223 protein-coding genes, 1 tRNA gene and 1 riboswitch (1 of these 225 running past the window's edge) are annotated in these 221,432 nt (G+C 68.4%); of the genes, 103 read left to right on the top strand and 121 right to left on the bottom strand.

The genetic code is table 11. The features are described 5' to 3' along the window. The 3 genes in view from J7495_RS01120 to J7495_RS01110 are tightly spaced (each overlapping or abutting the next) and all read right to left on the bottom strand, a layout consistent with a single transcriptional unit that may run on beyond the window. On the bottom strand, positions 1–384 hold the beginning of the coding sequence (locus J7495_RS01120; RefSeq protein ID WP_294054224.1) for a glycosyltransferase family 2 protein. 387 nt of this gene lie to the left of the window's left edge; 384 of the gene's 771 nt are visible here — the first part of the coding sequence; its start codon is at positions 382–384; its stop codon lies off the left edge, out of view. Then, entirely contained in the window at positions 384–1,433 is a 1,050-nt protein-coding gene (locus J7495_RS01115) for a glycosyltransferase family 4 protein (RefSeq protein ID WP_294054223.1), read from the bottom strand. The genes J7495_RS01120 and J7495_RS01115 overlap by 1 nt, the downstream gene beginning before the upstream one ends. Next, positions 1,430–2,431 (bottom strand): phytanoyl-CoA dioxygenase family protein, encoded by a 1,002-nt coding sequence (locus tag J7495_RS01110; protein WP_294054222.1) that lies wholly within the window; start codon positions 2,429–2,431, stop codon positions 1,430–1,432. Before J7495_RS01110 ends, J7495_RS01115 begins: the two co-directional genes overlap by 4 nt. Positions 2,432–2,532: 101 nt before the next feature. Between J7495_RS01110 and J7495_RS01105 the strand changes: the two genes are divergently transcribed. The 6 genes from J7495_RS01105 to J7495_RS01080 all read left to right on the top strand — a co-directional run bounded on the left by J7495_RS01105 (position 2,533) and on the right by J7495_RS01080 (position 8,517). Beyond that, positions 2,533–3,573: an acyltransferase gene (locus J7495_RS01105; protein ID WP_294054221.1), complete on the top strand. Its 1,041-nt coding sequence runs from the start codon at positions 2,533–2,535 to the stop codon at positions 3,571–3,573. Positions 3,574–3,700: 127 nt separating this feature from the next. Beyond that, entirely contained in the window at positions 3,701–5,446 is a 1,746-nt protein-coding gene (locus tag J7495_RS01100) for a carbamoyltransferase C-terminal domain-containing protein (protein WP_294054220.1), read from the top strand. Positions 5,447–5,480: 34 nt separating this feature from the next. Then, complete coding sequence (locus tag J7495_RS01095) at positions 5,481–6,818, top strand: hypothetical protein (RefSeq protein WP_294054219.1); 1,338 nt, start codon at positions 5,481–5,483, stop codon at positions 6,816–6,818. A 117-nt stretch (positions 6,819–6,935) separates the two neighbouring features. Continuing rightward, positions 6,936–7,415 carry a 50S ribosomal protein L13 gene (gene rplM, locus J7495_RS01090; RefSeq protein WP_294054218.1) on the top strand — a complete coding sequence of 160 codons (480 nt, stop codon included), beginning with the start codon at positions 6,936–6,938 and terminating at the stop codon, positions 7,413–7,415. Beyond that, positions 7,415–7,954, top strand: a complete 540-nt coding sequence (gene rpsI, locus J7495_RS01085; RefSeq protein WP_294054217.1) for a 30S ribosomal protein S9 — start codon at positions 7,415–7,417, stop codon at positions 7,952–7,954. Before rplM ends, rpsI begins: the two co-directional genes overlap by 1 nt. 80 nt (positions 7,955–8,034) lie before the next feature. Further along, positions 8,035–8,517, top strand: coding sequence for a hypothetical protein (locus J7495_RS01080; RefSeq protein ID WP_294054216.1), 483 nt, complete (start codon positions 8,035–8,037; stop codon positions 8,515–8,517). On the opposite strand, the gene J7495_RS01075 is transcribed toward J7495_RS01080, so the two are convergent. From J7495_RS01075 to J7495_RS01060, 4 genes are read right to left on the bottom strand one after another with little or no spacing between them, the layout of a single operon-like run. Then, positions 8,487–10,160: an SDR family oxidoreductase gene (locus tag J7495_RS01075; protein WP_294054215.1), complete on the bottom strand. Its 1,674-nt coding sequence runs from the start codon at positions 10,158–10,160 to the stop codon at positions 8,487–8,489. The two genes, J7495_RS01080 and J7495_RS01075, sit on opposite strands and share 31 nt — an antisense overlap. Then, entirely contained in the window at positions 10,157–10,573 is a 417-nt protein-coding gene (locus tag J7495_RS01070; RefSeq protein WP_294054214.1) for a hypothetical protein, read from the bottom strand. Before J7495_RS01070 ends, J7495_RS01075 begins: the two co-directional genes overlap by 4 nt. Then, a complete protein-coding gene (locus J7495_RS01065; RefSeq protein WP_294054213.1) occupies positions 10,570–11,274 on the bottom strand; it encodes a DUF4166 domain-containing protein in 705 nt (234 codons plus the stop codon). Before J7495_RS01065 ends, J7495_RS01070 begins: the two co-directional genes overlap by 4 nt. Before the next feature lie 13 nt (positions 11,275–11,287). Beyond that, a complete protein-coding gene (locus J7495_RS01060) occupies positions 11,288–11,851 on the bottom strand; it encodes a MarR family transcriptional regulator (RefSeq protein WP_294054212.1) in 564 nt (187 codons plus the stop codon). Positions 11,852–12,130: 279 nt separating this feature from the next. Here J7495_RS01060 and J7495_RS01055 point away from each other — a divergent pair, with 279 nt between their 5' ends. Next, positions 12,131–12,880 (top strand): class I SAM-dependent methyltransferase, encoded by a 750-nt coding sequence (locus J7495_RS01055; RefSeq protein WP_294054211.1) that lies wholly within the window; start codon positions 12,131–12,133, stop codon positions 12,878–12,880. A gap of 15 nt (positions 12,881–12,895) precedes the next feature. Here the strand turns inward: J7495_RS01055 and J7495_RS01050 are convergent, their stop codons facing one another. From J7495_RS01050 to J7495_RS00980, 15 genes are all read right to left on the bottom strand, one after another. Next, a complete protein-coding gene (locus tag J7495_RS01050; RefSeq protein ID WP_294054210.1) occupies positions 12,896–13,654 on the bottom strand; it encodes a metallophosphoesterase in 759 nt (252 codons plus the stop codon). Further along, positions 13,651–14,484: a diacylglycerol kinase family protein gene (locus tag J7495_RS01045; RefSeq protein ID WP_294054209.1), complete on the bottom strand. Its 834-nt coding sequence runs from the start codon at positions 14,482–14,484 to the stop codon at positions 13,651–13,653. Before J7495_RS01045 ends, J7495_RS01050 begins: the two co-directional genes overlap by 4 nt. A 120-nt stretch (positions 14,485–14,604) precedes the next feature. Next, on the bottom strand, positions 14,605–15,090 hold the full coding sequence (locus tag J7495_RS01040) for an FKBP-type peptidyl-prolyl cis-trans isomerase (RefSeq protein WP_294054208.1): 486 nt from the start codon (positions 15,088–15,090) through the stop codon (positions 14,605–14,607). Between the two features lie 153 nt (positions 15,091–15,243). After that, a complete protein-coding gene (locus J7495_RS01035) occupies positions 15,244–15,720 on the bottom strand; it encodes an FKBP-type peptidyl-prolyl cis-trans isomerase (RefSeq protein WP_294054207.1) in 477 nt (158 codons plus the stop codon). Between the two features lie 59 nt (positions 15,721–15,779). Further along, a complete protein-coding gene (locus tag J7495_RS01030; RefSeq protein WP_294054206.1) occupies positions 15,780–17,789 on the bottom strand; it encodes an acetyl/propionyl/methylcrotonyl-CoA carboxylase subunit alpha in 2,010 nt (669 codons plus the stop codon). Between the two features lie 212 nt (positions 17,790–18,001). Next, positions 18,002–18,994: a biotin synthase BioB gene (gene bioB, locus J7495_RS01025; RefSeq protein WP_294054205.1), complete on the bottom strand. Its 993-nt coding sequence runs from the start codon at positions 18,992–18,994 to the stop codon at positions 18,002–18,004. Continuing rightward, on the bottom strand, positions 18,991–19,347 hold the full coding sequence (locus J7495_RS01020; protein ID WP_294054204.1) for a hypothetical protein: 357 nt from the start codon (positions 19,345–19,347) through the stop codon (positions 18,991–18,993). Before J7495_RS01020 ends, bioB begins: the two co-directional genes overlap by 4 nt. Continuing rightward, on the bottom strand, positions 19,344–21,485 hold the full coding sequence (gene scpA, locus J7495_RS01015) for a methylmalonyl-CoA mutase (RefSeq protein WP_294054203.1): 2,142 nt from the start codon (positions 21,483–21,485) through the stop codon (positions 19,344–19,346). The genes J7495_RS01020 and scpA overlap by 4 nt, the downstream gene beginning before the upstream one ends. A 4-nt stretch (positions 21,486–21,489) precedes the next feature. Beyond that, positions 21,490–21,762 carry a type II toxin-antitoxin system RelE/ParE family toxin gene (locus J7495_RS01010; RefSeq protein WP_294054202.1) on the bottom strand — a complete coding sequence of 91 codons (273 nt, stop codon included), beginning with the start codon at positions 21,760–21,762 and terminating at the stop codon, positions 21,490–21,492. After that, positions 21,762–21,926, bottom strand: a complete 165-nt coding sequence (locus tag J7495_RS01005) for a hypothetical protein (RefSeq protein WP_294054201.1) — start codon at positions 21,924–21,926, stop codon at positions 21,762–21,764. The genes J7495_RS01010 and J7495_RS01005 overlap by 1 nt, the downstream gene beginning before the upstream one ends. A 110-nt stretch (positions 21,927–22,036) precedes the next feature. Beyond that, positions 22,037–22,492: a methylmalonyl-CoA epimerase gene (gene mce, locus J7495_RS01000; RefSeq protein ID WP_294054200.1), complete on the bottom strand. Its 456-nt coding sequence runs from the start codon at positions 22,490–22,492 to the stop codon at positions 22,037–22,039. Beyond that, positions 22,489–22,953, bottom strand: a complete 465-nt coding sequence (locus tag J7495_RS00995; RefSeq protein ID WP_294054199.1) for an OsmC family protein — start codon at positions 22,951–22,953, stop codon at positions 22,489–22,491. Before J7495_RS00995 ends, mce begins: the two co-directional genes overlap by 4 nt. After that, entirely contained in the window at positions 22,953–24,137 is a 1,185-nt protein-coding gene (locus J7495_RS00990; RefSeq protein WP_294054198.1) for an acetyl-CoA C-acyltransferase, read from the bottom strand. Before J7495_RS00990 ends, J7495_RS00995 begins: the two co-directional genes overlap by 1 nt. 8 nt (positions 24,138–24,145) lie before the next feature. Then, complete coding sequence (locus J7495_RS00985; RefSeq protein WP_294054197.1) at positions 24,146–24,550, bottom strand: hypothetical protein; 405 nt, start codon at positions 24,548–24,550, stop codon at positions 24,146–24,148. A gap of 177 nt (positions 24,551–24,727) precedes the next feature. Then, positions 24,728–26,254: an acyl-CoA carboxylase subunit beta gene (locus J7495_RS00980; RefSeq protein WP_294054196.1), complete on the bottom strand. Its 1,527-nt coding sequence runs from the start codon at positions 26,252–26,254 to the stop codon at positions 24,728–24,730. 113 nt (positions 26,255–26,367) lie between these two features. Between J7495_RS00980 and J7495_RS00975 the strand changes: the two genes are divergently transcribed. Next, entirely contained in the window at positions 26,368–27,735 is a 1,368-nt protein-coding gene (locus J7495_RS00975; protein WP_294054195.1) for a short-chain fatty acyl-CoA regulator family protein, read from the top strand. Positions 27,736–27,865: 130 nt separating this feature from the next. Here J7495_RS00975 and J7495_RS00970 read toward each other — a convergent pair whose 3' ends face one another. The 4 genes from J7495_RS00970 to J7495_RS00955 all read right to left on the bottom strand — a co-directional run bounded on the left by J7495_RS00970 (position 27,866) and on the right by J7495_RS00955 (position 31,809). Next, on the bottom strand, positions 27,866–29,086 hold the full coding sequence (locus J7495_RS00970; protein WP_294054194.1) for an FAD-dependent oxidoreductase: 1,221 nt from the start codon (positions 29,084–29,086) through the stop codon (positions 27,866–27,868). Continuing rightward, complete coding sequence (locus tag J7495_RS00965) at positions 29,086–29,868, bottom strand: enoyl-CoA hydratase-related protein (RefSeq protein ID WP_294054193.1); 783 nt, start codon at positions 29,866–29,868, stop codon at positions 29,086–29,088. Before J7495_RS00965 ends, J7495_RS00970 begins: the two co-directional genes overlap by 1 nt. 139 nt (positions 29,869–30,007) lie before the next feature. Beyond that, complete coding sequence (locus J7495_RS00960) at positions 30,008–30,901, bottom strand: SDR family NAD(P)-dependent oxidoreductase (protein WP_294054192.1); 894 nt, start codon at positions 30,899–30,901, stop codon at positions 30,008–30,010. A 224-nt stretch (positions 30,902–31,125) separates the two neighbouring features. Continuing rightward, on the bottom strand, positions 31,126–31,809 hold the full coding sequence (locus tag J7495_RS00955) for a TetR/AcrR family transcriptional regulator (RefSeq protein ID WP_294054191.1): 684 nt from the start codon (positions 31,807–31,809) through the stop codon (positions 31,126–31,128). Between the two features lie 231 nt (positions 31,810–32,040). Between J7495_RS00955 and J7495_RS00950 the strand changes: the two genes are divergently transcribed. Further along, positions 32,041–33,354: an MFS transporter gene (locus tag J7495_RS00950; RefSeq protein ID WP_294054190.1), complete on the top strand. Its 1,314-nt coding sequence runs from the start codon at positions 32,041–32,043 to the stop codon at positions 33,352–33,354. After that, complete coding sequence (locus J7495_RS00945; RefSeq protein ID WP_294054189.1) at positions 33,351–34,985, top strand: carboxylesterase family protein; 1,635 nt, start codon at positions 33,351–33,353, stop codon at positions 34,983–34,985. The genes J7495_RS00950 and J7495_RS00945 overlap by 4 nt, the downstream gene beginning before the upstream one ends. Before the next feature lie 272 nt (positions 34,986–35,257). Here the strand turns inward: J7495_RS00945 and J7495_RS00940 are convergent, their stop codons facing one another. The 15 genes from J7495_RS00940 to J7495_RS00870 form a co-directional block, all read right to left on the bottom strand. Continuing rightward, positions 35,258–36,856 (bottom strand): AMP-binding protein, encoded by a 1,599-nt coding sequence (locus tag J7495_RS00940; RefSeq protein WP_294054188.1) that lies wholly within the window; start codon positions 36,854–36,856, stop codon positions 35,258–35,260. 76 nt (positions 36,857–36,932) lie between these two features. Next, a complete protein-coding gene (locus J7495_RS00935; RefSeq protein WP_294054187.1) occupies positions 36,933–39,299 on the bottom strand; it encodes a TonB-dependent receptor in 2,367 nt (788 codons plus the stop codon). 194 nt (positions 39,300–39,493) lie between these two features. Next, a complete protein-coding gene (locus tag J7495_RS00930) occupies positions 39,494–41,488 on the bottom strand; it encodes a hybrid sensor histidine kinase/response regulator (RefSeq protein WP_294054186.1) in 1,995 nt (664 codons plus the stop codon). Beyond that, positions 41,478–42,116, bottom strand: coding sequence for a chemotaxis protein CheX (locus J7495_RS00925; RefSeq protein ID WP_294054185.1), 639 nt, complete (start codon positions 42,114–42,116; stop codon positions 41,478–41,480). Before J7495_RS00925 ends, J7495_RS00930 begins: the two co-directional genes overlap by 11 nt. Then, positions 42,113–42,493 (bottom strand): response regulator, encoded by a 381-nt coding sequence (locus tag J7495_RS00920; RefSeq protein ID WP_294054184.1) that lies wholly within the window; start codon positions 42,491–42,493, stop codon positions 42,113–42,115. Before J7495_RS00920 ends, J7495_RS00925 begins: the two co-directional genes overlap by 4 nt. Positions 42,494–42,575: 82 nt before the next feature. Beyond that, on the bottom strand, positions 42,576–42,815 hold the full coding sequence (locus J7495_RS00915) for a hypothetical protein (protein ID WP_294054183.1): 240 nt from the start codon (positions 42,813–42,815) through the stop codon (positions 42,576–42,578). Then, a complete protein-coding gene (locus J7495_RS00910; RefSeq protein ID WP_294054182.1) occupies positions 42,812–44,740 on the bottom strand; it encodes a chemotaxis protein CheA in 1,929 nt (642 codons plus the stop codon). The genes J7495_RS00915 and J7495_RS00910 overlap by 4 nt, the downstream gene beginning before the upstream one ends. Further along, positions 44,740–45,588 (bottom strand): protein-glutamate O-methyltransferase CheR, encoded by an 849-nt coding sequence (locus tag J7495_RS00905; RefSeq protein ID WP_294054181.1) that lies wholly within the window; start codon positions 45,586–45,588, stop codon positions 44,740–44,742. Before J7495_RS00905 ends, J7495_RS00910 begins: the two co-directional genes overlap by 1 nt. After that, positions 45,585–46,640 carry a chemotaxis-specific protein-glutamate methyltransferase CheB gene (gene cheB / locus J7495_RS00900; protein ID WP_294054180.1) on the bottom strand — a complete coding sequence of 352 codons (1,056 nt, stop codon included), beginning with the start codon at positions 46,638–46,640 and terminating at the stop codon, positions 45,585–45,587. Before cheB ends, J7495_RS00905 begins: the two co-directional genes overlap by 4 nt. Next, complete coding sequence (locus J7495_RS00895) at positions 46,637–48,025, bottom strand: chemotaxis protein CheW (RefSeq protein ID WP_294054179.1); 1,389 nt, start codon at positions 48,023–48,025, stop codon at positions 46,637–46,639. The genes cheB and J7495_RS00895 overlap by 4 nt, the downstream gene beginning before the upstream one ends. Before the next feature lie 5 nt (positions 48,026–48,030). Further along, entirely contained in the window at positions 48,031–49,995 is a 1,965-nt protein-coding gene (locus J7495_RS00890) for a methyl-accepting chemotaxis protein (RefSeq protein WP_294054178.1), read from the bottom strand. Positions 49,996–50,062: 67 nt separating this feature from the next. Continuing rightward, the gene (locus tag J7495_RS00885; protein ID WP_294054177.1) at positions 50,063–50,851 is read right to left on the bottom strand and encodes a DNA-binding domain-containing protein; all 789 of its coding nucleotides are present in this window, start codon (positions 50,849–50,851) and stop codon (positions 50,063–50,065) included. Continuing rightward, positions 50,848–51,795, bottom strand: a complete 948-nt coding sequence (locus J7495_RS00880; RefSeq protein WP_294054176.1) for a DUF692 domain-containing protein — start codon at positions 51,793–51,795, stop codon at positions 50,848–50,850. The genes J7495_RS00885 and J7495_RS00880 overlap by 4 nt, the downstream gene beginning before the upstream one ends. After that, on the bottom strand, positions 51,782–52,456 hold the full coding sequence (locus J7495_RS00875) for a hypothetical protein (protein ID WP_294054175.1): 675 nt from the start codon (positions 52,454–52,456) through the stop codon (positions 51,782–51,784). Before J7495_RS00875 ends, J7495_RS00880 begins: the two co-directional genes overlap by 14 nt. A gap of 31 nt (positions 52,457–52,487) precedes the next feature. Continuing rightward, positions 52,488–54,116, bottom strand: a complete 1,629-nt coding sequence (locus J7495_RS00870) for a ferritin-like domain-containing protein (RefSeq protein ID WP_294054174.1) — start codon at positions 54,114–54,116, stop codon at positions 52,488–52,490. 510 nt (positions 54,117–54,626) lie between these two features. Here J7495_RS00870 and J7495_RS00865 point away from each other — a divergent pair. Together J7495_RS00865 and J7495_RS00860 are read left to right on the top strand one after the other, a co-directional pair. Continuing rightward, positions 54,627–54,953, top strand: a complete 327-nt coding sequence (locus J7495_RS00865; protein WP_294054173.1) for a helix-turn-helix transcriptional regulator — start codon at positions 54,627–54,629, stop codon at positions 54,951–54,953. Continuing rightward, the gene (locus J7495_RS00860) at positions 54,950–55,477 is read left to right on the top strand and encodes a hypothetical protein (RefSeq protein WP_294054172.1); all 528 of its coding nucleotides are present in this window, start codon (positions 54,950–54,952) and stop codon (positions 55,475–55,477) included. The genes J7495_RS00865 and J7495_RS00860 overlap by 4 nt, the downstream gene beginning before the upstream one ends. Positions 55,478–55,918: 441 nt before the next feature. Here the strand turns inward: J7495_RS00860 and J7495_RS00855 are convergent, their stop codons facing one another. From J7495_RS00855 to J7495_RS00840, 4 genes are read right to left on the bottom strand one after another with little or no spacing between them, the layout of a single operon-like run. After that, complete coding sequence (locus tag J7495_RS00855) at positions 55,919–56,251, bottom strand: hypothetical protein (protein ID WP_294054171.1); 333 nt, start codon at positions 56,249–56,251, stop codon at positions 55,919–55,921. Positions 56,252–56,260: 9 nt separating this feature from the next. Further along, positions 56,261–58,849, bottom strand: coding sequence for an RHS repeat-associated core domain-containing protein (locus J7495_RS00850; RefSeq protein ID WP_294054170.1), 2,589 nt, complete (start codon positions 58,847–58,849; stop codon positions 56,261–56,263). 47 nt (positions 58,850–58,896) lie between these two features. After that, positions 58,897–61,101, bottom strand: a complete 2,205-nt coding sequence (locus tag J7495_RS00845; RefSeq protein WP_294054169.1) for a hypothetical protein — start codon at positions 61,099–61,101, stop codon at positions 58,897–58,899. Positions 61,102–61,149: 48 nt separating this feature from the next. Further along, entirely contained in the window at positions 61,150–61,536 is a 387-nt protein-coding gene (locus J7495_RS00840; protein WP_294054168.1) for a hypothetical protein, read from the bottom strand. 235 nt (positions 61,537–61,771) lie between these two features. Between J7495_RS00840 and J7495_RS00835 the strand changes: the two genes are divergently transcribed. The 3 genes from J7495_RS00835 to J7495_RS00825 all read left to right on the top strand — a co-directional run bounded on the left by J7495_RS00835 (position 61,772) and on the right by J7495_RS00825 (position 63,431). Continuing rightward, entirely contained in the window at positions 61,772–62,128 is a 357-nt protein-coding gene (locus J7495_RS00835; RefSeq protein WP_294054167.1) for a TrbC/VirB2 family protein, read from the top strand. Positions 62,129–62,313: 185 nt separating this feature from the next. Further along, a tRNA-Gly gene (locus J7495_RS00830) sits at positions 62,314–62,387 on the top strand. Positions 62,388–62,558: 171 nt separating this feature from the next. Then, positions 62,559–63,431 carry a hypothetical protein gene (locus J7495_RS00825; protein WP_294054166.1) on the top strand — a complete coding sequence of 291 codons (873 nt, stop codon included), beginning with the start codon at positions 62,559–62,561 and terminating at the stop codon, positions 63,429–63,431. 256 nt (positions 63,432–63,687) lie between these two features. On the opposite strand, the gene J7495_RS00820 is transcribed toward J7495_RS00825, so the two are convergent. Further along, positions 63,688–64,995 (bottom strand): amidohydrolase family protein, encoded by a 1,308-nt coding sequence (locus J7495_RS00820; protein ID WP_294054500.1) that lies wholly within the window; start codon positions 64,993–64,995, stop codon positions 63,688–63,690. 70 nt (positions 64,996–65,065) lie between these two features. On the opposite strand from J7495_RS00820, the gene J7495_RS00815 reads away from it, so the two are divergent. Then, positions 65,066–66,481 (top strand): M20/M25/M40 family metallo-hydrolase, encoded by a 1,416-nt coding sequence (locus J7495_RS00815; RefSeq protein ID WP_294054165.1) that lies wholly within the window; start codon positions 65,066–65,068, stop codon positions 66,479–66,481. A gap of 4 nt (positions 66,482–66,485) precedes the next feature. Here the strand turns inward: J7495_RS00815 and J7495_RS00810 are convergent, their stop codons facing one another. Next, complete coding sequence (locus J7495_RS00810) at positions 66,486–67,076, bottom strand: TetR family transcriptional regulator C-terminal domain-containing protein (protein WP_294054164.1); 591 nt, start codon at positions 67,074–67,076, stop codon at positions 66,486–66,488. An 85-nt stretch (positions 67,077–67,161) separates the two neighbouring features. Between J7495_RS00810 and J7495_RS00805 the strand changes: the two genes are divergently transcribed. Genes J7495_RS00805 through J7495_RS00790 form a run of 4 tightly spaced genes read left to right on the top strand, consistent with a single transcriptional unit; the run spans position 67,162 to position 70,624 of the window. Continuing rightward, positions 67,162–68,337 carry an aromatic ring-hydroxylating dioxygenase subunit alpha gene (locus J7495_RS00805; RefSeq protein ID WP_294054163.1) on the top strand — a complete coding sequence of 392 codons (1,176 nt, stop codon included), beginning with the start codon at positions 67,162–67,164 and terminating at the stop codon, positions 68,335–68,337. Between the two features lie 48 nt (positions 68,338–68,385). Next, complete coding sequence (locus J7495_RS00800; RefSeq protein WP_294054162.1) at positions 68,386–68,664, top strand: type II toxin-antitoxin system Phd/YefM family antitoxin; 279 nt, start codon at positions 68,386–68,388, stop codon at positions 68,662–68,664. Continuing rightward, positions 68,661–69,011 (top strand): type II toxin-antitoxin system RelE/ParE family toxin, encoded by a 351-nt coding sequence (locus tag J7495_RS00795; protein WP_294054161.1) that lies wholly within the window; start codon positions 68,661–68,663, stop codon positions 69,009–69,011. The genes J7495_RS00800 and J7495_RS00795 overlap by 4 nt, the downstream gene beginning before the upstream one ends. Beyond that, complete coding sequence (locus J7495_RS00790) at positions 69,008–70,624, top strand: NAD(P)/FAD-dependent oxidoreductase (protein ID WP_294054160.1); 1,617 nt, start codon at positions 69,008–69,010, stop codon at positions 70,622–70,624. Before J7495_RS00795 ends, J7495_RS00790 begins: the two co-directional genes overlap by 4 nt. Here the strand turns inward: J7495_RS00790 and J7495_RS00785 are convergent. After that, entirely contained in the window at positions 70,577–71,875 is a 1,299-nt protein-coding gene (locus J7495_RS00785; protein ID WP_294054159.1) for an amino acid permease, read from the bottom strand. The genes J7495_RS00790 and J7495_RS00785 overlap by 48 nt on opposite strands. Positions 71,876–72,290: 415 nt before the next feature. Here J7495_RS00785 and J7495_RS00780 point away from each other — a divergent pair, with 415 nt between their 5' ends. Both J7495_RS00780 and J7495_RS00775 read left to right on the top strand, forming a co-directional pair. After that, positions 72,291–73,880: a sulfotransferase gene (locus tag J7495_RS00780; RefSeq protein WP_294054158.1), complete on the top strand. Its 1,590-nt coding sequence runs from the start codon at positions 72,291–72,293 to the stop codon at positions 73,878–73,880. A 144-nt stretch (positions 73,881–74,024) separates the two neighbouring features. Then, complete coding sequence (locus J7495_RS00775; protein ID WP_294054157.1) at positions 74,025–76,595, top strand: TonB-dependent receptor; 2,571 nt, start codon at positions 74,025–74,027, stop codon at positions 76,593–76,595. 151 nt (positions 76,596–76,746) lie between these two features. On the opposite strand, the gene J7495_RS00770 is transcribed toward J7495_RS00775, so the two are convergent. Next, positions 76,747–77,508 (bottom strand): molybdopterin-binding protein, encoded by a 762-nt coding sequence (locus J7495_RS00770; RefSeq protein WP_294054156.1) that lies wholly within the window; start codon positions 77,506–77,508, stop codon positions 76,747–76,749. Between the two features lie 55 nt (positions 77,509–77,563). On the opposite strand from J7495_RS00770, the gene map reads away from it, so the two are divergent. Further along, a complete protein-coding gene (map, locus tag J7495_RS00765; protein ID WP_294054155.1) occupies positions 77,564–78,388 on the top strand; it encodes a type I methionyl aminopeptidase in 825 nt (274 codons plus the stop codon). 1 nt (position 78,389) lies between these two features. On the opposite strand, the gene J7495_RS00760 is transcribed toward map, so the two are convergent. Then, the gene (locus J7495_RS00760) at positions 78,390–78,632 is read right to left on the bottom strand and encodes a hypothetical protein (RefSeq protein WP_294054154.1); all 243 of its coding nucleotides are present in this window, start codon (positions 78,630–78,632) and stop codon (positions 78,390–78,392) included. An 864-nt stretch (positions 78,633–79,496) separates the two neighbouring features. Here J7495_RS00760 and J7495_RS00755 point away from each other — a divergent pair. Continuing rightward, complete coding sequence (locus tag J7495_RS00755) at positions 79,497–79,835, top strand: P-II family nitrogen regulator (RefSeq protein ID WP_294054153.1); 339 nt, start codon at positions 79,497–79,499, stop codon at positions 79,833–79,835. Between the two features lie 94 nt (positions 79,836–79,929). Next, complete coding sequence (glnA, locus tag J7495_RS00750) at positions 79,930–81,342, top strand: type I glutamate--ammonia ligase (RefSeq protein ID WP_294054152.1); 1,413 nt, start codon at positions 79,930–79,932, stop codon at positions 81,340–81,342. Positions 81,343–81,414: 72 nt separating this feature from the next. Here the strand turns inward: glnA and J7495_RS00745 are convergent, their stop codons facing one another. Together J7495_RS00745 and J7495_RS00740 are read right to left on the bottom strand one after the other, a co-directional pair. Continuing rightward, positions 81,415–81,621: a hypothetical protein gene (locus J7495_RS00745; protein WP_294054151.1), complete on the bottom strand. Its 207-nt coding sequence runs from the start codon at positions 81,619–81,621 to the stop codon at positions 81,415–81,417. Beyond that, on the bottom strand, positions 81,602–82,255 hold the full coding sequence (locus tag J7495_RS00740) for a helix-turn-helix transcriptional regulator (RefSeq protein WP_294054150.1): 654 nt from the start codon (positions 82,253–82,255) through the stop codon (positions 81,602–81,604). The genes J7495_RS00745 and J7495_RS00740 overlap by 20 nt, the downstream gene beginning before the upstream one ends. A 216-nt stretch (positions 82,256–82,471) precedes the next feature. Here J7495_RS00740 and J7495_RS00735 point away from each other — a divergent pair, with 216 nt between their 5' ends. Both J7495_RS00735 and J7495_RS00730 read left to right on the top strand, forming a co-directional pair. After that, positions 82,472–84,517, top strand: a complete 2,046-nt coding sequence (locus J7495_RS00735) for a M13 family metallopeptidase (RefSeq protein ID WP_294054149.1) — start codon at positions 82,472–82,474, stop codon at positions 84,515–84,517. A 217-nt stretch (positions 84,518–84,734) separates the two neighbouring features. Then, positions 84,735–86,225: a PQQ-dependent sugar dehydrogenase gene (locus J7495_RS00730; RefSeq protein WP_294054148.1), complete on the top strand. Its 1,491-nt coding sequence runs from the start codon at positions 84,735–84,737 to the stop codon at positions 86,223–86,225. Between the two features lie 3 nt (positions 86,226–86,228). On the opposite strand, the gene J7495_RS00725 is transcribed toward J7495_RS00730, so the two are convergent. Next, positions 86,229–86,429: a hypothetical protein gene (locus tag J7495_RS00725; RefSeq protein ID WP_294054147.1), complete on the bottom strand. Its 201-nt coding sequence runs from the start codon at positions 86,427–86,429 to the stop codon at positions 86,229–86,231. Positions 86,430–86,598: 169 nt separating this feature from the next. On the opposite strand from J7495_RS00725, the gene J7495_RS00720 reads away from it, so the two are divergent. The 3 genes from J7495_RS00720 to J7495_RS00710 all read left to right on the top strand — a co-directional run bounded on the left by J7495_RS00720 (position 86,599) and on the right by J7495_RS00710 (position 89,306). Further along, on the top strand, positions 86,599–86,811 hold the full coding sequence (locus tag J7495_RS00720; protein ID WP_294054146.1) for a hypothetical protein: 213 nt from the start codon (positions 86,599–86,601) through the stop codon (positions 86,809–86,811). 319 nt (positions 86,812–87,130) lie between these two features. Beyond that, positions 87,131–88,861 (top strand): SLC13 family permease, encoded by a 1,731-nt coding sequence (locus J7495_RS00715; protein WP_366810600.1) that lies wholly within the window; start codon positions 87,131–87,133, stop codon positions 88,859–88,861. A 31-nt stretch (positions 88,862–88,892) separates the two neighbouring features. Then, positions 88,893–89,306 (top strand): VOC family protein, encoded by a 414-nt coding sequence (locus J7495_RS00710; RefSeq protein ID WP_294054144.1) that lies wholly within the window; start codon positions 88,893–88,895, stop codon positions 89,304–89,306. A 115-nt stretch (positions 89,307–89,421) separates the two neighbouring features. Here J7495_RS00710 and J7495_RS00705 read toward each other — a convergent pair whose 3' ends face one another. Then, positions 89,422–90,846 (bottom strand): aldehyde dehydrogenase family protein, encoded by a 1,425-nt coding sequence (locus tag J7495_RS00705; RefSeq protein ID WP_294054143.1) that lies wholly within the window; start codon positions 90,844–90,846, stop codon positions 89,422–89,424. Between the two features lie 201 nt (positions 90,847–91,047). On the opposite strand from J7495_RS00705, the gene J7495_RS00700 reads away from it, so the two are divergent. Further along, entirely contained in the window at positions 91,048–93,627 is a 2,580-nt protein-coding gene (locus tag J7495_RS00700) for a TonB-dependent receptor (RefSeq protein ID WP_294054142.1), read from the top strand. 329 nt (positions 93,628–93,956) lie between these two features. On the opposite strand, the gene J7495_RS00695 is transcribed toward J7495_RS00700, so the two are convergent. Continuing rightward, complete coding sequence (locus tag J7495_RS00695; RefSeq protein WP_294054141.1) at positions 93,957–94,577, bottom strand: LexA family transcriptional regulator; 621 nt, start codon at positions 94,575–94,577, stop codon at positions 93,957–93,959. Positions 94,578–94,664: 87 nt separating this feature from the next. Here J7495_RS00695 and J7495_RS00690 point away from each other — a divergent pair, with 87 nt between their 5' ends. Next, positions 94,665–94,859 carry a hypothetical protein gene (locus tag J7495_RS00690; RefSeq protein WP_294054140.1) on the top strand — a complete coding sequence of 65 codons (195 nt, stop codon included), beginning with the start codon at positions 94,665–94,667 and terminating at the stop codon, positions 94,857–94,859. Beyond that, the gene (locus tag J7495_RS00685) at positions 94,856–95,170 is read left to right on the top strand and encodes a hypothetical protein (protein WP_294054139.1); all 315 of its coding nucleotides are present in this window, start codon (positions 94,856–94,858) and stop codon (positions 95,168–95,170) included. The genes J7495_RS00690 and J7495_RS00685 overlap by 4 nt, the downstream gene beginning before the upstream one ends. Positions 95,171–95,250: 80 nt before the next feature. On the opposite strand, the gene J7495_RS00680 is transcribed toward J7495_RS00685, so the two are convergent. Both J7495_RS00680 and J7495_RS00675 read right to left on the bottom strand, forming a co-directional pair. Continuing rightward, entirely contained in the window at positions 95,251–96,177 is a 927-nt protein-coding gene (locus tag J7495_RS00680) for a hypothetical protein (RefSeq protein WP_294054138.1), read from the bottom strand. Beyond that, positions 96,174–97,409: a TIGR04063 family PEP-CTERM/XrtA system glycosyltransferase gene (locus J7495_RS00675; protein ID WP_294054499.1), complete on the bottom strand. Its 1,236-nt coding sequence runs from the start codon at positions 97,407–97,409 to the stop codon at positions 96,174–96,176. The genes J7495_RS00680 and J7495_RS00675 overlap by 4 nt, the downstream gene beginning before the upstream one ends. A gap of 194 nt (positions 97,410–97,603) precedes the next feature. On the opposite strand from J7495_RS00675, the gene J7495_RS00670 reads away from it, so the two are divergent. From J7495_RS00670 to J7495_RS00650, 5 genes are read left to right on the top strand one after another with little or no spacing between them, the layout of a single operon-like run. Then, on the top strand, positions 97,604–97,759 hold the full coding sequence (locus tag J7495_RS00670; protein WP_294054137.1) for a hypothetical protein: 156 nt from the start codon (positions 97,604–97,606) through the stop codon (positions 97,757–97,759). After that, positions 97,752–99,110: a putative O-glycosylation ligase, exosortase A system-associated gene (locus J7495_RS00665; protein ID WP_294054136.1), complete on the top strand. Its 1,359-nt coding sequence runs from the start codon at positions 97,752–97,754 to the stop codon at positions 99,108–99,110. Before J7495_RS00670 ends, J7495_RS00665 begins: the two co-directional genes overlap by 8 nt. Beyond that, complete coding sequence (locus J7495_RS00660) at positions 99,107–100,204, top strand: acyltransferase (RefSeq protein WP_294054135.1); 1,098 nt, start codon at positions 99,107–99,109, stop codon at positions 100,202–100,204. The genes J7495_RS00665 and J7495_RS00660 overlap by 4 nt, the downstream gene beginning before the upstream one ends. Before the next feature lie 44 nt (positions 100,205–100,248). Next, positions 100,249–101,256, top strand: a complete 1,008-nt coding sequence (locus J7495_RS00655; protein ID WP_294054134.1) for a DNA topoisomerase IB — start codon at positions 100,249–100,251, stop codon at positions 101,254–101,256. Next, entirely contained in the window at positions 101,253–102,380 is a 1,128-nt protein-coding gene (locus tag J7495_RS00650; RefSeq protein ID WP_294054133.1) for a mechanosensitive ion channel domain-containing protein, read from the top strand. The genes J7495_RS00655 and J7495_RS00650 overlap by 4 nt, the downstream gene beginning before the upstream one ends. A 235-nt stretch (positions 102,381–102,615) precedes the next feature. On the opposite strand, the gene J7495_RS00645 is transcribed toward J7495_RS00650, so the two are convergent. After that, the gene (locus J7495_RS00645; RefSeq protein ID WP_294054132.1) at positions 102,616–103,092 is read right to left on the bottom strand and encodes a hypothetical protein; all 477 of its coding nucleotides are present in this window, start codon (positions 103,090–103,092) and stop codon (positions 102,616–102,618) included. Positions 103,093–103,195: 103 nt separating this feature from the next. Here J7495_RS00645 and J7495_RS00640 point away from each other — a divergent pair, with 103 nt between their 5' ends. Further along, the gene (locus tag J7495_RS00640; protein WP_294054131.1) at positions 103,196–103,807 is read left to right on the top strand and encodes a TetR/AcrR family transcriptional regulator; all 612 of its coding nucleotides are present in this window, start codon (positions 103,196–103,198) and stop codon (positions 103,805–103,807) included. Between the two features lie 85 nt (positions 103,808–103,892). Here J7495_RS00640 and J7495_RS00635 read toward each other — a convergent pair whose 3' ends face one another. Then, complete coding sequence (locus J7495_RS00635; RefSeq protein ID WP_294054130.1) at positions 103,893–104,861, bottom strand: DUF2167 domain-containing protein; 969 nt, start codon at positions 104,859–104,861, stop codon at positions 103,893–103,895. Positions 104,862–105,138: 277 nt separating this feature from the next. Between J7495_RS00635 and J7495_RS00630 the strand changes: the two genes are divergently transcribed. From J7495_RS00630 to J7495_RS00610, 5 genes are all read left to right on the top strand, one after another. After that, positions 105,139–105,600 (top strand): MaoC family dehydratase, encoded by a 462-nt coding sequence (locus J7495_RS00630; protein WP_294054129.1) that lies wholly within the window; start codon positions 105,139–105,141, stop codon positions 105,598–105,600. A 44-nt stretch (positions 105,601–105,644) separates the two neighbouring features. Further along, complete coding sequence (locus J7495_RS00625) at positions 105,645–106,823, top strand: acetyl-CoA C-acyltransferase (RefSeq protein ID WP_294054128.1); 1,179 nt, start codon at positions 105,645–105,647, stop codon at positions 106,821–106,823. 25 nt (positions 106,824–106,848) lie between these two features. Beyond that, a complete protein-coding gene (locus J7495_RS00620) occupies positions 106,849–107,361 on the top strand; it encodes a DUF805 domain-containing protein (protein WP_294054127.1) in 513 nt (170 codons plus the stop codon). 178 nt (positions 107,362–107,539) lie between these two features. Beyond that, on the top strand, positions 107,540–108,469 hold the full coding sequence (locus J7495_RS00615; protein WP_294054126.1) for a glucokinase: 930 nt from the start codon (positions 107,540–107,542) through the stop codon (positions 108,467–108,469). A 52-nt stretch (positions 108,470–108,521) separates the two neighbouring features. Further along, positions 108,522–108,992 (top strand): pyridoxamine 5'-phosphate oxidase family protein, encoded by a 471-nt coding sequence (locus tag J7495_RS00610; RefSeq protein ID WP_294054125.1) that lies wholly within the window; start codon positions 108,522–108,524, stop codon positions 108,990–108,992. A gap of 119 nt (positions 108,993–109,111) precedes the next feature. Here the strand turns inward: J7495_RS00610 and J7495_RS00605 are convergent, their stop codons facing one another. Continuing rightward, a complete protein-coding gene (locus J7495_RS00605) occupies positions 109,112–109,351 on the bottom strand; it encodes a hypothetical protein (RefSeq protein ID WP_294054124.1) in 240 nt (79 codons plus the stop codon). A gap of 113 nt (positions 109,352–109,464) precedes the next feature. Here J7495_RS00605 and J7495_RS00600 point away from each other — a divergent pair, with 113 nt between their 5' ends. Continuing rightward, positions 109,465–109,836 carry a YkvA family protein gene (locus J7495_RS00600; protein ID WP_294054123.1) on the top strand — a complete coding sequence of 124 codons (372 nt, stop codon included), beginning with the start codon at positions 109,465–109,467 and terminating at the stop codon, positions 109,834–109,836. 233 nt (positions 109,837–110,069) lie between these two features. Here the strand turns inward: J7495_RS00600 and phaZ are convergent, their stop codons facing one another. Continuing rightward, a complete protein-coding gene (gene phaZ / locus J7495_RS00595) occupies positions 110,070–111,290 on the bottom strand; it encodes a polyhydroxyalkanoate depolymerase (protein WP_294054122.1) in 1,221 nt (406 codons plus the stop codon). Between the two features lie 310 nt (positions 111,291–111,600). Between phaZ and J7495_RS00590 the strand changes: the two genes are divergently transcribed. After that, the gene (locus J7495_RS00590) at positions 111,601–113,394 is read left to right on the top strand and encodes an ABC transporter transmembrane domain-containing protein (protein ID WP_294054121.1); all 1,794 of its coding nucleotides are present in this window, start codon (positions 111,601–111,603) and stop codon (positions 113,392–113,394) included. Here J7495_RS00590 and J7495_RS00585 read toward each other — a convergent pair. The 4 genes from J7495_RS00585 to J7495_RS00570 form a co-directional block, all read right to left on the bottom strand. After that, positions 113,378–113,953 carry a hypothetical protein gene (locus J7495_RS00585; RefSeq protein ID WP_294054120.1) on the bottom strand — a complete coding sequence of 192 codons (576 nt, stop codon included), beginning with the start codon at positions 113,951–113,953 and terminating at the stop codon, positions 113,378–113,380. The two genes, J7495_RS00590 and J7495_RS00585, sit on opposite strands and share 17 nt — an antisense overlap. Next, a complete protein-coding gene (locus J7495_RS00580; RefSeq protein ID WP_294054119.1) occupies positions 113,950–114,255 on the bottom strand; it encodes a helix-turn-helix transcriptional regulator in 306 nt (101 codons plus the stop codon). The genes J7495_RS00585 and J7495_RS00580 overlap by 4 nt, the downstream gene beginning before the upstream one ends. A gap of 50 nt (positions 114,256–114,305) precedes the next feature. Next, on the bottom strand, positions 114,306–114,611 hold the full coding sequence (locus tag J7495_RS00575; RefSeq protein ID WP_294054118.1) for a hypothetical protein: 306 nt from the start codon (positions 114,609–114,611) through the stop codon (positions 114,306–114,308). A gap of 109 nt (positions 114,612–114,720) precedes the next feature. Beyond that, entirely contained in the window at positions 114,721–116,118 is a 1,398-nt protein-coding gene (locus J7495_RS00570; RefSeq protein WP_294054117.1) for an epoxide hydrolase family protein, read from the bottom strand. Between the two features lie 342 nt (positions 116,119–116,460). Here J7495_RS00570 and J7495_RS00565 point away from each other — a divergent pair, with 342 nt between their 5' ends. Then, complete coding sequence (locus J7495_RS00565) at positions 116,461–117,624, top strand: saccharopine dehydrogenase NADP-binding domain-containing protein (RefSeq protein ID WP_294054116.1); 1,164 nt, start codon at positions 116,461–116,463, stop codon at positions 117,622–117,624. 256 nt (positions 117,625–117,880) lie between these two features. Here the strand turns inward: J7495_RS00565 and J7495_RS00560 are convergent, their stop codons facing one another. Genes J7495_RS00560 through rnr form a run of 3 tightly spaced genes read right to left on the bottom strand, consistent with a single transcriptional unit; the run spans position 117,881 to position 120,928 of the window. Next, positions 117,881–118,186: a hypothetical protein gene (locus J7495_RS00560; protein ID WP_294054115.1), complete on the bottom strand. Its 306-nt coding sequence runs from the start codon at positions 118,184–118,186 to the stop codon at positions 117,881–117,883. A 3-nt stretch (positions 118,187–118,189) separates the two neighbouring features. Then, a complete protein-coding gene (locus J7495_RS00555) occupies positions 118,190–118,570 on the bottom strand; it encodes a hypothetical protein (RefSeq protein WP_294054114.1) in 381 nt (126 codons plus the stop codon). A gap of 57 nt (positions 118,571–118,627) precedes the next feature. After that, positions 118,628–120,928 (bottom strand): ribonuclease R, encoded by a 2,301-nt coding sequence (rnr, locus tag J7495_RS00550; protein WP_294054113.1) that lies wholly within the window; start codon positions 120,926–120,928, stop codon positions 118,628–118,630. A gap of 112 nt (positions 120,929–121,040) precedes the next feature. Here rnr and J7495_RS00545 point away from each other — a divergent pair, with 112 nt between their 5' ends. The 3 genes from J7495_RS00545 to J7495_RS00535 are packed head-to-tail and all read left to right on the top strand — an operon-like array spanning position 121,041 to position 123,629. Then, positions 121,041–121,754 (top strand): carbonic anhydrase, encoded by a 714-nt coding sequence (locus J7495_RS00545; RefSeq protein ID WP_294054112.1) that lies wholly within the window; start codon positions 121,041–121,043, stop codon positions 121,752–121,754. A gap of 37 nt (positions 121,755–121,791) precedes the next feature. Continuing rightward, complete coding sequence (glpD, locus tag J7495_RS00540; protein ID WP_294054111.1) at positions 121,792–123,246, top strand: glycerol-3-phosphate dehydrogenase; 1,455 nt, start codon at positions 121,792–121,794, stop codon at positions 123,244–123,246. 50 nt (positions 123,247–123,296) lie between these two features. Further along, positions 123,297–123,629: a PilZ domain-containing protein gene (locus J7495_RS00535; protein ID WP_294054110.1), complete on the top strand. Its 333-nt coding sequence runs from the start codon at positions 123,297–123,299 to the stop codon at positions 123,627–123,629. Between the two features lie 128 nt (positions 123,630–123,757). Here the strand turns inward: J7495_RS00535 and J7495_RS00530 are convergent, their stop codons facing one another. Continuing rightward, positions 123,758–125,599 (bottom strand): HAMP domain-containing methyl-accepting chemotaxis protein, encoded by a 1,842-nt coding sequence (locus J7495_RS00530; RefSeq protein ID WP_294054109.1) that lies wholly within the window; start codon positions 125,597–125,599, stop codon positions 123,758–123,760. Positions 125,600–125,925: 326 nt separating this feature from the next. Here J7495_RS00530 and J7495_RS00525 point away from each other — a divergent pair, with 326 nt between their 5' ends. Together J7495_RS00525 and J7495_RS00520 are read left to right on the top strand one after the other, a co-directional pair. Continuing rightward, positions 125,926–127,086, top strand: a complete 1,161-nt coding sequence (locus tag J7495_RS00525) for a carbohydrate porin (RefSeq protein WP_294054108.1) — start codon at positions 125,926–125,928, stop codon at positions 127,084–127,086. Positions 127,087–127,205: 119 nt separating this feature from the next. Further along, the gene (locus J7495_RS00520; RefSeq protein ID WP_294054107.1) at positions 127,206–128,102 is read left to right on the top strand and encodes a sulfite exporter TauE/SafE family protein; all 897 of its coding nucleotides are present in this window, start codon (positions 127,206–127,208) and stop codon (positions 128,100–128,102) included. Here the strand turns inward: J7495_RS00520 and J7495_RS00515 are convergent. From J7495_RS00515 to proS, 3 genes are read right to left on the bottom strand one after another with little or no spacing between them, the layout of a single operon-like run. Further along, the gene (locus J7495_RS00515) at positions 128,095–128,526 is read right to left on the bottom strand and encodes a DUF5990 family protein (protein ID WP_294054106.1); all 432 of its coding nucleotides are present in this window, start codon (positions 128,524–128,526) and stop codon (positions 128,095–128,097) included. The genes J7495_RS00520 and J7495_RS00515 overlap by 8 nt on opposite strands. A gap of 3 nt (positions 128,527–128,529) precedes the next feature. After that, the gene (locus J7495_RS00510) at positions 128,530–129,135 is read right to left on the bottom strand and encodes a TIGR02466 family protein (protein ID WP_294054105.1); all 606 of its coding nucleotides are present in this window, start codon (positions 129,133–129,135) and stop codon (positions 128,530–128,532) included. A gap of 14 nt (positions 129,136–129,149) precedes the next feature. Beyond that, positions 129,150–130,682 (bottom strand): proline--tRNA ligase, encoded by a 1,533-nt coding sequence (proS, locus tag J7495_RS00505; protein ID WP_294054104.1) that lies wholly within the window; start codon positions 130,680–130,682, stop codon positions 129,150–129,152. Between the two features lie 99 nt (positions 130,683–130,781). On the opposite strand from proS, the gene J7495_RS00500 reads away from it, so the two are divergent. The 3 genes from J7495_RS00500 to J7495_RS00490 are packed head-to-tail and all read left to right on the top strand — an operon-like array spanning position 130,782 to position 133,181. Beyond that, positions 130,782–131,567 (top strand): hypothetical protein, encoded by a 786-nt coding sequence (locus J7495_RS00500; protein WP_294054103.1) that lies wholly within the window; start codon positions 130,782–130,784, stop codon positions 131,565–131,567. 14 nt (positions 131,568–131,581) lie between these two features. After that, positions 131,582–132,226, top strand: a complete 645-nt coding sequence (locus tag J7495_RS00495) for a hypothetical protein (RefSeq protein ID WP_294054102.1) — start codon at positions 131,582–131,584, stop codon at positions 132,224–132,226. 46 nt (positions 132,227–132,272) lie between these two features. Beyond that, positions 132,273–133,181, top strand: coding sequence for a DMT family transporter (locus J7495_RS00490; protein WP_294054101.1), 909 nt, complete (start codon positions 132,273–132,275; stop codon positions 133,179–133,181). Here J7495_RS00490 and J7495_RS00485 read toward each other — a convergent pair. Then, positions 133,156–133,737, bottom strand: coding sequence for a DUF938 domain-containing protein (locus J7495_RS00485; RefSeq protein ID WP_294054100.1), 582 nt, complete (start codon positions 133,735–133,737; stop codon positions 133,156–133,158). The genes J7495_RS00490 and J7495_RS00485 overlap by 26 nt on opposite strands. Continuing rightward, a complete protein-coding gene (locus tag J7495_RS00480) occupies positions 133,734–134,249 on the bottom strand; it encodes a CcdC protein domain-containing protein (protein ID WP_294054099.1) in 516 nt (171 codons plus the stop codon). Before J7495_RS00480 ends, J7495_RS00485 begins: the two co-directional genes overlap by 4 nt. Before the next feature lie 113 nt (positions 134,250–134,362). On the opposite strand from J7495_RS00480, the gene J7495_RS00475 reads away from it, so the two are divergent. After that, entirely contained in the window at positions 134,363–134,836 is a 474-nt protein-coding gene (locus J7495_RS00475) for an isoprenylcysteine carboxylmethyltransferase family protein (protein ID WP_294054098.1), read from the top strand. 197 nt (positions 134,837–135,033) lie between these two features. Then, entirely contained in the window at positions 135,034–135,567 is a 534-nt protein-coding gene (locus J7495_RS00470) for an RNA 2'-phosphotransferase (RefSeq protein WP_294054097.1), read from the top strand. A 184-nt stretch (positions 135,568–135,751) separates the two neighbouring features. Here the strand turns inward: J7495_RS00470 and gcvPB are convergent, their stop codons facing one another. From gcvPB to J7495_RS00445, 5 genes are all read right to left on the bottom strand, one after another. Then, positions 135,752–137,320 (bottom strand): aminomethyl-transferring glycine dehydrogenase subunit GcvPB, encoded by a 1,569-nt coding sequence (gene gcvPB, locus J7495_RS00465; protein ID WP_294054096.1) that lies wholly within the window; start codon positions 137,318–137,320, stop codon positions 135,752–135,754. After that, the gene (gcvPA, locus tag J7495_RS00460; RefSeq protein ID WP_294054095.1) at positions 137,317–138,675 is read right to left on the bottom strand and encodes an aminomethyl-transferring glycine dehydrogenase subunit GcvPA; all 1,359 of its coding nucleotides are present in this window, start codon (positions 138,673–138,675) and stop codon (positions 137,317–137,319) included. Before gcvPA ends, gcvPB begins: the two co-directional genes overlap by 4 nt. A gap of 132 nt (positions 138,676–138,807) precedes the next feature. Then, entirely contained in the window at positions 138,808–139,179 is a 372-nt protein-coding gene (gcvH, locus tag J7495_RS00455) for a glycine cleavage system protein GcvH (protein WP_294054094.1), read from the bottom strand. A gap of 1 nt (position 139,180) precedes the next feature. Beyond that, positions 139,181–140,341 (bottom strand): glycine cleavage system aminomethyltransferase GcvT, encoded by a 1,161-nt coding sequence (gene gcvT / locus J7495_RS00450; protein ID WP_294054093.1) that lies wholly within the window; start codon positions 140,339–140,341, stop codon positions 139,181–139,183. 168 nt (positions 140,342–140,509) lie between these two features. Further along, positions 140,510–140,603: riboswitch (glycine riboswitch) on the bottom strand. Between the two features lie 199 nt (positions 140,604–140,802). Continuing rightward, complete coding sequence (locus J7495_RS00445) at positions 140,803–141,453, bottom strand: hypothetical protein (protein ID WP_294054092.1); 651 nt, start codon at positions 141,451–141,453, stop codon at positions 140,803–140,805. A gap of 112 nt (positions 141,454–141,565) precedes the next feature. Here J7495_RS00445 and ispH point away from each other — a divergent pair, with 112 nt between their 5' ends. From ispH to J7495_RS00425, 4 genes are all read left to right on the top strand, one after another. Next, positions 141,566–142,516 (top strand): 4-hydroxy-3-methylbut-2-enyl diphosphate reductase, encoded by a 951-nt coding sequence (gene ispH / locus J7495_RS00440; RefSeq protein WP_294054091.1) that lies wholly within the window; start codon positions 141,566–141,568, stop codon positions 142,514–142,516. A gap of 137 nt (positions 142,517–142,653) precedes the next feature. Next, positions 142,654–143,610 carry a homoserine kinase gene (gene thrB, locus J7495_RS00435; protein WP_294054090.1) on the top strand — a complete coding sequence of 319 codons (957 nt, stop codon included), beginning with the start codon at positions 142,654–142,656 and terminating at the stop codon, positions 143,608–143,610. Beyond that, a complete protein-coding gene (gene rnhA, locus J7495_RS00430; RefSeq protein WP_294054089.1) occupies positions 143,607–144,053 on the top strand; it encodes a ribonuclease HI in 447 nt (148 codons plus the stop codon). The genes thrB and rnhA overlap by 4 nt, the downstream gene beginning before the upstream one ends. An 18-nt stretch (positions 144,054–144,071) precedes the next feature. Further along, complete coding sequence (locus J7495_RS00425; protein WP_294054088.1) at positions 144,072–145,445, top strand: tetratricopeptide repeat protein; 1,374 nt, start codon at positions 144,072–144,074, stop codon at positions 145,443–145,445. 173 nt (positions 145,446–145,618) lie between these two features. Here J7495_RS00425 and J7495_RS00420 read toward each other — a convergent pair whose 3' ends face one another. The 3 genes from J7495_RS00420 to J7495_RS00410 all read right to left on the bottom strand — a co-directional run bounded on the left by J7495_RS00420 (position 145,619) and on the right by J7495_RS00410 (position 148,202). Then, positions 145,619–146,026, bottom strand: a complete 408-nt coding sequence (locus J7495_RS00420) for a thioesterase family protein (protein WP_294054087.1) — start codon at positions 146,024–146,026, stop codon at positions 145,619–145,621. Positions 146,027–146,181: 155 nt separating this feature from the next. Further along, on the bottom strand, positions 146,182–147,258 hold the full coding sequence (locus tag J7495_RS00415) for an FAD-dependent oxidoreductase (RefSeq protein ID WP_294054086.1): 1,077 nt from the start codon (positions 147,256–147,258) through the stop codon (positions 146,182–146,184). Next, positions 147,255–148,202: an alpha/beta hydrolase gene (locus J7495_RS00410; RefSeq protein ID WP_294054085.1), complete on the bottom strand. Its 948-nt coding sequence runs from the start codon at positions 148,200–148,202 to the stop codon at positions 147,255–147,257. Before J7495_RS00410 ends, J7495_RS00415 begins: the two co-directional genes overlap by 4 nt. 50 nt (positions 148,203–148,252) lie before the next feature. Here J7495_RS00410 and J7495_RS00405 point away from each other — a divergent pair, with 50 nt between their 5' ends. From J7495_RS00405 to J7495_RS00370, 8 genes are all read left to right on the top strand, one after another. Beyond that, positions 148,253–148,723, top strand: a complete 471-nt coding sequence (locus J7495_RS00405; protein ID WP_294054084.1) for a prepilin peptidase — start codon at positions 148,253–148,255, stop codon at positions 148,721–148,723. A 53-nt stretch (positions 148,724–148,776) separates the two neighbouring features. Next, entirely contained in the window at positions 148,777–149,796 is a 1,020-nt protein-coding gene (cpaB, locus tag J7495_RS00400; RefSeq protein WP_294054083.1) for a Flp pilus assembly protein CpaB, read from the top strand. Next, positions 149,796–151,475 carry a type II and III secretion system protein family protein gene (locus J7495_RS00395; protein WP_294054082.1) on the top strand — a complete coding sequence of 560 codons (1,680 nt, stop codon included), beginning with the start codon at positions 149,796–149,798 and terminating at the stop codon, positions 151,473–151,475. The genes cpaB and J7495_RS00395 overlap by 1 nt, the downstream gene beginning before the upstream one ends. 17 nt (positions 151,476–151,492) lie before the next feature. Then, positions 151,493–152,134 carry a CpaD family pilus assembly lipoprotein gene (locus J7495_RS00390; protein ID WP_294054081.1) on the top strand — a complete coding sequence of 214 codons (642 nt, stop codon included), beginning with the start codon at positions 151,493–151,495 and terminating at the stop codon, positions 152,132–152,134. Between the two features lies 1 nt (position 152,135). Beyond that, positions 152,136–153,434, top strand: coding sequence for a pilus assembly protein CpaE (locus J7495_RS00385; RefSeq protein WP_294054080.1), 1,299 nt, complete (start codon positions 152,136–152,138; stop codon positions 153,432–153,434). 58 nt (positions 153,435–153,492) lie between these two features. Continuing rightward, on the top strand, positions 153,493–154,473 hold the full coding sequence (locus tag J7495_RS00380) for a type II secretion system F family protein (protein ID WP_294054079.1): 981 nt from the start codon (positions 153,493–153,495) through the stop codon (positions 154,471–154,473). A gap of 2 nt (positions 154,474–154,475) precedes the next feature. Continuing rightward, the gene (locus J7495_RS00375; RefSeq protein ID WP_294054078.1) at positions 154,476–155,477 is read left to right on the top strand and encodes a type II secretion system F family protein; all 1,002 of its coding nucleotides are present in this window, start codon (positions 154,476–154,478) and stop codon (positions 155,475–155,477) included. Between the two features lie 83 nt (positions 155,478–155,560). Then, complete coding sequence (locus J7495_RS00370) at positions 155,561–156,139, top strand: hypothetical protein (RefSeq protein WP_294054077.1); 579 nt, start codon at positions 155,561–155,563, stop codon at positions 156,137–156,139. Positions 156,140–156,256: 117 nt separating this feature from the next. On the opposite strand, the gene J7495_RS00365 is transcribed toward J7495_RS00370, so the two are convergent. From J7495_RS00365 to J7495_RS00350, 4 genes are all read right to left on the bottom strand, one after another. Next, positions 156,257–156,802 (bottom strand): hypothetical protein, encoded by a 546-nt coding sequence (locus tag J7495_RS00365; RefSeq protein ID WP_294054076.1) that lies wholly within the window; start codon positions 156,800–156,802, stop codon positions 156,257–156,259. Continuing rightward, complete coding sequence (ppdK, locus tag J7495_RS00360) at positions 156,799–159,462, bottom strand: pyruvate, phosphate dikinase (RefSeq protein WP_294054075.1); 2,664 nt, start codon at positions 159,460–159,462, stop codon at positions 156,799–156,801. Before ppdK ends, J7495_RS00365 begins: the two co-directional genes overlap by 4 nt. Positions 159,463–159,648: 186 nt before the next feature. After that, positions 159,649–162,036, bottom strand: coding sequence for a glycine--tRNA ligase subunit beta (gene glyS / locus J7495_RS00355; RefSeq protein ID WP_294054074.1), 2,388 nt, complete (start codon positions 162,034–162,036; stop codon positions 159,649–159,651). Next, on the bottom strand, positions 162,033–162,884 hold the full coding sequence (locus J7495_RS00350) for a glycine--tRNA ligase subunit alpha (protein WP_294054073.1): 852 nt from the start codon (positions 162,882–162,884) through the stop codon (positions 162,033–162,035). Before J7495_RS00350 ends, glyS begins: the two co-directional genes overlap by 4 nt. A 130-nt stretch (positions 162,885–163,014) precedes the next feature. Between J7495_RS00350 and J7495_RS00345 the strand changes: the two genes are divergently transcribed. From J7495_RS00345 to J7495_RS00325, 5 genes are all read left to right on the top strand, one after another. Beyond that, positions 163,015–164,091 carry a TraB/GumN family protein gene (locus J7495_RS00345; RefSeq protein WP_294054072.1) on the top strand — a complete coding sequence of 359 codons (1,077 nt, stop codon included), beginning with the start codon at positions 163,015–163,017 and terminating at the stop codon, positions 164,089–164,091. Positions 164,092–164,099: 8 nt separating this feature from the next. Continuing rightward, a complete protein-coding gene (locus tag J7495_RS00340; RefSeq protein ID WP_294054071.1) occupies positions 164,100–164,984 on the top strand; it encodes a TraB/GumN family protein in 885 nt (294 codons plus the stop codon). Between the two features lie 90 nt (positions 164,985–165,074). Then, positions 165,075–165,416, top strand: coding sequence for a metalloregulator ArsR/SmtB family transcription factor (locus J7495_RS00335; RefSeq protein WP_294054070.1), 342 nt, complete (start codon positions 165,075–165,077; stop codon positions 165,414–165,416). After that, positions 165,413–165,919: an SRPBCC domain-containing protein gene (locus tag J7495_RS00330; RefSeq protein ID WP_294054069.1), complete on the top strand. Its 507-nt coding sequence runs from the start codon at positions 165,413–165,415 to the stop codon at positions 165,917–165,919. The genes J7495_RS00335 and J7495_RS00330 overlap by 4 nt, the downstream gene beginning before the upstream one ends. 45 nt (positions 165,920–165,964) lie before the next feature. Continuing rightward, positions 165,965–167,611, top strand: coding sequence for a thiamine pyrophosphate-binding protein (locus J7495_RS00325; protein ID WP_294054068.1), 1,647 nt, complete (start codon positions 165,965–165,967; stop codon positions 167,609–167,611). Here J7495_RS00325 and J7495_RS00320 read toward each other — a convergent pair. After that, the gene (locus tag J7495_RS00320) at positions 167,608–167,940 is read right to left on the bottom strand and encodes a helix-turn-helix transcriptional regulator (RefSeq protein ID WP_294054067.1); all 333 of its coding nucleotides are present in this window, start codon (positions 167,938–167,940) and stop codon (positions 167,608–167,610) included. The two genes, J7495_RS00325 and J7495_RS00320, sit on opposite strands and share 4 nt — an antisense overlap. A gap of 196 nt (positions 167,941–168,136) precedes the next feature. Then, positions 168,137–168,412: a hypothetical protein gene (locus J7495_RS00315; RefSeq protein WP_294054066.1), complete on the bottom strand. Its 276-nt coding sequence runs from the start codon at positions 168,410–168,412 to the stop codon at positions 168,137–168,139. A 137-nt stretch (positions 168,413–168,549) separates the two neighbouring features. Here J7495_RS00315 and J7495_RS00310 point away from each other — a divergent pair, with 137 nt between their 5' ends. Beyond that, on the top strand, positions 168,550–168,795 hold the full coding sequence (locus tag J7495_RS00310; protein WP_294054065.1) for a hypothetical protein: 246 nt from the start codon (positions 168,550–168,552) through the stop codon (positions 168,793–168,795). A 93-nt stretch (positions 168,796–168,888) separates the two neighbouring features. Here J7495_RS00310 and J7495_RS00305 read toward each other — a convergent pair whose 3' ends face one another. Next, positions 168,889–169,059: a CsbD family protein gene (locus J7495_RS00305; RefSeq protein ID WP_294054064.1), complete on the bottom strand. Its 171-nt coding sequence runs from the start codon at positions 169,057–169,059 to the stop codon at positions 168,889–168,891. An 82-nt stretch (positions 169,060–169,141) separates the two neighbouring features. Between J7495_RS00305 and J7495_RS00300 the strand changes: the two genes are divergently transcribed. Further along, positions 169,142–169,738: a class I SAM-dependent methyltransferase gene (locus tag J7495_RS00300; RefSeq protein ID WP_294054063.1), complete on the top strand. Its 597-nt coding sequence runs from the start codon at positions 169,142–169,144 to the stop codon at positions 169,736–169,738. Between the two features lie 22 nt (positions 169,739–169,760). Here J7495_RS00300 and J7495_RS00295 read toward each other — a convergent pair whose 3' ends face one another. Both J7495_RS00295 and thiS read right to left on the bottom strand, forming a co-directional pair. Further along, entirely contained in the window at positions 169,761–170,528 is a 768-nt protein-coding gene (locus J7495_RS00295; RefSeq protein WP_294054062.1) for an alpha/beta hydrolase, read from the bottom strand. Next, on the bottom strand, positions 170,528–171,532 hold the full coding sequence (thiS, locus tag J7495_RS00290; RefSeq protein ID WP_294054061.1) for a sulfur carrier protein ThiS: 1,005 nt from the start codon (positions 171,530–171,532) through the stop codon (positions 170,528–170,530). The genes J7495_RS00295 and thiS overlap by 1 nt, the downstream gene beginning before the upstream one ends. A 111-nt stretch (positions 171,533–171,643) precedes the next feature. Here thiS and aroQ point away from each other — a divergent pair, with 111 nt between their 5' ends. From aroQ to accC, 3 genes are all read left to right on the top strand, one after another. Further along, on the top strand, positions 171,644–172,078 hold the full coding sequence (gene aroQ / locus J7495_RS00285; RefSeq protein WP_294054060.1) for a type II 3-dehydroquinate dehydratase: 435 nt from the start codon (positions 171,644–171,646) through the stop codon (positions 172,076–172,078). Positions 172,079–172,111: 33 nt separating this feature from the next. Further along, positions 172,112–172,597 (top strand): acetyl-CoA carboxylase biotin carboxyl carrier protein, encoded by a 486-nt coding sequence (accB, locus tag J7495_RS00280; RefSeq protein WP_294054059.1) that lies wholly within the window; start codon positions 172,112–172,114, stop codon positions 172,595–172,597. 108 nt (positions 172,598–172,705) lie between these two features. Then, entirely contained in the window at positions 172,706–174,058 is a 1,353-nt protein-coding gene (gene accC, locus J7495_RS00275; RefSeq protein WP_294054058.1) for an acetyl-CoA carboxylase biotin carboxylase subunit, read from the top strand. A 190-nt stretch (positions 174,059–174,248) separates the two neighbouring features. On the opposite strand, the gene J7495_RS00270 is transcribed toward accC, so the two are convergent. Then, a complete protein-coding gene (locus J7495_RS00270) occupies positions 174,249–174,569 on the bottom strand; it encodes a hypothetical protein (protein ID WP_294054057.1) in 321 nt (106 codons plus the stop codon). Then, positions 174,569–175,444, bottom strand: a complete 876-nt coding sequence (locus tag J7495_RS00265) for a hypothetical protein (RefSeq protein WP_294054056.1) — start codon at positions 175,442–175,444, stop codon at positions 174,569–174,571. Before J7495_RS00265 ends, J7495_RS00270 begins: the two co-directional genes overlap by 1 nt. Positions 175,445–175,626: 182 nt before the next feature. Between J7495_RS00265 and arsC the strand changes: the two genes are divergently transcribed. From arsC to J7495_RS00250, 3 genes are all read left to right on the top strand, one after another. Next, a complete protein-coding gene (gene arsC, locus J7495_RS00260) occupies positions 175,627–175,965 on the top strand; it encodes an arsenate reductase (glutaredoxin) (RefSeq protein ID WP_294054055.1) in 339 nt (112 codons plus the stop codon). Positions 175,966–176,448: 483 nt separating this feature from the next. Further along, entirely contained in the window at positions 176,449–177,660 is a 1,212-nt protein-coding gene (locus J7495_RS00255) for a hypothetical protein (protein WP_294054054.1), read from the top strand. Positions 177,661–177,766: 106 nt separating this feature from the next. Beyond that, on the top strand, positions 177,767–178,663 hold the full coding sequence (locus J7495_RS00250; RefSeq protein WP_294054053.1) for a hypothetical protein: 897 nt from the start codon (positions 177,767–177,769) through the stop codon (positions 178,661–178,663). A 43-nt stretch (positions 178,664–178,706) separates the two neighbouring features. Here J7495_RS00250 and J7495_RS00245 read toward each other — a convergent pair whose 3' ends face one another. Both J7495_RS00245 and J7495_RS00240 read right to left on the bottom strand, forming a co-directional pair. After that, complete coding sequence (locus tag J7495_RS00245) at positions 178,707–179,111, bottom strand: PAS domain-containing protein (protein WP_294054052.1); 405 nt, start codon at positions 179,109–179,111, stop codon at positions 178,707–178,709. 67 nt (positions 179,112–179,178) lie between these two features. After that, positions 179,179–180,141, bottom strand: coding sequence for a hypothetical protein (locus J7495_RS00240; RefSeq protein WP_294054051.1), 963 nt, complete (start codon positions 180,139–180,141; stop codon positions 179,179–179,181). Positions 180,142–180,219: 78 nt separating this feature from the next. On the opposite strand from J7495_RS00240, the gene purL reads away from it, so the two are divergent. The 5 genes from purL (at position 180,220) to J7495_RS00215 (ending at position 185,823) form a co-directional block, all read left to right on the top strand. Further along, on the top strand, positions 180,220–182,433 hold the full coding sequence (gene purL, locus J7495_RS00235; RefSeq protein ID WP_294054050.1) for a phosphoribosylformylglycinamidine synthase subunit PurL: 2,214 nt from the start codon (positions 180,220–180,222) through the stop codon (positions 182,431–182,433). A 316-nt stretch (positions 182,434–182,749) separates the two neighbouring features. Then, complete coding sequence (locus tag J7495_RS00230; RefSeq protein WP_294054049.1) at positions 182,750–183,157, top strand: hypothetical protein; 408 nt, start codon at positions 182,750–182,752, stop codon at positions 183,155–183,157. Beyond that, positions 183,154–183,834, top strand: coding sequence for a nitroreductase family protein (locus tag J7495_RS00225; RefSeq protein ID WP_294054048.1), 681 nt, complete (start codon positions 183,154–183,156; stop codon positions 183,832–183,834). The genes J7495_RS00230 and J7495_RS00225 overlap by 4 nt, the downstream gene beginning before the upstream one ends. 30 nt (positions 183,835–183,864) lie before the next feature. Further along, positions 183,865–184,311 (top strand): hypothetical protein, encoded by a 447-nt coding sequence (locus J7495_RS00220; protein ID WP_294054047.1) that lies wholly within the window; start codon positions 183,865–183,867, stop codon positions 184,309–184,311. Between the two features lie 297 nt (positions 184,312–184,608). Beyond that, positions 184,609–185,823: a DUF418 domain-containing protein gene (locus J7495_RS00215; protein ID WP_294054046.1), complete on the top strand. Its 1,215-nt coding sequence runs from the start codon at positions 184,609–184,611 to the stop codon at positions 185,821–185,823. Positions 185,824–185,830: 7 nt separating this feature from the next. Here the strand turns inward: J7495_RS00215 and J7495_RS00210 are convergent, their stop codons facing one another. Then, entirely contained in the window at positions 185,831–186,463 is a 633-nt protein-coding gene (locus tag J7495_RS00210) for a hypothetical protein (protein WP_294054045.1), read from the bottom strand. Between the two features lie 145 nt (positions 186,464–186,608). On the opposite strand from J7495_RS00210, the gene J7495_RS00205 reads away from it, so the two are divergent. Together J7495_RS00205 and bfr are read left to right on the top strand one after the other, a co-directional pair. Further along, positions 186,609–186,779 (top strand): (2Fe-2S)-binding protein, encoded by a 171-nt coding sequence (locus J7495_RS00205; RefSeq protein ID WP_294054044.1) that lies wholly within the window; start codon positions 186,609–186,611, stop codon positions 186,777–186,779. 105 nt (positions 186,780–186,884) lie between these two features. Next, positions 186,885–187,367 carry a bacterioferritin gene (gene bfr / locus J7495_RS00200; RefSeq protein WP_294054043.1) on the top strand — a complete coding sequence of 161 codons (483 nt, stop codon included), beginning with the start codon at positions 186,885–186,887 and terminating at the stop codon, positions 187,365–187,367. Positions 187,368–187,513: 146 nt separating this feature from the next. Here bfr and J7495_RS00195 read toward each other — a convergent pair whose 3' ends face one another. From J7495_RS00195 to panB, 6 genes are all read right to left on the bottom strand, one after another. Then, positions 187,514–187,930 (bottom strand): Hpt domain-containing protein, encoded by a 417-nt coding sequence (locus J7495_RS00195; RefSeq protein WP_294054042.1) that lies wholly within the window; start codon positions 187,928–187,930, stop codon positions 187,514–187,516. A 73-nt stretch (positions 187,931–188,003) separates the two neighbouring features. Beyond that, positions 188,004–188,201, bottom strand: a complete 198-nt coding sequence (locus tag J7495_RS00190) for a sulfurtransferase TusA family protein (RefSeq protein ID WP_366810575.1) — start codon at positions 188,199–188,201, stop codon at positions 188,004–188,006. 9 nt (positions 188,202–188,210) lie between these two features. After that, positions 188,211–189,578: a ribosome biogenesis GTPase Der gene (der, locus tag J7495_RS00185; RefSeq protein WP_294054041.1), complete on the bottom strand. Its 1,368-nt coding sequence runs from the start codon at positions 189,576–189,578 to the stop codon at positions 188,211–188,213. A gap of 187 nt (positions 189,579–189,765) precedes the next feature. Beyond that, positions 189,766–191,103 (bottom strand): PQQ-binding-like beta-propeller repeat protein, encoded by a 1,338-nt coding sequence (locus tag J7495_RS00180; protein WP_294054040.1) that lies wholly within the window; start codon positions 191,101–191,103, stop codon positions 189,766–189,768. Beyond that, complete coding sequence (locus J7495_RS00175; RefSeq protein ID WP_294054039.1) at positions 191,100–191,798, bottom strand: tetratricopeptide repeat protein; 699 nt, start codon at positions 191,796–191,798, stop codon at positions 191,100–191,102. The genes J7495_RS00180 and J7495_RS00175 overlap by 4 nt, the downstream gene beginning before the upstream one ends. Before the next feature lie 78 nt (positions 191,799–191,876). Next, positions 191,877–192,749: a 3-methyl-2-oxobutanoate hydroxymethyltransferase gene (gene panB, locus J7495_RS00170; protein WP_294054038.1), complete on the bottom strand. Its 873-nt coding sequence runs from the start codon at positions 192,747–192,749 to the stop codon at positions 191,877–191,879. Between the two features lie 200 nt (positions 192,750–192,949). Here panB and J7495_RS00165 point away from each other — a divergent pair, with 200 nt between their 5' ends. Continuing rightward, entirely contained in the window at positions 192,950–193,372 is a 423-nt protein-coding gene (locus tag J7495_RS00165; protein WP_294054037.1) for a hypothetical protein, read from the top strand. Continuing rightward, positions 193,365–193,583, top strand: coding sequence for a helix-turn-helix transcriptional regulator (locus J7495_RS00160; protein WP_294054036.1), 219 nt, complete (start codon positions 193,365–193,367; stop codon positions 193,581–193,583). Before J7495_RS00165 ends, J7495_RS00160 begins: the two co-directional genes overlap by 8 nt. Before the next feature lie 180 nt (positions 193,584–193,763). Here the strand turns inward: J7495_RS00160 and J7495_RS00155 are convergent, their stop codons facing one another. The 13 genes from J7495_RS00155 to rpsM all read right to left on the bottom strand — a co-directional run bounded on the left by J7495_RS00155 (position 193,764) and on the right by rpsM (position 204,075). Continuing rightward, positions 193,764–194,189 (bottom strand): hypothetical protein, encoded by a 426-nt coding sequence (locus J7495_RS00155; protein WP_294054035.1) that lies wholly within the window; start codon positions 194,187–194,189, stop codon positions 193,764–193,766. Between the two features lie 64 nt (positions 194,190–194,253). After that, positions 194,254–194,604, bottom strand: a complete 351-nt coding sequence (locus J7495_RS00150) for an ArsC family reductase (protein ID WP_294054034.1) — start codon at positions 194,602–194,604, stop codon at positions 194,254–194,256. Then, entirely contained in the window at positions 194,601–195,023 is a 423-nt protein-coding gene (locus tag J7495_RS00145) for a GNAT family acetyltransferase (protein ID WP_294054033.1), read from the bottom strand. Before J7495_RS00145 ends, J7495_RS00150 begins: the two co-directional genes overlap by 4 nt. After that, a complete protein-coding gene (locus J7495_RS00140) occupies positions 195,020–195,625 on the bottom strand; it encodes a hypothetical protein (protein ID WP_294054032.1) in 606 nt (201 codons plus the stop codon). Before J7495_RS00140 ends, J7495_RS00145 begins: the two co-directional genes overlap by 4 nt. A 70-nt stretch (positions 195,626–195,695) precedes the next feature. Next, on the bottom strand, positions 195,696–196,058 hold the full coding sequence (locus J7495_RS00135) for a GFA family protein (protein WP_294054031.1): 363 nt from the start codon (positions 196,056–196,058) through the stop codon (positions 195,696–195,698). A 32-nt stretch (positions 196,059–196,090) separates the two neighbouring features. Beyond that, positions 196,091–197,659, bottom strand: a complete 1,569-nt coding sequence (gene guaA, locus J7495_RS00130; RefSeq protein WP_294054030.1) for a glutamine-hydrolyzing GMP synthase — start codon at positions 197,657–197,659, stop codon at positions 196,091–196,093. A 61-nt stretch (positions 197,660–197,720) separates the two neighbouring features. Beyond that, positions 197,721–199,787, bottom strand: a complete 2,067-nt coding sequence (locus J7495_RS00125) for a prolyl oligopeptidase family serine peptidase (RefSeq protein WP_294054029.1) — start codon at positions 199,785–199,787, stop codon at positions 197,721–197,723. A 407-nt stretch (positions 199,788–200,194) separates the two neighbouring features. Then, positions 200,195–200,350, bottom strand: a complete 156-nt coding sequence (locus J7495_RS00120; protein WP_294054028.1) for a hypothetical protein — start codon at positions 200,348–200,350, stop codon at positions 200,195–200,197. 269 nt (positions 200,351–200,619) lie between these two features. After that, a complete protein-coding gene (gene rplQ / locus J7495_RS00115; RefSeq protein ID WP_294054027.1) occupies positions 200,620–201,042 on the bottom strand; it encodes a 50S ribosomal protein L17 in 423 nt (140 codons plus the stop codon). 128 nt (positions 201,043–201,170) lie between these two features. Then, positions 201,171–201,989 carry a phosphatase PAP2 family protein gene (locus J7495_RS00110; protein WP_294054026.1) on the bottom strand — a complete coding sequence of 273 codons (819 nt, stop codon included), beginning with the start codon at positions 201,987–201,989 and terminating at the stop codon, positions 201,171–201,173. A gap of 147 nt (positions 201,990–202,136) precedes the next feature. Beyond that, entirely contained in the window at positions 202,137–203,204 is a 1,068-nt protein-coding gene (locus tag J7495_RS00105; RefSeq protein WP_294054025.1) for a DNA-directed RNA polymerase subunit alpha, read from the bottom strand. A 99-nt stretch (positions 203,205–203,303) separates the two neighbouring features. Further along, positions 203,304–203,693 (bottom strand): 30S ribosomal protein S11, encoded by a 390-nt coding sequence (rpsK, locus tag J7495_RS00100; protein ID WP_187729371.1) that lies wholly within the window; start codon positions 203,691–203,693, stop codon positions 203,304–203,306. Positions 203,694–203,706: 13 nt separating this feature from the next. Next, positions 203,707–204,075, bottom strand: a complete 369-nt coding sequence (gene rpsM / locus J7495_RS00095) for a 30S ribosomal protein S13 (protein WP_294054024.1) — start codon at positions 204,073–204,075, stop codon at positions 203,707–203,709. Positions 204,076–204,407: 332 nt separating this feature from the next. Here rpsM and J7495_RS00090 point away from each other — a divergent pair, with 332 nt between their 5' ends. Together J7495_RS00090 and J7495_RS00085 are read left to right on the top strand one after the other, a co-directional pair. Continuing rightward, entirely contained in the window at positions 204,408–205,718 is a 1,311-nt protein-coding gene (locus tag J7495_RS00090) for an amidohydrolase (RefSeq protein ID WP_294054023.1), read from the top strand. Between the two features lie 2 nt (positions 205,719–205,720). After that, complete coding sequence (locus tag J7495_RS00085) at positions 205,721–206,098, top strand: hypothetical protein (RefSeq protein ID WP_294054022.1); 378 nt, start codon at positions 205,721–205,723, stop codon at positions 206,096–206,098. Here the strand turns inward: J7495_RS00085 and J7495_RS00080 are convergent. Then, positions 206,095–206,853 (bottom strand): hypothetical protein, encoded by a 759-nt coding sequence (locus J7495_RS00080; RefSeq protein WP_294054021.1) that lies wholly within the window; start codon positions 206,851–206,853, stop codon positions 206,095–206,097. The genes J7495_RS00085 and J7495_RS00080 overlap by 4 nt on opposite strands. 29 nt (positions 206,854–206,882) lie before the next feature. Between J7495_RS00080 and J7495_RS00075 the strand changes: the two genes are divergently transcribed. Then, positions 206,883–207,620: a phosphatase PAP2 family protein gene (locus tag J7495_RS00075; protein ID WP_294054020.1), complete on the top strand. Its 738-nt coding sequence runs from the start codon at positions 206,883–206,885 to the stop codon at positions 207,618–207,620. Here the strand turns inward: J7495_RS00075 and J7495_RS00070 are convergent. The 3 genes from J7495_RS00070 to J7495_RS00060 form a co-directional block, all read right to left on the bottom strand. Further along, on the bottom strand, positions 207,617–208,573 hold the full coding sequence (locus tag J7495_RS00070; RefSeq protein ID WP_294054019.1) for a cation diffusion facilitator family transporter: 957 nt from the start codon (positions 208,571–208,573) through the stop codon (positions 207,617–207,619). The two genes, J7495_RS00075 and J7495_RS00070, sit on opposite strands and share 4 nt — an antisense overlap. A gap of 3 nt (positions 208,574–208,576) precedes the next feature. Then, positions 208,577–208,897, bottom strand: a complete 321-nt coding sequence (locus J7495_RS00065) for a hypothetical protein (RefSeq protein ID WP_294054018.1) — start codon at positions 208,895–208,897, stop codon at positions 208,577–208,579. A 124-nt stretch (positions 208,898–209,021) separates the two neighbouring features. Continuing rightward, complete coding sequence (locus J7495_RS00060) at positions 209,022–209,786, bottom strand: Bax inhibitor-1/YccA family protein (RefSeq protein WP_294054017.1); 765 nt, start codon at positions 209,784–209,786, stop codon at positions 209,022–209,024. A gap of 157 nt (positions 209,787–209,943) precedes the next feature. Here J7495_RS00060 and thpR point away from each other — a divergent pair, with 157 nt between their 5' ends. Together thpR and J7495_RS00050 are read left to right on the top strand one after the other, a co-directional pair. Then, the gene (gene thpR / locus J7495_RS00055) at positions 209,944–210,477 is read left to right on the top strand and encodes an RNA 2',3'-cyclic phosphodiesterase (protein ID WP_294054016.1); all 534 of its coding nucleotides are present in this window, start codon (positions 209,944–209,946) and stop codon (positions 210,475–210,477) included. Between the two features lie 65 nt (positions 210,478–210,542). Next, a complete protein-coding gene (locus J7495_RS00050; protein WP_294054015.1) occupies positions 210,543–211,388 on the top strand; it encodes a DUF2306 domain-containing protein in 846 nt (281 codons plus the stop codon). Positions 211,389–211,398: 10 nt separating this feature from the next. Here the strand turns inward: J7495_RS00050 and J7495_RS00045 are convergent, their stop codons facing one another. After that, the gene (locus J7495_RS00045) at positions 211,399–211,863 is read right to left on the bottom strand and encodes a low molecular weight protein-tyrosine-phosphatase (RefSeq protein ID WP_294054014.1); all 465 of its coding nucleotides are present in this window, start codon (positions 211,861–211,863) and stop codon (positions 211,399–211,401) included. Between the two features lie 23 nt (positions 211,864–211,886). Continuing rightward, a complete protein-coding gene (locus J7495_RS00040) occupies positions 211,887–212,441 on the bottom strand; it encodes a superoxide dismutase family protein (protein ID WP_294054013.1) in 555 nt (184 codons plus the stop codon). Positions 212,442–212,717: 276 nt separating this feature from the next. Between J7495_RS00040 and acnA the strand changes: the two genes are divergently transcribed. From acnA to J7495_RS00005, 7 genes are all read left to right on the top strand, one after another. Next, positions 212,718–215,387 carry an aconitate hydratase AcnA gene (gene acnA / locus J7495_RS00035; RefSeq protein WP_294054012.1) on the top strand — a complete coding sequence of 890 codons (2,670 nt, stop codon included), beginning with the start codon at positions 212,718–212,720 and terminating at the stop codon, positions 215,385–215,387. A gap of 24 nt (positions 215,388–215,411) precedes the next feature. Next, the gene (locus J7495_RS00030) at positions 215,412–215,795 is read left to right on the top strand and encodes a hypothetical protein (protein WP_294054011.1); all 384 of its coding nucleotides are present in this window, start codon (positions 215,412–215,414) and stop codon (positions 215,793–215,795) included. A 2-nt stretch (positions 215,796–215,797) separates the two neighbouring features. Then, positions 215,798–216,115, top strand: coding sequence for a hypothetical protein (locus J7495_RS00025; RefSeq protein WP_294054010.1), 318 nt, complete (start codon positions 215,798–215,800; stop codon positions 216,113–216,115). 186 nt (positions 216,116–216,301) lie between these two features. Further along, the gene (locus J7495_RS00020) at positions 216,302–218,185 is read left to right on the top strand and encodes an acyltransferase family protein (protein WP_294054009.1); all 1,884 of its coding nucleotides are present in this window, start codon (positions 216,302–216,304) and stop codon (positions 218,183–218,185) included. 334 nt (positions 218,186–218,519) lie between these two features. Then, positions 218,520–219,638, top strand: a complete 1,119-nt coding sequence (locus J7495_RS00015; RefSeq protein ID WP_294054008.1) for a trypsin-like serine protease — start codon at positions 218,520–218,522, stop codon at positions 219,636–219,638. Between the two features lie 79 nt (positions 219,639–219,717). Next, positions 219,718–220,122, top strand: coding sequence for an NUDIX hydrolase (locus J7495_RS00010; RefSeq protein WP_294054007.1), 405 nt, complete (start codon positions 219,718–219,720; stop codon positions 220,120–220,122). Between the two features lie 112 nt (positions 220,123–220,234). Further along, positions 220,235–221,275, top strand: coding sequence for a glycosyltransferase family 2 protein (locus J7495_RS00005; RefSeq protein WP_294054006.1), 1,041 nt, complete (start codon positions 220,235–220,237; stop codon positions 221,273–221,275). Positions 221,276–221,432: the final 157 nt, after the last annotated feature.

Here is a 221,432-nt window from a genome sequence, read left to right as displayed (position 1 = left end):
CGGGTAGAGCGAGGCGAGCAGCGGGTGGCCATACATCGCATAGCCGAAGCGGACGCGGTACGCGTCGACCCCGGCGGGCGGCTCCAGCGCCGCGAGCTCGCCCCGAAGCTCGGGCGTGACGAGATAGTCGGCGTCCATCCGCAGCACCCAGTCGGTCGCGATCCGCGTCTCCTCCACTGCGAAACGCCACTGCCCGGCGTGCGTGTCGAACGCACGGTGGAAGATCCGCACGCGCGGGTTCGCCGCGAGCAGCTCCAGCGTCGCGTCGGTGCTGCCGCTGTCGACCACGACGATGTCGCGCGCCCAGTCGAGCCGCGCGAGCGTGCGAATGATGTTGGGCGCCTCGTTCATCGTCAGGAGGACGGGCGTGATCCGGTCGAGCATCAGGCGGCCTTTCGCGCGGGCTTGCGCGCATGGGGCGCGATCAGGGCGACGAGCCGCGCTGCGACGGCATCGGCGCGCTGCGCGGCGAGATGCGCGAGACGCGCTTCGGGGGCAGGATCGCGCGGAGCGGCGAGCGCCTCGGCGATCGCGCGCGCGGCATCCTCGGGGTCGCCCGGCCGGAAGGTGCGCGCGGTCGGCCCGCCCGCCTGGGGCAGTCCGCCCGCGGCCGAGACCACCACCGAGCAGCCGCACGCCAGCCCTTCGAGCGCGACGATCCCGAACGGCTCCTGCCAGACCGAAGGCACCACAAGCACCTTGTGCGCATTGAGCGCGTGGCGCAGCGCGCCGCCGCCGAGCCGGCCGGCGAAGGTCACGCGCTCCGCGATCCCCAGTTCGACGACAAGGGCTTCCAGCAGCACGCGCTCGGGGCCGTCGCCGACGATCGTCACGCGGGCATCGCCGAGCGGCCCGCCCGGCAGCGCCAGCGCCCGCAGCGCCACGTCGAAGCCCTTGTCGCTCACCAGCCGGCCGAGCATCACCAGTTCGCCGTCACGCACCACGCCGGGTTCCTCGAACATCCGCTCGGGGTCGTAGGGGCTGCACAGCGTCGCGCGCGGGCGGTCGTCGGGAAGGTTCGCGGTCACATAGTCGCTGCAGCCGAGGTTGGCGGCGACGAGATGGCGCATCACCCAGCGCTTCCGCATCGCGTGGCGGTCGACGCCATCACCGAGCTCGCTGTGGTGCCACACCACCAGGGGCGTGCCCGAAAGCAGCACCGGCGGCAGCATCTTGAGCCCCACGTTCTGCATCACCACGACATCCGCCGCGCGCAGCACGCGGAGCGCCGTACCGAACCCCGGCCTGCGGACCAGCCGATAGCCGCGCTCGGGCATGGCGGGTCCGTTCTCGAGCGTCAGCACGGTCACGTCGTGCCCCGCCGCGGCGAGCGCATGCGCGACCATGTCCGACACGATCTCGAGCCCGCCGACGAACGGCAGGAACGACGTGGCGCACATCACGATCCGCATCGCCTCCCCCGGACGGCTCACGCCTTCTTTCGCTTGGCGACCGAGCGGACCGCGGCGCGCTTCACGGCGTAGAAGGCCTTGGGGAAGGTCGACTCGACCCAGAGGATCGAGCGGTTCGCGCCGCTGCTCAGGTCCTTCGGGCGGAAGACCTGGACGCCATTGACCTCGGTCGTCGGCAGCACGTGCTCGCGCATCTGGAGCTGGAGGAAATTGTCGCGCGCCGCGATCATGTGCGCGGTGATCGACGAGCGCGAATGCTCGGCGTCCTGGCTGTCGAGCGAGCCGTGGATCGTCCAGGCATTCCAGAACAGCACGTCGCCCTTGTCGAGCTTGGGCGCGCGGATCTCATAGCCGAGTTCGCGAATCTTGCGGACCACCGACTGGATATATTCCTCGTGATTGTCGGCGATGTTGTTGGCGAAGCCGTGCTCGGCGACCTGGAGCTTGTGCGAGCGCGGGCAGATGAAGAAGCGACCGGCGCGGGCGTGGATGTCCTCCATCGCTACCCAGGCGGCGGCCATGGTGCCGACGTTGACCGAGTCGAGATAATAGCTGTCCTGATGCTCCCAGGTGGCTGAATTGCCTTCGAAATACATCGACTGGACGAGCTTGGGCGAGTCGCCGAGCAGCGCGCTGAACACCCGGACGAGGCCGGGGTGGGTCAGGACCCGCTGCGTCGCCGCGTCGCGGAAGCGGCCGAGGCCCCTGGGGTCGACGCTTTGGAGGTTGAGCACCGGGTTCATCACCCAGCCGTTCTCGTTGACGACGTGGCGCTCGGCCTTGGCGGTGGCCTGGCGGTACATGAAGCCCTTGTACGGCTTGACCTCGCTGTCCCACAGCGCGCGGACGGCATCGCACGTCGCGGGCTCGATCAGGCCCTTGACGATGACATAGCCGTTCTCGTCGTAATAGGCGCGGATCGCCGCGGCCTGGTCGGGCGCGAAGCGCGGCGACACGTCCTCCCCGAGCGTCTCCGGCACGGCGACCGGCAGCCCTCGCGGCGTTTGCAATTCGATCATCGAGTCCTCGTGCCCGCAAGCGTCGGGCCCTTCAAACACATGCGGCGCGGAAATGGAATGCGCGACTTGGCAAGCCGGGCCGGCTTGGGCAGACGGGCCGCATGACCGCCAGCACGCCGCCCGAGCCCGACCGACCCGAGCGCCTGCCGGTCAACACGCGCTTCATCCTGTGCGTGGGCATGATCTTCGTGGTCAATTCGCACCTCAAGGATTATTGGCCCCACCCCGCCTTCGGCGGCGACGGGCTGCTCGGCTATGCGATCTTCTTCTTCGCGGCGGGGCTCGGCATCGGGATGAGCTTTCGCCACAAGGTGCGTTCCTTCCCCGACTATTATTGGCGGCGCTTCATCCGCATCTATCCCAGCCTGTGGCTGGTCATGATCCCGGTGACGCTGATCGACTGGTATCCGGCGCCGCATCCCGTTTCGGACTATTTCGATAACTTCGTCTATCCGACCAAGAACACCTTCGTCGCGCCGCTGATGCTCGACTATATCCCGCTCTACCTCCTCCTGCTGGCGCGCAAGCCCAGCTGGCTTCTGTGGAGCATCGCCGCGCTCTGCATCCCCTTCGCGATCCTCTGGTCGCAGCTCTGGCAGTTCGGCAAGGACATCCCGGAGGCGGGCGGAACGATGGGCGTGATCCTCTGGCGCGTCGCCAATTTCCAGATGATGCTGCTCGGCGCGTGGTTCGCCTTTCACCTGCCGTCGCGCGATGCCTTCCGCCGCGACCTGATCCTGTCGCTGGTGCTGCTCGCCGCCTATGTCGTGCTCAAGATGGGGTTCAGCCGCGACGCGCTGCGCGGCCTCTTCCCGCTGCTGTTCGCGGTGATCGGGGTGCAATGCTGGCTGCTGTTCCGCCTCGCCGCTTCCCTGGGGGTCGAGCGGCTGATGAACCGGAGCTTCCTCTTCCGTTGGGCGGTACTGCTGATCGGCGGCTGCTCGCTCGAGCTCTATTTCATCCACAACGAGCTGGTGGTCGTGCATTGGAGCAGCTTCCTCGCTCGGCTGCCCTTCCCCGTCGGCATCCTCCTGGTCTGGGCGATCTCGCTGCCGCTCTCCTACTTCGTCGAGCGGGTCGCGAGCTGGATCCGCTCGGGCTGTCGGAACTTTTCGTGGAAGCTGGGAGTCGAGCCCGGCTGATACCCGAGATGGCGACGGGCCGCCTCCGTCCCGAACCCCTTCGCAACGCAACATTATGTGTATAAAGCCCGGGGCCTCCCCCCGGGGCATCCCAAATCCTCCCAGCGTCACCCATGGAGTCGGTTGCTTGATCATCCTCGGCCTCAACGCCTTCCACGGCGATTCCTCGGCCTGCCTCGTGCGCGACGGCAAACTGGTCGCGGCCGCGGAGGAGGAGCGCTTCCGTCGGGTCAAGCATTGGGCGGGCTTCCCCTCGCAGTCGATCCGCTACTGCCTCGACGAGGCTGGCGTGACGCTCGCCGACGTCGATGCGATCGCGGTCAACCAGGACGGGCGCGCCAACATGCTGCGCCGCCTCGCCTTCGTGATCCAGACGCGGCCGAGCCCGAAGCTGATCCTCGACCGGCTCAAGAACCGCCGCGAGCGCAAGAGCATCGCCGACTATCTCGCCGAGGCCTTCCCGGGCGAGCCGTTCAAGGGCGACGTCGTGCCCATCGAGCACCACCTCGCGCACCTTTCCTCGGCCTTCCACGTCTCACCCTTCGAGGAAGCGAGCGTCGTCTCGGTCGATGGCTTCGGCGACTTCGGCAGCGCCGCCTGGGGGCTCGGCAAGGGCCGCGACATCGCGATCGAAGGGCGCGTCCATTTCCCGCATTCGCTCGGCATCTTCTACGAAGCGATGACGCGCTACCTCGGCTTCCCCAACTATGGCGACGAGTACAAGGTGATGGGCCTCGCGCCCTACGGCGAGCCCAGCCAGCTCGACAAGATGCGCGAGATCGTCAAGCTCAAGCCGGACGGTAGCTTCGCGCTCGACCTCTCCTATTTCACGCATCACAAGGAGGGCGTCACTTATCAGTGGACCGACGGCAATCCGGTGATGAGCGATCCCTTCTCGCCCAAGCTGCTCGATCTGCTGGGCCCGCGCCGCGGCAAGGACGAGCCGCTGAGCAAATACCACCACGACATCGCCCGATCGGTCCAGGCGATGTACGAGGAAGCCTTCTTCAACCTGCTCGACACGATCCAGCCGCGCCACGGCGCCAAGGCGCTCACCCTCGCCGGCGGCTGCGCGGCGAATTCGGTGGCAAACGGCAAGGTGCGGCGGCGCACGCCCTACCAGCACGTCTACGTCCAGTCGGCGGCCGGCGATGCGGGCGGCGCGATCGGCGCGGCGTTCGCGCATTGGCACGGGCTCGGCAAGCCGCGCAGCTTCGTGATGGACCATGCCTATTGGGGCCCGGGCGCGAGCGACGCCGAGATCGATGCGCTCCTCGCCGCGCGCGAGGCCGAGATCCGCGCCGCGGGATGCACGATCGAGCGGGTGAGCGACGAAGCCGAACTCTGCCGCCGCACCGCGCACGCGGTCGCGCAGGGGCTGGTGATCGGCTGGTACCAGGGCCGGATGGAATGGGGGCCGCGCGCGCTCGGCAACCGCTCGATCCTCGGCGATCCGCGCCGCGCCGACATGAAGGACATCCTCAACCTCAAGATCAAGCGCCGCGAAAGCTTCCGCCCCTTCGCGCCGTCGATCCTCGACCGCGCGACCGGCGACTGGTTCGAGGAAGTCGACGACGTCCCCTTCATGATGCAGGTCTTCCAGATCCGCGAGGAGCAGCGCGCGAAGATCCCCGCGGTCTGCCATGTCGACGGCTCGGGCCGCCTCCAGACCGTCCATGCGGACACCAACCCGCGCTATTTCCGCCTGATCGAGGCGTTCGAGGCGGAGACCGGCGTGCCGATGGTGCTCAACACCTCGTTCAACGAGAATGAGCCGGTGGTCTGCCGCCCCGAGGAAGCCCTCGAATGCTTCCTGCGCACCAGGATGGACGTGCTGGTGCTCGGCGACATGATGATCGAGCGGCGAGGCTGACCATGCCGCGCGCAGGCCGGCCCGGGATGGATTGATGCCGATCCGGCCATCGCACGCCGCGCGTATGCTGCGCTCGCGGCTCGCCCGGCAGATCGCGGAGCAGACGATCGCGAACCTCGCGGTCCAGGGGCTGGGTGCGATCACGACCTTCTCGTTCGTCCACCTCCTGCCGCCGCATCAATATGCGATCTTCGGCCTGTGCATCGCCACGGTCGGCTTCGTGTCGGTCTCGAGCGACCTCGGGCTGATGGCCTCGACCAGCTATTTCTGGCGCCACCAGGTGACCGGCGGCGCGCCCTTCGCCGAACATTATGCCGCGATCAAGCGCGTCCGGCTGGTGCTGTTCGCCTTCACGGGCTCGATCGGCGGCGGCGTCCTCGCCTGGCTGGTCCATCGCGAGAGCGGCGACTGGACCGCCGCGCTCTCGATCGCGCCGCTCGCGCTCGCGCTGGCCTGGACCCAGATCCTCATGGCGATGTCCGTCGCCGCGCTGCGGCTGAGCGGGGACCTGCGGCGAGCCTATCTCGCCGATCTCTCGGGCGCAGTCACGCGAGCAAGCCTGGCCCTCGCCGCCTTCGCGCTGGCCCTGCAGCACGCCTGGTTCCCGCTGATCTCGCTCGGGATCGCCGCGCTGGTCACGCTCTCGATCGTGCAGCCGCGGCTCGACCCGGCGTTCCGCTCGCGGGGGCACGCGACCCGGGACGCCGTGCGGCAAGTGGTCCGCTACATCATACCCACCACGCCCTCGACGATCTTCTTCGCCACGCAGGACATCCTCGTCTATTGGCTGGCGACGCTGAGCGGGGGCGCCATCGTGATCGCCCAGACCTTCGCGCTCGGCCGACTCGGCGCGATCTTCGTCACCTTGAGCGCGATCATGGCGAATGTGATCATCCCGCGGATCGTGAACATCGCCGACGACCGGCACGCGCTGCGGACCGCGCTGGTGACGGTGGCGGCGATCGGCGGCTTCTGCTCGGCCCTGCTGTTCGTCGCGTGGATGGTCCCGGGCCTGTTCCTCATCCTCCTCGGCAACCACTATGCCGGACTGGCGGAGCCCCTGCTGCTCTGCCTCGGCGCGGCGAGCCTGCAGGTGGTGGCGCATGGGCTCGGCAACATGAACCGGGCGATGGGCTGGGTGCGGTGGGAAACGCCGATGATCTGCGTGCAGGCGGTCCTCGTCGCGGCGATCGTCCCCTTCTTCCATTTTTCGACGACCAAGGGCGTCCTCGGCTTCAACCTGGTCCTCAACGCGCTCTGGCTCGCCAATATCGCGGCGGTGACGCTGCTGGGCGTCCGCCAGATGCGCCGCCGCGGCCAAAGCCCCGAAATGCATCCCGAGGACCAGCCCGAAACGCCACTGGTATCCTGATACCCGTCAGCAAAGCCGCGCATTTGCTTGACTTTCGGGGCACGATTCGCCAAACGCCCGCGGTCCGCGCTGGCCGGGAGGCTGGCGCGTCTGCATTTCAACGAAAGGTCCGGCTCCATGAAGGCGCTGATGAAGACCACCAAGTCGGTCAAGCCGGCGGACGTGGAGAAGAAGTGGCACATCGTCGATGCCGACGGCCTGGTGGTCGGTCGCGCGGCGACGATCATCGCCAACGTGCTGCGCGGCAAGCACAAGACGAGCTTCACCCCGCACGTCGATTGCGGTGACAATGTCATCGTCATCAACGCGGACAAGATCCGCTTCACCGGCAAGAAGCTGGCGAACAAGGTCTACTACAAGCACACCGGCTATGCCGGCGGCATCAAGGAAGTGACCGCGGCCAAGGTGCTCGAGGGCCGCTTTCCCGAGCGCGTGCTCGAGAAGGCCGTGGAGCGCATGATCCCGCGCGGCCCGCTCGGCCGCCAGCAGATGCGCAACCTGCGCATCTACGCCGGTTCGGAGCATCCGCACGAAGCCCAGAACCCCGAAGTCCTCGATATCGCGGCGATGAACCGCAAGAACAAGGTGGGCGCGTAATGACCGACAATCGCCAGTCCCTTTCCGATCTCGGCTCGCTGACCCAGGGCGGCGACGCGCCTGCGGCCGCCGCCGCGACCAGCGCCGACGCCTATCTCTCGGGCGCCGAAGTGGTCGAGACCGCGCCGCTGCGCCAGCAGGAGCTCGACAAGTTCGGCCGCGCCTATGCGACCGGCCGCCGCAAGGACGCCGTCGCCCGCGTGTGGCTCAAGCCCGGCTCGGGCAAGATCACGATCAACGGCCGCGACCAGGAAGTCTATTTCGCGCGTCCGACGCTGCGTCTCGTCATCAACCAGCCGTTCGGCGTCGCCGAGCGCGAGGGCCAATATGACGTGGTGTGCACCGTCAAGGGCGGGGGGCTTTCGGGCCAGGCCGGCGCGGTCAAGCACGGCATCGCCCAGGCGCTGTCGAAGTACGAGCCCAAGCTGCGCACCTCGGTGAAGCAGGCCGGCTTCCTGACCCGCGACAGCCGCACGGTCGAGCGCAAGAAGTACGGCAAGGCGAAGGCCCGCCGCAGCTTCCAGTTCTCGAAGCGCTGATCCTGCCGACAGGCAAGCGAAGGGGCGGTCCGGCGACGGGCCGCCCTTTTCCTTTGGGCGCGCTTCGCTAGGCTGGGGCGATGGCGGCGCTTCCACCCCAGATCGAACGAATCCTCGCCTTCCTCGGCGCGATCGGCATTTCCGTCTCGATCGAACCAGTGGACGAGTCTTCACTGCTCCCCGGCGCGACCATCCGAAGCGGCGGGCTGATCTTCGATCCCGCGCTCCCCTACCCCGGCGACCTGCTCCACGAGGCGGGGCATATCGCCGTGACCGATCCGGCGCTGCGCCCGACGCTCGGCGAAATCCCCTCGGACCCGGCCGAGGAGATGGCCGCGATCGCCTGGTCCTATGCCGCGGCGCTGGCAGCGGGGATCGAACCCGCGCTGGTGCTCCACGACCAGGGCTATCAGGGCGGGGGCGGCTATCTGGTCGAGGCGATGGCGGGCGCCCTCCCGCCGGGCGTGCCGATGCTTCAGCTCTGGGGGATGACGGCCGCGCGAGGCCAGGCGAAAGCGCTCGGGCTGCCGGCCTATCCGGCCATGGCGCGCTGGCTGCGCTGAGCCGCCGCTCCGCCGGGCGAAGGCGCGAGCCAGCCGGCATAGGCGACCACCGGCCCGATCAGCGGCATCGCCACCGCGACGTCGAAGCGGAACCGTTCGCCTTCCTGCCATTCGCGCGCGGCGATGCGGGGCCCGAGCCCGCGCGGCATCGGGATGCCGAACGCGCTCCAGCCGCGCGAGACCATGCGCAGCCCCTCGCGATCGGCGGGCAGGTCGAAGTGGAAGCGCAGCGGGCCGAAGCGCTCGATCACCTGGCCCGCCCGGCCGCTCAGCACGCTCAGGAACCGGTACGGGCCGAAGCGGCGCGTCCAGCGCTCGCCCTCGGCGCAGCCTTCGAAGCTCACCTCGAGCGGGTAATGGCCCGCGGGCGGCATCCTCATGGCCGCGGCGAGCAGCCGGGCGAGCAGCTTGCTGCCCCGCGCGACGCTCCCCTCGCCCGTCGCGCCCCCATCGGCGACGAAATCGTGCACCGCGCGCACTGCGGGCGGCAGCGCGTCAAAGGCGTCGCCTAGCACGCGAGCGTAGAGCGGCGGAGACAATTCGCGCTCCACGGTCTCGTGGCGGATCGCGAGGCCGGCGAAGAGCGGCTCGAACGCTTCGAGCTCGAGTTCGCCCCAGCCGTGCCGCGCGCCCGGCGCCACGCGGCCGGCGAGGATCGCCTCGGCGAGCAGCTGCGCCGCCAGCGTCGGGATCTCGGGCCCGTCGCCGTTGCGCGCGACCAGGGTCCAGCGGCGCTCGACATCGCGCCCGCCGGCGCGCCCGACGAGCGTCACATGCATCGCCGAGCGGTCGCCGCCCAGCCGCAGCATCGTCCGGTAGAGCGGCATCAGCCAGCGCCGCGCCGGCTCGAGCGACGCCATCCACCCCCAGCGCACCGGCCAGCTCGCCAGCCAAAGCGCGCGCATCTGCAGACCCAGCTCGGTGCCCGCGCGGAACACCACCGACGGCCGCCCCGGCAGCATCGCGGGCGCGATATCGAGGTCAGGCACGTCGGCGATCCCGGTCAGCCGTCCGCCGAGCCCGCTGCCATCGCCGAGCTGGAACGCCTCGCGCCGCATCGCCTGCCAGCCATGCGCCACGTCCCAGCGCTTGCCGCGCCACAGCCGCACCGGCCTGCCGACATAGCTCAGGATCGCCGCGGCGACCGACTCCCCGGCACTTGCGCGGTTCGACGCGCTGATCGCCATCTCGACGCGCTCGACCGCGTCGAGTCCCGCCGCCAGCCGCCGCGACACCGCGCCCGACAGCGCCGGCACGCTCGACGCACCCGAGATCGCCGGCACCCCCGCAGCCTTCGCCATCCGGTCGAGCGCGCCGATCCCGGTGACGAAGCCGCGCGCATCGGCGAGGTCGAGGTAGGGGATGCGCATCGCGATGCATGCCTCGGGCACGGTGGTGCCGCTGCCCTGGAAGGGACCCGCGGCATCGATCACCAGGTCCGGCCGCTCGCGCGCCATGACGAGGCCGATCCCGCTGTTGCGATCCGCGACCAGCGGCGTCGCGCCCGCGTGCGCCTCGCAGAAGGCTGCCGCCTTCGCCATGCTCCGCCCCGCGACGAGCACCTCATGCCCGCTCGCCAGCAGCCGCCGCGCCAGCCGCGCGCCGAAGCCGCCATAGCCGCCGATGACCAGGATGCGACTCATGCCGGCGCCTCGTCGCCGCGCGCGAACAGCCAGAAGGCCAAGCCCGAGGCCAGCCCGGCTAGGCCGAGGTTCAGCGCCATCCCGCCGATGCCGTCCGTGCTCGATCCCTGTATGATGGCGACCCCGAAGAACAGCGCCGGGATCGGGATACCGCCGACCAGCGCACCGCCGAGTGCGGCGCTCCACCACCTCAGCCGCCAGCGCTGGACGAGCTGCCAATAGACGCCGATGCCGATGAAGAGATGCGCAAAGGCAACCGGCACGCCGATCAGCATCGACAGCACCATCCAGTTCGGCAGTTGAACCGCCAGCCGCTCGCTGGGAATGGCGTCCGCGGCAGTCTTCAGCGCAAGCACGAGCGGCCCGGCGAAGAGGGCGGCGAATACGCCCAGTCCCTCGCGCCGCTTCGTCACTTCGCCTCCTCCGGCTCGCAATCGGCGAACAGCGCCAATTGATGCACCAGCTCGCCGAACCAGGGATGGACCAGGTCGAGCGTGAAGGCGAAGCGGCCCTCGCCCAGGTCGACATGGCCGATCACCAGCCGGCCCGGCGCCGCCCAGGCGGGCACGCGCAGCCGCAGGCCACCCAACTTCCAGAAATAATGGTCACTCGCGAAGATCAGGCTGGCGTCCTGCACGTCGAGCATCAGCGCGATGCCGAGGCCCAGCCCCAGATATTCCTCGATCCCCGTCGGCCCCGCGAAGCGCTTCGCGCTGTGGATAACCTGTGGAAAACCATGTGCACGGCCATATTGCCGCGTCCAATATTGCGCGGTGCCGTCGATGTCGCCGGTGACGCTCACGCTCGCCGCCACGCCGGTGTCGCGGCTGAGCGGCAGCGGCGCGCCGACCAGCCGCCCCGCCTGGGCGAGCAGCCATCCGAGCATGCTCATCCGGCATTCGGCGACTTCGCCGACATAGCTCACACAGGCGTGCGCCCCGACGTGGCGGGCGAAGCGGCGGCGGGTCGCCTCGGGAAGCCCGACCCAGCGCGCCTCGCCGAGCAGCCGGCGGAAGGGCGCGGCGTCGGCGGCGATCGGCTCGGCCGAGACGCGCTGCCATTGTGCGCACCGCCGGCGGACCGGCTCTCCCCACCATTCGACTGCCCTGGCCATTGCCGCCTCCCGTCTATTTCTCGCCCTTGCCCTTCGGCAGGAAAGCGAGCACGCGCCGCCCCATCGCCACCAGCATCATCAGCCGGCTGGGCGGGATCGCGATCATCTGCTGGTACCAATCGTCCATCGCGACGACGAAGCTGTGCATCGCCCCGATCCGCTCGCGCGCCACCGGCGAGAGCCTTTTGTCGCCCTGCGCCTCGGCCATGCACAGTCCGAGCGCGGCGACCGCGGGATCGATCTCGCGCTCCTTGCGGCCCTGCGCAATGCGCGTGAGCATCTGCCAGAGGTCGGTCTCCGCCTCATAATGGTCGCGGCGATCGCCCATCACCGGCGCGCGGCGGATCAGCTTCCAGCCCAGGAGCTCCTTGAGGCTGTTCGAGGTGTTGCTCCGCGCGATCTTCAGCGTCTCGCTGATCTCCTCCGCGTTGAGCGGGCGGTCGCTGAGGTAGAGCAGCGCATGGATCTGCGCGACCGAGCGGTTCACGCCCCATTGGCTGCCCATCTCGCCCCAGTGCAGCACGAACTGCTGCACCGCGGGGCCCAAGTCGATCGCATTGTCGGTAATTTCTGTCATGACAGAAATATGCGATGTGCGGGGCTCGCTGTCAATAGCCGTCATCCCGCCCAGCTCCGTTGCGACGCTTTGCGCGCAAGGGACAGACCATGACGAACATCTACCGCATCCACCCGATGATCCTGGCCCTCGACGGGAATCCGATCGCGTTCGGCGAGGAGAAGCCCGCTTGACGGCGCGCGAACGGCGCGGTCCAAGGAGCGCCGCAAACAAAGATTATGGTCGCGCGTTGGTGTCAGCCTTGGAGGGCCGTCCCGCGTACCGGGGGAGAGTTGTTCGATGACGTCACGCGAGATCACGCCGTTCATGCCGCTGATGGACGACAGCGTCCTGCCCGCGGACTCGCGGCGGACCGCTTCCGACTTGGTCCATGTCCTCGTCTATGGCGCGATCGGCTGGCCCTGGCTGGTGCGCAGCCTCTCGGGCGGCAGCCGCGAAGCCAAGCAGGCGCTGCTCGCGCGGCTCGATCTCGCGCCCGACGCGCTGCCGCATCTCGGCAGCTGGAAGGCCGACACGGGCTTCCTCCATCTGCTCGTCGACCATATCGAAGCGGCGCGGCCGCGCGCCGTGGTCGAGCTCGGCGCCGGCGCCTCGAGCCTCGTCGTCGCGCGAGCGCTCCAGCGCAACGGCGGCGGGCGGCTGGTGAGCTGCGACCAGCATGCCGGCTTCGTCGAGGCGACGCGGCAATGGCTGCGCGAGAACGGCGTCGACGCCGACCTGCGCGCGACGCCGTTCAAGCGCTCGCCGATGGGTTGGCCGGGCGTGTGGTACGACCATGGCCCGCTGCCCGGCGAGATCGACCTGCTGCTCGTCGACGGCCCACCCTGGGCGATCCACCCCTATGTCCGCGGTGCGGCGGAAAGCCTGTTCGATCGCCTGCCCATCGGCGGCCGGGTGATGCTCGACGATGCCGCGAGGCCGGGCGAGCGCGTGGTGGCGCGGCGCTGGCGCAAGCGCTGGCCCAACTTCGACTTCCAGCTGATCCAGGCCGGGACCAAGGGCACGCTGGTCGGCACGCGGCTGCGCTGAGGTCGCCTTTTCCTCTCAGTCGTGGAGAGGGATGGCCGGCATGTCGGCATCCATGATCCGTGCCACCGTCTGAAACTGCCGGTCCTCGATCCGGATTTCGTTGAACGACGGCGGCTCCGCGCGCACCCGCTCGGAAAGCGTCCCCGCGCCGATCAGCCGCACCTCGCGCCCGTCCACCGCATGCGCGATGTCGAACGGATCGTGGACATGCCCCGTCAGCACCGCGTCTGCCCCCGCCGCCGCCAGCGCCGCGAGTGCCTCGCGCCCGTGCCGCGTATCCGCGGTGCCGCGCGTGCCTGCCTCGACCAGCGGATGATGGCAGGCGACGAGCACCAGCCCGTCCTTCGGCGCCGCCTCGACCAGCGCCAGCGCCTCTTGCAGCGAGCGCGTGCTCACCCGGCCCTTCGACCAGTTGAGTCGCCACTGGAAGCGCGCCGTGGTCTTGAGCGGGACGATCGTCACGCCCTTCAGGTCGAGCGGGCGCTCGATCAGCCGTTCGAGCGCCTGGTAGCGGCGATAGGGCGTCACGAAGCGCGCCCAGGGGTTGAAATAAGGCAGGTCGTGATTGCCGACCTCGACCGTCAACGGCACGCCCAGCCCCTTGAGCCAGTCGGTCGCCGCGGCGAACTCATGGTGGCGCGCGCGCATCGTCAGGTCGCCGGTCATCACCACCGCGTCGGGCGCCTCGTCGCGCACCGCGGCGGCGAACCAATCGAGCGCGGCCCGGTCCTCGGCGCCGAAATGGACGTCGCTGACGTGGAACAGCCGGATCATGGGTCCTCCAGCGTACTGAGGAACGACTTCCCACTCATCCCGCCGCGGATGCGCGTGCCGGGATCGAGCATCACCGGCTCGCCATCGAACAAGGCAAGCACCGGCCGGGTTCCCTGCGGGCTGATCTCGTCGGCGTGCGTCTGGGTGACCGCCTGCGCCGCGACCCAGTCGCCGGTGAGCCAGTCCCAGCCGAGCCGCGCGATCGAACGCCAGTCGCGCGCATCGATCGCGGCGACGTCCAGGCCATCGCGGTCGGCGGTGACATACACCGCCTGGTAGCGGTCGCGCAGCGCCCGGGCGCCGGCGATGCGGATGCCCTTGCTGCCGAAGGTCCGCTGCCAGGCGACACGCGCAGCCTGCACCACTCGACCTACCTTGCCCTTGCGAACCGCTTCGCGTGCCCGCACCCAGGCCGTGGCGGGCCCCAGGATCAGTCCGACGAAGGCGCGATGCTCGCCCGCTTCGACGAAGGGCAGCGCGACGCGCCGGCCGGCTTCGTGCGCGGCATGAAGGATCGCGGCGGGATCGGCATTGCCGTGGAGTGCCTTGGCGAGCAGGTTCATCGTGCCGCCGGGCAGGATCAGGAAGGCACCGCTCCACCCACCGAGCGCCGAGAGCGCGGCGTTGATCGTGCCGTCGCCCGCGAACAGCACGACCGTGTCGACTCCCGCCGCGTCGAGCTCGGCGCCTTCAGGGAGCGGCCGTTCGGGAAACTCGGTGCGGCCCGCCAGCACGAGTCCGCGCTCGGCGAACACGGCCTCGATCGCGTCGCACTTGGCCTTGGTGGTGGAGCCCGAGCCCGGATTGGTGATGAACCACAGCGTCTTCATGCACTTCGCAACGCACGAGAAACGATTTGGCTCAGTAGCGGTAGAGCCCGAGCAATCCCGCCGCGCGGCTCTCTCAAACCGTCCGAATATTGAAAAGGGGCAATCGATCTCGGCGCGGGTTCACTGCGCCGGTTCGATGCCGAACAGCTTGATCTTGAAGAACAGCGTCGCATTGCCCGGGATCGGCCCCTTGCCCTTGGGACCGTAGCCGAGGTCGGAAGGAATCGCGATCTCGATCGTGTCGCCCACGCCGGCCATCGGCACGGCCATCTGCCAGGCCTTGATCAGCCGCGGCAGCGGGAAGGTCGCGGGCTCGCCGCGCTTCCAGCTCGAATCGAACTCGGTGCCGTCGGTCAGCGTGCCGGCATAATGGATCGTCACCGTGTCGGTCGGCTTGGGATGCGCGCCGGTGCCGTCGCCCTCGATCCGGCGCCAGCGCATCTGGCCGAGCCAGTGCCAGCCCTCGCTCGCCTTGAGGCCGACGACTGCGAGCACCTGCTGGTTCTGCCAGGCGAGGTCCTGCGAATGGTCGACGGGCGGTGCGTCCTGCGCGAATGCGGGGAACGGAAGGGCGAGCGCCAGAGCGGCGAGGATAGGGCGAAGCATGGCGCTTCTTTCGAATGAGCCCGCGCCCGCGTCAACCACCCCATGAATCGTCATCCCGGCGAAAGCCGGGACGCAGAGTCACAAGCGACATGGCCCTGCTGCCCTGGACCCCGGCTTTCGCCGGGATGACGGCCGATGGGAGGCGGCCTCGGCCTATTCGATCCCGAGCAGCTCGATCTTGAACAGCAGGGTCGCCCCGCCGGGGATCGGGCCGGCGCCCTGGTCGCCATAGCCGAGCGCGGCGGGCACCGCGATCTCGATCGTGTCGCCCACGCCCGCCTTGGGCAGCGCGAGCTTCCACGCCTCGATCAGCCCCGCGAGCGGGAAGCTCGCCGGTTCCCCCCGCTTCCACGAGCTGTCGAACACCGTGCCGTCGACCAGCTTGCCTTCGTAGTTGAGCTTCACCGTGTCCGCCACGGTCGGGTGCTTGCCCGAGCCGTCGCCGGCGATGCGGCGCCAGAGCAGCCCGCCCTCGAGCTCCTGCCAGCCCGCCGCCTTGCGCTCGGCGAGCGCGGCGGCCTGCTGCGCCTGCCACGTGGGATCGTTGGTCTTCGTCTTGCGCAAATTGCCGGCCATCACGGCGATCACCACGAGCAACGCGATGATGCCGATCGCGATCCAGATCGTCATGGGGAAGCGGGCCTTCTTCGTCGGGGCGGGAGCAGGCGAGGGCGTGGGTGCAGGCTCGGTCATTCGAACTCCAGGATCGCGGCGTCGACCGCCAGGCTGTCGCCCGGCGCGAAATGGGCGGCCTTCACCGTCGCGGCCTTCTCGGCGCGGAGGATATTCTCCATCTTCATCGCCTCGACAACGGCGAGCGGCTGCCCGGCCTCGACCCTGTCGCCCGGCGCGACGTGCAGCCGCGTCAGCAGCCCCGGCATCGGCGCAAGCAGGAACCGGCTCATGTCGGGCGGGACCTTCTCGATCATGTGGCGGGCAAGCTCGGCGACGCGTGGGCTGTAGACCTTGGCGATATGCGCCGCGCCATGGCTGGTGAGCCGCCAGCCGCTGCGCGTGCGCGCGACCTTAACGGCGAGCGGAACGTCGTCGATCCGCACCGCGAGCATCGACTCGCCCGGCCGCCAGCGACCGACGACGGCAAGCGGCGCCTCATCGCCGATTCGCACCAGCAGCTCGCCGTCATGTCCTTCGGCCGACACGTCGAACCGCTCGCCGCCGATCAGCACCACGCGCTCGGTCGAGAGCGTCGGACTGCCGTTGAGCTGCCCCGAGATCTCCGAGGCGCGCGCGGCCTGCTCGAGATCGACGAGCACCGCCACAGCCGCCAGCTTGCGCAGCAGCTCGGGCGAGGCGGGCGCGCCATGGAAGCCTTCGGGATATTCCTCGGCGATGAAGCCGGTGGTCAGCGCGCCTGCGCGGAAGCGGCCGTGCTGCATGATCGCCGAGAGGAAATCGAGGTTGTTCCCCACCCCCTCGAGCTCGAACCGGTCGAGCGCCGCCACCTGCCGGTCCGCCGCGCCCTCGCGCGTCGGCGCCCAGGTGATCAGCTTGGCGATCATCGGATCGTAGAACATCGAGACTTCGCCGCCCTCGGCGACGCCGTCGTCGACGCGCGTGCAGCCCTCCGCCTCATGCGCCTCCGCCGGCGGGCGATAGCGCGTGAGCCGCCCGGTCGAGGGCAGGAAGCCGCGGTACGGGTCCTCGGCATAGACCCGGTTCTCGATCGCCCAGCCGGTCAGCGTCACGTCATCCTGGGTCATCGCGAGCTTCTCGCCCGCCGCGACGCGGATCATCTGCTCGACGAGGTCGAGGCCGGTGATCATCTCGGTCACCGGATGCTCGACCTGGAGGCGGGTGTTCATCTCGAGGAAGTAGAAGCCCTCGCCGGTCTTGTCGGCCCCCGAGACGATCAGCTCGACCGTGCCCGCCGAATAATAGCCAACCGCCCGCGCCAGCGCGACCGCCTGCTCACCCATCGCCTTGCGCATCGCCGGCGTGACGAAGGGCGACGGCGCTTCCTCGACCACCTTCTGGTGGCGCCGCTGGATCGAGCATTCGCGCTCGCCGAGGTAGAGGATATTGCCGTGCTGGTCGCCGAGCACCTGGATCTCGATGTGGCGCGGCTGCTCGATGAACTTCTCGATGAACACGCGGTCGTCACCGAACGACGCAAGCCCTTCGCGCTTCACGCTCTCGAAATTCTCGCGGACGTCCTTCTCGCTGTACGCGAGCCGCATCCCCTTGCCGCCTCCGCCGGCCGAGGCCTTCATCATCACCGGATAGCCGATGCCGTTGGCGATCTCGACCGCATGGTCGGTGCTTTCGATCTCGCCGACGAAGCCGGGGACGACGTTCACCCCCGCGGCCTTGGCGAGCTTCTTCGATTCGATCTTGTCGCCCATCGCGGCGATGGCATTGGGAGGGGGCCCGACGAAGGCGATCCCCGCCTCGGCGCAGGCGCACGCGAAGCTCTCGCGCTCGGAGAGGAAGCCATAGCCGGGGTGGATGCAGTCGGCGCCCGTCTCCCTGGCGGCGAGCAGGATGAGCTCGGCCTTGAGGTAGCTCTCGGACGCAGGGGCCGGCCCGAGGCGCACCGCCTCGTCGGCCATCAGCACGTGCGGGCTGCGCGCATCGGCATCGGAATAGACCGCGACGGTGGCGATCCCCATCCGCTTGGCGGTGCGCATCACCCGGCACGCGATCTCGCCGCGATTGGCGATGAGGATTTTCTTGAACATCAGACCTCTCTCAAATCCTTCTTCGCCACCCTGAACTTGGACGTATCGCCACTTGCGAGGGAGACATCGCCCAGCCGTCATCCCGGCGAAAGCCGGGACCCAGGGCCACAAAGGTCATCGCTCGCTGCCCTGGGCCGGGATGACGGCTGAAGGGGGCAAGGAACGGTCGATGATCGACGACACGCCCAAGTTCAGCTGACGGCGCGGAGAACTCACTCCGCCGCCTCCAACTCGGTCTTCACTTCGCCCTGCATCGCCTTCAGCCCCAGCCGGGCGAACAACGCCGCATCGGCATCGTCGCCGCGGTTGCCGGTCGTCAGCAGCCGGTCGCCGGTGAAGATCGAGTTGGCGCCCGCGAGGAAGCACAAGGCCTGGGTCGCCTCGCTCATGCTCTCGCGGCCCGCGCTCAGCCGCACCATCGATTCGGGCATGGTGATCCGCGCCACCGCCACGGTCCGCACGAACTCGATGTCGTCGATCTTCGCCAGCGGCGTATCGGCCAGCATGTTGCCGAGCACCGTGCCCTTCACCGGCACCAGCGCATTCACCGGCACGCTCTCGGGATGCCTGGGCAGCGTCGCCAGCGCATGGATGAACCCCACGCGGTCGGCGCGCGTCTCGCCCATGCCGACGATGCCGCCGCAGCAGACGTTGATCCCCGCCTCGCGGACATGGTCGAGCGTCTCGAGCCGGTCCTCGAAGGTCCGCGTCGTGATCACTTCGCCATAGCGCTCCGGCGAGGTGTCGATGTTGTGGTTGTAGTAATCGAGCCCCGCCTCGGCGAGCATCGCGGCCTGCGTCTCGCTGAGCATCCCCAGCGTCATGCAGGTTTCCATCCCCATCTGGCGGACGCCCTTCACCATCTCGACGATGGCGGGCATGTCCCTGTCCTTGGGATTGCGCCACGCCGCACCCATGCAGAAGCGCGACGAGCCGTTGTCCTTCGCCTGCGCCGCCGCCTGGAGCACCGCGCGGACGTCCATCAGCTTGGTCGCCTTGAGCCCGGTCTCGGCATGCGCCGACTGGTTGCAATAGCCGCAATCCTCGGGACAGCCGCCGGTCTTGATCGAGAGCAAGGTCGAGAGCTGGACCTCGTCGGGCGCATGATGCGCGCGGTGCGCCGTGGCCGCCTGGAACAGCAGCTCGGTGAAGGGAAGGTCGAACAGCGCGGCGATCTCGTCGCGGGTCCAGTCGGTACGTGTCATTTGAGGATTGCCGATCCGAAGGTTTGCACGAACGAGCCGAGCCCGATCGCAAGGAAGAAGCTCGCCCCTATCAGGCCCCAGCGCACCTGCCGGGCCATCCTGTCGCGCGGCACGGGCTTCACTTCGATCGAGACGAGCGCGCCCGCCATCAGCAGGCTGATCACCCCGGCCAGCCCGATCGCGGTCAGGATGACGATCACGCGCGGCGGGTCCAGCTTCGTGCCGGTGCCGTCCATGAACGCGAACACGCCGCCGATCGAGACCAGCGAGATGCCGGTCAGGTGCTTGAAATAGTCATAGGCGCGGCCGAAGGGCAGCTCGCGCCCCTCTTCCGCGGTCTCGTCCTCGATCATTCGGCGGCTTCCTCGAGCGGGGGCATGTTGTGGCCGAGCAGGCGGAGCACGTCCGCCGCGCATTCGACCACGTTCGATCCCGGGCCATAGATGCCCTGCACGCCGGCGTCGCGGAGAAACTCATAGTCCTGCGGCGGGATCACCCCGCCCGCGATCACCTTCACGTCGCTGCGCCCGCGCTCGCGGAGCAGCTTGATGAGCTCGGGGATCAGCGTCTTGTGCCCCGCCGCGAGGCTCGACGCGCCGACCATGTCGACGCCCTGGTCGAGCGCGAGCACCACCGTCTCCTCCGGGGTCTGGAACAGCGGGCCCGAGACGATCTCGAACCCCATGTCGCCGAACGCCGAGGCGATCACATTGGCGCCGCGGTCGTGGCCGTCCTGCCCCATCTTGGCGATCAGCAGCCGCGGCCGGCGCCCGAGCCGCCGCTCGACCGCGCGGACGCCGTCGACCACCTGCTGCCAGCGGCTGTCGCCTTCGAACGGCGCGGCATAGACGCCCTTCACCGGCCTGGGCACGGTGGCATAGCGGCCGAAGCCCGCTTCCATCGCCGCAGAGATCTCGCCCAGCGTCGCCCGCGCCCGCGCGCACTCGACCGCGAGCGCGAGCAGGTTGGCCTTGCCGGCCGCGCCTTCGCGCAAGGCATCCAGCGAGGCCTGGCAGGCGGCTTCGTCGCGCGACGCCTTCACCCGCTCGATCCGCGCGATCTGCGCCTCGCGGACCTTGGTGTTGTCGACTTCGAGCGTCTCGAGCAGATCCTCGCTGGCGAGCCGATATTTGTTCACGCCGACGATCACGTCGTCGCCGCGGTCGACCCGCGCCTGGCGCGCGGCGGCGGCTTCCTCGATCATCGCCTTGGGCCAGCCCGCCGCGACCGCCTTGGCCATGCCGCCCTCGGCCTCGACGCGCTCGATGATCGCCCAGGCCTGGTCGACCAGCTCCTGGGTCAGCGCCTCGACATAATAGCTGCCGCCGAGCGGATCGACGACCTTGGTCATCCCCGTCTCCTCCTGGATCACGATCTGCGTGTTGCGCGCGATCCGGGCGGAGAAGTCGGTGGGCAGCGCGATCGCTTCGTCGAGCGCGTTGGTGTGGAGGCTCTGCGTGCCGCCGAGCATCGCCGCCATCGCTTCGATCGTGGTGCGGATGACGTTGTTGTACGGATCCTGCTCGGTGAGCGAGACGCCGCTGGTCTGGCAATGGGTGCGCAGCATCTTGCTGCGCTCGTCCTTGGCGCCCAGCTTCGTCATCACCCGGTGCCACAGCACGCGCGCGGCGCGCAGCTTGGCGACTTCCATGAAGAAGTTCATGCCGATCGCGAAGAAGAAGCTCAGCCGCCCGGCGAACTTGTCGATATCGAGCCCGCTCGCGACGCCATAGTTCACATATTCCATCCCGTCGGCGATGGTGAAGGCGAGCTCCTGCACCTGCGTCGCCCCCGCCTCCTGCATGTGATAGCCGGAGATCGAGATCGAGTTGAACTTGGGCATGTGCGCCGAGGTGTAGGCGAAGATGTCCGAGATGATCCGCATGCTCGGCTCGGGCGGGTAGATATAGGTGTTGCGGACCATGAACTCCTTCAGGATGTCGTTCTGGATCGTGCCGTCCAGCTTCGCCTGGGGGACGCCCTGCTCCTCGCCCGCGACGATGAAGAAGGCGAGGATCGGGATCACCGCGCCGTTCATCGTCATCGAGACCGACATCTCGCCGAGCGGGATGCCGTCGAACAGGATCTTCATGTCCTCGATCGTGTCGATCGCCACGCCCGCCTTGCCGACGTCGCCGACGACGCGCGGATGATCGCTGTCATAGCCGCGGTGGGTGGCGAGATCGAAGGCGACGGAGAGCCCCTTCTGCCCGGCCGCGAGGTTGCGCCGGTAGAAGGCGTTGGATTCCTCGGCGGTCGAGAAGCCGGCATATTGCCGGATCGTCCACGGCCGCCCGGCATACATCGACGCGCGCACCCCGCGCGTGAACGGCGCGAAGCCGGGCAGGCCGGGATCGATCCCGGCGACGTCATCGGGCGTGTAGAGCGGCTTGACGTCGATCCCCTCGGGCGTGTGCCAGCCGAGGTCGGCGCCCCTGGTCTCCTTCGCCGCGAGCGCGGCCCAATCGGCGGGGGTGGGGGTGTCGGTCATCGCATTACTTCCGTTCACGCGTGCTCTTCACGCGAGTCACCAGCACCCGACCCGGTTCGACGCGATAGGTAATCACATATTGGATATCCGGCACCGAAAGCGCCCGAATTGCCCCTGCGCCAAGCTGTCTGCCGATAAAGGGCGTGGATGCGAGCGCCGACGCCCGCTCCGCCAGCCGTCGATCCACACGATGCGCATAACGCTCGCTGTTCGCGGCATTGAAATCGAAAATTCGCACGAGATCCATCCTGGCCTCGATCGACCATTCGACGACCACTATTCCGCTGCGCTGGAATAGCGACGCCGACGCTCCTCGATGTCCCGGACGATCTGTTCGTGCGGGACGGTACGTCCATGAAGAGCGTCGTCGAGACCCGCGAGAATCCCTTCGACGTAACCACGGGCCTCGGCTTCCGATTTCAGAAAGTCGAGGTCGGACATGAGTCTGCGCAAAGCGGCCGGGTCATCAAGCCAGCTCTGCCACTCGGCAATGTCCTGCTCCACGGATCTGGCTGGACTGCTCATCATTTCCTTCCAATCGCGCGAAATTATCATGATCCGTGCCCAGCCGCCATCTTGGGCGTCTCCATGATCTCGGTCAGCACCCCGCCCATGTCCCTGGGATGGACGAAGAAGATGGGCGTGCCGTGCGCGCCGATCCGCGGCTCGCCGAGCACCCTGGCGCCCTTGGCCTCGAACCAGGCCTTGGCCGCGTGGATGTCCGGCACTTCGTAGCAGAGGTGGTGTTGGCCTCCCGCGGGGTTCTTCGCCAGGAAGCCGTGGATCGGCGACCCCTCGCCCAGCGGCTCGATCAGCTCGATCTGAGGGCCTCCTGTGCCCCCGGCCCGCCCTATAGGCGTGTCGACGAAGCAGACCTTCACCCCCTGCGCCGGCAGGTCGAAGGGCTCGCGGATCACTTCGGCGCCCATCACCTCGCGGTAGAAGCGCACCGAGTCCGCGATCGACGGCGTCGCGATGCCGACATGATTCAAGCGGCCAAGCTTCACGCCACCGGCTCCACGCTCACCGGGAAGTTCACCGAGTTCGCGATGTAGCAGAGCTCGTGCGCGCGGTGGTGCGCCTCGGCCACCTTCGCCGGATCGGCTTCGCCCGCGAACACCACGTGCGGGTGCAAGGTCGCCGCGACCATTGCCTCGCGGCCGTCGTCGCGCTTGCCCATCTCGCCGGTCGCGCGATCGGCGTAGGAGACGACATCGAGCCCCGCGCGCGAGGCGAGATCGAGGAAGAACAGCATGTGGCAGCTCGCCAGCGCCGCGACCAGCGCCTCCTCGGGATCCACCCCCGCCGGATCGGACAGCGGCACGCGCACCACCGCGGGCGACGACGACGCCGGCACCTCGGCGCCGCCGTCGAACGTCCAGCGATGTGCGCGGCTGTACTTGCGGCTCAGGAAGGGCTCGCCCTCGCCCGCCTGCCACTCGACCGTCGCTTCGTGGACATGCCCCATCACACCAGCTCCACGGCCATCGCGGTCGCCTCGCCGCCGCCGATGCAGAGCGCCGCGACGCCGCGCTTGCCGCCGGTCCGCTCGAGCGCCGAGATCAGCGTCGCGAGGATGCGCGCGCCCGACGCGCCGATCGGATGCCCCATCGCGGTCGCGCCGCCGTGGATGTTGACGCGCTCGTGCGCGATGCCGAGGTCGTGCATCGCGAACATCGTCACGCAGGCGAAGGCCTCGTTGACTTCGAACAAATCGACGTCGGCGACGCTCCAGCCGATCCTGGCGAGCAGCTTCTCGATCGCCCCAACGGGCGCCGTGGTGAAGTGCGCCGGCAGCCGGGCGTGCGCGGCATGACCGACGATCTTCGCGACCGGCTTCAGCCCCTTGGCCTCCGCCACCGAGGCGCGCGCCAGCACCAATGCCGCCGCGCCGTCCGAGATCGAGCTGGCGTTGGCCGCGGTGATCGTCCCTTCCTTCGAGAAGGCGGGCCGCAGCGTCGGGATCTTCGAGGGATCGCCCTTCAGCGGCTGCTCGTCCTTGTCGACGGTCTCCGCGCCTTTTCGCGTCTTCACCTCGACCGCGACGATCTCGCGATCGAACCAGCCCGATCGCTGCGCCGTCTGCGCGCGGGTGAGCGATTCGATCGCATAGGCGTCCTGCGCCTCGCGCGTCAGCTGATAGTCGCAGGCCGTCGCCTCGGCGAACACGCCCATCGCCTTGCCGGGCTCATAGGCATCCTCGAGCCCGTCGAGCATCATGTGGTCGTACACGGTGTCGTGCCCGATCCGCGCGCCGGCGCGATGCTTCTTCGAGAGATAGGGCGCGTTCGACATGCTCTCCATGCCGCCCGCGACGATCACGTCGGCGCTGCCCGCGGCGATCGCGTCGGCGGCCATCATCGTCGCCTTCATGCCGCTGCCGCACATCTTGTTGACCGTCGTCGCCTCGACATGGTCGGGCAGCCCCGCCCCCCGCGCGGCCTGGCGCGCCGGCGCCTGGCCAAGCCCGGCGGCCAGCACGCAGCCCATGTAGCAGCGCTCGACGTCCGCCGGGTCCACGCCCGCGCGCGCCACCGCCGCCTTCACTGCCGCCGCGCCGAGCTCGGTCGCGGTCGCGCCCGCGAGGCTGCCCTGGAAGCTCCCCATCGGGGTGCGGGCGTAGGAAAGGATGACGATGGCGTCGCTGGACATGGCTCTACTCAACGGGGCTTGGGATTGACGGGCACCGGCGGCGTCTCGAACGGGATGCCGCAGGCGGCGTAGACCTGGCGGAACTTGCTGTCGTCGCCCGGGCCGACGAAGGTCGATTCGGTCACCGAATCGTCGGGCTTCACGATGGTGAGGCGGATCGTCTTCGCCTTGGCGATGCGGTTGACCATGTCCCACACGTCGGCGACCTCGGCGTTGTAGGCGCCGCCGCCGACCACCTGCCAGGTGCTGTTGATCGCCATCGCCTCGTCGAAGGTCGCGGTCGCGGTGACCAGGTCCATCGCGGGCAAGCCGGGCTTGGGCAGGAACTGGATCGAGACGATCGGCACGCTCGCCGTGTCGCAGCGCACGAGCAGCCGGCCGGTGCCGTCGGCGGCGCGGATCATGGCGGTCATCGACTTCTTGGCCGTAGCCGCGTCGGTGGCTTCGCGAGTCGTCCATTGCGGAGGACCCGCGGGAGCGGTTTGGGCGGGAGCGGTCTGGAGCAGCGCGAGAGCGAGGAAGCCGAGCATGGGAGCCTTTCGAGTCCGGGTTGGAGACGCCTGCTTACGCGAGTCTCTTTCCCGGCGCGACTACAGCGGAATGTTGTCGTGCTTCTTCCAGGGATTCTCGAGCTGCTTGTTGCGCAGCTTGCGAAGCCCCAGCGCGATGCGGCGGCGGGTGGAGTGCGGCATGATCACTTCGTCGACGAACCCCTTCGACGCCGCGACGAAGGGATTGGCGAAGCGCGCCTCATATTCGGCGGTGCGCTCGGCGATTTCCTCGGGGGTGCGCCCACGGAAGATGATCTCCACCGCGCCCTTCGCGCCCATCACCGCGATCTCGGCGGTGGGCCAGGCATAGTTCAGGTCACCGCGCAGATGCTTGGAGCTCATCACGTCGTACGCGCCGCCATAGGCCTTGCGCGTGATCACGGTGATCTTGGGCACCGTCGCCTCGGCATAGGCGAAGAGCAGCTTGGCGCCGTGCTTGATGATCCCCGAATGCTCCTGCCCCACGCCCGGCAGGAAGCCCGGCACGTCGACGAAGGTGAGGATCGGAATCTCGAACGCGTCGCAGAAGCGCACGAAGCGCGCCGCCTTCTTCGACGAATTGATGTCGAGGCACCCGGCCAGCACCATCGGCTGGTTCGCGACGACGCCCACCGTATGCCCCTCGATTCGGCCGAAGCCGATCAGGATATTGCCCGCATGCGCCGGCTGGAGCTCGAAGAACTCGCCTTCGTCGAGCACCTTCCGGATCAGCTCGTGCATGTCATAGGGCTGGTTGGCCGAGGGCGGGATCAGCGTGTCGAGGCTCGGCTCGGCCCGGTCCCAGCGATCGTCGCTCGGCCGCGTCGGCGCCGCCTCGCGGTTCGAGGCGGGAAGGAAATCCACGAAGTCGCGGGCCGCGAGCAGCGCCTCGATGTCGTTCTCGAAGGCCACGTCGGCGACCCCCGACTTCGTGGTATGCGTCACTGCTCCACCCAGTTCCTCCTGCGTGACGATCTCGTTCGTGACGGTCTTCACTACATCCGGGCCAGTGACGAACATGTACGATGAATCCTTCACCATGAAGATGAAGTCGGTCATCGCCGGCGAATAGACGGCCCCGCCCGCGCAGGGGCCCATGATCAGGCTGAGTTGCGGCACCACGCCGCTCGCCAGCACGTTGCGCTGGAACACTTCGGCATAGCCCGCGAGGCTGGCGACGCCTTCCTGGATGCGCGCGCCGCCGCTGTCGTTGAGGCCGATCACCGGCGCGCCGACCTTCATCGCCATGTCCATGATCTTGCAGATCTTGCTGGCGTGGCGCTCGGAGAGCGAGCCGCCGAACACGGTGAAGTCCTGGCTGAACACGAAGACCAGCCGGCCGTTGATCGTCCCCGATCCGGTGACGACGCCGTCGCCGGGGACGATCTGGTCCTGCATGCCGAAGTCGACGCAATTGTGCTCGACATACATGTCGAGCTCCTCGAACGAGCCTTCGTCCAGCAGCACCTCGACGCGCTCGCGCGCGGTGAGCTTGCCCTTGGCGTGCTGCGCATCGATGCGCTTCTGCCCGCCGCCCAGCCGCGCGGCCTCGCGGCGGCGCTCCAGTTCCTCGATCGTCGACGACAAGGCAGCTCTCCAGCGTGGCCAGCGGGTGGCGCTCTCTTTCATGCTGCGGCGCGGCGCGCAACGGTAATGTTGCAAAGTTGCGCGAACCGAGTTTGCAAATTATAGGCGCGGCCATGACTCGCCGCATCTTCGCCGGGCACCGTGTGCGCGACCTTCGCCATGTTCTGGCGCTCGGCCAGGCCGAGATGGCGGCGCGGCTGCGCATCTCGGCGTCATACCTCTCGCAGATCGAGAACGGCGACCGGCCGATCACCCCCGCGGTGCTCGCCGCGCTCGGCGAGGCCTTCCCGGCCGACTGGGCGGCGATCGATCCGCAGGAGGAAACGTCGCTGCTGATCGACGCCGTCGAGGCCGCGACCGATCCGAGCGTGCCGCCCGCGCGGATCGAACCCGAAATCGTCCGCCGCGGGGTCAAGCAACAGCCGCTGCTCGCCCGGCGGATGGTTGCGCTCCACTCGGCCTTCCGCCGCTCGCAGGAGCAGCTCCGCGTGCTCGACGACCGCTACGACAGCGGCAGCGGCGAGCCGGCGCGGCTGCCCTGGGAGGAGGTGCGCGACTGGTTTCACACCGAGCAGAACTACGTCGACGCGATCGACCGCGAGGCCGAGCGGATCGGCGCGAGCGGCGAAGCGCTCGAGGCGCGGCTCGCCGAGCGCTTCGGCGTGCAGGTCGCGACGGGGACGGGCCTGCTCCGCGCCTATGATCCGGCCGCGCGCATCCTCCACGTCGATCCCTCGCAGCCGCCCGAGACGACGCGCTTCTCGATCGCGCACCAGCTCGCGCGGCTCGAGTTCGCCGAGCTGATCGGCGACATCGCCCACCGCGGCATCGAGAGCGCCGCGGGCCGCGAGCTGCTCTCCGCCGGCCTCGCCAACTATGCCGCGGGGGCGCTACTGATGCCCTATGCCGGGTTCCGCGCCGCCGCGCGCGAGGTCCGCCACGACATCGATCGCCTGCGCCAGCGCTTCGGGGTGAGCTTCGAACAGGCCTGCCACCGGCTCTCGACGCTCCAGCGCCCGGGCGCGGCGGGGGTGCCCTTCTTCTTCTGCCGCGTCGACATGGCGGGGAACATCACCAAGCGCCATTCCGCCACGCGGCTGCAGTTCGCCCAGTTCGGCGGCGCCTGCCCGCTGTGGATCGTCCATGAGGCTGTGGCGATCCCCGACCGTATCCTCGTCCAGCTCGCCGAGACGCCCGACGGGGTGCGCTACGTCTCGATGGCCAAGGGGTTGGTGAAGCCTTCGGGCAGCTACATCCGCGCGCCGCGGCGCTATGCGGTGGCATTGGGCTGCGAGGAGAGCCACGCGCCCGACTTCATCTATGCCGACGGCCTGCGCACCGGCGGCGTCGCCACCCCGATCGGCACGAGCTGCCGCATCTGCCCCCGCCACGACTGCGACCAGCGCGCCTTTCCGCCTGCGGGGAGCGAGATCCGCATCGACGCCGATGCCCGGGGGACGGTGCCGTATGATTTCCGGTGAGGACGGTCGAAGTCGACGAACCTCAACCGTCACCCCGGCGAAAGCCGGGACCCAGAGCCACGAGCGACATCCTGCTTGACCCTGGGTCCCGGCTTTCGCCGGGATGACGACTAGAATTTCGGAGTCGGGGTCAAACCCCGATCTCCTTCAGCGGCACGCCCGCATCCGCCAGCAGCGCCGGCTCCGCCGCCACGCCGTCGACCACCAGTCGCTTGCCCTGCGCATAATCCTTGACCAAATTGACGCAGTCCAGCGCGATCACCCGCCCGCCGCGCAGGTACACCAAGGAGAAGCTCCGCCCCGCCGGATCGCCGCGCGTCACCACCGCGTCATGCCCGATCGACAGCCCCACGGTCTGCAACTTGAGGTCGTACTGGTTCGACCAGAACCACGGCACCGCATCATAGGCCGCCTCGATCCCCAGGATCGTCTTCGCCGCGACCGTTGCCTGATCGTTGGCGTTCTGCACCGACTCCAGCCGGATCAGCGCGCCCTCGGCGAAGCGGTTGGCGTGGAGCGCGCAATCGCCCACCGCGAAGACATGCGGCAAGCTCGTACGGCACTGCGCGTCGACGAGCACGCCGTTGCCGCCCTGCGCGCCGGCTTCGAGCAACGGCGCCGCCTCCGGGATGATTCCGATCCCGACGATCACCGCGTCCGCCGGCAAAACCTCGCCGCCCGCCAGCCGCACGCCCGTCACCCGGTCCGTACCTTCCAGCGCCTCGACCTGCACGCCCAGCCGCACCGTCACGCCATGCGCGCGATGCTCCGCCTCGTAGAAGCGCGAGAGCGGCTCGCCCGCCACCCGCGCCAGCACGCGGTCGAGCGCCTCGACCACCGTCACCTGCTTGCCGAGCTTCGCGAGCACCGCCGCCGCCTCGAGCCCGATATAGCCGCCGCCGACCACCACGACGCGCGCGATCCCCGGCAGCTCGCCGATCAGCGCGTCGACGTCGGCGCGCGTGCGGATCGCATGCACGCCGGCCAGGTCGCCGCCTTCGCACGACAGCCGCCGCGGCGATCCGCCCGCCGCCCAGACCAGCTCGCCATAGCCGATCGCCTCGCCGCCCGCGCTCACCGTCCGCGCCGCCGGATCGACCGACGCCACGCGCCGCCCGGCGAGCATCGTCACCGCGCGCTCCGCCCAGAAGGCCGCGGGGCGGATCAGCAGCCGCTCGAAGGGCTTCTCGCCCGCGAGATAGTCCTTGGAGAGCGGCGGCCGCTCATAGGGCAGCTCGGGCTCGGCGCCGATCATCGCGATCGAGCCCGCGAACCCGTTCTGCCTGAGCGCGATCGCCGCCTGCGCGCCGGCGTGCCCCGCGCCGGCGATCACCACATCGAAGCTGGTCATCAACGTCCCTTGAACTCGGCCGGCCGCTTCTGGAGGAAGGCCGTCACGCCTTCGCGGAAATCCTCGGACTGCCCGGCCTTGCCCTGGTGCACCGCTTCGAGCGCGAGCACTTCGGTGAGCGACGCGTTGAGCGCGGCGGCGACCTGCTTGCGGATCAGCCCCAGCGCCATCGTCGGCTTGGCGGCAAGCTTCGCGGCGAGGTCCATCGCGCTCGGCATCAGCTCGGCGTCGTCGACCACGCGCGCGACGAGGCCCGAAGCCTGGGCTTCCTCGGCGCTCATCCGCTCGCCGAGCAGCGCCATCTCGAGCGCCTTGGCGCGCCCCGCGCTCTTGGCGACCAGCCAGGTGACGCCAGCGTCGGGCACCAGCCCGATGTTCGAGAAGGCGAGCAGCAGATAGGCCGAGCGTGCCGCGACGACGATGTCGCCGAGCAGTGCGATCGAAGCGCCGGCCCCCGCCGCGGGACCATTCACCGCGGTCACGATCGGGATCGGCAGCGAGGCGAAGGCCTCGGCCATCGGGTTATAGTGCGCGCGCAGCGTCTCGCCGAGGTCGCGCGGCGCCCCGCCGGCCGAATTGGCGGCAAGGTCCGCGCCCGAGCAGAAGGCCCGGCCCTCGCCCGTCACCAGCACCGCCCGCGCGCCTTCATCCACCGCCCGGCGCAGCGTCGCGGCGATGCGGTCGAGCATCTCGGGGGTGAGCGCGTTGAGCTGGTCGGGCCGGTTCAGCCGCAGCACCCCGACCTGGCCTTCGAGCGCGAACAACACGGATGGATCGCTCATGCACCTCTCCTCGGTGCCCCGCAGCTAGCCCGCGCGCAGCATGGCGGCAAGCGATGCGCGATTATGAGGCCATACCGTAACGGAAAACGGCGCCGCGCTCGCGACGCCGTTTTCCGTGTATCGCCGCGACTCGCCGGGATCAGCGCAGGACCGCGGCAACCTCTTCGCTCATCCCGGCCGCCGCCAGCTCGCGCTCGGCCTGGGTGAAGCCGTAGGCGGGCACGATCTCGCCGCGCCGGTCCGAAGCCGCCGCCCAGTCGGCGACCAGCTGCTCGCCCGCATCGGCCGCATCGCCGATCTGCACGCCGTCGGTAAGCGTGACGTTGGCGCAGGCGAAGTGCCCCGCCCCCGCGCAGAGCACCGCGCGCGTCGGCGCCTCGTCGCCCACCAGCGCAAGCAGGCCCGGGCTCACCAGCGCCGGATCGAGCAGGCGCAGGCTCTGCTCGGAGAGCACGCCGTGCGTCATCTGGGTGGCGGCGGTCGGCGCGAGGCAATTGACGCGAATGCCGTATTTCTCGCCCTCGATCCCGAGCGTCTGCATCAGCCCGACCAGCGCCATCTTCGCGGCGCCATAATTCGCCTGGCCGAAATTGCCGTAGAGGCCGCTCGACGAGGTCGTCATCACGATGCGGCCGTAGTTCTGCGCGCGCATCGTCTCCCACACCGCCTTGGTGCAGATCGCCGCGCCGATCAGGTGGACGTCGACCACCAGGCGGAAGTCGTCGATCGTCATCTTCGCGAAGCTCTTGTCGCGCAGGATGCCGGCGTTGTTCACGAGGATGTCGATGCGCCCCCATTGGCCGAGCACTTCGCTCACCATCGCGGCGATGCCGGCCTCGTCGGTTACCGAAGCAGCGATCGCCATCGCTTCGCCGCCCGCGGCCGCGATCTCCGCCGCGACGCGCTCGGCCGCCTCGATGCCGAGGTCGTTCACGACCACCTTGGCACCCTGGCGCGCCAGGTACAGCGCATGCGCGCGCCCCAGCCCGCCGCCCGCACCCGTCACAATCGCCACGCGACCCTGAAGCGACATATCTCTCCCCTTCCCGCTACTCTCGAACTGGGAGCGGTACGTAGCGAAGGGGATATTCACTAGCAAGATAGCGAAATTTGGGTGCGAGAGTGCCGGGGAGGGACAGTCCAACTCTACCCTTCAATCGTCATCCCGGCGAAAGCCGGGACCCAGGGCCGCGAGCGACGTCCCCTGTAACCCTGGGTCCCGGCTTTCGCCGGGATGACGGGTAGGGGACGGGCTGGCTACCCCGCCTTCTTCTCGCAGATCGAGCGGAAGCCCGCGGCCATGAAGGTCGCCATATGCTCCTTCACCGCGACGAAATCGTCCGAATGGCAGAGGCCACCCGACAGCTTGTCGATCCGCCCGGTCCGCGCGAGCGTGAGCATCAGCGCGCCGGTGACGAAGTGATAGCCCCAGAAGATGTCCTCGGGCGCCGCCTCGGGCAGCGCCTGCTGCAGGATCGAGATCAGCCGCAGCACCACCGGATCGAAATGCTCGTCCATCAGGTCGGCGCCCCACGCCGGCGTGTTTGCCACCTGCGCGCCGAGCTTGGCGTAATTCTTCCAACCCTCGCCGCCCTGAATATAGAGGTCGAGGTCGGTATCCAGGAACGCGTGCAGCGCCCCCTCGATCGTCGGCTTGCCCCCGCACGCCGTTTCATATTCGTCGAGCGCCTTCATCCGCTTCTCGCTCGTCACCACCGCGCGGCGCGCGAAGACGGCGTCGAACAGCGCCTTCTTGTCGTCGAAATAATAGTTGAGCAGCGTGTGGTGGACGCCGACCTGCTTGGCGACGTCCTTCAGGGTCACGCCGTAGAGGCCATGCTGCGAGAAGAGATCCTCCGCCGCGTCGAGGATCTGCTCCATCGTCTCGGCGCGTTGCTCGGCCTTGCGGGAAAGCGGCTTGGTTTTCACGGCCTGGGTCACCGGACTGTCCTTCCAGCCCGATCCGCGAGCGTCAAGCGCTTCGGACCATTGCGGCCAAAAGATATTCACAAGCAAGTTAACGTCCATTGACTCGCCGCGCGGCTTGGCCCCATGATGCCGGAAACGACACGATAAACGCCGAGAGAGAGGAAACCGTGGGTCCAGAGTCCACCAGGCAGGGCGAGCGCCCTCTTCCCGTGTTTCCATTTCCTTTCGGGTCGCACTGATTCCATGGCCGGCAACCCTGATGCCGTCGCGCCCGAGGCGCAGCCCGCCGCCGCCAGCTCGCGCGCCTGGCTCGTCCTCACCGCGCTGACGTTCGTCTATGTGCTCAACTTCCTCGATCGCCAGCTGCTCGGCATCCTCGCCAAGCCGATCAAGGAATCGCTGCACCTGACCGACACCCAGCTGGGGCTGATCGGCGGCTTCTATTTCGCGCTCTTCTATTGCTTCATCGCGGTGCCGGTGGGCTTTTTCGCCGACCGGACCAACCGAGTGAGCGTGCTCTCGCTCGCCTGCGCGATCTGGAGCGGCGCGACGACCGCGTGCGGGCTCGCCGCCAGCTATCCGCAGCTCGTCGCGGCGCGGATGGTGGTGGGCTTCGGCGAGGCGGGCGGCGTGCCGCCGAGCTATGCGCTGATCACCGACACCTTCCGCCCCGGCCGGCGTGGCCTCGCGTTCGGCATCTACAACCTCGGCCCGCCGGTCGGCGCCGCGCTGGGCGTGGCGTTCGGCGCGTGGATCGCCAAGCATTTCGGCTGGCGTAACGCCTTCATCTCGATCGGCGTCATCGGCATCGTCACTGCCGTGCTGCTGCGCGCATTGATGCGCGAGCCGAAGCGCGGCGCGCTCGACGCGGCCGCTGTCGCCACGGCTGGCGGAGCGAAGCCCAAGGCCGGCTTCTGGTCGACGACGCGCATGTTCTTCACGCACCCCGTGCTGATGCTCGCGGCGCTCGGCAGCGGCGCGACCCAGTTCGTCACCTACGGCCTCGGCAATTTCGCGGTGCTGTACCTGATGGACGAGAAGGCGATGACCTATGACCAGATCGCGGTCTGGTATGCGCTCGTCGTGCTCGTCGGCATGGGTGCCAGCATGCTCGCCTCGGGGCGGATCATCGATCGCTTCACGCGCCGCTCGCGTCTGGCTTACGCGCTGGCGCCTGCGATCAGCCTGGCGATCGCAATGCCCTTCTACGTCGGCTTCGTCTGGTCGCCGGGCTGGCAGCTGGCGCTGACGCTGCTGACGATCGTCAACTTCTTCAATTACTTCTACCTCTCCGCCGCGGTCGCGCTGGTGCAGGAAGAGGTCCGGCCCGAGCAGCGGGTGCTCTCGGGCGCGCTGCTGCTCCTGGTGATGAACTTCATCGGCCTGGGGCTGGGCCCGACCTACGTCGGCGCCGCGAGCGACTGGTTCAAGGCGCACGGCGCCGCCGCGCCGCTCCAGTCGGCCCTCTATACGCTCACGCCCTTCTACCTGATCGCAATCGTCTTCTTTCTCGTGCTCGCCCGGCGTCTCCGGGCCGAAGGAAAGGTCGCCGCATGAAATCGCTTCGTCTCCTCGCCGTCTCCGCGCTTGCGCTGGCAACGCCTGCTGCGGCGCAGTCGGGCCCGATCGCCAATGCCCCCTCGGGCGCAGTCGAGGGCAAGGCCGAGGGCGACCTCAACGTCTATCGCGGCATTCCCTTCGCCATGCCGCCGGTCGGCGCGATGCGCTGGCGCCCGCCCGCGCCGATGGCGCCGTGGAAGGGCGTGCGCCCGGCGACCGACTTCGGCCCGGCGTGCATCCAGCCGAGCGGCAAGGGCCAGAGCGTCTACACCCCCGCCACGACGATGCCGACGAGCGAGGATTGCCTTTCGCTCAACATCTGGGCGCCGAAGAACGCGAAGAATGCGCCGGTGTTCGTGTGGATCCACGGCGGCGCGCTGGTCAGCGGCTCGGGCCGCGAAGCGAGCTACGACGGCCAGCGCATGGCCGAGCGCGGCGTGATCGTCGTCTCGATCAACTATCGCCTCGGCATCCTCGGCTGGCTCGCGCATCCGGGGCTCAGCCTCGAATCGCCGCAGAAGGTTTCGGGCAACTACGGGCTGCTCGACCAGATCGCCGCGCTCAGCTGGATCCGCCACAACATCGCGGCGTTCGGCGGCAATGCGCAGAACGTGACGATCGCGGGTGAGTCCGCCGGCGGGCTCAGTGTCATGTACCTGCTCGAATCGCCGCTCGCCAGGGGGCTGTTCCAGAAGGCGATCGCCCAGAGCGCCTATATGGTCGCGATGCCCGAGCTCAAGAAGAGCGTGCTCGGCGTGCCTTCGGCCGAAGCGGCGGGGCAGATGTTCGCCGGCGCGATGCAGGCCAGCGACGTCGCGGCGCTGCGCGGCCTCGACGCCCAGACGATCACCGACGCCGCGACCAAGGGCTTCTTCCCCTTCGGCAATGTCGACGGGCTGGTGTTGCCGCAGCAGATGACCACTGCCTTCGACGAGAAGAAGATGGCGCAGGTGCCGCTGCTGATCGGCTTCAACCAGGGCGAGATCCGCTCGCTGATGGTGCTCGCGCCCAAGCCGCCCGCCTCGGCCGCGGACTATGAGGCCGGCATCCGCCAGCGCTACGGCGACCTCGCCGACGACTTCCTCAAGCTCTACCCCGCCGCCGATTACAAGGAGAGCATCATCGCCACCACGCGCGACGCGCTCTACGGCTGGACCGCGCAGCGCATGGCGATCAAGCAGACCGAAGTGGGCCAGCCTGCGTATCTCTACATGTGGGACCACGGCTATCCGGCGATGGACGGCGCCGGGCTCCACGCCTTCCACGCGAGCGAGCTTCCCTACGTCTTCGGCACCTTCGGCAGCATCGGGCCCAACTGGCCCAAGATGCCCGACACGCCCGAGGAGCACGGCCTCTCGGACGCGATGCTCGACTATTGGACGAGCTTCGCCGCGACCGGCACGCCGGTGGCGGCCAAGGCGGCGGCTTGGCCGGCCTATGGGACGGCGGGCAACTTCATGCACTTCACCGACGTGCCGCGCGCCGAGACCGGGCTGATGCCGGGGATGTACAAGCTCAACGAAGCGGTGATGTGCCGCCGCCGCGCGAGCGGCAAGGTCGGCTGGAACTGGAACGTCGGCCTGGCGGCACCGGGCAGCATGGCGCCCAAGGCGGCGGGTTGCGACTGAGGGTTTGAGCGCTCCGGGGGGCGCCGGCCTGTCCTGACGGACGGCCGGCATGGGGCGCCTGGAGCCGCGCAGCGCCGGCTTGCCCCGGCGCTGCGCGGTGACTGGGTTTCGGAACCCGATTGGGGCTGACCGCCCTCCTCAACCGTCATCCCGGCGAAAGCCGGGACCCGGGGCCACGAGCGACGCCGCCTGCTGCCCTGAGTCCCGGCTTTCGCCGGGATGACGATTTATAGGAAGTGATCATATCCCGCCCCTTCCGGAGGGGAGACGGATCAGCGCGTAACCCGGTCCGCCAAAATCTTCCCCTGCGCATAATCCGCGCGCAGCCGGTTCTTGTCGATCTTCCCTGACGCCGCGAGCGGCATCGCCGCCACCTCCGCGACCTGGTCGGGGATCCACCAGTCCGCCACCTTGCCGCGCAGCAGCCCCACCAGCGCCTGGGGGTCCTCGTCGTCGCCCTGCGTCTCGACGATCAGCACCGGCCGCTCGCCCCATTTGGCGTCGGGCCGGCCGATCACCGCGACGTGGCGCACCGCCGGATGCATCCCCACGATCGCTTCGATCTCGGTCGGGTTGATCCACTCGCCGCCCGACTTGATCAGGTCCTTCGAGCGCCCGCAGATCGTCAGGTTGCCGCCCTCGTCGATCATCGCCAGGTCGCCGGTGTCGAAATAGCCTTCGGCATCCAGCGCATCGGCCTCGGCGCGGAAATAGCGGTCGACCACGCTGTGGCCCTTGACCTTGAGATGCCCCAGGATCCCGCGCTGCGGCACCAGCGTATTGCCCTCGGCGTCGGTGAGCTTGAGGTCGAGCCCCATCGGCGGCCTCCCCGAAGCGCGTGCCTCGCCGCCCGAGCCGGTCGGCGCGATCGTCCCGATCGGCGAAAGCTCGGTCATCCCCCAGCTCGTCTGGACCTCGGCGCCGAGCCGCGTCTCGAGCCGGCGGAGCAGCGCATCCGGACAGCTGGACCCACCGATCAGCACGCGCTCGAGGTCGGGCAGGTCGGTGCCGGTCGCATCGAGATGGTCGACGAGGCCGAGCCACACGGTCTGCACGCCCACCGCCACGGTCACGCGCTCCTCGCGCATCAGCTTGGCCAGGCTTGCCCCGTCGAGTCCGCGCCCCGGCAGCACCAGCCGCGTCCCCGCCGCCGGCGCCGCGAAGGGCAGTCCCCAGCCATTGGCGTGGAACATCGGCACCGCGAGCAGCATCGTGTCGCGCGCGGTGATCCCCACGGCATCGGTCTGCAGCGCGCGCAACGTGTGGAGGTAGTTGGAACGGTGCGTATAGACCACGCCCTTGGGCGCGCCCGTCGTTCCCGAAGTATAGCAGAGCCCCGCCGGGCTGTTCTCGTGGAAGTCGCCCCAGTTGCACGCCGCGCCATGCGCCTCGAGCAGCGCCTCATAGGTCCACAGCCGCGCCGAACCCACGCCGACCGCATCGGTCTCGGGCAATCCGTCGAGCACCACGACATGCTCGATCGTCGGGCAGTGCGGCAGCAGCTCGGCCGCCAGCGGCAGCAGGTCCACCGCCACCGCGAGCACCCGGTTCGCCGCTTCGTTCACCATCGCCGCGAGATGCGCCGCGGTCAGCCGCGGGTTGAGCGTGTGGCAGACCAGCCCCACGCCCATCGCGGCATAGTAGAGCTCGAAATGATGCTGGGTGTTCCAGGCGAGCGTCCCCACCCGGTCGCCCTGCGCCAGCCCCAGTGCGAGCAGCGCGCCCGACATGCGGTTGCTGCGCTCGCGCAGCCCGGCATAGCCGATCCGCGTCGCGGCCTCTCCCATGTCGCCCCCGACGACTTCGGCGTCACGGAACCATTTGGCGGCATGATCCAGGAATTTGTCGACTGTCAGGCCGTAGGGTTGCATGAGGCTTTCGACGCTTAAGGGACAAAATGGCCGGCCGCCGCCCGACGCATCGGGACGGCGACCGGCCAGACGGACGTCAGAAGATCTTCATGACCTTGATGCCGTACTGACGCGGCGGACCGGCAAAATAGAGCCCGCTGTTCAACGCGCCCGCATAATGCTGGTTGGTCAGGTTGGTGGAATAGGCCGTCAGCGTCCAGCTGTCGTGGCGCCATTCGAGCTGGGCGTTGACGATGTTGCGGTCTCCCAGACGATCGCCGAGCGACGCATTCTCGAACAGGGTCGCCCACTGCGCGCCGACATGGCCATAGTTCGCGCGCGGCGTGATCTTGTCGCCGCTGCCGAGCGTGATCTCGTACTGCGCACCGATGTTGAACGTGAAGTTCGGTGCGTAGGTCTGGTCGCGGCCCTTCAGGTTGATGCAATTGGTCGACGTCACCGGGCCGCCGGTCCGCGGATCGCAGGCCCCGGTCGAAGCGACGCGCGGATCGCTCGCGTAGAACTGCCCGAGGCTGCTGTGCAGGACGTTGATACCCGCATCGAGCGAGAAGCCGCCGAAGTGGAACTCGGCCTCGGCCTCGAACCCGTAGATCTTGGTGGTATCGGGCACGTTGAGCTCGATCCCGAAGGTGGGATAGGTCGGGTAGCCGATGATCACCTGGAAGTTGCGGTAATTATTGTAGAAGCCGTCGATCGTGGTGCGGACGTGGCCGCCCGCGAAATTGGCCTTCCAGCCGCCTTCGAACGACGTGACCTTTTCCGGCTCGAACGGCGCAGGCAGGCCAAGGCCGACCGGCACGTTCAGGCCGCCCGGGCGGAAGCCGGTCGCGACGAAGCCGTAGAGATAGTGATCCTGGCTGACCTTCCAGCCGAGCGACGCCTTGTAGGAGAAGTTGTCGGACTTCACCGTCTGGTCGTCGCGGATATAGACCGGGTCGTAACCGGAGATGTAATAATAGGGCGGAACCGCCAGCGGCGCGTAGATCGGGTTGGCGTATTGCTGGACGTCGACATGGTTGGTCGATCGGCTGGCCGTATAGCGCCCGCCCAGCTCGAGCTTCAGGCTCGGCGTGATGTTGAAGCCCACTTGCCCGAACACCGCCAGCGACCGCTCGGGATTCTCGCCCTTGAGCCGGTAATGGCACTGCGGCGCGACCGCCGCGCTATAGGGATAACAGGTGTTGATGTCGAAATTGTCGAAGGGCGCCGGGAAGGTATAGGTGTTCCACAGCCCCGACGCGCCGAGCAGCCAGGTAAAGCGCTGGTGGTCGGGCGAGATGATGTTGAATTCCTGGCTGACCTGCCGCTCGCGCACGTTATCGTAGAAATAGGTGTTCGCGATCGTGCCGGTGATCGGGCTCGCATAATCGGACGAGGTGCCGTCGAGATCGGTGCCGTAGCGCGTGCTCGCATCCTGGAACGACGTGATCGAGCGGAACTTGATGCCGCTGTCGGTGTCATATTCCATGCGCAGGATCGAGCGGACGAACTTGTCGCGCGACGAGTTCGGCGCGTTGGCGGTGAGATCGAAGATGTCGGCGTAGCGCGGATTGGCCGTGCCGTTCGGCAGCTTCTTCATCACTTGCCAATAGGGCGTGGCCGGATAGCCGCCGAAGTCCATGTAGCCGACGTCGGTCTTCGACAGGATCGAGAAATTGTCGCTCGGCTTCCACAGCAGGCTGAGCCGCCCCGCGGCCATGCGCAGGTCGCCGTTGCCGCTGGTATATTTGGCGCCGCCGGGGCCGGTGATGTTGAAGAACCCGTCGCGCCGCTCGCCATAGAGCGAGACGCGCGCTGCAAACGTGTCACCCAGCGGCAGGTTGATCGCGCCCTGCGCACCCGCGTCGTTGTAGTTGCCGTAATTGGCCTGGAAATAGCCGTGCACGCCGCCGCCGATGATCGGGTCGTTGGTGTTGACGAACACCGCGCCGCCCGTCGCGTTCTGGCCGACGATCGTGCCCTGCGGGCCGCGCAGCACCTGGATATTGGCGATGTCGTAATAGGGCTCGCCCTGGACATAGCCGGGGAAGGTGGGGACGCCGTCGCGATAGACGATCACGCCGGTGGTCGTCTGGGTGTTGTGCTCGGCCTTGCCGATGCCGCGGACGTTGAAGTCGTTGCCCTGGCCGAAATTGTTGACGACGACGCTGGGCATCGCGAACTGGAGCGCGTCGACATTGACGACACCCTTGTTCTCGAGCTGCTCGCCCGAGAGCACCGAACCCGAGATGGCGGTGGTCATCAGATTCTCGCTGCGGCGCTGCGCCGTGACGATGATCTCGCCTTCGGAATCGGTCGAGTCGGTCGACGAGGCGGCGGCAGTGTCCTGGCCCCCATTGCCCTGAGCGTCCTGTGCCGCCGGCGGCGTCTCCGCAGCGGCCGCGCTGCCGCAACACGCGAATGCGAGCGCCGACGCGCTCAGCCACAACGCACTAGCCTTCATATATCCTCCCCACGGGCTCCTAGATCGCGCTCTTCGGGCGCTGACAGCCACTGAATTGCAGCAAAGCCGCTTGGGTTGCAATACTAATTCTCATAAGAGTGAATGTCGGATCGGGACGGTTGGCCGCGCGGCGGAACGGCCCGTGAACCGGCAGCCGCGCGGACTTGCCGGACCACGGTCGTGCGTGCTCCGGCCTATCGCCCGAGCAGGTCGCGGACCTTGCCCGCCAGCGTGGCGAAGGTGAACGGCTTTGCCAGCAGGTCCACGCCGGGCTCCAGCCGGCCGTCGCGCATGATCGCGTCGCGCGTATAGCCCGACGTGTAGAGCACGCGCAGTCCGGGCTGGATCTCGCGCGCGGCGTCCGCCAGTTCGCTGCCGGGCATCTCGGGCATCACCACATCGGTAAGCAGCAATTGCACCGGCTGCTCCTGGCGCTCGAGCAGCCGCAGCGCGGAGGCGCCATCGTGCGCCTCGATCACGCGATAGCCGAGTTCGCGCAGCGCCCCCACGGTATAGGCGCGGACATCGTCGTCGTCCTCGACCACCAGCACCGATTCCGAGCCGCTTCCGCGCTCGACGGACTCGCCGCCCTCCTCGTCGGCCACCTCGGCGACGTGGAGCAGGCGTGGCAGGTAGAGCGTGACGATCGTCCCCTCGCCGGGTCGCGAGTCGATCCCGACGTGGCCGCCCGATTGCTTGACGAAGCCATAGACCATCGACAGGCCGAGCCCGGTGCCTTTGCCGACCTCCTTGGTGGTGAAGAAGGGGTCGAACACCTTGGCGACGATCTCGGCGGGCATGCCCCAGCCGGTGTCGGCGACGGCGATCGCGACATGGTCGCCGGGAACGAACTCGCCGTCGCTGCCCTGGGGCGGCGCGACGAGGCGCTCGTTGCGCGCCGAGATGGTGAGCGAGCCGCCACCGGGCATCGCGTCGCGCGCATTGACCGCAAGATTGAGGATCGCATTCTCGAGCTGGTGCGGATCGGCCTCGATCGGCCAGGTCTCGTCGGCCGCATCGATATGGATGGCCACCGCCTCGGTGATCGAGCGCGTCAGCAGGTCGGACATGCCGGCGAGCAGTCGCGGGACGTCGATCGGCTTGGGATCGAGCGGCTGCTGTCGCGAGAAGGCGAGCAGCCGCTGGGTGAGCGAGGCTGCGCGCTCGGCGCCCTTGAGCGCATTGTCGAGCGATCGGCGGGCGCGGGGGTCCGCGCTCGCGTCGAGGCGGCGAAGCACCGTGTCGACATTGCCGATGATGACCGTCAGCAGGTTGTTGAAATCGTGCGCGATGCCCCCGGTGAGCTGGCCGACCGCTTCCATCTTCTGCGCCTGGCGCAGTGCTTCCTCGGCTTCGTGCCGCTCGGCGATCGCGCTCTCCACGCGCGATTCGAGCGTCTCGTTCAGGGTCCTGAGCTCGGCTTCCTGCGCCTTTGCGCCGGTGATGTCGTAGATTACGCCGATCATCCGATAGCCGCTGCCGCCTTCGCGGACGATCTCGCCGCGGCGCGCGATCCAGCGCTCCGCGCCATCGCTGGCGCGGACGATGCAGAATTCGCCGTCGAGCGTGTCGGGTGCGTTCCCCCGCTGCTCGGCATCGGGCAGCAGCGTGCCGTGATTCGCGCGGACGACGCCGTTGATCGTCCGGACCGGAAGCACGCTCGTGGGGTGGAGCCCGAGCAGGCGGCAGAATTCCTCCGAGACGGTCGCCGTGGCGAAACCGTCGCTGTACTCGAAGGTGCCCACCCCGCCGGCGGACTGGGCGATGCGCAGCCGCTCCTCGGTGCGCTTGCGCTCGGTGACGTCGATCAGGATGCCGGTGAAGCGGATCGGCCGCTCGTCGGCGTCGCGCTGGCTCTCGCCGCGGCCATGCATCCAATGGACCACGCCGTCGGGCGTGAGGATGCGGAACTCCTTGGAAAAGAGCTCGGCGCCGTTGCGGATGCCGGCGACCGCGATGCGGATCCGCGCCTTGTCGTCGGGGTGGATCGCCGCGAAGAAGGTCGAGCCGCGGAGGTCGTCCTGCGCCGCGGGATCGATGCCGTAGAGGTCGGCGAAGCGCTGGTCGACGTGGAGCCGCTCGGTCTCGAGGTCCCAGTCCCAGGTGCCGCTCGCCCCCGCCGCCGCGAGGATCGCGCCGAGCCGCTGGTCCGCAAGGTCACCGCGTCGCGCGGGCGCGTCAGTCGCCATCGCCGATGACGCGCGCGATGAATTCGTCGAGCAGTTCCTTCAGCGCCGCAAGCGACGGCAGGTCCATCACCATCGCGATATAGCCGCGGATGTCGCGGCGGCGGACGGCGAAGTCGATGTAGAGGAACAGCACGAGCCCCTCGACTTCGGTCGCTTCGTCGACTTCGAAGAGCATCGCGCCGTCGCCGCGCAGCACTTCGGGGATGGTCATCGTCAGCGAGCGCTTGAGCATGTTCGCCATGGTGGCGAGGCACGAGTTGAGGATGATGTTGCCGGTCTCGGCGAGCGCCTCATGCTCCATCTCGACGAGCTCCTGCGCGGTCAGCTCGTCGCCGGTGACGGCACGGACCAGCTCCAGGCTGTTCGCCTCGGGGAAGATCAGCAGTGCGCGGCCCGAGAAGGGGCCGGTGAAATCCTGGCGCACCGCGACCAGCTCCGCGGCCTCGCGCTCGCTGATCAGCCGCGCGGCGCGGCGCTGGCTCACCACCTCGATGGAAGGCACCGAGAGCAGCACCTGGTCGTCGATCATCTTGCGCAGGCTCGACGCCGCGCGGCTGACCCCGATGTTGACGATCTCGGTCAGCGCGTCGCGCTCGAGCTCGGCGAGCGTGACCGACTCGGGCGTCACGGGCGCGACCGCAACCGCAGCGCAGCCCCCGAGACGAAGCCCTGCAGCCCCTCGCTCGTCACCGGCTTGGCGACGAAGGTCGCACCGACCGCGCGGGCACGCGCGATGACTTCGTCCTGGATGTTGGCGGTGATGATGGCCATCGGCAGCTCGGGATGGCTCTCGTGCAGCTCGGCGGCAAGCTCGAGACCGTCCTTCTCGGTCATGTTGAAGTCGATCAGCGCAACGTCGACCGGCCGCGCGGCGACGATCTCGAGCGCCTCGGCCGCGCTCGACGCCTCGACCTTCACCCAATCGGGCTGGAGCTCGGCGAGCGCCTTGCCGGCGACGATCCGCGCAAGCTTGCTGTCGTCGACGATCAATACGGTAACGGGCATGGGCAACTCCAATCCGCGTCCCGCATAGCGCGGCGCGGCGTTTCGTCCATAACGCGGATCATCCTCAAGGATGTGGAATTCCTCATCGGCCCAGCCCCGAAGGGGCTAGAACGTGACGATGGAGAAACGTATCCGCAGGGTGCGATAAAATAATGGGTTTCCGCGCGATCAACAGTTGCGCGACGGCGAGATGGAGGCGGGTGGCGGCGGCGAGCTCGACCCGGGTCGCGCCTTCCTGCAGCGCGACGAGCAGCGGCTCGGCATCCTCGACCAGGCACGCGCCTTCGAGATGGATCACATCGCCTTCGACGCGCACGCTCATGCGACCAGCTCCGGCAGGTTGAGGACGAGCAGCACGCCGCCGTCGCCGAGCAGGGCGGTGCCGGCGACCCCGGGAACGCTGGCGAGCAACCCGCGCCGCTCGCGGACCAGCGCGTCGAGCCGATCGCCGAAGGCATCGACGCGGACTGCGACGGGGGCGTTGTCCGCCTCGGTGACGATCAGCCGCGCGACCGGGGCGGCTTCGGACGACGCGCCGAGCAGCGATGCGAGGTCGAGCACGGGCAGCGTGCGGTCGCGGAGCACGCAGGCCTCGCCCAGCCCCAGCGGCACGATCCGGTCGGCGGGAATGCCGGCGGTCTCGACGATCTGGTCGAGCGGAACGCCGTAGCGGTCCTCGCCGACGCGGACGACGAGCAGCCGCGTGGTGATCGCGCTGAGCGGCAGGCGCAGGCGGAACTCGGTCCCCTTGCCCGGCCGGCTCTCGACGTCGATCCGCCCGCGCAGCCGCTCGACCGCGGCCTTGACCGCATCCATCCCGACGCCGCGGCCCGAGAGGCCGGTGACTTCGCGAGCGGTCGAGAAACCCGCAGCGAAGATCAGCCGGATCGCCTGGACGTCGGTCAGCTCGTCCGCCGCCTCGCGCGCGAGCACGCCGCGCGCGACGGCAACGTCGCGGATCCGCCGGGGATCGATGCCGGCGCCGTCGTCGGCGAGCAGCACGACGACATCCTCGCCTTCGCGCGAGATGGCGAGCTCGAGCTTGCCCTCGGCCGGCTTGCCGATAGCCGCGCGCGCCTCGGGCGCCTCGATGCCATGGTCGAGCGCATTGCGGACGAGGTGGAGCAGCGGCTCGAACAGCCCGTCGGCGATGTCCTTGTCGACTTCGATGGTCTGGCCCGCGAGCGTGAAGCCGACACGCTTGCCGAGCCCCTCGGCGATCTCGCGGACCATTCGCGGAAGCCGCCGCAGGCTCGGCGCGAGCGGCACCATGCGGATCGACGAGGCGGTGCGATGGAGGTCGGCCGCGACGCGCTCGATCTCGGCCTGCGAAGCGCGGATCGCGGCGCCGAGGGCCGGATCGACGGCATCGGCGCGCGCCGCGGTGTGCGACAGCGCATTGGTCGCGACGAACAGTGCGCCGACGCCGCTGGCGATCGCATCGACACGGGTCGCATCGACGCGGAGCATCCGGTCGGCGGTGGTCGCGATGGTGCCCGGCTGGGCGCGGTCCTCGTCCTCGAGCGGCATGATCGTGGCGAGCTCGACCTGGTCGGGGACGAGCCTGAACGCGGTGCGGACCGCGCCGACGGACGCACCGCTCAGGCCCTCGAGCGTGACGACGCAGCGGAAAGGGTCCCAATCGTCGAGCGCGGGCCAATCGCCGGCCGGGAGGATCTGGAGACGCAGCAGCTCGGGCACTGCGGCGACGGTCGCGAGCGGGTCGTCGCCGCGGAAGAAACATTCGGGGTCGGGGGCGTAGCGGAAGGCAGTCAGCGGTCCTTCGGCGGCGGCAAGCGCCTCGGCTTCGCGGGCGCGCAGCGCATCGAGCCAGGGGCCGGCGTCATTCCCTGGCGCCGGGGCCGCCGCAACGCCTGCGCCCAGGCGGTGGAGCAGCATCTCGGCGCGCGCGGGCGCGTCGGTGCCGAGCGCGCCACCCGCCTCCATCTCGTCGATCCAGCGCTGCGCCTGGTCGATGCAGGCGATCAGCGTCTCGACCAGCACGCGGTCGAGCGCATCGCTGCCCTTGCGCGCTGCGGCGAGCCGGTCCTCGGCCGCGTGGAGCGTGCGCTCGGCCGGTGCCATGTCGAAGATCGCGACCGAGCCCTTGAGCGTGTGGAAGGCGCGGAACGCCCGGTCGAGCGCGGCCTGGTCGCCGGAATCCCCGGCGAGATCGGCGAGCGCGGCTTCGGCCTCCGCGGCGAGGTCGCGGCCCTCGATCAGGAATTGCTCGAGCAGCTCGTCCATCACGGCCGACGATAGACGATCGCGTCTTCGAGTCGAACGAGCTCGAACCGATCGCTGATCCGCGTCATCGACTCGCTGTGGCCGAGGCAGAGGAAACCGCCGGGCGCGAGGCAATCGAACAGGTTCGCCGCCGCGATCAGCCGCGACGCTTCGTCGAAATAGATGAGGAGGTTGCGGCAGAGGATCACGTCGAACCGGCCCTGGCTCGCCGCCGAGGCCGCATCGACGAGGTTGGCGGGAGCGAAGCGCACCGACTCGCGCAGGTCGTCGATGATCTTGCGGCGATGGTTGCGCTCGGGCTCGAAATAGCGCTCGATCAGCTCGGCCGGCAGCCGCGCGAGCGAACGCGCGGCGTAGCGGCCGTCCCTCGCCGCCTCGATCGCCGCGGTGTCGATGTCCGAGCCGACGATCTCGATGTTGTAGGCGTCCACCAGCGGCCAATGCTCGAGCAGCCAGATCGCGATCGAATAGGCCTCTTCCCCGGTCGAGCAGGGCATCGACCAGATGCGCACCAGGTCGCCCGGACGGCGGTGGCGCACGATCTGCGGCAGGATCTCGCGGACGAGCGCAGCGAGCTGATGGTCCTCGCGGAAGAAATAGGTCTCGTTGATCGTGAAGGCGTTGATCAGCGCCTCGCACTCGCCCGGATCGCTCGCGAGCGACGCAAGCCAGGTGCCGAGGCTGGCCGCCCCGCTCCGGCGCACCCGATCGGAAACGCGCCGCTCGATGTAATAGCGCTTGTTCTCGCCGAAGGTCATGCCGGTCCAGCGGTACATGAGCTCGGTGACGCGGCGGAAGGCGTCGTCGGGCAAGTGGAGGTCGGGCGGCTTCGCCCCCGGCGTCGTCACGCGAGGCGGGCCAGCAGCGCCCCGGCGATGCTGTCGAGCGGCACGACTTCGCTCGCTCCGCCCGCCGCGACCAGCGCGCCGGGCATGCCCCAGACGACCGCGCTCTCCTCGGATTGGGCGATCGCATGCCCGCCCCGCGCCTTCAACTCCGTCATCGTCGCTGCTCCGTCGGCGCCCATGCCGGTCATTAACACACCAATCAGCACTTCGGGCGCGACATGCTGCATCGCGCTTGCGACGAGCCGATCGACGCTCGGGTGCCAGAGCGCCTCGCCCGCCGGGGCCGGCACCGCGGCCAGCGCACCGGCGCGCCGGGAGATCAGCAGGTCGGCGTCGCCGCGGGCGATATAGACATGGCCGGGCCGCAGCGGCGCAGGCTTCGCGACTTCCTCCACCGTCAGCGCGCAGAGCCGGTCGAGCCGGCGCGCGAGCGGGCCGGTGAAGCTCGCGGGCATGTGCTGGGCGATGACGATCGGCCAGGGGAAGTCGGCGGGCAGCGGGGCGAGCAGCGCGTCGAGCGCAGGCGGGCCGCCGGTGGAGACGCCGACCAGCACGAGACCGGGGTCGCGGGGCTTGATCGGCGTGCGCGGTTCCGCCGCCGGGCGGGCTTTCGCGGTGGCGAGCCGGACGCGCTCGGTGAGCCTTGCCGTTCGGGAGACGCGCGCGCGGGCCGCGGCGCGGACCTTGTCGGCCAGTTCGGGCGCCATCGCCTCGATCTCGAGCGAGATCGCGCCGCGGGGCTTCGCGACGAAGTCGACCGCGCCGAGCGCCATCGCCTCCAGCGTCTCGTCCGCTCCTTCCTCGGTAAGCGACGAGAGCATCACCACGGGGCACGGCCGCTCGAGCATGATCCGGTCGAGGCAGGCCAGCCCGTCCATACCGGGCATGTTGATGTCGAGCGTGATCACGTCCGGCGCGAAGGCCCGCGCCTTGTCGATCGCTTCCTCGCCGGTGCGCGCGACCTCGACGTCGAAATCGCCGGCGGCTTCGAAGATGCCCGTGAGCAGCCGCCGCATCAGCGGCGAATCGTCGACGATCAATAGCCTGGTCACGACGCCTCTGACGTGCCCCTGGCGAGCGCCGCGACGAGGTCGCGCTCGGCGCGGTCGAGCAGCTCCTGCGGCGAGACGATCAGCACGACGCGGCTCGTGTCCTCGAGATTGGCGACGCGATCGAACACGCGCGTCCCCTCGCCGCCGAGTTCGGGCGCCGGGCGCAACGCGGTGGCGGGAACGCTCAGCACGTCGCTCACGCCGTCGACCAGGAAGCCGACGCGCATCTCGCCGATCGCGACGACCACCACGCGGCGGCGCGCGCCGCTCGTCGCCGTGCCGGCGAAGCGGCGGGCCTGGTCGATGACGGGGACGACATTGCCGCGCAAATTGATCACGCCCTCGACGAAGGCGGGCGCCTTGGGCAGGCGCGTGAGCTTGTCGGGCAAGCGCGCAACTTCCTCGACCGCCGCGAGCGGCAGGCCGAAGTCCTCTTCCCCGATCCGGAAGAGCAGGAACTGCTCGCTCGCTTCGCTCACCATTGCCTCCTCCGCCGCTTGCTCGCCACCCTGGCCCTGGAGCAGGCGCGCGGTCAGCTCCTCGCGGAGCAGATGATCGGTGGCGAGCACCGAGACCAGCCGCTGCCCGCCGTCGAGCCGGCAGATCGCCTGGATGCGCGCCTCGGCGGATCCGCGCGCGAACACCGAAGGGACCGGATCGATCTGCTCGGGCGCGACGCGCAGGATGCCGTGCATGGCGCCCACCATCAGTCCAACGCGGTGCCTGCCGATCCGCACCACGACGACGCGCCGGCGGCGGGACGCGCCCTCGCTTCCGAGCCCGAGCAATGCGCCGAGCGACAGCAGCGGCAACAGCTCGCCGCGCAACGTCGCGGTGCCGACGACCACGGCGTCGGCATCGGGCAGCGCGGCGATCTCCTGGGGCACGCGGACCACTTCGTCGACGTCGGCGAGCGGCAAGGCGAACGCCTGGCCGCCAACGCCGAAGGCGACGAGCGGGACCTGCATGGCGCCCGTCTCGCCCGAAGAGGCGCTGCGGACGCGGGCGTAGCCGCTGCGGCGCGCTTCGGTGCTGCCGAACGCGGTGCCGAGCAGTTGCTCGATCTCGAGCGAGCGCACGGACCGGCCACTCGCTTCGCCCACGGCCTCGACGGCGTCGACCGCGAGGCCGACCGGATCCTCGCCGTCGATCACCACCACGCGGGTAGGCAGGACCCGCTCCTCGCCCAGCAGCTCGGCCAGCGACACCACCGGCACCACGGCGCCGCGCAGGTTCGCCAGGCCCATCAGGCTGGGCGGCGCGTGCGGCACGCGCGTCATCCGGGGCAGCCGCGCGACTTCGCGCACGCGCGCGGCGGGGAGCGCCATCCGTCGCCCGCCGACGCGGAACGTCAGCTGCTGGAGGTCGCCGGCGCGCTTCGCCATGTCCGTCAGCCCCGATCGGCAGTGAGCGCGCCGGCGAGCGAAGCGACTTCCTCGATCGCCGCGGCGAGGCTCTCGGCACCCTGTGCCTGCTCGTGCGCCGCCGCGCCCGCCTCGCGCGCAGCGCTCGACGCCTGCTCGGCCGCGCTGGCGATCTGCTCGGTCCCGCGCCTCACTTCCTCCACCGCGCGCAGGATCGCCTGGGCACCGTCGCGCGTCGCGATGCTTGCCGCCCCCATCGCCTCGAGCTCGCCGGCGATCGCCTGGAAGCGCTCGACCATCGCGAGGTTGCGGCCGATCTCGGATTCGGCCGCGCCGACGATCTGGTCGAGATCGCGTCGGATCGTCGCGATCTGGTCCTGGATCGCGCGGACCACGTCCTTGGCACGCTCGGCGTTGTCGGCCGCCTCGCGCGCAAGCTTGCGGATGTCGCCGGCGACAGTCGCAAAGCCACGCCCCGCCTCGCCCGCGCGCGTCGCCTCGACCGAGCCGCTGACCGCGAGCATGCTGGTCTGGACCGCGATCAGCGCGAGCCCGTCGGCGATCTTCTCGACGCGCCGTGCGGTCTCGCCCAACGTCGCGAGCAGGCCGAGCACGCCGCGCGTCTCGTCGAGCGCGCTGTCGACGCCCCGGGTCAGCTTGCCGACGATCGCGCGGCCCTGGGCGACCGACGCCGCCACCGCCGTGACGCGATTGGCCGCCGCGTCGCCGGTCTCGAACGCGCTCGAAGCGGCCTTTTCGATCTGTGCCATTGCGGCGTTGGCCTGGTGCGTCGCCGCCGCCTGGACCTGGGCGCCGCGCCCGATCTGCTCGACGGCGACGAGGATCTGGCCCGATGCGCCCGACAGCTCCTGCACCGTCGCCGACAATTGCTCGGCAGCGGTCGCAAGCTGCTCTGCGGCGCCGGCAGAGTCGCTACCCCGCTGGAGACCGCCCGAAAGCACCGCGAGCGCCTCGGCGGCCTGCTGGCTCTGCTCGAGCGACACGCTCTGCTGCGCGATCGCCTGCTGCGCCTCGGCGGCAGCGGCGGACTGTTCCTCGGCGGCACTGGCGACCTGTTCGGCACCGCGCTCGGCGTCGCGCGCGGCGGTCACCGCTTCGGTCGCGGCGAGCAGGATCGCCTGCGCGCCGGTCGCGATTGCCGCAAGCTCGGCGCGCGCCGAACGCAGCCGTTCGACGACTTCACTGCCCGAACGCGCTTCGCCCGTCGCCGTCTCGGCAGCGATGCGCACGCGCTCGGCGACGGCCCTGACTTCGCCGGCGATGCCGCCCGCGAGCCGTTCCATCTCGCTCGCGCTCGTCTCGGAGGATTCGGCGAGCGCGCGGACTTCGTCGGCGACCACGGCGAAGCCCTTGCCGTCCTCGCCCGCGCGCGCCGCCTCGATCGTGGCGTTCAGCGCGAGCAGGCTGGTCTGGTCCGAGAGATCCGCGACGGTGCGGCCGATCTCGCCGATCCCTGCCGCAGCGAGTTCGAGTGCGCCGATGATCTCGACCGAGCCGAGCTGGCGCCGGGCGTTGAGTTCGATCGCCGCGACCGAGCTTTCGATCTGCGCGCTGGCATCGCCGAACGCGACTTCCATCGTCTCGACCTGGCGGAGCGACGCCTCGGCCCGCGTGCGCGCATCGCCGAACCCGGTCGTGAGCGCGCCGATCAGCCCGAGCGATTCCTGCGCGGCGCCGGCGGCTTCCTCGGCGCCGCTCGAGATCTGGTCCATCGCGCGCTGGAGCTCGAAGGAGGCGGCGGAGGCCTGGGCAAGGCCGCTGCCGAGCTCCTGCGTCGCCTGGTCGATCCGCTCGACCGCGGATGCGGCTCGCGTACCGGCCTTGGCCGTCGTTCGGCGAACGGGAGGAGGCGATGGCGCCGCCTTGTCTTCGGCCGGTGCCGGCGCGCGAGTCTTGCGCGCACCGAGGGAGGATTTCTTGACCAACGCCATCGCATCCTCGCTCGCAAAGCCCGGAAGAGTCAGCGGCATAGGCGAAGGCCGCACGGCATGCCAGTAACGCAGGATAGCGGCCGGCGAAATCGCGGGCGGGGCAGCGTCAGGGCTCCGACGCGACGAAGAACCCCCATTCGATCCAGCGGCCACGGCTGCCGTGCGGGCCCAGCCATGAGCGAGTAACCTCCCGGGGGTCGAGCGCGAAGCGCGCCGATACCGCAGCCAGCGCCATCCCCACGCCGGCGCCTGCCTGGAGCTCGGCGAGAAAGGCGTGGTGCGTCTCGCTCAGCAGCACGGTGCGCGTCACATAGTCGGTGCGGACCAGTGCGACATGGCTTGGCGCGGGGGCGGGCAGCGGCGGATCCTCGCCGCGGCGTACGGCGTGGTAATAGCCGGCGACCGGGAAACGATAGGTGCCGAGCGCGAAGGCGGGCTGGAGGCGCAGCGCGGCGTCTGGCGTGTCGGATGCCGCGAAGGGGCGGCCCTCGTTGCCCGGCGCGTCGAACATCACGAACACCGCATATTCGAAGCGCGCCAGGTCGATCATGAAGTCGACCCAGGGCTCGCGCGCCTCGCCGTCGGGCCGGTTCGCCTCCATCCAGCCGGCGAAGCGACGGCCGAGGTCGTAGAGCGTGTGCCGCGCCGGCGGGCAGTCGCGGATATAGTCGGCAACGAAATCGTCGAACAACGCGCGGCCCAGCGCATGGCACAGCGCCGGGAACTGCTCGCGCATGCAGGCCGCGATGCGCAGGAAATAACCGCGCCGATAGACCGCGAGCCCGCCCGCCACGCCGAGCCGGCCGTCGCCGGCGAACAGCGCCGCGGCCGAATCGCGGTCTGGATGGACCAGCGCGTCGTGCATCCGGCGCTGCGCCTCGGCGAGCGCGGTCACGCCGCGTCCTCCAGCACCCCGTCCATCGCGCGCGGGACGAGGAAGCCGATCGGGTTGGAGACGCCCGCATTGCCCGCCTCGCGCGGCTCGGCCGCGAGCGGCGGCGCCTCGCCCGCCATATGGCGCTCGGCCTTGCGCAGCTCGGTGATGCAGTCCCCGAACACGGGGATATGGTCGTCCCATTCGAGCAGGGTCGCGGCACCGCCGGTCCGCGCCCAGGCGAGGCGGAACAGGTCCCACACCTCGGGCCGCACCGGCCGATCGTGCGTGTCGATCAGGTGCGTGCCCAGGTCCTGGTGCCCGGCGAGGTGCATCTGCACGACGCGCTCGCACGGGAAGGCGTCGAGATAGGCGATCGGATCGGCGCCGGCGTTGAAGCAGCTGACATAGACGTTGTTGACGTCGAGCAGCAGGCCGCAGCCCGTCTCCCCGGCCAGCGCGCGGAGGAACGCGGGTTCCTCCATCGTCGACTGGGCGAAGCGCACGTAGCTGCTCGGATTCTCGAGGATCAGCGGGCGCTCGAGGAAATCCTGCACCTGCCGCACGCGCGCGGCGACATGGGCAAGGCTCTCCTCGGTCAGCGGCATCGGCAGCAGGTCGTGCGAGTTGCGCCCCTGCACGCCGGTCCAGCAGAGATGGTCGCTCACCCAGGCGGGACGCACTTCGTCCGCCAGCCGCTTGAGCGAAGCGAGATAGCCCATGTCCAGCGGATCGGTGCTGCCGATCGACAGCGAGACGCCATGGAGCGCGAGCGGGTAGCGCTCGGCGACCGCGCGGATCACCGCACGCGGCCGCCCGCCCGAATCCATGAAATTCTCGGAGATCGCCTCGAACCAGAGGTCGCGCGGCTCGCCCGACAGGATCGCCTCGAAATGCACGCTGCGCAGGCCCAGCCCCAGCCCCAGCCGCGGCAGGCCCGCGAGTGCGTCCTCAGCTGCAGCCACCGGCCCCGCTCATCCCGCTCGATCCGCATGCGGTCATGTTGCCGCGCGCTTCATTGTCGCTCGAGATCCAGAGATAGGTCGGCCCGGTGGCCGCGAAGGCGGCGGGCGCCGCGCCGGGCGAGGTCGGCAGCGGCTGGGTCGCGGGGATCTTGCCCGCCGCCTGCTCGGCCTTGAGCGCCGCCTGGGTCGCGGCCCAATTGGTCTCGAACACCGCGCGGGCGCGCAACCACACGCTCTGGCCCTGGTTGGCGCCGTTGGTGCTGAAGCGCTCGGCGTTGATCGGCGTCGCGCACGAGCCTTGCGAGCGGCAGGCGTTGGCGCCGGGGCTCTCCATCTCCTCGCCGGTGCCGTAGAGCCCGCAGCCGCCCTGCCCCTTGCAGTCGTTCTGGACGTGGCAGGTATGGTCGGTGCCGGTCGAGCAATAGCCCTGGCCGGCGCAGGCATTGGGGCCCTTGCCGCCCGGCGGGCCCGCGGTGCCGAAGCGGTCGGCGCCGGCGCAGGCGTTGAGCCCCATGCAGGCGTGGAGCGGCATGCCCTCGGGCTGCGGACCGATCACGTTGTAGCCCGGAAACACCGGCTCGGCGGCATAGGGATAGGGCGTCGGCACGGGCACGCCCGGCGGCGGGGCGGGCGTCGGCGGCGGGGTGGCGCAGGATGCCATGGTTCGTTCCTCCGGCGGAGACAGGTTGGTGTCAGGCGGTGGCCCAATAGGGGCCGACGTCGGGCAGGTGCATCGGATAGCCGTCGGCGCTGGTCTTCGAGATCGCGACGCCGACGTAATAGATGACGTTCTGGAGCACGCTGACGAGGTCGCCGTCCTTCTCGATCTTCACCGCCTCGGCCGCGAAATTCTGCGGATCGAGCGCCTCCGCCACCTTGTCCTCGGCTTCGTCGGCATCCTCGACCGCGATCAGCGCCTTGGCCGCCTCGATCGCCTTGTTGCCGTAGGCGGTCAGCCCCGCGAACGAGTCCGCGCGCAGCCCGAGCGAGACGTTCTCGAAGGTCGGCCCCATCATCAGCCCGGCATAGGCGCCGCCGGGGACCGGAATCTGCCGGATCGTGCGGATATATTTGTCGAGCACCCAGATCATCGATCGGTGCAGCCCTTCGTTGAAGAACAGCTTCTGGTTCTCGGGCGGCACGAGATAGATCGTCTCGGTCATGATCAGCATGTACTGGAAGCACGCGCTGCAGAAGTTGGCGATGTCCGAATAGAGCGGCGGATATTGGGCCGCGACCGGATTGTCGGGCATGTTCACCAGCACGCCCGCCGACAGCAGCTCGACCTGGGTGACCGCCGGCTGGATCACGTCCGCCGGCGCGGGCGGCTGCGGGGGGCGCTGCTCGGTAGTGCCGGCATAGTCGGCGAACTGCGCCTGGAGCGTGAGGAACTTCACATAGTGCGATTCCTCGTCCTTCGAGGGATCGTCGTCGGGGCCGGGGCCCACGTCGGGCACCGGCACGCCCTCGCCCTGGTCGCAGATCGTATCGATCGCCGTCGCCGCGTCCTGGATCGACTGGACCGCGAGCAGCTGGGTCGCGCCGGCATGGCTGTCGGCATGGTCGGGATAGACCGCCGCGGCGGCCGCGCCCTGCACCGGATCGGCCCAGCCCGGCGTCGGCGCGGGCGGCGCGGGCTTCCACGGGTCGAAGCCGGCGTTCGGATAGACGGTGTCGACGTTGTTCGGCGAATAATTATACGGCTGGATCGCCTTTGCCGCCGCGCCCTGCTGGAAGTCCGCATCGGTGAGGAACTTGGTGCTCAGCAGGCAGCGGATGTACGAATAGAATTGCCCGATCGTATCCCAGTTGGCGTCCTGCGGCGGCGCGTTCCACTGTTCGGGATATTCGATCTGGAGGAAGTGCCAGAGCTGCTCGAAGCCGAGCTTGCCGAGCGGGATCTGCACCGCCGTGCCGCCGTCGGGCCCCACCGGGCCCTTCGGGTTGTGGTAGGGCAGCCCCGTCGGATAGGCGCCCGGCGCCTGCTGGTAGAGCTGCGGCGCCACGCCCATCGCGAACAGCACGTTCGACGACAGCGACATGTGGAGCATCTCCTCCACCGCGACGCTCATGATGATCCCGCCGGCCTTGTTGGCGAAGAGCTGCGCGTCGCTGATCGTCTCGCCGCTCTCGTTGTTCCGGACGAGCGAATAATAGGTGTAGAGGTAGATCGGGATCGTCGCGAGCTCGATCTCGATCGCGGTCTGGAGGTCGGTCTTCAACCGCTGGAGCACCTGCTCGCGCGTCCAGCCGGCGTTGATCGTGTCGACGAACGCCTGTTCGGCGGGCGTGAGCGGCGTGACTGGATCGGGCGTGTCCATGGGCCCCTCCCTGGGTCCGAATGAGGCTGGAACCGGGAAAGCCGAGCGACGCATCCTCCCCGTTACGCCGCCAAGCATATTGGGCGACGGGGCAGCGGCAATGGTGCAAAGCAACCGATTTGCGCGGGATTCCCGCCGGCGCCCGCCACCCGCCCGCTCGGTTCCCGCGCCCCCGTGCTTGGGACAAGGGCTCGGGGCGCGGAACGAGGTACCGCCGGCCTGCTTGGCGCGCCCGCGCCGCACAAAGAGGTTGCGGAGGGATGGTCGCCTGTGGCACTCGCCGAGCGCATCGCAGCAAGACAAAAGACAAAACAATCTGCGGGCGGTTCCGGAAACTGATGCAATATCAGTCTCTTGCGGGTGTAGCTCAATGGCAGAGCAGAAGCTTCCCAAGCTCTGCGCCAGGCTTCTCAAGCATTCTCATAGCTTCTCAAAATGCAAGTAACTTCAAATAGTTACTAGAAAAGCACCTCATCATTCGGCACATTCAGTCTCACTCCTATCCGAAATTTGCTCGTCTCCGAGCGTAAGACGTGGGCGCTCAACCAAGAAGAGCTCGGCGAGCTGATGGGCGTCTCGCCCGACGCGATCCGCCATTACGAGCTTGGCGACCGCATCCCTCCGCTTGCCCGTTCGCTAGCCTTCGAAATTGTGTTCGGCAGACCACTCGCCCAGCTCTTTCCCGAAGCCTTGGCCGAGGCCGCGAGCGTTTTGGTGGATGGAGCACAAAATCTCAGCATCGAGGTTGAGGGCAAGGTAGATCCGGCCTCCGCGCGCAAGAGAACTCTCCTAAGCGCGATGAATGACCGCCTTGGCCGCATCATCTCGCTTCAATGAGCGCGGCCCTACCTCGCTCGCTTACGCTCGCGATCCATCCAAGCCCCAGAGGGTTCGGATGGATCGCGTTCGCCAGCCCCTTCAATCCCCATGATTGGGGCACCGTGTATGTTCGAGGGGCGCAAGCACGAAATCAACGATGCCTGCGGCGCATCGAACGCATCCTTGATCGCCTGAACCCCGAGATGCTTCTGCTCGAGGATTTCGAAACGAGGCGATCGAGCCGTCGGGCGCGCATTCGTGAACTTGGGCGGGCCATTATGGCGCTCGCTTCCACCAAAGGCATCGACGTCGTTGTCATTTCCATCGGAGAGGTTCGGGGTTGCTTTGCGAAGGTGGGCGCTCGCACACGCGATGACATTGCTGAAACGGCCGCCCGCCAGTTCGAATGCTTGCGCCATTTGCTGCCGCGGCGCCGGCGAGCGTGGCACTCAGAGCATCCAAGGATGGCGCTGTTTTGTGCGGTGGCGGTGGCGATGACCCACTACCAACTGAGCGCGGTATCGCTGCTCGCGCTCCTTTGACCTTGGGTTGCCTGCATGCCCGTTTTGGAGCAGCGCATGAACTAAAGCTCCTTGCATTTCGCTCTCTTTTTGTTCTAGCTGCACTCCCGCTGATCCGTGGGGCGATTTAACATCTTGGAGGATGAGCATACAGCACGATTTACGGACACGGGCGGCTGCGCACGCGACTTATGATGCCTGTTACCCGAGCGAAGAATGGAGGCCGGTAGGTTTTGACGAAGCCGAACGGTACAAGACCGTCCATTATCGGCCGTGGGAGTAGCTCAACTCGCGCCCTTCTCGCCGATCCGGCGATCCAGCCAGACCTATTCCTTCCTGTCGTGAGCCCCTTGGTCGCCTGATCCAGGTGCGCTCGCTCGAGAAGACTGACAACCGCAAAGCAAATCTTCCATAGAGCCGGCCTGCAATAGCAAAGCTCTCCCGAATCGATCCCTCTCGACGCTACCGACCAGTGGCTTCCGCCTTCAAGCCCATCCTCGCCAATCGCAATAACTCCGGCAGTGCATTGCGCATCGCAGCGATTAGCTTTGCGTTGTCTTCAAATCGATCGTCCGCTGGAACCACGTAGGGAGGAGATTGGATAAGGCAGGCGGCTACCACATCCTCCCCCGGCCAATCACCAGCGCGCATACTTTCACTCAAACCGGTGTCCGGAGTCAGGGCAACCGCTAACGCCCCCATGCAAACATCATCATCAAGCTGCCTAACGTACCAAGGGCTCGACGAGGCGGATTTTTCTAAAAGACATAACAAATCAATATCATCTAGAGTCATAATACGTTCCTAGTTAGGATAATATACTTCCGTATATTGCGGAACCTTTCTTGCCAAGGTTTTGCGATCCGATGTAAGCGTCTTCAAGCCAATGCCCGCCCCCGCTGCAACAATTTGTGCGTCTTTATACTTCAATCCATCGACTGCCATTAATTTTGTAACAAAGAATATGTCACCAAAATTTATCAAAGTTGCATTGCCGGTTGCAAGAAAAGCGGCGAGCCTAGCGTGAGCATCCATGGTAGAAATTCCATTTCTTTCGCTCCCCTTCAAATATTCTTCAGCTGCCCAAGGAGATATCGCGGCCACCCTACCCCTAAGCGCGACTGTTGCGTTCATACCCGCAGGTGAAGTAGGGCGATCTAAGATATTCATTAGAACGTTGGCGTCGACATTCACCTTTGGTCGTGGATCTCGATTGTCCAGCAATAATTCAATTCCGAGCAGGGCCGCCAACTGCGCCGCAGTCCGGGCCGCCATTTGCGCGCAGGCGGCGTTCGCGCCGCAGGCGCGCGTTGCCTGTACAACAATGTTGGCAGCTTGTTTCCCTGTCGGATCGCGCAAATTAACGGGATCGTTTTTAGCATAAGCATAGAGATTGATTTGATCGTGGTAGCCGATGGGATCGGCCTGGAGGAACCGTCCAAGCGTGGGCGAGTAGATGCGGGCCTTGTAGTAATACATGCCCAGCTCGGGGATCCACGCCTGGCCGGTGTACTGGAACCGACCCATGTTGACGTTCTGCAGCACACCCGACACCAAGGCGCTCTGCGGGATGCCGAACTCGTCATAGGCGTTGGTCTGGATCAGCGCGCCCGAGGCGTCGGCGACCGATACGATCGAGCCCTGGTGGTCGCTCTGCAGCGAGCGGCGCGTCGCGTAGAGCGAGCCCTCGTACCAGATCAGCGGGTCGTCATCCCCGGCGCCATGAACATAACGCCGCAGGATCGTGCCCGAGGCGTTATACTCCGCGACCAGCTCGTCGCCGTCGTACAGGAACCGCGTGACGCCACCGCTCCCCGTCGACGTCTCGTAGAGCCTCCCCGCGGGGTCGTACGCCAGCGCCGCCGACTGCGCCCCCGTGTACGCCGCCGGACACCCGCTTCCCGCCGCCGCATAGGCACCCACCAGCCGGTTCTCGACGTCGTAGCGATAGGCCCGCGACCCGTCCGACGTCAGGTTGCCGTTGTCGTCGTAGCAGAAGCTCGCCGGGCCCGCGGTGCCGTACTGGTTGAGCCCGTTGACCCCATAGTCCCGCTCCACCGCAACGTTCGCCGTGAATGCGTAGATCCCGTTGTCCCGCGTCCGCTGCACGATCTGGCTCGCGGGATTGTAGCCGAACGTGCTGGTCACGTCCGACGCCGTGCCGCTCAGGTTACTGCCCAGGCTCGCCAGCCGCGAGACGCCGTCATAGCCGTAGCTCGTAGCCACACCCCCGCGCGTGTCGCCCGCGCGCCGGCCGTGGCTGTCGTAGCTCATCCCCGCGATCTGGAGCGAGCCGTTCTCCCGAACCGCCTTCAGCCGGTCGAGCCCGTCATACTCATAGGTGAAATACGCCCCGTCCGGATGCGTCACCTGCGTGCGGTTGCCGTCGGCATCCCATTGATAGGCCAGCGTCCGGGTGACACCGCCCTGGTTGGTGGTCGAGGACGCGAGGCGTCCGAACCCGTCGTAGACGTTGGTCAGCCCCTCGCCCGACGCCGAGCCGAACCGGGCATAGAGCTGGAGGTTGCGCAGGTCGTAGCCGTAATAGACGTCCTGCGCGGTGCCGCCGGGGATGTCCTTCAGCGTCATCCGGTTGAGCGCGTCGTAGCTGTAGCCGATCACCTGCCCGTCGCGCTTGCGCAACGTCACCCGGTTGCCGTTGGCGTCGTAGCCATAGTCCTCGAAGTCGGTCAGCGAGACCGCGCCGATCGCGGTCTTCGAGGGGAAGTTCCAGCGGGTCTGCCGGTCCTGCCCGTCGTAGCTCATCGCCGCGACGTTGCCGTTCGCGTCGATCAGCGCGATCCGCTTCCCGTTGGGGCTGTAGACATAAGTCGCGTCGTCGACCTGGGTAGCAGTGCCATAGCCCTTGGTGACCTTGAGGACCTGGCCGGCCGCATCATAGGTCAGCCTGGTGATGCGATCCGGACCGGCGGTCCCCGCCGTGCCGAGCGTGCAGGCACTGGTCGGCAGCGAGCCATAGACGGCGGGGTTCATCCGGACCGCAGTGCACTCAAGCCGGCTCACCGCGTCATAGCTGTACTGGGTCAGGGCGAAGGGCACGAGCGCGTTGCTCGCGTCGAGCCCGTACACCGTCTCGCTGAGCTTGCGGTCGCCCGCATCGTAGCTCGTCTCGACCTTCTCGAAGACCGTGAAGCCGGTCCAACTCGCCGGCGCGACCGACTCGGACTGCCAGGCCGCCAGCTCGCCCGTCTCGACCCGGATCAGCCGGCCGCGCGAGTCATAGCTGTTGCGCACCGCGGCGAAGTGGATCGGACCCGTATCGTCGGGATCGGGCGCGATCGTGCCGGTCACCTGGCGGTTGGCGTCGTATCGCGTCGCGCTGGTGAATGCCGAGGGCGATGCCTGGGCCAAGGCCGCGACGGGCGCCAGCATGGCGGCGGATGCGGCAATCCACGCCGCTATGGTGCGAAGCCCGGCCATCACGGGCACACCGTCAGGCCGGCGCGGGGCGCGGTCTCGCTGATCTTGTTGCCGAGCGCGTCATAGCCGTAGCAGCTGCGCAGGTTCGTCCCGTCGGCCGTAACCACCGTGCCGCGGAGCAGCAGGTTGTTGGGCCCTGAGTCCGGCCCATAGTCATAGCTGGTGACCACGAGGTCCGAGGCGCCGGCCGCGCAGGTGCCGGCGGCCAGGTTGAGCGCGCTGGTCCGGCAGCTGCGGACTTCGCTCAGCAGCCACTGCGCTGCGCTCGACTGGCTGTAGCCGCCGCTCGAATTGCGCACCCAGGCGTAGCGCTGGACATAGCCATATTTCTTTGCGGGCGCGACGCCGTTCACAGTGGGCCCGACTTCGGTCAGCACGCCGCCGTGGTTGGCGTCGTAGGTGTAGGTGGTGGTGTTGCCGTTCGCGTCGGTGACGGTGAGCGGCTGCTGGCAGACCTTCAGCGTGTCGCAGGGCAGCGGATAGGTCGCATTCTCCTCGAGGATCGGCGCGCTCGAGCCCGGTTTCGGAATGCGGCGCACCTTGGTGCGGCGCGTCCCCGAATAGGTGTATTCGGTCTTGATCCCTTCGGGGTCGGTCCAGGACTGGACCAGGCCGATCGAGAGGCAGGTGAAGGGCTCGTACTCGGGAAACGAAACCGTCGGGTCGCAATAGTCGAAGGTCGTGGTACGGCCCAACGGATCCGTCACAGTCGCGGGCCCGGGCGTGATCTGGTAGGATACGTTGTACTTGTATCCGGACGACCCGCCGCAATCATAGCATTGCACTTCGCTCAGGATATCGCGCCCGATCATCGTGGCGATGAACCCCGATCGCTGCGTCGTGGCATTCATGTCGATCTCATAGCCGCCGGACGCGCTCGGCGACGCCACCAGCACCAGCTCGAAGCCGGGGTGAGTGAGATAATAGGAGAGAATCTGTCCCGTCCCCGGGCTCGGAGCTTCGGCGTTGAGCGAATAGGGAACTTCGGGGAAGTCGAACTTCACCGACGTCGTGCGGCCGGCGTTGTCCTGGTAGGTGCCGCCCGCGATCGTATAATCCGGCGCGTCGATCGGCTTGCCGAACGAGGTCGGGCTATAGTCGAACTGATAGGTCCAGCTTCGCCCGTCCGCGAACTCCTGCTTCCAGGTCACATCCTCGTCGACGAGGAAGCCGTTGGGCTGCGGCGCGGTCCAGTTGACCAGCCATGGCGTGGTCTCGTCCGGCCGGGTATAGCTGATCTTCTGATAGGTCTTGGCGCCGATCGTGCCCGCCGCATAGGCGAAGCTCCAGGTCTTGCCGCCCGCATCCTGTGCGCTCGCGAGCTTGGGCTGGCCACCGTAGCTCGTATAGCCGTAGCTGGTCGTCGAGAGCGCCGACGACGAGCAGTGGCTATCGCTCGGGGCTGCCGAGGCGGCGAGATTGTAGAGGCAGGCCTTGGTGACGAGGTTCCAGTTCGCATTCTCATAGTCGAACAGGATCAGATAGCCGCGGCTGCTCGTGACGCTCTTCAACCGCGCGCGGTTGCCGGTGGTCCGCGTCTCATATTGCAGTGTGTATTTGGTGCCATCGGGGGAGGTGATCTCCGAGGCATAGGCGCATCGAACGACGTCGGAGCAGTCCGCCGCGCCGCTCAGGCCGAACGGCCGGAAGACGACGATCGTGCCATCGGAGGCCGTATAGGTATAGACTTCGTTTCCGGCGCCGCGCGTGCCGGTGTTGGTCAGCCGCGCGGTCTTCGTGCGCGAGGCCTGCAGCATATCGGCCGTGGGCGAGACCGCGTTGAACGTCTCGGTCCTGCCGTCCACCGAGATGAAGACTTCGAACTTCGATTCGCCGGTGCTGACCAGCGAGCCCGATATGAGATTGCGGCGCCGTTCTGTGAGGGTGATGTCCCAATTGTGCGTCTGGCTGGCGAAGGGCGGCACATGGCCGGGGATGCCGTTCACTTCGAGCCGCTTGAGCCCGATCCCGGCCGAGCCTTCGCCGCCGCCGGCCGAGAGGTCTGTCTCGCGGTAGACATAGTGCCCCGAGCGCATGTCCACCCCGCCGGGCGAGATCGTATATTGCTCGGGCGGTGGTGCCGTCACGTAGCGCGCCTGCATCTGCGCGCTCGCGCCACTTGCGCAGAACGACAACACGATCGCGATCGGCGCGAGGAGCGTGCGCAGGGATTGGAGGCGGCTTCTACCGGCAGCGAGAACCATGCGGACTTCCCTGACTGGAGGATTGGCGTTGATCGCGGTGTCGCGCGGCTATTCGCAGACAAGGGTCGCACCGACCCAGTGGCAGCCGCCGCCGTCGCCTGGATCGTCGGGCGGTGGGGTCGGCGTGGGTGTCGGGGTTGGCGTCGGGGACGGGGTTGGCGTCGGCAGTGGGCTGGGCGACGGTACCGGCGCGAGCGGCAGGCACGCCGCCACCACGCCCGAGGGACTGTCCTTGTAACGCAGCCGGTTCCCCGCCCGGTCGTAGCAGATCGACTTGGTCTCGCCCGCGTTGACCGTCCCGGTCGTCTGGGTGGTCACCAGCCGGCCGAGCGAGTCATAGACGTAGACCACCGTCTCGTCCGCGCGCGCCGCAGCCGCCCCGATGAGCGCGACGACCGCCGTCGACGCGAAAAGCGTTGTGTGAACCCTGCGCATAGCCCCCCGGCCAGTGACCCTATCGACGCCCGCGTCGCATCCCAGATGGGCAGGACGAAATTCATTCGAATCTCGAACGACCTGGACACCATACCCACGTCGATGCGGGCTTCAAGCCGAGCGATGGCGGATATTTAAATCCGTTTCGGAAATACGATTTCGTGCAGATGTGAGTTGGTGGCGCGCTATCCGGCCGACTCTGGTCGCTCCGACCAAGTCCCGCTATCGGGTGTAAATGACCGTCTTTTCTGCCTCCCTTGCCGATCCGGCCGGCTCAAGCGCCATCGCCGCGGCGGCGGAGTGGCTGCAGGGAACGCTGCTTGGCACCTTGGCCACCACGATCGCGATCGTCTGCCTGGCTTCTGTCGGCCTCATGCTGTTGACGGGTCGCATTCCCCTCCGGCACGGCGCGTCGATCGTCGCCGGCTGCTTTCTCATTTTCGGTGCGACGACGATCGCCGCAGGTATTCGCGCTCTTTCGCAAGGCGAATCGATGGCCGCGAAACCGCTGCCTCAGGAAGCTTCGTTCCGCCCCGCAGCCCCTACTGCGCCCTATGATCCGTACGCAGGCGCTTCCCTCGGTTCTAACTAGCTAATGGGCTCGGGCGAAAGCGCTCTCGCGATAAGTGCGCGACTGAACGGCTTACGCCGCGCCCCATATGCAGAACGCGCACGAACCCTCTTGCCCTCAGGCTCCGGGCGGATATGAGGGAGGTGACGTTTCGGAGCCTAATCAGAGACTAGCGCGGATGCGGGGGTATCTAAGGCTTTGAGATTGCGGGTGTAGCTCAATGGCAGAGCAGAAGCTTCCCAAGCTTACGACGAGGGTTCGATTCCCTTCACCCGCTCCAGCCCTATCTTCCTCCAACGACCCGACCGCGCGCCGATCCCCGGATGCTCGACGCCGCGCCCGGCTTTCTTGACCCCATAATTAGTCCGACTATTATTCGAGCGGAAGTCGGGGTCGCGCTACACCATCGGGTGGCTTGCGGCACGCGAATACGAGGCCGATATGCCCGGCCATGGCGACGCGCATCCTCCTCAAGACGACGATCCCGGCCACCGAGGACGATTGGCACATCGGTCGCTTCTCGCTGCTCGCCGCGCACCTGGCGGCGCAGGCAGACGCGACGGGCACGCCGCTCTACGCGGTGACCCCGCGCGACCGCGACGAAGACGCACAAGGCAACGATCGCGACCTTGCGGCGCTGGGCGGCTGGGACCAGCTCTGGCTGTTCGCGGTCGACGACACCGGCGCGCTCACCGAGGACGACTGCGCCGCGATCGATGCTTTCCGTGCGGCGGGCGGCGGGGTGATGCTGTCGCGCGACCATATGAACCTCGGCGCCTGCCTGACACGGCTCGGTCCGATCGGCGAGCTCCAGCATTTCCAGAAGGTCAATCCCGAGGCCGATGTCGCGCGCCAGTGCATCGACGACGTCGAAACGGCATACATCACCTGGCCCAACTATCATTCGGGCGCGAACGGCGACTTCCAGCAGATCGAGGCGGCCGACCATCCGGTGATGCGTCGCGCCGACGGCACGCCGATCCGCACCCTCCCCTCGCATCCGCACGAAGGCACGGTGGGCGTGCCGGAGGCGCTCGCGGGCTTCGGCCAGGTGGTGGCGCAGGGGCGCAGCCAGGTGACGGGCCGGCCGTTCAACCTCGTCGTCGCGGTCGACGAGCCCGGCAAGGGCCGCGTGGTGGCCGAGGGCTCGTTCCACCATCTGTGCGACTATAACTGGAACCCCGCCATGGGCTGCCCGAGCTTCGTGTCGGAGGCGCCGGGGCGGGCGATCCTGGACGACGCCGAAGCGGCGGGCGATGCGCGGGAATATGCCGCGGCCGTGGCGCGGTGGCTGGCGGGCGCGCACCAGGATCCGGCCCCCTAGGCCCGGGACGTTCCGCGGCAAGATCCGGCCGGCTTCGACCGGCTCGATCCGCGGGTTGCAAAATTGGAGTTGCGGTACGAGGCTCCTCGCCGCTCTTTCACATTGTCGATCCCGCCTCAGCGTCCGTCCCAGGACATGCGCACGCGTTTATCCCGAGCGGCGTTTTTCCACATGAACGGTGTCAACCGTGTAAACTGCATTACCTCGGCAATACACCAATGGCCTGGCGGTCGCGTTGACGCTGCCTCTCGAAGCGTCACTTCGCCACCGCCCCGCCCTTCATCACGTGCGCGACATGCTCGAGCAGCCTGATGTCCTTGAGCGGATCCCCGTCCACCGCGACCAAATCCGCGTATCGGCCCGGCGCCACCGCGCCCACGTCGCGGTCCCAGCGCAGCAGCTCGGCCGCGACCGACGTCGCCGCCTGGATCGCCTGCATCGGCGTCATCCCATAGCGCACCATGTACGCGAACTGCCGCGCGTTCAGCCCGTGCGGATAGACCCCGGCATCGGTGCCATAGGCGATCTTCACTCCGGCCTTCACCGCGGCGCGGAAGCCCTCGCGCTGCGCCTCGGTAGTCTCGAGGTTCTTGCGGAGATACTCCGCCGGCCAGCCCGCGCGGCGGCCCTCCTCGTCGATCCAGTCGCCGTCGTAGATGTCCATCACCAGCCACACGCCCCTGGCCTTGGCCATGGCGATCCCCTCGGCGTCGATCAGCGAGGCATGCTCGATCGAGCGCACCCCCGCGCGCATCGCCGCCTTGATCCCCTCGGCGCCATGCGCATGCGCGGTCGCGTAGCTGCCGTTCGCCGCGGCTTCCTCCACCGCCGCGCGCATCTCGGCTTCGCTCAGCTCGAGCCGCCCGGGCTCGCTGCCCACCGCGAGCACCGCCCCCGTCGCGATCAGCTTGATCGTGTCGACATGGTGCTGGAACAGCCAGCGCACCTTCTCGCGCGCTTCCCCGGGGTTGCGGATAACGCCATATTGCATGTCGAAGGGGATCTTCACGTCGGGCGCGAAGCCGGTCACGTCGCCGCCGCCGCCCGGCACGGTGATATAGGCGCCGACGACGTTCATCCGCGGCCCCGGCACCCAGCCGGCGTTGATCGCGTCCCTCAGGGCGACATCGGTGAGCCCACGATAGCAGCCGACGTCGTGCACCGTGGTGAACCCCGCCATCAGCGTCTCCCGCGCGTGCCTGGCGCCGACGAACGCGGCTTCCTGCGGCGAATGCTGGAGCAGTTCGCCCGGCCCGCCCTCGGGAAAGTCGGCGAGATGGGTGTGCGCGTCGATGAGGCCAGGGAGCACGGTCTTGTCCGACCAGTCGGTGACCGGCCCGTCCCTGGGCGCGCCCTTCCACGGGCTCACCGCGGCGATCCGGTCGCCCTCGATACGGATCAGCTGGTCGGCAAGCACCTTGCCCTGCAGCACGTCGACGAGCTTGCCGGCATGGACGTAGCGCACCGCCGGCGCTTCCGCCGCGCGCGGCGCCTGCGCGACCGCGGCGGGCTTCGCCGCCAGCCCCAGCAACACCGCAGCAACCCCAGCCGCCAACAACCGCATCATCGCCCGTCCCCCATTGATTACGCCGGTAGCCCGGTTAGTTTTACGCCCGTTCAACAAGGAGACAACCATGGCCCGGCGCCTGTTCGCAGCTTTCCTCGCCACCGCCTGCCTGACGCTGCCCGCAGCCGCACAAGCCCAGACGCCCGCACCGGGCCCCAACCCCCAGGCCGAGGCGCAGGCGCTCGACCTGCTCAAGCACGGCATCGCCTTCAAGACGGTCGAGGGGCCCGCCAACCAGACCTTCGACTATGCGACCTACCTCAAGTCCGAGCTCGTCGCCGGCGGCTTCGCCGAGGAGGACGTGACCGTGACCAAGCTGGGCGACACCGCCTATCTGGTTGCGCGATACCGCGGCACCGGCAAGGCCAAAGGCGGCGCGAAGCCGCTCTACCTCTCGGGCCACATGGACGTGGTCGCCGCCAACCCCAAGGACTGGGAGCGCGATCCCTTCACCCCGGTGATCGAGAACGGCTATATCTTCGGCCGCGGCGCGACCGACATGAAATACGACCTGTCGACGATGATCGCGACGCTGATCCAGCTCAAGCGCGAGGGCTTCAAGCCGGGCCGCGACATCCTCCTCCTCGCGTCGGGCGACGAGGAGACCGACATGAAGACCACCGCCGCGCTCGCCGAGCAGTATCATGACGGCGAGCTGCTGCTGAACATCGACGGCGGCGGCGGCGCGATGGGCGAGGACGGCAAGCCGCTCGGCTTCGGGATCGACGGCGCCGAGAAGACCTATGCCGATTTCGAGCTGACCTACACCAATGCCGGCGGCCATTCGAGCGCGCCGCGCCCGGTGAACGCGATCTACCAGCTGTCGGCGGCGCTGACCAAGATCGGCGATTATAAATTCCCAGGCCAGGTCAACGAGATCACCCGGGCGAGCCTCGCCGCTTCGGCCGAAGGCGCGCCGCCCGAGATCGCCGAGGCGATTCGGCGCTTCCTCGCCGACCAGACCGATCCGCAGGCGCTGTCGGTGCTGCGCGCCGCGCCGGGCTTCGTCGGCCAGATCGGCACGACCTGCGTCGCGACGATGGTCGATGCCGGCCACGCCCGCAACGCGCTTCCCCAGCGCGCGACGGCGAACGTCAACTGCCGGATCTTCCCGGGCACGCCGGTCAAGGACGTGCAGGCGACGCTCGCGCAGGTGGTCGGCGATCCCGAGATGAAGATCGTCGAGGTCGACACCGGCTCGATCGCCAGCCCGGCGTCGCCGCTGCGCCCCGATCTGATGGCGCTGGTCACCAAGGCGATCCACGCGCGCTATCCGGGGATTCCGGTGGTGCCGTCGATGGCGTCGGGCGCGAGCGATTCGATGCACTTCCGCGCGCGCGGCGTGCCGAGCTATGGCGTGAGCCCGATCTTCATGAAGGGCAGCGACAGCTTCTCGCACGGGCTGAACGAGCGCACGCCGCTCAGCGAGATCTCGCCGTCGATCGTCTACTACAAGACGTTGCTGACCACGCTGGCGAAGTGACGCGCTAGCGGATCGTGGCTTCCACCCAGGCCCCGGCGATGGCGCTCGCCTCGTCGGGGCTGAACTCCCCGGGCGCGAGGCACAGCTCGAGCCACAGCCCGTCGACCAGAGCGGTCAGCGCCACCGCGGCCAGCCGCACCTTCGCCGCCGCCACGCCGCACTCGGCGAGCAGCGCCTCCGCGCCGCGCCGGTATCCGGCATAGAGCTCGGCATGGAGCTCGCCCATCTCGGGCCGCGCCTTGGCGAGGCTCCAGAAGGCGATCCAGGTCGCGAGCAGCTCGGCATCGGCGATCGGCGGGCGGAAGCTCGCGGTGATATAGGCGACGAGGCGTGCTCGCGGATCGGCGCCCGCTTCTGCCACCGCTGCCTCCAGCGCGCGGTTCACGCGCTCGCCGGTCCAGCGATAGGTGTCGGCGATCAGCGCATCGATCCCGTCGAAATAGTGCCGCAGCAGCCCCGGCGACACACCCGCCTCGGCACAGATCGTCCGCACCGACGCCCCCGAGCTCCCTCGCGCCGCGAGCACGCGCGCCGCTGCCTCGATCAGGCTCTGCCGCCGCGCATCGGGTTCCGCTCGCGTGAAGTTACGCCCCATCACCCCGCTATCTACCACGCGATCGGCTTGCGCAAAGCCCGGCTTTGTTGTACACTCGTACAACAGTAGCAGAAGGGTCCGGGCCATGGCGCACAGCTTTGCCGATGCGAACGTCGATCCGGACGATGATTTCAGCCTGCCCGGCTGGCTCTACACCGATCCCGAATATTACGAAGTCGAGGTCGCGCGCGTGATCCGCCCCTCGTGGCAGATCGTCTGCCACGAGAGCGACATCCCCGGCGCGGGCGACTATCACACGCTCGACTATATCGGTGAAAGCGTGATCGCGATCCGCGGCACCGACGGCCAGATCCGCGCCTTCACCAACGTCTGCCGCCACCGCGCGATGCGGCTGGTCGAAGGGCCGGTCGGCTGTGCGAAGAAGCTCGTCTGCCCCTATCACGCCTGGACCTATGAGGCCGATGGACGTCTCTCGGGCGTGCCGATGAAGTCCGACTATCCCGCGCTGGACACTTCGAAGCACGGCCTCGCGCCGGTCGACGTGGAGATCTGGCGCGGCTTCGTCTTCGTCCGCCTGGAGGACGCGGGTGGCCCTTCGGTCGCAGCCATGATGGCACCCTATGAGGCGGAGATCGATCCGTACCGATTCAACGAGATGCGGACGATCTCCCCCGTGCGGCTGCGCCCGCGCGCAGTGAACTGGAAGAATGTCGGCGACAATTATTCCGACGGGCTCCACATCCCGGTCGCGCACCCTGGGCTCACCCGGCTGTTCGGCAAGAGCTATGCGATCGAGGCGCAGCCCTGGGTCGACAAGATGTCGGGCTATCTGAGCGACCGCCCCGGCAACCTCTGGGAGGATTTCTACCGCCGGAACCTCCCCCATGCGCCGCACCTGCCGGAGGAAAACCAGAAGCTCTGGCTCTACTACAAGCTCTGGCCCAACCAGGCGTTCGACATCTATTCGGACCAGATCGACTTCATGCAGTGGCTGCCGCTCTCGCCGACGACCTGCGTGCTGCGCGAGATGGCCTTCGCGCTGCCCGATGACAGGCGTGAGATGAAACTGGTCCGCTACGCAAACTGGCGGATCAACCGCATGGTCAATGCCGAGGACACCTGGTTGATCACCAACGTCCAGAAGGGCATGGCGTCGCAGAGCTATGCGGTCGGCCCGCTGGGCCGCAGCGAAGTGTGCCTGAGGAGCTTCGCCCGCAAGATCCGCGAGGCGATCCCCGAGGCGCGGCAGCATGTGCCCCCGCCCGCGGGCTGGTCGCGGCGGCCCCGGGTTGTGGACTGAAGGCCTTATTCAGGCTATATGTGGTCCACATTCAGCCCGGAGATTCTCATGCGCTATTCCACTCAGATCAAGCCGATCAGCGACATCAAGGCGAACGCGGCGGGCATCCTCGACGAGATCGCCGAGACGCGGAACCCCGTGATCATCACGCAGAACGGTCGCGCCAAGGCCGTGCTGATGGATGTCAAATCCTATGAGGAGACGCAGGAGACACTGGCGCTGCTGCAATTGCTCGCGCTGGGTCAGCAGGATGTCGCTGCGGGGCGGACGCGGCCATTCCGCGAAGTGCTCGCCGAGATGAAGCAGAAACTGAACGAGGCCGAATGACCGAGCAGCGCTACACGATCCAGATCACCGCGCTCGCGGAGGCAGACCTCCAGGGCATCCGGGATTATCTGGTCGAGCATGATGCGCGCGAGGCCGCGAACAAGCTGATCGATGCCCTGATGGAACGCGCCGCTTCGCTCGAAACCTTCCCGCTTCGTGGAAGCATTCCCGCGGAAGCCGAGGCGGGCGGGCGGTTGAACGTGCGGCAACTCGTCCTCCCGCCTTACCGCCTGATCTACACCGTCGCCGGCACCATGGTAACCGTCCAGCTGATTGCCGACGGCCGCCGCGACTTGCGTGCGCTGCTTCAACAACGCTTGCTCATGCCCCGCGCGGAGGACCAATGACCCAGAAATACGACGCCCTGATCCTCGGCGGGGGCCATAACGGCCTCGTCTGCGCCTTCTACCTCGCGCGCGCCGGCATGAAGGTCCGCGTGCTCGAGCGGCGCGGCATCGTCGGCGGCGCGGCGGTGACCGAGGAATTCCACCCCGGCTTCCGCAACTCGACCGCGAGCTACACGGTCAGCCTGCTCCGCCCCAAGGTGATCAAGGACATGCGCCTCCACGAGCGCGGCTGGCGGATCATCGAGCGGACGATCAGCAACTTCTTTCCGCACGAGGGCGGCTATCTCAAGCTCGGCGGCGGCATGGCGCGCACCCAGGCCGAGTTCGCGCGCTTCAGCCAGAAGGACGCCGAGACCTTCCCGAAGTACGAGGAAGCGCTCGAGCGCGTCGCCGAAGTCCTCCGCGACATGGCGCTGCGCACCCCGCCCAACGCCGGCGGCGGGCTGCGCGCGCTCCTCGCCGCCGCCTCGCAGGGCCGGCGCCTCGCGGGGATGGACATCGAGGCGCAGCGCGACGTGATGGACCTGTTCGTCAAGTCCGCGCGCAGCTTCCTCGAGGGCTGGTACGAGAACCCCTATATCCAGGCCGCCTTCGGCTTCGACGCGGTGGTCGGCAACTATGCCAGCCCCGACACGCCGGGCTCGGCATACGTCCTGCTCCACCACGTCTTCGGCGAAGTGAACGGCAAGAAGGGCATGTGGGGCCACAGCGTCGGCGGGATGGGCGCGATCACCCAATATATGGCCGAGGCCGCGCGCGAGGCCGGCGTCGAGATCAGCTTGGAGAGCCCGGTCGCCAAGGTGCTGGTCGACGGCGGCAAGGTCGCGGGCGTGCGGCTCGAGAGCGGCGAGGAGATCGCGGCGGACATCGTCGCCGCCAATGTCGGCCCCGCGCTGCTCTACCGCCAGCTGATCGACCGCAGCGACCTTGCCCCCGAGTTCGCGCGGCGGATGGACGGCTACAAGGCCGGATCGGGCACCTTCCGGATGAACGTCGCGCTCTCCGAACTGCCCGATTTCACCGTGCTCCCCGGTACCGAGAAGGCCGAGCACCACACCGCCGGCATCATCATCTCGCCGACGCTCGACTATATGGACAAGGCCTTCGTCGACGCGAAGGCCAAGGGCTGGTCCGACGAGCCGATCGTCGAGATGAAGCTCCCCACCAGCGTCGACGACACCCTCGCGCCGCCGGGGATGCACATCGCCTCGCTCTTCTGCCAGCAATTCGCCCCCACCCTGCCCGACGGGCGCAGCTGGGACGACGAGCGCGAAAAGGCCGCCGACGTGATCATCGACACGGTGACGAAGCACGCGCCCAATTTCCGCAAGTCGATCCTCGGCGTGCAGATCCATTCGCCGCTCGACCTCGAGCGCAAGTTCGGGCTGATCGGCGGCGACATCATGCACGGCCATATGACGCTCGACCAGCTCTGGTCGGCGCGGCCGATGCTCGGCCACGGCGACTATCGCGGCCCGATCAAGGGGCTCTACATGTGCGGATCGGGTACGCACCCCGGTGGCGGCGTCACCGGCGCGCCGGGGCACAATGCCGCGCACGAGATCCTAAGGGATCGCAGCTTCCTGGGCGGACTGTTCCGCCGGGCGTCGTAGCTCGAACAGGTACAGCGGCACGGCGGTGAGCATCAGCGCCACGCTGAGCCCCGCCGCCTGCCAGCCCGCGCCGTAGAAGGCGAAGAGCGAGAAGGCGAGTCCGACCAGCGCGGCGGGCACCGCGGTGCGCCGCATCAGCGCCGCCGCGCAGATCGCGATGTACAGCCACAGCGAACTGCAGGTCGTCAGCAGCGCCGCGAACTGGAAGATCCCGCCCAGGTTCGGGCTCGACGTGGTAAGGATCAGCACGCTCGCCAGCCCCGACGACAGCAGCAGCACGCGCATGGGCACGTCGCGCGACGAGACTCGGGCGAACCAGCGCGGGAGCAGGCCCGCGCGCGCCATGCCGAGCGGCACCTCGCCCTGGATCAGCACCCAGCCGTTGAGCGCGCCGATCGCCGCGATCGCCGCAAACGCCGCGATCGCGTCCGACGCCGCGCCGCCCCAGAAGGTGCGGACGAACAACGCGAAGGGCGCCGGCGATTCGGCCACCGCCGTCGTCGGCAGCAGCAGCACGATCGCCGAGCAGACGAGAATATAGAGCAGCCCGGTCACCGCCGTTCCCGCCATCGAGGCGCGCAGCACGGTCCGGCCCGGCTCCTGCACGCGCTCGGCCGCGATCGCCGCTGCTTCGAAGCCGACCAGCGGGAATAGCGTCAGTGTCACTGCCGCCGCCAGCCCACCGAACAGCGTGGCCGACGGGGGCACCGCGGGAAGCTGCGCGCCGCCCCTCGCGCCAAGCCAGGCGGCGATCGCCACCACAGCGATAAGCGGCACGATCTTGAGGATGGTGGTCACAACCTGGAACTGCCCCGCCCGCCGCGCGCCGGCGAGGTTGAGCAGCGTCAGCAGCCACAGCAGCGCGACCGACGTCAGCGCGCCGGTGAGCGGTTTGGCGTTTAGCGCGGGCACCAGCGCGGCGAGATAGCTCGCCGCGGCGATCGCGATCGCCGCATTCGCGCACCACACCGAAATCCAATAGCTCCAGCCGATCAGCACGCCCGGCAGCTCGCCCAGCGCCGCGCCCGCGATCGCCACCGCGCCGCTCGCCCCCGGCATTTCCTGCGCGAGCCGCCCGAGCGTATAGGCGATGGCGAGCGCGCCGACCACGCTCACCACCCAGGCGACGCTTCCCGTCCAGCCGAACGGCGCAAGCGCGGCCGGCATCATGAAGATGCCCGATCCGATCATCCCGCCCACGACCAGCGCGGTGGCGGTCCAGAATCCGAACGGCCGCTTGTCTGTCGTCATGGCTGCTCCCCCTCAAGGGCGGAGTGAACCACGAATCCAGAAGATGCGATAGCCCGGCCGGCAGGTCCCCCGGATCAACAGTTACCGCCGCCCTCCGGGCACCGGTCCGTAATGGTGGACTCGGGCGAGAATCCCATGAAGAGCGCAAAGAGCAGAGCCATGGTGTCCATGATGAATCCCCAAATCATTCAGGAAGATCAGCAGGGTCGAGGTAATTCCGGATAAAATCAAGATCGTTCGATTGAGCCTCGAACAACGGCGCTTCATCATTCGCCCGGCTTCAGCCAAATCCCGGCCGTCATCCCGGCGAAAGCCGGGACCCAGGGCCAAGCAGGACATCGCTCGCTGCCCTGGGTCCCGGCTTTCGCCGGGATGACGATTCCAATCGAGATCGTTTCGCTCTAGCACGTCGACGATGCAATCCGCCGCCCTCCCCGCGTCCTATCACCCGCGCCTGATGGAAGCCGCGCTCGCGCTCTACGACAACCGGCTCCACGACGCCGAGCCCTTGCTCAAGCAGCACCTCAAGGCCGACCCGTTCGACGTCGCCGCGATCCGCATGCTCGCCGAGCTCGCCGGGCGGATCGGCCGCTACAAGGATGCCGAGAACCTGCTCCGCCGCGCAATCGAGCTTTCGCCCGGCTTCACCGCGGCGCGCGCCAACCTCGCGCTCGTGCTCTATCGCCTCAACCGCCCGTCCGAAGCGCTCGACGAGCTCGACCGCGTGCTCGGCGAGGACCCCGACAATGTCGGCCACGCCAACCTCAAGGCCGCCGCGCTCGGCCGGATCGGCGGCTTCGACGAGGCGATCGCGCTCTACGAGGCGGTACTCGAGTCCGCGCCCGACCAGCCGCGCGTCTGGATGAGCTTCGGCCATATGCTCAAGACCGTCGGCCGCCTCGCCGAGGGCGTCGCGGCCTATCGCCGAGCGATCGCGCTGGCCCCCGCGCTCGGCGAGGCGTGGTGGAGCCTCGCCAACCTCAAGACCGTGAAGTTCGACGATGCCGACCTCGCCGCGATGGAGGCCGGCCTCGCCCGCGCCGACCTTTCCGACGAAGATCGTTTCCACCTCGACTTTGCGCTCGGCAAGGCGCTGGAGGACCGCCGCCAGGCCGAAGCCGCCTTCCGCCACTATGATGCCGGCAATCGCCTCCGCCGCACCAGGGTCCGCTACGAGCCCGACGAGACCCAGGCCTTCGTCGACCGCTCGATCGCCACCTTCACGCGCGACTTCCTCGACGCGCGCGCCGGCCAGGGCTGCCCCGCGCCCGACCCGATCTTCATCCTCGGCATGCCGCGCGCGGGCTCGACGCTGATCGAGCAGATCCTGTCGAGCCACAGCCAGGTCGAAGGCACCACCGAGCTCGCCGAAGCGCCGATGCTCGCGCGGCGAATCGAGGACTATCCCGCGGGCGCCGCGGCGCTTCCGCCCGGCGAGCTGCGCGCGATGGGCGAGGAGTATCTCCGCCGCGCCGCGGTCCAGCGCCAGACCGACCGGCCCTATTTCATCGACAAGCTGCCCAATAATTGGGCGCACCTCCCGCTGATCCACCTGATCCTGCCGCGCGCGAAGATCATCGATGCGCGCCGCCATCCGCTCGGCTGCTGCTTCTCCAACTTCAAGCAGCATTTCGCCCGCGGCCAGGGGTTCAGCTATGCCCTCGACGACATGGGCCGCTACTACCGCGACTATGTGCGACTGATGGCGCATGTCGACGCGGTGCGTCCGGGGCTGGTCCACCGCGTCTTCTACGAGGCGATGGTCGAGGATACCGAGGCGGAGGTCCGCGCGCTGCTCGCCGCGATGGGGCTGGCCTTCGAGCCCGCCTGCCTCGAGTTCCACAAGACCGAGCGCGCGGTGCGCACGCCCTCTTCCGAGCAGGTCCGCCAGCCGATCTTCCGCGAAGGCACCGAAGCGTGGCAACCTTTCGAGCCCTGGCTCGACCCACTCAAGGTCGCGCTTGGCGATGTGCTCAGCAACTATCCCTCAGTGCCTGATTTCTGAGCATTTTCCGGGGATCGTCACGCAAGCGTTGCAAAACTGTCACGCTGCACGTGCGAAGTGTTTTGAACACTCGTGCAACAATTGACGATCCTTTCGGGCGCGAACAGTCTCCCGGGCGTAATTCTCTTGCCGGGAGACGCTCGCATGAAGATCTCGTCCCGCAGTGCGCTGATCGCCGCGCTGCTCGCGTCGGCGGCCTTCGCCACCCCCGCCCTTGCCCAGGACGATACCGCGACGGCCGCCGGCAGCGACGGCGACGAGATCATCGTCACCGCGCAGAAACGCGAGGAAAACCTCCAGGACGTGCCGATCAGCATCAAGGCGCTGGGCACCGAGAAGCTCGACGAGCTCAACATCACCAACTTCCAGGATTACACGAAGCAGCTCTCGTCGGTCAGCTTCCTCACCGTCCAGCCGGGCGTGACGACGGTGTATATGCGCGGCGTCGCCGCGACCGCGGGCGGCGCCGAGGGCAACCACTCGGGCTCGCTGCCGCAGGTCGGCACCTATCTCGACGAGCAGCCGGTAACGACGATCGGCGGCACGCTCGACATCCATATCTACGACGTCGCCCGGATCGAGAGCCTCTCGGGACCGCAGGGAACGCTCTACGGCGCTTCGTCCGAGGCGGGCACGATCCGCATCATCACCAACAAGCCCGACGCCTCGGGTTTCTACGGCCGCGTCGACGGCGAAGTGAACGCCGTGAACAAGGGCGGGATCGGCGGCCGGCTGGAAGGCGTGATCAACACGCCGTTCAGCGAGTCGGTCGCGCTGCGCGTCGTCGGCTTCTACCAGAAGGACGCGGGCTTCATCGACAATGTGCCCGGCACGCGCAGCTTCCTGGGCGGGATCACGGTCAACAACAACGCCTATGTCGAGAAGAACTACAACGACGTCGAGACCTGGGGCGGCCGCGCCGCGCTGAAGGTCGACCTCGACGAAAACTGGACCGTCACGCCCACCGTGCTCTACCAGGACTCGCGCAGCCACGGCTTCTTCGGCAGCGACCCCAGCCTCGGCGACCTCAAGGTCCAGCATTTCTACCCCGAATGGCGCAAGGACCGTTTCGTCCAGGGCGCGCTCACCATCGAGGGCAAGATCGGCAGCTGGGATGTTACCTATGCCGGTGCGTATCTCGACCGCAAGGACAGCTCGTCGAGCGACTATACCGACTATGCAGAGGCCTATGACCAGCTCTATTCCTCGGTCGGAGGCATCGCGGGCTACCAATATTTCCTCAATGCCTCGGGCAACACGATCGATCCCCGCCAGAACGTGCTGGGCACCGACCATTTCAAGAAGATGAGCCAGGAGCTCCGCCTCGCTTCGCCAGCGGACGCGCCGTTCCGCATCGTCGCCGGCCTGTTCTTCCAGCGGCAGAGCAACGCGATCCACCAGGACTATCGCGTCGCCAACCTCGCCCCCGAGCTGTCGGTGAACGGCATCCCCGGCACGCTGTGGCTCACCCAGCAGCACCGCGTCGACAAGGACTATGCCGCGTTCGGCGAGGCGAGCTACGACTTCACGCCGAACCTGACGCTCACCGCGGGCGGGCGGCTCTACAAATACGACAATTCGCTGATCGGCTTCTTCGGCTTCGGCCGCGATCCGGCGTTCAACCAGATCACCAAGGCGACGGTGCCCAACCCGGTGTGGAGCACGTTCACCGGCGTCGGCGGCTGCTACACCACCGAGGGGCTGACGCTGCGCGACGCGCAGTTGCAGGGCCGCACCGAGGCGCTGCTCCCCGCCACGGTCGACGGCAGCCCATGCACCAACCTCGCCGACGTGGTGAACGGCAAGGCCGTGCCCAAGCGCACCAAGGATACCGGCTTCCTCCATCGCCTGAACCTCACCTGGAAGCCCGCCGACAACTATCTCCTCTACGCCACCTGGTCGCGCGGCTACCGCCCCGGCGGCATCAACCGGCGCGCGACGATCCAACCCTATCAGGCAGATTTCCTGACCAACTACGAGATCGGCTGGAAGACCACGCTGGCGCCCGGCTTCCGCTTCAACGGCGCGATCTACCAGGAGGATTGGAAGAAGTTCCAATTCTCCTTCCTCGGCCAGAACAGCTTCACCGAGATCCACAACGGCCCCGACGCCCGCATCCGCGGCATCGAGCTCGACACCAACTACCACGCCGGCGGCTTCACCCTCACCGCGTCGGGCTCCTACACCGATGCGAAGACGCGGCGGAACCTCTGCGGCTATGACGACCCGACGCTGGCCTGCACGGCGACGGGGCCGGGCGGCGAGATCAACTATATCTCGGCGGTCGCGGGCACGCGCCTGCCGATCACGCCCAAGTTCAAGGCGAGTGCGACCGCGCGCTACGAATGGGATACGGGGCCGACCAAGCTCCACGCCCAGGGCGTGCTCGCCTATCAGGGCTCGGCAGCGTCGGACCTGCGCAGCAAGGTGTTCATCCTCGCGCTGCACGACCCGACCGATCCCGCCATCGCCGCGGACCCGACGAGCTACTACAATCCGGCCGCGGCGTCGGGCCGGCTCCAGCCCTTCACCACGCTCGACCTCGCCTTCGGTGCGGACATCGGCAAGGTCTCGCTGGAGGCCTTCGTCAGCAATGTCTGGGACGAGCGCGGCCAGCTTTCGCGCTTCGAGGAATGCGGAAGCTGTGGCCAGCGGCCCTATATCGTCTACGTCCGCCCGCGCACCTTCGGGGTCCGCGCCGGCACCGAGTTCTGAGCCAGTTCTGAGCGCCCCCGCGGGGGGATACGAGGGCGGCCGCTCCCAGTTCCCCTCCCGCTTGCTTGCGGGAGGGGAACCACGGTCGGGGCGTGCTCATTTTCCGAGTTCAACCGTCATCCCGGCGAAAGCCGGGATGACGGTCTTGGGCTCAGATTCCCCCGTCCACCGCCTCGCGCCCGGCCTCGACCAGCGCCGCCGTCAACGCCGCCGCGCACGCATCCACCACCGCCTGCGACGTCGCGCGGATCACGAAGTTCGCCCCCACCCTGCCTTCGCGGAACAGCGGATAGCTGCCGATCGCCACGCCCTCGAACGCGCGCTCGGTCCGCGCGAGCAGCTCGGCGATCTCGCTCTCGGGCACCCAGCAGCCCACGGTGTGCGACACCAAGGGCAACCCGCCCTCGAGCGTGCCGGTCAGCGCGTCGAGCATCTGCGCGGCGATATGCGGCACCCCTGCGAGGACAAAGAGACGGTCGCCCACCCGGATCCCCGGCGCACCCGACATGCGGTTGGGGATCAGCTCGGCGCCCTCGGGCACGCGCGCCATCCTGAGCCGCGTGTCGGTGATCCCGCCGCGCGTCTCGTAATAGCGCTCCAGCGCAGCGCGCGCCTCGGGGTGGATCACCACGGGGACGCCCAGCGCCGCCGCCACCGCGTCCACCGTGATGTCGTCGTGCGTCGGCCCGATCCCGCCGGTGGTGAAGCAATAGTCGTTGCGGATGCGCAGCGCATTCAGCGCCTCGACGATCGCCGCCTCCACGTCGGGCACGATCCGCACCTCGGCGAGGCGGATGCCCTGCGCGTTGAGCCAGGTGGCGAGCTGCGCGACGTTCCGGTCCTGGGTGCGGCCCGAGAGAATCTCGTCGCCGATCACCACCAGCGCCGCCGTCCAGATCCGCTCCTCAGCCATTGCGGCGAATCCGTAGCTACTCGCAAAGCCCTGCGCAAACGCCTATATCGCGGCGATGACCGAATATGTTGCCGTCACCGGCGAGACGCCGCTCGTGCGCACCGGCGCGATCAAGCTCCACGGGCCCGAAGGCTTCGAGGGGATGCGCCGCGCCGGGCGCCTCGCCGCCGAGATCCTCGACGCGCTGGTGCCGCACGTCCGCCCCGGCGTGTCGACCGCCGAGCTCGACGACATCGTCCGCCAGATGAGCTTCGCCGGCGGCGGCGTGCCCGCCACGCTCGGCTATCGCGGCTATACCCACAGCTGCTGCATCTCGATCAACCATGTCGTCTGCCACGGCATCCCCTCCGAGCGCACGCTCAAGGATGGCGACATCGTCAACATCGACGTGACGCCGATGGTCGACGGCTGGCACGGCGACACCAGCCGCATGTTCCTGGTCGGCGACGTGCCGCTCAAGGCGCGCCGCCTCGTCGACGTCACCTATGAGTCGCTGATGCTCGGGATCGAGCAGGCCAGGCCCGGCAACCACCTCGGCGACATCAGCCACGCGATCCAGCGCCATGCCGAGGCGCACCGCTTCGGCGTGGTCCGCGATTTCTGCGGGCATGGGCTCGGCCAGGTCTTCCACGACGCGCCCGAGGTCGTCCACGTCGGCCGCCCGGGCACCGGGCCCGAGCTCAGGCCGGGTATGTTCTTCACGATCGAGCCGATGATCAACATCGGCCGTCCCGACGTGAAGCTGCTCGACGACGGCTGGACCGCGGTCACGCGCGACCGCTCGCTCTCGGCGCAGTTCGAGCATTCGATCGGGATCACCGAAGACGGCTGCGAGATCTTCACCAAGAGCCCCAAGGGCCTCGACCGCCCGCCCTACTGACTTACGATGCCACCAGGCGCCGCGGCGGCCGCTCCCAGTCGAGCAGTGCCGCGCTGGCTTGGCGCGGAGTCAGCGAGCCCTCGGCGCTGGTGATCCAGCAGCCGGCATCGCCATCGGGATCGATCGCGACCAGGCCGTGCGCCATGATCACCAGCGGCCCGCGCGCGACCACCACTTCCCACACGCCGCGCTCCTCGGCTTCCTCCAGGCCCAGCGCCCGGTGGATCTCCGCCGGCGTATCCATCCTGAACGCCCGTTTCACGACCGCCCTCGACTCCTGCACTCTCATGCAGGAAACGAAGCGAAACGGATGCCGTTCCACATCCTAGAACCAGTCGCGCAGAAAATCGCGAGCAGTCGCCGCGACTTGCCGTCGACCTTGAAGAGGGTGACCTGAAGACCGTGAAACGCCCTACGCCCGCCGATCGCCGCCGGGAGGGCGATCGACGGGCGCGTTTGCAGCGCCGGGGGGTGTGGCGCTGACTAGGGCGTCGCGGGCGAGAGTGAGGGCGGGTCCCCGCGGCGCCAGCTTGGCCCATGCCCGGCCCCGGGGGTCGCCCCGTGAAAGCCGCGACATGAATCCCATAGTATAAAATCAAACAATCAAAACTTCATTATGATCAGCGACGATATATCGATTAAGCGCTCCGAAGATCTCGAATTGCTCCCCATATATTTCCGATTGGATTCGAATTATCTCCGATACGCCACGAAACTATTCTTGTGTCAATTCGCTTCGACTCGGAAATTGTTCTAATTTTTAATGAATTTCCAAGATTGCGCGCGACATCACCTTTCCACACGCGCCCAGCGCATGGAGAGTGCTTGCCCCGCCGCCTTCCTGAGATGCCGCACTTTACGCGCTGTGCCTCGGCGCACCAAGCGCAACAAATTCGGAAATGGCCTGAAGACCATCGTGAGAAACTCCCCGCCGCGCCGACCGCGGCCCTGCCCCCCGATCAGGCAGGCGCCGCATTGCTGCCCAAATTCTAGGCACGCGTTAACCGTTGCGCCCGCGCCCTCCCAAGGATTAGCGTGAGTCCCGCTCTGGCACGCTTGTTGCCAGTGGCGCCGCAGGGGCTCTCATCAAAGCGAAGGATAGGATAGCGTGAAGAAGATCGAGGCCATCATCAAGCCGTTCAAGCTTGATGAGGTGAAGGAGGCGCTGCACGAAGTCGGCGTCTCGGGCATCACCGTTACCGAGGCCAAGGGCTTCGGCCGCCAGAAGGGACACACCGAGCTTTACCGCGGCGCCGAATATGTCGTCGACTTCCTGCCCAAGGTGAAGCTCGAGGTCGTGGTCGAGGATGCGCTCGCCGAGCGCGTGGTCGAGGCGGTGGCCGCCGCGGCCGCCACCGGGCGCATCGGCGACGGCAAGATCTTCGTCATGCCGGTCGAGACCGCGCTGCGCATCCGCACCGGCGAGCGTAACGAAAACGCCATTTGACGCATCGCAGCAATTTTTGGATGGTCAGGTCGCGAGTCTGAAATTTCATTGCCCGATTCGGGGGGCAATTGAACGAAAGGGAAAGGGCATAGGAATGGCGAATTCGGCCAGTGACGTCCTCAAGATGATCAAGGACCAGGAGATCGAGTGGGTCGATCTTCGGTTCACCGATCCCAAGGGCAAGTGGCAGCACCTCACCATGGTGTCGAAGGTGATCGGCGAGGACGAGCTCACCGACGGCCTGATGTTCGACGGGTCGTCGATCGCGGGCTGGAAGGCGATCAACGAGTCCGACATGATCCTCAAGCCGGACCTCGACGCCGTCTATGTCGATCCCTTCTCGGCGACGCCGATGCTGATCGTCTTCTGCGACATCGTCGAGCCGTCGACCGGCGAGCTCTATGCCCGCGACCCGCGCTCGACCGCCAAGCGCGCCGAGGCCTACCTCAAGGCGACCGGCCTGGGCGACACCGTCTATGTCGGCCCCGAGGCCGAGTTCTTCATGTTCGACGACGTGAAGTTCGAGACGAGCTACGCGACCAGCTACTACTCGATCAACGACATCGAGCTGCCGACCAACACCGGCACCAGCTATGAGGCGGGCAACCTTGGCCACCGCCCACGTGCCAAGGGCGGCTATTTCCCGGTCGCGCCGGTCGACAGCGCCACCGACATCCGCGGCGAGATGGTCTCGACGATGATGGAGATGGGCCTCCCCTGCGACAAGCACCACCACGAGGTGGCCGCCGCGCAGCACGAGCTCGGCCTCACCTTCGGCACGCTCGTCGAGACCGCCGACCGCATGCAGATCTACAAGTACGTCTGCTGGATGGTCGCCAACGCCTATGGCAAGTCGGTCACCTTCATGCCCAAGCCGATCAAGGAGGACAACGGCTCGGGCATGCACACCCACATGTCGATCTGGAACGCCGGCACGCCGCTGTTCGCGGGCAACGGCTATGCGGGCCTGAGCGAGATGTGCCTCTACTACATCGGCGGCGTCATCAAGCACGCCAAGGCGCTCAACGCCTTCACCAACCCGACCACCAACAGCTACAAGCGGCTGGTGCCGGGGTACGAGGCGCCGGTGCTGCTGGCCTATTCGTCGCGCAACCGCTCGGCCTCGTGCCGCATCCCCTATGGCGCGGGCGCCAAGGCGAAGCGCGTCGAGTTCCGCTTCCCGGACGCGATGGCGAACCCGTACCTCGCCTATGCCGCGCTGCTGATGGCTGGCCTCGACGGCATCCAGAACCGCATCCATCCGGGCGACCCGATGGACAAGAACCTGTACGACCTGCCGCCGGCCGAGCTCTCGCAGGTGCCGACGGTGTGCGGCTCGCTGCGCGAAGCGCTCGAGGCGCTGACCGCGGACATGGACTTCCTGCTCAAGGGCGACGTCTTCACCCGCGACCAGATCGAAGCCTACATCGAGCTCAAGTACGAGGACGTCGCCCGCTGGGAGATGACCCCGAGCCCGGTCGAGTACGACATGTACTACAGCAGCTGATCGCGTCGATCGGCACTGCATTCGAAGGGGCGTCCGGACTGCGGTCCGGACGCCCTTTTGCATTTTTGAAGATCATTCGGCCGGAGAGATTTGCTCGTAGCGACGCGGACGTTCGTCGATGCGATTGGTCCACCGCATGAGTTGCCTGAGCACCAATATCGTGCCGTACACCGGCGCAAAGAAGGACTTGGCAACGACCCAAAACTCCTGGCGGGCCATCTGTCCGATCGTATCGCGCGCGCGGCCGACACCGACCTCATTAATCTTTTTCATCGTCATCGTCCGACCTCATGACGGCGCGGACGAAGCGATAGATCAGCAAGCCCGTGGCCGATATCACGCCGACGCCGTCGAGACCCGCCAGCACATAGCTGACCCCTCGAAGGATGAAGAGCACGACCGGATCGATCCGACTGTGTTCGCATTGCACCAGCACCAGATGTGCGCCCAGCGCGACCGCCGACATGACGGCGAAGAACAGGCTAATATAGAAGCCGTCGAGCAAATATCGCAGGACGACCGCGCCCATTCCTCCGCGCCCCGAAGAGGGTGGCGCAGACGGAGGTGGAACTCCGCCCTCGCTACCCTCGCCCCTTCGAATGGACCACCCGTCAACGTCGGGCAATGGTTCGGGATTGGGTAGCGAATTCTCACCAGGGTCTCCACCATGGTGGCCCTCGAAGGTGGTGGAGGGTAGCGCATCGCCTTCCCAGCGAAGCAGCGCATTGGCCGCCTCGCGTCTTGAGGTGACCCCCATCCGCTGCACCGCGGCCGCAACATGGCTGTCGACGGTCGCGGGGCTCACGCCAAGCCGCTGGGCAATCTCCTTGCTGCTCAATCGCGCCGCGACATAACGCAGAATCTCGAGCTGCCGCGGACTGAGCGTTTCAATCCGCTCCTTCATCTCGGACATTGACATTGCCCCCGCACGACGACTTCCTGCCGGCCCGCTCACGTCGGAACGGTCGAACCTGAAGGCTAGCAATATCGGCAGCCGGCTCGACCGGGGTTGCGCCCGAAACGGACCAAGTTATCGCGACGCACCAATTCGTCCCACTTGCGAAAGCGCTCAATTGCTCGCCGCATCGCGCGAGTGCTAGCGTCGGCGGCATTTCCGGAGGTTCCATCCATGCATCTCAAAACTCTCGGTCTCGCGCTGCTGCTCGGCGTGTCCTCGGCCGCTCTCGCCCAGTCCGTTCCCTCGGCCGACCCTACCGCCGCGCCCAAGCCCAGATACGGCACCTGGGGCGTCGACTACGGCTCGATGGACAAGTCGGTGAAGCCCGGCGACGATTTCTTCCGCTACGCCGAGGGCAGCTGGCTCAAGAACACCGAGATCGCCGCGGACAAGTCGCGCGCCGGCTACAATTACGACCTGCCCGACGAGACTGAGATCGAGGTCCGCGCGCTCGTCGAGGGCATCGGCGCGAACCCCGGCGACCCGGTGATGCACCAGGTCGGCGACTTCTACGCCGCCTGGATGGACGAGGCCGGGATCGAGGCACGCGGGCTCGCCCCGCTCGGGCCCTATCTCGCGCGGATCGACGGCGTGAAGACGCGCCACGACCTCGTGATGCTGATGGCCGAGCCGGGCTATGCCTCGCCGGTCGGCATCGGCGTCGACGCCGACGAGAAGGACCCGACGCACTATACCGTGCTCGCCGGCCAGTCGCGCCTCGGCCTGCCGACGCGCGACTATTACCTCCTCCCCGGCGAGAAGTACGACGCCTATCGCAAGGCCTATCGCGCCTATGTCGCGACGATGTTCGCGCTGGCCGGCATCCCCGGCGGCGATGCCAAGGCCGATGCGATCCTCGCGCTCGAGACGAGCATCGCCAGGGACCAGTGGACGCCCGAGCAGCAGCGCGACCCGCAGGCGACCTACAATCCGATGAGCCGCGCCCAGCTCGCGGCCTTCGCGCCGCAGTTCGAATGGACCGCGACGCTCGAGCATGTCGGGCTCGGCAAGATGCCGACGGTGGTGGTGCGCGAGAAGAGCGCCGTCGCCGCCGCGGGCAAGCGCCTTGCCGACGTGCCGCTCGCGACCTGGAAGGACTGGCTGGCCTTCCACTTCATCAGCGACCACGCCACCTTCCTGCCCAAGGCGTTCGACGATGCGCGCTTCGGCTTCTATTCGAAGACGCTCGCCGGCGTGCCGTCGCAGGCGCCCCGCTGGAAGCGCGGCGTCCGCATGCTCGATGCCAACCTCGGCGAAGCGATCGGCAAGATCTACGCTGACCGGCACTGGAAACCCGACGCCGATGCGCTCGCCAAGGAGCTCGTCGAGGACCTGCGCGCCGCCTATGCCGAGAAGATCAAGGGCGCGGCGTGGATGGACGAGCCGACGCGCAAGGAAGCGCTCGCCAAGCTCGCCAGCTTCGAGCCACGCCTCGGCCACCCGGTGAAGTACATCGACTATTCCGCGTTCCAGGTGAGCCGCACCGATCCGCTCGCCAACGACATGGCGTCGGACCGGTTCGAGTGGAACCTCGCGCTCTCGCGCCTCGACAAGCCGGTCGACCGCGAACTGTGGGACATGACCCCGCAGACGGTGAACGCCTATTACAACCCGGTGCTCAACCAGGTGACCTTCCCCGCCGCGCAGCTCCAGCCGCCCTTCTTCGATCCCGCCGCTGATCCCGCGGTCAACTATGGCGAGACGGGCGCGACGATCGGCCATGAGATGGGCCATGGCTTCGACGACGAGGGCCGCCAGTACGACGCCGCGGGCAAGCTGCGCGACTGGTGGACCAAGGACGCCGCCGATCGCTACACCGCGCATGCCCAGGCGCTGGTCAAGCAGTTCGACAGCTATGAGCCGATCCCGGGGGTCCACATCAAGGGCCAGCTGACGCTCGGCGAGAACCTGGCGGACCTCGGCGGGCTCGAAGTCGCCTATGCCGCCTATCGCCGCTACGTCGCGCGCCACGGCGAGCCCGCGGTGATCGACGGCTATACCGGCGACCAGCGCTTCTTTATCGCCTATGCGCAGAGCTGGCAGGGCAAGGCGCGCGAGGATTCGCTGCGCTCGCAACTGCTCTCCAACCCGCACAGCCCCGAGGAATTCCGGGTGAACGGGATCGTCCGCAACATGGACGAATGGGTTGCGGCATTCGGGGTGAAGGAAGGCGACAAGCTCTGGATCGCGCCTGCGGAGCGCGTGCACGTCTGGTAGGGAGTCAGATTAAGTCCCAACCGTCATCCCGGCGAAAGCCGGGACCCAGGGCCACGCGCGATGTCCTCCGTAACCCTGGGTCCCGGCTTTCGTCGGGATGACGGTTGAGGGGCGCAGGGTCGCGTCGTCTGCCAACCCTTACCACCGCATTCGCTTCGATTCGCCCGGAACGGATGCCCCCACCTCTCGTTGCGCATCGGAAAGGGAGTTCCCGCCGATGCGTACCGCCACCTCGCTGATCCCGTTCGCGCTGCTGGCGGCCTGTTCGGGAGGCAGCGGGAGCCTCGGCGGGGGCGGCGGCGGCGGTGGTGGGACCCCCACGCCCACCAACTCCGCGCCCGCCTTCACGTCGGCGACTACCGCGACCGTGGCCGAGAACACCGTCGCTGCCTATCAGGCGACCGCCACCGACGCGAACGGCGACCCGATCACCTTCTCGATCACCGGCGGCGCCGATGCTGCGCGCTTCAGCATCACCACGGCGGGCGCACTTGCCTTCACCCCCGCCCCCAATTTCGAGCTCCCCACCGACGCCAATGGCGACAACCTCTACGAGGTCCAGCTCAAGGCCGCCGACGCCAGCCTCTCGACCACGCTCAACCTGCAGGTGACCGTCACCAACAGCCGGGAGGGCATTGCGGTCAAGCGCGTCGCGACCGGCTTCACTCAGCCCGTCGACGTCACCGCCATCCCCGGCAGCACCGATGTGTTCGTGCTCGAGAAGACCGGCAACGTCTATCGCCTCACCCCTTCCACCGGCGCGAAGACACTGCTCCTCACCGTCGGCAATCTCTCGACCGACAGCGAGCGCGGGCTGCTCGGCATCGCGCCCTTCCCCGATTTCGCGACCAGCCAGCGCGCAGTGGTCTACGCCACCGCCACCGACGGCTCGATCGAGCTGCGCCGCTACACGATCGACGGCACGGTCGCTGCGGCACCCACCGTGCTGATGACGATCCCGCATCCTGGCCAGAGCAACCACAATGGCGGCTGGATCGCCTTCGGGCCCGACGGGCTGCTCTACGCCGCGACCGGCGACGGAGGCGGCGCGGGCGATCCGCCCAACAACGCGCAGAACCCCAACGTCCGCCTCGGCAAGATCCTGCGCATGGCGGTGAGCGCGGCAGGGGCGATCAGCCCGGCGCCGGGCAATCCCTTCGTCGCGGGCGGCGGCGACCCTTATGTCTTCGCGCTCGGCCTCCGGAACCCATTCCGCAACAGCTTCGGCCCCGACGGGCGGCTCTATATCGGCGACGTCGGGCAAGGCGCGGTCGAGGAGATCGACGTGCTCCGCCCCGACCAGCCCGGCCTCAACTTCGGCTGGCATTATCTCGAGGGCACCCAGCCCTATACCGGCACCGCGCCCGCCGGGCTCACCGCGCCGGTCTCCGAATATCTCCACGGCACCGGGCCCAAGCAGGGCAGCACGATTATCGGCGGCTATGTCTACCGCGGCCCGGTGGCGTCGCTGGTCGGCAGCTATGTCTTCGCCGACTATATCAGCGGCAACATCTGGACGATTCCCAGCGCCGCGACTTCGCTCGTCCAGGGCTCGCTCTATCCGTCCGCCAACTACGAGCGCCGCAATCCCGACTTCGCGCCCGATGCGGGCACGCTCGACAACATCGTTTCGTTCGGCGAGGACAGCACCGGCAACCTCTTCATCGTCGGCATCGATGGCGAAATCTACCAGGTCGTGCCCGGCTGAGCTTCAGCCGCGGCGCATCCGGTCGACGAGCCAGACCGCCAGCGCGAGCGCCGCGCCCGCAGCCGTGCCGAGAATCAGCCCGATCGTCGCCTGGTTCTCCGCCGCGCCGATGAAGGCGCCGGCGAGGATCGCGACCGCGAGGATCAGCCCGCCGGCCATCGGCGTGCGGGGGGGAGGTGTCGAAGCCATGGCGTCCTCTGCCATGTCCCGAGCCGGGACGCCACTGCCCCGTGGCGGGACAGATGGGACGCCGCCAAGCCCATGGTTTCCGGGGGATTCATCCTCGTGTCGGGCCGGATCGGCGCAACTCGCGAGTCTGGCACGCGGCTTGAGTCTGGAAGGGTGCGCGCAATGCCCGCCTGGAGCCAGTCGAATGGAATATATGCCCTATCTCTCCGACCGCGGCGACGTGAAGGACGCGGCCGAGTTGATGCTCAAGTTCGGCGACGATGCAGGCTTCGAAGCGGCGGCGCGCGCCGATCACAGCCGCAACCTGGGCAACCACCTCCACTTCTGCCGCTGGCGCCAGATCGAGCGGCTGATCGTGCTGATGTCGATAGGCCGCGCGGTGGGGACGATCCACTAAGAGCGGACACATCTCCCCGGACTTCGTCATGCTGAACTTAGGTGTGTCATCACTGGTGGAACGGGCTACCCCCCGACGTCATCCTGGCGAAAGCCGGCACCCAGGGCCGCGCGCGACGTCCTCTGCAACCCTGGGTCCCGGCTTTCGCCGGGATGACGATTCAAGAGCACAATCGATGACACGCCCGAATAGCATCGATCCAGTGGAATCGCCTTAAAGCGGCACGGAGCCGAAACCACCCCGGCGAGTTGAGAGCCTCGACACCAAGCGAGGCCCGATGACCACTCCCCAGATTCTGTCGCTTTGCGTACTCGGCGCCATGATGGCGCTCTTCCTCTGGGGAAAGCTTCGATACGACCTCGTCGCGATGCTCGCGCTGCTCGCCGCGCTGGCGCTGGGCGTGGTCAAGCCCGCCGACGCATTCAAGGGCTTCTCCGACGATATCGTGATCATCGTCGGCTCGGCGCTGGTGCTGTCGGGCGCCGTCCAGCGCTCGGGCGTGATCGAGCGCGCGATGCTGTTCCTCCAGCACCATGTCACCCGCGTCCGCTCGCAGTTGCTGCTGCTTGCCGCCTCGGTCGGCTTCGCCTCGGCGCTGGTCAAAAACATCGGCGCGCTCGCGATGATGATGCCGGTGGCGATCCAGATGGCCAAGCGATCGAACACCAACGCCGCGGTGTTCCTGATGCCGATGTCGTTCGCCTCGCTGCTCGGCGGCCTCGTCACGCTGATCGGCACCTCGCCCAACATCATCGTCAGCCGCGTGCGCGAGGAGATGATCGGCACGCCGTTCCACATGTTCGATTATGCCCCCGTCGGGCTGGGCCTCACGCTGGTCGGGCTGGTGTTCCTGCGCTTCGGCTACCGCCTGCTGCCGCGCGACCGCCGCGCGCCGCTGACCGCAGGCGAAGCGCTGGAGGGGCAGGACTTCGTCACCGAAGCGGCGATCCCCGCGAACTCGGTGGCGATCGGCGAGACCGTCGCCGCCTTCCGCAAGCGCCATGACGGCGAGGTCGCGGTCACCGCGATCCTGCGCGACGGCGAGCGGCGCAAGGGCACACACAATGCCCGGCTCCACGAAGGCGACGTGCTGATCCTCCAGGGCGCCCCCGACGACCTCGACCGCGCGATCGCGCATGACGGTCTGCTGCTCGAGGGCCAGCACCGCGACGCCGCCACTGCGGCGGGCGGCGAGAGCGGCGTGATCGAAGCGGTGATCTCGGCCGACAGCCCGCTGGTCGGCCGCACCGCGGGCCGGCTCGGGCTGCACGAGCAGTTCGGGGTCAACCTGATCGCGGTCTCGCGCCAGGGCACGCGGCTCGACAAGCGCCTCGGCGAGATCCGGCTGCGCGCGGGCGACGTGATCGTGCTCCAGGGCGCGTTCGACCTGCTGTTCGAGCGGCTCGCCGAGTTCCGCTGCCTGCCGCTCGCCGAGCGGACGATCCGGCTGGGCAGCGCTCGCAAGACCGTGCTGCCGCTCGCGATCCTCGCGCTGGCGATGGCGGCGACCGCGACCGGCCTGGTGCCCGTCGCCATCGCCTTCTTCGGCGCAGCGGCGCTGGTGATGGTCACCGGCGCGCTGCCCGTGCGCGAGGCCTATGCGCATATCGAATGGCCGATCCTGATCATGCTCGGCGCGCTGATCCCGGTGAGCGACTCGCTCCACCAGACCGGTGTGACCGACATCGCCGGCACCTGGCTGGGCCATGTCGCCGCGACCTTGCCGCCCTGGGGCGCGGTCGCGCTGGTGCTCGCCGCGGCGATGGCGGTGACGCCCTTCCTCAACAATGCCGCGACGGTGCTCGTGATGGCGCCGATCGCCGCGTCGTTCGCGACCAACCTCCATTACCGCCCCGACGCCTTCCTGATGGCGACCGCGGTGGGCGCGGGCTGCGACTTCCTCACCCCGATCGGGCACCAGTGCAACACGCTGGTGATGGGCGCCGGCGGCTATCGGTTCGGCGACTATGCCAGGCTGGGCGCGCCGCTCTCGCTGCTGGTGCTGCTGGTGGGGACCCCACTGATCCTCTGGGTGTGGCCGGTGCGGTGATGTGTTAGGCCGCGGGCGAAGGAGGATCGCGATGGCGCTGCAACTCGACGGACTCGTGCCGCTGCTGCAGGTGTTCGACATGCCCGAGGCAGTGGCCTTCTACCGCGACGTGCTGGGCTTCGAGATGGTGGAGCATTCGCCCGAGGTCGAGGCGGCGGAGGGGCGGTTCTTCCACTGGTGCTGGCTGAGGCGCGGCTCGGCCGAACTGATGCTCAACACGCTCTACGACGCAGGCGAACGCCCGCCGATCCGCGACCCGATGCGCGCCGAGCGGCTTGGCGACATCTGCCTCTACATGGGCTCGCCCGACGTCGACGCCGCGCACCTATGGCTGGTGTCGAACGGCGTGGAATGCGATCCGCCGGTGGTGACGGGCTATGGGATGAAGCAGCTCTATTTCCGCGATCGCGACGGCTATGGGCTGTGCATCCAGATGCGGGCTTGAGCGCCCCCGTCCGACAAGTCGTCATCCCGGCGAAAGCCGGGACCCAGGGCCACGAGCGGCGTCCTGCTTGACCCTGGGTCCCGGCTTTCGCCGGGATGACGGTTGAAGGGACAGGTTAAGCGAGCGCCCCCACCAGCGACTTCACCTCGAGATACTCCGCCAGCCCGAACTTGCCGTGCTCGCGGCCGTTGCCCGATTGCTTGTAGCCGCCGAACGGCAGCTCGGGGTTGGGCTGGCCGCCGTTGACGTAGACCATGCCCGCGCGCAGCCGCGGAGCGACGCGGTTCACCGCCTCGGCATCGCCGAACACCACCGCGGACAGCCCATAGTCGGTGTCGTTGGCGATGCGCACGGCATCCTCTTCGTCCTCATAGGGGATGATCGTCACCACCGGGCCGAAGATCTCCTCGCGCGCGATCGTCATTTCGTTGGTGACATGGCTGAACAAGGTCGGCTTGACGAAATAGCCGGTCTCCAGCCCGTCGGGCCGGCCGGGGCCGCCCGCCTCGAGCTTCGCGCCTTCCTCCATGCCCTTGGCGATCAGCCCCTGGACCTTGTCCCACTGCGCCTTGTTGACCAGCGGGCCGATGTGGCGGCCGTCCTCGGCGGGATCACCCGCCTGGGTCGCCTGCATCACCTGCGCGGCGAGCGTCGCGACCTCGGCCGCCTTGTCCTTGGGGACCAGCAGCCGCGTCGGCGCGATGCAGCTCTGGCCCGAGTTCATCAGCACGCTGCCCAAAGTCCGCTGCACCGCCTGCGCCGCATCGCCGCCCTGGAGCAGCAGCGAGGGCGACTTGCCGCCCAGTTCCTGGTGGACGCGCTTGACCGTGTCGGCGGCATTCTTCGCCACGAGCACGCCCGCGCGCGTCGAGCCGGTGAAGCTCACCATGTCGACGCCCTTGTGCTTCGACAGCGCGGTGCCCACGCCGGGCCCGTCGCCGTTGACGAGGTTGAACACGCCCGCGGGCACCCCCGCCTTGTCGAGCACCTCGGCGAAGATCGCGGCGCAGCTCGGCGCTTCCTCGCTCGGCTTGAGGATCATCGTGCAGCCCGCCGCCAGCGCGGGCGCGACCTTCGAGACGATCTGGTTGAGCGGCCAGTTCCACGGCGTGATCATGCCGACCACGCCGATCGGCTCGTGCACCACCAGGCTGTTGCCGATCTGCTCCTCGAACGCGAAGTCCTGGAGCGCCTTGATCGCCGCCATGAAGTGGCCGATCCCCGAGCCGACCTGCGCGGTCTTGGCCAGTGCGATCGGCGCGCCCATCTCGAGGCTGATCGCCTCGGCCATGTCGCCCGCGCGCGCCTTATACTCCGCCAGGATCCGCTCGATCACCGCGATCCGCTCCTCGACGCTGGTGCGCGACCAGCTCTCGAACGCGGTCCGCGCCGCGGCCACGGCCTTGTCGACGTCGGCCTCGGTGCCCAGCGTGATCGTGGTGCACGGCTCCTCGGTCGCCGGGTTGATCACGTCGTGCGACTTGCCGCCCTCGCTCTCGACCCACTGACCGCCGATGTAATGCCTGGGATAGCTGCGCACGCGCCTCTCCGTTCGAAGTTCGGGTATGGCGGCTAGATGGCCGCCCCGGCTGCGCGTTGCAAGGTGCAACCTGTTTGCCACACCCGCGCGCTGTCATCGTGCCGTTGCTGCAATGCAACGAAGCTGTAACGCGACCGCGTAACGGCGGGGCCAAGGGCGCGCGGACCGACGCGTCGATTCCAGCATCATAAGGGGAACCCCATGACCATCCGTTCCGCGCTGCTTGCGCTCGCCAGCCCGCTTGCCCTCATCGCCGTCCCTGCCGCAGCGCAGGACGCGCCCGACCGGCCTGCCCCGCAGTCCGGCGAGGACGGCGGCGAGATCGTCGTCACCGCGCAGCTGGTGAAGCAGAATCCGATCGAAGTCCCCTTCGCGCTCACCGCCTACAACGGCCAGTTCCTCGACGATCTGGGCATCACCGAGTTCGACAAGCTCGGCGCCTTCGTCCCCGGCTTCGACGTGCAGAACCAGTCGCCGAACAACCCCGGCTTCGTGATGCGCGGCATCACCTCGGACTCGGGTAGCGCGTACAACGAGCCGCGCGTCTCGGTGTTCGAGGACGGCGTGTCGATCTCCAAGTCGCGCGGCTCCTATGTCGAGCTGTTCGACATGGACCGCGTCGAGATCGCCAAGGGCCCGCAGTCGACGCTCTACGGCCGCGGCGCGCTGATCGGCGCGGTGAACCTCATCCAGGCCAAGGCGGACCCGAAGGACGTCTACGCCTATGCCTATGCTTCCTACGGCAATTACGACGCCTTCCGCCTCGACGGCACGCTCAACGTGCCGCTCGCCGACGACCTGGCGATGCGCGTCGCGGGCCGGCTCAAGGAGCGCAACGGCTATGTCGAGAACCTGCTCGGCGGCGGCGACTATAACAGCAGCAAGGGCCAGGCGGTGCGCGGCTCGCTGCGCTGGAACCCCGGCGCGCTGACGCTCGACGTCATCGGCAACTACGAGCATGACGAAGCCAACGGCACCTCGTTCAAGTCGATCGCCTATCTGCCGACCGACCCGACCACCGGCGTGGTGCTCGGCGACCGCGGCCGCAATTCGGGCGCGGCGCTGGTCGCGGGCCAGGGCTTCGAGGGCGACAAGCCGCTCGGGCTCGACCGCAGCGTGTGGGACGTCAAGGCGATCGCCGACTATGACCTTGGCGGCGGGCTCTCGCTCAACGCCATCGGCTCGTACCGCGAGTTCGCCGGCACCGAGATCTTCGACGCCGACGGCATCTCGCTCCCCGCGCTGACCGCGGCCGAGGACGCCCGGGGCGACCAGACGATGGCGACGCTCCGCCTGACCTACTCGAACGACCGGATCACGGCGTTCGCGGGCGGCACCTATTTCCGCGAGAACGGCTCGCAGCGCACGCCCTCGCAGTTCGACGAGCGCGTGGCCCTTGCGCGGCTCACCGGCACGCTCAACGGCGGCGGCGCGATCCCCGGCCGCCCGGCCGACCAGCCCGCGCCGATCGCGCTGTTCTCGAACACCGCCTATACCGGCCAGCTGCTCCAGGGCGTGATCGCCAATGCGACCGGGCTCACGCTCGCGCAGGTCAATGCGCTGGTGCTGCCGACCGCGCAGGCGCAGGCGATCGCCGCGAACCTCAAGGCGAGCCACCTGGAGACCAGCACCAACTTCGCGCACACCCAGAGCTGGGACCTGTTCGGCGACGTGACTTTCCATGTCACCGATTCGTTCGAAGTCGGCGGCGGCATCCGCTGGAGCCATGACGACAAGACCACCGGCTTCAGCTCGGCGGTGCAGAACGGCCGCTCGATCCTCGGCGGCTTCATCGGCGCGCTCTCGCAGCCGGCGGCGACGCGCACCCAGCTGCTCGCGGCGCTGGCGGTGCCGGGCGCCGCGAGCATCCCGCCCTCGGCCGGCTATCCGGTGCCGCTGTTCGGCCTCGGCGTCCAGCCGACCGGCGCCAACGGCACGCGCTACGATGCGGGCCACACCGACGACGGCTTCACCTGGCGCGCCACCGCGCGCTACGCGATGGGCACCGACGCGAGCCTCTACGCCACCTATGCGCGCGGCCGCCGTCCCGAGATCCTGAGCGTGGGCGGCCCCGCGGCGCCCGGCGGTGCGGCGTCGTTCGAAGTGCTGCCCGCCGAGACGGTCGACAGCTACGAGGCCGGCGTGAAGACCGCGCTCGCCGACCGCACGCTCTTCGCCGACGGCTCGGTCTTCTACTATCGCTACTCGAACTTCCAGACGACCGAGCAGATCGGCACGACCTTCGTGACCGTGAACGCCGGCAAGGCCAAGAGCTATGGCTTCGAGGGCCAGATCCGCTGGACGCCGAGCGACTGGGTCAACGTCTTCGGCACCTATGCCTATAACCACAGCCGCTTCGACAACGGCATCCGCGAGGGCAACCACTTCCGCCTCTCGCCCGATCACAGCGCGTCGATCGGCGCGCAGTTCAAGGCGCCGGTGACCGACGATGTGAAGGTCGACTTCACGCCGACGCTGATGTGGCAGTCGAAGGTGTTCTTCGACGACGACAACGACATCCCGGCGCTGCAGGTGAAGAACCTGATCCCGGACACGGTGCAGGACGAGTATCAGAACGGCTATGCCACCGTCGACGCGCGGCTCGGCGCCGAATTCCACGACGGCCGCATCCGCGTCGAGGCGTACGTCACCAACCTGTTCGACAAGAAGTACATCAAGGACGCGGGCAACACCGGCGACGCGCTGGGCCTGCCGACCTTCATCGCGGGCGAGCCGCGCTTCTACGGCCTGTCGATCAGCTTCCGCACCGGCAAGCGCTGACGTGCGAGGGGCGGGGCGCGCAGCCGGGGGGAAGCGCGCCCCGCTCTGAGATGGTGGAATCAGTCCTCAGAGGCTGTTTGGAAACTCGCGAAAGAGCGAGTTTCGAGGCGGTGCCAGCCCGCTCCCCCTCCCGGCCACCCATAGAATACACTGTCGTTGGGTGGCCGGGAGGGGGAGCGGGCCGGCACCGCCATGCGCCGTGAGGCGCATTTCCAAACGGTCTCTCAGTCGTCATCCCGGCGAAAGCCGGGACCCAGGGCCACGAGCGATGCATTGCTTGACCCTGGGTCCCGGCTTTCGCCGGGATGACGACTGGAAGGGATCACCCCTCACCCCAGCGCCCGCCCCAGCCATACCACCCGCCCGATCACCTCCACGTCGCGCAACGCATACACCCGCACCGGATAGTCCGGATTGTCGCTGACCACCTCGACTCCGCCCACCGTGGGACGCAGCCGCTTCACCACCAGCTCGCCGTCGATCCGCGCGACATGGATGCCGTCGCTCTCGATCCTGCGGCGGTCGCGGTCGACGAGGATCTCGTCGCCGTCCTCGAGTGTCGGCAGCATCGAGTCGCCGGCGACGCGGATCATCGACGCCGCCTCAGGCCGCACCCCAAGCGCGCGGAGCAGCTCGGGCGAAAAGCCCCCCGGCCGCCGCCGCGCCTCGCTGTCGACCAACCCGCCCGGCCCCGCCGAAGCCCCGACGTCGAGCCGCGCCACTTCGACCAGCCCCGCCGGCTCGGGCCCGCCCAGCCGCACCTCGGGCACGCCGAAATAGCGCGCGAGCAGCGCCCGGTCGCGCTCGGCCAGCTCGCGCGGCGACCCGCGCGTGACGAACTGCTGGAGGTAGGCGTCGTTGCGCCCGAGCAGCCGCGAGAGCCGGGCATAGCTCGCGCCATGCTCGGCGATCAGCGCCGCCAGCGCGGCCCGTTGCGCAGCCGTGTCCATATTCGGTCCATAGCCGTAGGATTTTTCCTAGACAAGTAGGAAATGACGGAACATTTCGAGAACATAATTTGCGACTCGGAGGTTCAGATGGTGCTGCGCAAGGTGGAGAAGTTCCTGCGGAAGACCGACATGCCGCCCACCAAATTCGGGCGGCTGGCAGTCAACGATCCGCGTCTCGTGGGCGACCTTCGCAACGGACGCGAGCCGCGCGCGCGGACGGTCCAGCGGATCGAGGCGTTCCTCGCCGCCCAAGCGGAGACGTCGGCGAGTATCGGTCAATGAGCAGGGGCCCCGACGCGGCGACCTTGCTCCAGCGCGCTCTGCTGGACAGCGCGGCGCGCGCGGGCTGCCCGGTGCGCCTCGCCGCGGCGGACTGGACACGCTGGGCGAGCGTCACCTTCTCAGGCGCGCGGCATATGTTCGCGATCGAGGGCGAGGCTTCGGACGCACTCGACGCCTGGCTCGCCGCGCTGCCCGAAGCCGAATTCGCGCTCAGCGGCCATCTGGTCGCTGACCTGACGGTGATGAGCGCGCGGCGCCAGGGCGAGGCCGTGCGTGCGGAGATCGAAGTGCTGACGGTGGAAGTGCGCTAGCGGAAATTCGCGCGACGGGTCGTGACTCTTGTGACTTTCCGGTATCGGAATACCGTCGAAATCCGGATCGCTACCGGTCCTCAGGCTCGCTTGGCGAGGTTGCGCAACGTGACGAGCGCTTCCTCCAGCCCGCGCTCGGTCTCGCGCGGGGTGGGCTCGGGCGCCGAGAGGCCGCGGCGGGCGACGCCGCGCTCGAGCCGGTCGAGCAGCGCGTGGATGGTGGCATCGGTCTCGGGGCGCGCGATCGCGTCCTCGCGCGGCGGCAGCTCGGCCGGCTCGGGGAAGCTCGGCACCGGGCGCGGGCCGGTGCGGACCGGGCGGACCGGCGGCATCAGCTCGAAGGTCTCGAACCGCTCGTGCGAGTCGAAGGTCATCGGGCGCGCCGGGCGGCGCAGCGGCGTCGGCGCGACCGGCGGCGGCATCGGCGCCTCCGGGATCGCGCTCGGATCGAAGGCAGCGAGCGGCTGGTCGAGGTTGACGGGCAGGTCCTGCTCGGCGGGCGGCGCCTCGGTGGCGGGCTCCGCCTCGGGCATGTCGAACTGCGGCTCGAACCCCTTCGCGTCGAGATGCACGGTCCTGTAAAGCTGGCCGTCGCCATGGACGGGCTTGTCGCCCGCGGTCAGCGGCTTGCCGACCGGAACTTCGAGGAACGGCGTGCCCAAGTCGCGCGTCGCGAGGAGCGGCGCGCGCGGCGGGGCATCGGGATGCGCATCGGCGCGGCGGATCACCGGGACGTGCCCGGGCTGCCGCTCGCCCAGGCTGAGCCCGCGCGTGCCGAGCAGCAGGAACAGCCCGAACCAGGAGACCAGCGCGACCAGCGCACCCGATCCGCCCGCGACCGCGAGCCGCGCGGTCATCCCCAGCGGCGGCTCGGCCGCGGCGAGGATCGAGGGCAATCCGCTGCCGCTCACCACCGATTCGAGCGTCGCCGCCGGCAGCACCAGCGCGGCAGCCGCAACCGCGCCGCCCAGCGCCGCACCGGCGAGCGGGGCGACGGGCAGGTTCATGCCTTCACCGTACGGACAGCGGACTCGATCATCGCCGGCATATTGGCCAGCTTTTGGTAAACAGAATCATACCGGGCGACGTTGACGGCCCAATTTCGTTCGCTCTCGACATAGGCGCGCGCGCGTTCGCGCCGGGCCTCCCAGAGCTCGCGCTCGGCGAAGAGGCCGGCGATCGAGGCGGCCAGCGCCTCGGGATCGTCGGGGCGGAACAGCGTGCCGGTGTCGCCGTCGCGGATCAGCTCGCGGTGCCCGCCGACGTCCGACGCCGCGACGAGGCGGCGCTGCGCCATCGCTTCGAGGGGTTTGAGCGGCGTCACCAGCTCGGTCAGCCGCATCGCCTTGCGCGGATAGACCAGCACGTCGATCAGGCCGTACCAGCGCTCGACTTCGCCGTGCGGCACGCGGCCGATGAAGTGGATGCGCCCGCTCACCGGCGAGACGGCGGCGGCGCGACGCAGCGCTTCGTCCATCGGCCCGCCGCCGACGAGGATCAGGTGCATGTCGGGCCGCTCGGCGACGAGCCGCGGCATCGCGGCGATCAGGTCGTCGAGGCCCTCGTAATCGTAGAAGCTGCCGATGAAGCCGATCGTCTCGGCGCCGTCGAGCCCGAGCTCGCGGGCCAAGGCTTCGTCGCGCGGTGCCGGCTCGCCGAACATGCCCATGTCGACGCCGTTGGGCGAGACGAAGATCTTGGCGGGGTCGATCCCGCGCGCGACCAGGTCGCTGCGCAACCCCTCGCAGATCACCGCGACGGCATCGGCCTCGCGCACCGCTCGCGTCTCGAGCGCGCGGGTGAGCCGGTATTTCCACGAGCCTTCGCGGCCCTCGCCATTGCCCACCGCGGCGTCTTCCCAGAAGGCGCGGATCTCGTAGACGAGCGGCAGCCCCAGCCGGCGCGCGGCGCGCCGGGCGGCCATCGCGTCGAGGACAGGCGAATGGGCATGGAGCACGTCTGGCCGAAACGCTTCGGCGACCTCGCGTATCCGTCGCGCGAACGCAGCGACTTCGCGAAGCTCGGAAAGGACCGGCAGCGTGGCCTTGACGGGTTGGGTGCGGTGGAAGGTCAGCCCGTCGAGCACTTCGGCCTGCGCGGCCGATGCGCCCTGGCGGGGGCCGGTCACCGCGGCGACCTCCCAGCCGCGCGCGATCTGCGCCTTCAGGATCGCGCGGGTGCGGAAGGCATAGCCGCTGTGCAGCGGCAGGCCGTGATCGAGGATGTGGAGCACGCGCATCGCGGGATCGTGCATGCCACGCCAGTCTTAACGGCACGTCAACTGCGCGCTGGTAGACCCCCGAACGGGTAAGCAAACCCCATCCGTCATCCCGGCGAAAGCCGGGACCCAGGAGTCGCGGGCGATGCCCCTTGTGGCCCTGGGTCCCGGCTTTCGCCGGGATGACGAAGAAAGAGAATGCGAACCGCGGGCCGATGATCGACAATTTCTCCCTGGCGCTCACGCATGGCCTGATGCTGCTCGCGGCCATCCTGCTGCTGCGCCGCCCCGACCTCGACCGCGAGGACGCCGCCTCCGACCCCGCCGACAAGCCCCCCCCCAAGCGCCGATGGGGCCGCGGCGATGCATGACCTGCCCTTCCTCGCCTTCCTCGCGGCGATGTTCGCGTTCGGCTTCAAGCGGCCGTTCCTGTTCGTGCTCGTCTACGCCTATATCGACATCGTCTCGCCGCAGCGACTGACCTATGTCCTGCTGAACTCGGTGCCGATCTCGATGATCGCCGCGGTGCTGACGCTCGGCGGCTGGGCGATCGCCGACGACAAGAAGGGGCTCAGCATGGCCCCACGCCAATGGCTGATGCTCGTCATGCTCGGCTATTGCGCCTGGACCACCAGCCACGCCGACTTTCCCGTCGATGCCCAAGGCAAATGGGAATGGGTGTGGAAGGCGCTGGCCTTCGCGATCTTCCTGCCCTTCACGCTGAAGACGCGGCTGCGCATCGAGGCGCTGCTGCTCTTCATGATCCTCTCGGCGGGGTCGATCATCATCACCGGCGGGATCAAGACCGCGCTCGGCGGCGGCGGCTATGGCGAGCTCGACCTGATGATCAACAACAATTCGGGGCTCTACGAGGGCAGCACCATCTCGACCGTGGCGATCTGCATCGTGCCCATCATCCTGTGGTTCACCAAGCACGGCACGATCTTCACGCCCGACTGGAAGGTGAAGGCCTTCGCCTATGCCCTGATCTTCGCCTGCATGCTGATCCCGGTGGGCACCTCGACGCGCACCGGCCTCCTCTGCATCGGCCTGCTCGCGGTGCTGATGCTGCGCGAAGTCAAGCGGCCGCTGCTCTACATCGGTGCGGCGGCGGCGCTCACCGTCGGGGTGATCCCGTTCCTACCCCAGGCTTTCCTGGAGCGGATGGGGACGATCCAGACCTACCAGGGCGACAGCTCCGCCTCGACGCGGGTGGCCGTGTGGAACTGGACGATGGACTATGTGAAGACGCACCCGATGGGCGGCGGCTTCGAGGCCTATCGCCAGAACCACATCCAGTATGAGAAGGTCACCCAGACCGGCGAGGGCAACAACGTCACGGTCGAGCGCACGCTCGAGGTCGACAGCGCGCGCGCCTATCACAGCGCCTATTTCGAGATGCTGGGCGAGCAGGGCTATTTCGGGCTCGGGCTGTGGCTGGTGATCAACGTGGCGGGGCTGTTCCGCATGGAAGTGCTGCGCCAGCGCTACAAGCGCGCCGAGGGCGAGGAAGCGTGGATCGCCCCGCTCGCCGCGGCGCTGCAGAACGGGCATATCGTCTACCTACTGGGGGCCGCGTTCATCGCGATCGCCTTCCAGCCGTTCATCTACATGCTGATCGGCGCGCAGATCGGGCTCGACGGCTATTGCGCCCGCCGCCGCGCTGCGGCTTCCTGGCGGCCGATGCGCAGCAAGCGTTCCCAGCTGGCTCCGGCAGGATGAGCCCAAGGCCCGAACTCAAGGCCCTCACCGGCGCGCGCGGCATCGCGGCGTGGCTGGTGGTGCTGTTCCACTTGCGCTTCATGATGCAGGGCGTCGGCGGGCCGGCGGGGCCGCTGTCCTACGGCTATCTCGCGGTCGACTTCTTCTTCGTGCTCTCGGGCTTCGTGATCTGGCTGACCTATGCCGACCGCCTCCGCGCGCAGGGCCTGGCCGGCGCGCCCGACTTCCTGCGCCGCCGCGTCGCGCGCGTCTGGCCGCTGCACTTGTTCATGCTCGCCATCGCGCTGGTCTATGCGCTCGCGCTTGCAAGCCTCGATCGTGCCGACTGGGCGCAATATCCGCCCGCCGAGCTGCCGCTGCACATCCTGCTGCTCCAGAACTGGGGTTTCACCCCCGACCGGCTGACCTGGAACGTCCCCGCCTGGTCGATCTCGTGCGAGCTTGCTGCATATCTCCTCTTCCCGCTGCTCGTCATCGCAGTCGACTGGCGCCGCCTCCCCACGCCGGTGCTGCTCGCCGCGATGCTGGGCTTCGCCGCAGCGCTCCATGCGATCTTCGCGTTCAATCGCGCGACGGTGCTGGGCCAGGCCCTCACCTCGATCGGCGTGCTGCGCTGCCTCGGCGAGTTCGCGCTCGGCACGATCGTCTGCGCGCTCTGGGACCGCTGGCGCGGCCGCCCCGCCCTTCCCGCGCTCGGCGCCCTCGTCGTGATGGCCGCGCTGCCCGCCGCCTGGCTCACCGGCCTGCTCCCGCAGACCGCCGCGCTCCCGCTCGCCTTCGCCGCGCTCGTGCTGCTGCTCGCGCTCACTTCAGGGATGCGCGGCAATGTCCTCGAATGGACCCCGGTCCACTATCTCGGCGAGATCAGCTATGCCACCTATCTCGGCCATTGGATGCTGTGGATGGGCTACAAACTCGCCTTCATCCACGCGCACGAGATGAGCTGGCTCCAGTTCGGCCTCTTCGTCGTCCTCGTGCTGCTCGCCTCGGCGGGGCTATACCACCGGATAGAGCGCCCGGCACAGCGCTGGATCAATCGCCTCAGCCTCGCCGCGGCCGCGACCCCTGCCCCGCTGAAGTCGGAACGAACCTAGGGACCGCGCATTCTCAGGGGCATAGCGAGGGAGCCCCGGTCGAGATGCCGATCCATTATTGCGACGACAGCCAGCCCGGGATCACCCGCCGCAAGCAGGGCAAGCACTGGAGCTATTGGGCGCCCGACGGCAGCCGTGTCACCGACCGCGACGAGATCGACCGGCTGAACGCCGTCGGCCTGCCCCCGGCCTATACCCACGCCTGGTTCTGCCCGCGCGCCAGCGGCCATATCCAGGCGACCGGGATCGATGCCAAGGGCCGCAAGCAATATCGCTATCACGCCGATTTCCGCGAAGCCCAGGAAGCCGCGAAGTACGAGCGCTGCGCCGGCTTCGGCGAAGCGCTCCCCCGATTGCGCGCGCGGGTCGAGGCCGATCTCGCGTTGCGCGGCCTCTGCAAGAACAAGGCCGTCGCTGCGGTGGTGCGGCTGCTCGACCGCGGCAGCATCCGCGTCGGCAACGAACAATATGTCCAGGCCAACAAGAGCTTCGGCGCCACCACGCTCCGCAAGCGCCACGCGACGCTGCGCGGCCAGACGCTGCGCCTCCAGTTCCGCGCCAAGTCGGGCAAGCTGCGCGTGCTGACGATCACCGACAAGAGCCTCAGCCGCTTCGTCAAGCGCTGCCAGGACCTGCCCGGCCAGCATCTCTTCCGCTGGCTCGACGATGCCGGCGAGGCCCACCCCGTCACGTCGAGCGACGTTAACACGTACATCCGCGAGGCGACCGGCGAGGAATTCACGGCCAAGCATTTCCGCACCTGGGGGGCGAGCGTGCTCGCCTATGAGGCGCTGGCCGGCGCCGACGGCCATATCGGCCTCAACACGATGCTCGAGCCCGTCACCGAAGCGCTGGGCAACACGCCCGCGATCGCGCGCAAATCCTATGTCCATCCGCAGCTGGTCGCGCTCGCCAAGGATCGCGACGCGCAGGCAGCGTTCCGCAAGGCTCTCCACTTGCCGCGCGCGACACGCTACCTCAGCCGGTACGAGCGCGGGCTGATCGCCCTGCTCGAAGGCGCGGACGACCACCACCACCGAAAGGCAGCATGAACAACAGCATCGCGTTTCCGACCAGCAGCGCCGATCTTCGAGTGCAGGCGCGCGATTTCGTCACCGACGCGAGCCAGTGGATCCAGGATCATTGGCTCAACATCCTCGTCGCCACCGCCGTCGCGGTCGGAGTATTCTTCCTGCTGCACTTCGTCCGCGGTTGGGGGATGCGCCTCTGCCGCAAGGGCGAGGGCGTCGCCAACTGGTATTCGATCATCGGCCGCGCCGTCGCCAGGACGGGCAATTTCTTCATCGTCATGACGGCGATCCGGCTGGTGAAGGGCTTCGCCGGCGCGCCGCCGGTGGTCGAGACGATCATCCACTTCCTCTTCACCATCGCCGCGGTGTTCCAGGGCGCGGTGTGGGCGCGCGAGATCATCCTCGGCATGGTCGAGCACCGCACCCGCGGCGAGGATCCCGCCGTCGGCCTGTCGAGCGCGCTCGGCATCATCCGGCTGCTCACCACGCTGACCCTGTTCGCGATCGCGCTGGTGATGGTGCTGTCCAACCTCGGGGTGAACGTCACCGGCCTGGTCGCGGGCCTCGGCGTCGGCGGCATCGCGATCGGCCTCGCCGCGCAGGGCATCTTCGGCGACCTGATCGCGGCGCTCTCGATCATCTTCGACCGGCCCTTCCGTCTCGGCGACACCATCAAGTTCGGCGCGAGCGAAGGCGTGGTCGAGGGGATCGGGCTCAAGTCCACCCGGCTGCGCATGCCGACCGGCGAGGAACGGATCGTCTCGAACCGCAAGCTGCTCGATAACGAGATCGTCAACGCGAGCAACCGCATCCGTAACCGGATCAAATACGGCTTCACCATCGGCTACGACACGCCGCCCGAGACCGTCGAGCGGCTCCCCGCATTGATGCGCGAGGCCGTGGAGGAGCAGGGCTACAAGCTCGTCCACGGCGGCGTGAACGGGTTCAACGAAAACGGCATCGCCTGCGACGTGGAATATGAGTCCGAAGGCATGGATTTCCCGGCGGGGGTGCACGACCGCGTGATCGCCGCGATCCTCAAGCGGCTGCGCGGGGCCGGGATTGCCTTCGCCTATCGGACGCAGGTGAATCTGGTGTCGCCCAATCCGGTCGAAGCGGCGGCGCCACCGCCGGCGGAGGACTGATCCTCTCATCCGACCACCCCGTCATGCCGGACTTGGGCGCGTCATCGACAGGGGGAAGGTTTGGGCGCTCCTCAACCGTCATCCCGGCGAAAGCCGGGACCCAGGGCCGCGAGCGACGTCCTTCGTAACCCTGGGTCCCGGCTTTCGCCGGGATGACGGTTGAGGGGGAAGCGCGTCTCGCGATCGATGACACGCCCAATTTGGGGACTCTGCTTCGACAGGACGGGCGCGCCGTTCAGGCCACCACCCCCACCGCCTTCAGAAACCCCTGCCAATTCTCCACCGTCAGCCCGGCGTGGTATTCGGCCTGCATCTCGGGGGTCAGCACTTCGATCATCCGCGTGCCTTCGGCCCAGAGCTCGAGCACCCCGAAGATCCCGCCGCGCTTGCGATACTTCACCGGCCAGCCCTCGCGCGCGGCGATCGCGAGCACCTGCTCGATGCCGAGGTTGGTCGCCACTGCCAGGTGCGTCGCCGAGCGCGGGTTGCGCACGCCGATCACGCCATAGCCGTCGGCGTCGCCCTCGGCTTCGACCAGTTCGGTGCCGCGCGGATAGACTTCCACCGTGGTACGGCGGTCGTCGCCCGCCATCGCCACCCAGCAACCCTCGATCACCGGCGGGAAGGGCAGTGCCACGCCGTCCCAGAGCTCGGCGATCACGCCCGCGACGCGCTTCGGATCCTCGGCATCGACCGACACATGGAACAGCATTTCCTCGAACTCCCTGATTCGTGTGTTGCCTTCCCAATACGCGTGGCACAAAATGTGTCAAGCAAAGTTTGACACTTTTTGTGCCGACTCTATGTAAGGCGTCATGCGTAACCGAAAGTTCCTCCTCGCCGACCCGGCCAAGCCCGAGGCTCCCGACAACCCCAGCACGCGCGAGCGCACCGTCGATGCGCTGATCGCGCTGATCGCCGCCGGCGAGCAGCTCAACCACGACCGCGTCGCCGAGCGCGCGGGCCTCTCGCGTCGCACCGTCTACCGCTATTTCCCCGACCAGTCCTCGCTGCGCGCCGCGGCCTGGGAGCGGCTCGGCCCGCCCGGCGGGATGCCGAGCACGCTCCACGACTTCGTCGGCCTGATGCCGGAACGGTTCGGCAAGTTCGAGAGCAATGCCGAGGCGATGACCGTCACCATGGCGAGCCCCGAAGGCCGCGCGATGCGCAACGTGATGACGACCAAGCGCGTCGAAACCTTCCGCGCGCTCTTTGCCGAACAGACCGCGCACCTTGCCGAGCCCGCGCGCACCGAGGCGATTGCGGCGCTGCAATATATGGGCTGCGGCTATGCCTGGCTCGAGATGCGCGACCAATGGGAGCTGGGTCCGGAAGGCGCCGCCGCGGCCTGCAGCTGGGCGATCGAGACGCTGCTCGCCGAGCTCGCCCGCGGGGGCGGGCCTGGGAAGGGGCCAAGCGCCGCATAATTACGTCTACGACCGTCACGGCCCTTCCTCCTTCGTCATCCCGGCGAAAGCTGGGATGACGCTTTGGTTGGATGCGCGGCCCCCTTCAGATCGTATCCTCATCCCGGCGCCCGCCGCCGAAGAAGCGCTTCACCGCCGCCCACACCGCGGCACCGCCCGCGGCCACGCCGATCAGGATCAGCTTGCCGAACTTGAGCACGATCGCGAGCAGCCCCAGCTTCTGCGCCACCGCCACCGCGGCGCCGCCCGCGACCAGCCCCGCCAAGCCATATTCGGCGGTCTTGTCGGTCGAGGAATCATAGTCTGCATAGGTCGCGCCCTTCTCGAAGGTCACGGCCCCGCCGAAGGTCGCCGCCGCGCCGCGCACCTGCGCGAGCGAATCCATCGACGCGATCATGTTGAGGCTCAGCACGCCCGTCCGCCCGAGCAGCCGCACGTCATAGTTGAGCGTGTGCACCGGCTCGCCCTCGCCGGCGAGCTCGCGCGCCCAGATCAGCGAGTGGCTGGCCGCGTCGTAGGACGGCGCCTGCGCCCAGCCGACCAGGGTGATCGTCTGATAGCCCTTCTCGCGCCGCTCGGCATTGTCCGCCGCTTCGCCCGAGCGCATGTCGGCGAGCACCTTGTTATAATCCTGGCCGTTCGCATCGGCGTCCGAGACATGGCCGGTGTCGCGATACGTGACCACCGCGCCCCAGACATTCTCGAAGATCGTCGCGTCCTTGGGCAGCACCAGCCCGAGCACGTCGGTCACCGCGTCGGGCGGATTGCCCCAGACCTGGGTGAGCACGCGCTTCGCCTCGTCGGCGGGGAGGAAATAATAGGCGTCGCCCAAATGGAGCACCGCCTTGGCGGCGTCGATGCGCACGTCGCCGCGCTGGGGGTGCAGGTTCTTCTCGAGCGCGAGCAGTTCGGGCGGAACGCCCTTGCCCGCGGGCGCTTCGTCCCTGGCGCTCACATGGTCCGCCGCCGGCTTGGGATCCGCCCAGGCCGCCGTCGGCGCCCCCAAAGCAAGCACCATCGCCAGCGCCGTGGCGCTCCGAATTCCAGTCCTCATCCTGTGCCCCCTGTCGCGATGGAGTCGCGAACAGGCGGCATTCGGAAGCTAAACGCCTCGCGCGTCAAGCAAAAGCCGCACCGGAACGGGTCGGCGCCGTCGCGAGTCGCGGAACGCCGGACTCGCATTTCGAAACTCGGGTTCGGAATCGCGCAGGCCCAAGCCTCGGACGAACGCTACGTCGCGCGGGATTTTCAAAATCCGGGTCGGCAAGGCTTGCAGGACCCCCGCGTCGCTCACTAGAGGGAGAAAATCCTGAGGGTGGGGGTGCGAGCGAATGAGCGGATTGGCAGCGGTCAGCATCGAGGAACGCGCGGCGCAGGTCGGCGTCGAGGTCGTGTCGGACTGGGTGGAAGTCACCCAGGCGATGATCGACAAATTCGCCGAGGCAACCGGCGACCACCAGTTCATCCACGTGAACCCCGAGCTCGCGGCGCAGACGCCCTTCGGCGGCACGATCGCGCACGGCTTCCTCTCGCTCTCGCTGATGCCGATGCTCGCGGCCGACTGCACGCCCAAGATCGCCAGCGCCAAGATGGGCGTGAACTATGGCGGCAACAAAGTCCGCTTCATGACCCCCGTCCGATCAGGCAGGCGCGTGCGCGGCCGCTTCACCCTGCTCCGCTTCACCGAGCGCAAGCCCGGCGTCTGGGAGCAGGTGACCGAATATACGCTCGAGATCGAAGGCGAGACCAAGCCCGCGCTCGTCGCCGAATGGATTGCGCTGATCTACGTCTGAAACTCCCCGGGGAAGGTCCCCAACCAAGAACGAAGGAACCACCGATGTCCCGCTCCGCAGTGATCGTCTCCACGGCCCGCACGCCGATCGGCCGCGCCTATCGCGGCGCCTTCAACGCGCTGCCGCCGCAGACGCTGGGCGCCAAGCCGCTCGAGGAAGCGCTCAAGCGCGCCAAGGTCGAGGGCGGCGAAGTCGACGACGTGATCTACGGCGCCGCGCTCCAGCAGGGCCACCAGGCGACCAACATCGCGCGCCAGGTGCTGCTGCGCGCCGGCCTGCCGGTCTCGGTCGCGGGCATGTCGGTCGACCGCCAGTGCGCCTCGGGCCTGATGGCGATCGCCACCGCCGCCAAGCAGATCATCGTCGACGAGATGGACATCACCGTCGGCGGCGGCGTGGAGAGCATCAGCCTCGTCCAGACCCCGCAGATGCGCTTCGCCGGCGATCCCGAGCTGATCGCGATGCACCCCGACGTCTACATGCCGATGCTGCAGACCGCCGAAGTGGTTGCGAAGCGCTACAACATCAGCCGCGAGCGTCAGGACGAATATTCGCTCCAGTCGCAGCAGCGCACCGCCGCCGCCCAGGCCGCGGGCAAGTTCGACGACGAGATCATCCCCGTCTCCGCCGTGATGAACGTCACCAACAAGGAGACCAAGGAAGTCACCCAGAAGGACGTGACGCTGACCAAGGACGAGGGCAACCGCCCCGAGACCACGCTCGAGGGGCTGCAGGCGCTCCAGCCGGTGATCCCCGGCGGCGTGATCACCGCGGGCAACGCCAGCCAGCTCTCGGACGGCGCCTCGGCCGCGGTGCTGATGGAGGAAAGCGTCGCCTCGAAGCGCGGGCTCCAGCCGCTGGGCCGCTACGTCGGCATGGCGGTGGCGGGCACCAAGCCCGACGAGATGGGCATCGGCCCGATCTACGCGATCCCCAAGCTGCTCGAGCGCTTCAACCTCAAGATGGACGACATCGGCCTGTGGGAGCTCAACGAAGCCTTCGCGGTGCAGGTGCTCTATTGCGCCGATGTGCTGGGCATCCCCAACGAGCTGCTCAACGTCGATGGCGGCTCGATCGCGATCGGCCACCCCTATGGCATGTCGGGCGCGCGCATGACCGGCCATGCGCTGATCGAAGGCAAGCGCCGCGGCGCGAAGTACGTCGTGGTGACGATGTGCATCGGCGGCGGCCAGGGCGCCGCGGGGCTGTTCGAGGTCCTGTGACTTGATCGGACCGGAGGAGAGGCGCATGCTGCGGGAAATGACAGCCGCGCCTTTCCTCCGCGGGATCGCACTTGGCCTCAAACCGTTTCGCGACTGGCTGCGGTTCGAGGGCCGTTCGACGCGTAGCGAAGTCATCGCCTTCCTGATCGTCTATATGCTCGGTCACGGCATGTTCCTGCCCTGGCGCGACGGTCCGGCTTATGAGCCGTTCTCCGCTGCCTGGGAATTGCTGACCTATCTGCCCCTCCCGGCGCTCTTCTACCGCCGGGCGCAGGACCTCGGCCGGCCAGGCCTCTGGGGCGTCGCTCCGGTCCTTCTGATGATCCCCACGTCGATTGCGGCCTTTCTGGTGCCGCAAAGCGACGTCGGCCCCAGCTTGAACGTCGGCATCTGGCACGCGAAGCCGGCGCTTACGGGCGTTGGCGTGCTCGTCGACCTCGGCTTCCTCGCCGTGGTCTTCGCACTCTGGGCGATCGCCCTGATCGGTCCCGCCGCGAGTGCGGACCGCTTCGGCCGTAATCCTCGCGCGATCCCTTAGTTCGGCGCCAAGGAACTGCTAATCGTCTTGTGCGATTAACGATCCGACCTGCACGAAACGGCAGGTTTCATTTCGCTATTGTTCTTTAACCCCTGGCTGTTAGCGTTATCACAAGGCCTAAGGGGCATAAGGGCAAAAACGAGGAGGGGACTCGCCGATGCGCGAGGGATTGGCGTTGGTGGCCGACATTGGCCGCCAATCGGTCAGATTTGGATTGACCGGCGGCGAGCAGGGCCTGGCCCCGCGCGACGTGCGCAAGTTCATGACCGCCGAACACCCCACCTTCACCAGCGCGCTCGTCACCTATCTGAGCGACCTCGGCCTGCAGGATGCGCGCCTCCCCAGCGTGCTCGCGGTCGCGGGCGCGGCGCGCGGCGACCTCATCAACCTGACCGGCAGCCGCTGGTACATCTCGCTCTCGGGCGTCGAGGCGGTGCTTCGCGAGCGGCCGCGCGCACTCAACGAATGCGCCGCCAATGCGCTGGCGCTGACAACGCTGCCGAGCTCGGCCTTCACCACCCTGCCCGGCCCGTCGCTGCGCCCGGTCGAAGCGGGCGGCAATTATGTCGTGATCGGGTCGGGCACGGGTCTCGGCGTCGCCGCACTGATCACCGCGGGCGGCAAGCTCGTGCCTGTGCAGAGCGAGGCAGGCCATATGAGCTTCGCGCCGGTCACCGCCGACGAGAAGGCCTTCGCCGATTATTGCGTCGCGCGCGCCCACCAGGTCGACGTCGAGATGCTGGTGAGCGCGCCCGGGCTGCTGCTCGCCTATGAGGCGCTCAGCGGCGGCAAGAAGCTGCCCAAGCCAGAGGACGTGACGCGGGGCGTCGGCCGCGATCCCGTGTGCACGCGCGTAGTGCGGATGTGGGTCGAGCATCTCGGCGCCTTCGCAGGCGACCTCGCCATGGCGTTCGGCGCGTGGGACGGCATCTTTCTCACCGGCGCGATCAGCCGTGCGCTGCACCCGCAACTCTGCGACCCCGGCTTCCGCCGCCGGATGGAAGGCAAGGCCGCCTTCCGCCGCCAGCTCGGCGAAGTCCCTGTGGCGCTGGTCAACCGCAACGACCTCGAGTTGCTCGGCGCCGCCGCGGCTTACGGAAACGCCTGAAACCCAAGGCTGAACCGCTCGTTCTCTCTCCGCCCCCAGACAGGAGAGAACGATGACCGATGTCCGCGAAGTAACCGAGCGCATGTGGAAGAAGATGGCGGCCAGCCCCTTCCTCATGGTCAAGCTCGACGGCAGCGACGACCATGCCCAGCCGATGACCGCCAACCTCGACGACGAGGTCGAGGGGAAATTCTGGTTCTACACCCAGAAGGACAACCGCCTCGCCCGCGGCGGACCTGCGATGGCGCAATATGTCTCCAAGGATCACAAGATCTTCGCCTGCATCTCGGGCACGCTCGTCGAGGAGACCGACCCGGCGGTGATCGACCGCTACTGGTCCAACATGACCGAGGCATGGTTCAAGGGAGGGCGCAACGACCCCAACCTGATGATGCTGCGCTTCGAGCTCAGGGACGCCGAAATCTGGGAAGGCGACGAATCCGCGCTCGGCTTCTTCAAGATGCTGGTCGGCGCCAAGATCGACGGCAGCGAAGTCGGCCGCCACGTCGAGACCGCGCTGTAGGGCGCGCGGCGGGCGGAGAAATCCGCCCGCCTCTTCGCATGCAACGCTTCACCGGCGGCGATGCAGCGGCATCGCCTTGGCTGAGGACATCGCTGATGGAAGCCCCCCGGCGGACCCGTTCAGGTCGTTCGGCGCGCCTGCGGAAAATTGGTGATCTTCGAGAAACGGTCCGCGAGTCGCTGCGCCTTCTTGCTCTTGCGCACCAGAGGGGCAGTCGCGGCGACGGCCGGTCCGAAGTGTCGCGCACGCCAGCGCGGCCACCAGTCGAGTTCAGGATCGAGGCGCACAAGCAGGCGCATCATCGATTCCTGCGTACGCATCGCGGGCACCGAGGGCCCAGCGAGATCCTTGATCGGCATGGCACGATCTCCCTACGCAACAGACCGACCATAATAGCTCAACTCGCTGCTTGGTTCCACCCGTTGCGCTCCCGGCTTGACCCGCGCGCGGTGCCGGGCGATTCCCGCGGGGCATGAGCGGACCCAGCCTCGCCCACCGAATCCGCGTCGAGGCGCATGCCGTCTGGCTCGCCGCGCGCGACCGGCGCACGCCGATCGCGGCAAAGTTCGTCGGGCTGCTGATCGCGGCCTATGCGCTGTCGCCGATCGACCTGATCCCCGATTTCATTCCTGTACTCGGGCTGGTCGACGATGCCGTGCTGATCCCGCTCGGCATCTGGCTGTTCGAGCGGCTGGTGCCGAAGGACGTGATGGCCGAGCACCGCGCCGCCGCCGAGATCGCGGCGGAGCGGCCGGTGTCGCTCTGGGGAATCGCGATCGTCGCGGCGATCTGGCTGCTCGCGGCCTGGGCGGTGTGGTCGCTGGTCTCGGTGGATTGGGATTGAGGCGGGGCGCCCGGCCCCACCATAACCGTCAAAGCAGCTCGGGAGGGAGGGGCCTTGCCTCCTTAATCGTCATCCCGGCGAAAGCCGGGACCCAGGGTTACAGAAGGAATCGCTCGCGGCCCTGGGTCCCGGCTTTCGCCGGGATGACAGCTGTAGGAATGCCGAAACCCCTTCGGCAATTGATGACACACCCAAGTTCAGCATGACGGCTTCGAAAAGGGTCGGGAGAACCCTCACCCCCCGTGCGAGGCGATCCACTGCTCCACCACCGGCGCGATGCGCCCGCGCCACTTGGAGCCGTTGAAGATGCCGTAATGCCCCACGCCCTCGGCGAGCAGGTAGCGCTTGTCGGCTTCCGGAAGCGCTGTCGCGAGCGTCAGCGCTGCCTTGGTCTGGCCGATGCCTGAGATGTCGTCCCGCTCGCCTTCGATCGCGAGCAGCCCCACCTTGGTGATCGCCGCCGGATCGACTGCGCGCCCGCGGTGAGTCATCTCGCCCTTGGGCAGCGCGTGGCGCTGGAACACCGTGGCGATCGTCTGGAGGTAGAACTCCGCAGTCATGTCGCAGACCGAGCGATATTCCTCGTAGAAGGCCATCGTCGATTCGGCGCTCTCGTCGTCGCCGGCCACGAGATGCTTGAACATCTCCCAATGGCTGATCATGTGGTCGCCGAGGTTCATCGTCATGAAGCCGGCGAGCTGGAGGAAGCCCGGATAGACCTTGCGCCCCGCGCCCGGATAGGTCGCCGGTACCGTCGCGATGACATTCTGCTCGAACCAGGCGTGCGGCCGCTCGGTCGCGAGCGTGTTGACTGCGGTCGGCGCCTCGCGCGTGTCGATCGGGCCGCCCATCATGGTGAGCGTGCGCGGCAGCGCCGGGTGGTTGTCCGCGCTCATCAGCGCGACTGCGGCATAGCACGGCACCGACGGCTGGCAGACCGCGAGCATGTGCGCGCCCGGGCCGATATGCTCGAGGAAGCCGGTGATATAGTCGATATAGTCGTCGAGGTCGAAGCGGCCCGCGCTCAGCGGCGCCAGCTTCGCGTCGCGCCAGTCGGTGATGTAGACGTCGGCGCTCGACAGCATGCGCTCGACGGTGCCGCGCAGCAGCGTGGCATAGTGGCCGGACATCGGTGCCACGATCAGCAGCCTGGGGCCGCCCTCGACGCCCTTGCGCACGAAGTGGCGCAGCTGGCCGAAGGGCTTGCGCGCCTCGATCTGCTCCTGGACCTCGACCTCGCGGCCGTCGACGGTCACCTTGGTGATGCCGAACTCGGGCTTGCCGCGCGGCGCCGAGGCGTGCGCGAAGACTTCGAGCGCCGAGGCGAGCACCGAGCCGCCGCCGAAATAGGCGAAGGGATTGGAGGGATTGTTCAGCAGCCCCGCGCTGATGTTGGCGATGGCGCTGGCGCCGGCCAGCCAGGAACGCTGGATCTCATAGGCATCGTAGAGCATCGGTTTCCTTCCACCGTCACCCCCCTCGCACGGCGGCGGTCTGGGACATATAGCGCCCGCGTTGTGCGGCGCAACGCCGTAGCTCTACGTGGGGGTCCGGTAGTTCCCGATTTGGGTATGGCGATGCGAAGCCCCTGTTTCTTCGCGAGTCGCCGGGCGCGGGCCGCGCGACACGTCGCATTTCGGCACGAAATTGGCGGGGCGGGTATGCGTGCGGCGCACCATCGGCGCGGCGGCGTACCAGCATCTCGTTCCGGGCACGAATGGCCAGTTCCATCGCCCGCGCTTCCGCGCTAGGTCCGCCCCAGCCATGGCCGAAGAAGCACTGCCCGCGCCCGACGCGCCCGCGCCGCCCAAGCGCAAGCTCAGCAACCTGCTGGTGATCTGGAATTTCACCCGCCGCTATCCGCTGCACCTGACGCTCGCGACGCTCGCGCTCACCCTCTCCTCGGTCGCGACGCTCTACGTGCCCGCGATGTTCAAGCTGATCGCCGACAAGGGCTTCGCCGAGCACGCCGACCCGGGCACGATCAGCCGCTATTTCGAGCGCCTGCTGCTCGTCGTCGTCGTCCTCGCGCTGGCGACCGCGGTTCGCTTCTACTTCGTCTCCTGGATCGGCGAGCGCACTGTCGCCGACATGCGCCTCGCGGTGCAGCGCAACCTGCTGCGGCTGCCGCCCAAATGGTTCGAGGAGAACCGCCCCTCGGAGATCGCCTCGCGCCTCACCTCGGACACCGCGGTGGTCGAGCAGGTCGTCGGCAGCACTGTCTCGATCGCGCTCAGGAACCTGCTCACCGGCGCGGGCGGGGTCTTCTACATGTTCTGGCTCGACGCGCGGCTGGCGGTCTACCTCATCGTCGGCATCCCTGCCGCGGTGCTGCCGATCATGTGGCTCGGCGGCCGCGTCCGCCAGCTCTCGCGCAACAGCCAGGACAAGGTGGCGAGCATTGGATCGCTCGCGTCCGAGACCTTCAGCGCGATGCGCATCGTCCAGGCCTTCGGGCAGGAGAAGCGCGAGGCCGAGCGGTTCGACCAGGCCGTCGCGCAGACCTTCGCCGCGAGCCAGCGCCGCTTCTCGCTGCGCGCGGTGATGACTGCGCTGGTGATCTGGCTGCTGTTCACTGCGCTGGTGCTGATCGTCTGGGACGCCGTCGCGGGCGTGGCGCAGGGGCGGATCTCGGGCGGATCGGTGATCGCCTTCGTGATCACCGCGGGGCTCGTCGCGGGCTCGTTCGGCGCGCTCACCGAAGTCTATGGCGACCTGCTCCGCGCCTCGGGCGCCGCGAGCCGGCTCGCCGAGATGCTGCGCGAGGAGCCCGACATCGCGGCCCCGGCCAACCCCGTCGCGCTGCCCCAGCCGCCGCTCGGCTCGATCGCCTTCGACCAGGTGACCTTCCACTATCCCACGCGCCCCGAAGTCTCGGCCCTCGCCGACTTCTCGCTCGAGGTGCGCCCGGGCGAGACCGTCGCGGTGGTCGGCCCCTCGGGCGCGGGCAAGTCGACCTTGTTCCAGCTCGCCCAGCGCTTCTACGACCCCGAGCAGGGCGCGATCCGCGTCGACGGCGTCGACGTCCGCGCCGCCGACCCGGCCGAGGTCCGCGCGCGCATGGCGATCGTGCCGCAGGAGACAGTGATCTTCGCCGCCTCGGCGCGCGACAACCTGCGCTACGGCCGCTGGGACGCGCCCGACGACGCGATCTGGGCCGCCGCCGAGGCCGCCAATGCCGCCGAGTTCCTGCGCGACCTGCCGCAGGGGCTCGACACCTTCCTCGGCGAGGCAGGCGCGCGGCTCTCGGGCGGACAGCGCCAGCGCATCGCGATCGCGCGCGCGCTCCTCCGCGACGCGCCGATCCTGCTGCTCGACGAAGCCACGTCGGCGCTCGATGCCGAGAGCGAGCGCCTCGTCCAGGACGCGCTCGACCGGCTGATGGCGAACCGCACCACGCTGGTGATCGCGCACCGCCTCGCCACCGTGCGCGCGGCCGGGCGGATCATCGTGATGGACGAAGGCCGCATCGTCGAGACCGGCACCCACGCCGAACTCGTCGCGCGCGGCGGGCTCTACGCCCGGCTGGCGTCGCTCCAGTTCAACGAAGCCGCATAGCCAGCCGCCGGCCGAGCATCCCGCCCCAATACCAGACCGAGAGCGACGCGATCAGCCCGATCAGCGGCGGCGCCATGTAGAGCGTCGCCTGCGGGCCCCACCAGCTGAGGAAGGGCGTATCCATCGCCAGGCTGTTGTAGATCGAATTGCCGATCTGGTGGAGCAACAGCCCGCCCAGCAGCGTGGTCGTCACGATCCGATCCGGCCGCCAGGCGCCGAGCGCCACCGCGAACGGCAAGGGCAGCAGCAGCGACGGCGCCAGTCCTTCGCGCACGCTCCATATCAGCAGCTCGCGGTTGTGCATCGCGAACACCGTGAACAGCTGCGTGTCGATCCAATAGAGCAGCAGCGGCAGCGCCACCAGCACCAGCAGATAGACCGCATTCTCGCGCAGGTTCCACACCATCGTCGCCTCCATGCAACCGATTGCCCACCCCAGCCGCCCGCTCTCGAGCAGCGCATATTCCTGTGCCATCGCCTCGGCCCAGTCGGCCTTGCCCGGCGCGGGCCGTGCGGCGACGCATCGCATCAGCCAGTCGGCCAGGGGAGTCGCGTTCATCGCAGCGCCTCCCGAAGCACCGCTGGCGAACCGGGCTGCGCAACCTCGCGCAACGCCGTCCGGCCGGCGGCGGTGATGCGATAGGCGTGGCGCCGCGGTCGCCCGGGCATCTCCGAGTCCTGCCAGCTGCTCTCGAGCAGGCCGCGCTCCGCGAGCCGCACGAGGATCGGATAGAGGCTGCCGGACTTGAGCCCCGTGGCGCGGGCGATTTCCAGGCCATAGGTCCATTCGCCACCCGCTCGGGCAAGCAGCTCGAGCACGATCAGCGTCTGGGGCGAGAATCGACGGGAAGCGCGTGGCATGTGTTAACTCTACATATGTAGAATTTATCGTCAAGCGACCACCCGGGTCGCTATGCCAACCGGTTTGGTGTCGGATCCCCGCGCTCGGCGATCAGCTCGCGCCGCACCGCCTCGCGGCACTCCGCAAGCGTCGCGGCGAGCGTCTCCACCGATCCCCTGCCCTCGTCGGACAGTGCCTGGAGGATCGCCGCGTCGGACTCGACCACGCTGCGCCGCGCCAGTTCGGCGGAATGGAGCCCCAGCGCCTCGCCCAGCGTCCGGAGCGACCGCGCGCGCAGGCGGAACTCGAAGTCCATCAGCCGCGCGGACTCGACCTCTTCCTTCTTCAGCAGCGCGCGCCGCAAGTCCCAGACCATCGCCTTCTCCGTAGCGCGACGGTCATAGAACCGGATCGCTGCGCGGGATATCCGCCGCGAGCGATGCAAGGGCGGCGGGCAAGCGCCGCCCCTTCCCCTTCTCCGTCGATCAGCGCAACGAGCGGAAGGCGTTGCGCAGCTCCGAGGCGAAAAAGTCTGGCTGCTCCCAGGCGGCGAAATGCCCGCCCTTGGGCAGCCGGTTGTAGTAGATCAGCTTGGGATAGGCCTTTTCCGCCCAGCTGCGCGGCGCCGAATAGAGCTCGTCGGGATAGATGCTGAGCGCCACCGGGATCTGGATCCCCTTGGGCGCGAAGAACGCCAGCTTGCTCTCCCAATAGAGCCGCGCCGAGGAGACCGCGGTGTTGGTCAGCCAGTAGAGCGTGATGTTGTCGAGGATGTCGTCGCGCGTCAGCCCTTCCGGCTGGCCGTCGAACACGCGCGCGATCAGCTCGTAGCTGCGCTCGTCATGGTCGATCATCCAGGCGGCGAGACCCACCGGCGAATCCGCGATCGCATAGAGCGTCTGCGGGCGGTTCGCCATTTCCTGCGCATAGCCGAGGCCGTGCTTGTAGAAATAGTCGAGCTGGTCCCACGCCGCCTTCTCCTCGGCCGAGAGCCCGGCGGGCGCCGGCTGGCCGAACTGGAGCGCGGTCGACACCGCGTCGGGCAAGGTCGCCGGCATGTTGGTGTGGATGCCGATCAGCCCCGGCGGCTGGAGCAGCGCCATCTGCTCGGTCACCGCATTGCCCCAGTCGCCGCCCTGCGCGACGTAGCGCGTGTAGCCGAGCCGCTGCATCAGCACGACCCAGGCGCGCGCGACGCGCTGCGGGTCCCAGCCGGTCGCGCCCGGCTTCTCCGAGAAGCCGTAGCCGGGGAGCGAGGGGATGATCACGTCGAACGCGTCAGCCTCGGTGCCGCCGTGCGCCATGGGGTTGGTGAGCAGGTCGATGATCTTGATCTGCTCGAGGATCGATCCCGGCCAGCCATGGGTGATGATCACCGGCAGCGCGCCCTTCACCTTCGAGCGGACGTGGATGAAGTGGATGTTGAGCCCGTCGATCCGGGTGGTGAACTGCGGCAGCGCGTTCAGCCGCGCCTCGGCCTTGCGCCAGTCATAGTCCTTGCTGCCCCAATAGGCCGCGAGCTTCTGGAGCGTCGCGAGCTGGACGCCCTGGCTGGGATCGCTCACCGTCTCGCGCTCGGGCCATTTGGTCGCGCGGATGCGGCTACGGAGGTCGGCGAGCGCTTCGTCGGGGGCGTGGAAGCTGAAGGGGCGGATCGCGCTGTCGTCGTCGGGCTGGCCGAGCGTCGCGGAATCGGCGCCGAGCGGGATCGCCGGCGTGCTCGCGCCGGGCTGGTGCCGCGTCGCGGTGGTGCCTGAGCGCTCGGCGGTGGCCGCGCCGTGACCGGTTTCGCCGCCGGGCGCCGCGAAGGCCTGGGCGGGGACGTAGAAGGCAACCGTGGCGGCGAGCAGACCGACCAGCTTCCTGGCATTGCGTGTGTTCATCCCATCGTTCCTTCCTGTTGGCGGGCGACTGGGGGAACGGCCGTCCGCATCCGTGGACCGAGACGCACGTCACTGGCTCGAACATCGAGACCGGCGGCATCGGGCGGGCGGGAGTCGCGCTGTCTGGATCGATGGCTGCCCGATGCCCGCGGGATGTCGCCGCCGCCGGTCTTAGCAGCCTGGCTTGCAAGCGGAGGCGGCCATTGGGCTGGCGCGACCATATCTAGGGATAGGCTTGTGAATCCCACCGCCGAAGAACGCCGCTTCGCCAACAGCGCGACTCGGCGTTGTGAAATTTAGAATTTCGGGTATGCCCTCTCCAACCACGGGAGAGGGGCCGCAATGGCTGAGTTCGACATCATCGTCTATGGCGCCACCGGCTATACCGGCCGCCTCGTCGCCGAATATCTCGCCGCGACCTATCCGGGCGGCCTGAAGTGGGCGATGGCGGGGCGCTCGCTCACCAAGCTCCAGCAGGTCCGCGACGAGATCGGCGCGCCCGCCGACATCCCCCTGCTCACTGCTAATGCCGACGATCCCGCCGCGCTGCTCGCGCTCGTGGGGCGAACGCGCTGCGTCATCACCACCGTCGGGCCGTACCAGCTCTACGGCGAGCCGATCCTTGCCGCCTGCGTCGAAGCGGGCACCGGCTATGTCGACCTCTGCGGCGAGCCGGCGTGGATGCGCCAGATGATCGACAAATACGACGCCGCGGCCAGGGCGAGCGGCGCGCGGATCGTCTTCTCCTGCGGCTTCGATTCGATCCCCTTCGACCTCGGCGTCTGGGTGGCCGAACAGGCGGCGATCGAGCGGTTCGGCGCGCCGGCGCCGCGCGTCCGCGGCCGGATCAAGCAGATGAAGGGCACCTTCTCGGGCGGCACCGCGGCGAGCGCCAAGGCGAGCATGGCCGCGGCGGCGCGCGATCCCTCGATCCTCAAGCTGCTGCTCGATCCCTTCGCGCTCACGCCGGGCTTCGCCGGCCCGCACCAGCCCAATGGCGCGCTGCCCCATTATGACGAGGCAGTCGGCGCCTGGGTCGCGCCCTTCGTGATGGCGGTGATCAACACCAAGAACGTCCATCGCACCAATGCGCTGGCCGGCCATCCCTATGGCACCGACTTCCAGTATGACGAGATGATGATCGCCCCGGGCCTGGGCGAGCTCGGCAAGGCCGCGGCGGAAGCGATCGCCAGGCTGCCCCAGATCGGCCAGGGCGACGGCGGCCCCAAGCCGGGCGAAGGCCCGACCAAGGAAGAGCGCGAGGCGGGGCTCTACGAGATTCTCTTCGTCGCCGAGATGCCCGACGGCAAGCGCGTGACTGCTACCGTCACCGGCGATCGCGACCCGGGCTATGGTTCGACGAGCAAGATGATCGCCGAGGCGGCGCTCTGCCTGGTCGAGGAGGTCTCGGGGCCGGGCGGGGTGTTCACCCCGGGTGCGATCATGGCGCCGCCGCTGGTGAAGCGGCTCGAGGCCAAGGCGGGGCTGCGTTTCTCGGTCGAGTGATCAGGCCGGATCGGCCTTGGGGAGCGCGATGCCAGGCGACGACGCCGGAGACTCCGTCGGCGAAACGGCGTCCGGACAGCCCGGCTTGCAATGTAGGATTTCGCCTGCTTGGCTGGCGCGGCTGGAACAATCCGGCCGCTCTTTGAACCTGGCAGCAATCAGGCACTGGAATCCCGGCGACGGGTTGTGACTCTTGTGACTCTTGGGCCGTCGAGCACGCAGCGACTCGGCAACGCCGGCCGAACTTCGATCGACCCTAGCGGTAGAACAACACCAGGATCACCGCCATCGCCACGCTGACCGCGATCAGCACCGGCACCATGATTCGCCGGCGCCGCTCCTCCTCGGCCCTCAGCGCGTCGAGGTCTAGCCAGTAGCGTCCCTCGCCCGCCTGGCGCACCACGCCGGAGCGAAGCATCCGGTCGAACACGCGCTGCTCGACGAAGCGCTGCGGCTGATAGGCGACCGCATCCTCGGCGCCGATCGCATGCGTCGCGTGAAAATAGGCGATGATCTGCCGGCGAGCCCGCGCGGCACCGGCTGCTGCGGCGGCGGTCGCCATCGCTTATTTCGCCTTGGGCGGGCAGGCGCGGAGCACTTGGCCCTTCGTCAGGCTCGCGCCGCGATCGAGCGTGTCGATCCGAAGGCCATTGGCCTTGAAGAAGTCGCTGTTGTCGCTTCCGCCGCAGAAGCCGCCGAGGAAGGACTGGACCGCCTCATCGCGCGACAGGCCGCTCCAGCCCTGGGTCGCGTCGACGGTGACGACGAGCACGTCGCTCTCGGCGGCGACCGCATGGATCTTGATCCCGCCCTCGAACATCTGGCCGACCAGCGGCTGCATCCCCTGCGCCACGGCCTGGGTGGGCGTCTGGTTGGCGTCCTGCGCCAGCGCGACAGCAGGCGTGAGCAGGAGCGCGAGCGGCGCGAGCAAGCGAATCAACGACATTTGAACTCCCCCGAGAACCATGGCGCCAGCATGCGGCCGGCGCCGGGCGGCGTCAAATCACTTGCGGCCCTGATGGCGGATGTTCGCCGGGCGGCCACGGCGCTTGATCACGCGCTTGGGCCCCTTGGGGCCGCGCGGGCGGGGACTGCCGCCGGCGCTGCCCTTGCCGTCGGGCAGTTCGAAACGGAGCGCGCCCGAGACCGGATTGGCCTCGACCAGCCTGAGCTCGAGCCGCTGGCCCAGCGCGAACTCCTCGCCGCTCGCTTCGCCGACCAGCCGCTGGCCCGCTTCGTCGTAGCGGAAATATTCGGTGCCGAGGTCGCGCGCGGGCACCAGCCCGTCGCCGCCGACGCCGTCCACCGTCGCGAAGAAGCCGAAGCTCTGCACGCCGGTGATCCGCGCCGGCATCACCTGGCCGACATGGTCCGACAGATAGGCGGCGACATAGCGGTCGACGGTCTCGCGTTCGGCCTCCATCGCGCGGCGTTCGAGGCTCGAGATCGACTCGCCGATCCGCTCCATCGAGCCGGCCTCCTCGGCGGTGAGCCCGCCGGAGCCGAGCTTGTACGCCTCGGTGAGCGCACGGTGGACGACGAGGTCGGCGTAGCGCCGGATCGGCGAGGTGAAGTGCGCATAGCTGCCGAGCGCCAGCCCGAAATGGCCGGCGTTCTGGGGGCCGTAGTAGGCCTGGGTCTGGGTCCGCAGCACCTGCTGCATCACCTCCTCGCGGTAGTCGGCCTCGCCGACGCGCTTGAGGATGTGGTTGAAGGTCGCGGGGCGGATCACCTGGCCCAGCGCGAACTCGACGCCAAAGGTCTTGAGATAGTCCCTGAGCGCCGCGAGCTTCTCGCGCGCGGGCGGCTCGTGGATGCGGTACATCACCGGCGCCTTCTTCGATTCCAGCGCCTTGGCCGCGGCGACGTTGGCCGCGATCATGTAATCCTCGATCAGCTTGTGCGCGTCGAGCCGCTCGCGCGGGGCGACCGAGAGGATGCGTCCCCTCTCGTCGAGCACCACGCGGCGTTCGGGAAGGTCGAGGTCGAGCGGCTCGCGCTTGGCACGCGCGGCGCTCAGCGCTTCCCAGCAGCCCCAGAGCGGCAGCAGCGCGGTGCGCACCAACTCGGGATCGACCGGCGGCGCGCCCAGGTCGCGCTCGTCGAGCGAGCAGGGCGACGAAGCGACGTCGGTGCGCGGCTCGCGGACCCGCTCGATCGCCGCTTGCGCATCTTCATAGGCGATGTTCGCCGCGACGCGGATCACCGCGCGCGTGAAGCGCCAGCTCTTGAGCTCGCCTTTGGCCGAGACCTGGAGATGACAGACCAGCGCCGCGCGGTCCTGCCCTTCCTTCAGCGAGCAGACGTCGGCCGAGAGCAGCTCGGGCAGCATCGGCACGACGCGGTCGGGGAAATAGACCGAATTGCCGCGCCGCCGTGCCTCGCGGTCGAGCGCCGAGCCGGGGCGGACGTAGAAGCTCACGTCGGCGATCGCGACGATCGCCTTCCAGCCGCCGGGATTCCTGGCGTCGTCGTCGGGCGCGGCCCAGACGGCGTCGTCATGGTCGCGCGCGTCGGCGGGATCGATCGCGACGATCGGCAAGTGGCGAAGGTCCTCGCGGTCCATGCCGAGCGGCTGCTTGGCGACCTGCTTCGCTTCGTCGATCGTGTCGTCCGAAAAGACGTCGGGGATGCCGTGCTTGTGGATCGCGATCAGCGAGAAGCTGCGCGGCGCGAAGGGATCGCCGAGCCGTTCGGTGACCTTGGCGGTGATCCGCGGCGGGCGGCCGGTCTTCTCGGCGAGGACGAGGTCGCCCGGCTCGGCGCCGCCTGCATCCGAGACGAGGAAGTCGCGCCGCTCCTTCTTCTCGACGCCCTTGAGCCAGAGCTTGCCGCCCTCGGCATGGAGCACGCCGAGCATCAGCGCCTCGCCGCGCGCGAGCTTCTTCATGGGATGGGCGATCCAGCCCTTCCCCGCCTCCTCGGTGCGCGCGAGGATGCGGTCGCCCGGCGCCAGCGTCGAGCGCTTGCCGCGCTCGCGGACGCGCAGCCTAGGCACGGGGACGCCCTCGGCCTCCCAGCGCTCGGGCACCGCCCAGACGGTGTCGCCGTCGGCATCGGTGACGCGGAGCACGGTGACCTTGGGGAGCCCGCCCATCTTGTGGAAGGCGCGGCCGGGGGCGCTGTCGATCAGGCCTTCGTCGGCCATGTCCTTGAGCAGCGCCTTGAGCGCGATCTTCTCCTGGCCGTGGAGCCCGAAGGCGCGCGCAATCTCGCGCTTGCCGGCCGGAGTGTCTGCGTTGGTGATGAAATCGATGATCTGCTGCCGCGTGGGCAGCCCTGCTTGCTGTTTTGCTTTTGTCATTGGGCCCCGAGATAGGGATAAATTGCGTCCAATCCAACTCCATCTCGTGGCGAGCCTGCAACGATTCGCATATAAGGCGCGGGGACAAAGGCGGCGCTCGAGGGGGAGTGCGATGCAGGTTTCCAGACGATCGCTGATCGGGGCGGGCAGCACGCTCGCGCTGACGGCAATGCTTCCGGCGCGAGGCCGGGCGGCGGATTGCGAACCGCCGTGCACACCCGACGAAGCGCTCGACAAGCTTCGGAAAGGAAACGACTATTTCGCCAACAACGCGAAGCCGCGCGACTATGACATGAGCGACACGCGCCGCCGGACGATCGCGGTGAAGCAGACGCCCTTCGCGGCGATCCTCTGCTGCTCGGACAGCCGCGCCGCGCCCGAGCAGGTCTTCCAGGCCGGGCTCGGCGAACTGTTCGTCGTGCGCAACGCCGGCACCACCGTCGCCAACCCGCAGGCGCTCGGCAGCCTCGAATATGCCGTGGGCAACGTCTGCGTGCCGCTGATCGTCGTGCTCGGCCACACCAGATGCGGCGCGGCCGAAGCGGCGACGGGAATCGCCGAGACCGGCAAGCCGCTTCCGGGCAGCCTGGAAGGCATGGTGCTGCCGCTCGTTTCCGCCGCTGTCTGGACGCGTACGCGCCGCGGCAGCGCCACCTGGACCGACGCCACCACGATCGAGAACGTCTTCCGGGTGACCGACACTCTCAAGGACCCGAACCAGCCGGTGCTCCATCCCAAGCTGGAGGACGGTCACCTCAAGATCGTGCCGGCGATCTACGACCTAGAGACGGGCAAGGTGAACTGGGCGCCGCAACGCGCGAGCTGAGCTTCCGCAACGCCGGGGCGCCCGCTATGCCGTGCAGGTGGCGTACGACCTCCTGATCATCGGCGGCGGGATCAACGGCTGCGCGATCGCACGCGAGGCAGCGCTGAACGGCCTGAAGGTGCTGCTCGTCGAGAAGGACGACCTCGCCAGCCACACCAGCTCGGCCTCGACCAAGCTGATCCACGGCGGGCTGCGCTATCTTGAGACCTTTGAGTTCCGCCTGGTGCGCGAGGCGTTGCACGAGCGCGAGCGGATGCTCGCGGCGGCACCGCACCTGATCCGCCCGCTCACCTTCGTGCTGCCGCATGCGCATGCGCTGAGGCCCTGGTGGATGGTGCGCGCGGGACTGCTGCTCTACGACCTGCTCGCCGGCAGATCCTCGCTGCCGCGCTCGCGGGGCCTGCGCGCGAGCGATATGGCGTTCGCCGATCCGCTGTCGGGCGATCATCGCGGCTTCGTCTATTCGGACGCCCGGGTCGACGATGCGCGGCTGACGCTGGCGAACGCGCTCGACGCCGCCGCGAACGGGGCGGAAATCGCGACGCGGACCGAATTGCTGTCGGCGCGCCGCGAAAACGGGCTCTGGCGTGCCGAATTGTCCGACGGACGCGCGGTCGAGGCGCGCGCGCTGGCCAACGCCGCCGGCCCGTGGGTGCGAATTATTCTCGATAAGCTCGAAGTTGCGACTCGTTCGCAAGTCCGTCTGGTGAAAGGCAGCCACATCGTGGTGCCGCGGCTGTTCGACAGCGACCATGCCTATATCTTCCAGCAGCCGGACAGAAGGATCGTGTTTGCAATCCCTTATGAGGACGGATTCACCGAGATCGGCACCACCGACATCGCGGTCGAACACCCCGAAGATGCGAACTGTTCGCAAGAGGAAGTCGATTATCTCTGCGCTGCTGCGAACCGTTATTTCGTGCGCCAGGTCGCGCCCGACGACGTCGCCTGGCGCTGGTCGGGCGTGCGCCCGCTGCACGACGACGGCTCCGCCAAGGCGCAATCGGTGACGCGCGACTATCTGCTCGAAGTCGATCATGCGGGCCCACCGCTGCTCTCGGTGTTCGGCGGCAAGATCACCACGGCGCGCGCACTCGCCGAGGAAGCAATTGAGAAGATTGGACCTTTACTCAGCGTCGAACCGACGCCGCGCACCCGCGCACGCGTCTTCCCCGGTGGCGCGATCGCGGACTTCGAGGCCTTTCTCCGCGAAATCGAGGCGCGCTGGCCCTTCCTTGGCGCGGCGCGCGCGCGGCGGATGGCGCACGCCTATGGCGACCGGCTCGGCGAGATGCTCGAAAGCGTCGAGGATGAAGCGGGCCTCGGCGCGGACCTGGGCGCGGGCCTGACCGAGCTCGAAGTCCGCTGGATGCGCGACCGCGAATGGGCTCGCGATGCTGAGGACGTGCTCTGGCGGCGCAGCAAGCTGGGGCTCCACGGCGCGGATGCCAGGAAGGTTAGCGCCGCGCTTGCCGTTAACGACGGCGTTTAAGCGAGCTGTAAGTCTTTGATGTTCAACTTGCCCCCAGGATTGGGGGTAGGATGGCGACCAGATTGACGGCCTATCGCACCGTCGCACCCGCTTCGATCGAGTTGCGCGGCGCCCCGCGGCGGCTGGTGCTGCTCAAGTCCGCGACGGTGCAGCGCCGCGGCGGCCGCGCGACCTCGGCCCAGCTCCACGACGTCTCGGTCTATGGCTGCCGGCTGATCTGCCGCGCGCGCCATGACGAAGGCACGAATCTCTGGCTGAGCTTCGAAGGCGAGGTCGCCGTTCCCGCCACCGTGGTGTGGAACGACGGCGAGCAGATCGGCTGCCGCTTCGCCGAACCGATTTCACGCGAGCTGATGCGCGAGCTCACCCGCCTGCCGAGTTAGCCTCGGCTTCGATCAGGTTGAACGCTGGAGCATGCAAGCCCCTCCCCTGAAGGGGAGGGGCTAACGAAGTGAGAGGATGGCCGGGCGCACTCGCCGGATCACGGCGGGGCGCCCGGCCCGGGCAAATTTCAGAAGCTGGTCCAGTCGTCCGCCGCGGGCGGCGTCAGCGCAGTCACCGCCGCGGTCGGCAGCGGGCGAACCGCGCGCGCCGAAAGGTCGGGCAGCTTGGCAGCCCGCGGCGCAGGCGCGGGCGAAGCGCGGCGCTGGGCGTTGCCGACGCGGAACTGGCCGGCCTCGCTGTCGAGCTGCTGCGCCTCGTCGGTGAGATTGCGCGCGGCCGCCGAAGTCTCCTCGACCATCGCAGCGTTCTGCTGCGTCGACTGGTCCATTGTCGTGACGGTGGTGTTGAGCTCGGAGATCGCGGTCGACTGTGCCTGGTTGTCGCTCGCCATCCGCTCGAGCAGCGCATGGACCTCGTCGACGTTCGACGAGATGTCGGCGAAGGCGCCGTCGACGTTGCGCACGGCTTCCACCGCGCTGACGATGTCGGCCTGGGTGACGGTGAGCTGGTCGCGGGCGCGCTTCGATTCCTCCTCGGCGCGCATCGCGAGTGCCGAGACAAGGTCGGCGACGACCGCGAAGCCGCGGCCCGCCTCGCCGGCGCGACCAGCCTCGACCGCGGCGTTCATCGCAAGCACGCGCGTCTGGAACGCGATCTTGTCGAGGCCCTCGATCACCGCATCGATGCCTTCGGCGCTCGCCGAGACGCGGCTCATCGAGTCGACGGCCTCTCCGGCGAGCGAGCGGCCGGTGCCGACCACTGAGATGGTGCGGTCCGCACGCTCGACCGTGGTGGCCGAGGCGCGCGCGGTCGCCTTGATGCGCTCGTCGATCTCGCGCAGCGCATTGGCGGCGCGCTCGAGGTTCGAGGCATTGGTCTCGGTGCGGCGCGCGAGGTCCTCGCTGGCCTGGGCGATCTCGCTCGAGCCCTGGCGAATGTTGCCCGCGCGCTCGGTGACCGATCCGATCAGGTCGCGCAGGCTGGTCGCCGCGTCGTTGAAGTCGCTCTTGAGCCGCGCGAAGGGGCCCGACATCTCGGCATCGATCCGCGCGGTGAGGTCACCGCCGGCGAGCTGGCCGAGCGCGGCGCCGAAGCCGGTGACGATCTGCTGCACCTGCGCCTGCTTGGCGGCCTCGGCCGCGGCGAGCTGGTCGCGGAAGGCGAGCATCGCCTTGGCCATGTCGCCGAGCTCGTCGCCGCGATCGGCGCCGGTGACGTCGGCGTTGAGGTCGCCGCTGCCGAGCTTGCGCATCGTGCCGGCGAGCGATTCGATCGGCTGGATCACGCGGCTGCGCACGAGGCGGATCAGCGTGACGGTGCCCGCGATGCCCGCGAGCAGCGTGACCAGCAGCAGGCCCATCGCGATGCGGCCGATCAGCTCGGCCTGCGCCGTCGACTTCTCGGCGTTGCTGGTGATGGCGTCGGTGGCTTCGGCCATCGACGTCTCGAGCGTGCGGAAGACCGCGAAGAATTCGTTGAGGTGGCTCTTGGCGGCGATCGGGTCCTGCCAGATCTGCTCCATGATCGCCTTGGCGCCGTCGGCATAGCCGTTCATCGGCTCGACGAGCTTGGACGTCACCGCTGCGACTTCGGCCGAGCCGGTATACTCGCCGTCGGCCGCGATGCGCTTGCGCAGCGTGTCGAGATGCTCCTTGAAATCGGCTTCGACGTCGGCGCGCTTGATCCCGCTCGCGGGGTCCTGCGCCTGGAAGGCGGCGAGCACGTCGCTGCGGATCGCATCGTGCATCATGTCGGCTTCTTCGTGGTTGGCGAGCAGCGCGCTCGCCTTGCTCTGGCCGTTGAGCGCCGAGCTCTGGAGCCAGGCCGCGCCGATGCCGGTGAGGCCGCACAGCAGCATCAGCCCAAGCAGCGCGAAGCTGGCGACCCGGCTGGCGCGATTGAGCGACACGTCTTTGCCGGCGCCTTGGATCGATCCGAGAGTCATTGTACGCGAGTTCCCTACTGCCGGGAGGTCCGCCACCGGGCCTCTCCGCTCGCTGCATTATAGGATGCGGCAAATGCGCTCCGTGCAACGACGGAGCGTTTAATGTTCCGGCGCCGCAACGCCGGAAACCCCTGGCTTCCGAACCGCTCCGGGCAAGTCACGGAAAGCAAAGGACGTTCGTTGCGCAGCCGAAAGTCGTGCATCCGCGCCGCGACGCAAAACCGATGGTGAATCCACCGCTAACCATGGCGGCCTTCTATGAAGCGAAGACCATAGTCAGGGTGTTTACCATGCGTATCTGTCGCATCATTGCCGTTTCGCTGCTCGGCTTCGTCGCGTCGCCGGCGCTCGCCGAGGACGACGACAAGCCGATCGAGCTCGCCGCGGTCGAGACGATGGACGCGATCGCCACGAGCGCCCCGGCCGGCAAGGCGCGCGCCTATTGGCTCAACAACCTCGACCTCACCGCCGACGCCGACCTCGACAAGCTCGCCGGCTGGCAGGGCGGCAGCGTGCACGTCTATGTGCTCGACAATGTCGGCGGCCGCCCGAACGACACCGCCGCGACGCTGCAGGGTATCGACAACATCGAAGTCGCGCATGCGCACCTCCGCCTGTTCGAGGCGTGGGTGGAGCAGAAGATCGGCCGCACGAGCGTGCGCGTGGGACTCTACGATCTCAACAGCGAATTCTATTCGAACGACAGCGCCGGGCTGCTGATCGCGCCGGCGTTCGGCGTGGGATCGGAGATTGCCGCGACAGGGCCCAACGGCCCCTCGATCTTTCCGTCGACCGCGCTTGCGGTGCGCGTCGACACCCAGGTCGGCAAGGCGGGCTACGTCCGCGCCGCCCTGCTCGGCGCCAAGGCGGGGACGCTCGGCGATCCCGGCGGGGTCGACTTCCACTTCCGCAACGGCGGGCTCGCGATCGTCGAGGCCGGCTTCCAGGGCGACGCCGGCAAGCTCGGCGTCGGCGGCTGGACCTACACCGACCGCCAGGACGACGTCCGCGAGGTCGACGGCTTGGGCGATCCGATCCAGCGCCACGCGCACGGCGCCTATCTGATCGCCGAGAAGCCGCTCAACGACCCCGACAAGCCGCGCGCCGCCGCCGCCTTCGTCCGGCTCGGCATCTCGGATGGCCAGACCACGCCGTTCAAGGGCGGCTGGCAGGCGGGCGTGCTCGTCACCAAGCTGTGGGAGAGCCGGCCGGACAGCCAGCTCTCCTTCGGCATGAACCAGGGCTATGTCGCCTCGGGGTATCGCGCGAACCTGCGGGATGGCGGCGTGCGTGCGGCGCGGGCCGAGACGGCGTTCGAGCTGACCTATTCGGACAAGCCGGCCAAGTGGCTGACGCTCCAGCCCGACCTCCAGCTCGTCCTCGCCCCCGGCGGCGATCGCGGCGCGCGGCCGATGGTCGCGGGCGGCATCCGCATCACGATCGAGCCCTGACTTCTTTCCGCGGACGTGGTTTAATCCGCTTCGGGACCGATTCCGTGGCGACCGGAGTTTATTCCCACTGATTTAGTGTATATTATCCGACGCGACCCCGATTCTCGCCCGGAGACACGATGACTCGCTCGACCCCGCTCAACGTCAGCACGGCCCAGGTCATCGCCGTGGGGGTGATCTGCAGCTGGCTGCTGATCGGCTATGCCGCGCTGCTGGTCTACAGCGTCGCGGTCAACGGCCGGCTCGATGCCTCGCTCTGGCAGTTCGACCTGGTGACGCTCCTCCCCTTCGCCGCGGCGGGCTTCCTCGCGCAGCTGATCGACGGGTCGCTCGGCATGGGGTTCGGCGTGATCTCCAACGCGGTGATGCTGCTGCTCGGCCAGCCCCCCGCGGTCGCGACGAGCAGCGTCCATACGGCCGAGGGCTTCGCCAGCGGCGCCTCGGCGGCGAGCCACATCTGGTACCGCAACGTCGACTGGCGACTGTTCGCCAAGCTGGTGTTGCCCGGCATCCTGGGCGGCGCGATCGGCGTGACGATCATCACCGTGGCGGACGCGGCGTTCACGCGCCCGATCGTGCTCGCCTATCTCGGGCTGATCGGCGTGGCGCTGATCTGGCGCGGGCGGCGGCGCGCGCGCTCGGAGGCAGCGCCGCGGCTGGTGCAGCCGCTCGGCTTTATCGGCGGGCTGCTCGACGCGGCGGGCGGCGGCGCCTGGGGGCCGATCGTCACCGGAAACCTGCTGATCCAGGGGACCAATCCCGCCAAGGTGGTCGGCACCGTTGACGTGAGCGAGTTCTTTGTGACGGTCGCGGTCTCGCTGATGTTCATCGCGACGATGGGCGCGCTCGCCTTCACCACCGCGACGCTGGGGTTGCTGCTGGGCGGCGTCGCCGCGGCGCCGCTCGGCGCGCTGCTCGCGCGGCGCGTGCCGTCGCGGCTGCTCTCGGGCGCGGCGGGGACGCTGCTGCTCGGCATCGCGATCGTCGCGCTGACGCGGGGCCTGCCGGTCAGCTGAGCTCGACGAAGCGCCGGCCCGTCGGCTTGAGCGACGCGCAGGCGGGCGTTCCGTCCTTGGCGGTGCCGTTCACAACCGTCTCGATGACGCCCCCGCGCATCGCGCGATCGAGCAGGTCCTGCGCGATGTCATGGATGTCGATCTTCATCCGCCGCGACCAGGGCGAGGCCGCATCGCCCGCCGACTGGCCGATGCGGATATAGACGAATCGCCGCTCGGACCCTTCGCGCCGCACCTGGTCGCCGAAGAACTTCGGCCCTGGCCCGATGCGGACCGGAAACTCGAACGCCAGCGGCTCGCCCGCCTTCGAGCGCTTCGGGTCGAGCGGCGCGTCGTCCTTCGACTGGAGGCTGTGGAGCACGCCGGGCACCGGCTGCTCGATGACGATCCTCAGCTTGATCTCGGTCTGATCGGTCCGGGGCATGGCTCACCAGCGATAGTTGAAGCTCACGCTCACGCGCTTCGCCTTGGCCTCGCCCGGCGGAACCTCGTGGCGGAGCCAGCTCTCCCAGAGCAGCACCGTCCCCGGCTCGGGCGAGACTTCGACGAAGGGCTGGAGATGCTCGGGTGCGTCCAGCCGGCGCGTCGGCGCGGCCATCATCATCGCGAGCCGCGGGTCCTCGAGCTTGAGCCCGCGCGAACCCGCCGGCAGCGCGACATAGAGCGTGCCCGAGACGACGCTGTGCGGATGGATATGCCCGCTGTGTCCGCCCTTGCCGTCGAGCACATTGACCCACAGGCTGTCTAGCTTGAGCTTCCTGCCGGCGAGATCGAAGGCGCAGGCCTCGGCGAAACGCGCGACGTGCCTGTCGAGCAGCCGCTTGAGATCGGCGAACGCCGGGTCGCGCACGGCCAAGTCGTCCAGCGAGGCATAGCTCGTATAGCCGCGATAGCCGTTCGCCTTGCACCAGCGCCGCCCGGCGAGGTCGTCCTCGGCGAGCTGGAGGCACGAGGCCTCGAGCTCGCCGATCAGATCGTCATCACCCAGCGGCTCCTGGTAGACCAGCGACGCGAACAGGCTGCGGACCGGCATCGGCTCAATCGGGCTCAATAGGAGCGCGCGACGAGGATCCGCTCGACCGCGGGCCGCCCGGTGAAGAGGCACGCGCCTTCCGCCGGCGCCGCATCGTTCGGCACGTTGCGGAACGTGAGCTTGTGCGCCTTCAGCCGCTCGACCACCTGGTCGAGCTCCGCGCCGCTCGGCTTGGCCCAATTGACTTCGACCCAGCCCGGGAACTTCACGCGCTCGTCGAACAGCGCCGCCAGCGCGTCGAACTCGGTGACGCCGGTGGTGATGTTCGCGCGCATCCGCTCGCTCGCCTCGAGGAACAGCGACTGCTGGATGCTCTCGAGGATCGCCGCGGCTTCGAGCACGAAGTCGGCGCGCGGCTGGATGCTGCTGTCGAGCTTGCCGTCCTCACGATAGAGCCGGTCGCGGCGGATCACCGAGACGTTGCCGCCCGCGACGTCGCGCCCGCCGACCTCGATCACGATCGGCGCTCCCTTCTTGATCCAGCCCCAGCGCTTGTTGGTCGACTTGATCGCCTTGAGGTCGAGCAACGCGCGCACCGGCTCGCCCAGCGCTGTGAGCCTGGCCAGCTCGGCCTGGAGCGACTTGCAATAGTCGACGATCGCTTCGTCCTCGGGCTGGTCGCGCAGCATCGGCACGATCACCACCTGCCAGGGCGCGATCCGCGGCGGCACGCGCAGGCCATCGTCGTCGCCGTGCGTCATGATCAGCCCGCCGATCATCCGCGTCGACATGCCCCAGCTCGTGGTCTGGGCGAGTTCCAGCTCGCCCTGGGCATTCTGGAAGCGGATGTTCTGCGCCTGGCTGAAGGTGGTGCCGAGGAAGTGCGAGGTGCCCGCCTGCAGCGCCTTGCCGTCCTGCATCATCGCTTCGATCGAATAGGTCGAGACCGCGCCGGGGAAGCGCTCGTTCTCGGGCTTCTCGCCCGCGATCACCGGCATGGCGACGCATTCCTCGGCGAACTCGCGATAGACTTCGAGCATGCGCATCGTCTCGACCCGCGCCTCCTCGACGCTGGCATGCGCGGTATGGCCCTCCTGCCAGAGGAATTCGGCGGTGCGCAGGAACATCCGCGTGCGCATCTCCCAGCGCACGACGTTCGCCCATTGGTTGATCAGCACCGGCAGGTCGCGCCAGCTCTGCACCCAGCGCGAGAAGGCCGCGCCGATCACCGTCTCCGAGGTGGGACGCACGACCAGCGGCTCCTCGAGCTTCGCTTCGGGATCGGGAACCAGCTTGCCGTCCTTCTGGATCAGCCGGTGGTGCGTGACGACCGCCATCTCCTTGGCGAAGCCGTCGACATGCTCGGCCTCCTTCTCGAAATAGGACAGCGGGATGAACAGCGGAAAATAGCAATTCTCGTGGCCCGTGGCCCTGATGCGGTCATCGAGCAGGCGCTGGATGCGCTCCCAGATGCCATAGCCCCACGGCCGGATGACCATGCAGCCGCGCACGCCGCTCTCCTCGGCCATGTCGGCCTCCGAGATCACGGCCTGATACCATTGCGCGAAATCCTGGTCACGCGTGACGCTGAGGGCATGTTTGATCATGGCCGCGCGATTAGCGTCCGCGCCCCGGGCGAGCAAGGATTGCCATTCCCAAGCGCCCGCGGCACGACTAACCTGTTCTGACTATTGGGGGGAAAGACAATGGCGGCACGTGGCGAAGATCCGGCGTGGTTGTTCTGGCTGTCGCTCGTCGGCCTGCTGGCGCTGATCGGCGGGGTGATCGCGGCGGCGCCGATGATCGCCAAGCTCGCGCCCGCACCGCCCTCGCCCGAAGTGCGCGTCGAGAAGATGCTGCTCGAGGACGGCGAGAGCGGAGACGTCTACCGCACCGTCAAGCGGACCTTCCCCGAGGATTTCAGCCAGATCGTGATGGTCGCCGCCAATGCGCTGCGCCAGGGCACGCCCGAGCCGATGCTGGCCCCGGTGATCCGCCAGGCGCTCGCCCAGGCCGAGGCACGGCACCGCGCGCAGCTGATGCAGGCGCCGCACGATCCGCTCGCGGCATTCCGCGCCGCCGAAATCCGGCTGGTCCAATATTTCCACGAGAAGGACCCGGAGCTCTGCGCGCGCTATGTCGCGACCGGCCGGGTGACCATCACCGACCGCACCGACCTTTCGACCGACGCGCTTGACGATATGCGGATCGCTGCCTGGGAGGCCTATGCCGCGGGTCGCGACAAGCCCGCCGGCCGCGTGATCCGCGAGCCCGACATGAGCGTCTGGCGCACCATCGCCAAGTCGATGCAAAGCGAGGGCGTCTCCGAAGCCGAAGTCGACGCGCTGCTCTCGGGCCGCGGCTTCGCGATGCTCCCTGAGATGGCGCAGTGCCAGACGGGGATCGAATTCTTCCGCGCGATCCAGAAGCTGCCGCCCGACCGGTCGGACGCGGTGTCGGCGTTCCTCCTCTCGCGCAACGGCACCGAATAGGCGGAAGCGGTTCGATGGAGCAACGCGGCGATCCCGCCTGGCTGTTCTGGCTCTCGTTCGCGGGGCTGCTCGCGCTGCTCGCGGGCATGGTCGCCGCGGCGCCGATGCTCGCGCGGATGATGCCGCAGGAGCAAGTCCAGGTTCCCGAGCCGGTGCCCGCCCCTCCGGTCCCCGAGGGCGAGCAGATCCCCTTGTCGACCCCGTTCGATCGCGTCGTGCTGACCCAGGCGCCGCACACCGAGCTCGCCCGCTATCGCGACGCCGAGATCGCGCTGGTCGAGCGGCTGCAGACGGCTTCGATCCCGGACTGCGCCTCTTACGTGACCGAGCGGCCATCCGACCCGATCTTCGAGGATGCCGAGGCGACGAAGCGGCTCGAGGCGCTGCAGGCGCAGTATCGGATCGCCATCGCCGCCGGCCATGACCACCCCGCCCAGCGGCGCTTCGGCGCCGTCGACGGGCCCGACGCGACCGCCTTCGACGAAGCGATGCTCGCCGAAGGGATGAGCGACCGCGACCTCGCCTTCCTCAACCGGATCGACGGGATGCCGCCCGCCCGGCAATGCGATCTCGGGCTCAAGCGGCTGCGTGCGCTCCGCCGCCTGCCCGAAGCGGTGGGCGACCATGTCTACGCCAGTCTCCTGATGGGAAATATCTAGCCGGGCCAAGGTTGTGCTGCCGGGCGCAACCGCCTAGCGAGCGCCGATGCCCACCCAGGACCGCGTACTCCACGGCCTCGCGCTGCGCCTCTTCGCGGTCTTCTGCCTGTCGAGCATGTCGGCGGTCATCAAGCTCGCCGAGGCGCATGGCGCGAACCTCATCGAGATCATGTTCTTCCGCCAGCTCGCCGCGGTGCCGGTGGTGGTCGCCTGGCTCGCGATAGGCGACGGGCTCGGCGCGATCCGCACCCCGCGGCTGGGCGCGCACGTCACCCGCACGATCGTCGGGCTGGTCGGCATGGTGTTCAACTTCGGCGGCATCCTGCTGCTGCCGCTCGCCGAAGCGACGACGCTCCAGTTCACCGTGCCGATCTTCGCGACGATCCTCGGCGCGCTGGTGCTCCACGAGCATATCCGCTGGCACCGCTGGGCGGCGGTCGCGGTCGGCTTCGTCGGCGTGGTGATCGTCGCGCAGCCGCAGGGGAACAACTTCCCGCTGCTCGGGCTCGGAGTGGGTCTCACTGCGGCGCTGTTCGTCGCGATCATCGCGATCCTGCTGCGCCAGCTCGGCCGCACCGAGAGCGCCGGGACGACGGTGTTCTGGTTCTCGCTGCTCTCGGTCCCCCCGCTCGGCGCCTTCTACCTCACCGACCTGCGCGTCCACCCGTTCGAGACCTGGGCGCTGCTGATCGGCGTCGGGCTGATCGGCGGCGTCGGCCAGCTCGCGCTCACCGGCGCGCTGCGCTACGCCCCGGTGTCGACCGCGGTGCCGATGGACTATTCGGGCCTGGTCTGGGCGACGCTCTACGGCTGGCTGTTCTTCAGCGTGTGGCCGACGCCTTACACCTGGATCGGCGCGCCGATCATCATCGCGAGCGGGCTCTACATCGCCTGGCGCGAACACAAGAACGCGCAGCCGGTCCACAGCGTCACTGGCGCCGATACAGCAGCATGAGGTTGTTGGCGGGCATCGCCACCCGCTCGGCCGGCGCGAAGCCCTTGGCCGCGGCGGTCACGTCCTCGACGAAACGCAGGCCGTAGCCGGGGCTCTTGTCCTTGAGCCACAGCTCGAAGGCTTCGTTCGACGGCGCGGTGGGCACGCCCGCCTCGCGATAGGGGCCGTAGAGGATCAGCGGCGCGCCGGGCGCGAGCAGCCGCCGCGCACCTGCGAGCAGCCCGAGCGTCGCCGCCCAGGGGCTGATGTGGACCATGTTGATGCAGAGGATCGCGTCCGCCCGGTCGATCGGCCAGGCCTCCGCCGAAGCGTCGAGCGCGAGCGGCGGCAGGACGTTGGCCAGCCCTTCGCACCAGTCGGTGATCGAGGCGCGGTCCTCGGCGCCGGGATCGCTCGGCTGCCAGTCCAGCGCCGGAAAGCGTTCGGCGAACCAGGCGCAATGCTCGCCGGTGCCGCTCGCGACTTCGAGCACGAGGCCGGCAGCGGGCAGCGCCGCCGCCAGCACCTCGGCGATCGGCTCGCGGTTGCGCTCGGTCGCGGGCGCGTGGCGCCTCATGCCGGCCGCGCTCGATCCAGCAGCCTGCGCGCGCGAAGGTACATCTCGATGCGCTGCACCGTGAGCATCCCCAAAGCAAACACCAGCAGCACGTCGGTCGCGAGGATCGCGACTTCGGGACCGCCGCCCTCATAGACCGCGAACTGGCGCGCGCCGTTGCGGATCAGGATCAGCGCGACGAGGAAGATCACCGCGGCGGGCGAAGCCTTCTGCATCAGCGTCCCGTCCTCGGGATGGACGCTGATGTGCGTCAGCCGTCCGCGCTGCCAACCGAACGCCGCGCCGGCGGCCAGCCCGAGCGCGCACAACCCCCAGCCGAGCGGGCTGCGCAGCGGCTGGCTCCAGAAGACGAAGCTCACGATCACCAGGTAGATGCCGGGCACGATCCACAGCATCTCGGGCTTGAGCGGGCGCAGCCGCATCATCCGCGGCAGGCGGATCGCCAGCACGATCGCGATGATGATCGCCGTCACGGCGAAGGTGATCCATTGGTTCGGCGGCGTGTGGGTCATGCCGGTGTCTTGCTTTGGCGCCACACTGGATGCAAGCGGGATTTGCCGCGCGCGCGTCGTTGCGGAATCGCACCGCCCGCGCCATGGTCGCGGCGGGAGACCGGGAGGGACGAATGGACATCGATCGGGACAGTGCGGGCGTGCGTTTTCCGCCGCCGGTGGCGTTCATCGGCACGCTCGTCGTGGGCTGGGCGCTGGGCAAGCTGCTCGGCCAGCCGGGCATCCCGCTGCGCGGCTGGGGACTGCGCGACCTCGGCTGGATCGGCATCGTCGCGGGCTTCGCGATCCTGCTCACCGCCGCCGGCCTGTTCCGCAAGGCCGGCACCGCGACGCGGCCGTGGAAGCGCAGCACCGCCTTCGTCACCGACGGCGTCTACCGCTGGACGCGCAACCCGATGTATCTCGGCATGGCGCTGGTCTACGCAGGCTGCGCGATCGTGCTGAACAGCCTGGTGGCACTGCTCTGCCTGATCCCGCTGATCTTCGTGATCGAGCGCGAAGTGATCGAGCGCGAGGAACGCTACCTGGAATCGCGCTTCGGCGAGCCGTATCGCCAATACAAGGCGAACGTGCGCCGCTGGATCTGAGCCGAGTCGCCGCCGCCGATCGGGCCCAAGAGTCACAAGAGTCACGACCCGTCGCGGGAAATCCGGCCCTGCTTCCGGCGAAACAGGCAATCGGCGCGCGGAAAGAGTGCGGTTCGGCGTCATGCCGGCGAGCGAAGCGCACGAAATCCTATTTTGCAATCCGCGCCGAGCCGACCGGCGCGCCGGAGCCTGGTCCCATGAGCAAGGAACTTTCGAAGACCCTGTCCTATTGGCTCCGCCACGCCCCCGAGGCAGGCGGGCTGGTGCTCGACGACGCCGGCTGGGCGCCGGTGAACGACGTGATGGCGGCGCTGGGACGCGAGCGGCTGACCGACCGGATCGAGGACCTCCGGCGCACCGTCGCCGAGAGCGACAAGAGCCGCTTCGAGCTGTCCGACGACGGCGCCTGGATCCGCGCGCGCCAGGGCCATTCGGTCGCGGTCGACCTCGACTGGCCGGTGACCGAGCCGCCCGAGTTCCTGTTCCACGGCACGGTCGAACGTTTCCTCGACGCGATCCTGGGCGAAGGGCTGAAGCCGATGGCGCGGCACCATGTCCATCTCTCGCCCGACGTCGCGACCGCGACCAGGGTCGGCGAGCGGCGCGGGGCGCCGGTGATCCTGCGCGTGGCGGCCGGCGCGATGGCGCGCGGCGGAGCGGTGTTCCGGCTGTCGAGCAACGGGGTGTGGCTGGCGGACGCGGTGCCGCCCGAGTTCATCGAGCGGGTTTAGCCTCGATCCATCTCATCGATAGACCGTCACCCTGAACTTGGGTGTGTCGTCACTTGTTGAACGGACTCCCCGTCTGACGTCATCCCGGCGAAAGCCGGGACCCAGGGCCGCGAGCAACGTCCTTTGCAACCCTGGGTCCCGGCTTTCGCCGGGATGACGGTCGGGGATGAGGCGACCGGAACGACTATTCCGCCGCCTCAGCCGCAACCGGATCCTTCCACGCCAGCACCGGCTTGCGCGCCGCCAGCGTCTCGTCCAGCCGGCGCCGCGGGGCGAAGTGCGGCGCGGTCTTGAGCGCCGGGTCGCCGTTCTTCGCGCGCGCCGCCACCGAGCGGAACGCGCCGATGAACTGGTCGAGGCTTGCCTTCGACTCGGTCTCGGTCGGCTCGACCAGCATTGCGCCGTGCACCACCAGCGGGAAGTACATCGTCATCGGGTGGAAGCCCTCGTCGATCAGCGCCTTGGCGACATCGATCGTCGAGAAGCCCTCGGGGAAGCCCGCATCGGAGAAGATCGCCTCGTGCATGCACGGCCCCGACTTGCCGAACGGCGCGTCGAGCACGTCCTCCATCGCGCGCAGGATGTAATTGGCGTTGAGCACCGAATCCTCGGCGACCTGGCGGAGGCCATCGGCGCCGTGGCTGAGGATGTACGTCAGCGCGCGGGTGAACATCCCCATCTGGCCGTGGAAGGCCACCATCCGGCCGAAGCTGTCGGCATGATGTTCCTCGGCCGTCTCCTCTTCCACCAACCGGAAGCCCTCCTCGGTCTTCTCGACGAAGGGCAAGGGCGCGAAGGGCGACAGCGCCTCGGAGAACACCACCGGCCCCGAGCCCGGCCCGCCGCCGCCGTGCGGAGTCGAGAAGGTCTTGTGCAGGTTGATGTGCATCGCATCGATGCCGAGGTCGCCCGGGCGCACGCGGCCGACGATCGCGTTGAAATTGGCGCCGTCGCAATAGACGAAGCCGCCCGCCGCATGCACCGCGTCCGAGATCGCGCGCATCTCGCGCTCGAACAGGCCGCAGGTGTTGGGGTTGGTGATCATCACGCCGGCGACATCGGGCCCGAGCCGCATCTTGAGCGCCTCGAGGTTCACGCGCCCCTCGTCGGTGGCGGGAATGTCCTCGACGCTGAAGCCCGCGAACGCCGCGGTGGCGGGGTTGGTGCCGTGCGCGCTCTCGGGGACGAGCAGCACCTTGCGGTGCCCCTGCCCCATCGCCTCGAGTGCACCGCGGATCGCGAGGATGCCGCAGAGCTCGCCATGCGCGCCGGCCTTGGGGCTCATCGCGACGCTGTGCATGCCGGTGAGCGTCACCAGCCAGTGCGCGAGCTGGTGGATGACTTCCAGCGCGCCCAGCACTGTGTCGACCGGCGCGAGCGGGTGGACGTCGGCGAAGCCGGGCAGCCGCGCCATCCGCTCGTTGAGGCGCGGATTGTGCTTCATCGTGCACGAGCCGAGCGGGAAAAGCCCCAGGTCGATCGCGTAATTCTGTCGGCTGAGCCGCGTATAGTGGCGCACCGTCTCGGGCTCGCTCAGCCCCGGCAGGCCGATCGGCGCAGCGCGCTCGAGCCCGCCGAGCCGCGACTTGCCCGAAGGCGCCTCGGCGAAGTCGACGCCGGTGGTGTCGGGCCCGCCGATCTCGAAGATCAGCGGCTCCTCGAGCATCAGCGCGCGGTTGCCGGTGAAGGTCTCGTCGCTGCCCGTGCCTGCTTGCGGGGTGGTGGGGCGCCAGCCGCTCTGGTTGATCGTCATGCCAGCACCTCCTCGAGCGCGGAGGCAAGCGTCTCGACGTCCTCCTCGGTGGTCGTCTCGGTCACCGCGATGACGAGGCCGTTGGCCAGGTCGGTCGCGCCCGGATAGAGCCGGCCGAGCGAGACGCCGGCCAGGATGCCCTTGTCGGCAAGCTCGCGCACCACGGGGCGGGCCTCCTTCGAAAGCTTCAGCGTGAATTCGTTGAAGAAACGGTCGGTCACCAGCTCGACCCCGTCGACTTCGGCGAGCCGGTCTGCGGCGGCGCTGGCGGCGACATGGTTGGCCTCGGCGAGCCGACGCAGGCCCTTCTCGCCGAGCAGCGTCATGTGGATCGACCAGGCGAGCGCGCACAGCACCGAGCTGGTGCAGATGTTCGACGTCGCCTTCTCGCGGCGGATATGCTGCTCGCGGGTCGAGAGGGTGAGCACGAAACCGCGCTTGCCCTCGGCATCGACGGTCTCGCCGCACAAGCGGCCGGGCATCTGGCGCACCAGCTTCTCCGAGCAGGCGAAGAGGCCGACATAGGGCCCGCCGAACTGGAGGCCGACTCCGATCGACTGGCCCTCGCCCACGACGATGTCCGCGCCCATCTCGCCGGGTGACCGGATCGCGCCCAGCGCCACCGGCTCGGTCACCACTGCGACGAGCAGCGCCTTGTTGGCGTGGCAGGCCTCGGCGAGCGCGCTCATGTCCTCGATGCGGCCGAGGATGTCGGGATATTGGACGACGACGCACGAGGTCTCGGCGTCGATCGCGTTGATCAGGTCGAGCGTGTCGGGCTCGGGCGAGAGCGTCGGCAGCGCAGTCACCAGCTGGTCGCCGGTGAACTTCGCCATCGTCTTCGCGACCGAGACATAGTGCGGATGGAGCCCGCTCGAGAGGATCGCCTTGCCGCGCTTCGTCACGCGCCGCGCCATCACGATCGCTTCCCAGCACGCGGTCGAGCCGTCGTACATCGAGGCGTTCGCCACGTCGCAGCCGAGCAGCCGCGCCACTTGCGACTGGAACTCGAACATCATCTGCAGCGTGCCCTGCGCGATCTCGGGCTGGTAGGGCGTATAGGCGGTGAGGAACTCGCCGCGCTGGATGAGATGATCGACCGAGGCCGGCACATGGTGGCGATAGGCGCCGCAGCCGAGGAAAAAGGGCGCGTCGCCGGCGGCGAGGTTCTTCTTCGCCAGCGCCGACATGTGGCGCTCGACCGCGAGCTCGCTCGCGTGGGGCGGCAGGCCGTGGATCGGCCCGTCGAGCACTGCGGCCTCGGGGACGTCGACGAACAGGTCATCGATCGACTTGGCGCCGATCGTCGCGAGCATCGCCTCGCGGTCGGTCTGGGTCAGGGGTAAGTAGCGCATTCCATCAATTCTCCGAAGCCCCTCCCCTTCAGGGGAGGGGTTGGGGGTGGGGCCTGTGGGTCTCACCGAGACCGACGTGCCCGTGGACAGCCCCCACCCCAACCCCTCCCCTGAAGGGGAGGGGCTTTTAGGTCACAGCTTGCTGACGAACGCCTGGTACTTGGTCTCGTCCATCAGCCCGTCGAGCTCGCTGGTATCGCTCAGCGTCAGCTTGAAGAACCAGCCCTCGCCCTCGGGGTCCTCGTTGACCAGCGCGGGGTTGTCGGCGAGGTCGGCATTGCCTTCGAGCACCGTGCCCGAGACCGGCGAATAGACGTCCGACGCCGCCTTCACGCTTTCGACCACCGCGGCGTCGTCGCCCTTGCCGACTTCCTTGCCCTCCTCGGGCACCTCGACGAACACGATGTCGCCGAGCTGGCTCTGAGCATAGTCGGTGATGCCCACCGTGCCGATGTCGCCGTCGACGTCGATCCACTCATGGTCCTCGGTGAAATAACGGCTCATGTCAGGCTCCCTTTCGGACGTAGCGATGGGGGACGAAGGGCATCGCCACGACTTCCCCGTGATGAATCTTGCCGCGCTGCGCGAGCGTGACGCGCGTGCCCGGCGTCGCGAGCGCGAGCGGCACATAGGCCATGGCGATCGGCTGCTGCACCGACGGCGCGAACCCGCCCGAGGTGACCTTGCCGACTTCGTTCTCGTCGCCGTCGAGCACCATCGCGCCTTCGCGCACGGGCTGGCGGCCCTCGACGATCAGGCCGACGCGCTTCTGGATCGCGCCGTCGCGGAGCTCCATCAGGATGCGCTCGGCGCCCGCGAAGCCGCCCTGCTCGCGGCGGCGCTTCGAGAGCGCGAAGCCGAGGTCGGCGGCGACCGGGGTGGTGTCGAGGTCGAGGTCGTGGCCGTAGAGCGGCAGCCCCGCCTCGAGCCGCAGCGAATCGCGCGCGCCGAGGCCGATCGGCTTGACCTCGGGTTGCGCGCACAGCGCGTCGGCAAAGGCTTCGGCCGCTTCGCCGGGAATCGATATCTCGAACCCGTCCTCGCCGGTATAGCCCGAGCGGCTGACCCAGATCGGGTTGCCCTGCCATTCGAACGCGGCCGCGGTCATGAACACGAGGCCGGAGACGCCCGGCACCACGCGTTCGAGCGCGGTCACTGCCTCAGGTCCCTGGAGCGCGAGCAGCGCCTGCTCGTCGAGATGGCTCATGCCCACCTCGTCGGGCAGCAGCTCGCGGAACACGCCGATGTCGTCCCACTTCGTCGCGCCGTTGACGACCATGTAGAAGTCTCGCGCCCCCGCCTCGAAGGCATTGGCTGCGGGGAGGCGCGTGACCATCAAATCGTCATGGATGCCGCCGTTTTCGGCGAGCAGCAGCGAATAGCGCATCCGCCCCTCGCCGAGGGCCTGGATCTCGCCGGGGAGCAAGGTTTCGAGCGACTTGTCGGCGTCCTCGCCGCTGAACAGCAGCTGGCCCATGTGGCTGACGTCGAACAGCCCGGCATGCTCGCGCGTCCAGAGGTGCTCGGCCATGATGCCTTCGTACTGGACCGGCATGTGATAGCCCGCGAAGGGCACCATCCGGCCGCCGCGGACGCGGTGCCAGGCGTCGAGGGGCAGCGCCTGCAGCTCGATCTCGGGATCCTGGGTTTCGGCTTCGTGGCTCATCGCGGCGCTCCGGACATTCGAGGGACTCGACCATCCGCACGGCGCCTGTCGACGCGATCCGGCCAGTCGCCCCCTCTGTCACGGAAACCTGAGAGCTTTCCCACGGACCGGGTCCGCGGTTACCCCTTCGGTGGCCGCCCCTTGCCGGAGCAGCGCTTTCCAGAGTGTCGTGCGCGCGCGGTCCCTTGTGCCTGAGAGATTCCGGGGCGGTTGCTCCTTCGGCGCCCCGGATCAGGTCCGGGGTCTCTCCCGCGCGTGCCCATGGCGGCGAACCACCATCGACGCAGCCAGACTTGGCGGGCGGAGGGAGGCGAGTCAACCGGCGATTGTGCAGTTGCACAACGTGCAGCCGCCCAAGTCGTCATCCCGGCGAAAGCCGGGACCCAGAGCCACCAGGGAATCGCCCGCGACTCCTGGGTCCCGGCTTTCGCCGGGATGACGGTTCTGGAAATTCGGAGACGTCAGCGCGTGACGTTGTACTTCAGCTGGTCGTCGGTCAGCTGGAAGCCGACCAGCGCCTCGAAGGTCGCCGAGCGGACCGCGTCGCGAATCGAGGGATCGGACAGCGGGTCCATCGCCGCGTCCTCATTGCCCGCCTTGCGCTTGCGGGTGAGGCGGCGGCGCACGTCCTCGGGCAGCGTCGCCGCAGAACGCGCGACCTGCGCGCTGCCGGTCCCGGTCGCGCTCGCGCGCGTCTGGCCGGCGTCGAAGTGGATCGTCACATGGCCGACGCTCTTGGCGACCACCGACGAGCCGCCGCGCACCAGCGTGACGAAATAGGGCAAGGTCACGTCGCGCGCAGGGCCCGCGTCGCGGCGATTGGCGAGGACCGCGAAATTGACCGTGGTGAGCACCTGCGCGCCCTGGCCGTCGGCGCAGCTCGCCGCGACATTGGTGAGCGTCGCCTCGACGTCGATCGCCTGCGCCTCGCGGCTGTCGGCCGGGTCGAACAGCGTGACGTCGCCCGTGCCCATCGGCACCGCGACGCGCGGGCACGCCGAGCGCACCGACGTGATGCCCACTCCGCCGTCCACGGCGATGTCGCCGGTCTGCTTGCATCCGGCGAGGAGCGCGAGGCCGAGGAGCGGAAGAGCAAGCTTGGCGGGTGTCACGAGGCAACCTTTCACAAGACAAACGGGCCAGCGGCGTTGAGCCCCGGCCCGGAAACGGACGCACCATAGGAAGCGCCTTCCGCCGGTGCAAGCAATCGCGTAGGGACGCGGCATGTCCGGAATAAGGCCGTCCATCGACTTGCTCATCGCCGCTCCGCGGGGCTTCTGCGCGGGTGTCGACCGTGCGATTCGCATCGTCGAGCTGGCGATCGAGAAATACGGCCCGCCGGTCTATGTCCGCCACGAGATCGTCCACAACAAGTTCGTCGTCGACAGCCTGAAGGCCAAGGGCGCGATCTTCGTCGAGGAGCTCGACCAGGTGCCCGACGACGTGCCGGTGGTCTTCTCGGCGCACGGCGTGCCCAAGGCGGTGCCCGCCAAGGCGGCCGAGCGCGGGCTCTCCTATCTCGACGCGACGTGCCCGCTCGTCTCCAAGGTCCATCGCCAGGCCGAGCGGCTGGTCGCGGCGGGCAAGCACATCCTGTTCGTGGGGCACGCCGGCCATCCCGAGGTGACCGGCACCTTCGGCCAGGTCCCCGCAGGCGCGATGACGCTGATCGAGACCGCCGACGATGCCGAGGCGCTGGCGCCCGCCGATCCGGGCAACCTCGCCTTCCTCACCCAGACCACGCTCTCGGTCGACGACACCGCCGCGGTGCTCGAGGTGCTCAAGCGCCGCTTCCCCGCGATCCAGGCGCCGGGCGCCGACGACATCTGCTACGCCACCTCGAACCGCCAGGGCGCGGTCAAGGCGATCGCGCCGCAGGTCGACCTGGTGCTGGTGATCGGCGCGCCGAACAGCTCGAACTCGCTGCGGCTGGTCGAAGTCGCCGAGCGGTTCGGCACGCCCGCGCGGCTGATCCAGCGCGCCGCCGACCTCGACTTCGCCTGGCTCGATGGCGTCAAGGCCGTGGGCATCACCGCGGGCGCCTCGGCGCCGGAGCTGCTGGTGCGCGAGCTGGTCGATCGGATCGGCGAGCGCTTCGACGTCAGCGAACGCGAAGTCGAGACGGTGGACGAGAACATCGTCTTCAAGCTCCCCCGCGGGCTCGAAGCGGCCTGATGCATCCCCTTGCTATCCATCCCCTTGCTATCTTCGTCATCCCGGCGAAAGCCGGGACCCAGGGCCGCAGGCGACGTCGCTCGTGACCCTGGGTCCCGGCTTCGCCGGGATGACGGTTGGTATTTTGGGGGCAAGGGATGGCGGTCTACACACAAGTTTCAGCCGAGGCGCTCGCCGACTTCCTCACGAAGTTCGACGCCGGCGAACTCGTCTCGGCCAAGGGCATCGCCGAGGGCGTCGAGAATTCGAACTATCTCGTCGACACCACCAAGGCGCGCTTCATCCTCACGCTCTACGAGAAGCGCGTCGCCGCCGGGGACCTGCCCTATTTCATGGCGTTGCTCGAGCATCTCGCCACCCGCGGCAACCCCGTGCCCCCCGCCATCCCCGACCGCGACGGCCGCGTGATCCATGAGCTCGCCGGCCGCCCCGCGTGCCTGATCCAGTTCCTCCAGGGCGTCTCGGTCACGCACCCCACGCCTGCCCAGGCGCATGCCGCCGCCGAAGCGATGGGCCGGATGCACGCGAGCCTCGCCGACTTCACCGGCCACCGCGTCAATTCGATGGGCGTCGACACCTGGGCCGCGCAGCTCGCGCGCTGCGGCCGCGACCTCGACGCGATCGAGCCCGGCCTGTTCGACCACGCCCGGGCCGCGGTCGACCGCATCCTCGCCGCCTGGCCGCGCGGGCTCGCGACCAGCGCGGTCCACGCCGATCTCTTCCCCGACAATGTCCTGATGCTCGGCGACCGGGTGACCGGCCTGATCGACTTCTACTTCGCCTGCACCGACGTCCGCGCCTACGACCTCGCGGTGATGCACGGCGCCTGGGCGTTCGACGCGCAGGGCCGCGCCTACGACCCCGCGATCGGCGCCGCGCTGCTCCGGGGCTATCGCGCGAGCTTCGGCCTTACCCCCGAGGAGCAGGCCGCGCTGCCGATCCTCGCCGAGGGTGCGGCGCTGCGCTTCTTCCTCAGCCGCGCCTGGGACTGGCTCAACACCCCGGCTGACGCGATGGTGACGCGCAAGGATCCCCTCGCCTATCGCCGCCGGCTCGATTTCTACGCGGAGAACGGGCAGAGGCTCTTCGCATGACCGAACTCTCCCTATCGCATGTCGAGATGGCCACCGACGGCGCCTGCAAGGGCAACCCCGGCAAGGGCGGCTGGGGCGTCGTGCTGCGCATGGGCACCACCGAGCGCGAGCTCTCGGGCTCGGAGAAGCACACCACCAACAACCGCATGGAGCTGATGGCCGCGATCCGCGGGCTGGAGGCACTCAAGCGCCCCTGCCGCGTTACGCTCTCGACCGACAGCCGCTATGTGATGGACGGCCTCACCAAATGGATCCACGGGTGGCAGAAGAACGGCTGGAAGACCGCCGACAGGAAGCCGGTGAAGAACGCCGAGCTGTGGCAGGAGCTGCTCGCCGCCTCGAAGCCGCACCAGATCAAATGGGTGTGGGTGAAGGGCCACGCAGGCCACCCCGACAACGAACGCGCCGACAAGCTCGCGAGCGACGCGGCGCTGGCGGCGTAAACACGATGGCACCCTTACATGGCTGATCCCGAAACCGTCGAAGCGCCGGTCGATGCGCGCGAGGCGCTCGCCGCAGCGATGGCGCTGCACGAGCGCGGCGACCTCGCCGAAGCCGAGGCGATGTACCGCGAGGTGCTCGCGCGCAACTATCGCACCGCCGAGGTGCTGCCCTTGCTCGCGGGCGTGCTGGGCCGGCTCGGCAAGCCCGAGCAGGCGCTGATCCTGTGGGACCAGCTGCTCGCGATCGAGCCCGGCCACGCGGTCGCGCTTCACGAGAAGGGCCTGACGCTCCACTGGCTGGGGCGGACGCGCGAGGCGATCGAGCCGCTGCGCCAGGCGTGCCTCGCCGACCCGTCCAACCCGATCGCCGCGAGCAACCTGGGCGTGGTGCTGGCCGACGCCGGCGAGAAGGCCGAGGCGATCCGCCATTTCCGCCGCGCGCTCGAACTCCAGCCCGGCAACCTCCACATCCGCCACCAGATACGCCGGCTGGGCGCCGACAGCGTGCCCTTCTGGCATATCCCGATGATGAACGACGTCCGCCGCAACGACGCGTTCGAAGCGGCGATCAAGGCGGCCATCGCCCAGACCGGCACCGAGGCGCGCGTGCTCGACATCGGCGCGGGCAGCGGCCTTCTCTCGCTGATGGCGGCGCGCGCCGGCGCAGCGCGGGTGACGGCCTGCGAGATGGAGCCGATCATCGCCGACATGGCGCGCCGGATCGTCGCGGACAACGGCTATGCCGAGCGGATCGAGATCCTCGGCAAGCCCTCGACCGAGCTCGAGATCGGCACCGACCTCGATGCCCGCGCCGATATCCTCGTCTCCGAGATCCTGTCGAGCGACCTGCTCACCGAGAAGGTGCTCGACACCTTCGAGGATGCGCATCGCCGGCTGCTCGCGCCCGGCGCCATCGTCATCCCCCGCGCCGCGAGCGCGATCGGCTGCCTCGTCGCGAGCGAGACGCTCGCCGAATACGCTTTCGTCGGCGACGTCTCGGGCTTCGACTTGTCCGCCTTCACCGCCTTCGCGCCGCTGCGGCTGCCGATCCACGGCACGATGACCGCATGGCAGCGACTGTCCGACGACGTCGCGCTGGTCCGGCTCGACCTCACCGCGAAGAAGCACGACGCAACGCTGGCGCGCTTGAGCGTGCCGGTGACCGCCAGCGGCCGCGCGGTGGGGATCGTGCAGTGGATGGACATCGACCTCGCCGAGGGCATCCGCTTCGACAACCACCCCGACGGCTATACCGACGGCGGCTGGCTGCAGATCCTCCACGCCTTCCCCGAGCCGATCGACGTCGTCGCGGGCCAGACGCTGGAGCTCGCCGTGGGACACGACCGGATCACGCTGATCCTGGCGCCGATCGAGGGGGTGAGGACAGAGTGACCGTCCCCTAAGCCCGTCATCCCGGCGAAAGCCGGGACCCAGGGTTACAAAGGACGTCGCTCGCGGCCCTGGGTCCCGGCTTTCGCCGGGATGACGGGTAGAGGAAAATCACGTGCGTCTTCCGGACGATGGCACGCCCAAGTTCAGCATGCCGGAAGCGCAGGGGTCGGGCCCTACTCCCCCTTCACGAAGAACCGGTCGATCACGTCCTTCGCCAGCCGCGAAGGCCTGAGCGTCTCGGCGTCGACGCAGCACCAGCTCGACTTGACCTCGGCGAGCACTTCGCCGCCGCGGCGGATCACCGTCTCGTAGAAGGCGCGCGCGCCCTGGACCTTCTCGAGCAGCACCGTCGCCACGACATCGTCGTCGAGGAAGGCGGGCCGGCGATAGGTGATCTCGTGCTTGAGCGCGACCCAGAGATGCTCGGCGATCGCCTCGGCAGGCGCGAGCTTCTGCCAGTGGCTGATCACCGCGGCCTGCACCCACTTCAGATAGCTGGCGTTGTTCACATGCCCCATGAAGTCGATGTCGTCGGGCGAGACGTCGACCTTGAAGTCATGCGGGATGGCAGTGCCGGTCATGGGCGCAATCCTATGCCCAAGCGCGCGATTTGACGAGGGCGAATCGCGAAAAACCCGCGGAAATCCGCGGGTTTCGCAGAATCCGCGCTTGACGTAGCGGCAAGCAGGGGGTGCGCGGCGGATGCATCCCGCCGCCGGTCCCCAACTGACACGGCTCAGAAGCGCGCGGGCGAATAGCGGGCCGGATCGATCGCTGCGACGGACGGGTGCGGGCTCGCGCCGGTGACCAGCGCGGCGGCGAGCTTGGCGGCGGCGGGCGCGGTCTGGATGCCGAAGCCGCCCTGCCCCGCGCACCAGAAGAAGCCGGGCACGTCCGGGTCGAAGCCATAGACCGGCAGCCGGTCGGGCGCGAAGCTCCTGAGGCCCGCCCAGCGATGCTCGAGCTTCGCCACGCGCCAGTCGACCACCTGCTCGAACCGGTCGATCGCGATCGCGACGTCGAGGTCCTCGGGCTGCGCGTCGCAGGGATCGGTCGGCGTCTCGTCGTGCGGGCTCAGCCACAGCCGCCCGCCCGCCTCGGGCTTGAAGTAGAAGCTGCCGGTGAGGTGCCCGACATGCGGCAGGTCGGCGGGCGGCGCGGGGTCGGTCGCGAGCTGGACCATGGTGCGGCGATAGGGCTGGATGCCGAGCGGCCGCGCGCCCGCCAGCACCGCCACCGGATCGGCCCAGGCACCCGCGGCATCGACCAGCACCTCGGCCTCGACCACCCCGCAACGCGTCTCGAGCCGCCAGAGCCCGTTCTCGCGGCGCGCGGAGAGCAGCTCGGCATCGGTGCGGATCTCGGCGCCCGCCCGGCGCGCGGCCTTGAGGTAGCTGCCGTGGAGCCCGCCGACGTCGATATAGGCGCAGCTCGGCTCCCAGATGCCGAGCGTCCATTGCTCCCTAAGCCCGGGGATGCGCTCGCGCGGATCGACGAGGTCCAGCTGCACCCCGCTCTCGGAAAAGGCCGCAAGCTCGGAATCGACGGCGGCACGCTCGTCGCCCCGCGCGATGTGGAGCGAGCCCAAAGGCTCGAGATACCCCTCGAGCAGCGGCCCCGAGGCGGTGGTCAGCGGCTGGACGAAGGGCCCGCCATAAGTCTCGGACCAGAAGGCGGCGCTGCGCCCGGTCGAATGATAGCCGGGCTGCGACTCCATCTCGAGCACCGCGACCTTCGCCTGCCCCGCCAGCTCGGCCGCCAGGCTCGCGCCGGCGATGCCGCCGCCGACGATCGCAATGTCGAAACGGCTCACTTCCGCTGGGCCCGCGCCTGCAGGAAGAGGTCGATCTCGCCGATCGCCCGATTGCGCACCTTGTCGCCCTCGCGCAGGATTTCGTGCGCGCTCTCCTTGCCGAAGCGCACCATCCGCGCATCGGGCAACCTGGCGCCGATCGCCGCCGCGGCCTTGGGATCGACCAGCCCGTCGGCCTCGGCGATCAGCATCAGCACCGGCACGTCCATCGTCTTGAGCTTCGGCGAATTGCGCAGCTCGCGGTTCGACTTGAAGCCCTGGATCACCCAGTTCCAGCTGGGCGACCCGGTCGCGAGCTCGGGATGCTGCTCCTTCCACCAGAGCTCGTCCGAATAGCGGTCGGGGTCGTGGGTTAGCAGGTTGAAGCGCGATTCGGTGGTGTAGGGCTTCTCGTTGGTCTTCCACGCCGGGCGGCTGCTGTCGCCGACGTTGCCGAGCAGGTTGGCGAGCTTCTCGCCGATCCAGGCGCCGCCGATCGCGTGGAAGCCGAGCATCGGCGCGACCAGCACCACCGCGTCGGGCCTCGCCACGCCCTCGACCAGCGCGCGCAGCACGAGGTGCCCGCCCATCGAATGGCCGAACACGACGTGCGGCCCCGGCGTCGCCGCGGCCCATTCGGCGTAGAAGGCGCGGAAGTCGTCGATGTACTGCGCGAAGTCCTGGATGTGCCCGCAATCGGCCGCGTCGGTCAGCCTCCCCGAGCCGCCCTGCCCGCGCCAGTCGAACGAGGTGATCGTCCAGCCCTGGCCGTGCCAATGGTGGAACAGCTCGAGATACTTCTCGAAGATGTCGCCGCGTCCCCCCTGGAACAGGATCGAACCTCGGGGACTCGCGGTGTCGGCGGGCCAGGCGAAGGCGCGGAGCGGCCAGCCGTCGGGCGCCGTCCATTGGTGGAGCTGCGCGCCGGCGGGAAGCGAGCGGCGCACCGATTCGGGGGCGGTCATGGCGCTTGGTTACGTTTTGGAAAGCGCTTCCGTCTAGAAAATAGGCGGGGATGGGGAATCTGATCGCCTTTTTTCTGGTCGGCGCGCTTGCGCTGCTGCTGGTCTCGGCCGGCATCCAGGATGCGCGCACGCGCGAAATCGCCAATTGGAAGAACGGCTTGATCGCGCTGATGGCGCCACTCTGGTGGGTGGCGAACGGGCTTCACTTCTGGCCGGACATGGCGCTCCAGTTCGGAGTCGCGCTGCTCGTCTTCGCCTTCTTCGCGGGCGCCTTCGCGATCGGCCAGATGGGCGGGGGCGACGTCAAGCTGATCGGCGCGCTGGCTTTGTGGTTCCCGGTGGTGCCGCTCGTGTGGCTGCTGGTGGTCATGTCGATCGCCGGCGGGCTGCTGACGCTGGTCATGGTGATCGAGAAGCACCTCAGGAAAAACCCTGAAACACCAGAGATTCCCTACGGGGTGGCGATCGCGATCGCCGGGCTGATCGCACTTCGCGAACCGCTTTTTAACCATTTCGGGTGATTGCCTAACGCCGGATCAACCCGGCCCGTCGGTTTTGAAAAGGCCTGAGCGCAATGGATGCACGCAAGCTCATACTCCTCGTAGGCGCGCTCGTCGTCGCCGCGATCACGGCCTTCATGGCGCGCAGCCTCATGGTCGGCGCGCCCGCGCCCACGGCCAACGCCGCGGTGCAGCCGCAGCAGGCCGCGCAGAACACCACCGAGGTGCTCGTCGCGACCAAGCCGCTGCCGATCGGCACGATCCTCGACCCCGAATCGATGAAGTTCGTCCCCTGGCCGAACGAGATGATCGAGGGCGCCTATTACAAGAAGGGCGAGACCGACCAGAAGACGCTGCAGGGCACCGTCGTCCGCTTCGCGATCCCCGCCGGCCAGCCGCTCACCCAGGGCGCGCTGGTCAAGCCCGGTGACCGCGGCTTCCTCGCCGCGGCGCTCAGCCCCGGCATGCGCGCGGTGACCTTCCCGGTCGACACCAAGAGTGCGGTCGCCGGCTTCGTCTTCCCGGGCGACCGCGTCGACCTCATCCTCACCCAGGACGTCCCCGGCGGCGGCGACGGCCCGCCGCTCCACGCCTCCGAGACCGTGCTGCGCAACGTCCGCGTGCTCGCCACCGACCAGCGCACCGACCAGCAGAAGGACGACAAGGGCAACACGATCGTGAACACCTATTCGATGGTCACGATCGAAGCGACGCCCAAGATCGCCGAACAGATCGCGGTGATGCAGGACGTCGGCAAGCTCTCGCTGTCGCTGCGCTCGATCGCCGACAACCAGGGCGAGCTCGAGGAAGCGATCGCCAACGGCGACGTCAACGTGCCCGACGACCCCAAGGCCGAGAAGGCGATGCTCGCCCAGGCGAGCGCGCGGCCGTCGGCGGGCAGCCAGACCTACGCCACGGGCGCGGACGTGTCGCGCTTCCAGCGCCGCACCGTGCCCGGCAAGCCCAAGGACACCGGCATGCCCGGCCAGCCGGGCAACCCCGCCTATCCGGGCGGCGCCGCACCCATGGGTCCGGTGGTGAAGGTTGCGCGCGGCAACGCCGAGACGGTCGTTCCGGTCGGGGGGAAGAACTGATGCGTACCCACTCGTTCATCGCTCGCGCCACCGGCGCGGCATCGATCGCCGCCCTGCTCCTCGCGCCCGTCATGGCGCAGGCCCAGCAGAGCAGCAGCCGCCAGCGCGCCGGCGTCGCCGAGCTGCCCGTGGGCAGCGAGCGCCCGACGCGCCAGGTGTTGCTCTCGACCGGCGAAGGCGAGCTCATCACGCTGCCGCAGCCGGTGACCAGCGTCTGGACGTCGAACCCCGACGCCGCCGACGTCTATGTCAGCAACCAGCGCCAGATCTATCTGTTCGGCAAGAACTTCGGCGAAGCGACCGTCTTCGCGACGACCGCGGGCGGCAAGGTCGTCTATTCGACCAAGGTGCTGGTCAGCCAGAACATCACCTCGGTCGACAAGATGCTCAAGGTCGCGATGCCCGACGCGGACATCAAGGTGACCACCGTCGGCCAGATCGCGGTGCTCACCGGCACGGTCGCGACGCCCGACGACGTGGCGCAGGCGCAGCGGCTGGTGACGGCGATCCTCAACCCGGGGATCGACGCTTCGTCGCCCACCGCGCAGCTCAAGATGGGCGTGATCAACCGCCTGCGCACCGCGACGCCGCTCCAGGTCAACCTCCAGGTGCGCTTCGCCGAGGTGAGCCGCAGCTTCGTCAAGAACATCGGCTCGAACCTGCTGACGCGCGACACCACGGGCGGCTTCCTGTTCAGCGTCGCGTCCGGCCGCAATCCGGGGACGATCACCACCGATTCGACCACCGGCGCGACCAACTACACCTTCACGTCGGGAAGCCAGCGCAGCACGATCGGCATGGCGGGCAAGCTGCTCGGCCTCAACGTGCTCCAGGCGCTCGATCTCGGCGAACGCACCGGCCAGGTGACGACGCTGTCGCAGCCCAACCTCACCGCGCTTTCGGGCGAGACAGCGACCTTCCTCGCGGGCGGCGAGATCCCGATCCCGATCAGCCAGGGCTATGGCGCGGTCTCGGTCGAGTACAAACAATATGGCGTCAGCCTCGCCTTCACGCCGACCGTGCTCTCGGACGGCCGCATCTCGATGCGCGTGCGCCCCGAAGTCTCGCAGCTCTCGGCGGCGGGCGCGGTCGAGCTCAACGGCACGACGATCCCGGCGCTGACCACGCGACGCGCGGAGACCTCGGTCGAGCTCGGCTCGGGCGAGAGCTTCATGATCGCGGGCCTGCTCTCGAACAGCCACGACAACAGCTTCGACAAGACCCCCGGCGTCGGCGACATGCCGGTGCTCGGCGCGCTGTTCCGCTCGAACGCCTTCCAGCGCAACGAAACCGAGCTGGTCATCGTGATCACGCCGTATCTGGTGAAGCCGGTCAACGCGAGCGAGATCGCGCTGCCCACCGACGGCTATCGCGCGCCCGACGACGCCCAGCGCCTGCTCGGTGGCGCGCTCACCGGCAGCAAGCCCGGCGGCGGCGTCGACCCGCGGCCCACGCCGCGGATGGCGAACCCCGATGCGCAGCCTGCGGTCGGTGCGTTCAACCCGGTTCCGCAGCAGCCCGGCCAGCCGGCGGTGCAGCAGGCGATCGTGCCGCAACCCCAGCCCGAGCAGCCCGCGCCACGCCAGGACGTGCCGCAGCCCGCCAAGGCGACGGTGCCGTCCAAGCCCCAGGAAAAGAAGAAGACCGTCGCGAGCGCCGCGCCGGGCTTCGGCCAGTGATGCGTGTGAGGAGTCCCATGATGCTGAAGCGCCTCGCCCTTCCCCTGCTCCTCGCCCCCGCCGCGCTGCTGAGCGGCTGCGGCACCTACAATGGCGGCGTCGAATCGGTCTATCAGCCGGTCGTCCAGCGCAGCGATTTCGCGCTCGATCTCAACACCGCGGGCTATTCGCTGGCCCCCGGCGAGAGCGAGCGGCTCGCCGGCTGGCTCAAGGCGCTGAACCTGCGCTACGGCGACACCGTCTCGATCGAGGACGGCGCGGACGGCACCACCGGGCGCGACCAGATCGCCGCCGAGGTCAACCGCTACGGCCTGATGCTCGCGAACCGCGCGCCGGTGACGGCAGGCAATGTCGCGCCCGGCACGGTGCGCGTCGTGCTGACGCGCTCGACCGCGAGCGTGCCGAACTGCCCCGATTATTCGCGCGTCTACCAGCCCGATTACCAGGCGAGCACGAGCTCGAACTTCGGCTGCGCGACCAACAAGAACCTTGCGGCGATGGTCGCTTCGCCGGCCGACCTGGTCCGCGGCGTGCCCGGCTCGCCGACCACCGATCCCGCCGCGGCGGGCAAGGCGATCGGCGTGTGGCGGAGCGCGGCGCCGACCGGCGGCGGCGGCACGGCGGTCAAGGCCGAGAGCACCGGCGGGGGAAGCAACTAAGATGAACGCGCCCTTCAATCCCGGCCGCACCGGCCATCGCGAGCCATTCGTCGCCTTCGTCTGCGACGAGACGACCGCCGAGGCGCTGCGCCCGATCGCGGTCGAGCTCGGCTGGAGCCCCGAGAAGGTCAACAAGGGCGGGCTGCGCAACGCGGTGCAGACGCTCTCGGTCTCGGCGAGCCCGAACATCCTGTTCGTCGACCTCTCCGAATCTGGCGATCCGCTCAACGACATCAATGCCCTCGCCGAGGTCTGCGAGCCGGGCACGGTGGTGATCGCCTCGGGCCAGGTCAACGACGTGCGCCTCTATCGCGACCTGCTCGCGAGCGGCATCCACGACTATCTGCTGAAGCCGCTCAACCCCGATGTGCTGCGCGAGTGCTTCGCCCAGGCCCAGGCTGCGCTCACTGCGCCCAAGGCCGCCGAGGCGGGCTCGGACCGGCCGCATTGCTCGGTCGCCGTCATCGGCACGCGCGGCGGCGCCGGCGCCTCGACGATCGCGACCTCGCTCGCGTGGCTGCTCAGCGACAAGCAGAAGCGCACCACCGCGCTGCTCGACCTCGACGTCCATTTCGGCACCGGCGCGCTCGCGCTCGACCTCGAGCCCGGCCGCGGCCTCACCGACGCGATCGAGAACCCCAGCCGCATCGACGGGCTGTTCATCGAGCGGGCGATGGTCAAGGCGTCGGACATGCTCGCGGTGCTCTCGGCCGAAGCGCCGATCAACTCGCCGGTGCTCACCGACGGCGCAGCCTTCTACCAGCTGCAGGAAGAGATCCGCACCGCGTTCGAATGCACCGTGGTCGACCTCCCGCGCAACATGCTGGTGCTCCACCCGCACCTGATCACCGACGTTCAGGTCGCAGTGGTGGTGACCGAGCTCACGCTCGCCGCCGCGCGCGACGCGATCCGCATCCTCAGCTGGTTCAAGTCGAACGCGCCGCAGACCAAGGTGCTGGTGCTCGCCAACCGCGTGCCCGCCCAGACGGCGATGCTCGAGATCAGCCGCAAGGACTTCGAGGGCTCGATCGAGCGCAAGATCGATTTCGTCCTGCCCTATGAGCAGAAGACCGCCGCGCAGGCCGCCAAGCTCGGCAAGCCGATGGCGGAGGCCGGCAAGAGCGTGAAGGCGCTGGGTCCGCTCGCCGATCTCGCCGCGAAGATCGTCGCGATCACCGATTCGGGTGACGACGCGCCGGCTTCGAAGGGCGTCCCCGGCAAGGGCGGCGACAAGGGCGCCAACGGCTCGCTGCTCGGCAAGCTCGGCGACCTCAAGCTGAAGATGAACAAGAAGAAGTAAGGATTTGGGCCCTATCCGTCACGGCAAGGGCATTGGCGAAGTGGAGTAAGTGAACGGCATGGACCTGTTGCCGTATCTGATGCTCGGCGGCGGCGCCTTCACGGTTCTGGCGTTGATGGTCTTCGCCTTCTCGGGCCCCAATGCGCAGCGCGCCGGCGCGCGCCGCCTCTCGGGGCTGCGCGAGCGCCACAACGGCAATCCCACCGGCGCGGCCGCGATGGAAGCGCAGATCCGCCGCGTCTCCGCCGCGCGCGCGACGCGGATGGACAGCGTCGCCGGCCGGCTGCTCCCCAATCCCGCGCTGCTGAAGAAGCGCCTCGCGATGACCGGCAAGCCCTGGACCGTGGGGCAATACGGCCTCGCCACGCTCGGGCTGTTCCTCGTTCCGGCCTTCGCGCTGTGGTTCCAGGGTGCGCCGATCTGGCTCGCGCTGTTCCTCGGCCTCGCGATCGGCGCGGGCATTCCGCACTGGGTGGTGGGCTTCTTCGTCAAGCGCCGCATCGCCAAGTTCACCGCCAAGTTTCCCGACGCGATCGAGCTGCTCGTCCGCGGCCTGCGTTCGGGCCTGCCGATCACCGAGACGATGACCGTCGTCGGCTCCGAAGTCGACGGCCCGGTCGGCGAGGAATTCCGCGCGGTCTCAGACAAGATGAAGATCGGCAAGACGCTCGACCAGGCGCTTCAGGAGACCTCGGACCGGCTCGGCACGCCCGAGTTCCAGTTCTTCGTGATCACCATCGCAATCCAGCGCGAGACCGGCGGCAACCTGGCGGAAACGCTCGCCAACCTCGCCGACGTGCTGCGCAAGCGCAGCCAGATGAAGCTCAAGATCAAGGCGATGTCGTCGGAATCCAAGGCCTCGGCGCTGATCGTCGGCGCGCTGCCCTTCATCGTGTTCGGCCTCGTCTGGTTCATCAACAACAACTACATGATGCACTTCTTCCAGGATGAGCGGCTGATGGTCGCCGGCGGCGGCGGGCTGGTGTGGATGGGCATCGGCGCCTTCATCATGGCCAAGATGGTCAACTTCGAGATCTGACGATGACCACGCCCCCCTCCTCCGGTCCGACCATCCTGGGCGTCGACGTGCTGTGGGTCGCCACGCTGCTCTCGGCCGTCGCGGCGTTCGCGGTGCTGATCGCGATCTACGCCGCCACCACGGTGCGCGACCCGATGGCGAAGCGCGTCAAGGCGCTCAACGACCGGCGCGAACAGCTCAAGGCCGGCATCACCGCCTCGACCTCGAAGCGCCGCGCCAAGCTGGTCCAGAAGAACGAATCGGCGGACCGGATGCGCAGCCTGCTCCAGTCGCTGAAGGTGCTCCAGGACAGCCAGCTCAAGGTCGCGCAGACCAAGCTGCTCCAGGCGGGCATCCGCCAGAAGGAATGGGCGGTCGCGGTGATCTTCGGGCGCCTCGTGCTGCCGATCGTGTTCGGCAGCCTGATGGTCTACCTCGTCTACGGCACCGAGATGTTCAAGGACTGGACGCCGATCAAGGCGTACGGCCTCGTCGCGGGCAGCTTCATCCTCGCCTACAAGGCGCCGGACATCTTCCTCAAGAACAAGATCCAGAAGCGCAGCCACGCGATCCGCAAGGGCCTGCCCGACGCGCTCGACCTGCTCGTGATCTGTGCCGAAGCGGGACTCACCGTGGACGCAGCGTTCAGCCGCGTCTCGCGCGAGCTGGGCAAGGCCTATCCGGAACTGGGCGAGGAATTCTCGCTCACCGCGATCGAGCTGGGCTTCCTCACCGAGCGCCGCCAGGCCTTCGAGAATCTCGCCAACCGCGTCGACCTCGACTCGATCCGCGGCGTGGTAACCACCATGATTCAGACCGAGAAATACGGCACGCCGCTCGCCTCGGCGCTGCGCGTGCTCTCGGCCGAGTTCCGCAACGAGCGCATGATGCGCGCCGAGGAAAAGGCCGCGCGCCTGCCCGCGATCATGACCGTGCCGCTGATCCTCTTCATCCTGCCGGTGCTGTTCATCGTCATCCTCGGCCCTGCGAGCTGCTCGATCAACGACGCCTTCATCAGCAAATGATTTCGCCCCCGATTCTTCCGGTGGCGCGTCGCCGCGGCTCAAGGTAAATTGCCCCGAAAGAGTTCTTCCGGGGGGATGACTTCATGCAGGACCTGCCGTTCCAGACGCTGACCCAATGGGTTGCGCTGGCGCTCACGCTGATCGGTGGCTGGTTTCTCGGGCTCGGCAGCGCTTCCGCGGGGAAGCGCTGGCGCGAGCAGTTCGAGGACGAGGAAGTCGCCCACGCCAGCTACCGCCACCAGGCCGAGCTCGACCTCAAGGAAGCGAATCGCCGCATCCGCGAGCTCGAGGCCGAGTGCGAGACGCTCAGGAAGCAGGCCGAATCGGCAGCCGCTGCGGCGCCCGTCGCGGCGGCTGCGGTCGCGGCGGCGCCGGCCGTTGCCGCCGATGTCGAGCCCGGCCAGGGCTGGCGCGGCTGGTTCGGCTGGGGGCGCGACAATCTCTCGCGGATCAAGGGGGTCGATCCGGCGCGCGAGAAGCGGCTCAACGAGCTCGGCATCAAGACCTATCGCGAGATCGAGAAGATGACCCCCGAGGACGAGGGCGCGCTCGAGCAGCGGCTCGACATGGCCAAGGGCGCGATCGCCGAGCAGCAATGGCGCGAACAGGCCGCGCTGCTGCGAGTCGGCAAGGAAGACGAGCATTCGAAGCGGTTCGGGTGAGGGCCAGGGGATATCCCTTTCCTCTCCTTCCAACCGTCATCCCGGCGAAGGCCGGGATCCAGAGACGCGAGCGACGTCTTCCGTAACCCTGGGTCCCGGCTTTCGCCGGGATGACGGTCAGGGGGCCACCAACCCCCGCTGATACGTCTCGCGCACCTCGGCCAGCGCCCGGCCATCGCCACCGATCACCAGCGCATTGTGCCGCAGCACCGCCTGCGGCACCGCCCCCTGCCCGTCCCACAGCCGCTCGACCGCGAGCGTCCTGCGGGTCGGCTTCAAAGGCTTGATCACCGTCCCGAACGGCGTGTCCCCGGTGAGCGCCGCGTTCATCGCCGGGGTCAGCCGCGACGGCACGTACCAATTCTCCGCCTCGGAGAGCGTCACCCCGCCGCAGGTCAGCCGCACGCGGCGATAGACCACGGGCTCGGCCGCCCCCACCCCCAGCCGCGCGCGCGTCGCCGCATCGGGCGCGACCGCAGCGCCACGATCGACCACCGCCACCACCGTCGGCGGATCGGCGAGCTTCAACGCCGCGCACCAGCGGCCCAGCACCGCGGTCGCGCTCGGATCGGCGCGCAGGTCGGCATCGAGCCGCGCAATGCGCTCGAACGCGCTCTCGGGAAGCGCCAGCGGAACCACGGCCAGAGGCAGCAGCGCGATCACTTCGTCCTGAGCGCCGCCTGCGCCGCCGCCAGCCGCGCGATCGGCACGCGATAGGGCGAGGCCGAGACGTAATCGAGCCCCGTCGCCTCGCAGAAGGCGATGCTCGCCGGATCGCCGCCATGCTCGCCGCAGATGCCCAGCTTGATCCCCGGCCGTGCCGCGCGCCCGCGCTCGGCCGCCAGCGTGATCAGCTGGCCCACGCCCTCGACGTCGAGGCTTACGAACGGATCGCGCGCGTAGATGCCCTTCTCGACATAGGTCGTCAGGAACCGCGCCGCATCGTCGCGGCTCACGCCCAGCGTGGTCTGGGTCAGGTCGTTGGTGCCGAAGCTGAAGAAGGCGCCCACCTCGGCGATCTCGCCCGCCATCAGCGCCGCGCGCGGCAGCTCGATCATCGTGCCGACGAGATAGTCGATCGTCCGATCCTTCTCGGCGAACACCTCGGCGGCGGCATTGTCGACCAGCGCCTTCATCAGCGCGAGCTCCTTGCGCGTCGCGACCAGCGGGATCATCACTTCGGGGATCGGCGCCTCGCCCGAATTCTCCGCGACGATGCACGCCGCCTCGAAGATCGCGCGCGCCTGCATCTCGTAGATCTCGGGATAGGTCACGCCCAACCGGCAGCCGCGATGGCCGAGCATGGGGTTGAACTCGTGCAGCTCGGCGGCGCGGCGCTTGAGCGTCTCGACATCGATCCCCGCGGCCTCGGCCACTTCCTCGAACTCGCTCTCCTCATGCGGCAGGAACTCGTGGAGCGGCGGATCGAGCAGGCGGATGGTGCAGGGCAACCCCGCCATCACCTCGAAGATCTCGACGAAATCCTTGCGCTGCTCGGGCAGCAGCTTCTCGAGCGCGGCACGCCGCCCGGCCTCGTCGCTCGCGAGGATCATCTGGCGCACCGCGGTGATCCGCGCGCTGTCGAAGAACATATGCTCGGTGCGGCACAGCCCGATGCCCTCGGCGCCGAACTCGCGCGCGGTGCGGCAGTCGAGCGGGGTCTCGGCGTTGGTGCGCACCTTGAGGCGGCGGACCTCGTCGGCCCAGACCATCAGCGTGCCGAAATCGCCCGCGAGCTCGGGCTGAACCGTCGGCACCGCGCCGAGCATCACTTCGCCGCTCGCACCGTCGATGGTGATGATATCGCCCTCGCGCACTTCGCGCTGGCCGACGCGGAACAGCTTCTCGCGCGCGTTGATCGCCAGCGTGCCCGCGCCCGAGACGCAGGGCCGGCCCATGCCGCGCGCCACCACCGCGGCGTGGCTGGTCATGCCGCCGCGCGCGGTGAGGATGCCCTGCGCCGCGTGCATGCCGTGGATGTCCTCGGGGCTGGTCTCGACGCGGACGAGGATCACCTTCTCGCTCGCCGCCGCCCAGCGCTCGGCGGTGTCGGCGTCGAACACCACCTTGCCCGAAGCCGCGCCCGGCGAGGCGGGCAAGCCTTTGGTCAGCACGTCGCGCACCGCCGAAGGATCCAGCGTCGGGTGGAGCAGCTGGTCGAGCGCCGACGGGTCGACGCGCAGGATCGCTTCCTCGCGCGTGATCAGCCCTTCGCTGGCCATGTCGACCGCGATCTTGAGCGCGGCCTTGGCGGTGCGCTTGCCCGAGCGGGTCTGGAGCATCCACAGCTTGGCGCGCTCGACCGTGAACTCGATGTCCTGCATGTCGCGATAATGAGTCTCGAGCGTGTCGAAGACCTGCGCCAGCTGGCCATAGACCTCGGGCATCGCCTCTTCCATCGACGCGGGCTTGGCCCCCGCCTTCTCGCGCGCGGCAAGCGTGAGATACTGCGGCGTGCGGATGCCCGCGACGACGTCCTCGCCCTGCGCGTTGATCAGGAACTCCCCGTAATAGGCGTTGTCGCCGGTCGAGGGATCACGCGTGAACGCCACGCCCGTCGCCGAGGTGTCGCCCATGTTGCCGAACACCATCGCCTGGACGTTGACCGCCGTCCCCCAGTCGCCCGGGATCGAATTGAGCCGGCGATAGACCTTGGCGCGCTCGGACTGCCACGATCCGAACACCGCGCCGATCGCGCCCCAGAGCTGGTCGTGGACGTCCTGCGGGAAAGGCTTCTCCCACAGCTCCTCGACGAGCTTCTTGTATTCGGCGACCAGCGCCTGCCAGTCGGCGGCGGTGAGGTCGGTGTCGAGATAATAGCCGCGGTCCTCCTTGGCGATCTCGAGCGCGTCCTCGAAGCGGTGGTGGTCGAGCCCGAGCACCACGTCCGAATACATCTGGATGAAGCGGCGGTAGCTGTCCCAGGCGAAACGCGCGTCGCCGCTCGTGGCGGCGAGCCCCTCGACGGTCGCATCGTTGAGCCCGAGGTTGAGGACGGTGTCCATCATCCCGGGCATCGACACGCGCGCGCCCGAGCGCACCGAGACAAGCAGCGGATCGGCCGCATCGCCGAAGGTCTTACCGGTGATCGCTTCGATATGCGCGATGCCCGCGGCGACTTCGGCCTTCAGGCTGTCGGGGAAGCTCTCGCCTTCGTCGTAATAGAGCGCGCAGACGGGGGTGGAGATGGTGAAGCCCGGCGGCACCGGCAACCCGATCGAGGCCATTTCGGCAAGGTTCGCCCCCTTGCCGCCCAGGAGGTTCTTGTCGCCCGCTCCGCCGTCCGAAACCCCGCCGCCGAACCGGTACACGTGCTGCGTCATGCGCTTTCCTTCTGGTGGAGATTGCCGCCCTGGGGAGGCGGAACGCCTACCGCAGTTGCGAAGAGAAAGGAAAGCCTGACCACGTTGTCAGTCGCTCGCCCGCTTGCCCGTCCCCTGCCCCATTCGGGGACCCTTCGCCCTGATCCTGAGCAGTTCGGGAGCGAATCGGCGATGGGACAGGGCTCCCTAACCCTCGATCCGCGAGAAATCCGCGACCTTGTGCACTGCGTCACGCATCCGCGCGAGCAGCGCCAGCCTGGCGGTGCGCTTGGCGGAATCGGAATCGTTGACGGTGACCTGGTCGAAGAAGGCATCGATCGGCCCGCGCAGCCCTGCGAGCGCGGCCATGGCGCCTTCGAAATCCTCGGCGTCGACGGCGGCTTCGGCTTTGGGCTCGGCATCGTTCAGCGCTTCGATCAGCGCCGATTCGGCGGGCTCGGCCTCGTAGATGTCCGCGCCGACGCCGACGTCGGTGCCGTCGAAGGATTCCTTTTTCAGGATGTTCGCGGCGCGCTTGTAGCCGGCGAGCAGGTTGGCGCCGTCCTCGGTGCCGACGAACGCCTGGAGCGCATGGACGCGCGCGAGCAGGCGGACAAGGTCGTCCTCGCCGCCGAGCGCGAAGACGGCGTCGATGAGGTCGTGGCGGACGCCCGCCTCGCGCTGCTGGACCTTGAGACGGTCGGCGAAGAAGTCGAGGAGTTTGCTGGCAAAGGCATTCTGGCCTCGAGCGAATCCAAAGCCGTGCAATTGCCAGTAAAGCTCTGCAGCTTCCCCGATAACAGTAACGCGGTTGGTTAGCAGTTCGATCTCAACAGTTTTGGTAGTCTCATCTGCGAGAAAGATCGGAGATTTTCGCGAACCGCCTGCTTCAGCCCGACGCTCATAAATGTCATCCATCGACATCGGCAGCAACGACATCAGATGATGCAGTCGCCCCTCAATGTGAGGAGTGCCGGCCGCTTGCATCGCACTGCTGAGGGAGAATCGGAGCCGATTGTCGAAAATCAGTCCGATAATGCCCAATGCCGCACGACGAAGCGCGAAGGGATCACGTGATCCGGTCGGCTCCATGCCGGCGCCGAAGAAGCTCACGATGGTATCCAGCTTGTCCGCCAGACTGACCGCCACCGTCACCGGCGCGGTGGGCACGTCATCCCCCTGCCCCACCGGCTTGTAATGATCGCGGATGGCTTCGGCGACCGCGGCATCCTCGCCTTGCGCGGCGGCGTAATAGCCGCCCATCAGCCCCTGCAGTTCGGGGAACTCGCCGACCATCCCGGTGACGAGGTCCGCCTTCGCCAGCCGCGCGGCGCGTTCGGCGAGGTCCGCCAGCGCAGCCTTGCCTAGCCCCTCCCCTTCAGGGGAGGGGTTGGGGTGGGGGCTGTCCGCGAGCACGCCGGTCTCGGTGAGACCCACAGGCCCCACCCCAACCCCTCCCCTGAAGGGGAGGGGCTTTATGATATCCTCCTCCACCAACCACCGCGCCAGCTTCGCCACGCGCTCGACCTTGTCGGCCACCGTCCCCAGCTTCTCGTGGAAGACGATCTTCTCGAGCTTCTTCGCCTGCTCCTCGAGCGGCACCTTCCGGTCCGTCTCGTAGAAGAAACGCGCATCGCTCAGCCGTGCCGCCAGCACCTTGCGGTTGCCCTCGATGATCTTGGCGCCGTCGTCGTCCGCGGCAATGTTCGCCACGCAGATGAAGGCGTTGGCGAGCTTCCCCTCGCGGTCCCGACAGACGAAATACTTCTGGTTCACGCGCGCGGTGAGCTGGATCACTTCGGGCGGCACGCTCAGGAAATCCGCGTCGAACCGCCCGAGCAACGGCACCGGCCATTCGGTGAGCCCGGCGTTCTCCGCCACCAGCCCCTCGTCCTCGACCAGCACCAGCCCGGCCTCGGCCGCCAGCGCCGCCGCACCCTCACGGATCAGCGCGCGGCGCTCGTCGTCGACCACGCGGACATGCGCGTCGAGCAGCGCATCGACATAGGTCTCGACCGACTCGATCGTCACCAGCCCGCGGTGAAGGAAGCGATGCCCCGCCGTCGTCCGCCCGCTCGTCACGCCGGCGATCTCGCACGGCACCACCTCGCTGCCGAACAGCGCGACGATCCCCTGCAGCGGCCGCACCCAGCGCAGGCTCTCGGTGGAGAGCGAAGCTTCGCCCCAGCGCATCGACTTGGGCCAGGGGAAGGCGCGGATCAGCGGCGGGATGATCTCGGCGAGCACGGCGGTCGTCGCACGCCCGGGCCGGTCGATCACCGCGAACCACACACCGTCGCGCTCGACGAGTTGCTCCCTGGCGAGCCCGGTCTTGCGCAGGAACCCTTCGAGCGCCTGCTCGGGCGCCGAGGTGCGCGGGCCCTTGACCTCCTCGGCGACGGCGGCGGTCGCCTCGGGCAGCCCGCGCGCGATCAGCGCGAGCCGCCGGGGCGTCGCATATTCCTGCGTCTCGATGCCGAAGATCCCGGCCTCGGCCAGCGCCTTGCCGAACAGCAGCTTGAGGGCCGCGCGCGCGGACGCCTGCATCCGCGCTGGGATTTCCTCGGAGCGGAGCTCGAGTAGGAAGTCGGTCATGCTTCCCACCCGTTCTTCGCCATCCACGCCGCGCAGCTGCCCTTCGCCAGGTCGCGCACCCGGCCGATATACGCCTGGCGCTCGGCGACCGAGATCACCCCGCGCGCGTTGAGCAGGTTGAAGATGTGGCTCGCTTCGATCGCCTGCTCATAGGCGGGGATCGGCAGGTCGTGGCTCAGGCAGTTCTCGCACTCCGCCGCGGCCTTCCTGAACAGGTCGAACAGCGTCTCGGTGTCCGCGATCTCGAAATTCCATTTCGACATCTCGCGTTCGTTCTCGAGGAAGACGTCGCCGTAGGTGAACGCGTGCCCATTGCCGGGATCGTTGAACGCGAGGTCGTACACCGAGTCCTTGTTCTGGATGTACATCGCCAGCCGCTCGAGCCCGTAGGTCAGCTCGCCCGCCACCGGCTTGCAGTCGAATCCGCCCATCTGCTGGAAATAGGTGAACTGGGTGACTTCCATCCCGTCGCACCAGACTTCCCAGCCCAGCCCCCAGGCGCCGAGCGTCGGCGATTCCCAATCGTCCTCGACGAAGCGGATGTCGTGCTTGGCGAAATCGATTCCGATCGCTTCGAGGCTGCCGAGGTACAGCTCCTGCAGGTCGGGTGGGCTCGGCTTCAGGATCACCTGATACTGGTAGTAGTGCTGGAGCCGGTTGGGGTTCTCGCCATAGCGGCCGTCGGTCGGGCGGCGGCAGGGCTGGACGAAGGCGGCGTTCCACGGATCGGGGCCGAGCGCGCGCAGGGTCGTCGCGGTGTGGAAGGTGCCCGCGCCCATCCGCATGTCATAGGGCTGGAGGATCAGGCAGCCGCGCTGGCTCCAATAATCGTGGAGCGTCAGGATCATGCGCTGGAAGCTGAGCGGGTGTGGCAAAAGGGCACCTGATGAGCGAAATCCGCGCCGCTTTGGCGCAGCCGCCCCAAAGGGTCAATGCCGGGCGTTGACACCCCGAAATGGTTAATGTCTCCTTGGCCCGATGCGGAGAATCGGGCAGCCGGGGGGAACCTGCTCTCGCACCACGAAGCTGGTGCTTGCGCTCGCGATTCTGGCGCAGACCGCGATGGGCGCCGCCCAGTCCGCCACGCCCGACGTCGCGCCCAAGCTCCCCTATGCCGCCTATCCCGCCGACGACCGGCTGACGCTGTCGGGCAAGCTCGTCCGTTCCGAGAGCGAGGACAAGCGCGAAGCCGCGCTCTGGGCCGAGATCGCCCGCGTCCGCGCCTCGCAGAACTACGAGCCGCACCCGGCGATCTGGAAGATCGGCGACGCGGACACGACGATCTACCTGTTCGGTACGGTCCACAGCCTGCCGCCCGGCTTTCGCTGGCGCAACCCGGTGCTCGAGGGCGTGGTGGTGCGCGCGAACCTGCTCCTTCTCGAATCGGTCGACGAGCAGGACCATGACGTGACCTTCCGCGAAGGCATCGCGCCCGACACGGTCGCGGCGATGCCGCCGCTGCTCGATCGCGTGTCGCACCGCTTCCGCGGCAAGCTCGCCGCGCTCCAGGCGCTGCTCCCGCCCGAGACGGTGGCGGAGATGGACAGGATGCCGACCTGGATCGCCGCGATGGGCGTGGGCTATATCCGCGACCTGCTGGTCGGCGACATGCCGAGCGATGGCGCCGACGACTGGCTGGAGAAGCATTTCCGCGCCACCGGCCGGCCGATCGAAGCGATCGAGCAGGCCAAGCAGGTCGTCACCAACATCAACGCCGTGCCCGAATCGGCGCAGCGGCTGATGCTCGAGGCGGCGGTCGCCGCGCCCGATCGCAGCCGCGCCGAGCTCGACGCGCCCGCGCATGCCTGGGCGCAGGGCGAAGTCGGCGACGATTCGCCGCTCAAGATCGTGCCGCAGGAGCTCGATCCCCAGGCCAAGCTCGCCGATCCCTTGCTCGCGCAGCGCAACGCCGCCTGGGTGGAGACGCTGCTCGGCAAGGAGATGGCGCGGCCGGGGACGATCCTGTTCGCGGCCGGGGCGGGGCATTTCGTCGGCCCCGGATCGGTGATCGACCTGCTGCGCAGGCGTGGCGTGCGCGTCGAACGCGTGCAATAGCGCCCACCATGGTCACGCGATGGCTGCTCCTCCTGCTGGCGATGCTGGCGCTCTCGAGCTGCGACAAGCCGCTGTTCGCGCCGGCGCCCAGGGACGCGCACCCTGCGCTCTGGGTGGTCAGGGACGCCGATACGACGATCTATCTGTTCGGCACGGTGCATGTGCTCGAGCCCGGCATCCGCTGGCTCAACGGCGACGTGCGCAAGGCGTTCGACGCCAGCGACCAGCTGGTGCTCGAGATCACGGGCGTGTCGGGCGCACAGATGAGCCGGATCGTCGCCACCCTGGCGCTCGACAAGGGCCCCAGGCTCTCGCAGCGCTTTCCGCCCGCCGAACTGGCGAAGATCCGCGCGGCGATCGAGCAGGGCGGGGGCAATCCGGAAATCACCGATCGCCTCGCCCCCTGGTACCTCGCGCTCAACCTCTCGGTCGAGGCGCTCGATCGGGCGAGACTCAAGCCCGCCGCGGGCGTGGAATCCGTGCTCACCGGGGATGCCGGCGCGCACGGCAAGCCCGTCGCAGGGCTCGAGACCGCCGAGCAGCAATTCGGCTATTTCGCCGGGCTCTCGCAACCGGCGCAGGACGCGCTGCTCGTCCGCACGGTCGACCGCATTCCGCAGCTGCCCGCCGATGCGCGCGCCGCCGCCGAGGCCTGGAGCCGCGGCGACGCCGACAAGCTCGGTGCGCTGGTCAACGCCGAGCTCAAGGATTCGCCCGAGCTCGCCGAGAAGCTGCTCCACGCGCGCAACCGGCGCTGGGCCGACTGGATCAAGGCGCGGATGGCGACGCCCGGCAGGATCTTCGTCGCGGTGGGCGCCGGCCATCTCGCCGGCGCGGGAAGCCTCCAGCAGGAACTCGCCGCACGCGGGTTCAAGGTCACGCGCATCCAATAATCCGAAGCCGCAAACCCCGCCGCGACCCCCGGCTTGACTCGCCGTGCGAATGAATATAACCAATTGGCTAATTAACTGATTGGCAAAATAATGACGCCCAGTGACCCGCTCTCCGCCACCTTCGCCGCGCTCGCGGACCCGACACGGCGCGCGATCCTCGCCCGGCTCGCCGATGGCGAAGCGACCGTCGGCGAGCTCGCGCAGCCCTTCGCGATCAGCGGCCCCGCGATCACCAAGCACCTCAAGGTGCTCGAACGCGCCGGGCTGATCGCGCGCAGCCGCAACGCCCAGCAGCGCCCCGCCCGCCTCAACCCCGAGGCGCTCAAGGCCGCGCGCGACTGGCTCGAGGAATACCGCCGCTTCTGGGAGGGCCAGTTCGACCGGCTCGACCAGTATCTCCAGCAGATCCAGCAGAAGGAACCCAGGCCATGACCACCGACACGCCGCTTGGCCCCGGCTATCGGGTGCAGATCGTCCGCGAATTCGATGCGCCGCGCGCACTGGTGTTCGAATGCATGACCCACGCCGAGCATATGAAGCGCTGGTGGAGCCCGCACGGCTTCACCAATCCGGTCGCCGAATCCGATCCGCGCGTCGGCGGGGCGTGGGAAATCCACATGCAGGGGCCCGGGCCCTTCGGCATCAACCCGGTCCATGGCGAGTGGATCGAGCTGTCCCCGCCCGAACGGATGGTCTTCTCGGCGCGCGCCTTCCAGGGCGAGGACGGGCGCTGGGGGATCGACCATGTCTCGACCGCGGTATTCGAGGACCTGCCCGACGGCCGGACCAGGATGACCTTCGAGACGGTGGTCAAGCATGTGTCCGATGCGCTGCTCCCCGCGCTCGGCGGGATGGAGGCCGGCTGGCGCCAGAGCTTCGAGAAGCTCAACGGCCTGGCCGCCGAGCTCGCGATGAAGGCCGCCTTCGCACAGTGACGCCGGCTGTTGGCCCGGCCTCCGCGAACCGCTAGGAGGCCGGGCATGACAGCGAAACGAACCGGCGGCCGCATCCTCGTCGACAATCTGGTCGCGCAGGGCTGCGACCGCATCTTCCACGTCCCCGGCGAGAGCTTCCTCGCGGTGCTCGACGCACTCCACGACGTGCCGGAGATCGACCTCGTCACGTGCCGCCAGGAAGGCGGCGCGGCGTTCATGGCCTGCGCCGACGCGGCGATGACCGGCAAGCCCGGCGTCTGCTTCGTCACCCGCGGCCCCGGCGCGACCAACGGCTCGATCGGCGTCCATGTCGCGATGCAGGACTCGCAGCCGATGCTGTTCTTCATCGGCGACGTCGACCGCAGCATGCGCGACCGCGAGGGCTTCCAGGAAGTCGACCTCCCCGCGATGTTCGCGCCGCTCGCGAAATGGGCGACGCGGATCGAGGATGCCGCGCGCATCCCCGAGTACATCGCCCGCGCGTGGAACGTCGCGCAGTCGGGCCGCCCCGGCCCGGTGGTGATCGCGCTGCCCGAGGACATGCTCACCGACGTGGTCGAGGCAGTGGACCGGCCCAGGCTGGAGAAGGTCGAGCAGGCCGAGCATGCAGGCGCCGCGCTGGCCGGTCTCCTCAAGAAGGCGAAGTCGCCCATCGCCATCGTCGGCGGCGCGGGCTGGACGCCACGGGCGGGCCAATATTTCCAGCAGTTCGCCGAGCGCTCGGGCATCCCCGTCGCGGGCGCGTTCCGCCGGCAGGACGCGATCGACAACCAGTCGCCGGTCTGGGCGGGCAACCTCGGCTATGGCCCGAACCCGAAGCTCGTCGATCGCGTGAAGCGGGCCGACCTGCTCCTGGTCGTCGGCGCGCGGCTGGGCGAGGCGACGACCGACGGCTACACGCTCGTCACGCCCGATCACCCCGGGCAGACGCTGGTGCACGTCCACCCCGATCCGTCGGAGCTCGATCGCGTCTATCGCACGGACCTCGCGATCTGCGCGAGCATCGACGAATTCGCATCATCCGTCGGCCATTGGCAGGGCGTGGTTCCGCACGTTGGTGCGGGCGCCGAAGCGCATGCCGAGTGGCTGGACTGGTCGACCCCCAGGCCCCGCGACGGGGTGAAGCTCGACCTCGGCCCCTGCGTGCTCGCGATGCGCGAGGCGCTGCCGGCGGACACGATCATCTGCAACGGCGCGGGCAATTTCTCGGGCTGGTGGCACCGCTATTGGCGCTACGGCCCCCAGCCGACCCAGCTCGCCCCCACCGCCGGCGCGATGGGCTATGGCGTGCCCGCCGCGGTCGCAGCAGCCTTGCGCGCGCCCGGCCGCCAGGTCGTCGCGGTGGCGGGCGACGGCGACTTCCTGATGAACGGCCAGGAACTCGCCACCGCGGTCCAGCACGGCGCCAACCTGATCGTGATCCTCGTCGACAATGGCGCGTACGGCACGATCCGCATGCACCAGGAGCGCAACTACCCCGCGCGCCTGTCGGGCACGACGCTGCACAATCCCGATTTCGCTGCGCTTGCCCGCGCCTATGGCGGCTGGGCCGAGACGGTGGAGAGCACCGCCGACTTCGCGCCCGCCCTCCAGCGCGCGCTGGCTGAGACGGGCGTGCGCCTGCTCCACTTGAAGACCGACGTCGAGCAGATCACTCCGGCGGCAACGATCGCCGGAATCCGCGGGGCCTAGCGCGCCGGTTTCGCCTGGCAGAGCGCGATCTCCTCGCGCATCGCCCGCGCAGCCCATTGCTCGTCGACGCCGACCGCGCGGGCGAAGGCGCGCGCGAAGCCGACCGCGTGGATCGCGCTGCGAAACTCGCCAAAGCGCGCCGCCTCGATCGCCTCGAGGAAGCGCATCCCGATCCGCGTCTCGGCGGCGATGTCGGCCAGGCTCAGCCGGCGGGCGGTGCGCGCCGATCTGAGCGCGAGCGGCAGCCGCCGCGTATCGAAGGGCGCCAGTTCGTGCGGCGCGAAAGGCAGGACCGATTCCTCGGCCAGGGCTGCAGACGAATACGGCATGTCGACCCCATCTCGCTCGACCGGAATCGTCCCTTCCGGCCCACGTTGAAGACGGTATTAGGCCGTCCCACGGGCGAATCCCATCGCATGCGCGCTCGGCCCATCTTGAGCGGCGCCCAGTCTGTCACGGAAAGCGACCCGTCCGCGCAGGTTACGCCATTTCGGTGACGAATTTTCGACACTGCCCCGCGCAGGCTCAGTCGCCCGGCCAGCCCTGCATCCGCCGCGCGTGGTAGCGCGTGCGCAGCGTGATGCCGACGATCACCAGCGTCCACCCCACCACCATCGCCGCAACGGTCGCGAGCCCCAGCTTGCTGGCGAACAGCGGCCGGTGCAGCCGGCTCGCCCAGACGAACCCCACCGCGGCGAGCGCGACGATCGCCAGCCCCGGCCAGCGCCAACCGCGCGCGACTCGGCGCAGCTCGGCGCGATAGGCGGCGCGTCCCTCGGGCGTCTCGAGATCGGGCTTCATCGAACCTCCCCCTGCTCAGGGCGCGCAGCATAGTCCGTTTCGCAACCGATAGGAAAAAATTGCCGGGTGTCGCGGAACCGGGGCGGACGCCTGTCCTATTATGGAAGCTGGAGGGCTTTCGAGGGAGTTGGACCGCCATGCTTGGCTGGCGCGAACATCATATCGGACCGCGCAACGATCGCTATCGGATCGAGGGCGTCGACGTCTGGCGCGAGAAGTGGCGCTGGATCAACGGGCAGACCGTCTATCTGCCGAACCCGTTCCGCCCCGGCGAGAACGCCCGCTGCATGATCTGCGAGATCGGCGGCAAATATACCGGCATGGCACGCTTCGCCGCGAGCGAGCTCGAGAACGGCCTCTGGGTTTTCTACGTCCCCGAATGACCCCGAATTGATTGGGGCCGCCCGTTGCCGGACGGCCCCTTTGCGACCCAGTGCGACCCGCTTCTTGCGACCCGGCTCGCGGGGTTGGACGGCTCAGATGTCGTCGCCGAGCGCGCCCTTGACCTTGCCGATCAGCTGCTCGCCCTTGCCCTTGGCTTCCTGGGCAGCGCCTTCGTCGCGCGTGTCAGGATCGTCGCTGTGCTGCTTCATCTTGCCGGCGATCTCGTCGACGTTTCCTTTGATCTTGTCGGTCAGCTCACCCATGATAGGCTCCTCGATAAAGGGAATGGGGTTCGGCCTTATCAACGGGTTACGGTCGGCCATGGTTCCACGGGAGGGATGAAGGATGCCCGACCGCATCGCCGACCATTATGAGCGCCACGCCGACGCCTTCGACCGCGCGCGCCGCGAACGCTTCGTCGAGCGCGCCTGGTTCGATCGCTTCCTGATCGGCGTGCGCCGCGGCGGCGAGGTGCTCGACCTCGGTTGCGGCGCAGGTGAGCCGGTCGCGCGCTTCCTCGTTGACAAGGGCTATGCCGTCACCGGCGTCGACGCATCTGAGACGATGCTCGGCCTCGCGCGCATCCGCTTCCCGCGCCACCAATGGCTGCGCGGCGACATGCGCAGCGTGAGCTTCGAACGGCGCTTCGATGGCGTGCTCGCCTGGGACAGCTTCTTCCATCTGCCCGCCGGCGACCAGGCGGCGACGCTCGAGCGGATGGCGGGATGGCTCGCGGTGGGCGGAATGATGATGTTCAACACCGGGCCTGCGCACGGCGTCGCGATGGGCGAGCAGTTCGGCGACCCGCTGTTCCACGCGAGTCTCGACCCCGCCGACTATCGCGCGGTGTTCGCGCGCACCGGCCTGGCCGAAGTCGCCTTCGCGCCCGAGGACCCGAACGCCGGCGGGCGCAGCGTGTGGCTGGCGCGGAAGATCCGATAACCCAAAGCCGTGGTTGGGGCTGCTATTCCACCGCCTTCTTCAGAAACTCCAGCACCGCCTCCCACACCAGCCCGGCCCCCTGCGGATTGCGATCCGAGCGCAAGGTCGACGAGCCGTGCACCCCGCCCTTCGCCGGCACGAACTGCACCTTCGCCTTCGCCGGCACCGCGTCGAGCAGCGCCCTGGCCGCGGCGATTTCCTTCGGGTCCTCGGCCGAGGTCACGAACACCGGGATCGCCAGCTTCGCCGCGGCAGGCTTCACCGGCGGCCTGCCGTCGAAATATTCGTCCGGGGAGAAGGCGAGCAGCGCCGCGACCTTTCCGGCATGTTCGGCTGCGACGAGGAACACCAGCGATGCCGAATAGCTCGATCCCCAGAGCACCACCGGCAGCCGCTTGCCCTGCGCCCAGGCCAGCGCCGCCTCGAGGTCGCGCTTCGCCTCGAGATAGCTGCCCTCGTGCCCCAGCTCGGCGACGGTCTCGTTCGGCCCGTACATCCCGCCGCCCGAGCGCTGGTCGATCGCGAGCGACGAATAGCCCGCGTTCGCGAGCCGCAGCTGGATGTCGGCATATTCGGTCTTGCTCGACCCCGTCTGGTGGAAGAGGAGCACCAGCGCGCGCGGCTTGTCCCTGGCGGGCACGAAGGCGCCGAATACCTTCACCCCGTCCACTGCCCGAAGCGTCACCAGTTCGGCCCCGGCACTTGCAGTCGAGACCGGCGCCGGATCCTTGCCCGATTGCCCGCAACCCGCCAGCGCCAGCAGCGCAAGGGCAAGCGCGGGGCCGCGCATCAGATCAGCCCGGCCAGCGGGCTCGACGGGTCGGCGTAGCGCCGCTTGCCCATGCGCCCGGCGCGATAGGAGAGCCGCCCGGCCTCGACCGCGGCCTTCATCGCCGCCGCCATCATGATAGGGTCCTTGGCCTCGGCGATCGCGGTGTTCATCAGCACGCCGTCGCAGCCGAGCTCCATCGCCACCGCCGCATCGCTCGCGCTGCCCACACCGGCGTCGACCAGCACCGGCACCTTGGCGCCCTCGACGATCAGCCGGATCGTCACCTGGTTCTGGATGCCCAGCCCCGACCCGATCGGCGCGCCGAGCGGCATGATCGCGACAGCGCCCGCATCCTCGAGCTGCTTGGCGGCGATCGGATCGTCGACGCAATAGACCATCGGCTGGAAGCCTTCGTTCGCCAGCACCTCGGTCGCGCGCAGCGTCTCGACCATGTCGGGATAGAGCGTGCGCGCCTCGCCGAGCACTTCGAGCTTCACCAGTTCCCAGCCCCCCGCCTCGCGCGCCAGCCGCAGCGTGCGGATCGCACTCTCGGCGTCGAAGCAGCCCGCGGTGTTGGGGAGGTAGGTGATCTTCTTCGGATCGATATAGTCGGTGAGCATCGGCGCCTTGGGGTCGCTGACGTTCACCCGGCGCACTGCGACGGTGACGATCTCGGCACCCGAGGCCTCCACTGCCGCGGCGTTCTGCGCGAAATCCTTGTACTTGCCGGTGCCGACGATCAGCCGCGAGCGGAAGGTCTTGCCCGCGACGGACCAGCTGTCGTCCGCAACCGCCGTTCCGTGATCGCCGCCTCCGACAAAGTGGACGATCTCCAGCTCGTCGCCATCCTCGACGATCACCTGGCCCAGCGTCGAGCGCGGCACCACTTCGAGGTTGCGCTCGACCGCGAGCTTCTCCGGCACCAGGCCGATCTCTTCCGCGAGCTGGAGGATGGTGAGGCCGGCCATCACCCGGCGGTGCTCGCCGTTGACCGTGATCGAGATCGTTCCGTCGCTGTGCATGGCCGCGCATATAGAGAGCCGCGGCGCCGCGGGGCAACCGCAAGCGGCGAACGTTGCGCTTGCGGGCCGCGAATGCGATAGGAGCAGCCGCAACGGGGCCAAAAACAAAAGATGACCGAGACGATCTTCGTCCTCAACGGACCCAATCTCAATCTCCTCGGCCTGCGCGAGCCCGAGATCTACGGCCACGACACGCTCGACGACATCGCCGGCATGCTCGAGGACCGGGCGCGCGAGCTGGACCTGGCGATCGACATGCGCCAGTCGAATCACGAGGGGCACCTCATCGACTGGATGCACGAGGCGCAGGCAACGGGCGCCAGGGCGATCCTGCTCAACGCCGGCGCCTATACCCACACCAGCCTCGCGCTCTACGACGCCGCGCGCTCGATCAAGACGCCGGTGATCGAGGTCCATCTCTCCAACCCGCAAGCCCGGGAGGAGTATCGCCACACCAGCATCGTGGGTCGTGCCGCCCGAGGAACCATCGCAGGGTTCGGGGCGCTTTCCTATATGCTGGCGCTTGAAGCCGCCGCGCGACTCTGACAGAGGGCGCGGTTTCATCGTACAGAAGGGTCTATGGCCGATAACAATGATATGGGCGCGATGCGGATCGATATCGATCTGGTGCGCCAGCTGGCCGCGGTGCTCGACGAGACGCAGCTGACCGAGGTCGAGGTGCAGGACGGCGAGCGCCGCGTGCGAGTCGCCCGCGAAGTGACCGTGGCTGCGCTGCCCGCCGCCGTTGCGGCCCCCGTCGCCGCTGCACCTGCTCCCGTTGCGGCTGCCGCCGCAGCGCCGGCCGAGGCCGCGCCTGCCGCGCCCAGCACCGCCAACGCCGTCAAGTCGCCGATGGTCGGCACCGCCTATCTCTCGCCCAATCCCGACGCCAAGCCGTTCATCGCGGTCGGCCAGAAGGTCGCGGCGGGCGAGACGCTGCTGATCATCGAGGCGATGAAGACGATGAACCCGATCCCCGCCCCGTCCGCGGGCACGGTGACGGCGATCCTGGTCGAGAACGGCCGCCCGGTCGAATACGACCAGCCACTCGTCGTCGTCGAGTAAGCCTGAGTGTTGCGCCGCACCGGCCCGCTCCCCCACCCGGCCACCCATAAGATACTGCCGCTGGGTGGCCGGGCGGGGGAGCGGGCCGGTGCCGCCTAGGAAAAGAACATGCCCGAGATCAAGAAGCTCCTGATCGCCAATCGCGGCGAGATCGCGCTGCGCATCCATCGCGCCTGCCACGAGATGGGGATCAAGACGGTCGCGGTGCACTCCACCGCCGACACCGATGCGATGCACGTCCGCCTCGCCGACGAAGCGATCTGCATCGGCCCGCCGCCCGCGGCCGAGAGCTATCTCAACATCCCGCGGATCATCGCCGCCGCCGAAATCTCGGGCGCCGATGCGATCCACCCGGGCTATGGCTTCCTCTCGGAGAACGCCAAGTTCGCCGAGATCGTCGAGGCGCACGGGCTGATCTTCGTCGGCCCCAAGCCCGAGCACATCCGCACGATGGGCGACAAGATCGAGGCCAAGCGCACCGCGGGCAAGCTCGGCCTGCCGCTCGTCCCCGGCTCGGACGGCGCGATCAGCGACGTCGAGGAAGCCAAGAAGATCGCCGAGGCCGCGGGCTATCCGGTGATCATCAAGGCGGCATCGGGCGGCGGCGGCCGCGGGATGAAGGTCGTCACCAACCCCGCCGACCTCGAGGCGCAGATGCTTCAGGCGGGCAGCGAGGCCAAGGCCGCCTTCGGCGACGCCACCGTCTATCTCGAGAAATACCTCGGCAACCCGCGCCACATCGAAGTGCAGATATTCGGCGACGGCAACGGCAATGCGATACACCTCGGCGAGCGCGACTGCTCGCTCCAGCGCCGCCACCAGAAGGTGCTCGAGGAAGCGCCTTCGCCGGTGCTCTCCTCCGAGGAGCGCGAGCGGATCGGCGGCGTCTGCGCCAGGGCGATGGCCGACATGGGCTATCGCGGCGCGGGCACGATCGAATTCCTGTGGGAAGCCGGCGAGTTCTACTTCATCGAGATGAACACCCGGCTCCAGGTCGAGCATCCGGTGACCGAGATGATCACCGGGCTCGACCTCGTCCGCGAGCAGATCCGCATCGCCGAGGGGCATCCGCTGACGCTCCGCCAGCAGGACGTCCAGTTCCGCGGCCATGCGATCGAGTGCCGGATCAACGCCGAGGACCCGCGCACCTTCGCGCCCTCGCCCGGGCTGGTGAAGCAGTACCATGCGCCGGGCGGGATGAACGTCCGCGTTGATAGCGGGCTCTACGCGGGCTACAAGGTGCCGCCCTATTACGACAGCATGATCGCCAAGCTGATCGTCTACGGCACCACGCGCCAGGGCGCGCTCCGGCGCCTGCGCCGCGCGCTCGAGGAATATGTGATCGAAGGGATGAAGACCACCATCCCGCTCCACCAGGCGCTGCTCGACGACCCCGACTTCCAGGCGGGCAACTACACGATCAAGTGGCTCGAGGAGTGGCTGGCCAAGCAGGAGGGCTGATCCGTCCCGTCGCCGTCACCCCGGCCTTGTGCCGGGCCCACGGCGCGGCGCCGGTTGCCCTTCCGCTTCCTTTCCATCGCTCGCCGATCGGTGGGCCCGGGCACAAGGCCGGGGTGACCATTGGGGTGCGGGGAAACGAACCTTAGAAGATCGCCGACCTGCCGCATCGGGCTCTGACGCGCGACCCGTCTCAGGTCAGCAGGCCGATCACCCCGTCGACGATCCCGAGCAGGTTCTTCACCGCGCCGATCACGTCGGCGATCTGCTGGATGTCCGCGATCGCTTCGCCGATCTCCTTGGTGGCGTCGTTGATCGCGTCGAGGTGCTGCGTCACTTGCGCGGTATTCGCCGCGAAGATCACCGAATTGATCGACTGGATGCGCGAATTGACTTCGAGCACCTGCGCCTGGAGCTTGTTGGCCGTCGCGACGTCGTCGGTCTGGGCGATCTGCCCGCGCAGCGACTCGCGCAGCGCGCGCAGCTGCGTGGCAAGGGCTTCGAGTTCGTCCATCAGCCTTCTCCCCCCTTTGCGTCCTCGCGCGCCTTCTGGAAATAGCCGTTGATCTGCTCGATCCAGTAGAAGGTGCCGCCGGCGCTTCCCTTGGCCGCTTCGGAATGCGCCTCGGCCATCGCGAGCAGCGCGGTGCGCAGCCGCGCGAGCCGCTCGCGATAGGCCTGGCGCTCGTCGATCAGCGTGCCGTAGCTGACGAGCAGCGGCTTGCGCTCGTCCTCGGTGCCGTTCGCGACGCCGACGAACGCCGTCTCGACGCCGCTCAGCAACCCCGCCCAATGATCGTCGACCATCGCGCGCAGCGTGCCGGGCCGCGAGGTCGCGCCGGGCTCGCCGACCAGCCCTGCCAGCCCCGTCATCAGCGCGCGGAACTCGGGATCGGTGCGGCGCATGATCGCCAATGCCTTGCCCTCGGCCGCCGCCTGGACGATCGCACCGCCGAAGCTCGCGAACAGGCTCACCGCCTCGGGCGGGATCTTGGCGCCGAAGGTCGGGCTCTGCAGCGCCTCGCCGACACCCTTGAGATTGTCGGTGACCGCCGTCGAGCGCTTGGGGTCGACCAAGTCCTGCAGCGCCGCCAGATAGTTGTCGACGCCGTCGAACGCCGCTGCCCAGCGGCCCGCGGTCTCGGGTGCGATCGCCGGCGCGAACGCCGCTTCGCTGGGCCGCGCGCGCTGGGCGAGCAGCAAGGCGATCACGTCGTCGCGGTGCGCGGCATTGATCTCGCCGAAGACCGTCTCGGTCTCGGCGTTCGCCGCGGTCGCGCTGGTGCGGATCGCGCCGACGCCGGTCGACAGCACCGCGCCCTGCGTCGCGCAGGCCGTGAGCGCGAGCATCATGCCGATGACCAGGATAGTCCGAACCCGCGCGCGCATCGACCGTCTCCCCCCCGCCGCAGCGGATCCGGATTGAAGCGCGACCCCGTTCTCGTTTCCCGCGATCCTGTCGGCGCGCACCGGCACCGTCAATGGCGCGGAGCCGTTGCCGCCGATGTGGAACAATAATCCCGTCCCGCCGGGACTTGGCCCCACGCGCCCGCCCGCTTAGAGGAGCGCGCATGAAGGCGACCCTCTGGCACAATCCGCGCTGCTCCAAGTCGCGCGAGACGCTCGCGATCCTCCAGGACGCGCCCGGCGTCGAGGTCGAGGTGATCGAGTATCTCAAGCACCCGCCTACCCGCGAGACGCTCGCCGCGCTCTATGCCCGCGCCGGGCTCGCCCCGCGCGAGGGGCTCCGCAAGGCCGAGGACGGCGCCAAGGCGCTCAAGCATGCCTCCGACGAGGCGATCCTCGACGCGATGGTCGCCGATCCGATCCTGATCGAGCGCCCGCTGGTCGAGACCGAAAAGGGCGTCCGCCTCGGCCGCCCGCCCGAGAAGGTCCGCGAAATCCTCTAGGCATCCGCATCGGCTGTCGTGAACAGCCAAGCGAACGTCATGTCGGCGTCACACTGTTGATAAGTCACGACTCTGGAATCAATAGTTGTTGACCCTTCGGCACGCCGACCATAGGTCTGATGCAAGTAACGACTCAATCGAATATGAAGTTTTGCTGCGATGCGTCACAGGCATGCATCGAGATGAAGTGGCGCGTTGAATTACGTTTTTTATTCTTAAAATTGCATAAACCTTAAGCGTGAATCCATAAGATTCACCCTATTAACTTGTCTTTTTTACGTCCTGAATCACGATAAGATAACGGTCGCCAACACTGCGATTTCGTCAAGTCGCGTCAATTGTTTGCTGACGACGAAATCGCCGACGATATTGAAAGATATCTGAAGACATATTGTCGGCAAACTCAGTCTCGCCGAAGACAACGCGAACTCGACCGAGTCCGCGAGTGCCTTTCGGCGTCCTCAGCGAAGCGGGAGTAGCACCATGGCAAATCCGGTCAGTTTCGATCAGCTGCAAAACGGCTTTTACAATGCCCTCGCGGCGGGGCTCGGCTATGAGACGACGACGCCCTTCCAGGTCGTCCAGCCGTCTCCGCCCCTCGTCGGCGGCGCTGGCGCCGATGGCCGGCTCTGGAATTATCTCGACATCATCCCGCCGGCGACGCTCAACATGAACATCGCGCTCGGCGCGGGCGGCAACAAATTCTCGGCCGACTATCAGGGCGTGCTCTCGGCGCTGCAGCCGGCGAATGAGCTCTTCCCGAAGACCGTGGGCGACGCCTGCTACGGCAATTGGGCGACCGCGCGCAGCAAGAACCAGGTCGGCCCGACCGGGCAGGACTTCCAGCTCTGGGCCTATGGCTCGACGCCGTGCCAGACCGTCGCGCGCCAGGGCGCGATCGCGCTCAACCGCGACAACCTCGACCCGATCTTCGTCGCGCAGAACAACGCAATGCCCTATCAGCCGGCCGGCACCCAGCCGATCACCTTCTCGATCGACTACAACACCATGGTCCAGCTGCTGATGTCGGCGCCGTCGCGCAGCTTCAACGTCGCGCAGGGCAATTGGCAGACCGACGTCTCCAAGACCTGGACCAACGGCTCGACCGGCGGCTTCTTCGGCCTGTGGGGCGGCAGCAGCTCGTCCTCGACGATCAGCCAGAAGTTCGCGTCGAGCGGCGTGTCGCTGCAGGCGTCGTTCGCGAACGTCCTGCCGTTCACGACGAGCCCGGGCATCTGGTTCTCCTCGGCGGCGCTGGGCCTCGCCTACCACAATCCGAACGCGGCGCCCTGGGATCCGAACTCGACGATCAACTGGGACAACACCTTCGGCACCAACGGCAACATGCAGCGCTTCACCACGACGCTGCTGATCGCCAACAAGATGGAGATCCTCGTCCAGTCGGTGGCGAGCTACACCGAGACCGAGCAGACCGAGATCCGCAACAATTCGAGCGCGGGCCTCTGGCCGTTCTACTCGAGCAGCGGCTCGAGCGGCTCGTCGACCTATGCGAGCTTCAACGCGCAGGGCAATCTGACGGTCTCCATCACCAGCGACGCCGGCGTGCCGGTGGTCATCGGCGCGATCGTCGAATCGGCCGCTGGCTATCTCGGCAGCGAAGTCGAGGCGGCGAAGTTCCTCACCAGGACGCTGTTCGAACAGTCGGCACGCGAGCGCGTCCTCGAGCCGAGCTGAGCCTCGGCCGCGGCGCGCGCTCCCCGTGCGCGCCGAAGGAGCGGCCGGCAGGCTTCCCCCTGCCGGCCGCCTCCATCTTATCTTCACTCATGTCGCGGAGAGGGCCATGCCGACCTTCGACGAGCTGCAATCGCTGTTCCTCGAGCGTGAGTTTCGCGCGATCGGCCTGGCGACGACCACCGGCCAGGTGCTCCAGCCCGCTACGCCGATCACCGGCGGCGACCAGGGCCTCTGGGACTGGTTCAACCAGATCCCCGACACGTCGCAGATCATGGCGCCGACGGGCTCCGAATTCTTCTCGGCCTACAGCGACATGATCAATTCGCTGATCCCCGGCCGCAACCCGCTCGACCCGGTCGCGGTCGCGAAGAAGAACCTCGCCGCCTGGGGCTCGAACCCGCCCGGCTGGTCGATCGGCTATGACACCATGACGGGCCTGCTCGCCGCCGCGCCGACGGTGAGCTTCCCCGTCACCACTCCCGCGCCGCCCGCGAGCGACTTCTGGGGGCTATGGACGGAAAGCCCGGCGATCGACGGCATCGCGGGCCAGTTCGCCGCCGCGGCGCTGAGCATGAGCTTGTCCTTCGGCCATCTGCTGAACTTCGCGCCGACGCCGTCCAGCTGGTATCTCTCGACCGCGATGGCGACGGCCTACAACAATCCGGGCAAGAACCCCTGGAATCCGAGCTCGCCGATCAGCTGGAACTCGACCTTCGGCGCCGACGGCACGATGCCGCGCTTCGTCGCGAACCTGATCGTCGCCGACCAGATCGCGGTGACCTACACGTCGCAGGCCGAATTCGATTCGGACGACCAGGCGACGATCCAGGCCAATGCCGACAGCGGGCTCTGGCCCTATTATCTCGACAGCACGACCGCCTCGACCAGCGTCAGCTTCGACGGCGACGGGCACATGACCGTCTCGATCACCACGCCCGCCGGCGTGCCGATCGCGCTGGCCGGCACGGTGCTCTCGGCGCCGGCATATCTGGGGTTGAGTTGAGGCCTGGCGGCTGTCGCAGCCCGAAACCAATCCGTGGGCGGTCCTACCCGTCCGCCCCTCGCGCCACTTCGGCCGTGATGTCCTGCTTCACGCCATAGAGGACCGTCGCGCGGCCGTTCATCGAGGCGACGTCGGCCGAGACGCGCATCCAGCGCAGCGCACCGTCCGTCCGGCGGATCTGCGCCTCGAAGGTGAAGCTGCCGCAGCTCGCGATCGCTTCGCTGCGCAGCCGGTCGAGCAGTTCGCGCGACTCCTGGGTGTACATCTCGACGACTTCGCGCCGGTCGACCCGCTCGCCGCGGGGGATGCCGAAGATGTCGTAGACGCCGAAGGCCCAGGTGAGCGCGTCGTCGGCGAGGTCGCACTGGAAGGCGGCGGGTAGCGCGGCAACCGGCGCGAATGCGTCAGCCTCGCTGAAATGAGCGGGAAGGATCCAGCGATGAGCCACGCGATACTCCGGCAAGCACTTGGTCTTGCACCCCTATTGCACTCGATTCGTTGAGATTTGGCAAGCGCTATCCGGTGCGCGTCATCATCCACACGTCGTTCGAATAAATGAAGCGCGGCTCGCCTTCGCTCTGCTCGGAATATTTACCGCCGGTGAGGTACATCCGCCCGTCCGCCACCCAGGTCGCGACGCCGCCGCGCGGGCTCCACGGAGCTTCGACCCGGTCGAAGCTCCGCCCCTCCCCCAGCACGAGCATCGCGCTGCCGAACCCGCCCGCACGGTTCGCCGCGACCAGCCACAGCCGCCGGTCGAACACCTGCGGCGTGAACCCGCTCGGCGCTGGATCGGCAAGCACCGCCACGTCGCGCCGCCACTCGCGCCCGTCGCCGCTCGACCAGGCGTCGTTCGCCTGCGCGCCGTCGATCACCCCGCCGCCGAGCAGCCACAGCCGCCCGTCGAACGCCACTGCCTTGGCGGCCGCCCGCGGCGACCAGGGCGCCTCGGCGAGCACCCGCTCCCAGCGCAGCCCGTTCACCGAGCGCCACACCCCGTTGGTCTCGCGCCGCCCGTCGAACCCGCCGAGCAGCCAGAGATGGCCGCCGAAGCTAGCGCAGGCCGCGAAGACCAGCTTGGGCAGCGCGTCGCTACGCCCGAGATCGGTCCAGCCGCGATAGTCGAGCGTCCGTTTGACCAGCGGATCGATTCGGAAGCCGCGATAGTCGCCCTGGAGTTGCCCGATCGCCCAGGCGCCTTCGCCGTGCTGGACGAGCGGCAGATAGGCGCTGTTCGTCCCACTGGGTGGCATGCCCTCCTTCATCCACACCCGCCCGTCGCGCGAGGACCAGGTACCCTCGGGATGGAGTGCCACGAAGCGCCGGTCGGTCGAGACATGGACGGGGAAGTTGTACGAGCCCGGGAAGCCTGCCGCCTCGGTCAGTCGCGTCCAGCGATACACCGGCTCGCGCCGCACGCCCCCGCAGGCCGCGACGAGCCCGCCCGCCGTCATCCCCAGGAGTGTCCGCCGGTCCATCGCACCAGCCTAGCAAGAATCCATGCCGGGGTCACCGGGACTAGCCCCTCCGCGCCTGCCTCGCTAAGGGCACGGGCCATGACTGCGATCACCCCCGAAACCGTCGCCGAGCACGGCCTCTCCCCCGAGGAATATGAGCGCGTGCTTCACGCCATGGGTCGCGAGCCCAACCTCGTCGAGCTCGGCATCTTCTCGGTGATGTGGTCCGAGCATTGCAGCTACAAGAGCTCGCGCATCCACCTGAAGAAGCTCCCCACCACCGGCCCCCAGGTGATCTGCGGCCCCGGCGAGAATGCCGGCGTGGTCGACATCGGCGACGGCCAGGCGGCGATCTTCAAGATGGAGAGCCACAACCACCCCTCGTACATCGAGCCCTACCAGGGCGCGGCGACGGGTGTGGGCGGCATCCTGCGCGACGTCTTCACCATGGGCGCGCGCCCGATCGCCAACATGAACGCGCTGCGCTTCGGCCGGCCCGACCATCCCAAGATGCGCCACCTGATCGCGGGCGTCGTCCACGGCATCGGCGGCTACGGCAACTGCGTCGGCGTCCCCACGGTCGGCGGCGAAGTGAACTTCCACAAGGCCTATGACGGCAACATCCTCGTCAACGCGATGACTGTCGGCATCGCCGACACCGACAAGATCTTCTATTCGGCCGCGAGCGGGGTCGGCAACCCGATCGTCTACGTCGGCTCGAAGACCGGCCGCGATGGCATCCACGGCGCCACCATGGCGAGCGCCGATTTCGGCGAGGACAGCGAGGAGAAGCGCCCCACCGTCCAGGTCGGCGATCCCTTCACCGAGAAGCTGCTGATCGAGGCCTGCCTCGAGCTGATGTCATCGGACGCGATCGTCGCGATCCAGGACATGGGCGCGGCGGGGCTCACCAGTTCCTCGGTCGAGATGGCGTCGAAGGGCGGCGTCGGTATCGAACTCGTCATGGACGACGTCCCCCAGCGCGAGACGGGCATGACGCCCTATGAGATGATGCTCTCGGAGAGCCAGGAGCGCATGCTCATGGTGCTCAAGCCCGGCCGCGAGGCGTTCGCGGAGGCGATCTTCCGCAAATGGGAGCTCGACTTCGCCGTCATCGGCCATGTGACAGACACCGGCCGGATGGTGCTCAAGTGGAAGGGCGACACCGTCGCCGACATCCCGCTCGCCCCCCTCGCCGACGAAGCGCCGCTCTACGACCGCCCGCACGTCCCCACGCCGCCGCCCGCCGAGCTGGCCGACGTCCCCGAGTCCGACGATCCCGCCGCCGACCTGCTCAAGCTGATGGCCACCCCCGACCTCGCCAGCCGCCGCTGGATCTGGGAGCAGTACGACCACATGGTCGGCGCCGACACCGTCCAGCGCCCGGGCGGCGACGCCGCGGTGGTCCGCGTCCACGGCACCGACAAGGGCCTCGCGATCACCACCGACTGCACCCCGCGCTATTGCTTCGCCGACCCGGTCGAGGGTGGCAAGCAGGCCATCGCCGAAGCCTGGCGCAACCTTTCCGCGGTCGGCGCGCAGCCGCTCGCGGTCACCAACTGCCTCAACTTCGCCAACCCGCAGCGCCCCGAGATCATGGGCCAGATCGTCGGCTGCCTCGAAGGGATGAGCGAGGCCTGCCGCGCGCTCGACTTCCCGATCGTCTCGGGCAACGTCAGCCTCTACAACGAGTCCAAGGCCACCGGCGGCGGCTCGGCGATCCTGCCCACCCCCGCGATCGGCGCGATCGGCCTGCTCAAGGACTGGACCAAGAGCTGCACCATCGCCTTCAAGGGCACCGGCGACATCATCGTCGCGCTCGGCGAGCGCTCGGGCCACCTCGGCCAGTCGCTGTGGCTGCGCGAGCTCCACGGCCGCGAGGAAGGCCCGCCGCCGCCGGTCGACCTGATGGCCGAGCGCCGCGCCGGCGCCTTCGTCCGCCAGGCGATCGCCGGTGGCGCGATCACCGCGTGCCACGACGTCTCGGACGGCGGGCTCGCGGTCGCGATCGCCGAGATGGCGCTCGCCTCGGGCATCGGCGCGATCGTCGACCAGCCGCAGCCCTTCGGCGTCGCGGGCAGCTTCTTCGGCGAGGACCAGGGACTCTACGTCGTCACCGTCTGCGACAATTGCCTCGCCGACTTCCTCGTCGCCGCCGATCGCGCCGGCCTCGTCGCCGATCCGATCGGCCGCACGATCAAGGACCGGCTGATCTTCGAGCTGGAGGACAAGGATTGCTGCGTCGGCCTCGACGAGCTCCGCGCCGCGCACGAAGGCTTTTTCCCCGCGCTGATGAGGGGCGAAGTGGCCTGAACCGCTTCCAACGTACGGCATGACCCCTGGAACAAGGGCCTGTCATCCGTTGGAGAACGCCTCCCCTTCAGCCGTCATCCCGGCGAAAGCCGGGACCCAGGGTTACAGAGGACGTCGCTCGCGGCCCTGGGTCCCGGCTTTCGCCGGGATGACGCTTGGAGGAGGAAATCCTGTCTCGCAAATGATAACAGGCTCAACGTCAGGCTGGCGGTCTGGGTTTGATGGCGTCCGCCTGATCCAAATCAACGTAGCTACGGACTTGTACTTGCTGGAAGGCAGGCGTGCGCGCCGCTAAACTGCTGCTCGGAGGGACGGCATGACTGCAGGCTATTCGGGAACTCCCCTCGCCGCGAAGCTCGGCTTCGAGCGCGGCATGCGCGTCTGGTTCCACCACATGCCCGAGAGCGTCCACGCCGAGATCGATCCCGTCGGGCTCAACGTCGACGAGCAGGCGAGCGCGTCGGACGGGCTCCAGGCCGCGCACATCTTCGTCACTGCGCGCGCCGACCTCGAGCGCGAGGTCCAGGCGCTGCACCGGCTGATCGCACCCAACGGCTTCATCTGGGTCTCCTGGCCCAAGAAGGCGTCCAGGGTCGAAACCGACATCACCGAGGACGTGATCCGCGAAGTCGCGCTCCCGACGGGGCTCGTCGACGTCAAGGTCTGCGCGGTCGACGACATCTGGTCCGGTCTCAAGCTGGTGATCCGCAAGGAGCTTCGGTGAGCGATCCCGAAGCGCCTGCGCTTCCCTGGCAGCCCTATCCGCCGCTGGCCGACGAGGAGCGCATCGTCCGCGCCCAGGCCTTTGCGACGCGGATGGCGATGCGGCGCAGCTGCCGCGCTTTCCTGTCCGATCCGGTGCCGCAGGGCGTGATCGAGGCGGCGATCCGCGCCGCGGGCAGCGCGCCGAGTGGCGCCAACCACCAGCCCTGGCATTTCGCGGTGCTCTCCACCCCCGAGGCCAAGGCCGCGTTGCGCGTCGCCGCCGAGGAGGAGGAGCGCCGCTTCTACGGCGGCCGCGCCGGCGAGGAATGGCTGCGCGCGCTCGCGCCGCTCGGGACGGGCCCCGACAAGCCCTATCTCGAGGACGCGCCCTGGGTGATCGCCGCCTTCGCGCAGCGCCGCGGCGGGCTCGATCCGGCCGCGGCGGCGCAGAATTATTACGTCCTCGAGAGTGTGTGCATCGCCTGCGGGCTGCTGCTCGCCGCGCTCCATGAGGCGGGCGTCGCGACGCTCACCCATACGCCCAACCCGATGAAGTTCCTCAACCGCCTCTGCCGCCGCCCCGACGACGAGCGCCCGGTGATGCTCGTGATCGCCGGCCATGCCGCACCCGAGGCGGTCATCCCCGAACATGCGATGCGCAAGAAGCCGCTGGAGCAGATCCTCAGCTGGCTCTAAGCTGGCCGCCGAAGGTTGGGGAGCGAGACGATGAACAACTGGAGCATCGGCAAGCGGATTTCCTACGCCACGGCGGCGGCGGGGCTGCTCGATATCGGCATGGCGGCGATCACCGCGAACGCCAAGGGCCGCGCGGTCGCCGAGATGCTGCGCAGCGTCGCCAGCGGGCCTTTTCCGGGCGCGAGCAAATGGGGCGACCTCGGTTCGGTGGTCGGCCTCGTCGTCCATTTCGCGATCATGGGCGTGATGGCGGCAGTGTTCATGTTCGTCCGCGAGCGCAGCAGCTGGCTCCGGGCGCACAGCCTGGTCGGCGGCGCGATCTACGGCGTGATCCTGTGGCTGGTGATGTATGGCCTCGTCCTGCCGCTGCGCTTCGGCGCGCCCTTCCCCAGCCCCAATCCGGTCGAGATCCTCCTCCAGCTCTTCGCGCATGTCGTGCTGGTCGGCCTGACGATCGGCTGGGTCTCGAAGCGGTAGTCCGGAGCCGTCATCCCGGCGGAAGCCGGGACCCAGGGCCGCGAGCGATGCCCTCCGTAACCCTGGGTCCCGGCTTTCGCCGGGACGACGGTGCAGGAATGCCGAAACCCGTTCGGCGATTGATGACACGCCCTTGCTTCCGGGTCCAACGCTCCACCAGCGATGCCGCCAAGAGGTGGATTGGATACTGAAACACGTTCAGCACGACGAGGAACAGTCGATGAGGATGCCCTGGGCCCCGGCCCTCGCCGGATGACGAGTTGAGCAATGCCTCCATTCTCCCCTAGACCAGCGCCAATGTCCGCCGCCCGTATCCCCACGCTCGACATCGTCCGCGGCGTGGCGGTGCTCGGCATCCTGCTCCTCAACATCGTCGACTTCGCCATGCCCCAGGCGGCCTATACCAACCCGCGCGCCTATGGCGGCTGGCACGGCGCCGACCTCGCGGTGTGGCTGGTCAACTTCCTGCTCTTCGACGGCAAGATGCGCGGGCTCTTCTCCTGCCTGTTCGGCGCGTCGATGCTGCTCGTCATCGAGCGCGCCGAGGCCGAGGGGCGCAGCGCCGCACGCACCCATTTCGCGCGAATGCTCTGGCTGCTCGCCTTCGGCTACCTCCACCTGCTCCTCATCTGGCGCGGCGACATCCTCGCGCTCTACGCGCTCGTCGGCATGATCGCTTGGGCATGCCGCCGGATGGAACCCGAGCGGCTGCTCGCGCTCGGCATCGCGCTGGTGCTCGTCTCGGCCTTCGCCGCCGCCGCGACGCCCTATGGCATCGCGGAGGCGCTCGCCGACCCCGGACCCCGGGCCGCGCCCGCGCTCGCCGAATGGAACCGCTACCTCGGCACGCCCACCCCCGCCGCGATCGCGCAGGAGCTCGCGCTGTACCGCGGCACCTATCCAGCGATCCTCGCCGACCGCCTGACCGACTGGGACATCCCGATCCGCCTCCTCGCCAACGCCGGCGCCGAGACGCTGGCCTACATGTGCTTCGGCATGGCGGCGCTGCGCAGCGGCTTTGCGAGCGGCGAGTGGGTGCGCGGCGCCTATCGCCGGGGGCTCAAGCTCGGCTTCGGCATCGGCCTGCCGCTCACCGCCGCGATGGCCGCCTGGCTGATCGCCGCGCAATTCGCGCTGCTCCCGGTCGCGATCGTCGTGCTGCTGCTCGAGGCGCTGGTGCGGCCGCTGATGATCTTCGGCTGGGCCTGCCTGATCCTGCTGCTCGCGCGGCCCGGCGGCGCGCTCACGCTGCGCCTCGCCGCGGCGGGGCGGATGGCCTTCACCAACTATCTCGCGACCAGCGTGATCTGCACGACGCTCTTCTACGGCTATGGCCTCGGCTGGTTCGGCCATCTGAGCCGTGCCCAGCTCTACCTGGTCGTGCCGCTCGTCTGGACGGCGATCCTGCTCTGGTCCAAGCCCTGGCTCGCGCGCTTCCGCTACGGCCCGCTCGAATGGCTCTGGCGCAGCCTCGCCCGCGCCCGGCTCCAGCCGATCCGCGGCGCCGCCTGAGCCGGGCCTATCGCGGGACGATGCGCACCTCCGCGCCCTCGTAGAAATCGTCGACGTCCTCCGCGCTTCGGCCCTGCGAATCGTGGAAGCGCAGCCGATAGCCGCCTTCGCCGTCGCGGATCACCGTGACGCAAGGCGTCGCGGGATCGGCCGTCGGCGGATCGCCAAGCCGGACGGCCGCCTCGCGCCGTACCGCTTCCAGCTCGGCAGCGGGATCGGTGCGATAGGCATAGGTGGGGCCCGTCTCGGTCGAGCAGACGGCGTTGCCGACACGCCATGCCGGGTTGGGCGTCACTTCCACCCAACCTTGATGATATTGGATGAGGATGTCGTGGAAGGCGCCATTGTCGGGCGCGCGCGCTTCGCGCGTCGCAAGCGGCACCCAGCCGGCGGGCGCCTGCCACGGCTCGGGCTGGTACCAGTTGGAGGCGCGCTCGCCGCCCTCGTTGACCACCTCGAGCTTGGCCAGCGGCGTCGATCGCGGGCCGGTTGCCGCGTAAAGATCGATCCCCTCCCGGCACCAGCCGGGTTCGACCGGCTCGGTGACCGGATAATTCTCGGCATCGCCGGGGATCGCTCCGGTCGGGTCTTCGGCAGGGCAGTCCGCGGCAAGCGCCAGCAGGAGCATCGGCAGGATCATCGCGCGAGGCTAGGCTGCGCGCGATGATCCTGTCGAGAGGTGAACCGTCCCTCGCGGGGACGAGGCGGGATTGCGAGTGCCTCTCAATATCCCTTGCGAATCACTCTCAATAGCGCCATTAGGGCTTGCATAGAGCGAGGAATCCATGGTCGTTTGCGTTTGCAATGCAATTCGGGAGAGCGAGGTCCGGCAGGCGGCACGTGACGGTGCCGAGAGCGCCTGCCAGGCCTATTCAGCGCTCGGGCGGCGTGCGAAGTGCGGCCAGTGCGTGCCGTTCGCGCGCGAGATCATCGCCCAGGAACGCGCTGCTGCCTAGCATTCGCAACAGCTGAAAACCGCAGAAATCAGCCATTTTCAGGCTGTTCCTACCGTCCGTTCGCGCCTAGACTCCGCCCCTTCAAGCGATGAGGGGCCAGCGATCATGAAGGGCGATGTCCGCGTTCTCGACTATCTCAACGAGGTGCTCAAGAACGAGCTGACCGCGATCAACCAATATTGGTTGCACTACCGCATGCTCGACAATTGGGGCCTCAAGAAGCTCGCCGAGTTCGAGCGCCACGAATCGATCGACGAGATGAAGCACGCGGACCGCCTGGCCGACCGCATCCTGTTCCTCGAAGGGCTGCCCAATTTCCAGCTGCTCGGGCGCCTTCGTGTGGGCGAAACGGTCGAGGAAGTGCTCCGCGCCGATCTGGAGCTCGAGATGGAAGCGATCGTCGTGCTGCGCGACGCGATCGAATATTGCGAGAAGGTCCGCGACTATGGCTCGCGCGACTTGTTCAGCGACATCCTCGAGAGCGAGGAGGAGCATGTCGACACGCTCGAGAAGCAGTTCGAGATGATCGCTCGCATGGGCGTGCAGAACTACATCCAGCTGAACTCCAAGGCGCAGGAAGAGGATTGAGGCGCTCGATCCGCCGACCGCGTCTCAGCCATTCACAACGGTCATCCCGGCGAAAGCCGTGATCCAGGGTCACGAGCGACGTTGCGTGATGCCCTGTGTCCCGGCTTTCGCCGGGATGACTGTGTGATAAGCAGGCCCCCGGCCCCTCAGGCCGCCGGGCGCCGGCCGAACTGGGGACGGCGCTCGACCAGCGGGTTGGTCTCGCGGTCGATCAGGCGGAGCGTTTCCTCGAACAGCGGGCGCAGCTGCGCGACATAGGCCAGCGCGCTCTCGGGCGTGTCCTGGCGCTCGACGCAGGTGCGCGCAGTCACTTCGATCTGCTCGGCGAGGTCGGCGAGCGGGTCCGCGCCGAACTGGCGCGATTCGCCCTTCAGCGTATGCGCGGGGAGGACCAGCGCCGCCGAATTATGCGCGCGCATCGCCGCTTCGATCTGCTCGACCGACTTCACGCCATCCTCGCGGAAATAGCTGAGGATGCGCGCGAAATTGGCGCCGAGTTCGGTCCGGGCTTGTGAGAAGGCACGCCAATTGATCAGCGGCCCGCTCTCCTGTCCCAACTGCATAGCCTGCTCCAACCTCCTGGAGGTATGGGCAAAAACCTAATCCCGGAAAGTAAACGCTCAGTTGACGGGCGCCCTAGGGAAGCAAGCGAAAGCGGAAATCATCCGCCTCGATCCGCCGACCCATGCGCTCGGCGAGCAGCCCCAGCTCGCGCGCCGCGGCGGGGTCGTCGGCGAGCACTTCGACCGGCTCGCCGGGATGCTCGCGCAGCGCCTTGGCGGCGCGGATCGCCGGCCAGGGGCAGCGCATCCCGCGGGCGTCGATCCGCGCCACGCGCAGCGCTCAGCCCTTGTCGCGATCGAACGGATTGCGCGACGGCCGCATCGTCAGCCGCACCGGCACCGCGCCGAAGCCGAATTCCTTGCGCAACCCGTTGATCAGATAGCGCTGGTAGCTCATCGGCAGCAGGTCGACGCGCGTGCCGAACAGGATGAAGCTCGGCGGCCGGCTCTTGTTCTGGGTGACGTAGCGCGGCTTGATTCGCTTGCCGCCGGGCGCGGGCGGCGGGTTCGCCTCGAGCGCGCGCTCGAACCAGCGGTTGAGCTGCCCCGTGGTGATGCGCCGCGACCAGGCCTCGCGCGTCTCGAACGCGACCTTCATCAGCACGTCGAGCCCCTTGCCCGTCGAGGCGGACACGGTCAGCAGCGGCACGCCCTTGGCCTGCGACAGCCCTTCCTCCAGCGCCGCCTTGACCCCGTTGAACAGCGACGACGCATTCTCGGCGACGTCCCATTTGTTGAGCGCGATCACCAGCGCGCGGCCTTCCTGGAGCACGCGGTCGGCGATCTTGAGGTCCTGCACCTCGAGCCCCTTGGTCGCGTCGAGCAGCAGCACCACCACTTCGGCGAAGTCCACCGCGCGCAGCGCATCGGCGACCGAGAGCTTCTCGAGCTTGTCGGTCACCTTGGCCTTCTTGCGCATCCCCGCGGTGTCGATCAGCCGGACGGCATGCGGCTCGCCGCTCGCGTCGAGCCACTCCCAGTCGACTGCGATCGAATCGCGCGTGATCCCTGCCTCGGGGCCGGTGATCAGCCGGTCCTCGCGCAGCAGCTTGTTGATCAGCGTCGACTTGCCTGCATTGGGCCGCCCGACGATCGCGAGCTTGAGCGGGCCCTCGGCCTCTTCCTCCTCCTCGCCGGCCTCGTCCTCGGGCCGGTCGATATAGGGGAGCAGCGCCTCGAACAGGTCGCCCATGCCCTCGCCATGCTCGGCGGAAAGCTGCACCGGATCGCCGAAGCCCAGCGCCGACGCTTCGATCACCCCCGCCTCGCCCGCGCGGCCCTCGGCCTTGTTGGCGGCGAGCACCACCGGCGTGTCGGCGGCGCGCAGCCAGCGCGCGACTTCCTCGTCGAGCGGCGTCACGCCGGCACGCGCGTCGACCAGGAACAGCGCGACGTCGGCGGCGCGAACAGCGCTCTCGGTCTGCTGGCGCATCCGCCCGGGGAGCGTCGCCGCATCCTCGTCCTCGAAGCCGGCGGTGTCGATCACGCGGAAGTCGAGCCCGATCAGCGTCGCATCGCCTTCGCGCCGGTCGCGGGTGACGCCCGGCGTGTCGTCGACGAGCGCCAGCCTCTTGCCGACCAGCCGGTTGAACAGCGTCGACTTGCCCACGTTCGGGCGTCCGATGATGGCGACAACGGGCAGGGGCATGGACAGGCTTCTTAGAGAGGTTTGGGAAGGCAGGCAAAGAAAGGGAGCGGGCTTCTAGCGCGGTAACGCTCCAAAACAAGCGTCATCCCGGCGAAAGCCGGGACCCAGGGCCAAGCAGGACGTCGCCCGCGGCCCTGGGTCCCGGCTTTCGCCGGGATGACGACTTTAGGCGCGAACCGGTCGCTTCTCAGCGCCAGGCCGAGATCTGCCCCTTTTCGTCGAGCAGATAGAGCGTGTTGTTCGCCACGATCGGCGCCAGCATGAAATCGCCCTTGGCTTCGATCGCGCCGGTCAGGCTGCCGTCGGCGACCGAGGCCGAGACGATCTGCCCTTCCGAATTGACCAGCACCAGCCGCCCGCCGGCAAGCACCGGGCCGAACCATTCGATCAGGCCCTTGGATTTCTTGGTGTTCTTGTAATGCTTGAGCTGCGCGATCCAGCGCACCTTGCCGCTGCCGCGCGCGAGGCAGATCAGCCGCGCGTCGTCGGTCACCACGAAGATCCACTCGCCCGCCACCCAGGGGGTGGAGATGCCGGCGATGTTCTGCTCCCACATGCGGTTGCCGCTGAGGATGTCCATCGCCACCATGCGGCCGCCCTGGCCGACGGCATAGACGCGACCCTGCTCGATCACCGGCTCGGCGTCGATGTCCGACAGCGACGACACCGAGGTCGAGATGCTCGAACGCGACAGCACGTCGGACCAGAGGCCACGGCCGTTCTCGTAGCGATAGGCGTTGAGCTCGCCCGAGGAGAAGCCCGCGACGATCGTGCCCTGCGCCGCGGCCGGCGCGGCGGCGCCGAACACGCCCTGCGATTCGAGGCTGCCCGAGCCGGTCCACTGGACGGTGCCGTTGGAAGCGTCGAGCGCGAAGAGCTGGTTGTCCTGCGAGACGGCATAGACGCTGCCGTTGGCCACCGTCGGCGCGCCGCGCAGCGGGCCGCCGGGCCGCGCGCGCCACAGCTCGGAGCCGTTGGCGGCGTCGAGCGCCACCACGTCGCCCAGGCCGTTGGTCGCATAGACGCGGCCTTCCTCGGCGCTCACGCCGCCGCCGAAGCGCGCGGTCCGGTTCTCCTTGTCCTTGACGGTCGACACTTCCCACAGCCGCGCGCCGCTGTCGGCCGCGAAGGCGTGGACGCTGCCGTCGACGTCCATCGCGAACAGCTTGTTGCCCGAGACCACCGGCGCCGACGCCAGCCGCTCGCGCTTGTTGCTGCCCGGGATGTTCACGGTCCAGGCGCGGCTCAGCGACTCCCCGAGCGCGACATGGCCCATCGACTTGGCGGCGTTGCCGCCCGGCTGGCCCCAATCGGCATTCGCTTCGGCCGCGGGCACCAGCACGTCGTTGCCGGCCAGCACCTTGTCCGGCACGATGTCGTTCTCGGACGCCAGGATCGGCACGCGCTGGCCGAGCACCGGCGTCTTTCGCGCGCCGCTGCCCTTCAGCACGCTGCACCCGCCCAGCATCGTACCGGAAATCGCGAGCACCGCGACGGCGGCAACCATCCTCACCCTGATGTTCATTGCGTCTTCTTTTCCTGAGTGACTTCGACGCCGAGCAGCGACGCCATCTGCGCCGTGCGCGCCTTCATTGAGTCGGGGGCGGTCTCGCTCTTCGCGATCTTGGCGAACAGCCGCCCCGCCAGGTCGCGCTTGCCCATCCGGAGATAGGCCTCGGCGGTCAGTTCGCCTGCCGTGCCGAACCATGGCGATTCGGGCACCGCCAGTTCCTTGAGCCGGTCGACCACCGCCTCGGGCTTGAGCGTATCGAATTCCGCCACGGTCTGGCGGATCAGCGCCAGGTCGCGCATCGGCTTGGCGACGTTCGGATCCTTGGCGATCTCGGCGAACTTGGCCGCGGCGCCCTTCAGATCCTTCTTGTCGACCAGCGCATTGGCCTGGCCGAAGCGCGCCGCGGTGCGATAGCCCGGGTTCGAATTGGCCGCGAGCTTGCCCAGGATCGCGTCGGACTTGGCGGCGTCGGCGGTGCCATAGGCGCGCAGCGCTTCGTCGAACTGCTCGCCCTGCGTATCCGCAGTGCCCTTGGTGTTCGACTGGACCAGCAGATAGGCGGCGAACGCGAGGATGCCGACGACGATCGCCGCGGCGATCCACTTGCCCCATTTGCGCGCGAAGGTGAGAAGCTGGTCCTCCCTCAGCCGTTCGTCGACTTCGCGAAGAAAGGCCTCGTCGGGAGTGGATGCAGGGGGACGCGCCAAGACAAGCTCCATAGGGTGGCAGTGCGGGCGCGGACCTTAGCCGCGGTCCCGCGCGAGGGAAAGCGGCGTTTGGGCCCGTCAGTCGCGTGCCGGATAGACCTGCTCGGGCCCCGGGAAGGACCGCGACCGGACGTCGGCGGCATAGGTCGCAACCGCGGCGGAAATGCGGCCAGCGAGATCGTCGAACCGCTTCACGAAGCGCGGCGTGCGCTCGAACAGCCCGAGCATGTCCTCCGCCACCAGCACCTGCCCGTCGCATTGCGCCGAGGCGCCGATTCCGATCGTGGGACAAGTCACCGCGCCGGTGATCTCGACCCCGAGCGATTCGACCACGCCCTCGACCACGATCGCGAACGCCCCCGCCTCGTCGATCGCCTGGGCGTCGGTCATGATCTTGTGCGCCTCGGCGTCGCTGCGCCCGCGCGCGCCATAGCCGCCGAGGTTGTTGATCGCCTGGGGGGTGAGCCCGACATGGCCGATCACCGGAATGCCCCGCTCGGAGAGGAACCTGACCGTCGGCGCCATCGCCGCGCCGCCCTCGAGCTTCACCGCGGCGGCGCCGGTCTCCTTCATCAGCCGTGCGGCGCTGGCGAAGGCCTGTTCGGGCGACGCCTCATAGCTGCCGAACGGCATGTCGATCGCGACCAGCGCGTGATAGCTGCCGCGCACCACCGCCGCGCCATGCGCCGCCATCATCTCGAGCGTGACGGGCACGGTGGAGGGCAGGCCGTAGATCACCTGGCCCAGGCTGTCGCCGACGAGCAGGATGTCGCAATGCGGGTCGAGCAGCTGCGCCATCCGCACGGTATAGGCGGTGAGCATCACGATCGGCTCGGCCCCGTCGCGGATCGCGGCCTTGCGCTTGCGGATCGCGGGCACGGTGAGCCGCTTCATCGGCGCCGGCGTGGGGTTGGCGCGGCTGGTGGCGGTATCGATCGTATAGGTGGACATGGCGCTTCCCGCTTCCTCTCCCTGGAGCCGCGCTTCCTAGCCCCGCGGTCCCATGCGCGCCAGTGCAACGCCGGGTGGGGCGGTTGCAGGCGCTGTCTCTCTCATGTGCTTTGTCACGCACATAATGACCATTATTCTTGACTCAATGTTCTATATCTTTTACATTGAGTCGCGTAAACCAACCACGAGGACAAGTTTCGATGGCATTCCGCGAGAAGACGGCCTGGCTGACCCTGGTCTGCATGGTCATCGCCTACACAACCTATTTCACGCTGATGGGCCTGCGCCCCGCGCCGCCGACGAACATGGAGATCATCGTCACCTTCGGCGCGGTCACCGTCGCGCAGGCAGTCGCGGTGATCGTCGGCATGATCGTCATCGCCGTCACCGCGACCCGCGAAGCCAACCAGCCGGCCGACGAGCGCGACAAGGCGATCGCGCGGCGCGGCGCGAGCATCGCCTATTATGTGCTGATGGTGGAGATGATCCTCGTCGGCGTGGTGATGCCCTTCACCGAGCCGGCGTGGAAGATCATCCAGACCGCGCTGCTCGCGCTGGTGATCGCGCAGGGCGTCCAGCTCGCGGTCGTGCTGCTGAGCTATCGGAGAGGCTGGCATGGCTGAGCGCGCGCACCTCGCCAACCAGATCCGCACGCTGCGCTTCCTCGCCGGGGAAATGACCCAGGCCGAACTCGGCGAACGGATCGGCGTCACCCGCCAGACGATCGCCGCGATCGAGCAGGGCAAATATTCCCCCACGCTCGAGGCCGCGTTCCGCATCGCCAAGGTGTTCGGCAAGCCGCTGGAGGAGGTCTTCCAATGGGTCGAGGAATGACTTCGCGCCTTGCAATGTAGGATTTCGACTGCTTCGCTGGGCGCGCCGGGGCCTCCTCGGCCGCTCTTTGAAATCGTTCCAGCAAGGGATGGCACATGCGGCCCGGTGGGCCATGTTCGTCACGATCGCGCCCCGAATGGCGGCGACGGGTCGTGACTCTTGTGACTCTTCGAGTCGACTTCAGCGTGCCCAGCCGCGGCGGGACGCGAGCCTCGCGAACCACCATTCGAACAGCGCGACGGCGAGGATGAAGGCCGGGAACGGTACCGTCGCCGCCGCGCCCTTGTGGGCGAGCAGGCCGGTCATGCCGAAGACATAGCCGAACTGGATCACCACCCCGGCCACCGAGAGCAGCGCGAGCAGGGTCGCCCAGCGCGAGCGCAGCAGCAGCGCGACCGCACCGAGCAGCCCGCCGCCGACGGCGAGCACGAAGTCCCAGACGAACCAGCCCGGCAGCGCGGCGTAATAGGCGCGGTCCCAGTCGGTCGCCTTCGGGTCCATCGCGGGCCCATAGGCGATGTGCGCATAGACCGCGAGGCAGCCGGCGAGCCCCCAGAGGAGCAGCAGCGCGGCGACGATCCAGTACCAGACGGGCGGCTTCCCCATGGCCTTTCCTCCCCTGTTGAGGCGGGGAGGATAGCGCGGATCGCCGCGCGGCTCCACTGACGCGTCAGAGCAGCGCCCGCGCCCATTCCTCGGGCTTGAACCCGACGAGCACGCCGCCAGGGAATTCCACAACCGGCCGCTTGATCATCGAGGGCTGGGCAAGCATCAGCCGCACCGCCTTGGCCTGGTCGATGGCCTGCTTGTCGGCGTCGGGCAGCGCGCGGAAGGTCGTGCCGGCGCGGTTGAGCAGCGGCTCCCAGCCCTTGAGCGCGATCCAGCGCTCGATCCGCGCCGCGTCCGCGCCCTGGGTCTTGTAGTCGTGGAAGGCGTAGGCGATGCCCTGCCCGTCCAGCCAGGCGCGCGCCTTCTTCACCGTGTCGCAGTTCTTGATGCCGTGGAGAGTGATCGTCGTCATGGCGCGTCCTTGGCAAGAAACCGCCCCAGCGTCACCACCTTCTGCCGCTCGAGCCCCAGCGCCTCGTAGAAGCCCAGCGCCGCTTCATTGTCCTCGCGCACCATCAGCTGGAGCTTGGGCGCGCCGCGCTCGCGGAGCCAGGCCTCGGCGGCCGCCATCAGTGCGCGGCCCAACCCCCGTCGGCGCGCCGCATCCGCCACCGCGAGATAATAGACCCAGCCGCGGTGTCCGTCGAACCCGGTCATCACGCTGCCCGCGAGCGCCCCGCCCTCGCCGCGCGCGACGAGCACCGCCGAGGCCGGGCCGCCCAGCGCCAGCGCGAAGTCGGCACGCGGATCGTTCCACGGGCGGGTGAGCCCGCAGGCCTCCCACAGCGCCACCACGGCCTCGCAGTCATCCGCAGTCGCCGCCTCGATCACCGGAAGGCGCAGGTGGTGCCGGCCCAGAAGTCGGTGAGCTTGCCCTCGGGCGTGTTGCCGGTCACCAGCCCGCCGACTTCGCCCATCGTGATCTCGGTGCCGAGCGAGGTGTCCTGCACCGCGACGTCGCCCTTGTCGCGCAGCTGGGCGAGCGTCGCGCCGATGCCGGTGCCGTTGGGCAGCCTGTGCGGGCTGCCGTCACGTCCGTCGACATTCCAGCCGACGAACTTGCCGTCCTGGAAGAACAGCGTCAGCCCGCCTGCGAAATCGACATTGTCGAGCGGCCCGGCGCCGCATTCGGAGTTGGTGCCCTGCGCCGTCGGGGCTCCCAGCGCGCCCCCGACGATCTGCACCGCGATGTCGCGCGCCGCGCCGAAGCTCGCGCGCTGGTTACGCTTGTCGGGCAGCGTCACCCAGATGCCGTCCTCGGCAAGCAGGAATTGCGGCTTGCCCTGCGCGGGCGCACCGGTGGCGGGCGCCGAGCCATTGTCGGTGTCGACGACGGTGGTGACGTTGGTCATGCCGCTGCCGCTCGAGCTTGTCTCGACATTGCAGCCGGCGAGCAGCGCGAGCGCCGTGGTTGCCGCCAAGCCCCTGATCATGCGCGCTCTCCCTGCCGTTGCCGATCCGGCTACCCCTGTCACAGTTTGCGCGGACGTGGCAATGGGCGGGCTAGTCATGCTCCATCGGCAGTTCGCCGGCGGCGAATACCCACGCGTGGCTGCGGTTCTCGTAGACCGAGACCATCGGCGGCGGGAAGCTCGGGTCGGCGAAGGCGCCTACCGGCACCGCGACGAAGTCGGGCAGCGCGTCCATGTCCCAATAGACGATCGCGCTGCAGGTCGGGCAGAAGTGGAAGGTCGCGGTGCTGCCGCTCTCACCGGTGCGCTGCCACATGCCCGACCCGCCCTCGACCGTCACGGCGTCGCGCGGGTAGCGGGCCTGCATCGCGAACACGCTGCCGGTGCGCTTCTGGCATTCGAGGCAGTGGCAGATCGAGACGCGGACGGGATCGCCCTCACACGTCGCGCGCAACTGCCTGCAGCTGCACGACGCCGTCCGGCTGGTCACTCCCATTCGATCGTGCCCGGCGGCTTCGAGGTATAGTCGTACACCACGCGGTTCACCCCGCGGACTTCGTTGACGATCCGCGTCGCGCAGCGTGCGAGGAACTCGCCGGGGAAGTGATAGGCCACCGCGGTCATCCCGTCGGTCGAGGTGACCGCACGCAGCGCCAGCACCGAATCATAGGTCCGCCCGTCGCCCATCACGCCGACGGTGCGCACCGGCAGCAGCACCGCGAAGGCCTGCCAGATCGCATCGTAGAGCCCGGCGTTGCGGATCTCCTCGAGGTAGATCGCATCGGCCTTGCGCAGGATGTCGCAGCGTTCCTTGGTGACTTCGCCCGGGATGCGGATCGCAAGCCCCGGCCCCGGGAAGGGATGCCGCCCGACGAACGCCGCGGGCAGCCCCAGCTCGCGACCCAGCGCGCGGACCTCGTCCTTGAACAGCTCGCGCAGCGGCTCGACGAGCTTCATGTTCATCCGCTCGGGCAGGCCGCCGACATTGTGGTGGCTCTTGATCGTCACCGAGGGGCCGCCGGTGAAGCTCACGCTCTCGATCACGTCGGGGTAGAGCGTGCCCTGCGCGAGGAACTCGGCGCCGCCGATCTTCCTCGCCTCGTCCTCGAACACGTCGATGAAGGTCTTGCCGATGAACTTGCGCTTGGCTTCGGGATCGGTGACGCCTTCGAGCCCGCTCAGGAACAGCGTCTCGGCGTTCACATGGACGAGCGGGATGTTGTAGTGCCCGCGGAACAGCGAGACGACCTGCTCGGCTTCGCCGCTGCGCATCAGGCCATGGTCGACGAACACGCAAGTGAGCTGCTCGCCGATCGCCTCGTGGATCAGCACCGCGGCGACCGCGCTGTCGACGCCGCCCGAAAGCCCGCATATCACGCGGCCCCCATTCGGACCGACGCCCACCTGCTCGCGGATCTCGGCGATCTTGGCCTGGCGGAACTCGGCCATCGTCCACTCGCCGGTGAGCCCGCAGACGTGGCGGACGAAGTTCGCGAGGAAGCGCGCGCCGTCGGGAGTGTGGACGACTTCGGGATGGAACTGGGTGGCGTAGTAGCGCCGCTTGTCGTCGGCGACGACCGCATAGGGCGAGCCCGGGCTTACCGCGACCGAACGGAAGCCGGGCGCGAGCTCGGTCACCTTGTCGCCGTGGCTCATCCACACCTGGTGGTGCTCGCCTTCGTTCCACAGGCCGTCGAACAGCACGCAGCGGTCCTCGATCTCGATATAGGCGAGACCGAACTCGCCCGAATCGCCAAGCCGCACCGTGCCGCCCAGCTGGTGCATCATCACCTGCTGGCCGTAGCAGATGCCGAGCACGGGCAAGCCGCTGTCGAAGATTTCCTGCGGCACCCGCGGGCTGCCCTCGTCGAGCACCGAGGCGGGCGAGCCCGAGAGGATGACGCCCTTGGGCGCCATGCGCTCGAAGGCTTCGGCGGCGGTGGTGAAGGGCGCGATCTCGCAATAGACACCCGCCTCGCGCACGCGCCGCGCGATCAGCTGAGTCACTTGGCTTCCGAAATCGACGATGAGGATGGAGTCGGCGTGGTGCGTCATGGGCGGCGGATAGAGAGGGTGCCCGGCGGTGTAAAGGCACTGGACGCCAGCAGCGCCCGCCTCAGCGCGGCCTCACCTCCAGCCCCGTCCACTTGGCCGCGAAGGCCCAGAGGTCGGCGGCTTCCTCGATGATCTTGTCGGTCGGCTTACCCGAGCCGTGGCCCGCGCGCGTCTCGATGCGGACGAGGTGCGGCTTGGGCCCGATCGCCGCCGCCTGGAGCGCCGCGGCGTATTTGAACGTGTGGCCCGGCACCACGCGGTCGTCGGTGTCGGCGGTGGTCGCGAGGATCGCCGGATAGTCGCGGCCGCCCTTCACATTGTGATACGGCGAATAGGCGTAGAGCGTGCGGAAATCGGCTTCCTTCGAGGGGTAGCCATAATCGTCCACCCAATAGCGTCCCGCGGTCCAGCGATCGAAGCGGACCATGTCCATCACCCCAACCGCGGGCATCGCCGCGGCGAACAGGTCGGGACGCTGGTTGACCACTGCGCCGACCAGCAGCCCGCCGTTCGAGCCGCCCTGGATCGCGAGCTGGTCCTTGCCGGTGATCCCCTGCGCGATGAGATACTCGCCCGCCGCGATGAAGTCGTCGAACACGTTCTGCTTGCGCGACAGCCGACCGGCGTCGTGCCACGCCTTGCCATATTCGCCGCCGCCGCGCAGGTTGACCAGCACGAACACCCCGCCCTGCTCGAGCCAGGCGGGCCGCGAGGCCGAGAAGCTCGGCGTGTAGCTGATGTTGAACCCGCCATAGCCCCACATCAGCGTCGGCGCCGGGCCGGTCGTGGTCTTCTTGCGCACCACGAACATCGGCACCCTGGTCCCGTCCTTCGACGCGAAGAAGCGCTGCTCGACCGCATAGTCGTCGGGGTTGAACGCCACCTTGGAGACGGCCCAGGGCGTCGCCGCGCCGCTCGCCACGTCGTAGCGGTAGATCGCGGTCGGCGTGTTGAAGCTGGTGAAGGCGAAGAAGGTCTCGGGGTCGTCCTCGTCGCCGCCGAAGCCCGAGACCGAGCCGATCCCCGGCAGCGCCACCACGCCGTCGGCGCTGCCGTCCAGCCGGTAGCGGCGGACCTCGCTCTTGGCGTCGACCAGATATTCGAGCACCAGCCGCCCGCCGACGATCGAGCTCGCGGTCAGCGTGCCCGGACTCTCGGGCACGATCTCGCGCGGCGCGAGGTCCTTGGAGTTCAGGTCGATCGCGACGATGCGGTTGCGCGGCGCGCCCGCATTGGTCGAGAAATAGAGCGTCGAGCCCTGGTTGCCGACCGCGCTCCAGTCGTTCTCGAGGCCGCCGATCACGGTCTTCGCGGTCCACGACGGATCGGCCAGGTCGATGACGTGCACCATGTTCTTGTTGTCGGTGCCTTCGGTGGTGCTGATCACCAAGTAGCGGCCGTCGTCGGTGATGCCGGCATAATGGCTGAGCCTGGGCGAGTCGGGCGTCGCATAGACCAGCCGGTCGACGGCCTGGGCGGTGCCGAGCTTGTGGAAATAGACCCTGTGGTTCTCGGCCAGCGCCTGGAACTTGGCGTCCGCCGGCGGCTCGGGATAGCGCGAGTAGAAGAAGCCCGATCCATCCTTCGCCCAGGCCACGCCCATCGTGTACTTGGCCCATTCGACCTTGTCTTCGAGCAGCTTGCCGGTCGCGACCTCGAGCACGCGGACGGTGCGCCAGTCGGTGCCGCCGTCCTGGATCGAATAGGCGAGATACTTGCCGTCCTCGCTCGGCAGCCATTCGGCGAGCGCGGTGGCGCCGTCGGCCGACCAGCCGTTGGGATCGATCAGCACACGCCCCGGCCCGTCGAGACTGTCCCGCACGAACAGCACCGCCTGGTTCTGCAGCCCGCTGTTATGGGCGTAGAAATAATGCCCGCCCTTGCGCACCGGCAGCCCGAAGCGCTCGTAATCGAACAGCGCCTTGATGCGGCCGCGGAACCAGTCGCGCCCGGGCAGCGTCGCGAGATAGGCCTCGGTGACCTGGTTCTCGGCATCCACCCAGCCGCGCACCTCGGTGTCGTTCCGCACGTCATTCTCGAGCCAGCGATAGGGATCGGCGACCTTCTCTCCGAAGATCTCGTCGACCTGGTCGACCCGGCGCGTCCGGGGATAGGCGATCTGGGGCATCGTGGCACTCGCTGGAGCGGATTGGGCGTGGATCGGCGACGTGGCGACGAGCAAAGACAAAATCAACGCGGATCGTGCGAGCATCCAGGGCCTCCGGTGGGGTGGGGCATCGTAGGGCGCGATCGCCGCCGTTCAAGTCAAGCCACGCCCCACTGCTCCATGGTGGTAGCGGCCGGGAGGCGGCGCCCGGTGGGCACCGCCCCCCGGGGAGCCGAGTCGCAGCAGGATCGACGATCGAAAAGTCACAAGAGTCACAACCCGTCACCGGGATTCCAGTGCCTGATCGCTACCTGGTTCAAAGAGCGGCCGGATTGTCCCAGCCGCGTCAGCCAAGCAGGCGAAATCCTACATTGCAAGCGGCGGCGCCTCGCTCGCCGCAACGCGCCGCAGACCGACGCGCGTTGCCCTCAGGCGATGCCCAGCCCGGTCTGCGGGATCACCCACAGCAACACGGCGAGCGGCGCCGAGGCGAAGATCAGCGCCACGGCGGCGGCGAGCCAGCCGTTGCGGCCGCGGTGGTAAGTTTCGGTCCGTCGATACAGCGCGGACGCACGCCTCTTCATTGTCTGTCTCCCTGCGAGCGCGCCGCTTGGCGGACTCGTTACACTATCGCAACTGCATGAATTGCAGCACGAGTTGCACTGCACAGCTTGTGCCAGATGCCCGAAAGCCGCGATTTCCGGCAGTTTAACGCGATGAGCTGTAGATGGGGGTTGGCGCGTCCCGCCAAAGCTTAGGATTTCTTTCGGCCCCGAAACGAGCATTTGTCCCAAAGCAAAAGGGCCGGAGCTTGCGCCCCGGCCCTCCGCTATCCTGGGATCGATGCTGCCGATCAGGCGGCGGCTTCGAAATCCTCGTCGGTCATCACCGGACCCGAATCCTGGCCCTTCGCGTCGACGTCGCGGTCGACGAACTCGATGATCGCCATCGGCGACGCGTCCGAAGCGCGCGGGCCGGTCTTGATGATGCGGGTGTAGCCGCCGTTGCGGTCGGCGTAGCGCGACGCGAGCACGTCGAACAGCTTCACCAGCTGAGCGTCGTCGAGCAGGCGGGCGTGCGCGAGCCGGCGGTTCGAGAGGCCGCCCTTCTTGGCGAGAGTCACCAGCTTCTCGACGTACGGGCGAAGCTCCTTCGCCTTGGCGACGGTGGTGGTGATCTGCTCGTGCTTGATCAGTGCGGCCGCCATGTTGCGGAACATCGCGAGACGGTGGGCCGAGGTCCGCTGCAGCTTGCGGCCGCCGTACTTGTGACGCATGTCATCTTCCTTCGTTCGTCGGGGCTCCGTATCAGGTAAGCCCAGCCAGGCGGTGAATTGGGGCCACCGCCCAAAGCCGTGTCACGTTTGCGTGAAGCGTGGGCCTCAAGCGGATTCGACGGCGAAAGTCAAGGCTTCGTGGGCAGCTTGAGCTCGGCGCGATATTTGGCGTCGAGCGCGGCGCAGCTGGGATCGAGCGGCTTGCGCGCCTCGGTCCCCGCCAGCGACCGGTCATAGGCCTGGCGCGCGCATGCCACATCCTCGCGGAACGCCGGGTCCAGCTTCAGCTTGGCGAAGATCGCGATCGCCAGCAGCCTGCCCTGCTGGACGTCGATCGGATGATGCACGCCACACACCACGCGATTGTCGCCATAGCGGATGCCACGCGCCAGCAGCTTCGAGGCGCGGGCGGGCATAACCTCGGCGAGCACCAGCGCTGCCGCATAGCCGTTGGTCGAGTGACCGGAGGGATAGGAGCGGCCGTCGCTTGCGCGCAGGTAATCGGTGGCGCAGGGCACGATGTCAGGGTTCTCGACATAGGGACGCGCACGCGGCCCCGCGTTCTTGGCAAGCGAGGCATAGGCCCCGGTGTCGTTGAGCACGAGCTTCAGAATGTGCGCGAGGATCGGGCTGGTCTCGACCGAAAGCTCGGTCCCGGCGGCAGGACTGAACCGCCCGATCAGCCGGTCGAAGCTGTAGGCGCCGGCGTCGCGATAGGCCTCGTCATAGGCGGCGGGATCGCGTGTCTGCGCCATCTCGACCATCGCGAGATCGAGCCGCCCCATCTCCGACTTGTTGTCGGGCGGCGGCGGCACCGAATAGCCGAGGTCGGCCTCGATCGACTTGTCGGGCAGATAGCCCGGATCGGACGCCATCGCCGCGCCGGCGCCCAGCGTCGCTATGCCCACCGCAACCACCAGCTTCGCCCAACGCCATGCCACGGTCATCGCCCGTCTCCCCTTTGGACGGCCCAGCCTGCGCCTGCGTCCGCCGGCGGTAAAGCCCAATCGCCGCCATTCCGGCGCGGGGAAACCAAAAAAAGGGCCACCCCAAGCGGGACGGCCCTTCCTTGTTCCTTCGCTTGAAATCCGGGCTTAGCCCATGATCTCCTGCTCGAGCTTCTTCGCCATCTCTTCGATGTTCTCCGGCGGCCAGCCCGGGATCTCCATCCCGAGGCGCAGCCCCATCGACGACAGCACTTCCTTGATCTCGTTCAAGGACTTGCGGCCGAAGTTCGGGGTGCGGAGCATCTCGGCCTCGGTCTTCTGGACGAGGTCGCCGATGTAGATGATGTTGTCGTTCTTCAGGCAGTTCGCCGAACGCACCGACAGCTCGAGCTCGTCGACCTTCTTGAGCAGGTAACGATTGATCTGCGCGGCATCGCCCGAAGCGCCCTCAGCCGCCGGAGCAGCCGCCGCCATGCCGATCGGCGCCGCGCGGGTGACCGCCGAATCGTCGAAGTGCACGAACAGCGCCAGCTGGTCCTGCAGGATGCGCGCGGCATAGGCGAGCGCGTCCTCCGGGGTGACGGTGCCGTCGGTCTCGATCGTCAGCGTGAGCTTGTCGTAATCGAGCTCCTGGCCGACGCGGGTGTTCTCGACCTTGTAGCTCACCTGGCGCACCGGCGAGTAGAGCGCGTCGACCGGGATCAGCCCGATCGGCGCGTCGGCCGGACGGTTCGACGCGGCGGGGACATAGCCCTTGCCGGTGTCGGCGGTGAGCTCCATGTTGAGCGTCGCGCCATCGTCCAGGTGGCAGATCACCAGGTCGGGGTTCATCACTTCGATGTCGCCCGAGACCGCGATGTCGCCGGCCTTGACTTCGGCCGGGCCCGTCGCGCTGAGCTGGAGGCGCTTCGGCCCCTCGCCCTGCATCTTGAGCGCGATCTGCTTCACGTTGAGCACCATGTCCGTCACGTCTTCGCGCACGCCCGCGAGCGAGGAGAATTCGTGAAGGACGTTCTCGATCTTGATCGAGGTGACTGCGGCGCCCTGGAGCGACGAGAGCAGCACGCGGCGCAGCGCGTTGCCGAGCGTCAGGCCGAAGCCGCGCTCGAGCGGCTCGGCGACGAAGCTGGACTTGCGCTTGGGATCGCCACCGGGCTTCTTTTCGAGGCCGTTCGGCTTCTTGAGTTCCTGCCAGTTCTTAGCGTTGACCGACACGGGCTTTCCTCATGTTGGGCAGGCCGGGGGAGCCCGCCGGATAATGGTTCCGGCACCGGGACGCCCCCCAAGGCGCCCCAGCCGGAACGGATGCGATGATCAGACGCGGCGGCGCTTCGAGGGGCGCACGCCGTTGTGCGGGATCGGCGTCACGTCACGGATCGACGTGATCTGGAACCCAACCGCCTGCAGCGCGCGCAGCGCCGACTCGCGGCCCGAACCCGGACCCTTCACTTCCACCTCGAGGGTGCGCACGCCGTGCTCGGCGGCCTTGCGGCCCGCATCCTCGGCGGCGACCTGCGCGGCATAGGGCGTCGACTTGCGGCTCCCCTTGAAGCCCATCATGCCGGCCGAAGACCAGCTGATCGCATTGCCCTGCGCATCGGTGATGGTGATCATCGTGTTGTTGAAGCTGGCGTTCACATGCGCGACGCCTGCGGTGATGTTCTTGCGTTCGCGCCGTTTGATGCGCTGCGGTTCACGTGCCATGTCTCAGCGCCCCTTACTTCTTCTTGCCGGCGATCGGCTTCGCCTTGCCCTTGCGAGTGCGCGCATTGGTATGCGTGCGCTGACCGCGGACGGGCAGGCCCTTGCGGTGGCGAAGACCACGGTAGCAGGCGAGATCCATCAGGCGCTTGATGTTCATCGCCGTCTGGCGGCGAAGGTCGCCCTCGACGGTGTATGAAGCGTCGATCGCTTCGCGGATCTGCAGCACTTCCTGGTCGGACAGGTCCTGCACGCGGCGCTCGGGCGCGATGCCCAGCTTCTCGGTGAGTTCCTTGGCCTTGGCCGGGCCAATGCCGTGGATATATTGGAGCGCGATCAGAACGCGCTTGTTGGTCGGGATATTAACACCCGCAATACGTGCCATGTACTTAGTCTCCCAGCTCCACGGAGCGCCGCATGGCAGCCCGCTCCATCTCTCAGCGTTGATCCGAACGCACGAAAGCGGCATGCGCCTGGAAGCGCTGCCGATGGCGGGGGTTCGGAAGAAGCGCGACATATGCAGCCGCCGCACCAGTGTCAAGCGGTGCGCGGCGCGTTCGTCGATAACGGCTGCGTTATACCCCGAGTCGGGGCCCGTGCCAAGCGGGAGGCGGTATCGGAAACGGGACAGGGGCGATGGAGTTCCCTCTCGGGCTACCTCCCTTGCGCTTCGCCGCCGCCCCCGCCAAGCTGGCGTTCCCACCACAGGGACGCCCGATGCTCCGCACCCTTTTGCTCGCCACGGTGATCGCCATGACCGCTTCGCCTGCTTCCGCCGACTCGGTCCACGACGCCACCCAGCGCGAGCTGCCGGCGTTGCTGGAGTTCTACCGCGACTTCCACGCCAACCCCGAACTCGGCCTCCACGAGACGCGCAGCGCGAAGATCCTCGCCGACGAGGCGCGCAAGGCGGGCTTCGAAGTGACCGAAGGCGTCGGCGGCACCGGCGTGGTCGCGGTGCTGCGCAATGGCGCGGGCCCGACGCTGCTGATCCGCGCCGACATGGACGGCCTGCCGGTCACCGAGGAGACGGGCCTGCCCTTCGCTTCCAAGGTGCGAGTCACCACCGACGAGGGGATCGACTCGGGCGTGATGCACGCCTGCGGCCACGACACCCACATGGCGAGCTGGATCGGCACGGTGCGCAACCTCGCGGCGATGAAGTCGCAGTGGCACGGCACGCTGGTGATGATCGCCCAGCCCGCCGAGGAGATCAGCAAGGGTGCGCTGGCGATGCTCCAGGACGGGCTGTTCACGCGCTTCCCCAAGCCCGACTACGCCATGGCGTTCCACGACAGCGCGAGCCTGCCCGCGGGCACGATCGGGATGAAGCCGGGCTTCGTCCTCGCCAACGTCGATTCGGTCGATCTCGTGGTGAAGGGGGTCGGCGGCCACGGCGCCTATCCGCACACCACCAAGGACCCGATCGTGCTCGCCGCGCGCATCGTCACCACGCTGCAGACGCTGGTGAGCCGCGAGACCGACCCGCAGGATGCCGCGGTGGTCACCGTCGGCGCGATCCACGGCGGCTCGAAGCACAACATCATCTCGAACGAAGTGACGATGCTGATCACGGTGCGCAGCTACAGCCCCGAGGTCCGCCAGCACCTGCTCGACGGCATCGCGCGGATCGCGAAGGGCGAGGCGGTCGCCGCGGGGATGCCCGACGACCTCATGCCCGTGGTCACCGTGCGCGGCGGCAGCACGCCCTCGACCTTCAACACCGAGCCCTTCACCGGCCGTCTCACCGGCCTGTTCGAGAAGCGCTTCGGCAAGGACCGGGTGACGACGGTCGCCGCCTCGATGGCGGGCGAGGATTTCGGCCGCTACTGGCTGGCCGACAAGTCGATCCAGAGCAGCATCTTCTGGGTCGGCGGCGTGCCCAGGGATCAGTGGAACGAGTCGGTCGCCGGCAAGCGCGCGCTTCCTTCGCTCCACAGCCCGTTCTGGGCGCCCCAGGCCGACGCCGTGATCGGCACCGCCACCGAAGCGATGACCGCGGCGGCGCTCGACGTGCTGAGGAAATAGCCGTGGCGGGGCTGCGGATCTGCGCCGCGCTGATCGCGCTCGCCACGAGCGCCCAGACCGCGCCTGCCCCGCTGCCCTCGCAAGCCGAGGCCGAAACGGCGCTGCTCGACGCCCACACCTGCCACTACAACAACGATCCCGACGACATCGGCGAGTGTCTGTTCTCGGCGAGGGCGGTCCATGTCCAGTCGATGCGCTGCGCGCCCGCGCCGCCGGGCGAAAGCCGCGAGCCTCGGGTCGCCTGCCGGTTCACCGGCACGGTCGATTATGGCGGCCGCCCGAGGCAGCTGCGGCGCGACTGCTTCCATTTCCGCCGCTTGGAAAACGGCTGGACGCCGGACCCTGGCGTGCTCGCGGCCGGCTGCGAGATGCCGGACTAGCGCGCCGCATGCGCCCCCGCGCGCCGGGGCAGCAGCAGGACCAGCGCGACGATCGCCGCCGCCAGGATCGCGCTCGCGATCGGGCGGCTGAAGTCGAGCCCGCCCTTGTCGAGCGGCTTGTCGAGACAGTCGCCCACCGCCGCGCCGAGCGGCCGGGTCAGCACGAACGCCAGCCAGAACAGCGCGACGCGGCTCGCGCGCGTCCTGAAATAGGCCGCGGCGACCAGAGCGAGCGCCGCGCCGAAGATCAGCGCCGTGCCCGAATAGCCCACCCCGTCGAGATCGGCGACCCAGTCGCCCAGCGCCGTGCCCAGCGTCTGCGAGAAGGCGATCGTCAGCCAGTAGAAGGCCTCGGCGCGCGGTTCTCTCACCGTGTCGACCGACACCGAGCCGAGCACCGCCCGCCATGCCGCGAGCAACACGAGCACGCAGCCGAGCAGCAGCAGCGACCCGCCCGGATAGCCGATCCCGAGCGAGCGCGTCGCGTAATCGGCCATCGTCGTGCCCGCGGTGGTCGAGGCCACGATCGTCGCCCAATAGAGGAAGGGGTGGAAGCGCTTGGCGGCGATCTGCGCCCAGACGAGCAGCACCAACGGCCCGATGAAGATCGCAGTGCCGGCGAGATAGCCGAGGTCCAGCGTCATGCTCACCGTGTCGCCGCCGGTCTCGCCCAGCGTCGTCGCGAGGACCTTGACGAGCCAGAAGCCCAAGGTGAGCGCGGGAATCTTGGTTGCGGATCGCGCGGTTTCGGTCATGCGTTGGCCTGTGACCGACGGATGCAGCGATGAACACTGAGATTACTGCCATCTTCGCCAGACTGCCCCTGCCCCGCTTCCTCCGCGAGGACGGGGCGATGCTTGCGGGCTTCCTCGGCACGGCGGCACTGGCGCTCGGCTTCCTCAAGTTTGCCTCCGAGGTCACCGAGGGCGAGACGCTCGCGATCGACCGGCATATCCTGCGCGGGCTGCGCACCGCCGCCGATCCGGCGGTGCCGGTCGGCCCTGCCTGGCTCACCCAGGCGTTCGTCGACGTGACCGCGCTTGGCGGCGTGACCGTGCTCGCGCTGGTCACGCTCGCGAGCACCGGCTTCCTGTTCGCCGCGCGCAAGCCCGCCACCGCGATGTCGGTCGCGTTCGCAATCGTCGGCGGGTCGCTTTACGCGGTGGGCCTCAAGCTGGTCTTCGAGCGCCCGCGCCCCGACGTCGTGCCGCACCTCGTCGACGCGGTCGGCCTGAGCTTCCCGAGCGGCCACGCGACCAACAGCGCGATCGTCTACTTGACCCTCGGCGCGCTGCTCGCCCGCGCGCAGGAGCGCGGCGCGGTCCGCGCCTATCTGATCGGCATCGCGATCCTGCTGACGATGCTCGTCGGGTTTTCGCGCATCTGGCTCGGCGTGCACTGGCCGAGTGACGTCGCCGCGGGCTGGTGCGCCGGTGCGGTCTGGGCGCTGCTCTGCTGGATCGTCGAGCGCGCGCTCCAGCGCCGCCACGCAGTCGAGGCGCCGGGGGAGGCGCGGGGCTAACCCATCACCGCCACGGGCTCGGCGTCCTCGCGCTTCTCGGGCCGGATGTAGACCGACGAGATCGCCGGCACCGCGGCCTTCAGCCGGTGCTCGATCGTCTCGATCAGCGATTCGCCCACGCCCATCGTCATCGCATCCTCGAAGTCGGCGCTGATCGCCACGAAGATCCGGTCGGGTGCGGTGTGGACGGTGCGGATGTGGTTGACGTGGACGATCCCCGGCTCGCCCGCAACGATCTCGCGGACCCGGTCGATCACCCCGCCGTCGGCGCGTTCACCGATCAGCAGACCCTTGGATTCGCGCGCGAGCAGCGTCGCCACGCCCGCGAGGATCAGCCCGATCATGATCGAGGCCATGCCGTCGATCCGCGGATCGCGCCAGGCCTGGCTCGCCCAGACGCCTGCCGCCGCGACCACGAGCCCAAGCAGCGCCGCCGAATCCTCGAACAGCACGATGAACCCCGCCGGGTCCTTCGACTCGCGGATCGCCTGCCACCAGCCGCAATCGCCCTTGGCCTTGGCGAACTCGCGCATCGCGATCGCCCAGCTGCCCCCCTCGAGCACGAAGGCGATGCCGAGCACGGCATAGTTCACCGCCGGGTTCGCCATCGGCTCGGGGTGGCGATAATGCTGCCAGCCTTCATAGACCGACACACCCGCACCCAGCCCGAAGATCAGGATCGCGACGACGAAGCTCCAGAAATAGAGCTCGCGGCCATAGCCGAACGGATGGTCCTTGTCGGGCGGCCGGCCCGAACGCCACTGGCCATAGAGCAGCAGCAACTGGTTGCCGGTGTCGACGAGGCTGTGCACGCCTTCGGTGAGCATCGCCGACGAGCCCGTGAACGCGGCCGCCGCGAATTTGGCGAGCGCGATCCCGAGGTTCGCCAGCAATGCCGCATAGAGCACGATGTTGGCGCGCCACCCGGTGGCGCCGCCGCGTGCCGCCGCCACGCCTCAGCCGAGGCCGATCTTGGCAAGCAGGCGGCCGATCGGCCCGTGCTGCTTGGCGCGGGCGAGCTTCGCTTCGGCCTTGGGGTCGTAGCCCGAACTTTCGGGCAGGTCGCCCGAGTTCGAATGCACCGGCTGGGTCGAGGCGGGCGGGTCCGAGGCGTCCATCGATTCGTCGAGCGCGCGGTCGAGGCGCGCCTCAGGGCTCGAGGGGTTGCGCTCGAGGCGCTCGGCGATCGACGTGTCGGTGCCCGCATCGGCCGAGTGCACCGGGGGCTTGACGCCCTCGTCGGGCGCGGCGTCGATCTGAACTGTGTTGGCGTCCATGGTGGGGCTCCGCAAAAAGTTGCCCCTCTGAAACGAGTGGACCCCGGCCCCCGTTCCCCGAAAAGCGAAACGGCCCGGCGTTTCCGCCGGGCCGTTCGCAAGCCGCCGTTGCCGGCCGCCTATCTCAGTTCCGCGAGCTGCCGAACAGGCGCAGCAGGAACAGGAACATGTTGATGAAGTCCAGGTACAGGTTCAGCGCGCCCATGATGACGACCTTGCCCTGCATCTCGGTGCCCGCGACATGGTCGTAGATCGACTTGATCTTCTGCGTGTCATAGGCGGTCAGCCCCGCGAAGATCAGCACGCCGAGCGCGCTCAGCACCAGCGAGAACTGGCCCGAGCGGAATATGAAGGCGTTGAGCAGCATCGCCACGATCAGCCCGAACAGCCCCATCACCAGGAAGGTGCCGAAGCCCGACAGGTCGCGCTTGGTGGTGTAGCCCCACAGGCTCAGCCCGGCGAAGCCCGCGGCGGTCGCGAAGAAGGCCTGCGCGATCGAGGTTTCGGTATACGCCAGGAACAGCGTCGAGAGCGACAGGCCGACGAGGAAGGCATAGGCCCAGAACAGCAGCTGCAGCGTGCCCGCCGCGAGCCGCTGGAAGCCGAAGCTCATCGTCAGCACGATGCCGAGCGGCGCGAGCGTGACGATCCAGCCGAGCGCGGACATGCCGCTGATCCGACCCAGCTCGTCGTGCGCGAACAGCGTCTGAATCCAGCCGGTGCGCGCGAACAGCATCGCAACGATGCCGGTGAGCAGCACGCCCGACGCCATGTAGTTGTAGACCGAGAGCATATAGGCGCGCAGTCCGGCGTCATATGCTGCCGCTTCGGTGCGGCTGCCCGCCGCAACCCGGGCGCCGCCGAACCGGGGATCGTACCCGTTTGCCATCACGAAACTCCTTTGCCCGGGCCCATTGCCCGGCACCGCTGAATATCGCCCTCCACGCTGGGCTTTTCAAGCAAAACCAGGGTAAACCAAAGCACGAGGCCCGCGTGCGTGGCGCCGGGGATAGGCTCGGGCGCCAAAAGCCTCTAATCGCCGGCGAATGCATCGCCTGTTCGTCGGTTTGCGCCCGCCTGCGGAGATCCGCCAGCGGCTCCTCGCTCTCATGGGCGGCATCCCCGGCGCGCGCTGGCAGACCGACGCCCAGCTGCACGTCACGCTCCGCTTCGTCGGAGAGGTCGAGCGCCGGGTCGCCGAGGACGTCGCGCTCGCGCTCTCCAACGTCCATTGCCCGCCCTTCGAGCTCGAGCTCCACGGCGTCGGCGAGTTCGACACGCGCGGGCGGCCCAATGCGGTCTGGGCGGGGGTCCGGCCGCATGCGCCGCTCGAGGGGCTGCACAAGAAGATCGACCAGGCGCTCGTCCGCCTCGGCCTCGAGCCCGAGCGCCGCACCTATCTCCCGCACGTCACGCTCGCCCGGATGAACGCCGCCGCCGGCGCCACCAGCCGCTTCCTCGCCGACCACGCCGGCCTGGCGAGCCCGCCCTTCGCGGTCGGCCACTTCCTGCTGTTCGAAAGCCGCCTCGGCCGCGAAGGCGCGAGCTACGAGGCCGTTGGGCGCTATCCGCTGCGATAGGGGGAGTTGCCGAACGCGGCATTCATTGCCATGCCGCAATGAAAATAAGGGGAGGGGATTCGGCGATGGCAACGATCGCGGGGACCGCTTTGACTTTGCGTCCGACAGGCTCGGTTCGATTCCTCAACGCCACGGCGACGCTGCTCGCGGCGACCGTCTGGCTGAGCGCGGCGTTGTTCGGACTCTACATCCTCGCCTTCTTCGGCGGGTTCGCCGCGGCCGGCGCGCCCGAGCGCTGGAACGAATCGCTCCCCGCGCTCCACGACCCCGCCAATCTGCTCTCCACCGTCGCGATCGGCGCGCATTTCATCACGGGCGGGATCCTGCTGCTGCTCGGCCCCGTCCAGCTGATCGGCGCGATCCGCCGCAACACGCCTGCGGTCCACCGCTGGCTCGGCCGGCTCTACGTTTTCGCCGCGGCAATCGCCGGCGCGGGCGGGCTCACCTTCATCCTGACCAAGGGCACGATCGGCGGTGCGCCGATGGACCTCGGCTTCGGCCTCTACGGCGCGCTGATGGTCGCCTGCGCCGCGCTGACCTACGTCCACGCCCGCGCGCGCCGCATCGAGATCCACCGCGCCTGGGCGGTCCGCCTCTTCGCGCTTGCGGTCGGCTCGTGGCTCTACCGGATCGAATATGGCTTCTGGTTTCTCGCCGTCGGCAAGCTCGGCCACACCAGCCAGTTCAGCGGCTGGTTCGACGAGGTGATGGCGTTCTTCTTCTATGTCCCAAACCTGCTCGTCGCCGAGGCCTGGCTCCGCGCGCGCCTCGCGCCGCAGGGCAGCGCGCTCCGCTTCGGCGCCGCGGTGCTCCTCCTCGCCGCCACCGGCTTCGTCGCGCTCGCAACCTTCTTCTTCACGAAGTTCTGGCTCCCCGGCATCGCCGAGGGTCTCGGCGCAGTCCGCGCCTGACGTCGACCGCCTACTCGCTCAGCATCGCCACCAGCCCGTCGGCCGCTGCCCGACACTCCGCCCATACCGTCTCGAAGTCGCGCTCGGTGCCGTAATAGGGGTCGCGCACGCCCTGCCCCATCCGGCCGGGCACATGGTCGAGCAGCAGCGAGAGCTTCGCCGTCGTCCCGGGCGGGGCGATCGCGTGCAGGTCGCGCAGGTTCTGCGGGTCGAGCGCCAGGATATGATCGAACCGCGTGAAGTCGTCGCCGCGCACCCGCCGCGCCTTGTAGCCCGAGATGTCGATCCCGCTCGCAAGTGCGACCGCCTGCGAGCGCGGATCGGGCGCGTGGCCAACGTGCCATTCGCCCGTCCCCGCCGAATCCGCCTCGGCCGCGAACCCGGCGCGCTCCGCCGCCTCGCGGAACGCCGCTTCGGCCAGCGGCGAGCGGCAGATGTTCCCCAGGCACACGAACAGCAGCGACGGCGGGCGCATCGACAATCCTCCTTCGCGCTGGCTCAGACCGCTCCGAACACCCCGCAGGCGATCCGCGGCCCGCTGTTGCCGGCGGGATCGCTCTTGAGGTCGTCGGGCCCGCCGTGCACCACGAACGCCGCGCCGTCCTCGTCGAGCAATTGCTCATAGCTGCCGCCGTGGACGGTGAAGCTCAGCTTGCCCGTGCCGTCGGCCTTGACGGTGAGGTTGGGCAGGTCGCCGGCGTGCATCCCCATCGGATTGTCCATGCCGTGCTGCTTGGCGCCCGGGTTCCAGTGACCGCCCGCGGTGGTGAAGCCCGGCGCCTCGCACTTGCCCGTGGTGTGGATGTGCACGCCGTGCACCCCCGCGGGCAGGCCCTTGACCTCGACGGTCACCAGCAGCGCCCCATCCTTCTCCTGCGCCACGGCCCTGCCCGCCTCGGCGCCGTCGGCGGTGTGGAGCACGGCTTCGGCGCGGAAATGCCCGGCCATGTAGCGTCCGCCACTCTGCGGCGCGCCGGCCTCATGCGCGCCCGCGCAGCCCATCAGCGACGCGCCTGCCAGCGCCAGCGCCGCCACTCGACCCAGACCCGTCATGCTTCGATCCTCCGCTCGGTTCGCGGCACCAATGGACGCACCGGCGGACGGTTCCAAGCCCCCATCCATCATATCCCGCCCCCTCCCCTTCCCCTCCCCCCCAAACCGCGCTAACGGCCCTCGCGACTCTTCGCATTCGCAGCACCCGGCGCGGCCCGCGCGGGGGCTTCGGGTGGCGGCGGGGCCCTCCAGGCTCCGCGACCCAACGCCGCTCGCCAGCCCCGTCCGCCTCCCCGAGCCAGCCGGCGCCAAAACAGGGAAAGGACCCCGCGCCACATGACTGCCACTGGACAGGACAGCCTCGGAACCCGCGACACGCTCGACGTGGGCGGCCAGCGCTACAGCTATTATTCGCTCGCCAAGGCCGCGAAGAAGCTCGGCGACATCAGCCGCCTGCCGTTCAGCATGAAGGTGCTGCTCGAGAACATGCTCCGCTTTGAGGACGGTACCACCGTCACCACCGACGATGCCCAGGCGATCGTCGACTGGCAGAAGGACGCGCGCTCGAACCGCGAGATCCAGTATCGTCCCGCCCGCGTGCTGATGCAGGACTTCACCGGCGTGCCCTGCGTGGTCGACCTCGCGGCGATGCGTGACGCGATCACCAAGCTGGGCGGCGACGCGGCCAAGATCAACCCGCAGGTCCCCGTCCACCTCGTCATCGATCACTCGGTGATGGTCGACGAGTTCGGCACGCCCAAGGCGTTCGAGGATAACGTCGAGCTCGAATACCAGCGCAACGGCGAGCGCTACGAGTTCCTGAAATGGGGCTCGAAGGCGCTCGACAATTTCTCGGTGGTGCCGCCGGGCACCGGCATCTGCCACCAGGTGAACCTCGAGTACATCGGCCGCGGCATCTGGTCGTCGGCGGGCGCCGACGGCGGGCTGGTCGCCTATCCCGACACGCTGGTGGGCACCGACAGCCACACCACTATGGTCAACGGCATGGGCGTGCTCGGCTGGGGCGTCGGCGGGATCGAGGCCGAGGCGGCGATGCTCGGCCAGCCGGTGTCGATGCTCATCCCCGAGGTCGTCGGCTTCAAGCTCACCGGCGCGCTGCAGGAAGGCATCACCGCGACCGACCTGGTGCTCACCGTCACCCAGATGCTGCGCGCCAAGGGCGTGGTCGGCCGCTTCGTCGAATTCTACGGCCCCGGGCTCGCCTCGATGACGCTCGCCGACCGCGCGACAATCGGCAACATGGCGCCCGAATATGGCGCGACCTGCGGCTTCTTTCCGATCGACGAGCGCACGATGGACTATCTGCGCCTCTCGGGCCGCCCCGAGGAGACGATCGCGCTCGTCGAGGCGTACTGCAAGGCGCAGGGCATGTGGCGCGAGGCCGACGCGCCCGACCCGATCTTCACCGACACGCTCGAGCTCGACATGGGCACCGTGCGCCCCAGCCTCGCCGGCCCGAAGCGCCCGCAGGACCGCGTCAGCCTCGACAGCGTCGACGAAGTGTTCAACGGCGACCTGACCAAGGTCTATAAGAAAGAGCAGCCCGCGCGCGTCGCGGTCGATGGCGCCGACCATGACATCGGCGACGGCGACGTGGTGATCGCCGCGATCACCAGCTGCACCAACACCTCGAACCCCTCGGTGCTGATCGCCGCCGGCCTGGTCGCGCGCAAGGCGCGTGCGCTGGGCCTGACGCGCAAGCCCTGGGTCAAGACCTCGCTCGCGCCGGGATCGCAGGTGGTCACCGACTATCTCGACAAGGCCGGGCTGTCGGACGATCTCGACGCGATCGGCTTCAACCTGGTGGGCTATGGCTGCACCACCTGCATCGGCAATTCGGGCCCGCTCTCGGACCCGATCTCGGCCGCGATCAACGGCAACGACATCGTCGCCGCCTCGGTGCTCTCGGGCAACCGCAACTTCGAGGGCCGCGTGAGCCCCGACGTGCGCGCCAACTTCCTCGCCTCGCCGCCGCTGGTCGTCGCCTATGCGATCAAGGGCACCGTCACCGAGGACATGTACGAGACGCCGCTCGGCGAAGGCACCGACGGCCCCGTGTTCCTCAAGGACGTCTGGCCGACCAACGACGAAGTCCAGGCGGTGATGGACGCGAACATCGACAATGCGATGTTCCGCGCGCGCTATTCGAACGTCTACCAGGGCGACAGGCACTGGTCGGGCATCGTCGTCGAGGGCTCGGACACCTATCGCTGGCCCGCCGGCTCGACCTACATCGCCAACCCGCCGTACTTCGAGGGCATGACGATGGTCCCCGCGCCGGTCACCGACATCGTCGAGGCCAAGCCGCTCGCGATCCTCGGCGATTCGATCACAACCGACCACATCTCGCCCGCCGGCAGCATCAAGGCGGACAGCCCCGCGGGCATCTTCCTCCAGGAGCACCAGGTTTCGAAGAAGGACTTCAACTCCTACGGCGCGCGCCGCGGCAACCATGACATCATGATGCGCGGCACCTTCGCCAACATCCGCATCAAGAACGAGATGGTCCCCGGCGTCGAGGGCGGCATGACGCGTTACGGCGGCCAGGTGATGCCGATCTACGACGCGGCGATGCGCCACAAGGCCGACGGCACGCCGCTGGTGGTGATCGCCGGCAAGGAATACGGCACCGGCTCGTCGCGCGACTGGGCGGCGAAGGGCACCAACCTGCTCGGCGTCCGCGCCGTGATCGCCGAGAGCTTCGAGCGCATCCACCGCTCGAACCTCGTCGGCATGGGCGTGCTGCCGCTGCAGTTCGCCGAGGGGCTGAGCCGCGAGTCGCTCAAGCTCAAGGGCTCGGACCTCTACACCATCACCGACGTCTCGGGCCTGCGCCCGCGTCAGGAGGTCGAGGTCACCGTCACGCGCGAGGACGGCACCACCGAGACCTTCACGACCCGCTGCCGCATCGATACCGTCAACGAGCTTGAGTATTTCCTCAACGGCGGCATCCTGCAGTATGTGCTGCGCAAGCTGGCGGCCTGAGGTCGCCCGCGGACAGGAGTCGAGATGAAGCTGATCCTCACCGTGGCGGCGGCAGCCGCGCTCGCGCTTCCCGCGGCCGCCACGGCGCAGGACTCGGCCGACGGCTGGCATCTGATGACCAGCCAGGACGGCTTCCTCGTCGGCATCGACACCAAGTCGATCAAGGCCGACGGCGGGGGCCGGCTCTACACGATGCGCCTGTCGAAGCAGGGCGACGCCAACACCGCGCTGTTCGACCTGCGCGCCGATTGCGCCGCGCGCACCGTCCAAGTGCTCCACGGCTATCAGATCGCCGGCGGCAAGAAGACCGAGGCGCCGAACATGGCCGGCGCTCCCGAGACGGTCGACGACGATCCCTCGGGCAAGGCGATGCTCGACTATGTCTGCCAGGCGCCGCTCGCGGGCTGACGATGTTCGCCGCCGCCCTCGCGCTGCTGCTGGCGATGCGCGCGGAGGATCCTGACTGGGAACTGCTGATAGAAGGCCAGCCCTATTGGATCGACGCGGCGCACATCGACGCCGAGGGCGACGACCGCCACTTCACCCTGCGCTACGTGCTGGCCGACGGCAGCGACACAGTGTTCGAAGGCAGCGCCGACTGCCGGGCGAACACGACCGATGTCCACAAGTTCGAAGTCACCGACCGCGGGGGGCGCGTGGTGATGATGGTGATCGACGCGGCGGTGGAACGCGAACTGCTCGCGCTGACCTGCACGGTTGCGGGATGAAGCCTCCCCAGACGTCCAACCGTCATCCCGGCGAAAGCCGGGACCCAGGGCCACGACCGACGTCCTGCTTTGCCCTGGGTCCCGGCTTTCGCCGGGATGACGGCTATGTGTGGTGGGCCGACCGGTAACCCGAAGTTATCGCTTCCCCCCTTAGGCTCCCAGCTCAACGCGAAGGCGGAGCGCAGCGTGGCCAAGGCGGAAGGATATCGGCCGGACATCGACGGGCTTCGCGCGCTCGCGATCCTGCCGGTGCTCGCCTATCACGCCCACCTGCCCGGCATCACCGGCGGCTTCGTGGGCGTCGACGTGTTCTTCGTCATCTCGGGCTATCTGATCACCCGCATCATCGCGCGCGAGATCGACGAGCACCGTTTCTCGATCCTCCACTTCTACGAGCGGCGCGCGCGGCGCATCCTTCCTGCACTGCTGCCGATGATCGTCGCGGTGCTCGGCCTCGCCGCCTGGCTCTACCTCCCCGGCGACTTCGAGGGCGTCCCCCGATCGGCGCTCGCCGCGACGCTCTTCGCCTCGAACCTGCTGTTCTTCCATGAGACCGGCTATTTCCAGATCGGCGCCGAGGCGATGCCGCTGCTCCACAGCTGGAGCCTCGCGATCGAGGAGCAATTCTACATCTTCTTCCCGCTGCTGCTGATCGCAGTCGGGCGCTGGCTGCCGCTGTGGCGCATCCCCCTGGTCGCCGGCACCGCGCTCGCTTCCTTCGCGCTCGCTGTGGCGACGCAGGGCGACAGCTCGGGCATCGCCTTCTACCTGCTTCCGCCGCGCGCCTGGGAGCTGTTCGCCGGCGGCCTCGTCGCGCTCGGCGCCATCCCCGCGATCCGCGCGCGCTGGCTGCGCGAGGGGCTGGCAGCAGCGGGGCTTGCCGCGCTGCTCGTCCCGATCTTCGTCTACGACCGCTTCACGACCTTCCCCGGCATGACCGCGCTTGCCCCCGTGCTCGGCGCCGCGGCGCTGATCCATGCCGCGCCGGGCACCGCGACGGGCAAGCTGCTCGGCCTCGGCCCGCTGCGTTGGGTCGGGCTCATCTCCTATTCGCTCTACCTCTGGCATTGGCCGCTGATCGTCTTCACCGAATATGCGACCGAGGCGCGGCTCGCGGGCTGGCTCCAGCTCGCGGTGATCGCCGCGAGCTTCCTCCTCGCCTGGCTCTCGTGGCGCTTCGTCGAGGCGCCGTTCCGCGCGCCCGGACGTTTCTCGCGCCCGACGATCTTCGCCGCGAGCGCCGCCGGCATGGCGAGCGTCTGCGCCGTCGCGCTCGCACTGGTGGTGCTCGGACCCTGGCCGCAGCGCTTCGGCCCCGAGGTTGGGCGGATGGCGGCGGCGAAGGACGATTTCAGCCCCTATCGCGCGCGTTGCCACGACACCGACGGCCGGGGCCTCGAGCCCTGCGTGCTCGGCGCGCCCAACACCCAGCCGACCGCGCTGGTCTGGGGTGACAGCCACGGCGTCGAATTCGCCTATGTCCTCTCGCGCATGGCCGAGGCGCGCGGCGCCTCGCTGATCGAGCGGACGCATTCGAGCTGTCCGCCGGTGATCGGCTACCAGTCGCCCACCGATCCGAGCTGCACGCGCTCGAACCAGGCGGTGCTCGACGCGATCCTCGCCGACCCTCGGCTCTCGACCATCTATCTCGCCGGCTTCTGGGAGAGCCCGCTCTACGCCGCGCCGCGCACGATGGCGCAGCTCGACGCCACCATCCAGACGCTGATCGAGGCAGGGCGCCACGTCGTGCTGATCGGCCCGGTGCCGCCCAACCAATGGGACGTGCCGCGCCACCTCGCGCGCCTCGCCTCGCTCGGCCGGCTCGACGGCGCCACCGGCCGCAACCGAGCCGACATCACCCCGGCCGAAGAGCGGATCGCGCGCGTCGCAAACCATTGGCGCGCGCGGGGGCTCAGCTACATCGATCCCGCAGCCGTGCTCTGCGACGCGCGCAGCTGCGCTGTGCTGCACCGCGGCGTGCCGCTCTATTTCGACCACCATCATCCCAGCGTCGCGGGCGCGAGCCTGATCCTCGGCGAAGCGCAGGAAATGGCAGCGCTCGGTCGCTGAGTCGCGGGCGTGCTGGCCCGAATCCGCTGTCCCGATTTGGGATTGTGCGCAAATGGCCTCGAAATCTCCGGCCTGTGGCTTTCGCGCATCGCTTCCGCGAAAGCCCCCGCAGAATCGCAGAAACGCGCGAGTCGCCGCCGCGCGATTGTGCAGCTGCTCAGCGCGATACCGCCGCGCTGTGAAGGATAATGGCTAAGTCCATGACGATTTGAGCATTTTGCAGCGGTTTTCCGGCTTGACGTGATTAACGATTCAGTCATCTTTCGTTCATCGGGCGGGGGGCTCTGCCATATCGGATCAGCGTGCCCCGCCCCGGTCTTAGGGGGACTGCTACATGGTCAGAAAGTTACATGCAGTGATGGGCGCCGCGCTGGCGCTCGCAGCGGCCGCGCCGGCCTCGGCGTCGGACCTGACGCTCTCGGAAAACGTCCGCGTGACGCCGACGATGACCTACACCACCGCCGCGGGCGTTGCGGCGAACAAGACCAACGGCTCGTACACCGGCGTCGGCAGCTTGTTCGTCGAGTTCGCCTCGACCGCGACCACCGGCTTCGGCGCGCTCTGCACCGGCTCGCTCGTTTCGAACAAGGTTGTCGTCACGGCGGCGCACTGCCTTTCGGATACCGACGAGGACGGCAACTACGACCCTGTCACCGCCGTCTACTACTTCCTGCCGTCCTACGGCGAGGCGACGACCGTGCTGACGGTCAAGAACTGGGCGGTGAATCCGAACTACACCGGCGACGTCACCGAGGGTAACGACGTGGCGATGTTCACGCTCTCGAACCAGACGAGCGGCCACGACGTCTATTCGATCTACCAGGGCGATCCGATGGGCCTGTTCACGCGCGTCGGCACCGGCACCGTCGGCGGCCCGCGTGGCACCGGTACCGGCGGGGTGACCGACGACTATGACCAGCGCGTCGGCAAGAACCTGTACGAATATTATGGCGATCTGGTCACCGGCTGGTCCGAGAACATCCTGCTCTCGGACTTCGACGACGGCACCACCAACCATGACGCGTTCGGCCGCCTCCTCGGCGTCGCGGCGCGCCAGGCGGGCGTCACCGGTGAGAGCAACTCGTCGCCGGGTGACTCGGGCGGTCCGATCTTCATCAACGGCCAGCTCGTTGCCGTGACGTCGTTCGGCATCACCGGCGACGCCTTCCGCAGCAACGGCTATTGCGGCGGCTTCGCGGGCCAGAACAGCATCGACCCGTATGGCGCCGGCGGCACCACCGGCATCAACGCCAACATCCAGGGCTGCACCAACTCGTCGGTCGGCGAGATCTCGGGCGACACCTGGCTCAAGCCCTACCAGGGCTTCATCAACCAGTATCTCGCGGCCTCGGTGCCCGAGCCGCAGACCTGGGCGATGATGATCCTCGGCTTCGGCATGGTCGGCGGCGTGCTTCGCACCCGTCGCCGCGAAGGCAAGCTCGCGACGGCCTGATCCGTCGCGCAGCGCCTGAACACAGGACCCCGCCGAGCGATCGGCGGGGTCTTTGTTTTGGGGTCGAGGGGAGAGAGCGATGCTCCGGTTGCAAGTCGCCGGCATGCTGGTGCGAGATGGCAAGGTGCTGCTCTGCCTGAGGAGTGCGACGCGACGCTCCTTTCCCGGCGTGTGGGACCTGCCCGGCGGTCACGTCGAGCCCGGTGAGCGCCAAGGCGCGGCGCTGCGCCGGGAACTGGCCGAGGAGCTCGGGATCGAGGTGCCCGAGCCCCGCGAGCCCCCCTTGACCCGCATCGTCGACGAAACGCTGGAGTTCAGCCTGGGACTTTGGCTGCTCCGGGCCTGGGAAGGGATACCGGCCAACCGATGCCCCGAGGAACATGCGGCGATCGGCTGGTTCACGCCCGACGAAGCCGAGGCGTTGGCCCTCGCCCTTCCCGGCTATCGCGGCCTTTTGCGACAAGCTGTCGCGCAATGCCACTGATCGAGGCGCCCGTGCGGAACAGGGGCGCGAGCGCCCTATAATGAATCCGGATCGCCCCCCGTTCGGGGCCTGTGGCTTGCGGAAGGTGGCGATGGCTCGACTGGCGCTGGTGATGATCGTTCGTGACGAGGCGCGCTGCATCGCGCGCTGCATCGAGAGCGTGCGGCCACATGTCGACACGATGATCGTGCTCGACACCGGCTCGGTCGACGACACCATCGCGATTGCCGAGCGTTGCGGCGCGGAGGTCCATCGCTTCACCTGGTGCGACGATTTCTCGGTGGCGCGCAACGCCGCGCTCGACCATTCGGACGCGGACTGGAACCTGGTGCTCGACGCCGACGACTGGCTGGCAGGCGGGTTCGAAGCGCTGGGCCCCGAGACGCTCCCGCCCGCCTCGGTGTCGCCGGCGCGCTTCGTCGGCTGCGTGAGCATCGTCAACCAGGGCGTCGGCGAGGGCGGGGCGGCGCGGCGCTTCGTGCCCCGCGTGCTGCCGCGCGGTGTACGCTACGCCGGTCGCGTGCACGAGCAGCCGGTCTCGGCGCTGCCGCAGCAGCCGATCGGCGTCGAGCTCCACCACGACGGCTATGCCGAGGACCAGTTGGCGCGCAAGGACGGGCGCAATGAAGCGCTGCTCCGCGCCGAGCTCGCCGATCATCCGGGCGACGCCTATCTCTGGCACCAGCTCGGCCGCGAGCTGCTCGTCCGCGGACGTTCGGCCGAAGCGGCGGATCCGCTGCTCCAGGCCTGCCGGCTCGCCGCACCCGGCGCGGTGTTCCGCCACAGCGCGGTGGTCTCGGCCTTGCGCGCGCTCAAGCAGGCGGACCGGCTGCCCGAGGCGCTGGCGCTGGCCGATGAGGAACAGGTTCGGTGGAGCGGCTCGCCCGACTTCTATTTCGCGGTGGCCGACGTCTATCTTGAATGCGCGAGCCGCGAGCCCGCGCGGGCGATGGACGATTTCCTACCGGTTGTCGAAGGCGCGTGGAAACGCTGCATCGACATCGGCGAGCAGCCCGCGCTCGAGGGCTCGGTGCCGGGATGCGGCAGCTGGCTCGCGGCGGGCAACCTCGCGATGCTCTACCGCACGCTCGGCATCGACGACGAGGCCGACGAATATGAGCTGCTCGCGGGAACGATGCGCAAAGCGGCTTGAGTCGGTTTCCCAATTCCCAGCTCGTCACCCCGGCGAAAGCGAGGTCTCTGCGAAAGAGGGTGACTATCGATGTGTGATCTGATTCGATGGGAGGGAGCATCGGAGGTGTGGGATGGAGCAGCGAGGATTTGCGGAGGCGTTCCTGCCTGCGGGTTTT

It is taken from the genome of Sphingomonas sp., assembly GCF_017745215.1.
Taxonomy (GTDB): Bacteria; Pseudomonadota; Alphaproteobacteria; order Sphingomonadales; family Sphingomonadaceae; genus Sphingomonas.
The sequence above is the reverse complement of the archived record's forward strand: the minus strand, read 5'-3'. Positions and strand labels throughout refer to the sequence as shown.

What these genes read in the sequence shown, in the direction of transcription:
- J7495_RS01110 (WP_294054222.1), bottom strand. Translation starts at nt 2,431, where the DNA reads ATGATCGAATTGCAAACGCCGCGAGGGCTGCCGGTCGCCGTGCCGGAG.
- J7495_RS01105 (WP_294054221.1), top strand. Translation starts at nt 2,533, where the DNA reads ATGACCGCCAGCACGCCGCCCGAGCCCGACCGACCCGAGCGCCTGCCG.
- J7495_RS01095 (WP_294054219.1), top strand. Translation starts at nt 5,481, where the DNA reads ATGCCGATCCGGCCATCGCACGCCGCGCGTATGCTGCGCTCGCGGCTC.
- rplM (WP_294054218.1), top strand. Translation starts at nt 6,936, where the DNA reads ATGAAGGCGCTGATGAAGACCACCAAGTCGGTCAAGCCGGCGGACGTG.
- rpsI (WP_294054217.1), top strand. Translation starts at nt 7,415, where the DNA reads ATGACCGACAATCGCCAGTCCCTTTCCGATCTCGGCTCGCTGACCCAG.
- J7495_RS01080 (WP_294054216.1), top strand. Translation starts at nt 8,035, where the DNA reads ATGGCGGCGCTTCCACCCCAGATCGAACGAATCCTCGCCTTCCTCGGC.
- J7495_RS01075 (WP_294054215.1), bottom strand. Translation starts at nt 10,160, where the DNA reads ATGAGTCGCATCCTGGTCATCGGCGGCTATGGCGGCTTCGGCGCGCGG.
- J7495_RS01065 (WP_294054213.1), bottom strand. Translation starts at nt 11,274, where the DNA reads ATGGCCAGGGCAGTCGAATGGTGGGGAGAGCCGGTCCGCCGGCGGTGC.
- J7495_RS01060 (WP_294054212.1), bottom strand. Translation starts at nt 11,851, where the DNA reads ATGACAGAAATTACCGACAATGCGATCGACTTGGGCCCCGCGGTGCAG.
- J7495_RS01055 (WP_294054211.1), top strand. Translation starts at nt 12,131, where the DNA reads ATGACGTCACGCGAGATCACGCCGTTCATGCCGCTGATGGACGACAGC.
- J7495_RS01050 (WP_294054210.1), bottom strand. Translation starts at nt 13,654, where the DNA reads ATGATCCGGCTGTTCCACGTCAGCGACGTCCATTTCGGCGCCGAGGAC.
- J7495_RS01045 (WP_294054209.1), bottom strand. Translation starts at nt 14,484, where the DNA reads ATGAAGACGCTGTGGTTCATCACCAATCCGGGCTCGGGCTCCACCACC.
- J7495_RS01040 (WP_294054208.1), bottom strand. Translation starts at nt 15,090, where the DNA reads ATGCTTCGCCCTATCCTCGCCGCTCTGGCGCTCGCCCTTCCGTTCCCC.
- J7495_RS01035 (WP_294054207.1), bottom strand. Translation starts at nt 15,720, where the DNA reads ATGACGATCTGGATCGCGATCGGCATCATCGCGTTGCTCGTGGTGATC.
- J7495_RS01030 (WP_294054206.1), bottom strand. Translation starts at nt 17,789, where the DNA reads ATGTTCAAGAAAATCCTCATCGCCAATCGCGGCGAGATCGCGTGCCGG.
- bioB (WP_294054205.1), bottom strand. Translation starts at nt 18,994, where the DNA reads ATGACACGTACCGACTGGACCCGCGACGAGATCGCCGCGCTGTTCGAC.
- J7495_RS01020 (WP_294054204.1), bottom strand. Translation starts at nt 19,347, where the DNA reads ATGATCGAGGACGAGACCGCGGAAGAGGGGCGCGAGCTGCCCTTCGGC.
- scpA (WP_294054203.1), bottom strand. Translation starts at nt 21,485, where the DNA reads ATGACCGACACCCCCACCCCCGCCGATTGGGCCGCGCTCGCGGCGAAG.
- J7495_RS01005 (WP_294054201.1), bottom strand. Translation starts at nt 21,926, where the DNA reads ATGTCCGACCTCGACTTTCTGAAATCGGAAGCCGAGGCCCGTGGTTAC.
- J7495_RS00995 (WP_294054199.1), bottom strand. Translation starts at nt 22,953, where the DNA reads ATGGGGCATGTCCACGAAGCGACGGTCGAGTGGCAGGCGGGCGAGGGC.
- J7495_RS00990 (WP_294054198.1), bottom strand. Translation starts at nt 24,137, where the DNA reads ATGTCCAGCGACGCCATCGTCATCCTTTCCTACGCCCGCACCCCGATG.
- J7495_RS00985 (WP_294054197.1), bottom strand. Translation starts at nt 24,550, where the DNA reads ATGACCGCCATGATCCGCGCCGCCGACGGCACCGGCCGGCTGCTCGTG.
- J7495_RS00975 (WP_294054195.1), top strand. Translation starts at nt 26,368, where the DNA reads ATGACTCGCCGCATCTTCGCCGGGCACCGTGTGCGCGACCTTCGCCAT.
- J7495_RS00970 (WP_294054194.1), bottom strand. Translation starts at nt 29,086, where the DNA reads ATGACCAGCTTCGATGTGGTGATCGCCGGCGCGGGGCACGCCGGCGCG.
- J7495_RS00965 (WP_294054193.1), bottom strand. Translation starts at nt 29,868, where the DNA reads ATGAGCGATCCATCCGTGTTGTTCGCGCTCGAAGGCCAGGTCGGGGTG.
- J7495_RS00960 (WP_294054192.1), bottom strand. Translation starts at nt 30,901, where the DNA reads ATGTCGCTTCAGGGTCGCGTGGCGATTGTGACGGGTGCGGGCGGCGGG.
- J7495_RS00950 (WP_294054190.1), top strand. Translation starts at nt 32,041, where the DNA reads ATGGCCGGCAACCCTGATGCCGTCGCGCCCGAGGCGCAGCCCGCCGCC.
- J7495_RS00945 (WP_294054189.1), top strand. Translation starts at nt 33,351, where the DNA reads ATGAAATCGCTTCGTCTCCTCGCCGTCTCCGCGCTTGCGCTGGCAACG.
- J7495_RS00940 (WP_294054188.1), bottom strand. Translation starts at nt 36,856, where the DNA reads ATGCAACCCTACGGCCTGACAGTCGACAAATTCCTGGATCATGCCGCC.
- J7495_RS00935 (WP_294054187.1), bottom strand. Translation starts at nt 39,299, where the DNA reads ATGAAGGCTAGTGCGTTGTGGCTGAGCGCGTCGGCGCTCGCATTCGCG.
- J7495_RS00930 (WP_294054186.1), bottom strand. Translation starts at nt 41,488, where the DNA reads ATGGCGACTGACGCGCCCGCGCGACGCGGTGACCTTGCGGACCAGCGG.
- J7495_RS00920 (WP_294054184.1), bottom strand. Translation starts at nt 42,493, where the DNA reads ATGCCCGTTACCGTATTGATCGTCGACGACAGCAAGCTTGCGCGGATC.
- J7495_RS00915 (WP_294054183.1), bottom strand. Translation starts at nt 42,815, where the DNA reads ATGAGCGTGCGCGTCGAAGGCGATGTGATCCATCTCGAAGGCGCGTGC.
- J7495_RS00910 (WP_294054182.1), bottom strand. Translation starts at nt 44,740, where the DNA reads ATGGACGAGCTGCTCGAGCAATTCCTGATCGAGGGCCGCGACCTCGCC.
- J7495_RS00895 (WP_294054179.1), bottom strand. Translation starts at nt 48,025, where the DNA reads ATGGCGAAGCGCGCCGGCGACCTCCAGCAGCTGACGTTCCGCGTCGGC.
- J7495_RS00890 (WP_294054178.1), bottom strand. Translation starts at nt 49,995, where the DNA reads ATGCCGCTGACTCTTCCGGGCTTTGCGAGCGAGGATGCGATGGCGTTG.
- J7495_RS00875 (WP_294054175.1), bottom strand. Translation starts at nt 52,456, where the DNA reads ATGGCATCCTGCGCCACCCCGCCGCCGACGCCCGCCCCGCCGCCGGGC.
- J7495_RS00870 (WP_294054174.1), bottom strand. Translation starts at nt 54,116, where the DNA reads ATGGACACGCCCGATCCAGTCACGCCGCTCACGCCCGCCGAACAGGCG.
- J7495_RS00860 (WP_294054172.1), top strand. Translation starts at nt 54,950, where the DNA reads ATGAGCGCGGCCCTACCTCGCTCGCTTACGCTCGCGATCCATCCAAGC.
- J7495_RS00855 (WP_294054171.1), bottom strand. Translation starts at nt 56,251, where the DNA reads ATGACTCTAGATGATATTGATTTGTTATGTCTTTTAGAAAAATCCGCC.
- J7495_RS00850 (WP_294054170.1), bottom strand. Translation starts at nt 58,849, where the DNA reads ATGCTGGCGCCCGTCGCGGCCTTGGCCCAGGCATCGCCCTCGGCATTC.
- J7495_RS00845 (WP_294054169.1), bottom strand. Translation starts at nt 61,101, where the DNA reads ATGGTTCTCGCTGCCGGTAGAAGCCGCCTCCAATCCCTGCGCACGCTC.
- J7495_RS00840 (WP_294054168.1), bottom strand. Translation starts at nt 61,536, where the DNA reads ATGCGCAGGGTTCACACAACGCTTTTCGCGTCGACGGCGGTCGTCGCG.
- J7495_RS00835 (WP_294054167.1), top strand. Translation starts at nt 61,772, where the DNA reads ATGACCGTCTTTTCTGCCTCCCTTGCCGATCCGGCCGGCTCAAGCGCC.
- J7495_RS00825 (WP_294054166.1), top strand. Translation starts at nt 62,559, where the DNA reads ATGGCGACGCGCATCCTCCTCAAGACGACGATCCCGGCCACCGAGGAC.
- J7495_RS00820 (WP_294054500.1), bottom strand. Translation starts at nt 64,995, where the DNA reads ATGCGGTTGTTGGCGGCTGGGGTTGCTGCGGTGTTGCTGGGGCTGGCG.
- J7495_RS00815 (WP_294054165.1), top strand. Translation starts at nt 65,066, where the DNA reads ATGGCCCGGCGCCTGTTCGCAGCTTTCCTCGCCACCGCCTGCCTGACG.
- J7495_RS00810 (WP_294054164.1), bottom strand. Translation starts at nt 67,076, where the DNA reads ATGGGGCGTAACTTCACGCGAGCGGAACCCGATGCGCGGCGGCAGAGC.
- J7495_RS00805 (WP_294054163.1), top strand. Translation starts at nt 67,162, where the DNA reads ATGGCGCACAGCTTTGCCGATGCGAACGTCGATCCGGACGATGATTTC.
- J7495_RS00800 (WP_294054162.1), top strand. Translation starts at nt 68,386, where the DNA reads ATGCGCTATTCCACTCAGATCAAGCCGATCAGCGACATCAAGGCGAAC.
- J7495_RS00795 (WP_294054161.1), top strand. Translation starts at nt 68,661, where the DNA reads ATGACCGAGCAGCGCTACACGATCCAGATCACCGCGCTCGCGGAGGCA.
- J7495_RS00790 (WP_294054160.1), top strand. Translation starts at nt 69,008, where the DNA reads ATGACCCAGAAATACGACGCCCTGATCCTCGGCGGGGGCCATAACGGC.
- J7495_RS00785 (WP_294054159.1), bottom strand. Translation starts at nt 71,875, where the DNA reads ATGACGACAGACAAGCGGCCGTTCGGATTCTGGACCGCCACCGCGCTG.
- J7495_RS00780 (WP_294054158.1), top strand. Translation starts at nt 72,291, where the DNA reads ATGCAATCCGCCGCCCTCCCCGCGTCCTATCACCCGCGCCTGATGGAA.
- J7495_RS00775 (WP_294054157.1), top strand. Translation starts at nt 74,025, where the DNA reads ATGAAGATCTCGTCCCGCAGTGCGCTGATCGCCGCGCTGCTCGCGTCG.
- J7495_RS00770 (WP_294054156.1), bottom strand. Translation starts at nt 77,508, where the DNA reads ATGGCTGAGGAGCGGATCTGGACGGCGGCGCTGGTGGTGATCGGCGAC.
- map (WP_294054155.1), top strand. Translation starts at nt 77,564, where the DNA reads ATGACCGAATATGTTGCCGTCACCGGCGAGACGCCGCTCGTGCGCACC.
- J7495_RS00760 (WP_294054154.1), bottom strand. Translation starts at nt 78,632, where the DNA reads ATGGATACGCCGGCGGAGATCCACCGGGCGCTGGGCCTGGAGGAAGCC.
- glnA (WP_294054152.1), top strand. Translation starts at nt 79,930, where the DNA reads ATGGCGAATTCGGCCAGTGACGTCCTCAAGATGATCAAGGACCAGGAG.
- J7495_RS00745 (WP_294054151.1), bottom strand. Translation starts at nt 81,621, where the DNA reads ATGACGATGAAAAAGATTAATGAGGTCGGTGTCGGCCGCGCGCGCGAT.
- J7495_RS00740 (WP_294054150.1), bottom strand. Translation starts at nt 82,255, where the DNA reads ATGTCCGAGATGAAGGAGCGGATTGAAACGCTCAGTCCGCGGCAGCTC.
- J7495_RS00735 (WP_294054149.1), top strand. Translation starts at nt 82,472, where the DNA reads ATGCATCTCAAAACTCTCGGTCTCGCGCTGCTGCTCGGCGTGTCCTCG.
- J7495_RS00730 (WP_294054148.1), top strand. Translation starts at nt 84,735, where the DNA reads ATGCGTACCGCCACCTCGCTGATCCCGTTCGCGCTGCTGGCGGCCTGT.
- J7495_RS00725 (WP_294054147.1), bottom strand. Translation starts at nt 86,429, where the DNA reads ATGGCAGAGGACGCCATGGCTTCGACACCTCCCCCCCGCACGCCGATG.
- J7495_RS00720 (WP_294054146.1), top strand. Translation starts at nt 86,599, where the DNA reads ATGGAATATATGCCCTATCTCTCCGACCGCGGCGACGTGAAGGACGCG.
- J7495_RS00715 (WP_366810600.1), top strand. Translation starts at nt 87,131, where the DNA reads ATGATGGCGCTCTTCCTCTGGGGAAAGCTTCGATACGACCTCGTCGCG.
- J7495_RS00710 (WP_294054144.1), top strand. Translation starts at nt 88,893, where the DNA reads ATGGCGCTGCAACTCGACGGACTCGTGCCGCTGCTGCAGGTGTTCGAC.
- J7495_RS00700 (WP_294054142.1), top strand. Translation starts at nt 91,048, where the DNA reads ATGACCATCCGTTCCGCGCTGCTTGCGCTCGCCAGCCCGCTTGCCCTC.
- J7495_RS00695 (WP_294054141.1), bottom strand. Translation starts at nt 94,577, where the DNA reads ATGGACACGGCTGCGCAACGGGCCGCGCTGGCGGCGCTGATCGCCGAG.
- J7495_RS00690 (WP_294054140.1), top strand. Translation starts at nt 94,665, where the DNA reads ATGGTGCTGCGCAAGGTGGAGAAGTTCCTGCGGAAGACCGACATGCCG.
- J7495_RS00685 (WP_294054139.1), top strand. Translation starts at nt 94,856, where the DNA reads ATGAGCAGGGGCCCCGACGCGGCGACCTTGCTCCAGCGCGCTCTGCTG.
- J7495_RS00680 (WP_294054138.1), bottom strand. Translation starts at nt 96,177, where the DNA reads ATGAACCTGCCCGTCGCCCCGCTCGCCGGTGCGGCGCTGGGCGGCGCG.
- J7495_RS00675 (WP_294054499.1), bottom strand. Translation starts at nt 97,409, where the DNA reads ATGCGCGTGCTCCACATCCTCGATCACGGCCTGCCGCTGCACAGCGGC.
- J7495_RS00670 (WP_294054137.1), top strand. Translation starts at nt 97,604, where the DNA reads ATGATCGACAATTTCTCCCTGGCGCTCACGCATGGCCTGATGCTGCTC.
- J7495_RS00665 (WP_294054136.1), top strand. Translation starts at nt 97,752, where the DNA reads ATGCATGACCTGCCCTTCCTCGCCTTCCTCGCGGCGATGTTCGCGTTC.
- J7495_RS00660 (WP_294054135.1), top strand. Translation starts at nt 99,107, where the DNA reads ATGAGCCCAAGGCCCGAACTCAAGGCCCTCACCGGCGCGCGCGGCATC.
- J7495_RS00655 (WP_294054134.1), top strand. Translation starts at nt 100,249, where the DNA reads ATGCCGATCCATTATTGCGACGACAGCCAGCCCGGGATCACCCGCCGC.
- J7495_RS00650 (WP_294054133.1), top strand. Translation starts at nt 101,253, where the DNA reads ATGAACAACAGCATCGCGTTTCCGACCAGCAGCGCCGATCTTCGAGTG.
- J7495_RS00645 (WP_294054132.1), bottom strand. Translation starts at nt 103,092, where the DNA reads ATGCTGTTCCATGTGTCGGTCGATGCCGAGGATCCGAAGCGCGTCGCG.
- J7495_RS00640 (WP_294054131.1), top strand. Translation starts at nt 103,196, where the DNA reads ATGCGTAACCGAAAGTTCCTCCTCGCCGACCCGGCCAAGCCCGAGGCT.
- J7495_RS00635 (WP_294054130.1), bottom strand. Translation starts at nt 104,861, where the DNA reads ATGAGGACTGGAATTCGGAGCGCCACGGCGCTGGCGATGGTGCTTGCT.
- J7495_RS00630 (WP_294054129.1), top strand. Translation starts at nt 105,139, where the DNA reads ATGAGCGGATTGGCAGCGGTCAGCATCGAGGAACGCGCGGCGCAGGTC.
- J7495_RS00625 (WP_294054128.1), top strand. Translation starts at nt 105,645, where the DNA reads ATGTCCCGCTCCGCAGTGATCGTCTCCACGGCCCGCACGCCGATCGGC.
- J7495_RS00620 (WP_294054127.1), top strand. Translation starts at nt 106,849, where the DNA reads ATGCTGCGGGAAATGACAGCCGCGCCTTTCCTCCGCGGGATCGCACTT.
- J7495_RS00610 (WP_294054125.1), top strand. Translation starts at nt 108,522, where the DNA reads ATGACCGATGTCCGCGAAGTAACCGAGCGCATGTGGAAGAAGATGGCG.
- J7495_RS00605 (WP_294054124.1), bottom strand. Translation starts at nt 109,351, where the DNA reads ATGCCGATCAAGGATCTCGCTGGGCCCTCGGTGCCCGCGATGCGTACG.
- J7495_RS00600 (WP_294054123.1), top strand. Translation starts at nt 109,465, where the DNA reads ATGAGCGGACCCAGCCTCGCCCACCGAATCCGCGTCGAGGCGCATGCC.
- phaZ (WP_294054122.1), bottom strand. Translation starts at nt 111,290, where the DNA reads ATGCTCTACGATGCCTATGAGATCCAGCGTTCCTGGCTGGCCGGCGCC.
- J7495_RS00590 (WP_294054121.1), top strand. Translation starts at nt 111,601, where the DNA reads ATGGCCGAAGAAGCACTGCCCGCGCCCGACGCGCCCGCGCCGCCCAAG.
- J7495_RS00585 (WP_294054120.1), bottom strand. Translation starts at nt 113,953, where the DNA reads ATGAACGCGACTCCCCTGGCCGACTGGCTGATGCGATGCGTCGCCGCA.
- J7495_RS00580 (WP_294054119.1), bottom strand. Translation starts at nt 114,255, where the DNA reads ATGCCACGCGCTTCCCGTCGATTCTCGCCCCAGACGCTGATCGTGCTC.
- J7495_RS00575 (WP_294054118.1), bottom strand. Translation starts at nt 114,611, where the DNA reads ATGGTCTGGGACTTGCGGCGCGCGCTGCTGAAGAAGGAAGAGGTCGAG.
- J7495_RS00570 (WP_294054117.1), bottom strand. Translation starts at nt 116,118, where the DNA reads ATGAACACACGCAATGCCAGGAAGCTGGTCGGTCTGCTCGCCGCCACG.
- J7495_RS00565 (WP_294054116.1), top strand. Translation starts at nt 116,461, where the DNA reads ATGGCTGAGTTCGACATCATCGTCTATGGCGCCACCGGCTATACCGGC.
- J7495_RS00560 (WP_294054115.1), bottom strand. Translation starts at nt 118,186, where the DNA reads ATGGCGACCGCCGCCGCAGCAGCCGGTGCCGCGCGGGCTCGCCGGCAG.
- J7495_RS00555 (WP_294054114.1), bottom strand. Translation starts at nt 118,570, where the DNA reads ATGTCGTTGATTCGCTTGCTCGCGCCGCTCGCGCTCCTGCTCACGCCT.
- rnr (WP_294054113.1), bottom strand. Translation starts at nt 120,928, where the DNA reads ATGACAAAAGCAAAACAGCAAGCAGGGCTGCCCACGCGGCAGCAGATC.
- J7495_RS00545 (WP_294054112.1), top strand. Translation starts at nt 121,041, where the DNA reads ATGCAGGTTTCCAGACGATCGCTGATCGGGGCGGGCAGCACGCTCGCG.
- J7495_RS00535 (WP_294054110.1), top strand. Translation starts at nt 123,297, where the DNA reads ATGGCGACCAGATTGACGGCCTATCGCACCGTCGCACCCGCTTCGATC.
- J7495_RS00525 (WP_294054108.1), top strand. Translation starts at nt 125,926, where the DNA reads ATGCGTATCTGTCGCATCATTGCCGTTTCGCTGCTCGGCTTCGTCGCG.
- J7495_RS00520 (WP_294054107.1), top strand. Translation starts at nt 127,206, where the DNA reads ATGACTCGCTCGACCCCGCTCAACGTCAGCACGGCCCAGGTCATCGCC.
- J7495_RS00515 (WP_294054106.1), bottom strand. Translation starts at nt 128,526, where the DNA reads ATGCCCCGGACCGATCAGACCGAGATCAAGCTGAGGATCGTCATCGAG.
- J7495_RS00510 (WP_294054105.1), bottom strand. Translation starts at nt 129,135, where the DNA reads ATGCCGGTCCGCAGCCTGTTCGCGTCGCTGGTCTACCAGGAGCCGCTG.
- proS (WP_294054104.1), bottom strand. Translation starts at nt 130,682, where the DNA reads ATGATCAAACATGCCCTCAGCGTCACGCGTGACCAGGATTTCGCGCAA.
- J7495_RS00500 (WP_294054103.1), top strand. Translation starts at nt 130,782, where the DNA reads ATGGCGGCACGTGGCGAAGATCCGGCGTGGTTGTTCTGGCTGTCGCTC.
- J7495_RS00495 (WP_294054102.1), top strand. Translation starts at nt 131,582, where the DNA reads ATGGAGCAACGCGGCGATCCCGCCTGGCTGTTCTGGCTCTCGTTCGCG.
- J7495_RS00490 (WP_294054101.1), top strand. Translation starts at nt 132,273, where the DNA reads ATGCCCACCCAGGACCGCGTACTCCACGGCCTCGCGCTGCGCCTCTTC.
- J7495_RS00485 (WP_294054100.1), bottom strand. Translation starts at nt 133,737, where the DNA reads ATGAGGCGCCACGCGCCCGCGACCGAGCGCAACCGCGAGCCGATCGCC.
- J7495_RS00480 (WP_294054099.1), bottom strand. Translation starts at nt 134,249, where the DNA reads ATGACCCACACGCCGCCGAACCAATGGATCACCTTCGCCGTGACGGCG.
- J7495_RS00475 (WP_294054098.1), top strand. Translation starts at nt 134,363, where the DNA reads ATGGACATCGATCGGGACAGTGCGGGCGTGCGTTTTCCGCCGCCGGTG.
- J7495_RS00470 (WP_294054097.1), top strand. Translation starts at nt 135,034, where the DNA reads ATGAGCAAGGAACTTTCGAAGACCCTGTCCTATTGGCTCCGCCACGCC.
- gcvPB (WP_294054096.1), bottom strand. Translation starts at nt 137,320, where the DNA reads ATGACGATCAACCAGAGCGGCTGGCGCCCCACCACCCCGCAAGCAGGC.
- gcvPA (WP_294054095.1), bottom strand. Translation starts at nt 138,675, where the DNA reads ATGCGCTACTTACCCCTGACCCAGACCGACCGCGAGGCGATGCTCGCG.
- gcvH (WP_294054094.1), bottom strand. Translation starts at nt 139,179, where the DNA reads ATGAGCCGTTATTTCACCGAGGACCATGAGTGGATCGACGTCGACGGC.
- gcvT (WP_294054093.1), bottom strand. Translation starts at nt 140,341, where the DNA reads ATGAGCCACGAAGCCGAAACCCAGGATCCCGAGATCGAGCTGCAGGCG.
- ispH (WP_294054091.1), top strand. Translation starts at nt 141,566, where the DNA reads ATGTCCGGAATAAGGCCGTCCATCGACTTGCTCATCGCCGCTCCGCGG.
- thrB (WP_294054090.1), top strand. Translation starts at nt 142,654, where the DNA reads ATGGCGGTCTACACACAAGTTTCAGCCGAGGCGCTCGCCGACTTCCTC.
- rnhA (WP_294054089.1), top strand. Translation starts at nt 143,607, where the DNA reads ATGACCGAACTCTCCCTATCGCATGTCGAGATGGCCACCGACGGCGCC.
- J7495_RS00425 (WP_294054088.1), top strand. Translation starts at nt 144,072, where the DNA reads ATGGCTGATCCCGAAACCGTCGAAGCGCCGGTCGATGCGCGCGAGGCG.
- J7495_RS00420 (WP_294054087.1), bottom strand. Translation starts at nt 146,026, where the DNA reads ATGACCGGCACTGCCATCCCGCATGACTTCAAGGTCGACGTCTCGCCC.
- J7495_RS00410 (WP_294054085.1), bottom strand. Translation starts at nt 148,202, where the DNA reads ATGACCGCCCCCGAATCGGTGCGCCGCTCGCTTCCCGCCGGCGCGCAG.
- J7495_RS00405 (WP_294054084.1), top strand. Translation starts at nt 148,253, where the DNA reads ATGGGGAATCTGATCGCCTTTTTTCTGGTCGGCGCGCTTGCGCTGCTG.
- cpaB (WP_294054083.1), top strand. Translation starts at nt 148,777, where the DNA reads ATGGATGCACGCAAGCTCATACTCCTCGTAGGCGCGCTCGTCGTCGCC.
- J7495_RS00395 (WP_294054082.1), top strand. Translation starts at nt 149,796, where the DNA reads ATGCGTACCCACTCGTTCATCGCTCGCGCCACCGGCGCGGCATCGATC.
- J7495_RS00390 (WP_294054081.1), top strand. Translation starts at nt 151,493, where the DNA reads ATGATGCTGAAGCGCCTCGCCCTTCCCCTGCTCCTCGCCCCCGCCGCG.
- J7495_RS00385 (WP_294054080.1), top strand. Translation starts at nt 152,136, where the DNA reads ATGAACGCGCCCTTCAATCCCGGCCGCACCGGCCATCGCGAGCCATTC.
- J7495_RS00380 (WP_294054079.1), top strand. Translation starts at nt 153,493, where the DNA reads ATGGACCTGTTGCCGTATCTGATGCTCGGCGGCGGCGCCTTCACGGTT.
- J7495_RS00375 (WP_294054078.1), top strand. Translation starts at nt 154,476, where the DNA reads ATGACCACGCCCCCCTCCTCCGGTCCGACCATCCTGGGCGTCGACGTG.
- J7495_RS00370 (WP_294054077.1), top strand. Translation starts at nt 155,561, where the DNA reads ATGCAGGACCTGCCGTTCCAGACGCTGACCCAATGGGTTGCGCTGGCG.
- ppdK (WP_294054075.1), bottom strand. Translation starts at nt 159,462, where the DNA reads ATGACGCAGCACGTGTACCGGTTCGGCGGCGGGGTTTCGGACGGCGGA.
- glyS (WP_294054074.1), bottom strand. Translation starts at nt 162,036, where the DNA reads ATGACCGACTTCCTACTCGAGCTCCGCTCCGAGGAAATCCCAGCGCGG.
- J7495_RS00350 (WP_294054073.1), bottom strand. Translation starts at nt 162,884, where the DNA reads ATGATCCTGACGCTCCACGATTATTGGAGCCAGCGCGGCTGCCTGATC.
- J7495_RS00345 (WP_294054072.1), top strand. Translation starts at nt 163,015, where the DNA reads ATGCGGAGAATCGGGCAGCCGGGGGGAACCTGCTCTCGCACCACGAAG.
- J7495_RS00340 (WP_294054071.1), top strand. Translation starts at nt 164,100, where the DNA reads ATGGTCACGCGATGGCTGCTCCTCCTGCTGGCGATGCTGGCGCTCTCG.
- J7495_RS00335 (WP_294054070.1), top strand. Translation starts at nt 165,075, where the DNA reads ATGACGCCCAGTGACCCGCTCTCCGCCACCTTCGCCGCGCTCGCGGAC.
- J7495_RS00330 (WP_294054069.1), top strand. Translation starts at nt 165,413, where the DNA reads ATGACCACCGACACGCCGCTTGGCCCCGGCTATCGGGTGCAGATCGTC.
- J7495_RS00325 (WP_294054068.1), top strand. Translation starts at nt 165,965, where the DNA reads ATGACAGCGAAACGAACCGGCGGCCGCATCCTCGTCGACAATCTGGTC.
- J7495_RS00320 (WP_294054067.1), bottom strand. Translation starts at nt 167,940, where the DNA reads ATGCCGTATTCGTCTGCAGCCCTGGCCGAGGAATCGGTCCTGCCTTTC.
- J7495_RS00315 (WP_294054066.1), bottom strand. Translation starts at nt 168,412, where the DNA reads ATGAAGCCCGATCTCGAGACGCCCGAGGGACGCGCCGCCTATCGCGCC.
- J7495_RS00310 (WP_294054065.1), top strand. Translation starts at nt 168,550, where the DNA reads ATGCTTGGCTGGCGCGAACATCATATCGGACCGCGCAACGATCGCTAT.
- J7495_RS00305 (WP_294054064.1), bottom strand. Translation starts at nt 169,059, where the DNA reads ATGGGTGAGCTGACCGACAAGATCAAAGGAAACGTCGACGAGATCGCC.
- J7495_RS00300 (WP_294054063.1), top strand. Translation starts at nt 169,142, where the DNA reads ATGCCCGACCGCATCGCCGACCATTATGAGCGCCACGCCGACGCCTTC.
- J7495_RS00295 (WP_294054062.1), bottom strand. Translation starts at nt 170,528, where the DNA reads ATGCGCGGCCCCGCGCTTGCCCTTGCGCTGCTGGCGCTGGCGGGTTGC.
- thiS (WP_294054061.1), bottom strand. Translation starts at nt 171,532, where the DNA reads ATGCACAGCGACGGAACGATCTCGATCACGGTCAACGGCGAGCACCGC.
- aroQ (WP_294054060.1), top strand. Translation starts at nt 171,644, where the DNA reads ATGACCGAGACGATCTTCGTCCTCAACGGACCCAATCTCAATCTCCTC.
- accB (WP_294054059.1), top strand. Translation starts at nt 172,112, where the DNA reads ATGGCCGATAACAATGATATGGGCGCGATGCGGATCGATATCGATCTG.
- accC (WP_294054058.1), top strand. Translation starts at nt 172,706, where the DNA reads ATGCCCGAGATCAAGAAGCTCCTGATCGCCAATCGCGGCGAGATCGCG.
- J7495_RS00270 (WP_294054057.1), bottom strand. Translation starts at nt 174,569, where the DNA reads ATGGACGAACTCGAAGCCCTTGCCACGCAGCTGCGCGCGCTGCGCGAG.
- J7495_RS00265 (WP_294054056.1), bottom strand. Translation starts at nt 175,444, where the DNA reads ATGCGCGCGCGGGTTCGGACTATCCTGGTCATCGGCATGATGCTCGCG.
- arsC (WP_294054055.1), top strand. Translation starts at nt 175,627, where the DNA reads ATGAAGGCGACCCTCTGGCACAATCCGCGCTGCTCCAAGTCGCGCGAG.
- J7495_RS00255 (WP_294054054.1), top strand. Translation starts at nt 176,449, where the DNA reads ATGGCAAATCCGGTCAGTTTCGATCAGCTGCAAAACGGCTTTTACAAT.
- J7495_RS00250 (WP_294054053.1), top strand. Translation starts at nt 177,767, where the DNA reads ATGCCGACCTTCGACGAGCTGCAATCGCTGTTCCTCGAGCGTGAGTTT.
- J7495_RS00240 (WP_294054051.1), bottom strand. Translation starts at nt 180,141, where the DNA reads ATGGACCGGCGGACACTCCTGGGGATGACGGCGGGCGGGCTCGTCGCG.
- purL (WP_294054050.1), top strand. Translation starts at nt 180,220, where the DNA reads ATGACTGCGATCACCCCCGAAACCGTCGCCGAGCACGGCCTCTCCCCC.
- J7495_RS00230 (WP_294054049.1), top strand. Translation starts at nt 182,750, where the DNA reads ATGACTGCAGGCTATTCGGGAACTCCCCTCGCCGCGAAGCTCGGCTTC.
- J7495_RS00220 (WP_294054047.1), top strand. Translation starts at nt 183,865, where the DNA reads ATGAACAACTGGAGCATCGGCAAGCGGATTTCCTACGCCACGGCGGCG.
- J7495_RS00215 (WP_294054046.1), top strand. Translation starts at nt 184,609, where the DNA reads ATGTCCGCCGCCCGTATCCCCACGCTCGACATCGTCCGCGGCGTGGCG.
- J7495_RS00210 (WP_294054045.1), bottom strand. Translation starts at nt 186,463, where the DNA reads ATGATCCTGCCGATGCTCCTGCTGGCGCTTGCCGCGGACTGCCCTGCC.
- J7495_RS00205 (WP_294054044.1), top strand. Translation starts at nt 186,609, where the DNA reads ATGGTCGTTTGCGTTTGCAATGCAATTCGGGAGAGCGAGGTCCGGCAG.
- bfr (WP_294054043.1), top strand. Translation starts at nt 186,885, where the DNA reads ATGAAGGGCGATGTCCGCGTTCTCGACTATCTCAACGAGGTGCTCAAG.
- J7495_RS00195 (WP_294054042.1), bottom strand. Translation starts at nt 187,930, where the DNA reads ATGCAGTTGGGACAGGAGAGCGGGCCGCTGATCAATTGGCGTGCCTTC.
- der (WP_294054041.1), bottom strand. Translation starts at nt 189,578, where the DNA reads ATGCCCCTGCCCGTTGTCGCCATCATCGGACGCCCGAACGTGGGCAAG.
- J7495_RS00180 (WP_294054040.1), bottom strand. Translation starts at nt 191,103, where the DNA reads ATGAACATCAGGGTGAGGATGGTTGCCGCCGTCGCGGTGCTCGCGATT.
- panB (WP_294054038.1), bottom strand. Translation starts at nt 192,749, where the DNA reads ATGTCCACCTATACGATCGATACCGCCACCAGCCGCGCCAACCCCACG.
- J7495_RS00165 (WP_294054037.1), top strand. Translation starts at nt 192,950, where the DNA reads ATGGCATTCCGCGAGAAGACGGCCTGGCTGACCCTGGTCTGCATGGTC.
- J7495_RS00160 (WP_294054036.1), top strand. Translation starts at nt 193,365, where the DNA reads ATGGCTGAGCGCGCGCACCTCGCCAACCAGATCCGCACGCTGCGCTTC.
- J7495_RS00155 (WP_294054035.1), bottom strand. Translation starts at nt 194,189, where the DNA reads ATGGGGAAGCCGCCCGTCTGGTACTGGATCGTCGCCGCGCTGCTGCTC.
- J7495_RS00150 (WP_294054034.1), bottom strand. Translation starts at nt 194,604, where the DNA reads ATGACGACGATCACTCTCCACGGCATCAAGAACTGCGACACGGTGAAG.
- J7495_RS00140 (WP_294054032.1), bottom strand. Translation starts at nt 195,625, where the DNA reads ATGATCAGGGGCTTGGCGGCAACCACGGCGCTCGCGCTGCTCGCCGGC.
- guaA (WP_294054030.1), bottom strand. Translation starts at nt 197,659, where the DNA reads ATGACGCACCACGCCGACTCCATCCTCATCGTCGATTTCGGAAGCCAA.
- J7495_RS00125 (WP_294054029.1), bottom strand. Translation starts at nt 199,787, where the DNA reads ATGCCCCAGATCGCCTATCCCCGGACGCGCCGGGTCGACCAGGTCGAC.
- J7495_RS00120 (WP_294054028.1), bottom strand. Translation starts at nt 200,350, where the DNA reads ATGAAGAGGCGTGCGTCCGCGCTGTATCGACGGACCGAAACTTACCAC.
- rplQ (WP_294054027.1), bottom strand. Translation starts at nt 201,042, where the DNA reads ATGCGTCACAAGTACGGCGGCCGCAAGCTGCAGCGGACCTCGGCCCAC.
- J7495_RS00110 (WP_294054026.1), bottom strand. Translation starts at nt 201,989, where the DNA reads ATGACCGTGGCATGGCGTTGGGCGAAGCTGGTGGTTGCGGTGGGCATA.
- rpsK (WP_187729371.1), bottom strand. Translation starts at nt 203,693, where the DNA reads ATGGCACGTGAACCGCAGCGCATCAAACGGCGCGAACGCAAGAACATC.
- rpsM (WP_294054024.1), bottom strand. Translation starts at nt 204,075, where the DNA reads ATGGCACGTATTGCGGGTGTTAATATCCCGACCAACAAGCGCGTTCTG.
- J7495_RS00090 (WP_294054023.1), top strand. Translation starts at nt 204,408, where the DNA reads ATGCTCCGCACCCTTTTGCTCGCCACGGTGATCGCCATGACCGCTTCG.
- J7495_RS00080 (WP_294054021.1), bottom strand. Translation starts at nt 206,853, where the DNA reads ATGACCGAAACCGCGCGATCCGCAACCAAGATTCCCGCGCTCACCTTG.
- J7495_RS00075 (WP_294054020.1), top strand. Translation starts at nt 206,883, where the DNA reads ATGAACACTGAGATTACTGCCATCTTCGCCAGACTGCCCCTGCCCCGC.
- J7495_RS00065 (WP_294054018.1), bottom strand. Translation starts at nt 208,897, where the DNA reads ATGGACGCCAACACAGTTCAGATCGACGCCGCGCCCGACGAGGGCGTC.
- J7495_RS00060 (WP_294054017.1), bottom strand. Translation starts at nt 209,786, where the DNA reads ATGGCAAACGGGTACGATCCCCGGTTCGGCGGCGCCCGGGTTGCGGCG.
- thpR (WP_294054016.1), top strand. Translation starts at nt 209,944, where the DNA reads ATGCATCGCCTGTTCGTCGGTTTGCGCCCGCCTGCGGAGATCCGCCAG.
- J7495_RS00050 (WP_294054015.1), top strand. Translation starts at nt 210,543, where the DNA reads ATGGCAACGATCGCGGGGACCGCTTTGACTTTGCGTCCGACAGGCTCG.
- J7495_RS00045 (WP_294054014.1), bottom strand. Translation starts at nt 211,863, where the DNA reads ATGCGCCCGCCGTCGCTGCTGTTCGTGTGCCTGGGGAACATCTGCCGC.
- J7495_RS00040 (WP_294054013.1), bottom strand. Translation starts at nt 212,441, where the DNA reads ATGACGGGTCTGGGTCGAGTGGCGGCGCTGGCGCTGGCAGGCGCGTCG.
- acnA (WP_294054012.1), top strand. Translation starts at nt 212,718, where the DNA reads ATGACTGCCACTGGACAGGACAGCCTCGGAACCCGCGACACGCTCGAC.
- J7495_RS00030 (WP_294054011.1), top strand. Translation starts at nt 215,412, where the DNA reads ATGAAGCTGATCCTCACCGTGGCGGCGGCAGCCGCGCTCGCGCTTCCC.
- J7495_RS00025 (WP_294054010.1), top strand. Translation starts at nt 215,798, where the DNA reads ATGTTCGCCGCCGCCCTCGCGCTGCTGCTGGCGATGCGCGCGGAGGAT.
- J7495_RS00015 (WP_294054008.1), top strand. Translation starts at nt 218,520, where the DNA reads ATGGTCAGAAAGTTACATGCAGTGATGGGCGCCGCGCTGGCGCTCGCA.
- J7495_RS00010 (WP_294054007.1), top strand. Translation starts at nt 219,718, where the DNA reads ATGCTCCGGTTGCAAGTCGCCGGCATGCTGGTGCGAGATGGCAAGGTG.
- J7495_RS00005 (WP_294054006.1), top strand. Translation starts at nt 220,235, where the DNA reads ATGATCGTTCGTGACGAGGCGCGCTGCATCGCGCGCTGCATCGAGAGC.